This window comes from Sneathiella chinensis (assembly GCF_012720115.1).
Classification (GTDB): Bacteria; Pseudomonadota; Alphaproteobacteria; order Sneathiellales; family Sneathiellaceae; genus Sneathiella; species Sneathiella chinensis.
Genome location: NZ_VNWN01000002.1, coordinates 1 through 230,686 on the forward strand (window position 1 = coordinate 1; position 230,686 = coordinate 230,686).

At 57.9% G+C, this 230,686-nt stretch carries 219 protein-coding genes and 2 tRNA genes (1 of these 221 cut by a window edge); 102 read left to right on the top strand and 119 right to left on the bottom strand.

Translation table 11 applies throughout. The annotated features are described in order from the left end of the window. Positions 1-1,890, bottom strand: a 1,890-nt coding sequence (locus FQB27_RS00010) for a hypothetical protein (protein WP_169558829.1), incomplete at its 3' end; no start/stop codon positions are given. A 446-nt stretch (positions 1,891-2,336) separates the two neighbouring features. Further along, the gene (locus FQB27_RS00015) at positions 2,337-3,971 is read right to left on the bottom strand and encodes an AMP-binding protein (RefSeq protein WP_169558830.1); all 1,635 of its coding nucleotides are present in this window, start codon (positions 3,969-3,971) and stop codon (positions 2,337-2,339) included. A 238-nt stretch (positions 3,972-4,209) separates the two neighbouring features. Between FQB27_RS00015 and FQB27_RS16860 the strand changes: the two genes are divergently transcribed. The 10 genes from FQB27_RS16860 to FQB27_RS00065 all read left to right on the top strand — a co-directional run bounded on the left by FQB27_RS16860 (position 4,210) and on the right by FQB27_RS00065 (position 13,072). Next, entirely contained in the window at positions 4,210-4,383 is a 174-nt protein-coding gene (locus FQB27_RS16860; protein WP_169558831.1) for a hemin uptake protein HemP, read from the top strand. 80 nt (positions 4,384-4,463) lie between these two features. Further along, complete coding sequence (locus FQB27_RS00025) at positions 4,464-6,500, top strand: TonB-dependent hemoglobin/transferrin/lactoferrin family receptor (RefSeq protein WP_169558832.1); 2,037 nt, start codon at positions 4,464-4,466, stop codon at positions 6,498-6,500. Beyond that, positions 6,494-7,369 (top strand): energy transducer TonB, encoded by an 876-nt coding sequence (locus FQB27_RS00030; protein ID WP_169558833.1) that lies wholly within the window; start codon positions 6,494-6,496, stop codon positions 7,367-7,369. Before FQB27_RS00025 ends, FQB27_RS00030 begins: the two co-directional genes overlap by 7 nt. A gap of 16 nt (positions 7,370-7,385) precedes the next feature. After that, positions 7,386-8,456 (top strand): hemin-degrading factor, encoded by a 1,071-nt coding sequence (locus tag FQB27_RS00035; protein ID WP_169558834.1) that lies wholly within the window; start codon positions 7,386-7,388, stop codon positions 8,454-8,456. Further along, a complete protein-coding gene (locus FQB27_RS00040; RefSeq protein WP_169558835.1) occupies positions 8,446-9,045 on the top strand; it encodes a MotA/TolQ/ExbB proton channel family protein in 600 nt (199 codons plus the stop codon). The genes FQB27_RS00035 and FQB27_RS00040 overlap by 11 nt, the downstream gene beginning before the upstream one ends. Next, entirely contained in the window at positions 9,042-9,473 is a 432-nt protein-coding gene (locus FQB27_RS00045) for an ExbD/TolR family protein (RefSeq protein WP_169558836.1), read from the top strand. The genes FQB27_RS00040 and FQB27_RS00045 overlap by 4 nt, the downstream gene beginning before the upstream one ends. Further along, entirely contained in the window at positions 9,470-10,342 is an 873-nt protein-coding gene (locus FQB27_RS00050; RefSeq protein WP_169558837.1) for a heme/hemin ABC transporter substrate-binding protein, read from the top strand. The genes FQB27_RS00045 and FQB27_RS00050 overlap by 4 nt, the downstream gene beginning before the upstream one ends. Continuing rightward, positions 10,339-11,382: a FecCD family ABC transporter permease gene (locus tag FQB27_RS00055; protein WP_169558838.1), complete on the top strand. Its 1,044-nt coding sequence runs from the start codon at positions 10,339-10,341 to the stop codon at positions 11,380-11,382. The genes FQB27_RS00050 and FQB27_RS00055 overlap by 4 nt, the downstream gene beginning before the upstream one ends. Position 11,383: 1 nt before the next feature. Continuing rightward, positions 11,384-12,124, top strand: a complete 741-nt coding sequence (locus tag FQB27_RS00060; RefSeq protein ID WP_169558839.1) for a heme ABC transporter ATP-binding protein — start codon at positions 11,384-11,386, stop codon at positions 12,122-12,124. A 144-nt stretch (positions 12,125-12,268) separates the two neighbouring features. Beyond that, positions 12,269-13,072: a substrate-binding periplasmic protein gene (locus tag FQB27_RS00065; protein ID WP_169558840.1), complete on the top strand. Its 804-nt coding sequence runs from the start codon at positions 12,269-12,271 to the stop codon at positions 13,070-13,072. Positions 13,073-13,104: 32 nt separating this feature from the next. Here FQB27_RS00065 and FQB27_RS00070 read toward each other — a convergent pair whose 3' ends face one another. Next, entirely contained in the window at positions 13,105-16,467 is a 3,363-nt protein-coding gene (locus FQB27_RS00070; RefSeq protein ID WP_169558841.1) for an ATP-binding protein, read from the bottom strand. Positions 16,468-16,632: 165 nt separating this feature from the next. Beyond that, on the bottom strand, positions 16,633-17,214 hold the full coding sequence (locus FQB27_RS00075) for a PhnA domain-containing protein (RefSeq protein ID WP_169558842.1): 582 nt from the start codon (positions 17,212-17,214) through the stop codon (positions 16,633-16,635). Between the two features lie 201 nt (positions 17,215-17,415). On the opposite strand from FQB27_RS00075, the gene FQB27_RS00080 reads away from it, so the two are divergent. Beyond that, a complete protein-coding gene (locus tag FQB27_RS00080; protein WP_206374119.1) occupies positions 17,416-20,430 on the top strand; it encodes an HD domain-containing phosphohydrolase in 3,015 nt (1,004 codons plus the stop codon). On the opposite strand, the gene FQB27_RS00085 is transcribed toward FQB27_RS00080, so the two are convergent. The 5 genes from FQB27_RS00085 to FQB27_RS00105 all read right to left on the bottom strand — a co-directional run bounded on the left by FQB27_RS00085 (position 20,423) and on the right by FQB27_RS00105 (position 25,713). Then, a complete protein-coding gene (locus FQB27_RS00085; protein ID WP_169558843.1) occupies positions 20,423-21,241 on the bottom strand; it encodes a carbohydrate ABC transporter permease in 819 nt (272 codons plus the stop codon). The two genes, FQB27_RS00080 and FQB27_RS00085, sit on opposite strands and share 8 nt — an antisense overlap. Continuing rightward, positions 21,238-22,113, bottom strand: coding sequence for a carbohydrate ABC transporter permease (locus tag FQB27_RS00090; RefSeq protein WP_169558844.1), 876 nt, complete (start codon positions 22,111-22,113; stop codon positions 21,238-21,240). Before FQB27_RS00090 ends, FQB27_RS00085 begins: the two co-directional genes overlap by 4 nt. Positions 22,114-22,192: 79 nt before the next feature. After that, positions 22,193-23,422 carry an ABC transporter substrate-binding protein gene (locus tag FQB27_RS00095; protein WP_348540518.1) on the bottom strand — a complete coding sequence of 410 codons (1,230 nt, stop codon included), beginning with the start codon at positions 23,420-23,422 and terminating at the stop codon, positions 22,193-22,195. A gap of 185 nt (positions 23,423-23,607) precedes the next feature. Next, positions 23,608-24,690, bottom strand: a complete 1,083-nt coding sequence (locus tag FQB27_RS00100; RefSeq protein ID WP_169558846.1) for an ABC transporter ATP-binding protein — start codon at positions 24,688-24,690, stop codon at positions 23,608-23,610. Between the two features lie 381 nt (positions 24,691-25,071). Then, positions 25,072-25,713 carry a MarC family protein gene (locus FQB27_RS00105; RefSeq protein WP_169558847.1) on the bottom strand — a complete coding sequence of 214 codons (642 nt, stop codon included), beginning with the start codon at positions 25,711-25,713 and terminating at the stop codon, positions 25,072-25,074. A gap of 179 nt (positions 25,714-25,892) precedes the next feature. Here FQB27_RS00105 and FQB27_RS00110 point away from each other — a divergent pair, with 179 nt between their 5' ends. The 3 genes from FQB27_RS00110 to FQB27_RS00120 all read left to right on the top strand — a co-directional run bounded on the left by FQB27_RS00110 (position 25,893) and on the right by FQB27_RS00120 (position 30,545). Beyond that, entirely contained in the window at positions 25,893-27,260 is a 1,368-nt protein-coding gene (locus FQB27_RS00110; protein ID WP_169558848.1) for an MBL fold metallo-hydrolase RNA specificity domain-containing protein, read from the top strand. A 61-nt stretch (positions 27,261-27,321) separates the two neighbouring features. Further along, a complete protein-coding gene (locus FQB27_RS00115; RefSeq protein WP_169558849.1) occupies positions 27,322-29,742 on the top strand; it encodes a Lon protease family protein in 2,421 nt (806 codons plus the stop codon). Continuing rightward, entirely contained in the window at positions 29,739-30,545 is an 807-nt protein-coding gene (locus FQB27_RS00120; RefSeq protein ID WP_169558850.1) for a hypothetical protein, read from the top strand. Before FQB27_RS00115 ends, FQB27_RS00120 begins: the two co-directional genes overlap by 4 nt. A gap of 11 nt (positions 30,546-30,556) precedes the next feature. Here the strand turns inward: FQB27_RS00120 and FQB27_RS00125 are convergent, their stop codons facing one another. Beyond that, entirely contained in the window at positions 30,557-31,906 is a 1,350-nt protein-coding gene (locus tag FQB27_RS00125) for an erythromycin esterase family protein (RefSeq protein WP_169558851.1), read from the bottom strand. A 303-nt stretch (positions 31,907-32,209) separates the two neighbouring features. Between FQB27_RS00125 and FQB27_RS00130 the strand changes: the two genes are divergently transcribed. The 3 genes from FQB27_RS00130 (at position 32,210) to FQB27_RS00140 (ending at position 34,103) form a co-directional block, all read left to right on the top strand. Further along, a complete protein-coding gene (locus FQB27_RS00130) occupies positions 32,210-32,452 on the top strand; it encodes a hypothetical protein (protein ID WP_169558852.1) in 243 nt (80 codons plus the stop codon). An 87-nt stretch (positions 32,453-32,539) separates the two neighbouring features. Further along, positions 32,540-33,304: a Crp/Fnr family transcriptional regulator gene (locus tag FQB27_RS00135; protein WP_169558853.1), complete on the top strand. Its 765-nt coding sequence runs from the start codon at positions 32,540-32,542 to the stop codon at positions 33,302-33,304. A 166-nt stretch (positions 33,305-33,470) separates the two neighbouring features. Continuing rightward, positions 33,471-34,103 carry a DUF4136 domain-containing protein gene (locus FQB27_RS00140; protein WP_169558854.1) on the top strand — a complete coding sequence of 211 codons (633 nt, stop codon included), beginning with the start codon at positions 33,471-33,473 and terminating at the stop codon, positions 34,101-34,103. Here FQB27_RS00140 and FQB27_RS00145 read toward each other — a convergent pair. The 3 genes from FQB27_RS00145 to pcaQ form a co-directional block, all read right to left on the bottom strand. Beyond that, positions 34,100-36,148: a TRAP transporter permease gene (locus FQB27_RS00145; RefSeq protein WP_169558855.1), complete on the bottom strand. Its 2,049-nt coding sequence runs from the start codon at positions 36,146-36,148 to the stop codon at positions 34,100-34,102. The two genes, FQB27_RS00140 and FQB27_RS00145, sit on opposite strands and share 4 nt — an antisense overlap. 71 nt (positions 36,149-36,219) lie before the next feature. Further along, a complete protein-coding gene (locus FQB27_RS00150; protein ID WP_169558856.1) occupies positions 36,220-37,233 on the bottom strand; it encodes a TAXI family TRAP transporter solute-binding subunit in 1,014 nt (337 codons plus the stop codon). A 194-nt stretch (positions 37,234-37,427) separates the two neighbouring features. After that, positions 37,428-38,342, bottom strand: a complete 915-nt coding sequence (pcaQ, locus tag FQB27_RS00155) for a pca operon transcription factor PcaQ (RefSeq protein ID WP_169558857.1) — start codon at positions 38,340-38,342, stop codon at positions 37,428-37,430. A gap of 89 nt (positions 38,343-38,431) precedes the next feature. Here pcaQ and pcaD point away from each other — a divergent pair, with 89 nt between their 5' ends. The 10 genes from pcaD (at position 38,432) to FQB27_RS00205 (ending at position 46,786) form a co-directional block, all read left to right on the top strand. After that, positions 38,432-39,238: a 3-oxoadipate enol-lactonase gene (pcaD, locus tag FQB27_RS00160; RefSeq protein WP_169558858.1), complete on the top strand. Its 807-nt coding sequence runs from the start codon at positions 38,432-38,434 to the stop codon at positions 39,236-39,238. Continuing rightward, a complete protein-coding gene (gene pcaC / locus FQB27_RS00165; RefSeq protein ID WP_169558859.1) occupies positions 39,231-39,650 on the top strand; it encodes a 4-carboxymuconolactone decarboxylase in 420 nt (139 codons plus the stop codon). Before pcaD ends, pcaC begins: the two co-directional genes overlap by 8 nt. Beyond that, a complete protein-coding gene (pcaH, locus tag FQB27_RS00170; RefSeq protein WP_169558860.1) occupies positions 39,647-40,387 on the top strand; it encodes a protocatechuate 3,4-dioxygenase subunit beta in 741 nt (246 codons plus the stop codon). The genes pcaC and pcaH overlap by 4 nt, the downstream gene beginning before the upstream one ends. Next, on the top strand, positions 40,387-41,001 hold the full coding sequence (gene pcaG, locus FQB27_RS00175) for a protocatechuate 3,4-dioxygenase subunit alpha (RefSeq protein ID WP_169558861.1): 615 nt from the start codon (positions 40,387-40,389) through the stop codon (positions 40,999-41,001). Before pcaH ends, pcaG begins: the two co-directional genes overlap by 1 nt. Positions 41,002-41,014: 13 nt before the next feature. Beyond that, on the top strand, positions 41,015-41,872 hold the full coding sequence (locus FQB27_RS00180) for a CoA transferase subunit A (protein ID WP_169558862.1): 858 nt from the start codon (positions 41,015-41,017) through the stop codon (positions 41,870-41,872). Continuing rightward, positions 41,869-42,651, top strand: a complete 783-nt coding sequence (locus tag FQB27_RS00185) for a CoA-transferase (protein ID WP_169560008.1) — start codon at positions 41,869-41,871, stop codon at positions 42,649-42,651. Before FQB27_RS00180 ends, FQB27_RS00185 begins: the two co-directional genes overlap by 4 nt. A 20-nt stretch (positions 42,652-42,671) precedes the next feature. After that, positions 42,672-43,730, top strand: a complete 1,059-nt coding sequence (locus FQB27_RS00190) for a 3-carboxy-cis,cis-muconate cycloisomerase (protein WP_169558863.1) — start codon at positions 42,672-42,674, stop codon at positions 43,728-43,730. A gap of 159 nt (positions 43,731-43,889) precedes the next feature. Beyond that, positions 43,890-44,933, top strand: a complete 1,044-nt coding sequence (locus FQB27_RS00195) for a TRAP transporter substrate-binding protein (RefSeq protein ID WP_169558864.1) — start codon at positions 43,890-43,892, stop codon at positions 44,931-44,933. Positions 44,934-44,939: 6 nt separating this feature from the next. After that, the gene (locus FQB27_RS00200) at positions 44,940-45,449 is read left to right on the top strand and encodes a TRAP transporter small permease (RefSeq protein ID WP_169558865.1); all 510 of its coding nucleotides are present in this window, start codon (positions 44,940-44,942) and stop codon (positions 45,447-45,449) included. Between the two features lie 17 nt (positions 45,450-45,466). After that, positions 45,467-46,786: a TRAP transporter large permease gene (locus FQB27_RS00205; protein WP_240953342.1), complete on the top strand. Its 1,320-nt coding sequence runs from the start codon at positions 45,467-45,469 to the stop codon at positions 46,784-46,786. Positions 46,787-46,798: 12 nt separating this feature from the next. Here FQB27_RS00205 and FQB27_RS00210 read toward each other — a convergent pair whose 3' ends face one another. Continuing rightward, the gene (locus tag FQB27_RS00210; protein WP_169558867.1) at positions 46,799-47,689 is read right to left on the bottom strand and encodes a helix-turn-helix domain-containing protein; all 891 of its coding nucleotides are present in this window, start codon (positions 47,687-47,689) and stop codon (positions 46,799-46,801) included. A gap of 89 nt (positions 47,690-47,778) precedes the next feature. Here FQB27_RS00210 and pobA point away from each other — a divergent pair, with 89 nt between their 5' ends. Beyond that, a complete protein-coding gene (gene pobA, locus FQB27_RS00215) occupies positions 47,779-48,960 on the top strand; it encodes a 4-hydroxybenzoate 3-monooxygenase (RefSeq protein WP_169558868.1) in 1,182 nt (393 codons plus the stop codon). A 96-nt stretch (positions 48,961-49,056) separates the two neighbouring features. Here pobA and FQB27_RS00220 read toward each other — a convergent pair whose 3' ends face one another. The 6 genes from FQB27_RS00220 to FQB27_RS00245 all read right to left on the bottom strand — a co-directional run bounded on the left by FQB27_RS00220 (position 49,057) and on the right by FQB27_RS00245 (position 55,414). Then, on the bottom strand, positions 49,057-49,464 hold the full coding sequence (locus tag FQB27_RS00220) for a helix-turn-helix domain-containing protein (RefSeq protein WP_169558869.1): 408 nt from the start codon (positions 49,462-49,464) through the stop codon (positions 49,057-49,059). 340 nt (positions 49,465-49,804) lie between these two features. Continuing rightward, the gene (locus tag FQB27_RS00225; protein ID WP_169558870.1) at positions 49,805-51,178 is read right to left on the bottom strand and encodes an aspartate aminotransferase family protein; all 1,374 of its coding nucleotides are present in this window, start codon (positions 51,176-51,178) and stop codon (positions 49,805-49,807) included. A 36-nt stretch (positions 51,179-51,214) separates the two neighbouring features. Next, positions 51,215-52,720, bottom strand: coding sequence for an NAD-dependent succinate-semialdehyde dehydrogenase (locus FQB27_RS00230; protein WP_169558871.1), 1,506 nt, complete (start codon positions 52,718-52,720; stop codon positions 51,215-51,217). 150 nt (positions 52,721-52,870) lie between these two features. Continuing rightward, the gene (locus FQB27_RS00235) at positions 52,871-53,350 is read right to left on the bottom strand and encodes an Lrp/AsnC family transcriptional regulator (protein ID WP_169558872.1); all 480 of its coding nucleotides are present in this window, start codon (positions 53,348-53,350) and stop codon (positions 52,871-52,873) included. Between the two features lie 3 nt (positions 53,351-53,353). Continuing rightward, complete coding sequence (locus tag FQB27_RS00240; protein ID WP_169558873.1) at positions 53,354-54,355, bottom strand: cyclodeaminase; 1,002 nt, start codon at positions 54,353-54,355, stop codon at positions 53,354-53,356. A 42-nt stretch (positions 54,356-54,397) separates the two neighbouring features. After that, positions 54,398-55,414, bottom strand: coding sequence for a succinylglutamate desuccinylase/aspartoacylase domain-containing protein (locus tag FQB27_RS00245; protein WP_206374124.1), 1,017 nt, complete (start codon positions 55,412-55,414; stop codon positions 54,398-54,400). Between the two features lie 125 nt (positions 55,415-55,539). Between FQB27_RS00245 and eutB the strand changes: the two genes are divergently transcribed. Next, on the top strand, positions 55,540-56,508 hold the full coding sequence (gene eutB / locus FQB27_RS00250; RefSeq protein ID WP_206374126.1) for a hydroxyectoine utilization dehydratase EutB: 969 nt from the start codon (positions 55,540-55,542) through the stop codon (positions 56,506-56,508). A gap of 22 nt (positions 56,509-56,530) precedes the next feature. On the opposite strand, the gene FQB27_RS00255 is transcribed toward eutB, so the two are convergent. Continuing rightward, entirely contained in the window at positions 56,531-57,706 is a 1,176-nt protein-coding gene (locus FQB27_RS00255) for a M24 family metallopeptidase (protein ID WP_169558875.1), read from the bottom strand. A 14-nt stretch (positions 57,707-57,720) separates the two neighbouring features. Next, positions 57,721-57,876 (bottom strand): hypothetical protein, encoded by a 156-nt coding sequence (locus FQB27_RS00260; RefSeq protein ID WP_169558876.1) that lies wholly within the window; start codon positions 57,874-57,876, stop codon positions 57,721-57,723. A 284-nt stretch (positions 57,877-58,160) separates the two neighbouring features. Here FQB27_RS00260 and ehuB point away from each other — a divergent pair, with 284 nt between their 5' ends. The 11 genes from ehuB (at position 58,161) to FQB27_RS00315 (ending at position 69,695) form a co-directional block, all read left to right on the top strand. Then, positions 58,161-59,024 carry an ectoine/hydroxyectoine ABC transporter substrate-binding protein EhuB gene (ehuB, locus tag FQB27_RS00265; protein WP_169558877.1) on the top strand — a complete coding sequence of 288 codons (864 nt, stop codon included), beginning with the start codon at positions 58,161-58,163 and terminating at the stop codon, positions 59,022-59,024. A gap of 146 nt (positions 59,025-59,170) precedes the next feature. After that, positions 59,171-59,821: an ectoine/hydroxyectoine ABC transporter permease subunit EhuC gene (ehuC, locus tag FQB27_RS00270; protein ID WP_348540519.1), complete on the top strand. Its 651-nt coding sequence runs from the start codon at positions 59,171-59,173 to the stop codon at positions 59,819-59,821. Between the two features lie 3 nt (positions 59,822-59,824). Beyond that, positions 59,825-60,496 carry an ectoine/hydroxyectoine ABC transporter permease subunit EhuD gene (ehuD, locus tag FQB27_RS00275; protein ID WP_169558878.1) on the top strand — a complete coding sequence of 224 codons (672 nt, stop codon included), beginning with the start codon at positions 59,825-59,827 and terminating at the stop codon, positions 60,494-60,496. Then, on the top strand, positions 60,496-61,290 hold the full coding sequence (gene ehuA / locus FQB27_RS00280; protein ID WP_277345995.1) for an ectoine/hydroxyectoine ABC transporter ATP-binding protein EhuA: 795 nt from the start codon (positions 60,496-60,498) through the stop codon (positions 61,288-61,290). Before ehuD ends, ehuA begins: the two co-directional genes overlap by 1 nt. Further along, positions 61,244-61,990 carry a GntR family transcriptional regulator gene (locus tag FQB27_RS00285; protein WP_206374130.1) on the top strand — a complete coding sequence of 249 codons (747 nt, stop codon included), beginning with the start codon at positions 61,244-61,246 and terminating at the stop codon, positions 61,988-61,990. Before ehuA ends, FQB27_RS00285 begins: the two co-directional genes overlap by 47 nt. A 215-nt stretch (positions 61,991-62,205) precedes the next feature. After that, positions 62,206-63,171 carry a TAXI family TRAP transporter solute-binding subunit gene (locus tag FQB27_RS00290; RefSeq protein ID WP_169558879.1) on the top strand — a complete coding sequence of 322 codons (966 nt, stop codon included), beginning with the start codon at positions 62,206-62,208 and terminating at the stop codon, positions 63,169-63,171. A 24-nt stretch (positions 63,172-63,195) separates the two neighbouring features. Beyond that, on the top strand, positions 63,196-64,962 hold the full coding sequence (locus FQB27_RS00295; protein WP_169558880.1) for a TRAP transporter permease: 1,767 nt from the start codon (positions 63,196-63,198) through the stop codon (positions 64,960-64,962). A gap of 51 nt (positions 64,963-65,013) precedes the next feature. After that, positions 65,014-66,060, top strand: coding sequence for a phosphotransferase (locus FQB27_RS00300; RefSeq protein WP_169558881.1), 1,047 nt, complete (start codon positions 65,014-65,016; stop codon positions 66,058-66,060). Between the two features lie 93 nt (positions 66,061-66,153). Next, the gene (locus FQB27_RS00305) at positions 66,154-66,891 is read left to right on the top strand and encodes a class I SAM-dependent methyltransferase (protein ID WP_169558882.1); all 738 of its coding nucleotides are present in this window, start codon (positions 66,154-66,156) and stop codon (positions 66,889-66,891) included. Between the two features lie 185 nt (positions 66,892-67,076). Continuing rightward, a complete protein-coding gene (locus FQB27_RS00310; protein WP_169558883.1) occupies positions 67,077-67,505 on the top strand; it encodes a YqaA family protein in 429 nt (142 codons plus the stop codon). A 123-nt stretch (positions 67,506-67,628) separates the two neighbouring features. Then, positions 67,629-69,695, top strand: a complete 2,067-nt coding sequence (locus FQB27_RS00315; protein WP_169558884.1) for a cache domain-containing protein — start codon at positions 67,629-67,631, stop codon at positions 69,693-69,695. A 59-nt stretch (positions 69,696-69,754) separates the two neighbouring features. Here FQB27_RS00315 and FQB27_RS00320 read toward each other — a convergent pair whose 3' ends face one another. From FQB27_RS00320 to FQB27_RS00385, 14 genes are all read right to left on the bottom strand, one after another. Continuing rightward, on the bottom strand, positions 69,755-70,723 hold the full coding sequence (locus FQB27_RS00320) for an NAD(P)H-dependent flavin oxidoreductase (protein WP_169558885.1): 969 nt from the start codon (positions 70,721-70,723) through the stop codon (positions 69,755-69,757). A gap of 188 nt (positions 70,724-70,911) precedes the next feature. After that, on the bottom strand, positions 70,912-71,310 hold the full coding sequence (locus FQB27_RS00325; protein ID WP_169558886.1) for a RidA family protein: 399 nt from the start codon (positions 71,308-71,310) through the stop codon (positions 70,912-70,914). After that, positions 71,307-71,726, bottom strand: a complete 420-nt coding sequence (locus FQB27_RS00330) for an acyl-CoA thioesterase (protein WP_169558887.1) — start codon at positions 71,724-71,726, stop codon at positions 71,307-71,309. Before FQB27_RS00330 ends, FQB27_RS00325 begins: the two co-directional genes overlap by 4 nt. Positions 71,727-71,739: 13 nt before the next feature. Further along, the gene (locus FQB27_RS00335; protein WP_169558888.1) at positions 71,740-72,426 is read right to left on the bottom strand and encodes an ABC transporter ATP-binding protein; all 687 of its coding nucleotides are present in this window, start codon (positions 72,424-72,426) and stop codon (positions 71,740-71,742) included. After that, positions 72,423-73,187 carry an ABC transporter ATP-binding protein gene (locus tag FQB27_RS00340; protein ID WP_169558889.1) on the bottom strand — a complete coding sequence of 255 codons (765 nt, stop codon included), beginning with the start codon at positions 73,185-73,187 and terminating at the stop codon, positions 72,423-72,425. The genes FQB27_RS00335 and FQB27_RS00340 overlap by 4 nt, the downstream gene beginning before the upstream one ends. Continuing rightward, positions 73,180-74,169 (bottom strand): branched-chain amino acid ABC transporter permease, encoded by a 990-nt coding sequence (locus FQB27_RS00345; protein ID WP_169558890.1) that lies wholly within the window; start codon positions 74,167-74,169, stop codon positions 73,180-73,182. The genes FQB27_RS00340 and FQB27_RS00345 overlap by 8 nt, the downstream gene beginning before the upstream one ends. Further along, complete coding sequence (locus tag FQB27_RS00350; RefSeq protein WP_169558891.1) at positions 74,162-75,082, bottom strand: branched-chain amino acid ABC transporter permease; 921 nt, start codon at positions 75,080-75,082, stop codon at positions 74,162-74,164. Before FQB27_RS00350 ends, FQB27_RS00345 begins: the two co-directional genes overlap by 8 nt. Before the next feature lie 73 nt (positions 75,083-75,155). Continuing rightward, positions 75,156-76,301, bottom strand: a complete 1,146-nt coding sequence (locus tag FQB27_RS00355; protein WP_169558892.1) for an ABC transporter substrate-binding protein — start codon at positions 76,299-76,301, stop codon at positions 75,156-75,158. An 84-nt stretch (positions 76,302-76,385) separates the two neighbouring features. After that, positions 76,386-78,005, bottom strand: coding sequence for an AMP-binding protein (locus FQB27_RS00360; RefSeq protein ID WP_169558893.1), 1,620 nt, complete (start codon positions 78,003-78,005; stop codon positions 76,386-76,388). A 4-nt stretch (positions 78,006-78,009) separates the two neighbouring features. Next, complete coding sequence (locus FQB27_RS00365; protein ID WP_169558894.1) at positions 78,010-79,155, bottom strand: acyl-CoA dehydrogenase family protein; 1,146 nt, start codon at positions 79,153-79,155, stop codon at positions 78,010-78,012. Between the two features lie 3 nt (positions 79,156-79,158). Continuing rightward, positions 79,159-79,971 carry an enoyl-CoA hydratase family protein gene (locus FQB27_RS00370; RefSeq protein ID WP_169558895.1) on the bottom strand — a complete coding sequence of 271 codons (813 nt, stop codon included), beginning with the start codon at positions 79,969-79,971 and terminating at the stop codon, positions 79,159-79,161. After that, positions 79,968-80,468, bottom strand: coding sequence for a MarR family winged helix-turn-helix transcriptional regulator (locus FQB27_RS00375; RefSeq protein ID WP_169558896.1), 501 nt, complete (start codon positions 80,466-80,468; stop codon positions 79,968-79,970). Before FQB27_RS00375 ends, FQB27_RS00370 begins: the two co-directional genes overlap by 4 nt. Beyond that, positions 80,465-81,226 carry an SDR family NAD(P)-dependent oxidoreductase gene (locus FQB27_RS00380; RefSeq protein ID WP_169558897.1) on the bottom strand — a complete coding sequence of 254 codons (762 nt, stop codon included), beginning with the start codon at positions 81,224-81,226 and terminating at the stop codon, positions 80,465-80,467. The genes FQB27_RS00375 and FQB27_RS00380 overlap by 4 nt, the downstream gene beginning before the upstream one ends. Before the next feature lie 6 nt (positions 81,227-81,232). Then, complete coding sequence (locus FQB27_RS00385; RefSeq protein WP_169558898.1) at positions 81,233-83,527, bottom strand: bifunctional salicylyl-CoA 5-hydroxylase/oxidoreductase; 2,295 nt, start codon at positions 83,525-83,527, stop codon at positions 81,233-81,235. 230 nt (positions 83,528-83,757) lie between these two features. On the opposite strand from FQB27_RS00385, the gene chrA reads away from it, so the two are divergent. The 4 genes from chrA to FQB27_RS00405 all read left to right on the top strand — a co-directional run bounded on the left by chrA (position 83,758) and on the right by FQB27_RS00405 (position 88,574). Next, positions 83,758-85,059, top strand: coding sequence for a chromate efflux transporter (gene chrA / locus FQB27_RS00390; protein ID WP_169558899.1), 1,302 nt, complete (start codon positions 83,758-83,760; stop codon positions 85,057-85,059). 99 nt (positions 85,060-85,158) lie between these two features. After that, the gene (locus FQB27_RS00395; RefSeq protein ID WP_169558900.1) at positions 85,159-86,931 is read left to right on the top strand and encodes an acyclic terpene utilization AtuA family protein; all 1,773 of its coding nucleotides are present in this window, start codon (positions 85,159-85,161) and stop codon (positions 86,929-86,931) included. Positions 86,932-86,959: 28 nt separating this feature from the next. Then, on the top strand, positions 86,960-87,769 hold the full coding sequence (locus tag FQB27_RS00400) for an enoyl-CoA hydratase/isomerase family protein (protein WP_169558901.1): 810 nt from the start codon (positions 86,960-86,962) through the stop codon (positions 87,767-87,769). A 4-nt stretch (positions 87,770-87,773) separates the two neighbouring features. After that, complete coding sequence (locus FQB27_RS00405; protein WP_169558902.1) at positions 87,774-88,574, top strand: GntR family transcriptional regulator; 801 nt, start codon at positions 87,774-87,776, stop codon at positions 88,572-88,574. Positions 88,575-88,578: 4 nt separating this feature from the next. On the opposite strand, the gene FQB27_RS00410 is transcribed toward FQB27_RS00405, so the two are convergent. From FQB27_RS00410 to FQB27_RS00420, 3 genes are all read right to left on the bottom strand, one after another. Then, positions 88,579-89,064, bottom strand: a complete 486-nt coding sequence (locus FQB27_RS00410; RefSeq protein ID WP_169558903.1) for a PAS domain-containing protein — start codon at positions 89,062-89,064, stop codon at positions 88,579-88,581. A gap of 83 nt (positions 89,065-89,147) precedes the next feature. After that, entirely contained in the window at positions 89,148-89,717 is a 570-nt protein-coding gene (locus tag FQB27_RS00415; RefSeq protein ID WP_169558904.1) for a hypothetical protein, read from the bottom strand. Between the two features lie 152 nt (positions 89,718-89,869). Continuing rightward, a complete protein-coding gene (locus FQB27_RS00420) occupies positions 89,870-91,651 on the bottom strand; it encodes a methyl-accepting chemotaxis protein (RefSeq protein WP_277345996.1) in 1,782 nt (593 codons plus the stop codon). A 482-nt stretch (positions 91,652-92,133) separates the two neighbouring features. Here FQB27_RS00420 and FQB27_RS00425 point away from each other — a divergent pair, with 482 nt between their 5' ends. Then, the gene (locus tag FQB27_RS00425) at positions 92,134-93,627 is read left to right on the top strand and encodes an AMP nucleosidase (protein ID WP_169558906.1); all 1,494 of its coding nucleotides are present in this window, start codon (positions 92,134-92,136) and stop codon (positions 93,625-93,627) included. Between the two features lie 25 nt (positions 93,628-93,652). Here FQB27_RS00425 and FQB27_RS00430 read toward each other — a convergent pair whose 3' ends face one another. The 15 genes from FQB27_RS00430 to FQB27_RS00500 form a co-directional block, all read right to left on the bottom strand. Beyond that, complete coding sequence (locus tag FQB27_RS00430; protein ID WP_169558907.1) at positions 93,653-94,531, bottom strand: alpha/beta fold hydrolase; 879 nt, start codon at positions 94,529-94,531, stop codon at positions 93,653-93,655. Between the two features lie 107 nt (positions 94,532-94,638). After that, complete coding sequence (gene trxA, locus FQB27_RS00435; protein ID WP_169558908.1) at positions 94,639-94,959, bottom strand: thioredoxin TrxA; 321 nt, start codon at positions 94,957-94,959, stop codon at positions 94,639-94,641. A 119-nt stretch (positions 94,960-95,078) separates the two neighbouring features. Then, a complete protein-coding gene (addA, locus tag FQB27_RS00440; protein ID WP_169558909.1) occupies positions 95,079-98,498 on the bottom strand; it encodes a double-strand break repair helicase AddA in 3,420 nt (1,139 codons plus the stop codon). Next, positions 98,488-101,484: a double-strand break repair protein AddB gene (addB, locus tag FQB27_RS00445; protein ID WP_169558910.1), complete on the bottom strand. Its 2,997-nt coding sequence runs from the start codon at positions 101,482-101,484 to the stop codon at positions 98,488-98,490. Before addB ends, addA begins: the two co-directional genes overlap by 11 nt. Then, a complete protein-coding gene (locus FQB27_RS00450; protein ID WP_169558911.1) occupies positions 101,481-102,206 on the bottom strand; it encodes a nucleotidyltransferase family protein in 726 nt (241 codons plus the stop codon). The genes addB and FQB27_RS00450 overlap by 4 nt, the downstream gene beginning before the upstream one ends. Then, positions 102,203-103,159 (bottom strand): aminoglycoside phosphotransferase family protein, encoded by a 957-nt coding sequence (locus tag FQB27_RS00455; RefSeq protein ID WP_169558912.1) that lies wholly within the window; start codon positions 103,157-103,159, stop codon positions 102,203-102,205. The genes FQB27_RS00450 and FQB27_RS00455 overlap by 4 nt, the downstream gene beginning before the upstream one ends. Further along, entirely contained in the window at positions 103,156-103,659 is a 504-nt protein-coding gene (tsaE, locus tag FQB27_RS00460) for a tRNA (adenosine(37)-N6)-threonylcarbamoyltransferase complex ATPase subunit type 1 TsaE (RefSeq protein WP_169558913.1), read from the bottom strand. Before tsaE ends, FQB27_RS00455 begins: the two co-directional genes overlap by 4 nt. Then, on the bottom strand, positions 103,656-105,743 hold the full coding sequence (locus tag FQB27_RS00465) for a PAS domain-containing sensor histidine kinase (protein WP_169558914.1): 2,088 nt from the start codon (positions 105,741-105,743) through the stop codon (positions 103,656-103,658). The genes tsaE and FQB27_RS00465 overlap by 4 nt, the downstream gene beginning before the upstream one ends. Positions 105,744-106,012: 269 nt before the next feature. Continuing rightward, complete coding sequence (gene ahcY, locus FQB27_RS00470) at positions 106,013-107,308, bottom strand: adenosylhomocysteinase (protein ID WP_169558915.1); 1,296 nt, start codon at positions 107,306-107,308, stop codon at positions 106,013-106,015. 187 nt (positions 107,309-107,495) lie between these two features. Next, complete coding sequence (locus FQB27_RS00475; protein ID WP_169558916.1) at positions 107,496-107,789, bottom strand: HPr family phosphocarrier protein; 294 nt, start codon at positions 107,787-107,789, stop codon at positions 107,496-107,498. A gap of 40 nt (positions 107,790-107,829) precedes the next feature. Next, on the bottom strand, positions 107,830-108,231 hold the full coding sequence (locus tag FQB27_RS00480) for a PTS sugar transporter subunit IIA (RefSeq protein WP_169558917.1): 402 nt from the start codon (positions 108,229-108,231) through the stop codon (positions 107,830-107,832). 116 nt (positions 108,232-108,347) lie between these two features. After that, positions 108,348-109,307 carry an RNase adapter RapZ gene (gene rapZ, locus FQB27_RS00485; protein WP_169558918.1) on the bottom strand — a complete coding sequence of 320 codons (960 nt, stop codon included), beginning with the start codon at positions 109,305-109,307 and terminating at the stop codon, positions 108,348-108,350. After that, positions 109,297-109,782: an HPr kinase/phosphorylase gene (locus FQB27_RS00490; protein WP_206374132.1), complete on the bottom strand. Its 486-nt coding sequence runs from the start codon at positions 109,780-109,782 to the stop codon at positions 109,297-109,299. The genes rapZ and FQB27_RS00490 overlap by 11 nt, the downstream gene beginning before the upstream one ends. Before the next feature lie 45 nt (positions 109,783-109,827). Continuing rightward, on the bottom strand, positions 109,828-111,552 hold the full coding sequence (locus FQB27_RS00495; RefSeq protein ID WP_169558919.1) for a sensor histidine kinase: 1,725 nt from the start codon (positions 111,550-111,552) through the stop codon (positions 109,828-109,830). Positions 111,553-111,560: 8 nt separating this feature from the next. Then, positions 111,561-112,259, bottom strand: coding sequence for a response regulator transcription factor (locus FQB27_RS00500; protein ID WP_169558920.1), 699 nt, complete (start codon positions 112,257-112,259; stop codon positions 111,561-111,563). Positions 112,260-112,484: 225 nt separating this feature from the next. Here FQB27_RS00500 and FQB27_RS00505 point away from each other — a divergent pair, with 225 nt between their 5' ends. Beyond that, positions 112,485-113,429, top strand: a complete 945-nt coding sequence (locus tag FQB27_RS00505) for a DMT family transporter (protein WP_206374134.1) — start codon at positions 112,485-112,487, stop codon at positions 113,427-113,429. Between the two features lie 264 nt (positions 113,430-113,693). Continuing rightward, entirely contained in the window at positions 113,694-115,298 is a 1,605-nt protein-coding gene (locus tag FQB27_RS00510; RefSeq protein ID WP_169558921.1) for a phosphoenolpyruvate carboxykinase, read from the top strand. Between the two features lie 79 nt (positions 115,299-115,377). Here the strand turns inward: FQB27_RS00510 and FQB27_RS00515 are convergent, their stop codons facing one another. Both FQB27_RS00515 and FQB27_RS00520 read right to left on the bottom strand, forming a co-directional pair. Then, positions 115,378-115,764, bottom strand: coding sequence for a hypothetical protein (locus FQB27_RS00515; RefSeq protein ID WP_169558922.1), 387 nt, complete (start codon positions 115,762-115,764; stop codon positions 115,378-115,380). 240 nt (positions 115,765-116,004) lie between these two features. Then, positions 116,005-116,388 (bottom strand): hypothetical protein, encoded by a 384-nt coding sequence (locus tag FQB27_RS00520; protein WP_169558923.1) that lies wholly within the window; start codon positions 116,386-116,388, stop codon positions 116,005-116,007. A 117-nt stretch (positions 116,389-116,505) separates the two neighbouring features. Between FQB27_RS00520 and FQB27_RS00525 the strand changes: the two genes are divergently transcribed. Together FQB27_RS00525 and FQB27_RS00530 are read left to right on the top strand one after the other, a co-directional pair. Beyond that, positions 116,506-117,162: an HAD family hydrolase gene (locus tag FQB27_RS00525; protein ID WP_169558924.1), complete on the top strand. Its 657-nt coding sequence runs from the start codon at positions 116,506-116,508 to the stop codon at positions 117,160-117,162. Positions 117,163-117,251: 89 nt separating this feature from the next. Beyond that, entirely contained in the window at positions 117,252-118,190 is a 939-nt protein-coding gene (locus FQB27_RS00530) for an AEC family transporter (protein WP_169558925.1), read from the top strand. A gap of 23 nt (positions 118,191-118,213) precedes the next feature. Here FQB27_RS00530 and moeB read toward each other — a convergent pair whose 3' ends face one another. The 4 genes from moeB to FQB27_RS00550 all read right to left on the bottom strand — a co-directional run bounded on the left by moeB (position 118,214) and on the right by FQB27_RS00550 (position 121,686). Next, the gene (moeB, locus tag FQB27_RS00535; RefSeq protein ID WP_169558926.1) at positions 118,214-118,999 is read right to left on the bottom strand and encodes a molybdopterin-synthase adenylyltransferase MoeB; all 786 of its coding nucleotides are present in this window, start codon (positions 118,997-118,999) and stop codon (positions 118,214-118,216) included. Between the two features lie 2 nt (positions 119,000-119,001). After that, positions 119,002-119,955: a cysteine synthase A gene (cysK, locus tag FQB27_RS00540; RefSeq protein ID WP_206374136.1), complete on the bottom strand. Its 954-nt coding sequence runs from the start codon at positions 119,953-119,955 to the stop codon at positions 119,002-119,004. A gap of 85 nt (positions 119,956-120,040) precedes the next feature. Beyond that, positions 120,041-120,490: an RrF2 family transcriptional regulator gene (locus tag FQB27_RS00545; protein ID WP_169558928.1), complete on the bottom strand. Its 450-nt coding sequence runs from the start codon at positions 120,488-120,490 to the stop codon at positions 120,041-120,043. A gap of 293 nt (positions 120,491-120,783) precedes the next feature. After that, positions 120,784-121,686, bottom strand: coding sequence for a LysR family transcriptional regulator (locus FQB27_RS00550; protein ID WP_277345997.1), 903 nt, complete (start codon positions 121,684-121,686; stop codon positions 120,784-120,786). Positions 121,687-121,791: 105 nt separating this feature from the next. Between FQB27_RS00550 and FQB27_RS00555 the strand changes: the two genes are divergently transcribed. From FQB27_RS00555 to FQB27_RS00575, 5 genes are read left to right on the top strand one after another with little or no spacing between them, the layout of a single operon-like run. Next, the gene (locus FQB27_RS00555; RefSeq protein WP_169558930.1) at positions 121,792-123,081 is read left to right on the top strand and encodes a TRAP transporter large permease; all 1,290 of its coding nucleotides are present in this window, start codon (positions 121,792-121,794) and stop codon (positions 123,079-123,081) included. A 24-nt stretch (positions 123,082-123,105) separates the two neighbouring features. Beyond that, complete coding sequence (locus FQB27_RS00560) at positions 123,106-124,071, top strand: TRAP transporter substrate-binding protein (RefSeq protein ID WP_169558931.1); 966 nt, start codon at positions 123,106-123,108, stop codon at positions 124,069-124,071. A gap of 25 nt (positions 124,072-124,096) precedes the next feature. Continuing rightward, positions 124,097-124,627 carry a TRAP transporter small permease gene (locus FQB27_RS00565; RefSeq protein WP_169558932.1) on the top strand — a complete coding sequence of 177 codons (531 nt, stop codon included), beginning with the start codon at positions 124,097-124,099 and terminating at the stop codon, positions 124,625-124,627. Next, positions 124,624-125,814, top strand: a complete 1,191-nt coding sequence (locus FQB27_RS00570) for a M20 aminoacylase family protein (RefSeq protein ID WP_169558933.1) — start codon at positions 124,624-124,626, stop codon at positions 125,812-125,814. Before FQB27_RS00565 ends, FQB27_RS00570 begins: the two co-directional genes overlap by 4 nt. Beyond that, positions 125,811-127,163, top strand: coding sequence for an MmgE/PrpD family protein (locus tag FQB27_RS00575; RefSeq protein WP_169558934.1), 1,353 nt, complete (start codon positions 125,811-125,813; stop codon positions 127,161-127,163). Before FQB27_RS00570 ends, FQB27_RS00575 begins: the two co-directional genes overlap by 4 nt. Positions 127,164-127,501: 338 nt before the next feature. Here FQB27_RS00575 and dut read toward each other — a convergent pair whose 3' ends face one another. The 4 genes from dut to ubiE all read right to left on the bottom strand — a co-directional run bounded on the left by dut (position 127,502) and on the right by ubiE (position 131,791). Further along, positions 127,502-127,951 (bottom strand): dUTP diphosphatase, encoded by a 450-nt coding sequence (dut, locus tag FQB27_RS00580; RefSeq protein ID WP_169558935.1) that lies wholly within the window; start codon positions 127,949-127,951, stop codon positions 127,502-127,504. 116 nt (positions 127,952-128,067) lie between these two features. Further along, positions 128,068-129,276 carry a bifunctional phosphopantothenoylcysteine decarboxylase/phosphopantothenate--cysteine ligase CoaBC gene (gene coaBC, locus FQB27_RS00585; protein WP_169558936.1) on the bottom strand — a complete coding sequence of 403 codons (1,209 nt, stop codon included), beginning with the start codon at positions 129,274-129,276 and terminating at the stop codon, positions 128,068-128,070. 121 nt (positions 129,277-129,397) lie between these two features. Continuing rightward, positions 129,398-131,008 (bottom strand): 2-polyprenylphenol 6-hydroxylase, encoded by a 1,611-nt coding sequence (gene ubiB, locus FQB27_RS00590; RefSeq protein WP_169558937.1) that lies wholly within the window; start codon positions 131,006-131,008, stop codon positions 129,398-129,400. 9 nt (positions 131,009-131,017) lie between these two features. Then, complete coding sequence (gene ubiE, locus FQB27_RS00595; RefSeq protein ID WP_169558938.1) at positions 131,018-131,791, bottom strand: bifunctional demethylmenaquinone methyltransferase/2-methoxy-6-polyprenyl-1,4-benzoquinol methylase UbiE; 774 nt, start codon at positions 131,789-131,791, stop codon at positions 131,018-131,020. A gap of 95 nt (positions 131,792-131,886) precedes the next feature. On the opposite strand from ubiE, the gene mutM reads away from it, so the two are divergent. The 10 genes from mutM (at position 131,887) to FQB27_RS00645 (ending at position 144,484) form a co-directional block, all read left to right on the top strand. Continuing rightward, complete coding sequence (gene mutM, locus FQB27_RS00600) at positions 131,887-132,717, top strand: bifunctional DNA-formamidopyrimidine glycosylase/DNA-(apurinic or apyrimidinic site) lyase (protein ID WP_169558939.1); 831 nt, start codon at positions 131,887-131,889, stop codon at positions 132,715-132,717. A 153-nt stretch (positions 132,718-132,870) separates the two neighbouring features. Further along, the gene (locus FQB27_RS00605; RefSeq protein ID WP_169558940.1) at positions 132,871-133,647 is read left to right on the top strand and encodes an enoyl-CoA hydratase; all 777 of its coding nucleotides are present in this window, start codon (positions 132,871-132,873) and stop codon (positions 133,645-133,647) included. Between the two features lie 159 nt (positions 133,648-133,806). Further along, on the top strand, positions 133,807-134,073 hold the full coding sequence (rpsT, locus tag FQB27_RS00610) for a 30S ribosomal protein S20 (protein WP_169558941.1): 267 nt from the start codon (positions 133,807-133,809) through the stop codon (positions 134,071-134,073). 485 nt (positions 134,074-134,558) lie between these two features. After that, entirely contained in the window at positions 134,559-135,005 is a 447-nt protein-coding gene (locus FQB27_RS00615) for a rhodanese-like domain-containing protein (RefSeq protein ID WP_169558942.1), read from the top strand. 1 nt (position 135,006) lies between these two features. Next, the gene (gene dnaA / locus FQB27_RS00620) at positions 135,007-136,410 is read left to right on the top strand and encodes a chromosomal replication initiator protein DnaA (RefSeq protein WP_169558943.1); all 1,404 of its coding nucleotides are present in this window, start codon (positions 135,007-135,009) and stop codon (positions 136,408-136,410) included. Positions 136,411-136,831: 421 nt separating this feature from the next. Then, positions 136,832-137,950: a DNA polymerase III subunit beta gene (gene dnaN, locus FQB27_RS00625; protein WP_169558944.1), complete on the top strand. Its 1,119-nt coding sequence runs from the start codon at positions 136,832-136,834 to the stop codon at positions 137,948-137,950. Between the two features lie 52 nt (positions 137,951-138,002). After that, complete coding sequence (gene recF / locus FQB27_RS00630) at positions 138,003-139,160, top strand: DNA replication/repair protein RecF (RefSeq protein ID WP_169558945.1); 1,158 nt, start codon at positions 138,003-138,005, stop codon at positions 139,158-139,160. 14 nt (positions 139,161-139,174) lie between these two features. Continuing rightward, positions 139,175-141,625 carry a DNA topoisomerase (ATP-hydrolyzing) subunit B gene (gyrB, locus tag FQB27_RS00635; protein ID WP_169558946.1) on the top strand — a complete coding sequence of 817 codons (2,451 nt, stop codon included), beginning with the start codon at positions 139,175-139,177 and terminating at the stop codon, positions 141,623-141,625. Between the two features lie 253 nt (positions 141,626-141,878). Further along, complete coding sequence (locus FQB27_RS00640) at positions 141,879-142,259, top strand: hypothetical protein (protein ID WP_169558947.1); 381 nt, start codon at positions 141,879-141,881, stop codon at positions 142,257-142,259. Between the two features lie 98 nt (positions 142,260-142,357). Further along, positions 142,358-144,484, top strand: a complete 2,127-nt coding sequence (locus FQB27_RS00645; protein ID WP_169558948.1) for a transglycosylase domain-containing protein — start codon at positions 142,358-142,360, stop codon at positions 144,482-144,484. 5 nt (positions 144,485-144,489) lie between these two features. Here the strand turns inward: FQB27_RS00645 and FQB27_RS00650 are convergent, their stop codons facing one another. The 5 genes from FQB27_RS00650 to FQB27_RS00670 all read right to left on the bottom strand — a co-directional run bounded on the left by FQB27_RS00650 (position 144,490) and on the right by FQB27_RS00670 (position 150,011). Further along, complete coding sequence (locus FQB27_RS00650; RefSeq protein ID WP_169558949.1) at positions 144,490-146,172, bottom strand: acyl-CoA dehydrogenase family protein; 1,683 nt, start codon at positions 146,170-146,172, stop codon at positions 144,490-144,492. A 127-nt stretch (positions 146,173-146,299) separates the two neighbouring features. Next, the gene (locus FQB27_RS00655) at positions 146,300-147,493 is read right to left on the bottom strand and encodes a multidrug effflux MFS transporter (RefSeq protein ID WP_169558950.1); all 1,194 of its coding nucleotides are present in this window, start codon (positions 147,491-147,493) and stop codon (positions 146,300-146,302) included. A 51-nt stretch (positions 147,494-147,544) separates the two neighbouring features. Then, complete coding sequence (locus tag FQB27_RS00660; RefSeq protein ID WP_169558951.1) at positions 147,545-148,279, bottom strand: M48 family metallopeptidase; 735 nt, start codon at positions 148,277-148,279, stop codon at positions 147,545-147,547. 23 nt (positions 148,280-148,302) lie between these two features. Beyond that, the gene (locus FQB27_RS00665) at positions 148,303-148,752 is read right to left on the bottom strand and encodes a YcgN family cysteine cluster protein (protein ID WP_169558952.1); all 450 of its coding nucleotides are present in this window, start codon (positions 148,750-148,752) and stop codon (positions 148,303-148,305) included. 23 nt (positions 148,753-148,775) lie between these two features. Then, the gene (locus FQB27_RS00670) at positions 148,776-150,011 is read right to left on the bottom strand and encodes a polyhydroxyalkanoate depolymerase (protein WP_169558953.1); all 1,236 of its coding nucleotides are present in this window, start codon (positions 150,009-150,011) and stop codon (positions 148,776-148,778) included. Between the two features lie 221 nt (positions 150,012-150,232). Here FQB27_RS00670 and FQB27_RS00675 point away from each other — a divergent pair, with 221 nt between their 5' ends. Then, positions 150,233-150,745 (top strand): ankyrin repeat domain-containing protein, encoded by a 513-nt coding sequence (locus FQB27_RS00675; RefSeq protein ID WP_169558954.1) that lies wholly within the window; start codon positions 150,233-150,235, stop codon positions 150,743-150,745. A gap of 34 nt (positions 150,746-150,779) precedes the next feature. Here FQB27_RS00675 and FQB27_RS00680 read toward each other — a convergent pair whose 3' ends face one another. Then, complete coding sequence (locus FQB27_RS00680) at positions 150,780-151,451, bottom strand: lipid-binding SYLF domain-containing protein (protein WP_169558955.1); 672 nt, start codon at positions 151,449-151,451, stop codon at positions 150,780-150,782. Between the two features lie 230 nt (positions 151,452-151,681). On the opposite strand from FQB27_RS00680, the gene FQB27_RS00685 reads away from it, so the two are divergent. The 8 genes from FQB27_RS00685 (at position 151,682) to rfaD (ending at position 160,048) form a co-directional block, all read left to right on the top strand. Further along, complete coding sequence (locus FQB27_RS00685) at positions 151,682-152,749, top strand: MBL fold metallo-hydrolase (RefSeq protein ID WP_169558956.1); 1,068 nt, start codon at positions 151,682-151,684, stop codon at positions 152,747-152,749. A gap of 50 nt (positions 152,750-152,799) precedes the next feature. After that, the gene (locus tag FQB27_RS00690; protein WP_169558957.1) at positions 152,800-154,125 is read left to right on the top strand and encodes an ActS/PrrB/RegB family redox-sensitive histidine kinase; all 1,326 of its coding nucleotides are present in this window, start codon (positions 152,800-152,802) and stop codon (positions 154,123-154,125) included. Between the two features lie 79 nt (positions 154,126-154,204). After that, on the top strand, positions 154,205-154,732 hold the full coding sequence (locus tag FQB27_RS00695) for an ActR/PrrA/RegA family redox response regulator transcription factor (protein ID WP_169558958.1): 528 nt from the start codon (positions 154,205-154,207) through the stop codon (positions 154,730-154,732). Between the two features lie 3 nt (positions 154,733-154,735). After that, entirely contained in the window at positions 154,736-155,542 is an 807-nt protein-coding gene (locus FQB27_RS00700) for a DNA-methyltransferase (protein WP_206374138.1), read from the top strand. Positions 155,543-155,638: 96 nt separating this feature from the next. Next, positions 155,639-156,877 carry a glycosyltransferase family 4 protein gene (locus FQB27_RS00705; protein ID WP_169558959.1) on the top strand — a complete coding sequence of 413 codons (1,239 nt, stop codon included), beginning with the start codon at positions 155,639-155,641 and terminating at the stop codon, positions 156,875-156,877. A gap of 94 nt (positions 156,878-156,971) precedes the next feature. Then, positions 156,972-157,550, top strand: coding sequence for a D-sedoheptulose 7-phosphate isomerase (locus tag FQB27_RS00710; protein ID WP_169560016.1), 579 nt, complete (start codon positions 156,972-156,974; stop codon positions 157,548-157,550). A 4-nt stretch (positions 157,551-157,554) separates the two neighbouring features. Further along, positions 157,555-159,039, top strand: a complete 1,485-nt coding sequence (gene rfaE1, locus FQB27_RS00715; protein ID WP_169558960.1) for a D-glycero-beta-D-manno-heptose-7-phosphate kinase — start codon at positions 157,555-157,557, stop codon at positions 159,037-159,039. Positions 159,040-159,055: 16 nt separating this feature from the next. Beyond that, entirely contained in the window at positions 159,056-160,048 is a 993-nt protein-coding gene (gene rfaD, locus FQB27_RS00720) for an ADP-glyceromanno-heptose 6-epimerase (protein ID WP_169558961.1), read from the top strand. A gap of 20 nt (positions 160,049-160,068) precedes the next feature. Here the strand turns inward: rfaD and FQB27_RS00725 are convergent, their stop codons facing one another. The 8 genes from FQB27_RS00725 to FQB27_RS00760 all read right to left on the bottom strand — a co-directional run bounded on the left by FQB27_RS00725 (position 160,069) and on the right by FQB27_RS00760 (position 166,397). Next, positions 160,069-160,497: an MmcB family DNA repair protein gene (locus FQB27_RS00725; RefSeq protein ID WP_169558962.1), complete on the bottom strand. Its 429-nt coding sequence runs from the start codon at positions 160,495-160,497 to the stop codon at positions 160,069-160,071. Continuing rightward, complete coding sequence (locus FQB27_RS16765) at positions 160,494-160,865, bottom strand: helix-turn-helix domain-containing protein (protein WP_169558963.1); 372 nt, start codon at positions 160,863-160,865, stop codon at positions 160,494-160,496. The genes FQB27_RS00725 and FQB27_RS16765 overlap by 4 nt, the downstream gene beginning before the upstream one ends. A gap of 14 nt (positions 160,866-160,879) precedes the next feature. Next, complete coding sequence (locus tag FQB27_RS00735; RefSeq protein ID WP_169558964.1) at positions 160,880-161,527, bottom strand: Smr/MutS family protein; 648 nt, start codon at positions 161,525-161,527, stop codon at positions 160,880-160,882. Further along, positions 161,517-162,194, bottom strand: a complete 678-nt coding sequence (locus tag FQB27_RS00740; RefSeq protein WP_169558965.1) for a LutC/YkgG family protein — start codon at positions 162,192-162,194, stop codon at positions 161,517-161,519. The genes FQB27_RS00735 and FQB27_RS00740 overlap by 11 nt, the downstream gene beginning before the upstream one ends. Then, on the bottom strand, positions 162,194-163,618 hold the full coding sequence (locus FQB27_RS00745; protein ID WP_169558966.1) for a LutB/LldF family L-lactate oxidation iron-sulfur protein: 1,425 nt from the start codon (positions 163,616-163,618) through the stop codon (positions 162,194-162,196). Before FQB27_RS00745 ends, FQB27_RS00740 begins: the two co-directional genes overlap by 1 nt. Then, a complete protein-coding gene (locus tag FQB27_RS00750) occupies positions 163,618-164,382 on the bottom strand; it encodes a (Fe-S)-binding protein (protein ID WP_169558967.1) in 765 nt (254 codons plus the stop codon). The genes FQB27_RS00745 and FQB27_RS00750 overlap by 1 nt, the downstream gene beginning before the upstream one ends. Before the next feature lie 73 nt (positions 164,383-164,455). Continuing rightward, entirely contained in the window at positions 164,456-165,676 is a 1,221-nt protein-coding gene (gene mltA / locus FQB27_RS00755) for a murein transglycosylase A (protein WP_169558968.1), read from the bottom strand. A 28-nt stretch (positions 165,677-165,704) separates the two neighbouring features. Next, positions 165,705-166,397: a Tim44/TimA family putative adaptor protein gene (locus FQB27_RS00760; protein WP_169558969.1), complete on the bottom strand. Its 693-nt coding sequence runs from the start codon at positions 166,395-166,397 to the stop codon at positions 165,705-165,707. Between the two features lie 182 nt (positions 166,398-166,579). Between FQB27_RS00760 and FQB27_RS00765 the strand changes: the two genes are divergently transcribed. Together FQB27_RS00765 and secB are read left to right on the top strand one after the other, a co-directional pair. Beyond that, the gene (locus FQB27_RS00765; protein ID WP_206374141.1) at positions 166,580-167,125 is read left to right on the top strand and encodes an FxsA family protein; all 546 of its coding nucleotides are present in this window, start codon (positions 166,580-166,582) and stop codon (positions 167,123-167,125) included. Between the two features lie 99 nt (positions 167,126-167,224). Further along, positions 167,225-167,713 carry a protein-export chaperone SecB gene (secB, locus tag FQB27_RS00770; protein WP_169558971.1) on the top strand — a complete coding sequence of 163 codons (489 nt, stop codon included), beginning with the start codon at positions 167,225-167,227 and terminating at the stop codon, positions 167,711-167,713. Positions 167,714-167,806: 93 nt separating this feature from the next. On the opposite strand, the gene dnaQ is transcribed toward secB, so the two are convergent. Genes dnaQ through FQB27_RS00795 form a run of 5 tightly spaced genes read right to left on the bottom strand, consistent with a single transcriptional unit; the run spans position 167,807 to position 171,363 of the window. Then, a complete protein-coding gene (gene dnaQ, locus FQB27_RS00775; protein WP_169558972.1) occupies positions 167,807-168,475 on the bottom strand; it encodes a DNA polymerase III subunit epsilon in 669 nt (222 codons plus the stop codon). Then, complete coding sequence (coaE, locus tag FQB27_RS00780; protein ID WP_206374143.1) at positions 168,468-169,064, bottom strand: dephospho-CoA kinase; 597 nt, start codon at positions 169,062-169,064, stop codon at positions 168,468-168,470. The genes dnaQ and coaE overlap by 8 nt, the downstream gene beginning before the upstream one ends. Then, positions 169,061-169,915 (bottom strand): shikimate dehydrogenase, encoded by an 855-nt coding sequence (locus FQB27_RS00785; RefSeq protein ID WP_169558973.1) that lies wholly within the window; start codon positions 169,913-169,915, stop codon positions 169,061-169,063. The genes coaE and FQB27_RS00785 overlap by 4 nt, the downstream gene beginning before the upstream one ends. Beyond that, positions 169,912-170,520: a Maf family protein gene (locus FQB27_RS00790; protein WP_169558974.1), complete on the bottom strand. Its 609-nt coding sequence runs from the start codon at positions 170,518-170,520 to the stop codon at positions 169,912-169,914. The genes FQB27_RS00785 and FQB27_RS00790 overlap by 4 nt, the downstream gene beginning before the upstream one ends. 15 nt (positions 170,521-170,535) lie before the next feature. Further along, positions 170,536-171,363, bottom strand: coding sequence for a pyruvate, water dikinase regulatory protein (locus FQB27_RS00795; RefSeq protein WP_169558975.1), 828 nt, complete (start codon positions 171,361-171,363; stop codon positions 170,536-170,538). A 424-nt stretch (positions 171,364-171,787) separates the two neighbouring features. On the opposite strand from FQB27_RS00795, the gene hemE reads away from it, so the two are divergent. From hemE to rho, 4 genes are all read left to right on the top strand, one after another. Further along, positions 171,788-172,807 (top strand): uroporphyrinogen decarboxylase, encoded by a 1,020-nt coding sequence (gene hemE / locus FQB27_RS00800; RefSeq protein ID WP_169560018.1) that lies wholly within the window; start codon positions 171,788-171,790, stop codon positions 172,805-172,807. A gap of 15 nt (positions 172,808-172,822) precedes the next feature. Further along, complete coding sequence (gene hemH / locus FQB27_RS00805) at positions 172,823-173,869, top strand: ferrochelatase (protein WP_169558976.1); 1,047 nt, start codon at positions 172,823-172,825, stop codon at positions 173,867-173,869. A gap of 5 nt (positions 173,870-173,874) precedes the next feature. Then, positions 173,875-174,324: a protoporphyrinogen oxidase HemJ gene (gene hemJ / locus FQB27_RS00810; RefSeq protein ID WP_169558977.1), complete on the top strand. Its 450-nt coding sequence runs from the start codon at positions 173,875-173,877 to the stop codon at positions 174,322-174,324. Positions 174,325-174,549: 225 nt separating this feature from the next. Beyond that, positions 174,550-175,806 carry a transcription termination factor Rho gene (rho, locus tag FQB27_RS00815; RefSeq protein WP_169558978.1) on the top strand — a complete coding sequence of 419 codons (1,257 nt, stop codon included), beginning with the start codon at positions 174,550-174,552 and terminating at the stop codon, positions 175,804-175,806. A 101-nt stretch (positions 175,807-175,907) separates the two neighbouring features. Here the strand turns inward: rho and FQB27_RS00820 are convergent, their stop codons facing one another. From FQB27_RS00820 to FQB27_RS00830, 3 genes are all read right to left on the bottom strand, one after another. Next, on the bottom strand, positions 175,908-176,882 hold the full coding sequence (locus tag FQB27_RS00820) for a quinone oxidoreductase family protein (RefSeq protein WP_169558979.1): 975 nt from the start codon (positions 176,880-176,882) through the stop codon (positions 175,908-175,910). 63 nt (positions 176,883-176,945) lie between these two features. Then, positions 176,946-177,425 carry a methylated-DNA--[protein]-cysteine S-methyltransferase gene (locus tag FQB27_RS00825; protein ID WP_169558980.1) on the bottom strand — a complete coding sequence of 160 codons (480 nt, stop codon included), beginning with the start codon at positions 177,423-177,425 and terminating at the stop codon, positions 176,946-176,948. Beyond that, positions 177,426-179,450 carry a thioredoxin domain-containing protein gene (locus tag FQB27_RS00830; protein ID WP_169558981.1) on the bottom strand — a complete coding sequence of 675 codons (2,025 nt, stop codon included), beginning with the start codon at positions 179,448-179,450 and terminating at the stop codon, positions 177,426-177,428. A gap of 111 nt (positions 179,451-179,561) precedes the next feature. Between FQB27_RS00830 and FQB27_RS00835 the strand changes: the two genes are divergently transcribed. From FQB27_RS00835 to FQB27_RS00860, 6 genes are all read left to right on the top strand, one after another. After that, a complete protein-coding gene (locus FQB27_RS00835) occupies positions 179,562-179,816 on the top strand; it encodes a DUF6489 family protein (RefSeq protein WP_169558982.1) in 255 nt (84 codons plus the stop codon). An 18-nt stretch (positions 179,817-179,834) separates the two neighbouring features. Then, positions 179,835-181,166 carry a tRNA uridine-5-carboxymethylaminomethyl(34) synthesis GTPase MnmE gene (gene mnmE, locus FQB27_RS00840; protein WP_169558983.1) on the top strand — a complete coding sequence of 444 codons (1,332 nt, stop codon included), beginning with the start codon at positions 179,835-179,837 and terminating at the stop codon, positions 181,164-181,166. Positions 181,167-181,283: 117 nt separating this feature from the next. Then, on the top strand, positions 181,284-183,146 hold the full coding sequence (gene mnmG / locus FQB27_RS00845) for a tRNA uridine-5-carboxymethylaminomethyl(34) synthesis enzyme MnmG (RefSeq protein WP_169558984.1): 1,863 nt from the start codon (positions 181,284-181,286) through the stop codon (positions 183,144-183,146). Between the two features lie 13 nt (positions 183,147-183,159). After that, positions 183,160-183,768: a 16S rRNA (guanine(527)-N(7))-methyltransferase RsmG gene (gene rsmG / locus FQB27_RS00850; protein ID WP_169558985.1), complete on the top strand. Its 609-nt coding sequence runs from the start codon at positions 183,160-183,162 to the stop codon at positions 183,766-183,768. An 11-nt stretch (positions 183,769-183,779) separates the two neighbouring features. Beyond that, positions 183,780-184,583: a ParA family protein gene (locus FQB27_RS00855; RefSeq protein ID WP_169558986.1), complete on the top strand. Its 804-nt coding sequence runs from the start codon at positions 183,780-183,782 to the stop codon at positions 184,581-184,583. Between the two features lie 45 nt (positions 184,584-184,628). Continuing rightward, the gene (locus tag FQB27_RS00860) at positions 184,629-185,576 is read left to right on the top strand and encodes a ParB/RepB/Spo0J family partition protein (protein WP_169558987.1); all 948 of its coding nucleotides are present in this window, start codon (positions 184,629-184,631) and stop codon (positions 185,574-185,576) included. 58 nt (positions 185,577-185,634) lie between these two features. Here FQB27_RS00860 and holA read toward each other — a convergent pair whose 3' ends face one another. From holA to FQB27_RS00880, 4 genes are all read right to left on the bottom strand, one after another. Next, complete coding sequence (holA, locus tag FQB27_RS00865) at positions 185,635-186,657, bottom strand: DNA polymerase III subunit delta (RefSeq protein ID WP_169558988.1); 1,023 nt, start codon at positions 186,655-186,657, stop codon at positions 185,635-185,637. Then, a complete protein-coding gene (lptE, locus tag FQB27_RS00870; RefSeq protein WP_169558989.1) occupies positions 186,658-187,155 on the bottom strand; it encodes an LPS assembly lipoprotein LptE in 498 nt (165 codons plus the stop codon). After that, on the bottom strand, positions 187,142-189,706 hold the full coding sequence (leuS, locus tag FQB27_RS00875) for a leucine--tRNA ligase (RefSeq protein ID WP_169558990.1): 2,565 nt from the start codon (positions 189,704-189,706) through the stop codon (positions 187,142-187,144). Before leuS ends, lptE begins: the two co-directional genes overlap by 14 nt. Positions 189,707-189,820: 114 nt before the next feature. After that, positions 189,821-190,363, bottom strand: coding sequence for a DUF3576 domain-containing protein (locus FQB27_RS00880; protein ID WP_169558991.1), 543 nt, complete (start codon positions 190,361-190,363; stop codon positions 189,821-189,823). Positions 190,364-190,766: 403 nt separating this feature from the next. On the opposite strand from FQB27_RS00880, the gene FQB27_RS00885 reads away from it, so the two are divergent. Together FQB27_RS00885 and FQB27_RS00890 are read left to right on the top strand one after the other, a co-directional pair. Beyond that, positions 190,767-191,840, top strand: coding sequence for a porin (locus tag FQB27_RS00885; RefSeq protein WP_169558992.1), 1,074 nt, complete (start codon positions 190,767-190,769; stop codon positions 191,838-191,840). A 218-nt stretch (positions 191,841-192,058) separates the two neighbouring features. Beyond that, positions 192,059-192,835, top strand: coding sequence for a sulfotransferase domain-containing protein (locus FQB27_RS00890; protein ID WP_169558993.1), 777 nt, complete (start codon positions 192,059-192,061; stop codon positions 192,833-192,835). Here the strand turns inward: FQB27_RS00890 and FQB27_RS16920 are convergent. Beyond that, a complete protein-coding gene (locus FQB27_RS16920) occupies positions 192,777-193,412 on the bottom strand; it encodes a thiamine phosphate synthase (protein ID WP_169558994.1) in 636 nt (211 codons plus the stop codon). The two genes, FQB27_RS00890 and FQB27_RS16920, sit on opposite strands and share 59 nt — an antisense overlap. 132 nt (positions 193,413-193,544) lie before the next feature. On the opposite strand from FQB27_RS16920, the gene FQB27_RS00900 reads away from it, so the two are divergent. Further along, on the top strand, positions 193,545-194,213 hold the full coding sequence (locus FQB27_RS00900; protein WP_169558995.1) for a YggS family pyridoxal phosphate-dependent enzyme: 669 nt from the start codon (positions 193,545-193,547) through the stop codon (positions 194,211-194,213). A gap of 38 nt (positions 194,214-194,251) precedes the next feature. Here FQB27_RS00900 and FQB27_RS00905 read toward each other — a convergent pair whose 3' ends face one another. Next, complete coding sequence (locus FQB27_RS00905) at positions 194,252-195,652, bottom strand: MATE family efflux transporter (protein ID WP_206374147.1); 1,401 nt, start codon at positions 195,650-195,652, stop codon at positions 194,252-194,254. Positions 195,653-195,768: 116 nt separating this feature from the next. On the opposite strand from FQB27_RS00905, the gene FQB27_RS00910 reads away from it, so the two are divergent. Next, positions 195,769-196,410, top strand: a complete 642-nt coding sequence (locus FQB27_RS00910) for a TetR/AcrR family transcriptional regulator (RefSeq protein ID WP_169558996.1) — start codon at positions 195,769-195,771, stop codon at positions 196,408-196,410. Here FQB27_RS00910 and FQB27_RS00915 read toward each other — a convergent pair. Continuing rightward, the gene (locus FQB27_RS00915; RefSeq protein WP_206374149.1) at positions 196,399-196,905 is read right to left on the bottom strand and encodes a L,D-transpeptidase family protein; all 507 of its coding nucleotides are present in this window, start codon (positions 196,903-196,905) and stop codon (positions 196,399-196,401) included. The genes FQB27_RS00910 and FQB27_RS00915 overlap by 12 nt on opposite strands. Positions 196,906-196,960: 55 nt before the next feature. Between FQB27_RS00915 and FQB27_RS00920 the strand changes: the two genes are divergently transcribed. Then, entirely contained in the window at positions 196,961-197,863 is a 903-nt protein-coding gene (locus FQB27_RS00920) for a DMT family transporter (RefSeq protein ID WP_169558997.1), read from the top strand. On the opposite strand, the gene FQB27_RS00925 is transcribed toward FQB27_RS00920, so the two are convergent. Further along, complete coding sequence (locus FQB27_RS00925; RefSeq protein ID WP_169558998.1) at positions 197,856-198,833, bottom strand: hypothetical protein; 978 nt, start codon at positions 198,831-198,833, stop codon at positions 197,856-197,858. The two genes, FQB27_RS00920 and FQB27_RS00925, sit on opposite strands and share 8 nt — an antisense overlap. 166 nt (positions 198,834-198,999) lie before the next feature. After that, on the bottom strand, positions 199,000-200,121 hold the full coding sequence (gene ribA / locus FQB27_RS00930) for a GTP cyclohydrolase II (protein WP_169558999.1): 1,122 nt from the start codon (positions 200,119-200,121) through the stop codon (positions 199,000-199,002). Positions 200,122-200,456: 335 nt separating this feature from the next. Here ribA and FQB27_RS00935 point away from each other — a divergent pair, with 335 nt between their 5' ends. Continuing rightward, positions 200,457-201,146, top strand: a complete 690-nt coding sequence (locus FQB27_RS00935; RefSeq protein WP_169559000.1) for a response regulator transcription factor — start codon at positions 200,457-200,459, stop codon at positions 201,144-201,146. A gap of 28 nt (positions 201,147-201,174) precedes the next feature. On the opposite strand, the gene FQB27_RS00940 is transcribed toward FQB27_RS00935, so the two are convergent. The 12 genes from FQB27_RS00940 to aroA all read right to left on the bottom strand — a co-directional run bounded on the left by FQB27_RS00940 (position 201,175) and on the right by aroA (position 212,602). Next, a complete protein-coding gene (locus FQB27_RS00940) occupies positions 201,175-202,485 on the bottom strand; it encodes a bifunctional folylpolyglutamate synthase/dihydrofolate synthase (RefSeq protein WP_206374152.1) in 1,311 nt (436 codons plus the stop codon). A 15-nt stretch (positions 202,486-202,500) separates the two neighbouring features. Continuing rightward, positions 202,501-203,469: an acetyl-CoA carboxylase, carboxyltransferase subunit beta gene (gene accD / locus FQB27_RS00945; RefSeq protein ID WP_169559001.1), complete on the bottom strand. Its 969-nt coding sequence runs from the start codon at positions 203,467-203,469 to the stop codon at positions 202,501-202,503. Between the two features lie 11 nt (positions 203,470-203,480). After that, positions 203,481-204,299 carry a tryptophan synthase subunit alpha gene (gene trpA / locus FQB27_RS00950; RefSeq protein WP_169559002.1) on the bottom strand — a complete coding sequence of 273 codons (819 nt, stop codon included), beginning with the start codon at positions 204,297-204,299 and terminating at the stop codon, positions 203,481-203,483. Beyond that, positions 204,296-205,507 carry a tryptophan synthase subunit beta gene (gene trpB / locus FQB27_RS00955; RefSeq protein ID WP_169559003.1) on the bottom strand — a complete coding sequence of 404 codons (1,212 nt, stop codon included), beginning with the start codon at positions 205,505-205,507 and terminating at the stop codon, positions 204,296-204,298. The genes trpA and trpB overlap by 4 nt, the downstream gene beginning before the upstream one ends. 26 nt (positions 205,508-205,533) lie before the next feature. Then, positions 205,534-206,190 carry a phosphoribosylanthranilate isomerase gene (locus FQB27_RS00960; RefSeq protein ID WP_169559004.1) on the bottom strand — a complete coding sequence of 219 codons (657 nt, stop codon included), beginning with the start codon at positions 206,188-206,190 and terminating at the stop codon, positions 205,534-205,536. Position 206,191: 1 nt separating this feature from the next. After that, positions 206,192-206,899, bottom strand: coding sequence for an orotidine-5'-phosphate decarboxylase (gene pyrF / locus FQB27_RS00965; protein ID WP_169559005.1), 708 nt, complete (start codon positions 206,897-206,899; stop codon positions 206,192-206,194). A 163-nt stretch (positions 206,900-207,062) separates the two neighbouring features. Continuing rightward, positions 207,063-207,422 carry a lipopolysaccharide assembly protein LapA domain-containing protein gene (locus tag FQB27_RS00970; RefSeq protein ID WP_169559006.1) on the bottom strand — a complete coding sequence of 120 codons (360 nt, stop codon included), beginning with the start codon at positions 207,420-207,422 and terminating at the stop codon, positions 207,063-207,065. A gap of 37 nt (positions 207,423-207,459) precedes the next feature. Then, complete coding sequence (ihfB, locus tag FQB27_RS00975) at positions 207,460-207,741, bottom strand: integration host factor subunit beta (protein ID WP_169559007.1); 282 nt, start codon at positions 207,739-207,741, stop codon at positions 207,460-207,462. Positions 207,742-207,802: 61 nt separating this feature from the next. Next, positions 207,803-208,708, bottom strand: a complete 906-nt coding sequence (gene sppA, locus FQB27_RS00980; RefSeq protein WP_169559008.1) for a signal peptide peptidase SppA — start codon at positions 208,706-208,708, stop codon at positions 207,803-207,805. A 48-nt stretch (positions 208,709-208,756) separates the two neighbouring features. Further along, the gene (gene rpsA / locus FQB27_RS00985) at positions 208,757-210,472 is read right to left on the bottom strand and encodes a 30S ribosomal protein S1 (RefSeq protein ID WP_169559009.1); all 1,716 of its coding nucleotides are present in this window, start codon (positions 210,470-210,472) and stop codon (positions 208,757-208,759) included. Between the two features lie 163 nt (positions 210,473-210,635). Continuing rightward, positions 210,636-211,250 (bottom strand): (d)CMP kinase, encoded by a 615-nt coding sequence (cmk, locus tag FQB27_RS00990; protein ID WP_169559010.1) that lies wholly within the window; start codon positions 211,248-211,250, stop codon positions 210,636-210,638. Next, on the bottom strand, positions 211,247-212,602 hold the full coding sequence (aroA, locus tag FQB27_RS00995) for a 3-phosphoshikimate 1-carboxyvinyltransferase (protein WP_169559011.1): 1,356 nt from the start codon (positions 212,600-212,602) through the stop codon (positions 211,247-211,249). The genes cmk and aroA overlap by 4 nt, the downstream gene beginning before the upstream one ends. Before the next feature lie 207 nt (positions 212,603-212,809). Here aroA and FQB27_RS01000 point away from each other — a divergent pair, with 207 nt between their 5' ends. Both FQB27_RS01000 and FQB27_RS01005 read left to right on the top strand, forming a co-directional pair. Next, positions 212,810-213,133: a TIGR02300 family protein gene (locus tag FQB27_RS01000; protein WP_169559012.1), complete on the top strand. Its 324-nt coding sequence runs from the start codon at positions 212,810-212,812 to the stop codon at positions 213,131-213,133. Positions 213,134-213,254: 121 nt separating this feature from the next. Continuing rightward, positions 213,255-213,330, top strand: a tRNA-Ala gene (locus FQB27_RS01005). A gap of 74 nt (positions 213,331-213,404) precedes the next feature. Here the strand turns inward: FQB27_RS01005 and FQB27_RS01010 are convergent. Continuing rightward, positions 213,405-213,686, bottom strand: a complete 282-nt coding sequence (locus tag FQB27_RS01010; protein WP_169559013.1) for a hypothetical protein — start codon at positions 213,684-213,686, stop codon at positions 213,405-213,407. 366 nt (positions 213,687-214,052) lie between these two features. Here FQB27_RS01010 and nthA point away from each other — a divergent pair, with 366 nt between their 5' ends. The 4 genes from nthA (at position 214,053) to FQB27_RS01030 (ending at position 216,046) form a co-directional block, all read left to right on the top strand. After that, positions 214,053-214,673, top strand: a complete 621-nt coding sequence (gene nthA / locus FQB27_RS01015; RefSeq protein ID WP_169559014.1) for a nitrile hydratase subunit alpha — start codon at positions 214,053-214,055, stop codon at positions 214,671-214,673. After that, positions 214,673-215,335: a nitrile hydratase subunit beta gene (gene nthB / locus FQB27_RS01020; RefSeq protein ID WP_169559015.1), complete on the top strand. Its 663-nt coding sequence runs from the start codon at positions 214,673-214,675 to the stop codon at positions 215,333-215,335. The genes nthA and nthB overlap by 1 nt, the downstream gene beginning before the upstream one ends. Then, positions 215,332-215,703 (top strand): nitrile hydratase accessory protein, encoded by a 372-nt coding sequence (locus FQB27_RS01025; protein ID WP_169559016.1) that lies wholly within the window; start codon positions 215,332-215,334, stop codon positions 215,701-215,703. Before nthB ends, FQB27_RS01025 begins: the two co-directional genes overlap by 4 nt. 61 nt (positions 215,704-215,764) lie before the next feature. Continuing rightward, complete coding sequence (locus FQB27_RS01030; RefSeq protein WP_169559017.1) at positions 215,765-216,046, top strand: hypothetical protein; 282 nt, start codon at positions 215,765-215,767, stop codon at positions 216,044-216,046. 91 nt (positions 216,047-216,137) lie between these two features. Here the strand turns inward: FQB27_RS01030 and FQB27_RS01035 are convergent, their stop codons facing one another. Beyond that, a complete protein-coding gene (locus FQB27_RS01035) occupies positions 216,138-217,649 on the bottom strand; it encodes a 3-hydroxyacyl-CoA dehydrogenase (protein ID WP_169559018.1) in 1,512 nt (503 codons plus the stop codon). Between the two features lie 190 nt (positions 217,650-217,839). Between FQB27_RS01035 and FQB27_RS01040 the strand changes: the two genes are divergently transcribed. After that, positions 217,840-218,298: an Hsp20 family protein gene (locus tag FQB27_RS01040; RefSeq protein WP_169559019.1), complete on the top strand. Its 459-nt coding sequence runs from the start codon at positions 217,840-217,842 to the stop codon at positions 218,296-218,298. A 36-nt stretch (positions 218,299-218,334) separates the two neighbouring features. Next, positions 218,335-218,553 carry a hypothetical protein gene (locus FQB27_RS01045; RefSeq protein WP_169559020.1) on the top strand — a complete coding sequence of 73 codons (219 nt, stop codon included), beginning with the start codon at positions 218,335-218,337 and terminating at the stop codon, positions 218,551-218,553. 138 nt (positions 218,554-218,691) lie between these two features. Here the strand turns inward: FQB27_RS01045 and FQB27_RS01050 are convergent, their stop codons facing one another. From FQB27_RS01050 to FQB27_RS01095, 10 genes are all read right to left on the bottom strand, one after another. Next, positions 218,692-219,756, bottom strand: coding sequence for a M23 family metallopeptidase (locus FQB27_RS01050; protein ID WP_169559021.1), 1,065 nt, complete (start codon positions 219,754-219,756; stop codon positions 218,692-218,694). A gap of 163 nt (positions 219,757-219,919) precedes the next feature. Continuing rightward, positions 219,920-220,378, bottom strand: a complete 459-nt coding sequence (gene ptsN, locus FQB27_RS01055; RefSeq protein ID WP_169559022.1) for a PTS IIA-like nitrogen regulatory protein PtsN — start codon at positions 220,376-220,378, stop codon at positions 219,920-219,922. A gap of 52 nt (positions 220,379-220,430) precedes the next feature. Then, positions 220,431-221,024 carry a ribosome hibernation-promoting factor, HPF/YfiA family gene (gene hpf / locus FQB27_RS01060; protein ID WP_169559023.1) on the bottom strand — a complete coding sequence of 198 codons (594 nt, stop codon included), beginning with the start codon at positions 221,022-221,024 and terminating at the stop codon, positions 220,431-220,433. 163 nt (positions 221,025-221,187) lie between these two features. Next, positions 221,188-222,741, bottom strand: a complete 1,554-nt coding sequence (gene rpoN / locus FQB27_RS01065) for an RNA polymerase factor sigma-54 (RefSeq protein WP_169559024.1) — start codon at positions 222,739-222,741, stop codon at positions 221,188-221,190. A 37-nt stretch (positions 222,742-222,778) separates the two neighbouring features. Further along, a complete protein-coding gene (gene lptB, locus FQB27_RS01070; protein ID WP_169559025.1) occupies positions 222,779-223,552 on the bottom strand; it encodes an LPS export ABC transporter ATP-binding protein in 774 nt (257 codons plus the stop codon). 13 nt (positions 223,553-223,565) lie between these two features. Beyond that, positions 223,566-224,129: a lipopolysaccharide transport periplasmic protein LptA gene (gene lptA, locus FQB27_RS01075; protein ID WP_169559026.1), complete on the bottom strand. Its 564-nt coding sequence runs from the start codon at positions 224,127-224,129 to the stop codon at positions 223,566-223,568. Between the two features lie 17 nt (positions 224,130-224,146). Next, positions 224,147-224,830 (bottom strand): LPS export ABC transporter periplasmic protein LptC, encoded by a 684-nt coding sequence (gene lptC / locus FQB27_RS01080; protein WP_169559027.1) that lies wholly within the window; start codon positions 224,828-224,830, stop codon positions 224,147-224,149. 4 nt (positions 224,831-224,834) lie between these two features. After that, on the bottom strand, positions 224,835-225,836 hold the full coding sequence (locus tag FQB27_RS01085) for a KpsF/GutQ family sugar-phosphate isomerase (RefSeq protein ID WP_169559028.1): 1,002 nt from the start codon (positions 225,834-225,836) through the stop codon (positions 224,835-224,837). A gap of 236 nt (positions 225,837-226,072) precedes the next feature. Continuing rightward, on the bottom strand, positions 226,073-226,687 hold the full coding sequence (locus FQB27_RS01090) for a ribonuclease D (protein ID WP_169559029.1): 615 nt from the start codon (positions 226,685-226,687) through the stop codon (positions 226,073-226,075). Positions 226,688-226,757: 70 nt separating this feature from the next. After that, a tRNA-Leu gene (locus FQB27_RS01095) sits at positions 226,758-226,844 on the bottom strand. 185 nt (positions 226,845-227,029) lie between these two features. Between FQB27_RS01095 and FQB27_RS01100 the strand changes: the two genes are divergently transcribed. From FQB27_RS01100 to gltB, 3 genes are all read left to right on the top strand, one after another. Beyond that, entirely contained in the window at positions 227,030-227,980 is a 951-nt protein-coding gene (locus FQB27_RS01100) for a complex I NDUFA9 subunit family protein (protein WP_169559030.1), read from the top strand. A 419-nt stretch (positions 227,981-228,399) separates the two neighbouring features. Then, positions 228,400-229,836 carry an NAD(P)-dependent oxidoreductase gene (locus FQB27_RS01105; protein ID WP_169559031.1) on the top strand — a complete coding sequence of 479 codons (1,437 nt, stop codon included), beginning with the start codon at positions 228,400-228,402 and terminating at the stop codon, positions 229,834-229,836. Between the two features lie 20 nt (positions 229,837-229,856). Then, positions 229,857-230,686: the 5' end (the start) of a glutamate synthase large subunit gene (gltB, locus tag FQB27_RS01110; RefSeq protein ID WP_169559032.1), read on the top strand. It continues 3,718 nt past the right edge of the window; only the first 830 of its 4,548 coding nucleotides appear in the window; it begins with the start codon at positions 229,857-229,859; its stop codon lies beyond the right edge, outside the window.

A 230,686-nucleotide genomic window follows, 5' to 3' on the forward strand; every position in this document is an offset into this window, starting at 1 on the left:
GGAAACTTCCGCATACTGGTCCAGAACGGCATCAACCACGATCCCGCTCTCATATTCTTCATAGGCGTTGTCGTAGCCATCATTGGGGTTGCCGTAACAGTCCACACCCTGATCATTGACGGAGACCTTAAAGACAAGGTTGCCAAGGTCGATATCCGCATCGGAATCCTCAGGCGGTGTCAATGTCAACCCGGACAGGTCAAAGGTTTCCACGCCCGGATTAAACCAGATGTGCAATTCAGACCCGGATTGGCTGACGCCCCACACTTCTGGCATATTCTCAATCGCAGTGATGTCATCACCGCTAACGGTCCACCCGCCGAACCCGGAGATCGCCACAAAGCTCAGGTTTTCAGAACCATCGGTCGCGCCCGGATTTTTGGCATATTCGCCGGTTTTCACGGAGAAGCCAATATCGACGGAATTGTCTTCCTTGGTCATGTAAAGACCATTTTGAAGGCTGACACCGGTCAGTTCAAAGACCGGATCATCCGCTTCCGGAACCACGTTGACAGAAATGGTTTCCTGCGCGATCGCCACGTTGTTTTCCACAACCAGTTCACCGTCGGACGGGTTTTCCTCGGCCACGGCGCGGACAACGAAATCGGCAGAACCGCTGAAATCTTCAGGCGGCAGGAAGGATGGAGACGCATTGAAGGCCCCGCTTTGGCCCGGCCCCACGGGAACCGTGAAGGTCAGGGTGCCGGATGTGCCATCGGCCCCCGGCGCCCACACACCACCAGCACCATCGGAAACCGTCCAGCCAGCCGGAATTTCAACAACCACTGTGTGGCTTTCACTGCCATCCACGTTGTCCCCGAACTGGGCGGACACATCCACGGTAAATGCCGCATCCTCGTGGGAGCAATAGACATTCGCATCCGGAACCTGCGGCGGATACTGATAGTCACCATTACCATAGCCAAAGTCATTCCCGTTCCCGCCGGTCATGGGCTCGGAAGAGACAGACAGGGAAACCGCATCTGCGGCGGCATCCACGATAACGGTGCCTTCACCGGTGATCACGGCTGTCTCACCGCTGGCATCAACGATGTCTGCGGAAACAGACAGCGGAATATCCGCATCGGAGTTTGCCGGCGGCAGCATGAACAGCGGCGGCAGAACGCCATCAACAGCAGAAATGGTGACAGAACCATCCACGATAGCGACTTCATTGGCCGCATCTGTCCCGCCAACAAAGAAGCGCGCCCCTTCCGGGAAACCGGACAGGGTAATCTCGCTGATCGTTTCATCATCGGCGGGAGTGAAATTTGCAAAGACCTGCATCGGAACCGTGTAGCCGGAGCCGAAATTCTGGTAGGGCTGCCAGTCTTCATAGCCGCCGGAGATCGGGCTCAGCTCACCTTCCGGATCGGTGCTGAGAAAAGTCAGATCAATGGTTCCATCGGCTTCGTCAGCTTCCTCACCCTGCAGGAATTCCTCTTCCTCGCGGGTTTGGAATTCCAGTTCTGTGGGGTCCAGAAGGTTTTCAATACCAATACCATCGCCAATCCCGTCATCGTTGTAGGCAGAGAAGCCGGCACCGCCGCCGCCTGCGCCGCCCGCAGCCGGGCCAGCCGCCGGTGCAATCGCATCCGGGTTGAAGTCCTCGGTCAGGCCAATGATCTGGTCAACAGTCAGGATCGGTCCGTTCTCGCCGATCTGCAGGGAAGCCGGAGCAGAAGTTTCGCCCGCAACAAAGAAATTCTCAAGCGTCAGAGGCTCACCCCCTCCCAGCGGGGTAATCACCAGATTGCCACCATCCTGAGAAAGAATAACCTCCTCAACTGTCCCAAACGGAATCTGGATCACTGCTCCCTCTTGTACAGTAACCATGGACTCGGATTTCGTAACCAGCACAGTTGTGGTGTTGTTGTCAGACGTTGCCATTGTAAAACGCTCCTCGTTTCCCCAAACCCCCTACCCCTGATGGAAAAACATTTAAAGGTTGTTTCCATCGGCAGGCGCGCCGCAATGATTCGGCACTTGTATAGTCTTCCATTACGGGAAGGTAAGGCAACTGTCATCCCTCATTTGAGGGATTTTCATATAATTTGTATTAATTTTTTATCCCCCGAACATACCCTTGGTCCGCAGGGAAAGAGACCCTCATTTTATTTGTAGTCCATTTGAGGTACGCACCCGCCCCTGTTTTAGTATTATTATATTTAACCACCACAAGATGTGCGTTTTTCCGACTTTCCCCTGCCCCCAGCCAGCCCTCCTCCAGAAAGAGGTCTGGGTTAAAACAAAAAACGCGTCGGTTGAAAAGCCGACGCGTCAAGATACGGGTTTGACAGTCTTAGAGAGTCAGCCGGGGAAGCCGGCAAAACCTGTTACAGCCCCCGCAGCTCCCGGCGCAGGATTTTACCCACGGTGGACTTTGGCAGCTCATCAATAAAGGTGATAATCTTGGGGTTCTTGTAAGCCGTCAGGTTTTTCCGGCAATACTCGGCGATTTCCTCGGCCGTAATCTCGCTGCCCGGTGCACGCACAACAAACAGCTTTACCGCTTCCCCTGTCCGTTCATCCTCAACGCCGATACACGCTGATTCCGCGACCCCGTCCAGTTCGGCGACAATGGCCTCAATCTCGTTGGGGAAAACATTGAAGCCGGACACAAGGATCATGTCCTTCTTGCGGTCCACAATATGAAAATACCCATCCTCGGACATGTAGGCCACGTCGCCGGTTCGGAAATACCCGTCCGGTGTCATGACCTCGGCGGTGGCCTCTGCCCGGTTCCAGTATCCCTGCATGACCTGGGGACCCTGAACACAGATTTCCCCGACCTCGCCCGCAGGAAGGGCAGTGCCGTCATCACCCCGGATCGAGACATCGGTCTGCGGCAGAGGGATACCAATTGAATTTTTGAATTCCGACGATACCGGCGGACTGAAGGTGACAATGGGCGAGGTTTCCGACAATCCATAGCCTTCTTGGATATGGCGGCCGGTCACGGCTTTCCAGCGATCGGAAACCGCCTTCTGAACGGCGGTCCCACCGCCAACCGCCATCCGCAGACGGGAGAAATCGCAGCTCGCGAATTCCGGTGTCATCAACAATCCCGCAAACAACGTATTCACCCCGGTCATCATGGTGAATTTGTGCTTCTTCAACTCCTCGACAAAGGCGGGCATGTCGCGCGGGTTGGTGATCATCACATTTTCCGCCCCGGCAAGGAAATAGCCGATGAAATTCACCGTCAGGGCAAAGATGTGATACAGGGGCAGCGCGGTAATCACCAGTTCGCCGCCATCCTCAACCTGCCCCCCGACAAAGGTCCTGAATTGCAGGACATTGGCCACAAGGTTCCCATGACTGAGCATGGCGCCTTTCGCCACCCCGGTTGTCCCGCCGGTATATTGCAGGAACACCAGATCCTGATGGCTCAGGGAAACCGGCGCAAGATCGCGCTTCGCGCCTTCTTCCAGCACAGAAGACAGCGGCACCGCACCGGTCAGCCGGTCATCCACAACGGGGCTGGGAAGGGCGGCGTTGCCAAGATCCCCAAGATCCGCAACCAGAATATTTCTTATGCCCGTATTGCCGACGATCTCGGCGAGGGTCCCGGTGGAGCCTGAAAAGATGACAATGGTTTCCACACCCGCATCATTCAGTTGGTGCTCCAACTCACGCGGGGTGTAGAGCGGATTGACATTCACCTGAACAAGCCCGGCCCGCAAGACGCCCAGCAGGGTTGCCGGAAACGCCATGATATTGGGCATCATGACCGCGACCCGGTCGCCTTTTTGATGCCCCAGAACCTGCTGCAGATAGGCTGCGATTTTCCGCGCCTCCGCATCCAGTTGTTTATAGGTCAACGTCGCCCCGAAATTCCGGAAGGCGGTCTTGTCCCCAAACCGGCCAATGGCCTCGTCAAACATGGAAACCACGCTTGGATAGCGATCCAGATCAATGGTTTTGGGGATGTCATTTCCGTAATGCTGATACCATACTTTTTCACACATGCTACTACTCTCGGATTTCCTTCCAACTACACTCCCTTTTGGCCCGGCAAGCAGGCCGGCCCTCACCATAAGTGGCGCCGGTGTCATTCTCAAATGAATTTCCCATGCGTCCGGTCACAAAACGCCAGCCTTGCCGATATATCAAAAAAGGGTTGACTTCATTTTCCGCAATTGATAATCACTCTTAATAGCAATCGAGAGACAGTCCGTCTCAACCATAACCGAGTACCCGTTCCCGATGGCAGGCCAAGACAAAACCAGCGCCCCGCAAACCTGGCACATACCCGTTACCAATGCCGGGATCGACAGCGAGGCCCTTTTCAAGTCCGGAAAGGAGCTGAAAATCCGTCACCATGGTGACGAATACACGCTCCGCCTGACAGGGAATGACAAACTTATTTTAACGAAATAGGTCAGTAGCAAGCCACCCAGCCAGCCCAAGGCCAGCAAGGCAGCAAGCAATCGCCGTTCAATTCCAGTGTAAGGATTAACATGCGACATGCGTCTTGCGTGACCTTTTGGGGTGCGCTGCTTTCAACCACTGTTCTCAGCTCTGCGTGGGCCGGGGACACCCCGACACAGGCCGTTCTGGATACGGTCACCGTCTATGCCACGAAAAGCGAACAATCGACTTTCGATGTGCCCGCCATGGTGTCGTCCGTCGATGCGGATGCGCCGGGGGCCGCCCTTGCCAGTGACGTGGATGATCTTCTGAATACCACGCCGGGGGTGGATGTGGTGAACGGTCCGCGCCGCAATGGCCAGACGGTCTCCATTCGCGGTTTCGATGACGAGGCGATCATCACCCTGATGGATGGGCGCCGCCAGAATTTCGAGGCCGAGCATGATGGTCGCTTCTTTGTCGATCCGTCCCTGCTGAAACGGGTGGAAATTGTCAAGGGCGCGTCCTCCTCCATCTATGGCGGCGGCGGCATTGGCGGCGTGGTGGCCTTTGAAACCAAGAACGCCTCCGACATGCTGAAACCGGGCCAGACGGTCGGCGCCACCACCAGTCTTGGCTATCGCAGCGGCAACAAGGAATTCTCTCCCCTTCTGACCGGCTATGGACGGGTTGGCACCCTTGATATCCTGGGCAGCATTGCCTATCGCAACTCCGGTGATATCCGCACCGGCGGCGGCGGCCATCTTGATGCCGAGGACAAGGTCCTGTCCGGCCTGTTCAACGCCGCCTACAGCTTTGCCGACTGGCACACGGTCCGCCTTCAGTATCAGGGCCTGAACAACAATGCACAGGAACCCAACAACGGCGCGGGCGGCGTGGGACTGTCCAACCCGATCGTCGACAAAACCGTTCAGGATCACCAGATCGGCGTCAAGTATGACTACAGCAACCCGGACAATGCCCTTCTGAACCTGAAGGTTCATGCCTATTACAACGATACCGAGGTGGAGGAAGAGGACCTCAGCGGGTCCAATGCGGGGCGGGTCCAGTCGCGGGCCATGCAGACGCTGGGCCTGACCATCGATAACCAGAGCCGCTTCCAGATATCGGACAGCCACAGCCAGACCCTGTCCTATGGCTTTGAAATCTATCGCGATGAACAGCAGGGCACCAGTTCCGTCACCGCAGACGGCACCCGGCCCGGCGTTCCGGACGCGGAAAACCTGAATTTCGGCCTGTATATTCAGGATGAAATCGCCTTTTCCACCGGCATCGGCAAGTTTCTGGTCATTCCGGCGGTCCGCTATGACAACTACCGGAGCGAGGCCGATACCGGCAACGATCAAAGCGAGGATGCGGTCTCTCCCAAGATCGCCCTCAGCTACAAGCCGACGGACAATTTCGTTCTGTTCGGCAGTCTGGCACAGGCCTTCCGTGCACCGAACATGACCGAACTTTACCCGACCGGGCAGCATTTCCCGGGCTTTCCGCCCATGTTCCCGAACAACAACTTCATTCCCAATCCTGACCTGAAACCGGAAAAGGTCACCACCGTTGAACTGGGTGCCGGTGTGAATTTTGACGACCTTCTGGCCGACAATGACCGGCTCAAGCTGAAGGGGTCCTGGCATTCCAGCCGGGGCGAGGATTTCATCACCCAGGAAATCGATATTTTTGCCGGCACCTCCCGCAACCTGAATATCGACAAGGCCCGCCTGTGGGGCTGGGAACTGGAAGGGGAATATAACCTGCACCCGGTCACCCTTAAAACCGGACTGTCCTATGTGGAAGCCAAGGATGACGAGACCGGTGAGTATATCGCCAATAATGTGCCCCTGACCTTTAGCACCGATATCGCCTACAGCATCGACAGCCTGTCATCTGTTATCGGCTGGCGGGCCCGCTTTGCCGATGCCAATGACAAGGTTGGTTCCGCCGATGAGCGGACAGCCGGATATGGCGTTCACGATCTTTATTACCGCTGGGCGCCAACGGATGGGGACCTTCAGAACCTGACCGTCGATCTTGGCATCAGTAACCTGTTTGACCGGGAATATAACAAACGCTACGCCGCCCTGTTCGAGGAAGGGCGCAGCTTTGGGGCAAAGGTAACCTACACATGGTGATCACCGGTTCCGCCTTGCCCGGAAACCTGATGCGATGGGGCGGCCTGCTCGCCCTGTCCTTCGGGGCGCATCTGTATGGCCTGTCCCTGATCAGTGTCGCCCCCAAACCGCATTCTATTCCGGAGCCGGAACGGATCAGGATCTCCCTGTCCGCGCTTGCCGCACCAAGGTCGGAACCGGCCCCGCTGCCCGCCCATCATCCCGTCCTGCCCCGCCAGACGGAAGCCCCGAAAACAACCATATCGCAACAGCCTGAAACCCGGCGCACGCCGCCCCCTGCCCCGGCAACCCCCAAGGTTGTCACCCGGTCGGATGCCAGTAAAGCAATCCACAAGGCGGCCCGGCCGGCCAAACCAACGCCCGCCGCGGCGGAGGCGGCACCGCAAGCAAAACCGGTGTTACCCAAGCCGGTTCCAACGCCCCGTCTTGCCAGCCGCACGCTGTCCGCCCCGGCCCCGAGCCCGGTGAAAACCACTGAGCTGCCACCGGAGCAACCCCCGAAGGAGGCCCCAAGGCAAAGGCTTGCCGAAAAGCCCGTGCCCGCCGCCCCGGCCACACCGTCCGCCGCAAGCAATCAGGGGGACAGCGCCTCAACGGTTCTGCAGGAAGCGTCCTATCGCCGCCGCACCCCGCCCGTCTATCCGCGCCGGGCCTATGAGCTAGGGCAGCAGGGCACCGTCACGCTGGCTGTGCTGATCACCGAGGCTGGCACGCCTGAAAAACTGCAAATCGAGCAATCATCCGGTCACCGAATGCTGGACCGGGCGGCGCTGGCCGCCGTGAAAAGCTGGGTCTTTGAACCCACCACCCGAAACGGGCAAAAAACTCAAAGCTGGGTCCGCGTTCCGGTCCGCTTTGTCATCAACTAACCCACGCGAGGATCCAATGGAAAACAGACTGCAAGACATCAAGACACGTTTCGCCGCCCTGAAAGCGGACAATCCCAACATGCGTATTCGCAATGCGGCAGAAGCCCTGAACGTATCCGAGGCCGACCTGCTGACCACCAGCCTTGGCGACGGAGTTACCCGCCTGACAAACCAGCCCGCCGATATCCTGTCCGGTGTTGCCCGGTTGGGCGAGGTCATGGCCCTGACCCGCAACGATGCCTGTGTTCACGAACGCAAGGGTGTCTATGACAATCCTGAATTCCACCTGCAGGGTAAAATGCAAATTGGCCTGTTCGTCAATCCCGACATCGACCTGCGCCTGTTCATGAACCACTGGGCCCATGTCTTTGCCGTTTCCGAAGACACAAAGGTTGGCCCCCGGCACAGCCTGCAGTTCTTTGACAAATCCGGGACGGCCGTTCACAAGATTTACCTGACCAACAAGTCCGACGAGGCCGCTTTCAAGGCGCTGGTTGCCCAGTATACGGACGACGACCAGTCCTCCCCCCTGACCCTTGAAGCCTATCCCGCCAAGGATCAGGACCGCCCGGACGACGAAATCGACTGGCCCGGCTTTCGCAAGGCATGGGAAGAATTGAAAGATACCCACGCCTTCTTCCCGCTGCTGCGGAAATTTGGTGTTGGCCGGGAGCAGGGCTTCCGTCGCATCGGCGAGGATTTCGCCTATGAGGTCGAGAATACCGGCGCCCGTCTCGCCCTTGAAATGGCCCGGGACCGGGAATGCGACATCATGGTGTTTGTCGGCAACCGGGGCTGCATCCAGATTCATACCGGACCGGTGAACAAGCTGGTCGAACAGGGCCCGTGGTTCAATGTTCTGGACCCCAAATTCAATCTGCACCTGAACGAACAGGAAATTGTCAGAACCTGGGTGACAAAAAAGCCGACCGAAGACGGGATTGTCACTGCGGTTGAGCTGTTCGATGCGGACGGGGAAATCATTGCCACCCTGTTTGGTCGCCGCAAGCCGGGTCAGCCGGAACTGGAGCTGTGGCGTGAAATCGCCGCAGACCTGCCACGAAAGGCTGTTGCCGATGCTGCCTGATCTGTTTCACAAGCTGGGAATCATGGGCTGGCCGCTGCTGCTTTGCTCCGTTCTGGCCTCCATGCTGATCCTTGAACGGATCAGCTTTTTCCTGTTTGTGGATTTTCAGGGAAGGCGGATGGAAAGCCGCCTTCTTCGCCTGATTGCCCGGCATCGCCATCTTGAAAAGCCGGTGCGGGATGAGGTGACCTCTGTTGCCTTTGACGAGGCCCGGCTGCCCTTTGGCCGGGGCCTCGCGGTCCTCCGGCTGGTGGCGGCGGTCGCCCCCATTCTGGGACTGCTGGGCACAATCCTCGGGATCATTGATGCCTTTCGCGTCATTGCCGCGTCCGATGCGCCGGTTACCCCCAGCATGATCGCAGACGGCTTGTGGGAAGCCCTGATGACCACCGCATTTGGCCTGATGATCGCCTTGCCCTGCGTCATTTTCGTAACCCTGTTCACCGCATGGAAAAACCGGATTTTCGACCTGACCCTGATCCGCCTGAATGCGGCCTCTCTCGATTATTCACTGGAGCGCGGCGCGGCGCGGCCTGAAACACTGCCTGTACCGGAAACAAGGTCCACGCCCCGGCAGGTTGCGCCATGATCCGGTCCGGTGACGCCTATAACCGGGACGAGGAGGCAGGCTCCCTGTTCCCGGACCTGACAACCCTGCTGGACATCCTGTTCATTCTGCTGGTCTTTTTCATCCTGACGGCCGGGGCCGTCTACCGGTCCCTTGACCTGACCTTGCCGGAAGCCGTGTCCGAGCAGCCGGCCCGGCCCGCAGAAACCCGTCATATCCTGCTGGAAATCCGCGCCAGCGGCTACGCCCTTGACGGCCAGGCCTTTGCCGATCTGCCGGCCCTGAAAGACGGCTTTCCCCGCCTCCTGAAGGAAAAACCGGATTATGAGCTGATCGTGGCCGGGGACCAGTCCATCTCGCTGGAACGTCTTCTGGGCGTCCTGACCTATCTTCAGTCGCTCGGTATTGATGCGGCCAACATCCTTATGCAGCAAGAGAAACACCCATGAGAACCCTGCTGGCAGCCTTTCTGCTTGTCCTCTGCCCCGTCCTGTCCGTCGCCGATACACCGGGACAAATCAACTCACCGGACCGGGCCAATTCACCGAACCGGATCGTGTCCGTCGGCGGTGCCCTGACCGAAATCATCTATGCCCTTGGTGAACAGGGACGACTGGTCGGCAGTGACACCACCAGTTATTTCCCGCCCGAGGCCGAAGCCCTTCCCAAGGTGGGCTATCAGCGTGCCCTGTCGGCGGAAGGCATCCTGTCGCTCCGGCCGGACACCATCCTCATGAATGACGAGGCCGGCCCGCCGCCGGTCCTCAAGCAACTGGCAGCCTCAAAGGTGCGGCTTGTCTCCCTGCCCTCCGCCACCGATCTGGACGGTATCCGCCGCAATATCCGCGCCGTTGGCGCCCTGCTGGATGTGCCCGGCACAGCGGACGCCCTTCTTCAAACCTTCGATAAAACGGTGGCAGATCTGACCGCCGTCACGGCTCGGCAATCGGACCGACCGCGCGTTCTGTACATGATGAACCACGGAAGCGGCTCTCCCATGGTGGCGGGGCGGGACACGTCTGCTGACAGTATCATTACCCTTGCGGGCGGACAGAACGTGGTGGACGGCTATACCGGGTACAAGCCCCTGACGCCCGAGGCCGCCGCCGCCCACGCGCCCGATGTGATCCTTGTCTCGACCCGGACGCTTGAACAGGCCGGCGGGATGGAAAGCCTGCTTCGAATTCCCGGCCTCAACCTGACCCCTGCTGCCCGAAACCGGCGGATCATTCCCATGGACGATCTGTTGCTTCTGGGGTTTGGCCCCCGCACACCGGCGGCGGCACTGGATCTGAACAAAAGACTGCACAGCCAATGACAACGCTTACACGGCGCCTGACCGTGACCTTTCAGGACAAACCGGAACAACGCTTGCGGATCATTCTGGGCGGCCTTGGATGCCTGCTTTTCATGGCAGGCGCCCTGTCCGTCACGGTCGGGGCCCTGTCACTGGACCTGGCACAAATCCTGTCCGGCTCCCTGACAGAGTTTGATCAATCGGTCCTGTTCTCGATCCGTCTGCCCCGCATCTTGCTGGCGGCTACGGTCGGGGCCGCGCTCGGTATATCCGGGGCGGCCATGCAGGGGCTGTTCCGCAACCCGCTGGCAGACCCGGCCCTGATCGGCATCACCGGCGGGGCGGCCCTTGCGGTTGCCTGCGTCATCGTCCTTGCCGGGACCGTCTCCGGGTATCTGGGATTATACGGCCTTGGCATCGCCGCCTTTGTCGGCGGCATTGCCAGCAGCATGGTCATCATGCGCATTGCCCGATTTTCCGGGACATTCTCGGTGACCCACATGTTGCTGGCCGGGATCGCCATCAACGCGGTCACCTTTGCCGGGACCGGGTTCCTGACCTTCCTCAGCGACGACCAGCAGTTGCGGGCCCTGTCCTTCTGGACCATGGGCAGCCTTGGCGGCGCCCTGTGGGAGCCGGTGCTGGTTTGCCTGACCATTGTGATCCCCTGCCTGTTCGTCCTGATCCGCAAATCCCGCGACCTGAACCTGCTGCTGCTGGGAGAGGAAAACGCCACCTATGCCGGGCTGGATACCCATCGCCTGAAGCGGGCCATCGTCATCACCGCGTCCCTCTGTGTGGGGGCCGCCGTCGCGGTCAGTGGCATCATCGGCTTTATCGGCCTTGTGGTGCCGCATCTGATCCGCCTGTTATTCGGGTCCGACCACAAACTTCTCATTCCCGCCTCCGCCCTGTTCGGGGCCAGCCTGCTGGTCCTTGCCGATACGGTGGCCCGGACCGTAGTGGCCCCCACGGAAATGCCTGTGGGAATCCTGACCAGCCTTGTCGGCGGCCCGTTTTTCCTGTGGCTTCTTGTCAAGCAAAGCAGATTGAAACCCTGATATGATTGATGCGCTCTCCCTGTCCCATGCCGTCGGGTCCAAAACCATTCTGGATCAAGTCTCCCTGCAGGCTCGCCCCGGCGAAATCCTGTCGATCCTTGGCCCCAATGGCGCCGGGAAATCCACATTGCTGAAATGTCTGGCCGGCTATATCCGCCCAACCCGCGGTCAGGTCCGGCTGGACGGCCGCCCCATTCAAGACATCGACCTGTCGGAACTGGCCCGGCGGCGGGCTGTCCTGACCCAGCAGATCGCCCTGAACTTCCCCTTTACCGCGCTTGAGATTGCCGCCATGGGCCGAACCGCGCTTGCCGGCAATGAACCGCCGTCAAATGCCCTTGCCATCGCCCGCGAAGCCCTGTCCCTGACCGAGGTGTCCCATCTGGCGGACCGGCCCATCTCCTCCCTCTCAGGGGGCGAGCAACAACGGGTGCATATGGCCCGCGTTCTGGCCCAACTGTGGGGACAGGAAAGCGCTTGCCTGCTGCTGGACGAGCCCACATCAGCCCTTGATCTCAAGCACCAGTTCCGCCTGTTCGACCTGTGCCGGTCCCTGTGTGACAAACGGGGCTTTGCGGTTGTTGTGATCCTGCATGATCTGGCGCTGGCCCGGCGGGTCTCCGACCAGACGTTGTTGCTCCGGGGCGGACAGGCTTTTGCCTGTGGCTCCAGCGCCTCGGTCATCACCCCGCAAGCGATCAGCGACCTCTATGAAATTCATTCTTCACAGGTCATGATCTGACCCTTTAGGTTGATGTATAATTGTAATTTTCGTCTAAAAAGAGTATCTGCTTCTATACACACGTGACAGAAGCGACTATCCTTGTCAGCAGGGCGATAACTATCTGACAAGAGACGTTTCAATGTACAGCTTTCGGATATTGACATGACAAACAGGCTCTCTCTGCTGTCCTGTCTGCTGGTGTTGCTTTCCCTGTTCGCAATCCAGCCCACCCGCGCCCTCGAAACACCGGATACGTTCCGAATTTGCTACGAGGACGTCCCGCAGCCGCCCTTTTATTTCGGGTCCGGGCCGGAAATTCCAGCAGTACGGCCCGGCCTTTACATCCATATGTCCGATCTGATTTCCGAACGGCTGGACCTGTCCATTACCCATATCCGCGCGCCGTGGAAACGGTGCCTGTTCTTTCTGGAAAGGAACGAGGTGGATGCGGTTTACGGCGCCTCTTTCAAGCCGGAGCGTATCCTGATCGCCCATTATCCGCGACACAATGGCGCCATTGATGACAGCCGCCGGATCGCCACCAAGTCCTATAGCCTGTACAAGCACAAGACCGCCCCCATTCACTGGGACGGCGAGGCCCTGACCCACGACACCCGGTTCATTGGCGCGCCGCTTGGCTATTCCATCATTCCCTTCCTTGAGCATCACGGCGCCACCGTCGAGACCCGCTGGAGCAATGTTGAGGGGATGAACATGGTCGCACAGGGCCGGCTGGAAGCCTTCGTGGCACAGGAACCCGCAGGGGATGCCATTCTGGGACAGGACCCGCACCGGTTCAGGGATGTGGTCAAGGTCAAGCCGCCGCTACAAAGCAAGTCCTACTTCATGATCATCAGCAAGGGGTTCTATGAACAATACCCCGCCCTCAGTGAAACCATCTGGGATGAAATCGCCTTAATTCGGGATCACCACATGCCCGCCCTGATGCTGCAATATCTGGATTGACCGCACGGCTATGCCGCCCTAACAGGGCTCCTTCAGTCCCCCTCCAGCAGGGAGAGGGCCCGCCGGTAATCCTCGCCAGGGCGGGAGTCCCGGACCTGCCCAAGGGCAGATCGCAGCCTTCCTTGCATGTCCTCCGCCTTACCGGTTGACGCAAGCAGGTCGGCCCTGTCCATCTCCGCCCGCAAAAGGAACAGTCCCGTTCCCTGCTTTTCTGCCGTTTCAATGGCCATATCCAGCCGGTCCAGTGCTTCCTGCCAGTTGCCGGACCGGGCCTCGACCACCCCATCCAGCCGCTGCAACTCGGCAAGGGCGAAGGCGTCCCTTGTCGTCCCGGCAACGTCGAGGCCATCCCGAACGGCTTTCCGCGCCACATCAATCCGACCCGCCCGCACCGCACTGTCGGCCAGAAAGGATGACCATGTTGGAACATGGATCATGGCCCCGGTCCGGCGCCAGTTGTCAATGCCGGCCACCGCATCGGCAATACCCTTGTCCCGATCCCCCTGATTGGCCCGTGCGCACCCATCCAATACCTCGTGATGGGCGGACCAGAATACAAATCCGTGCTCCCGGCACAGATATTGGACCCGGCTTTCCGTTTGCAGGCAGCCCGCATATTCCCGCTGCAACAGATTGACAAATCCCATGAGAGCCGTGGCGAATGTCAGGACAATCGGCTCCTCCAGCTCGGCCGCCATGTCGACACCGGCACTGGCCAGCCTGTTGCCAAGGTCCAGATCGCCCCGGACACAGGCCACAAGCCCCTGATAACTGGTGGCGACAATCTGGGGAACCTCGCCATGATCCCGAAGGGTAAGGTGCATGGGCTGCCCACACACCACATCAACACAGGCATCGAAATCCTGCCAGGCCCCGTCAAGATTACCAAGGGTCATCTTGCTTGACCCAAGGGCGCGAAAGGCCAGTGCCTCCATACAGGGGTTGGCCGCCTCCCGCGCCAGATCGAACAATCGTTCTGCAAGGGCCATGCTTGTCCGGATCTTGCCGCGATCATAGATGCAGTTCCACAATCCCCGCGACGCGGTGAACAGGGGCCCCTTGAAACCGTTTTTCAGGCAAAGCTGACGGGCGCGCTGATAATTTTCCTCCACCTCGGTCGAGGCATATCCGCAATAGGCAATCAGCGACAGCCCCATGGCGAGACGGCAGGAAACCTCCTCCCGATCCCGGTCCCTGTCCCTCTCATCCTCCTGCCCCCTGTCTTCTCCCAGACATCGCAGCGCATTCTCATAGGCCCGGATGGCCTCTGCATTGGCGGAACGGCTGGCTGCTGCGCTGCCCGCCTCCTTATAAAACCGCACCGCTTTATCCATATCCCCCGCCAGTTCCGCATGCTGTGCCACCAGTTCGGGGCGGGCTTCGGTATCCGCTTCAAGGCAGCGGGCAATCCTCCCATGCACCAACTGGCGCTGGCTGAACAACAGGCTGGAATAGGCCGCATCCCGAACAAGGGCATGCTTGAAGCGATAACTGCTATCCGGCGGTGTTCCCCGCTGAAACAGCAATTCCGCCCCCACCAGCCGGTCCAGCGCCGCGGTCAACGATGCCTCATCCACATCGGCGATGGCCCGGACCAGCCCGAACTCGAATTCTCGGCCAATACAGCTGGCCTGCTGGGCGATGCCCTTGACGTTATGAAGCCGGTCCAGCCGGGCCATCAGGGAATCATGCAGGGTCCGGGGTACAACTGGCTCGCGCTGGCCATCCAGATGGCTCTCTCGCTCCCCCGGTCCCCGGTCAGGCAGATCGGCTTCAAGCAGGGACTTGGTCAGTTCCTCAATGAACAGGGGAACCCCGTCGGTGCGCGACAGGATATCCGCCACCAATCCGTCCGGCAGGTCACATTCCCCGGCCAGATCGCCAATCAGCGACCGGCCCGCCTTTCGGTCCAGACGGTTGAGGGTGAGCAGGGACAGCGCATTGCGGTGCCGCAACTTGCCAAGAAATCCAGGGCGTGATGTCATCAGGACCAGAACCTGCCTGCCGCCGATCCGGTCCAGAAGAAGCTCCATCAGTTCAAGGGTGGTGGGGTCCGCCCAATGGGCATCTTCCAGAACCAACAGAACCGGCTTTCTGTCCGTCAGCCGGATCACCTGCCCGACCAACGCCTCCAGGGTCCGGTGCCGTTTCTGCATGGCGCTCAGATGGGCAATCCGCTCTCGGCCGCCGACGGAAACCCCCAGCAGTTCCGCCACCAGAACAACGATGGCCGGGTCCCGGATCGCCTCCTCTCCCAATTGCGCCTGCAACAGGCTTGCCGCCCTGTCCGGGGGCAAGTGCCTGTCAATTCGATAGATCCGCTTCAGCTTCTCAATCACCGGCCACAGGGCGGCATCCTGAAAACTGGGCGAGCACTGGTAGCGAATTCGGAACTGATCCCGTCCCCCCAACGTCTCCAGAAACGCCCCCAGCAACCGGGACTTGCCAATTCCGGCCTCGCCAATGACCAGAACCCCATGTCCCTCGCCCCGCTCGGCCTCGGCCCACTGCTCGGACAAGCGGGCCAGTTCCTGATCCCGCCCGACAATGCGGTTCAGGGTTGCATGACGGGCCTCAAAGCGGCTTTCCTGACGGACCTCGCCCTGAACCTCAAAGGCCTTTTCGTTCTGGCCAAAGCCTTTCAACTGCACATTTCTGACCTCTGACAGGGTAAAAAGCCCTTCCACCAGACGGGCCGTGCTGTTGCCGATCATCACGGAATCGGGGCGCGCCGCCTGTTGCAGACGGGCGGCAAGATTGGGGGTGTCCCCGGTGACGGTGCGTTCCATGGCTTCATGTTCTCCGATGGCCCGCCCCACCACGACCAGCCCGGTGGCAATCCCGACCCGGCACTGCAGCGGCTCGCGCCCGGCGCCAACGGATATCCCCTTCACCGCATCCAGAATGGAAAGCCCGGCCCGGACGGCCTGTTCCACATCATCCTCATGGGCCATAGGCCAGCCGAAATAGGCCAGCACCCCATCCCCCATATACTTGGCCACATGCCCCTTGAACCGATTGACCTCGGCACTGACCACCTGTTGATAGGACTGAAGCAGGGAACCCATTTCCTCCGGGTCCAGAAGGCGGGACAATTGGGTTGATCCGACAAGATCCACAAACATGACGGACAGATAGCGGCGTTCCGCCTGTAGCAAGGCCCCTTGATCTTTTCGGGCCGCGCCCCCGCCCTCCTGCCCTGATCCACTCGGAACCGGCGGTGCCTTTTCCAGCGCCTTCCGAAAACGCCGCCGCAACCCGACGGACAGACCCATTTCCTTCAGGTCGGCATCGGACAGGTCGGATAAAATATCGGGAGTGATGTCATGGGCGGCGAACAGATCAACCAGACCCTCCAGATCATGTGCTGACAACCAGTTCGCAAGGGTATCCATTGAGCATCCAACATGAGAACGAAAACTGATGTAGGGGAATACGGATAACGCAAAGGACTTGAGACGCAGCTACTATACCACGGCCCTCAATCTGGCGCAATTTTACGAAAACTATGCGCCGTTGATCAACTTTTCAGGGATGTCTGTCGCGGCCTGCGACCGGGATCAGTTCTTTTTCACAAATTCGGTCAGGATCACAATATGCTGTCCATTGACCCGGCCCTCGATCTGCCCCGGATTATCCGGCACCAGCGAAATACCCCGTACGGCGGTTCCCCGCTTGGCGGTAAATCCGGCGCCCTTCACTTTCAGGTCCTTGATCAGGATGACCGTGTCGCCGGCCTGCAGAACGGCGCCGTTGCTGTCCTTATGGCCGCCATCACCGTCCTTGTCCGCACCGGCAACCGCGCCGCTTTTCGCCCAGTCCAGTGTTTCATCATCCAGATACATCATGTCCAGCAGGTCCTGCGCCCAGCCTTCACCGGACAAACGGTTCAGCATCCGCCATGCCAGCACCTTTACGGCGGGAACCTCGCTCCACATGCTGTCGTTCAGGCACCGCCAGTGATGGCCATCAACCTCTGCACTGCCATCCATCTGGTCCCGGCAGGTCCGGCACACAAAGGCCACATGATCCGGTGCCCCATCATCCATCGGTGCAACATCCAGAACGGCAAGGTCTATCACCCCGCTGCAAAGTTCACAAACGGATCCGCTACGGGTGGCAAGAAGGGTTTCAATGGTCATGTCAGCATACTTCTGTTCAAAGATTGGAAGGGCACCCGGACATTAAGCCCCCCAAGGAAACAAAGGCAACACATGTTTTGCCTATTTTTCCATCAAATATTACTAATTTAATGTTAGTCTTTGTAAATCAGTCACTACGCCTGTCAACAGCCTGTGGTGGCAACGGTCGCCCCACCCCTCATATGCAAGGCTCCGGTATCCATGAAACTGTCCCTGAAAACCAGTATCCTGCTTGCCATCGTCCTGCTGATCCTGACCTTCGGGTTGGCCTCCACATTTGTGACCTATCGGACCGGGGTGCTTGCGGCCGAGGAAACCGCCGCAACCGTTTTTGAGGAAGCGGTGGAGAGGGCCTATGCCAATGTGAACAATAAACTCTCCATCCTGCTGCAATCCGCCCTCTATGGCAGCCTGCTTCAGGACGCCCATGCCAAAACAACCAGCGGTCAGGAGGGGGATATCCTGCTTCCCCTGACCGCCATCCTTGAAAACAACCCGGATTTCCAGTCCGCCTTCTTCGGGTTTCGGGACGGGGGCTTTTATCAGGTCCTGAACGCCCCGCTGGCCACGCCAATCCTGCGGGATCTGGCCCCGCCGCCCGGCACCCGATGGGCCGTGTACCAGATCAGGATCACCCCCGGAAGCGGGGCGCGGACGGTCCGCTGGTCGTTCCTTGATCCCGCGCTGACCGAACTTGCCCGGCGGGACGGCCCGGACAATGGCTTTGACCCCAGAAGCCGCCCGTGGTTCCAGCAGGCCCAAAAAAGCAACACTCCCACCCTGTCCTCCGCCTATCAGTTCTATGCCCTCAACCGGCAGGGCATGACCGCATCCCACCGGATGGGGGACAGCGGGCATGTTTTCGGGATTGATTTCTCCCTACAAAGCCTGTCCGACTTCATCCAGAAAACTCCGGTCTCCCGAAGCGGCGGCCTGATCCTGTTTGACAGCACCCAGCGCCTCCTTGCCGTCAACCGCACTCTGGTGCCACAAACCGGGAAACTAACCTTTCCGGCCGCGCTGCCCGACATACAGGTCGGGCTTTTTCGGACCCTGATGGCAGACCACGGTCAGGGATGGGCGGAGAAAATTGACTTCCTTGGTACCCCTTCCATGTGGCGGGTCAAATACTGGGCGGGCGGCGGGGGCCAGTCGATTGGCATCGCAGTCCTTGCCCCGTTTAGCGATTTCACCCCCCGGCTTGGGGCCATCACCCGCGACATCCTGCTTGCCAACCTGCTGATCTTTCTGCTGATTTCGCCATTTGCCTATTTCTATTCATCCCGCATTGCGACCTTTGTCTCGAAACTGGCTGCAGATGCGGAACGGGTCCGCACCCTGATCTTTGACAAGACGGCCCCGCCGCCGTCCCGTATCCGGGAATTTTCCGCGCTCGGTCATTCCTTCACCCATATGAAGACCTCTCTTCGCGACAATACCGCCGCTCTTGAAAAGACACAGGCCAAGCTGTCCCGCCTTGTGGAGCTCGGCATCGCCATGACCGCCGAACAGGATATCCACAAACTGATGAGCATGATCCTGAACGGTGCTGCGGAAATCGCCAACGCCGATGGGGCGACCCTGTTCATGCTGAACGCCCAGAAAGACCTGCAGGTCCGTATCATCCGAAACGGAACGCTGGGGCTGTCTTTCGAGACGGATCAGGAAAAGACACCAAAGTTCCCGCCTGTCCCCCTCTATCTGGAGGATGGCACCCCCAACAACCAGAATATTGCCAGTTTCTGTGTGCTGTCCGGCAAAACCACCAATATTCACGATGCCTATGACCAGACCCGATACGACTTTTCACGGGCCCGCGCCCTTGATGAACAGTATAATTATCGATCTGTCTCCTTCCTGTCGGTGCCCCTGAAACCCAAGGACGGTGACATTCTGGGGGCGCTTCAACTGGTCAATGCCCTTGACCCGGAAACGGGCGAGATCATCCCCTTCGATGAGGATATCCAGCAATTTGTCGAGGCTCTGTCCGCGCAAGCCGCAACGGCCCTGCATAATCATCAACTGGCCGCCGAACTTGAACAGCTTGTGGAAGCCATGATCCGCTTGCTAGCCGGTGCCATCGACACCAAAAGCCCCTATACCGGGGCTCATTGCGCCCGCGTCCCCGTTCTGGCCCGCATGCTGGCAGAGGCCGCGTCCCGATCCGAACAGGGGACACTGGCCGATTTTCGCTTTACCACCGACAAGGAATGGCGGGAATTTCGGATCGGAACCTGGCTGCATGACTGCGGCAAGGTCTCCACACCGGAATATGTGGTCGACAAGGCCACCAAGCTGGAAACCCTGTATGACCGCATCCATGAAATCAGAACCCGGTTTGAGGTCCTGCGGCGGGATGCAGAAGTTTCCCTCCTCAAGGCTCACCTGACCCCGGACACCCTGAAAACCGTGGAGGCGGAACTGGCCCCCCTTGCGGCCGAACTCAGCCGCGACTTTGAGTTTGTCGCCCGGTGCAATCTCGGCGGTGAATTCATGGAGGATGAAAAGACAGTCCGCCTGAAAGAAATCGCAGAGCGAACATGGCTCCGCCATTTCGATAACCGGCTGGGTCTGGGCCATGAGGAACTTGGGCGGTGTCCCGACACGGACCCGACGCTGCCTGCAGCGGAACCCCTGCTGTCGGACCGGCCGGAACATCTTGTCCCGTCCTCACGGGACCCGAATGACCTCTATGCGGGATACGGGTTTAACATCCCGATCCCCGAACACCTTTATAACCGGGGGGAACTCTACAACCTATCGGTTGCTCGCGGCACCCTGACAAAAGAGGAACGCTTCAAGATCAACGAGCATATCATGCAGACCATTGCCATGCTGGAGCAACTTCCGTGGCCGTCGCACCTGAAACGGGTTCCCGAATATGCCGGCACCCATCACGAGACACTGGACGGCACGGGATATCCGCGGGGCCTGACGGGGGCGGCACTTTCCATTCCCGCCCGCATCACCGCCATTGCCGATATCTTCGAGGCCCTGACCGCCTCGGACCGGCCCTACAAAAAGGCCAAAACCCTGTCAGAATCCTTGCGTATTCTGCATTCCTTCAAACAGCGGGGCGCCATAGACCCTGAATTGTTCGACCTGTTCCTCACATCCGGGGTCTATCTTGACTATGCCCGGATGTTTCTCTCCCCCGACCAGATCGATGCGGTTGATACCACCCCGTATCTGGACAGGGCGGACAACGCTACTTGATCCCGGCCCGCATGAAGCTTTGCACGAACTGCCTTTGGAACAGCAGAAAGGCGATCAGCAGCGGACCCGACGTCATCAGGGTTGCCGCCGTGATGATGGACCAGTCAATCCCCTGATCCACGGACCCGAAAATGGACAGACCCACGGTCACCGGGCGGGTTTCCACGGAATTGGTCACGATCAGCGGCCACAGAAAGTTGTTCCAGTGGTGACTGACCGACACCAGCCCATAGGCCAGATAGGTCGGCTTGGCGAGAGGCACATAAACCTTCCACAGAATACCGATCGGACCGGCGCCTTCCACACGGGCCGCTTCTTCCAGTTCCTTTGGCACCGTCTTGAAGGTCTGCCGCAGCAGGAAAATCCCAAAGCCCGACGCGATATAGGGCAGCCCGATGGCGGCAATGGTATCAATCAGGCCCAGCGCCCGCATGGTCGAATAGTTCTCCACGATCAGGATATCCGGCATGACCAGCAATTGCAGCAGGACCAGCGCAAACAGGATATCCTTGCCCGGAAACGAGAACCGCGTGAAGGAATAGGCCGCCAGCGTACAGAGCACAAACTGGCCAATCAGGATAAACGTCACCAGCATGATGGTGTTGAGGAAATAGCGAGCAAAAGGCGCCGCATTCCACGCATCCACAAAATTGCCAAGGGTCAGCGGGGCCAGCAGGTCAAAACGGGTCGCATATTCACCGGGATGGGTGGCCGTCCACACCGCATAAATGATCGGCAGGAACCACAGGATACCCAGAAACCACGCCCCCAGAGTGTTCAGAAACTGGTCATAATTGAAACGATCACTCATTGGTAATGTACCCGCTTGTCCGCAAAGAAGAACTGGCCGATGGCAAGAATGGAAAGAAGAATAAGAAGGACAACCGTCAAGGCCGCGGCATAGGCCGTATCCCAGTATTTGAACGCGCTTTCATAGATATAGAACAGCAGCAGCGAACTGGCGTTATCCGGCCCGCCTTCGGTCATCACAAAGATATGGTCTACCAGACGGAAGGAATTGATCACCGCATTGACCGACACGAACAGGGTCGTCGGCATCAGCAGGGGAAAAACAATGCGCCGGAAGAAGGTCCATTTTCCGGCTCCTTCAATGGCTGCAGCTTCCCGCAGGCTGGGCGGAATCGACTGCAAAGCTGCCAGATAGAAAATCATGAAGAACCCGGCCTCTTTCCAGATGGCAACCACCATCACCGACCCCAGTGCCAGATCAGGGTCCCCCAGCCAGTTCACCTCGGAAAAGCCGAACAGGCTGCCGATCTGGTCGATCAGGCCGAAACCGGGCGTATAGAAAAACATCCAGATATTGGCAACCGCAATCAGGGGAAGGACCGTCGGGGCAAAATAGGCCATGCGGATAAAACCGCGCCCCTTCAGCTTGCCATCCACCCACAGGGCCATGGCCAGCGCCAGACCGATGGAGACAGGAATGGTCACCGCCGCATACCACAGGTTGTTGGTCAGAACCTGCCAGAAGGTTTCATCCTCCAGCATGGTGATATAATTGTCAAAACCGACAAACCGGGCCTCCCGGTTCCCCCGCGGGGTCGAGAAGAAACTGTCCCAGATGGTGACAACGGCGGGATAATGGGTGAAGGCAAACAGCAAAATCAGCGCCGGGCTCAGCAGCAGCCAACCATATACCCATTCCTTGCGTCCTGGCATTCCGGATCCCTTTTAAAGTCAAAAACAAATAAAAGATCACCGGCGCAGACCTAGGCCTGCGCCGGTGATCATCATAACATCAGCGATAGCTTTTCAGAATGCGATCGGCTTTCTTCTGCGCTTCCTTCAGCGCCTCTGCCGGATCCTTCTTGCCGGTAATCGCGGCTTCCAGGGCATCATTCAGGATGCTGGTGATCCGCTGGTTCTGGTAGGTGGAGAGTTCCGCCACTGCATATTCCAGCTGGTCACGGGCAATCAGGGCTGGCGGGAAGTCCGCCACATAGTCCTTCATCAGCTTGGTTTCCCAGGCGTCAGGACGCGGGGCCACATAACCGGTCGCAATAGTCCAGCGAGCGGCCTGCTCCGGTGCGGTGATCCATTTGATGAAATCGAAAGAGGCTTTCTTCTGCTCGTCGGTGGAGTCCTTGAAGATGTAGAAGTTCCCCCCGCCAGTCGGCGCACCATAGCGCTTGTTGGCTGGCAGCATGCCCACACCGAACGGGAAGGGGGCATTGTCACGAACGTTTGTCAGGTTACCAGTGGAGGTCCACATCATGGCTGCCTGACCTTCAAAGAAGGCCTTCGGGGTTGTGCCCCATTCCACGATACCCGGCTGCATGACCTTGTGCTTGGTGGACAGGTCAACCATGAACTGCAGAGCTTCAACAACCTTCGGATCGTCGAAATTGGTTTCGTTGCCGTCGTTGTTGGCAAGGATGACATCATTCTGGGTGGTCAGACCCTGGAACAGCCAGTAAGGGAAACCGGAAGACGGAATGCGCAGGCCCCACTGGGTCACATTGCCGTTGGCATCGCGCTTGGTCAGCTTCTTGCTGAACGCGACCATTTCTTCCCAGTTTTTCGGGGGTGTGTTCGGGTCCAGACCGGCTTCCTTGAAGGCGTCCTTGTTCCAGTACAGAACCGGGGTTGAACGCTGATAGGGAATACCATAGGTCTTGCCGCCGGTCTGGCTGTTTTCCATGAAGGCCGGATAGAAGGCCTTCAGAAGCGCCTTGTCCTCGTCGGTGGCCGCCACATCATCAAAGGCGATAATGGCGTCTTCCTCGATCAGGGTGAACATGTCCACCGCCAGAATAACGGAAAGCTGCGGCGGGGTGCCGCCGCGAACGGCCGTCAGGGTCTTGGTAATGGTGTCCTGATAGCTGCCGGCGTAAACCGCGTCGATGTTGACGTCGGGATTGGCGGCGGCGTATTCGTTTGTCAGTTCGGCAATGGTATCGGCTGCCTTGCCGCCCACGGCGACAGGGAAGAAGAATTGCAGGTCAACAGCCTGGGCATTGCCAGCCATCAGGCCGCAAAGGGCGATTGCCCCTGCACCAACCTTGATTTTGCTTAGGAATGACATGAATTTAAACTCCTGAAAAGATCATCCGTTGTTACATGTTAATCGTGCAGCAGGGCTGGCCTTTGCCCGAACCGCGTAGTCCTCGTCAAAACCGGAAGGAGGCCCCTTCCGACATCAAGGCGCGCGCCTTAAAGCTTTTCAACAGATGACACCCGTTTCCCGGAGCCACTGTCGAACAGGTGAAAATGCGTTGCATCCCAACGCAAGCGAAGCCGTTCCCCTACGGTCACAGCCAGTCGATTCTGAAGCCGGACGGTCAGCAGGCTGTCCCCGATCCGGCAGTCCACAAGATTGTCCGCCCCAAGATATTCAATGGACTCGACCGTTGCCCAGATCCCCTCATCCGGGCTGGCGGTGATATCCTCGGGCCGCAAGCCCATGGACAGGTCCGCCCCCGCAAGTTCGGCCGGCCCCGTGCAAATAACCTGATCATCCCCCCGGACAACCAGATTGCCGTCCTTCCAGTCCAGCGCCGCGATGTTCATGGGCGGTGTCCCGATAAAACGGGCCGTGAAGATGGAAGAGGGGTAGTCATACAGCTCTTTCGGGCTGGCGACCTGTTCGATCTGGCCGTTATTCATGACCACGATCCGGTCCGCCATGCTGATGGCTTCCGCCTGATCATGGGTCACATAGACCATGGTCAGTCCCAGTTTCTGTTGCAGGGCCCGCAGTTCAATCCGCATTTCGTGCCGCAGTTTCGCGTCCAGATTGGAAAGCGGCTCATCCATCAGGCAGACGGGTTTTTCGGCGATGATCGCCCGGCCCAGCGCCACCCGCTGTTGCTGGCCACCGGAAAGCTGCCCGGGACGGCGTTCCAGCAGTTGGGACAAGCCCAGCAAATCCGCAACCCGCATCAGCCGCTGTTCCTGCTCTGCCGCCGGTATTTTCCGCACTTTCAGCCCAAACAGGATATTTTCCCGCACATTCAGGTGGGGAAACAGGGCATAGGACTGAAACACCATGGCAATCTGACGTTCCTTCGGCGGCGCCGATGTCAGGTCCTGATCCCCAATGATGATGGCGCCCGATGTGGCCTGCTCCAACCCGGCGATAAGGCGCAAGGTGGATGACTTGCCGCAACCGGACGGCCCCAGCAAAACCGTGAATTCACCTGCATTCGCCGTAAAGGAAATGCCGTCTACCGCCTTGGCTTCTGTACCGTCATAGGATTTGGTCAGGTCCCGGATTTCAATTGCAAGCCCGGTCATGACTGTTCACCCCGTCCGTGGACGTGGCCCTCATGACCAAAATTCACCGCTGCCAACCTGTCAGCAGCGCACCCGTTTTTCCCGTTTCCGGCGATCTGAAGCATATACCCAACTCGTCAATTTGATTGCGGGCACACCCTGAAGCTGCCCGACACAGGGCCTGAATACTAAGATCACATTTCAACTTTTAAAAGTTTTTATGACAGATTTGTTACAGATAACTTTCACTTTCCAGCCCAAAGGAAATATTTTCCGTCCGTTTGAAAAAGAACGAAAAAATTCAGAAAAGTTCGAGAAAACGTCAAAAAACAGTCATAAAAGGCGTTTTTTCCGGTTTTTTCACTCAAAAGACCGCGCCGCGGCGCACCCCCCTTGAACGAACTACACCATCAGGCTGTTGCGAATACCGTCCAGAATGAACTGAACCGCAAGGGCCGCCAGAATGACCCCCAGCACCCGCGACAGGGTATGGGTAAAGGTCTGGCCCAGAATACGGGACAACGGGCCTGCCAGCATGAACAGGCACAGACAGATCAGCAACACACTGGCCAGCACGGCAAACACGGTGGATTGCAGCATCAAATCGCCCTTGGCCCGGCCGATCAGCAGCATGATGGAGGCAATGGCCCCCGGCCCCGAAATCAGCGGGACGGCCAGCGGAAACACGGAAATATCGTCCAGTGTGGGGTCGGACTTCATTTCCTCCGCCCGGTTTTCCCGCCGCTGGATCCGCTTGTCGAACACCATTTCCAGCGCAATCAGGAACACCATTACCCCCCCGGCAATGCGGAAGGCGGGAATACCAACCCCGAGAAGGCTGAGGAATTCAGCCCCGAACAGCGCAAAAAACGTCAGGATCGCCCCTCCGATCAGGGTCCCCTTGATCGCCATGCGCCGCTGATAGGCAATATCAGCGGTTCGGGTCAGCCCGATAAAGATGGAGAGAACCCCGATGGGATCGATGATCACAAACATGGTGACAAAGGCGGTAATGGCCAGTTCCGTGACAGCAGGATCGAGCATCTTTTCCCCGTGTAATAAAAGAATGACGGCAAGGTAACCGCCTGAAGGAACGAGAGAAAGCGATTTCTCGGCCAACGTTCCCCGGTTGACCATTGCGACCGCTACCGACAAGGCATACTATATTAGAAGGGAAAAATTCACATAGCCGGCAAATAGCGGACATAAGTGGGAGACTCCTGATGAAAATCACGTTTCTGGGTGCAACGGGTACGGTTACAGGGTCCAAATACCTTCTTGAGGATTACACCAGCAGAATTCTGGTCGATTGCGGCCTGTTTCAGGGGCTAAAGGAGTTGCGCCTTCGAAACTGGAACCCCCTTCCCATTGATCCTGCCTCCATCGACAAGGTTCTGCTGACCCACGCCCATCTGGATCACAGCGGTTATATCCCCCGTTTCGTAAAGGCTGGCTTCAAGGGGCCGATCCATTGTTCCGACGGGACCCTGGATTTGTGCCGGATTCTGTTGCCGGACAGCGGCCGCATTCAGGAAGAAGATGCCGCCCGGGTCAACCGGTATGGCTATACCCGCCATCATCCGGCCCTGCCCCTCTATACGGAAAAAGAAGCCAACCGGGCTCTGAAACAGTTCCAGCCCGTCGAGTTCGGGTCTGCCTATGCGCTCAACCGGGATTTGTCCTTTTCCCTGCACCGGGCCGGTCACATTCTGGGGGCGTCCTTCGTCAGACTGGAAAGCTCAGGCGGAACATCCGTCCTGTTTTCTGGCGATATCGGTCGCCCCAATGACCCGGTGATGAAGGAACCCGCAAAAATGCAGGACGCCGACTATCTTGTTCTGGAATCCACCTATGGCAACCGGAAACATGACAGCATCGACCCCGCAAAGGAGATCGGAGACATCGTTCGCACCACGATTGAGCGGGGCGGAACCGTCGTCATTCCCTCCTTCGCGGTCGGACGGGCGCAACTGATCCTGTTCTATATCCACCAGTTGAAGGCGACGGGCCAGTTGCCGGGCAACCTGCCCGTCTTTCTGGACAGCCCCATGGCCATCAATGCCTCTGAATTACTGTGTCGCCACCTGTCGGACCACCGGATGTCCCGCTCTCTTTGCCATGATGTCTGTAATGTGGCCCGCTTTACCCGGACGGTTGATGAATCGAAGGACATCTTCAACAGCTATCACCGGATGCCGAAAATCATCATTTCGGCCAGTGGTATGGCCACCGGGGGCCGGGTTCTCCATCACCTAAAAACCTATCTGGGGGACCGGCGCAGTACCATCCTGCTGGTCGGGTTTCAGGCCGCCGGCACCCGCGGTGATCGGCTGGCCCGCGGTGAAAAGGAAATCAAGATCCATGGCGACATGTGGCCGGTCAACGCCGATGTGCACCTTCTGGACAGCATGTCCGCCCATGCGGATTACACCGAAATTCTGGGGTGGCTGGAAAACTTCCGCGAGCCCCCCCGCAAGGTCTTCATCGTCCATGGCGAGCCAGAAGCCGCCCTCGGCATGCAGTCCCATATTCAGGAAAAATTCGGCTGGGAAACAGTCATCCCTGAATATCTCCAGGAAGAGGAATTATAGGGCCATTCGGCCCCCGGATGCCACGCCCACCCAAATACAAGCAGGAAACAAGGAAAAAGCAGTGACCATTACCCCGATTCCCCATGAAGACCTTTGCCGGGTCTGCGATCCGGAAAGCCTCGGATTTTCCTCAACCGCCTCGATCCTCCCTTCCGACAGCATTCCGGGACAAAACCGGGCCATCGAAGCCCTGCTATTCGGCGCCGCCATCAAGCGGGAAGGATACAACATCTATCTGGCGGGCGAATCCGGCCTCGGCAAACGGTCCATGGCCATGCGCCTGCTGGGGGAACGGGCCAATTCGGAAGCCCCGCCACAGGATTGGGTCTATGTCCACAATTTCATAACAGCCCCCCGCCCCAATGCCATTGGCCTGCCTCCAGGAAAGGGCATCGTTTTTCAACGGGCCATGCTGCAACTGGTCAAAATCCTCAAGGAAGCCATTCCCCGCGCCTTTGAAAGTGACGATTACAAACAGCGGCTGGCCAATATCAATGACGACTTTCAGAACCGGCAGACCGAAGCCCTGGATGCGTTCAGGAAAAAGGCCAAGGACGAAGACATTGCCGTGATCCGCTCCCCTTCCGGGTTTGCCCTACCCCCCATCCGGGACGGGCAGGTCATGACCGGGCAGGAGTTCGAGAAACTGTCCGCCGAGGAAAAGGAAAAAATCCAGAAAAAAATCCAGACCCTTGAAGAAGAGCTCCAGCTTCTACTGATGAAAGTCCCGCAGTGGGAGCAAGAGCATCAGGAAAAGGTCCAGGCCCTTAACGAGGAAATCACGTCGTTCGTGGTCACACAGTATATCGACAACCTCCTGAAACAGTTCGCTGATCTTCCGGAAATCGTCAGCCATCTTCAGGAAGTGCAAAAAGATCTGATCGCCAATATTTTTGGCATCATGCAAATGGAACAGGGCGGCGATCAGGGAGCTGAAAATGCCGAAATGGGCGGCCCCATTGGCGGGTTCAACCGCTACACGGTCAACCTGATCGTCAACCACAACAAAAAAAATGGGGCCCCGGTCATATTCGAGGATAACCCTACCCTTGGCAACCTGATCGGCCGGGCCGAGCATATTTCGCATATGGGGACACTGATCACCGATTTCCGCCTCATTCGCAGTGGCTCGATGCATCGGGCCAATGGCGGTTACCTCATCATTGATGCCCAGAAACTTCTGTCCCACCCTTTTTCATGGGACAGTCTGAAGCGCTGTCTGCGCGGTAAGCGGATCAAGATTGAATCCGCCGCCCAACTGATGGATATGATCAGTACCGTCTCGCTTGTGCCGGAGCCGATCCCGCTGGATATCAAGGTGGTGCTGGTGGGCAGCGTTCTTCTGTATGACATGCTGTGCCGGTTCGACCCCGAATTCAGGGAATTGTTCAAGGTCGTTGCGGATTTTGATGACCGGATGCCCAGAACCCCCGAAAATCAGGTGGCCTATGCCTCGCTGCTGGCAGGCACCATCCAGCGGGAAAAATTGAAACCCTTCACCAAGGAGGCGGTGGCCCGGGTCATTGAGGAAAGTATCCGCCTGACCGGTGATTCCGAGAAAATATCGAACCGTCTGGTGCAGGTTGCCGATCTGCTGCGCGAAGCGGATTTCCATGCCGAAACCGCCGGGGCCAAGGATGTGGAACGGGACCATGTTCAGCAAGCCATCAACGCGCAGGAACGCCGTCTTGACCGGGTTCGGGAACGGCTGCAGGAAAATATCAACCGTCATATTGTCCTGATTGACACCGACGGGCAGAAAACCGGCCAGATCAACGGCCTGTCCGTTTTACAAACCGGCAGTTTCATGTTTGGCCAGCCGACTCGCATTTCCTGCCGGGTTCGTCCCGGCGAGGGCAAGATCATCGACATCGAGCGGGAAGTGGAACTGGGTGGCCCCCTCCATTCAAAGGGTGTCCTGATCCTGTCCGGGTTCCTTGGGGCCAAATTCACGCTGGATATTCCCCTGTCGCTGCAGGCCAGTCTGGTGTTCGAGCAGTCCTATGGCGGGGTGGATGGGGATAGCGCCTCCTCCGCAGAGTTATATGCCCTGCTGTCCGCCCTTGCAGACGCCCCCATCCGGCAAGGGCTGGCCGTCACTGGGTCGGTCAACCAGTATGGGGATGTGCAGGCCATCGGCGGGGTCAACCAGAAGATTGAGGGGTTCTTCGATATTTGCAGGATCCGGGGCCTGACCGGCCAGCAGGGTGCCCTTGTCCCGGCCAGCAATGTGCCCCATCTGATGTTACGTCATGATGTGATTGCGGCCGTGAAAGACGGAAAGTTCAACATCTATCCCGTCGCCCATATTGACGAAGGCATTGAGTTGCTGACCGGCCTTACGGCGGGCAGCCCAAATGCAGACGGCCTGTATCCCGAAGACACGGTTTTCGGGCGTGTTCAGGCCCGCCTGAAGGCCTTTGCCGAAACCCGCCGCCGGTTCATGCGGCCGGAACCCGAGGGGACCGGAAAGGGAAAATGATGATGGACACCGACCAGACCAAACTGTTCAGGCGTATCCTGATACCGCTGATCGGAACGACTGACTATCAGGACACCCTGATAGCCGCAGCCCTTCTTGCATCCCGGTTGCATACCAGCCTCACCAGTCTGTTTGTCGAGGACAGGACCCTCCTGTCCATTGCCGAACTCCCCTGTGTGCGGGAAGTCACCTTGACCGGGCGCATTCTGACCGATCTGGACCGCCCGCGCCTTGAACATGGCCTGAAGCGTGAACTTCTGAAGATACGTGCCTCTCTCGAGCGACTTGAACGAAACGCCCCCCTGAAATGGGAGTTGGATAGCCGTCAGGGACTGCCCGGTGACGTGCTGGCCTCCATGGCCGGGCCGGGCGATCTTGTGGTGCTCTATCAGCAACGGGACAACCTTGGAACCGGACAGGGAACCCCCTTCCCCCTTGAAGCACTGGCCTTTGATCTTGGCTCTCCGCTTCTGCTTCTCAGGCGGCGTCAACCCTTGCGGGAAGGGGATATCATTGTTGTCTGTGATACGGACCAATGCTCTCCGTCGGTGATGGCACTGGCCAAGGCTCTCAGCGGGGCTCTTGGAAATCGCAGTGTCCAGCTGCTGCCCCTGCCCGGTGCGGGGTCCGTCGCGGACCTGAAGCGGGTTCTGCAGCAATATGCGCAAAATCCGCCATCCCTTGTGGTCCTTCCTGAACCGGCCTGCAAGCGTCTCGGGATCGACATCGCCGGGATTGCGGATCAAATCCCCTATCCGGTTCTGGTGGTCAAACCCACCCCCGAGGCCCCGGAAAAACCCTGAGAAAGAAGCGGTTAGCCTGACCGCACGTCCGGCCCTAGCATATCCGGCCCCAAAACCTCAAGCCCGCCTGTCACGTCATAATGCAGGACGAAGTCAAACTGTTCCGGCAGGCGCACCTTGATATAGTGACTGTCCCGTTCAGCTTCCGGCCGGTACACCACCCCGATGGAGCGTTCCAACCGGCGCCGGGCCATCAACAGATCAACCGCCTTGTCCCCGGCCCTGAGATCAAGAAGGAATGACTTCATGTTCACATGATGGAACACATCCTCGATACTGTCCGGCACTGCGGAAAGAAGGGTCCGAAGGCGGGACGGCTGGCCCCACCCCTCGGCCACGGTCACCTGCCCCCGGTTGGTTGAAAACCCGACCAGAAGGCTTTTCTGACCATAGGCTTCCCGCACCAGTTGCCCCACACTGTTCATCCCGCACCGGGACAGATCCGTGGCGGCGGCATTGCCCATGTGAATATTGTGCCCCCACACCACGATCCGGGCGTCCCGCCCCAGCCGCGCACCGCAGAAATCTGCAACCTTACACAGGGTCTCAAACATGTGCTGCGACCGGACGGTCCAGAAATCCGCTCCCCCTTGTAGGAACACCTGATCATACTGTTCAGCCTGCTGCAGCATGTCCGCCTTCCAGTCCGCCCCCGAACATTCCGCCGCTGGGTATTGCTCTGCTGTGACGGACCGAAAACTCTCGCGCCGGAAGGCGGCCAGATGATGCAGGGCCTCCCTCCCTCGTTGCTCTGGCAGATCGAGGGAGTCACTCCCCCGCCCGTCCCGAAACTTGCCGGGCAGATGTTCCAGATCCGCATAATGAACACGGGCGCGGCGGGCGGCCAGCGGGTCCGCCCTATCCAGATTGTCAAGAAGGGTGCGGATAGACTCCGTCATGCTAAAAAGATCCAGACCATAAAAGCCAACCGGCAGGGGGGCCGTCAGCCGCCCCAGTTCCGGGGACCGGAACTCGTAATTATAGGCCTGCAGCCATTCGATGAACTGGAACACCTCCCGATTGCGCCATTTCCACACCGGAAAGCGCCGGAAATCGCCAAGGGCCGCGTTCGCACTTTCCTTGCTCAGGCAGGACACGAAGCGGTTCACCCTGTCGGCATCGAACCAGTCCGCCTCAACCACCACGGCATCGAAGCCGCCTTCCTCGATCAGGCGCTGGGTCATTTCCGCCCGCGCCCGATAAAATTCACGGGTGCCGTAGGACGCCGCCCCGATCAGGACAAACCGCTTGCCCCGTGCGGCCCGGACAATTCCATCATACTCGCTCAGGCTACCGCCCAAGGGGATTGCCGCCTTTTCAAGGGCCGTCACCAGTTCATAATCCACATCTGTTGTTGTCATGACCCGTCCTCCGCATTTACCACGTGCCTGAACCGGGAATGCCACCTGCAACTGTCTGAAATCCGTACAGGGCGGTTAAACCGCTCTTTTTTGCCAAAAAAGACAGCTAGCCATGAATGACTTGCTCGCGTCTTGATGATTATCAAAACGGGAAAATGAACCGACTTGATATTCGTCAAGACACCGGAAAGCGACCCCGTCCAGACTGTCAGCCTTTCAAGCAGACCACCCGAAGACCGTGAGGGGAAAAAACGACTTTGGGACAGCACCGATCGTACGGGACTGAAACTGGAGGGAGTATCAATGACCCGACTGGCAAGCACACGGCCCGCAACGGCCCGGGAAATACAGGCCATCCTGACCGATCTGGACAGTGATCAGGTGCTCGATATTCAGGATACGGGGGCGCGAGAGGATGATATCCGGCTGGCCCTTGCCTGGCTGGAAGACAAGCTGGCCGCCCCCTCAGAGGACGGCAAGACCGATACCCGGGTTCAGGTTCTGTATGAACTGATCCTGTCCTTTCGATACCCCTGCCGCGAATAAATTATGATTTATTCAGTCGGGACCGGTGGACTTTTTCGTTAAACAATTATATACTAATGTATTAATTGATCCGGCACCGCAGACTGAATGATGACCTATGTGAACGAGCAGACAGTCAAGTTTCTGAACGGCCTTCCCTTTTTCCGGGACATGGACCCATCCGATGTGACGGTGTTTCTGAACACCGCCACCATACGCCATTATGCCCGTCATCAGACGGTTTTCCTGCAGGACGATCCGGCGGACCATTTTTTCGTGATCCGGGACGGCTGGGTCAAAACCTACCGGATCACCCAGGATGGCGAGGAATCCATTCGCTCCATCTTGCATGGCGGCGACCTGTTTGGCCTTGCCTCCTTTTTCGGGAATGCCGACTATCCCTACTGCGCCGAAGCGGTGGAAAAATCCGATCTGATCAGTTTTTCCATCACGCCCTTGCGGGAAAGAACGGAAAAGAAGCCGGAAATCATGCAGCGGGTCATTTCCAGCCTGTCCCGTGAAATGAACCGGCTGCATCTGGATCATGAACATATGACCCTGATGAGCGCCCCGCAGCGGGTGGGTTGCCTTCTGATGCAACTGGCACCGGAGCGAGGCCCCAACGGGTGCAGCTTCCGGTTTCCCTATGACAAGTCCCTCGCCGCCCAGAAGCTGGGCATGAAGCCGGAGACCTTTTCCCGCGCCTTTTTACAACTGAAACCTTATGGGGTGACGGTGAACGGCCCGGAATGCCGCATCGAAAATTTCGACATGCTGGCACAATATTGCTGCGCCCATTGCTCGGCCGAGGCGCGGGACTGTTTCAATGCCCCGCTGAAACCGGAAAACCAGCCCTTGAAACGGGTGCAATAGGCCTGCACCGCGCCAGTCCGATGACGGGGCCTTTCCCGCCTTCTGCCCTGCGAACCCCGCTCCAAACCCACACCAGAACAGACAATACAGACAATGGTTTCAACGAACCCGAAGAGACCCTATATGTAAGAAAGACCCACAGGCGGGGAAAGCAGTAAGAGACACCATGAGTATCACCCAGAAAATCCTTCCCCTGATCATCACCGGCCTGATCCTGACCGGCTGCGCCTCGGTCAGTTCCAAGGTCACCCGGTTCAACTATCTGCCGGATCAACAAACCGGCGGCACCCTCTATTTCGAACCGGGTCCGGAACAAAAAGGTAGTGCCGAGTTTTCCCATTACACGGAATCCGTTGGAATGCGGCTGGAAACCCTTGGGTTTCGCCCGGCCCCGGACAGGCAAAGCGCGGATTATATCGCCAAGATCCGCTATGGTGTCAGCGACGCCCAGCAGATCGTCTCCTCCCGCCCGGTCTATGGATACAGTTCTCTCTATTACGGTTATGGCTATCGGCACCATCTGTATCCGTCCTATGGCATTGTCGGGTATGCCCCCTATTCGGAAACCCGTTATGACAAGTATTTTGCCATTCGGATCATGGATAACCGCACCGGCAGCCCGGACAATCCGCGGCCCGTCTATGAAGCCAAGGCAACCAGCACGGGCCGCGCCTCCACCTTCGCCGATGTGGCCGAGTGCATGATTGACGCCGTTTTTGACGACTTTCATACCCGCGGCACCCATCGGGTCAGCAAGAATATCAAGGATTGCGGGCCGGGACACCCGGCCCCCAACTAGGACATCTGGTCTGCGGTTTTCCGTGCGGCCATGACCTGACTGACAAAGACCGGTGTCAGCAGCGCCGCCCCGATCGCCATGGTCACCACACCCGGTGCGATAAAGAACAGGGAAACCGCCCCGGTCCAGTAGCGCTGCCATTTCGGCAAGGGCGCGAACAGATAGCCTGAGAACGCCACACCCAGCAGGCCGATCCCCGCCATGGCGCCAAACAGCGTGATGGCGAAAGCCCCCCATGTGAACCCGTTGGTGACAATCAGCAACGCCGGGGAATAGACGAACACAAACGGCACGATGGCCTTGGCAATTCCAAGACGGAATGCCGTGTTGCCGGTCTTGAACGGGTTGGAGCCCGCAATGCCCGCCGCCGCATAGGCGGCCAGCGCCACCGGCGGTGTAATATCGGCCAGCACCCCGTAATAGAAGACGAAGAAATGGGCAACCAGCGGCTCCACCTGCAACTGGGCCAAGGCCGGCCCCGCAACCGCAACCAGAATGATATAGGTGGCCGTTGTCGGAATGCCCGCCCCCATGATGATACAGGCACAGGCGATCAGGATCAGCGAGAAGAACAGGGCCCATTCGGTCAGGCCGATCAGGCTGAACGGCCAGGTGGCCGAGAACACGGCCCCCAGTTCATTGGCGGTCTGCACCACCACAAAGCCCAGACGGAACCCCACACCGGTCAGGGTCACAACCCCGACGATGATGCCCACACAGGCCGCCGCCGCGCCAACGGCAATGGTGCTTTTCGCACCATCCCCAAGGGCATTCCAAAGGTCGCGAATGGTCAGGCGGTTGGCCGGCTTCAAAAAGCCCACAACCACACAGGCGATGATCCCATAGACGGCCGCGAAATCAGGCGTTCGGCCGGCCAGAATGAAATAGACAAGAATGACCAGCGGAATGATGGACAGCCAGTTTTCCTTGAGCACAAGAACGATATTCGGCAGTTCTTCCTTGGTCAGGCCGCGCAGGCCCAGCTTCTTGGCCTCAAGATGCACCATGACGAAAATCCCGAAATAATGCAGCAGGGCCGGGAACAGGGCCGCTGCCAGCACATCCCGCAAGGGAATTTCAAGATACTCGACCATGATAAAGGCGGCCGCGCCCATGATCGGCGGCGTGATCTGGCCACCGGTTGAGGCTGTTGCCTCCACCGCGCCGGCAAACCGGGCCGGGTATCCGACCCGCTTCATGGCGGGAATGGTCAAGGCCCCGGTGGTCACCGTATTGGCAATGGAAGAGCCGGAAATACTGCCCATGAAGGCCGAGGCACTGATGGCCACCTTGGCCGGACCCCCGGAATACCGGCCCGCCACCACCATGGCAAGATCGATGAACAATTGTCCAAGACCGATCCGGGTTGCCAGAACGCCAAACAGGATGAACAGGAAGACATACTGCGCCATGACACCGATGGCGACACCGTAAATCCCCTGATTGGTCATGTAGATATGGTTGATCAGGCCAAGCCAGCTTGTCCCGCCATGTTTGAGCGCACCGGGCGCCCACGGCCCGAATATGGCGAACAGGATAAACAGGATGGCGATCAGGGGCAGGGTCGGTCCAACCGACCGCCGCGCCGCTTCCAGTGTGACCAGAAGCAGGGCCGTCCCCATGGCAAGGTCAAGGGGCGCGGGATTCCCCACACGCTCCGCCACCACTTCAGGGGGCAGCAACGGCAGGTACAACGACGCCGCGACAGCGACGACACCCAGGATCATGTCAAAGACACTGATACCGCCCACATAATACCACGGATCGCGGTCCCGGCTGTGACCCCGGGATTTCAGGAAGGAAAACAGGAAGAAAACCAGCCCCAGCACAAAGGACAGGTGAATGCTCCGATGCAGCAATTCCCGAATGGTGCCAAAGCCGGAGGCATAGAAGTGATAGACCGACATGCTCACAAGAGCGATGGAGATCACGAACGCAATCCGTGGCCCGGCTGACCGAAATGCGGTTTCCGAGTCGTATTTCCGTTCAAGTTCCGCCAGTTCTTCCTTGCTTGGCTGATCGGCGACTGTCGAAGGATCACTCATTTTTTCCCCTCCCCTGAAACACAAAAAAATCCCCGGGTGCACCGGCACCCGGGGAGCTATCCCTTACAGGATTACTTGATCAGGCCAGCTTCCTTGTAGAAAGCTTCTGCACCCGGATGAAGCGGAACACCGACGCCAGCCAGCGCGGATTCCAGGGTGATTGCCTTACCCTTGGCGTGACCCACATCCAGCAGCTTGCGGGACTCGTCGTTCCACAGGGCTTTGGTGATGTTGTAGATCAGCTTTTCATCCTGCTTGGCATTGGTGTACCACTGGGCGCCAACAGCAACAGTCATGGTTGCGTCAACCCCTTCATAGGTGCCTGCCGGAATTTCGCTTTGTGCGAAGAAGCCGTATTTGTCGGTCAGGGCCTTGGCGCCTTCCCCGTCGATCGGGACCAGCGTCATGTCCGTTGCGGAGGCCAGTTCAACAAGGGAACCGGTCGGGTAACCGGCCACAACGAAATAGGCGTCGATCTTGCCGTTCCGCAGGGCTTCTGCCGCCGCGTTGCCTTTCAGGGCCTCGGCTGTCACGTCATCGGTGGACAGGCCATTGGCTTCCAGAATGAGCTTGGCGTCCACATAGGTGCCGGAACCCGGCTCATCGAGGGACACGCGCTTGCCCTTCAGGTCGGCAACGGAATTGACACCGCGGCCTTTCAGGCTGACCAGATGGATATGCTCTTCAAACAGGGCCGCGATGGTGCGCAGGTCCTTGGCCGGCTCCTTGCCTTCCATGGTGCCGGTGCCTGTATAGGCCCAGTAGGCAACGTCAGACTGTGCGAAACCAGAATCCCGCAGGCCGGAAATGATGGCGTTCACGTTGTCGCCGGACCCGCGAGAGGAAACGGCGGAGGCAATCAGGCCATCAACACCGCAGCTACCGCCCTTGCCACATTCACGAGACCCCGGAGGTTTGGAAATCGCATTGGCGATCACACCACCAACCGGATAGTAGGTGTAGGCCGTACCGCCTGTACCAATCGTGAAGAACTTGAGATCCTGCGCCGAGGCGGTGGTTGCAAATCCGCTGGCCAGAACGGCCGCAACTGCAACTGCCTTGGCGGCGTTTTTCAGTAATTTCATGTGAGTACCTATAACCTGTTTCAGTGCAATTTATAGTTGATGTTTTCTCTTTTTAGAGCATCCGCCCCATCGATAAAAGATGTTTTATGTCAACATATCGATTGATAAAGATTTTTTATTTGGAAAAGCACCCCTCCAAAGGGGGCAAAACCGCTTTGAATTTGCCCATCCGGAACAATTATTAAACAGCAGGTTCAGTGTTGCTTTGCCACCGCCCGGATACATTGGCACATGATGGAAAGCGGTGCCGACGGGTCCTCGTCCGCGCGGGTGGTCAATCCCACCGCCCCGCGGGTTTCACTGGTATCAATGGGCAGGGCCGCCATGCGCCCGTCCCGCAGGTCATTGGCAACCACGCCTTCGGAAATAATCCACACGGCGTCACTGGAACGGATGAAGGCCCGGCCAAAGGAATCCGACACGGTTTCGATCTGGCTGGGCAGTTCGGGAATGCCATTTGTCAGCAGGAACCGCTCCACGAAGGGGCGGATAACGGACGCCTTGGTCGGCATCAGGATCGGATAGTCGCGCAAGGTTTCCAGATGAAGCTGGCCCGACATGACCAGCGGATGGCCGGCCCGCACGGCAAACACCACCTGTTCGCTGTAGATATGCTCGAACGACAGCCCGGTCATTTTCTCAGGCGCCGCAAGCCGTCCCACCACAAGGTCCAGTTCCGCCAGTCGCAACTGTTCCAGAAGAACCAGATTTTCCCCGGTCACAATCTTGATTTCATTGCCCAGATTTTCTTTCAGGTAGAGCTTGATGGCATCCGGCATGATCCGCGCCGAGACGGTCGGCAAGGCTCCGATCCGAACCGGCGGGGCACTTTGGCGGGCCGCCTGCAACACGGAATCCACCCCCTGCTGGACGGCGGCCACGCTGGCTCCGGCATGGCGCAGGAAAACTTCACCGAACCGGCCAAGCCGGATCCCCCGGCCCTCTTTCTCGAACAGCTTTACTTCCAGGATTTCTTCAAGTTCGCGAATGGTTTTCGTCACCGCCGGTTGGCTGACGGCAAGAACATTCGCAGCCTTGCCCACACTTTTCTGGCGAGCAACCTCGATAAAAATCTGAAGATGGCGAAGTTTGATCCGTTTATCCATCAACCAATAACCTTTTGATTATAAGTTATGCCACAAATATCATTTTACCAAACAAAATACATTTGATTAGATATTTCGAACAGGAGAAAAACGTGAATTTTCTAAAAACAAACGAAACTGTCCTGCATTACGAGCTGAGAGGGACCGGCGACACCACCCTGGTATTCTCCAATTCCCTCGGGACAGACTACCGCATCTGGGACGATGTGGTCCGAAATCTGGAACAAGACTTTACCATCCTGCTGTATGACAAGCGGGGTCACGGCCTGTCCGCCCTTGCCTCTCCGCCCTATAGCCTGGATCAGCATGTGGCCGATCTGGCGGCCCTTGTTGAGCATCTGGATCTGAAGAAGCTTGTTATTTGCGGCCTGTCCTTCGGGGGCATGATCGCGCAAGGCTTCTATGCCGCCCATCCCGACCGGGTCAAGGGCCTGATCCTGTGCGATACGGGCCACAAGATCGGCACCGCCGAGGCATGGCAGACCCGCATTGAGGCGCTGCAGCAGAACGGCTATGCCCCCATGCTGGACGATATCATGGCCCGCTGGTTCACGGAAAGTTTCCGCCGCGACGACAACCCGGTCTATCAGGGATGCCGCACCATGCTGGAACGGCAGGACCTGAACGGATATACCGGCACATGCGCCGCCATCCGCGATACGGACCTGACCGAAGAAGCCCGCAAGATCGCCGTTCCGACCCTGTGTGTTGTCGGCGACGAGGACCTTGCCACCCCGCCCGCACTGGTCGAGGAAATGGCCGGTCTGATCCCGGGGGCCGACTATCGCGTGATTACCAATGCCGGCCATATCCCGTGTGTTGAACAACCGCAGGCCACCCTCACCCTGATCCGAGAATTTATTACCAAGAGAGTCATGCAGGAGACCGTCAATGGCTGATGCCACCTCCCCGTCCGCACGCTACCAGCAAGGGCGCAAAACCCGCCAGTCCGTCCTTGGCGTTGATCATGTTGCCCGCGCCGACAAGAACACCACCCCGTTCGACCAGCCGTTCCAGGAGCTGATCACGGAAGGCGCGTGGGGTTCTGTCTGGTCCCGCGACCACTGGTCCAAGCGGGAGCGGTCCATGGTGACCATCGCCCTTCTGGCCGCCCTCGGTCATTACGAGGAATGTGCCATGCATGTGCGCGCCACCCGCAACACCGGCGCCACCCGCGAGGATATTTGTGAGGCCATGCTGCATGTGGCCATTTATGCGGGTGTTCCCGCCGCAAACAGTGCTATCAAGATCGTCAAGGAAATATTCGAACAGCAGGATGCTGAAACCAACAGCAGCGGAGAGCAGGAATGAGCAATAGAAAACCGGAAACCGGGGGTTTCTTCCAGCGGGACTGGACATGGCAACCCCCCGCCTTTACCCCGGCCTACAAGACCAGTATTTTGCGGTCCCCGAAAAAGGCGCTGATGTCGCTGAACAACGGCCCGTCCGAGATTACCGGCCCGGTCTTCGGGCATAGCGAAATCGGCGAGTTGGACAATGACCTGCTGCTGAACTTCTCCAGCAATGGCGAACTGCCGGTTGGCGAACGGATCATCGTCCATGGCCGTGTTCTGGATGAACGCGGACGCCCGGTTCCCGGCGCCCTGCTGGAATTCTGGCAGGCCAATGCCGGTGGTCGCTACCGCCACAAGAAAGAATCCTATATCGCCCCGCTGGACCCCAATTTCGGTGGCTGCGGACGTACCATCACCGACGAGAACGGCGCCTATTCCTTCCGCACCGTCAAGCCCGGCCCGTATCCGTGGCCGAACGGTGTCAATGACTGGCGCCCGGCGCATATCCATTTCTCTGTCTTCGGACACGGATTTGCCCAGCGGCTGATCACCCAGATGTATTTTGAGGGCGATCCGCTGATCTGGAAATGCCCGATCGTGCAGGCCATCCCGGATGAGGACGCCGTCCGCCAGCTGGTCGCCCCACTGGACATGGCCAACACCATCCCCATGGACAGCATTGCCTACAAGTTTGACATCGTCCTGCGCGGACGCCGGTCCACCCTGTTTGAAAACCGACTGGAGGGGAACTGATGACCCAGCCTCTGAACTATCTTAAGGAATCACCATCCCAGACGGCAGGCCCGTATGTTCATATCGGCCTGACCCCCAACTTCACGGAAATCACCGGCGTGTATGCCGAGGACCTCGGTATCCGCATGGTCAACGACCAGACGGAAGGCGACCGGATCACCGTTCGGGGCCGTGTATTTGATGGCATGGGCGCCCCGGTCAAGGATGCGCTGGTTGAAATCTGGCAGGCGGATGCCAAGGGCCTGTTCAACAGCCCGAGCGAAACCCGCGGTCAGGCCGACCCCAACTTCACCGGCTGGGGCCGTTGTCCGACCCATATGGAAACCGGCGAGTTTGTGTTTGAAACCGTCAAGCCGGGCGCCCTGCCGTTCAACGACGGTCGCATGATGGCCCCGTATATTTCCTTCTGGGTCGTGGCCCGCGGGATCAATATCGGCCTCAACACCCGGATGTATTTCTCGGACGAGACAGACGCCAACGCCGCCGATCCGGTTCTGACCCGGATTGAGCATCAGGATCGGGTTCCGACCCTGATCGGCAAGCGCGACGGCAACACCGTGACCTTTGACATTCACCTGCAAGGGGACAGCGAAACTGTCTTCTTCGATCTGTAAGAGTACGTAAACAATGGCAAAATTCCAGTCCCTCAAGGACGCCGTTGCGGAAAACCTGTTTGATGGGGATGTGGCCGCCTTTGAAGGCTTTACCCATCTCATTCCCCATGCCGCCGCCCATGAAGCCATCCGTCAGGGCCGCAAGGACCTGACACTGGTGCGCATGACCCCGGACGTGATCTATGACCAGATGATCGGCATGGGCATGGTGAAGAAAGCCATCTTCTCCTATGCGGGGAACCCCGGTGTGGGCCTGCTGCGGCGCTTGCGCGATGCTGTGGAAAACCAGTGGCCGCACCCGATGGAGATCGAGGAGCATTCCCACGCCGCCATGGCCAATGCCTATGAAGCGGGGGCATCCGGCCTTCCTTGCGCCGTGTTCCGGGGTTACAAGGGGGCGGACCTGAAGAAGGTCAATCCCAATATTCGCGAAGTCACCTGCCCCTTCACCGGCGAAGTGCTGGCGGCCGTGCCGTCCGTGCGCCCCGATGTCACCTTCATCCACGCCCAGAAAGCCAACAAGCGCGGGGATGTTCTGGTGGAAGGCATTATCGGCATCCAGAAAGAGGCCGTCCTTGCCGCCAAGCGGTCCGTGGTCACGGTTGAGGAAGTGGTCGACAATTTTGATGACGTCCACCCCAATGCCTGCATCCTGCCCAACTGGGCCGTAACCGCCATTTGTGAGGTTCCGGGTGGCTCTCACCCTTCCTACGCGCATGGATATTATATCCGCGACAACGCCGCCTATCTGGAATGGGACAAGATTGCGTCCGACCGGGACGGGTTCAAGGCCTGGATGAAGGACAATGTCCTTGATGCCACGCCTGAGGATTTCGCCAGCCGGGTTTCCGCCCTGAGGGAGAGCAAATAATGGAACTGGATTTCACACGCGACGAAATGATGACCATTGCCGCATCCCGCGCCCTTGGCAATGAAGATATCTGCTTTGTCGGGATCGGTGCCCCGTCAGCCGCCTGTAACGTGGCCCGGTTGACCCACGCCCCGGACATCACCCTGATCTATGAAAGCGGCACCATCGGTACCGCGCCGGATGTGCTGCCCCTGTCCATTGGCGATGGCGAGCTTTGCGATACGGCGGTGACCACCGTTTCCGTCCCGGAAATGTTCCGCTATTGGCTGCAGGGCGGCCGCATTACCATCGGCTTCCTTGGTGCGGCACAGCTGGACAAGTTTGGCAATATCAACACCACGGTGATCGGTGATTATGATGCCCCGAAAACCCGCCTTCCCGGCGGCGGCGGTGCGCCCGAGATAGCCTCTTCCTGCGGAGAAATCTTCATCACCATGAAACAGTCGCTGCGCGGCATGGTGGACAAGATTGATTTCTTCACCTCGTTCGGCCACGGTGAAGGCGGAAACGCCCGCGAGGAATTGGGCATGACGACAAAGGGCCCAACCCTGCTGATCACCGACCTTGCCATCTGGCACCCGGACCCGGTCACCAAAGAATTCACCGTGATCGCCCTGCATCCGGGGGTGACCCGTGACATGGTTCAGGAAACCTGTGGCTGGAAAGTGAAGTTTGCCGACAATCTGGAAACCACGCCAGAGCCAACCGAACTGGAACTGGCCACCCTGCGTGACCTGAATGCCCGCACCAAGGCGGCCCATTCCGGCGCCGGGGCGTAAGGAAAAAACGGAGTTACCTCATGTCCCCTTCTCCCTTTGACCATGCCTACCTGTCGGGCCTGTTCGGACAGCCGGAGGCATCCCGCCACTTGTCCCCTAAGGCGGATGTCGCTGCCATGCTGGCCTTTGAGGCCGCGCTGGCCGAAGCAGAGGGAGAAGCGGGACTGATTCCTGCGGAGGCGGCAGAGGCAATCTCTGCCGTCCTCCGCTCTTTTTCCGTTGATATGGATGACCTGAAACAGGGCACCTCGAAGGATGGGGTGGTTATTCCCGCCCTCGTCCGCCAGATCCGCGCCGCCGTTGGCCCGGATCATGGGGCCCATGTTCACTACGGGGCAACCAGTCAGGACGTGATCGACACGGCCCTGATCCTGCGGCTGAAAAACATTCTCGACCTGTTCGAGGAGGGCCTGAACACCGCCCTTCAGCGGATTGAGGCCCTGAACGCCGCCTATGGCACGCTGGAGATCATGGGCCGCACCCGCATGCAGCGGGCCCTGCCCATTCCGCTGTCCCATCGGCTGGGGAACTGGAAAGCCCCGCTGCTTGATCTGCTGACCGCGCTGGAGGACCTGCGTCCCCGCTTGCTGAAAGTCCAGTTCGGGGGGGCCGTTGGCACCCTCGCAAAGCTGGGTGAGAAAGGCCCCGAGGTGCGCAAGCGGCTGGCGGCCAAACTGGGGCTTGAAGATGCCGAATGCTGGCACACGGATCGCCGCCCCCTGTCCCTTCTTGCCGCATGGATGAGCGAGGTTACCACCGCCCTTGGCAAGATCGGTCAGGATCTGGCCCTGATGGCCCAGAACGAGGTTGGCGAAGTGACCCTGAAATCGGCGGGCGGATCATCGGCCATGCCGCACAAGCAGAACCCGGTGCGGGCAGAACTGCTTGTCAGCATTGCGCGCTATAATTCCGTGCAGATTTCCGGTATGAGTCAGGCAGCGCTTGCCGAAAATGAACGCTCCGGCAGTGGCTGGTCCCTTGAATGGATGATCCTGCCCGGCATGGTTCAGGCAACAGCCGCCGGACTTGACCGTGCAAATGAGTTACTATCGGATATAAAATCCATACAGGCTTCGTAAAAGCCTCACCGTTTGGTTATAAAACACACAGGTAAAGTTATTTTACATAATAAAAAGGTGAGAACAGAATTCAGGATCAGGCCCTTTATTCACTAGAATATCGAAGGCCGGATAAATTCGCAGGCACGCCTGCAAACATGACAAAGGGAGAGAAGCGTCATGAAATTTTTGAAATCCATTGGTATGGTTGCGGCCGGTGCGGCAGCAGCCCTGATCATGGCTGGCAATGTCTCAGCCGAAGAGCAGATCAAATTCAAGCTGCACCACTTCCTGGGCCCGAAGGCCCCGGCCCATTCCCAAATGCTGGTTCCGTGGGCCGAACGGATTGAAAAAGCCTCCAACGGTCGGGTCAAGATCGAGATTTACCCGTCCATGTCCCTTGGTGGCAAGCCGCCGCAACTGCCGCGTCAGGTTCGCGACGGCATCGTCGACCTTGCCTGGTTCGTAAACGGCTATGCTGCCGGTTTGTTCCCGCGCACCGAAGTCTTTGAACTTCCGGGTGTTCATCAGGGCAACGCCGCGGCTACCAACCTTGCCATGAACGAGCTGTACAAGGATCATCTGGCCGCCGAATTCAAAGGCCTGAAGCCCATGTTCCTGCATGTCCATGGCGGCATGGCCCTGCAGATGGCCGACAAGGAAGTCCGCACCCCGGCCGATCTTGAAGGCCTGAAGATGCGCATCCCGTCCCGCACCGGTGGCTGGGTTCTGGAAGAACTGGGTGCGAACCCGGTGAAGACATCCGTTCCCGACCTGCCGCTGGCCCTGTCCAAGAAAGTGGTGGACGGCGCCCTGATCCCGTTTGAAATCATCCCGGCCCTGAAAATTCAGGAACAGACCCAGTACCAGATTGAAGGCCCGAACGGCAAACGTCTTGGCACCCTGACCTTCCAGGTGGCTATGAACCAGGCCAAATGGGACAGCCTGCCGGCAGACATCCAGCAGATCTTCACCGACAATTCCGGCCCGGAATGGCTGAAAGAAGTGGGTCAGGTCTGGGACAATGCTGAAAAAGGCGGTCTGGCCGTTGCGGTCAAGGCAGGCAACAAGCATGTTCAGCTGACCGAGGCAGAATGGGCCGCTCTGGAGCAGAAAGCCTCTCCGGCTGTGGATCGCTGGGCCGAGGAAATCTCTTCCAAGGGTGTCGATGGAAAGGCCCTCTATGACCTGGCGGTTGCGACTGTTTCCAAATACATGAAATAACCTGTCATGGTGACCAACACCCAATCCTGGACAAGGGCTTATGCCCTTGTCCACCGTTTGTGCGAAATCTGGGCACTGGCGGGCGGCGTCCTGTTGCTGGCTGTCGTTCTGGTCAATGCCTACTCCATTACAGCGGATATCCTGTTTGGCATCCCGCTGACCGGTGATTTCGAACTGACTGAAATGGGCATTGCCATTGCCATCTTCAGTTTCCTTCCCTACTGCCAGATTACGGGCTCCAACGTTTCCGCCGACATCTTCACCATGCGGGCCGGACGCCTGGCCCTTGCCCTGATGGGTCTTCTGGCGGGCTTGCTGGCCCTTGCCTTCAGCCTCATTCTGCTGTGGCGCATGTCGGCTGGCCTGCAGGACTACATCACCTACGAAGAAGTCACCGCCATTTTCAGCATCCCCATCTGGATCGGATTCATTCCGGCCCTTGTTTCCTTGTGCCTGCTCGTTGCCGCGTCCCTGATGACCGCCATCGACTGCATGAAAACACGCCGTCGGGCCTGAGGAGAGAAATTTTGGAAATGCATCTTGTTACCGGCCTGATCGGACTGATTGCGCTGATCGGCCTGATTGTCGTCCGGGTTCCCATCGCCTATTCCATGATTGTCGTTGGCGGCATCGGCATCGCCTATCTGAACGGCACCGACATCCTGATGGCCCAACTGAAGGATCTGGCATGGGCCCAGTTCTCGGTGTACGACCTGTCGGTGGTTCCCCTGTTCGTCCTGATGGGCAATATCGCCACCCGGGCGGGCCTGTCCAATGACCTGTTCCGGGCCGCCAATGCGTGGCTTGGCCGGTTCCGGGGCGGGGTTGCCATGGCCGCCATCGCCGCCTGTGCCGGGTTTGGCTCGGTCTGCGGCTCGTCGCTGGCGACGGCCTCCACCATGGGTCAGGTGGCCCTGCCGGAACTGCGCCGCTACCGGTATTCCGGCTCGCTTGCCACAGGCACACTGGCCGCCGGCGGGGTGCTGGGCATCCTGATCCCGCCGTCTGTGGTGCTGGTTGTCTATGCGGTGATTGTCGAGGCCAATATCGTCACCATGTTCATGGCGGCCTTCCTGCCGGGCATGTTGGCGGTGATCCTGTTCCTGCTGACCATTGCCGTCTATGTCCGGGTGCGGCCCGATGCAGGCCCCCGCGGTGCCGTTGTCGATCGCGATGAACTGATTTCGGCCACCATGAACATGGTCCCGGTCCTGACCATTTTCGGTCTGGTCATCGGCGGCATCTATTTCGGGTTCTTCAACCCCACTCCGGCAGCCGCCATCGGCGTTTTCCTCGTCATTCTTTATGGCCTTGCAAAACGGGTCCTGAAGCTGAAGGATTTCCGCTATGCCCTGCTGGAAACGGCAAAGACATCCGGCATGATCTACCTGATCCTGCTGGGGGCGGAACTCTTGAAAATCTTCATGTCCCGCGGCGGCGTTCCGCAGGCCGCAGCCGAGATGATGGTCAATTCGGGCCTGCCGCCCCTTGCCATTCTGGGTCTGCTGCTGGTGGCGCTGATCATTCTGGGCTGCCTGATGGACAGTCTCAGCATGATCCTGCTGGCCATTCCGTTTTTCTGGCCGGTGATCGCCGATCTTGATTTCGGCATGAACCCGGAAGATGTGAAAATCTGGTTTGGCATTCTGGCCCTGATCGTGGTTGAGCTGGGCCTGATTACCCCGCCCGTGGGCATGAACGTGTTCATCATATCGACGCTGGACCCGAACACCCCCATGAGTGAAACCTTCAAGGGCGTGGCGCCGTTCTTCTTTGCGGAACTGCTGCGGGTTGTGCTGCTGGTGGCATTCCCGGCCATTACCCTCTGGTTACCCCGGTTCCTGTCGGGCTAACCCATCACGGCTTCAGGTGATCCTGTCCATTTTCTGGCGAAAGGCAGAGGGCGCCATACCGGTCCGCTGCTGAAAGAACCTGGAAAAATGGGCGGGATCACTGAACCCGATGGCATAGGCCAGCTCCGCGATACTCATCTTGGTATAGACCAGCGATCGTTTCGCCTCCAGAACAAGGCGATCCTGTATCAGGCGGGACGTGGTCTTCCCCGTCACATCCCGGCAAATCCGGTTCAGGTGCGGGGCTGTCATGTTTAGCTGTCCCGCATAATCCCGCGCCGCATGACAAGTGGCGAAATTCTCCTCCAGCAGGGACAGGAATTTTCGGACATGCCCATGCTGGCGGCTTTCCCGGCTGTGCGGCAACCGATCCAGCGCCATCAGGTCGCGGGCAAATTCCAGCGCCAGTATCCCCGCCAGATGAACCAGATACTGCTGGCGTCCCGGCCCGGTTCCCCGGTGTTCCTCCACCATTCTGCGAAAACAGGCGGCAATGGTGCCCGGACTTTTCAGGAAAGCCGGTTTTGACAGTCGCTCCCGAATATCCGGGGCCGTGAGCAGGGCCTCCTTCAAAATCATGGACGGGACCGTGATCACCCACCCTTTCGTTTCCTGCTGAAAGCGAAAGCCGTGAACGGTCAGGGGCGGCATGGAAATCGCCACCGGCGTTCCCAGTTCATACCGCTCGCCTTCCACGGAAATGGTACCGCCCCCGGTCTCCAGCAGGAAAAACTGATGCAGCTGGTGATGACGGTGGGCGCCGATTTTCCAGTCATGCTGCCGGGACCGCGCCGCGATGGATTCACAATGCAGGATATCCGGGAACAGCTCCGTATTCCGCTCCCCGTACAGGGCATAATTGGGGATCAGGCCTGATCCGTCATTTATGTTCGAATTATCCAATTTTTGGCCCGATCCATCCATTTTCTAATTTACCAGAAGCGTTAGATTTTCAGGCAGTATAAAAGAAATGACCCGGGATAGGTAGAGATATGATTTCAACAAGAACACAAGTCGCCATCATTGGCGGTGGGCCGTCCGGCCTTCTGCTGTCGCAAATCCTGCATCGGGCCGGGATCGATACGGTCGTTCTGGAACGGAAAAGCCGCGAGTATGTGCTGGGCCGCATTCGCGCCGGTGTTCTGGAACAGGGCCTTGTGGACATGCTTCGGGGCGCCGGGGTTGGCGCGCGCATGGACCGCGAGGGACAAATCCACGAAGGTTTTGACATCGCCTTCAATCGCGAGCGGCACCATATTGACCTTGCCGGCCTGACCGGCGGCAAGACCGTCATGGTCTATGGCCAGACGGAAGTCACGCAGGACCTTTATGAAGCCCGCGACCAGATGGGCGGCATTGTGGTGGACGAGGCCGAAAATGTGGCCCTGCACGACCTGACCGGCGATGCTCCCTATGTCACCTATGAGAAAGACGGGGAAGCCCACCGGCTGGACTGCGATTTCATTGCCGGGTGTGACGGTTTCCATGGTGTCAGCCGCAAATCCATCCCCGAGGGGATCCGCCAGGAATTCGAGCGGGTCTATCCGTTCGGCTGGCTGGGGGTTCTGTCCGAAACCCCGCCGGTGTCCCACGAACTGATCTATAGCAGCCACGAGCGCGGCTTTGCGCTCTGTTCCATGCGCAATAACAATCTCAGCCGCTACTATGTTCAGGTTTCCAACAACGAGAAGGTCGAGGACTGGTCCGACGAGCGGTTCTGGGAAGAACTGAAATCCCGCCTGCCCGCCGACACCGCCGCGTCACTGGTGACTGGCCCGTCCATCGAGAAAAGCATCGCCCCCTTGCGGTCCTTCGTGTCCGAGCCGCTTTCCCATGGCCGCCTGTTTCTGGCCGGGGATGCCGGGCATATCGTTCCGCCGACCGGTGCCAAGGGCCTGAATTTGGCCGCATCCGACGTGCATTACCTGTCCGAGGCCTTTATCGGCTGGTACAAGGACGGACAGGACGGAAAACTGAACAGCTATTCCGAAACCGCGCTGAAGCGGATCTGGAAAGCCATGCGTTTTTCATGGTGGATGACCACCATCCTGCACAAATTCCCGGAAAATGGCGGCTTTGGCGACCGGATTCAGAAGACCGAACTGGACTATCTGTTCTCCTCGCGCGCCGCGCAGGTCTCGCTGGCTGAAAACTACGTCGGCCTGCCCTACTGATCCATCCGGCGAAACCCACCGAAACACGGCGACCATCCTGCCGTGTTTCGGTTCATCCCGCGCCCTGACAGGGCAGCCCCGTGACAAGGGCCTGCATCAGCTATTCAGGCTGCCGTCGTCAATCTCGCTTTGCAGGCGGGCCACCTCGCCCTGCACATCACATAACAGGGTCGCCATCCGCTGCTGCATGTCCATCAGCATATCCAGCTTGATGGCCAGAGATGCGGTTTCATCGAACTTTGCGTCCAGCTCCATTTCGCTGTTTTCCACGTCCCCGCCCAGCAGCCAGACCAGCGAAACATTCAGAATGTTGGCAATTTCCTGCAACCGGTTGATCCGGGGCTCTGACCGGTCCCGTTCCCAGTTGCCAAGGGTTTTCGGCAGCACTCCGATCCGCAAGGCAAGCTGTTTGCTTGACAGTCCCCGGGCGGCACGCGCCATTTGAATGCGCCCCCCCATTGTCGAATTTTCAACATCCTCGATCGTTGGTATCTCCGCTGACATCGATCCCGATCCTTTTCCAGTTTTTTATAATACAGATCCGCACTCTCCCTTTCGGGACAGGGGACAGGTCTTCGTCTCATGATTGTTTCAAGCCGGAGCCACTACCGCTCTACCCATTGGCGGGGATTGCCCGCCGGGGAACTTCCGTACCCAATACGCCCAAAGGCGTTGCGCCTGTGCGCCGCTCCGATCCAAAAAGACAGGATTTATCAGAACCCCATCGCTAGTAAACATAACATCTGACCCGCCCCGCGCAACCCCCCGCCGGAAAAAGCACGCCAACAAAAAACGGCCCGCCAATCGGAAGCGGGCCGTTCTTTCACATATCGCAGCCCTGAAATCAGTCGCCGAAAACCTCGCTCACCGCGTCTTTCATGGCGCTGACAACAAAGGCGCATTCATTTTCGGTAATGCACAGGGGCGGGGCAAATCCGATAATATCCCCTTGCGGCATGGCCCGGGCGATCACCCCGCGCTTCAGCAAGGCGGCGGCCACCTTGGCCCCCATCCCTTGTGCCGGGTCAAACTGGATACGGGCGGCTGGGTCTTCGGCAAATTCCACCGCCATGAGAAGACCTTCCCCGCGCACCTCAGCCACATGGGAATGGGTTCCGACCGCGTCCTGCATCAGGGCCTTGAAACGGGCCCCTGTCTGACCGGCATTTTCCACCAGTCCCAGACTGTCCACCAGATTGAGGTTGGCAACCCCCGCCGCCGCGCCGATAGGATGGGCGGAATAGGTCCAGCCATGTCCGATCGGCCCGTTTTCGTCCGTTCCCTGCATCAATACCTGCCACATCCGATCCGACACAATCGACCCGGACAGCGGCGCATAGGCCGATGTCAGCCCCTTGGCGATGGTGATCAGGTCCGGCTTCAGACCGTAATGATCACTTCCGAACATGGACCCCAGACGGCCAAACCCGGTCACCACCTCATCGGCGACCAGCAGAATATCGTATTTTTCCAGCACAGCCTGAATGGCGGCCCAGTATCCCGCTGGCGGCGGAACCAGCCCCCCGGTTCCCAGCGCCGGCTCACCGATAAAGGCGGCGATCGTGTCCGGTCCCTCGGACAGGATCAGTTCCTCCAGCTTCCGGGCGCAATCGGCGGAAAACGCTTCCTCGCTCATGGCCGGGTCCTGACGGCGCAGATAATAGGGAGCTTCCGTATGCAGCACCTGCGCCAGCGGCAGGTCGAACTTCTTGTGGAACAGTTCCAGTCCCGTCAGGGAGCCGGTCATCAAGCCGGAGCCATGATATCCCCGCCAGCGGGAAATAATCTTCTTCTTTTCCGGGCGGCCCAGGATGTTGTTGTAATACCAGATCAGCTTGATATTGGTTTCATTGGCATCAGACCCGGACAGGCCGAAATAGACCTTGCTCATATGGGCGGGCGCCCGGTCCATTATCATTTTCGCCAGCGTGATGGACGCCTCGGTCCCGTGCCCCACATAGGAATGATAATAGGCCAGTTCATGGGCCTGTTTGGCAATCGCCTCGGCAATCTCGGGGCGGCCATACCCGACATTCACACAATAGAGGCCCGCAAAGGCGTCCAGCAGCCGGTTGCCGTCCCGGTCCTGAATAAAGACCCCCTCCCCGCCGGTGACAATCCGGTTCGGCGCCTCGCCGCGGGCAAATTGCGCCAGATGGGTGGAGGGGTGAAAGAAATTGTCGCGATCCCACTGGGAAAGCTGGTCATTTGTCAGCATCTTGTTGTTCCTTGATTTCCTGAAATGATGGTCTGATCACGGCCGCGCCCGCTTTTCATAGTCGCGGCACACATATTTGATCTCGGTAAACTCCTCCATGCCCTGCCGGGCCCCTTCCCGGCCAAGACCGGACTGCTTGACCCCGCCAAAGGGGATCGGCGCACCCGTTACCTTGGTCCGGTTCACGGCCACCATGCCAAACTGCAACCGGCGGCTCGCCCGGTAGATCCGCCCCGCATCCGCCGTATGCAGATAGGCAATCAATCCGTATTCCGTGTCATTGGCCTTGGTCAGGATGTCCTCTTCGGGGTCAAACGGCTGGATCGCCGCCACCGGGCCGAACGTTTCCTCCCGCATGATCCGGGCTGCATCCGGTACATCCGCCAGAACCGTGGGCTGGAAAAACAGGGGGCCCATTTCATGACGCCCGCCCCCCGTCAAAAGCCGCGCCCCGACCGCAAGGGCATCGGCCACCTGCTCTTCCTGCTTGGCAACGGCCTTTTCATTCATCAGCGGGCCGATATCCGGATCGTCCGTGCCCCGCCCCACGGTCAGTTTCTCCGTTTCGGCGACAAATTTCGTGCAAAACGCGTCATACACGGCCCGCGCCACATAAAACCTGTTGGCCCCAAGGCAATCCTGCCCGGATGTGGCAAACTTGGCGGACAGGGCGCAGCGGACCGCATTGTCCAAATCCGCATCGGCATACACAATGAAAGGGGCGTGACCGCCCAATTCCAGCACAAGCCGCTTCACGGTTCCGGCGCTCTGACCATAAAGCAGGCGGCCCACCTCGGTTGATCCGGTAAAGGACAAGACCCGCACCCGCGCATCCTCGGTCCATGGCCGGACAATATCCGGGGCATGGCCGGTCACCACATTGAAAACCCCCTTGGGAAAACCGGCCCGCTCTGCCAGTTCGGCAAGGGCCAGCGCCGAATAGGGCGTTTCCTGTGACGGATGCACAATCACCGTGCAACCGGCGGCAAGGGCCGCAGCGGCCTTGCGGGTAATCATGGCCGACGGAAAATTCCACGGTGTGACCAGCGCGGCAACCCCGACAGGTTCGCGCCAGACCTCGATCTCCGCGCCCCGCAAGTGGGACGTCACCCCCTCGATATTCGGGCGCTTGGCTTCCTCGGCGTAAAATTCGATAAATTCGGCCCCATAATCAATCTCGCCCCGGCATTCGGACAGGGGTTTGCCCTGTTCCCGCGTCATCAGAAGGGCAAGGTCTTCCCGATGTTCCAGCATCAGGTTGTACCACCCCCGAAGCAAGGCGGAACGTTCCTGCGGCAGGGTATCCGCCCAAGTGTCAAAAGCCGCCTCGGCCGCGTCAACGGCCTCTTGGCTTTCTGTCCCCGACAGGGACGGCACCGACCCGATCCGCGTCCCGTCGGCGGGGTCTCGAACCTCGATTGACTGTCCGCCCGCCGCCGCGATCCATTCCCCGTTCACATAGGAAAACTCCCGAAACAGGGTCGGGTCCCGCAAGGCATCCAGCCCAAGGGCAGAAACAGGCGATAGATTTTCAAGCGTCATCAGGCATCCTCCATACCGGAAATCCGCCCTTATCCTATCTGCCCTGCCAAAGAGGGTGTTTTCCTTTTGCCCCCGTTTTTCAGACGGCCCTTCCGACTTGAAGGCGCCATTCAGACGATTCTTCTGATGGAGATATTTTTGCGGTTCGCCCTACGGATCGAGGGAGGCCGGTATGGGCGGAAACGGGCTGACCTTGACCGGCTTGGTCACGATATAGGTATAATATCGGCACAGGCCGATCTGCATGTTCAGGATCCGGTCCACCAGCCTTTGGTAACTGTCCACATCCCGCGTTGCCACCTTGAGCAGATAATCCAGCCCGCCGCCAATGGCCCAGCATTCGACAATTTCGGGAATATCCCGCACCGCCGCCTCAAACCGCTCGAAATCCTCGCTTTTATGGCTTTCCAGTTCGGCCTGCATGAAGATGACCGACATGGGGCCAAGGCTGCCCAGTGCAATCCGCGCCCCGTAGCCTTCGATAATCCCGGCATTCTCCAGCCGCTTCAGACGCTCCCAGCAGGGCGTCGGCGACAGGGCGATGCGCTCGGCCAGCGCCGCTTTTGAAATCCGCCCCTCCCGTTGCAGGATGGCCAGAATTTTCAGGTCCCTGTCGTCCAGTTTCAACATGGCCTATCCGATCCTTGCGGGCACGGAAAACCCCTGATCCGCTTTTGCCGCCTGCGCCAGCGCATGGGCGGCAATGGCCGTATCCTGTGCGCCGGTACCCGTCAGGTCGCACACGGTCACCGCCTCCTCCGACACCCGGCCAGAAACGGCACCGCGGACAATCGCCCCAAGTTCCGGCAGGGACGATCCCACAAGATAGCCTGCGGCCTGTGCCGTGCGCAGCTCGCCCAATGTCTCGCACTGGCGCTGGTTATCACACACATAAAGGTCCGCCCGCGCCAGAATGTCCGGGTCCAGTTCGTTCTTGCCCGACTGATCCGACCCCATGGCCGTGATATGCAGGCCCGGATGCAACCAGTTGGCCTGAAGAACCGGTTCCGTGGCCGGGGTTGTTGTGACCACAAGCTGGCATCTGGCGACAAGATCGGCAGCGCTATCCGACACCTCTGCCGGAATGCCAAGGTCCTGCTGCAAATCCCGGGCGCACTGTTCGGCCTTGCCGCGATCCCGGCCCCAGACGATCACCCGTTCAAAGGACCGTACCAGATGAGCGGCCTTCATCTGCAACCGGGCCTGCACACCGGTTCCGATCACACCGGCTGTTTGAACCACTTTCGGGGCCAAACAGTCCGCGGCGACACCGCCCGCAGCGGCGGTCCTGACATTGGTCAGATAGCCGTTGTCCAGAAGGACTGCCTCCACAATCCCGGTCCGGGCGCTCAAGACCACCATCAACCCGTTCAGGCTGGGCAACCCCAAGGCCGGATTGTCAAAAAAGCCGGGACTGACCTTGATGGCAAACTCGTTGAAACCCGGAATGTAGGCCGTCTTGATATCCACTTCTCCATGGACCTCCGGCAGGTTCATGGACAAGACAGGCGGCATGACAACAGCGCCGCCAGACAGCGCAGAAAAGGCGTTGCCCACAAGGGAAATGGCCTGCCTGTCCAACGGGACGCAGGCGCGCAGCATCTCTTCTGTCAGAATGCGTATGCTATGATCCATGGTTCCTCCCTGAAGCTGCGGACCGCCGCCCCAATCCTGTGATCAGGAAAACTCGGTGGTCTCGGTGCCGATAACCGACAGGCAATCCCCGCGCCCGATCAGCCCCGCAAAATGCTTGTGCACAACAATCCCGTCTCGCGGGGCCACATACTCCACCGCCGGCCGGGAGGGCGTGTCCACATCATGAATGAAGGCAAGGGCCTGTCCCGCCGTGACCTGATCCCCAAGATTGACGGCAAATTCGACAATGCCGCCCCCATCCGCAATCACATAGGACCCGTCCAGTGTCTCCAGAAAGCGGGTCTCCCCGGTTCCGGTCAGGGGTTCATCCAGCACCCCCAGATGCACCAGCACATCATGCACCCCGGAAAGCGCAATCGCCACGGTTTCCGGTGTGGACGTTCCGCCGCCGCCCAGTTCGGTGGAGATAAAGATTTTCCCCATATCCTCCACCGCCGTATCCAGCATTCCCGCCGCGTCCAGTTCTTCCAGAACCAGACAATTGGGGGCGCCAAACGCCCTTGCTGCCGCCACCGTCCGGGCCATTCTGTCCGCATCCGGCAACCGATGAATGACACTGGTCGGCAGGAAGGACATCATTTTGCCTCCGGAATGAATATCCACAACCGCATCACAGCGGGACAGGATGAAACGCTGAACAAAATCCGCGATCATCGGGGTAATGGTACCATCCCTGTCCCCCGGAAAGCACCGGTTCATGTTGCGCCCGTCCAGCGGGGACAGCCGGGTCCCTGCCATCACGGCCGGATAATTGAGGGCCGGCAGCACGATCACCTGCCCGGACAGACGCTCCACGTCCAGCATCCGGATCAGCTTCATCAGGGTAATGGGCCCTTCATATTCATCGCCATGATTGCCACCGGTCAGAAGAACCGTCGGCCCCGCCCCGTTCCGAAAGACGGAAACCGGCATCAGGATGGACCCCCACGGGGATTCGTTGCGGGAATGGGGGATGGTCAGGTGGCCGTGCTGAACCCCTTCCTGATCAAAATCCACCACCGTGGAAATCTTGCTGCGCTGATCCCCTGAATTCATCATCCTGACCCCGTTATTTTTTCAAGATGTATACAATCATATCTATATTTCCCAATATTCTGTAAAATATTATGGGTCAACCACTGATTTCACCCATCGTTGTGCACATCAATAGGGAAAAGCCAACCATGCTGACACTGCAATCCATCTTCAGGGCGCGCCGTCCCGTTGCCGAACTGGCGCTACGAACCCCTCTCACGCCCTGCCCGGCGCTGTCCGGCGAGGGGCGGCAGGTGCGCCTGAAACTGGAAACGGTCCAGCCAACCGGCGCCTTCAAGATACGCGGGGCGGCCAATGCACTGGCCGCCCTGACGCCCGCACAGGCGGAACGGGGCGTGGTCTGCGCCTCGACCGGCAATCACGGCCGCGCCCTCAGCCATGCGGCAGCGGCCCGTGGCATCCCGGCCATTGTCTGCATGTCCAGCCTGGTCCCGGAAAACAAGCGTCAGGCCATCAGCGATCTTGGCGCCGAAATCCGCATTGTCGGCAACAGTCAGGATGACGCCCAACAGGAAGTCGATCATCTGGTCCAGTCGCTGGGAATGAACGAGATTCCCCCCTTCGATCACCCGGACATCATTGCCGGACAGGGGACCATCGGCCTTGAAATCATGGAGGATTGGCCGGAGGTGGATACGGTTCTGGTGCCCCTCTCCGGGGGCGGCCTGATTGGCGGCGCGGCCCTCGCCGTCAAATCCATCTCTCCCCATATCCGCGTTGTCGGGATTTCCATGGAACGGGGCGCCGCCATGCAGGCCAGCCTTGCGGCGGGCAAACCGGTCGCTGTCCCGGAAGAACCATCCCTTGCCGACAGTCTGGGCGGCGGCATCGGTCTTCGGAACCGCCATACCTTTTCCCTCGCCCGGGACCTTGTGGACGAGATTATCCTGCTGTCCGAAGCCGACATTGCGGCAGGGATGCGGCATCTCTATCACCACCACGGCCTTGTAACCGAAGGGGCCGCTGCCGTTGGTGTGGCCGCCCTTGTTACCGGGAAGGTCGCGTCCACCGGACCCAATATTGCGGCAGTCATTTCCGGCCGAAACGTGGACCCTGTCCAGTTTGGAAAGGTCCTGACCGGCACCCTGCCCGCCTGATCCCGGCAGGGTGCCCGCCCCCTCATTTCACGAACAACTCCCGCGGGACAGCAGCCAGACACTCCCCGCCTTCTTCCGTGACCAGCACACTTTCCGTCATCTCGAACCCCCAGTCCTCGAACCACAGGCCCGGCATGAAATGAAAGGTCATGCCAGCCTCCAGAACCGTTTTGTCCTCGGCCCGCAGGCTCATGGTCCGCTCTCCCCAGTCCGGCGGATAGCTCAACCCGATCGGGTAGCCGCAGCGGTTGTCTTTGTCATAGCCACATTTGCGCAGCGCCTCGAAAAAGGTTGAGGCCACCTCGCCGCAGGTATTGCCCGGCCGAAACATGACCAGCGTTTTTTCAATACACTCGTTTATGGCCGCTTCCACCCGGCGATAGCTGTCCGGCGGTGTCCCCAGATACAAGGTGCGGGAGACCGGGCAGTGATAGCGGTGATAGGCCCCGGCAAGCTCCATGAACATACCCGTATCCTTTTCCAGAATACCGTCATCCCAAGTCATGTGGCAGGCGGCTGCCTCAATCCCGCTGCCGATCAGCGGCACAATGGCCGGATAGTCACCATAGAATTCGTCAGAGCCCTTGATGGTCGCATGATAGATTTCCGCCACCAGATCGTTTTTCCGCATCCCCGGCTCAGCCACATCCAGTATCCGCTCGTAGGTTTTCTCGATCACCCGTGCCGCCCGGCGCATGTAATCGATTTCCGTTTCCGACTTCACCGCCCGCTGCCAGTTCACAAGGCTGTTGGCATCCAGAAAGGTGGCGTCCGGCAGGTAGGTCAACAGGGATTCCATGGCCTTGGCACTGAAATAGTAGTTGTCTTTCTCGACCCCGATGGTCCCCTTGCCCCACCCCAGATCCGCCAGAATGGCCGCCAGGTAATCCATGGGGTGACAGTCCGATGACTGCACATAATGATCGGGATAGGTCAGGATATGTTCCGGGGAAAGATAGGTGGTCAGACGGGCTCCGGCGCCGTCAATACCGCGTCCGAACCAGAAGATACTGCCGTTTTCGTTCAGGACAACACACTGGTGGACATAAAAGGACCAACCGTCATATCCGGTCAGCCATGCCATGTTGGAAGGATCATAGACGATCAGGGTTTCGATACCGGCGCGGGACATGGCGTCCAGCGTTTTCTGCATCCGCAGGCGGTATTCCTCGCCGCTAAAACGAATCCGTTTGGTCATATTTCAGCTCTTTCTCAGAAAACAACAGATCGGAATCCGGGCGCGCTCTTGGCCCCGTTATTCAGGGACATGACCAGCAGGGAACGGCTCATGCGGTTGAATAGCGCCACTTCCTCGAAAGTATCATGGGCGGTAAAATTGCGGATATTCTTCTGGCTGTCACTAGACACGTCTTCTCTCCATCTTTTATTAGGAATATAAGTCCATCGAACCTATGTTGTGCACAACAGGTTGGATAATTCAAAAAATTTCCCTTATATTTCTGAAAAATACAATCTGTTTTTTGTTTAGTTGTATATAACAATTGAATTTCCATGATCCTTTTGTCATGCTGCCCCCTTCAAGTCGAAGAGCGACATGACCTGTTCTTCAGTATGGTGAAGGTTCAATATCAGGTTGAATGAGACCAAGATCAGCAAGGATGCTGACCCGATAAACACAGGGAGAAACACGCATGAAGAAATTTACCGAGTTTTCACGCCGCGCCGTGATGGGCCTTGCCGCTGCAGCGGCTGTCCTGTCCGCAACCTCCGTCGCCATGGCGGAAACAACTCTGGAAAAAATCAAGAAGCAGGGTTACATCCGGGTCGGCTTCGCCAATGAGGCACCCTATTCCTTTGCCACGGCTTCCGGCAAGCTGGCGGGCGAGTCCCCGACCGTGTTCACCCATGTCATGAAACAGCTGGGTGTGAACGAGGTGGACGGCGTCCTGACCGAATGGGGTTCCCTCATTCCGGGCCTGAAAGCAGGCCGCTTTGACGCCATTGTCGCATCCATGTATGTGACCCCGAAACGCTGCGCCCAGATCATCTTCGCCAACCCGACCTATGGCATCGGTGAAGCCTTCGTGGTCAAGAACGGCAACCCGGACGGCATCAACACCTACGCTGACGCAGTGGGCAAGGACAAGAAAATCGCCTTCATCGCCGGCACTGCCGAAGTGGAGCACGCCAAAATGGCTGGCATGTCCATGGAACAGCGGGTGATCGTCCCGGATTTCGCCTCTGCCGTTGCCGCCGTCAAGGCGGGCCGGGCCTCTGCTGCGGCCCTGACATCGCTGACCGCCAAGGATCTGGCCTCCAAGGATGACGGGATCGAGCGGGCCGCCCCGTTCACCTTCACCCATGAAGGCAAGAAATACAAAGGCGAAGGCTCCTTCGGCTTCCGCAAGGAAGACACTTCCCTTCGCGATGCGGTCAATGCGGAACTGAAGAAGTTCCTCGGCACACCGGAACATATCGCCATGATCAAGGAATACGGGTTCGACGAATCCAACCTTCCGGAAAAAACAGCCGCACAACATTGTGCCGGCGAATAACAGGTGCATGATGTCCCCCGGTCCCGCCCTGCGGTGCCGGGGGCATCGCCTTATGGTCATATAATATGGAACAGGTTCAATCCCGACTTGTCGTCGCCATTGTCCTCAGCTTTTTTCTGGGTCTGATGGTGGCAACATTTGCCGATGTGCGCGTTTTCCTGCCGGAACTCCTGAGAGGCGCCTGGATCACGATCCAGATCACCGCCGGCGGCATTGTCGTTGCCATTCTTGCCGCCCTGGCAGCCGCCATCGGAAAAATGTATGGCCCGCGCCCCGTCCGGTGGCTTGCCATCACCTATATCGAGATTTTTCGCGGAACCTCCGCACTGGTCCAGCTTTTCTGGCTGTTCTTCGTCCTGCCCTATTTCGGCGTGACACTGGAGCCGTTCACCGTCGGCATTGCGGCCCTCGGCCTGAATGTGGGGGCCTATGGCGCGGAAGTGATCCGCGGCGCCATCCAGTCCGTCGACCGGGGACAGTGGGAAGCCTCGCGGGCCCTGAACATGACCCGCATGCAGGCCTTGCGCCGCATCATCCTGCCGCAAGCCCTTGTTGCCATGATACCACCGTGGGGCAACCTGTTTATCGAATTGCTCAAGGCCACGGCCCTTGTCTCCATGATTTCACTGGGCGACCTTGCCTTCAAGGCACAGCAAATGAACCAGAACACCCTGAAAACCGTCGAGATTTTCTCGTTGGTGCTGCTGATCTATCTCGCCATCGCGCTGGTGATCACCAGCCTGATGCGGGCGCTTGAGCGCAAGGCCGCCAAGGGCCTGTCACGAGGAAGGGGGTAAGGAATGACATTCGAATGGGACTGGGCCTATACCCAAGAAATCCTGCCCATACTTGGCAAGGCATCCATTATCACCGTTCAGGCCACGGTCATCGGCTTTATTCTGGCGGCCCTGATCGGGCTTGTCTTTGCCCTGCTGCGCATGTCCACACTGGCCCCGGTGCGACTGGCAACCGGTGCCGTTGTCGAGTTTATCCGCTCCACCCCCCTGCTGATCCAGATATTCTTTGTCTATTTCGTCCTGCCCGAGTTTGGGGTGACGATGGACGCCATGACGGCGGGTATTCTGGCCCTTGGGCTGCATTATGGCAGCTACTGCTCCGAGGTGTATCGGGCCGGTCTTGACAATATCCCCAAAGGCCAGTGGGAGGCGGCAACCGCCCTGAACCTGTCCACCCTCACCACGTTCAAGGACATCATCATTCCGCAGGCCATTCCGCCGGTGGTGCCCGCCCTTGGCAACTATCTGGTGGCCCTGTTCAAGGAAACGCCCCTGCTTTCCGCCATCGCGGTTCTGGAACTGATGCAAACCGCCAAAATCCTTGGGTCGGAAAGCTTCCAATATACCGAGCCGATCACGCTGGTCGGCCTGTTCTTTCTCTTTTTCAGTCTTGTTTCAGCGGCGCTGGTCAGACAGGTGGAAGCCTGGCTGAAAACCCGCCACGGAGGAGCGTAATGTCCGCAGACCATCCATCCGCCGCGCCAATGGTGCGTTTTGAAAATGTGCGCAAGAGTTATGGACACCTGACCGTCCTTGACGACCTCAATCTGGATATCGCCCCCAACGAGAAGGTCGCCATCATCGGCCCTTCCGGGTCTGGAAAGACAACCGTGCTGCGCATGTTGATGACGCTGGAGGAAGTCAATGACGGCGTGATCTGGGTCGAGGGGGACCCGCTGACACACATGTATCGGGACGGCAAGCTGGTTCGCGCCAACAAGCGCCACATCCGGCAGGTCCGGTCCAAGATCGGCATGGTGTTCCAGCATTTCAACCTGTTCCCGCACATGTCAGCGGTCAAGAACTGCATGGAAGCCCCCATAACCGTTCTGGGCCTGAGCCGGGACGAGGCCTATGAGCGGTCCCGCGTCCTTCTGGACATGGTCGGGCTTGGCGACAAGCTGGATCATTATCCGGGGCAATTGTCCGGCGGCCAGAAACAACGGGTGGCCATTGCCCGGGCGCTGGCCATGCGGCCCAAGATCATGCTGTTCGACGAGGTGACATCGGCGCTGGACCCGGAACTGGTGGGAGAGGTCCTGAATGTGATCCGGGAACTGGGCGAGGCCCATGACCTGACCATGCTGATGGTGACCCACCAGATGGGATTTGCAAAAGAGTTTGCAGACCGGGTTTGCTTCTTTTACGCTGGCAAGATCGCAGAACAGGGAACCCCTGACGCTTTCTTTGGAAACCCGCAAAATGAACGAACACAGCAGTTTCTCAGCGCCGTTCTGGAGGCAGACTGACCCCAACGCCATGGACGACCCGAACAGTGACAAATCCAGTTCGCAGGAGCGGTTCCTCACTCTTTACACCACCATCCGGGAACGGATCGCACTGCTGGACTATCTGCCGGGTGCACGCCTGTCGGAAACAGAACTGGCCAGTGAATTCGGCATCAGCCGGACCCCGCTCCGCCGCGCCCTGAACCGGCTGGAAACGGAAGGTCTTGTGGAAAGCCGTCATGGGGTCGGCACGTTTGTCACCTCCCTGAATATGGAGGAACTCCGCGAGGTATACCGGCTGCGCAAGGAACTGGCCCCGCTAATCAGTATCCTGAGCCCGGTTTCCCCAAGCCCCGAGATGATCGCCCGCATCCGGTCGATACAAGCGGACTGCGCCAAGGTCAAACAGGCCTCAAGCCCGAAACAGGCCTTTGCCAAGCTGAATATCGCCTTTTTCCGGGTCCTCATGGAACTGGTCGGCAACCAGCCCCTGTACCAGATCATGGAATTGCTGTTCTACAGAACGGCCCGCATGTGGCCGGCCCTGACCAATGATGAAGAGAATGTCGCCGAAGCGGAAATCTTTGCCACCGAGATCGGGGACACGCTGCGCCTGCTGGAAGCCGGGGACGTGGATGCCGTGGCCCACATGCGCCGGGCCCATATCTCCCTCGCATTCGGGCGGCTGGAACGCTACCTGAACAAGGACAGTGCCGCCTGATCCTCCGGCTTGCCAGCAAAACGGCGATCGCCGCGACCGCAAAACACGCATGGGGAGCATCCTTCCCCCCCGCAAGGCAGAAAGCCTGTAAATTCATCTCCAAACACGCGCCCAAGCGGCTGTTCCGCTTGTAAAAAAGCAGGGAATAGGGAAATATACGGGCAATCAAGGGGACCGGGTTCGCCCGGAATTTGCGTCAAAGGAGAAACGTACCCATGGGCGTTACACTGCTGAAGAAACTGTCGATGGCCGCGCTGGCCGGTTCTGTCCTGTTTGCGGGCACCGCTGCGGCCGAAACACGGATCACCTATAAATCCGCGAAAACCGCCACATCCTACTACCAGATGGCCGTCCAGATCGCCGAGGCGGTCAAGACCGGTACGGATGGCAACATCATCATGACCGTTGAGGAAAGCCAGGGCTCTGTCCAGAACGTCATGGAAGCGGCTGTGCGTCCGGGCAACTATGTCTTTACCACCCCGCCTGCCCTCGCCCGTCTTGCCAAGGAAGGCAAAGGGATGTTCGAGGACAAGCAGAACCCGAAATTTGCCGATATCCGGGCCCTGTTCCCCATTCCATCCTTGAGCATGCATTTCGTGGTGCGCGCCGATGCCGGGATCAACAGCTTTGACGATCTTGCCGGCAAGACCATGCTGATCGGCAAGGGTTCCTTCGGGGCCCGCGAAGGCGCCAAATACCTGCAACTGTTCGGCCTTGAAGGCAAGGTCAAGCTGGCCGATGTGGAACTGTCCAATGCCGGTCCGGCCCTCAAGAACAAGCAGATCGACGGCTTTGTGACCTCCGGCTCGTTCCCGGCGCCGAACGTGATCGAGGCGGCTGCCGGGTCTGAGGTAAAAATCCTGTCCCTGAGCGATGAACAGATCGCAGCCACCAAACGCACCAAGCTGATCATTCCAAAAGGCACCTATGCCGGTGTGGACGAGGATATCAGCACCACTTCGCTGCCGGTGATTGCCTATACCACCACCAACATGGATGATGAAACCGCCTATACCCTGACCAAGACCTTCTGGGAACAGAAAGGCAAGATGGGCAGCGACAATCCGTGGTGGAACGGTGTGACAACAGACATGCTGAACAATATCACCGGTCAGATTCACCCCGGTGCCGTTCGCTATTACAAGGAAGCTGGCATCGCCCTTCCTGCATCCGCCGAATAACCCTCAACCTATTCGGAGTTGGTGATGTCCGTACCGGGTCGTGTTTTCTGGGTACTGCTCGGTGCGGCATCCATTTCCTTTCATCTGGGCCTGATTTTTTCAGGTCTGGTTCCCAACCTGCTGTCCCGCCCCCTGCATATGGCGCTGGCCCTGCCGTGGATTTTCCTGTTCGGCGCCACCGGCCGGTGGCAGATTGGCTCAGGCATCGCCCTGACCCTTTCGGGGCTGGCGGCCACCCTTTATGTGGCCTTCAATGCGGAAGCCCTTGGTAACCAGTACGGATTTCTGACCACGGACATCCAGTATGTTGTTGCCGCAACCCTGCTGATTGTCACACTGGAAATGGCCCGGCGGGCCATTGGCTGGCCGTTGCCACTGGTCGCGCTGCTGGCCCTTCTCTACGGGTTGTTCGGACAGCATATTCCGGGGGAGTTCGGCCATCCGGGTGTCCCCCTGCAAAGTTTCCTTGGCAACCAGACCATCGCTGAAGGGGGGCTTTGGGGCAGCCTGACGGGCGTGTCCGTTTCAATCGTGTCCATCTTCGTGATCATGGGGGCCGTCCTGAACGCGGGGGAAGCCGGGCAGGGTTTCATGAACCTGGCAACCGCCGCCGCCGGTCGCCTGAAAGGTGGTGCCGCCAAGGTTTCCACCTTGTCTTCGGCGCTTTTCGGCTCCATCTCCGGCTCGGCGTCGGCCAACGTGGCCTCAACCGGGGCCATTACACTTCCGGCCATGACCCGGCTTGGCTATCCCAAAACCCTTGCCGGGGCAGTGGAGGCGGTTGCCTCCTCCGGCGGGCAGATCATGCCGCCGCTCATGGGGGCCGGGGCCTTTGTCATGGTCGAACTGACCGGCATTCCCTATACCGGGATCATGAGCGCGGCGCTGCTGCCGGCGATCCTCTATTTCCTGACGGTCTGGGTTGGCATCAACGCCTTCTCGCGCCGCTTTGACCTTCGCGGCCTTCCGTCCGAACAGCAACCTTCAACCCGGGATGTGCTGATTACCTCCGGCTTTTTTGCGATCCCGTTCCTGATCCTGCTGGAGCGCATGTTCATCGGCGGCACCACACCGCAATATGCGGCCAGCACCGCCATTCTGGCGGCTTTTGTACTCCTGTTCATTGATGGCCGGTTGCGGTTCGACTGGCGGAAAACCCTGCTGCGTCTGGAACAGGTTTGCCTGTCCAGCGGCAAACAGATCGCCATGATCGGGTCCATCATCCTGTGTGCCTCCATCATCATCGGGGTTCTCAGCACCACGGGGCTCGGCATCAAGATCACCTCGCTGATCCTGTCCGGGTCGGGACAAATGCTGTGGCCGGCGCTGTTACTGACGGCCCTTGCCTGTCTGATCCTCGGGATGGAGGTTCCGACAACCGCAGCCTATGTGATCTGCATTTCCGTGGCGGGACCTGCCTTGCAGCAACTGGGCCTTGCCCCGCTGCAGGCCCATCTGTTCGTCTTCTGGTTTGCCCTGCTGTCCACCATCACGCCGCCCGTATGCGGCGCGGTCTTTATTGCGGCGGGCATGATCGGCGAAAACTGGCTGAAGGTCTCGCTCTATGCCATGGCGCTTGGTATCGGGCTTTACATCATCCCGCTGGCGCTGATTGCCAATCCGGCCCTGATCGGGCTGGATGCGGACCCGATGGCCGCGCTCATGGCCTTTGCCAAGATCGCGCTGTCCCTGTCGGCCATCTCGTTCGGGGTTATTGCCCCCTTGAACCCTCTGCTCAGGATCGGGCTGGTCCTGATCGGGTTTGGGGGAATTTTCCTGTTCACACTCTAGGCTTAACCCGTCACAATAGGCGGTACGCAAATCTGGATTCGGGTCTATTTCATGTCATCAGACACCCCCCATACGGCGGTCCGGCCCATCACGGACGCCCTTGCCCGCCACGAACAGGGACAAGGCGAGACACCGGCCCTGCCCCGGAACTTCACCATCCGCAAGACATGGCTTGCAAGTGAGGCCTATTTCCCGCGTCTGCTGTTGCAACTGATCGGGATCCGGCGCACCGACATTCCCGGCCTGCAACGCAAACACATGCTGGGCCTGCTTCTGGCGCGGCTTTTCAAGTCGGGTCAATACGGGGCGATTGCCTCGCGGGCGGACGCCTTGCAGATCAAGACCGATGGCACCCGCCTGCGGGCCTTCTTTACGGAAAGTGGGCCCGACGCGGCGGGAGAATGCCTCAAGATCGTTCGGAAAGACAGCAGCCTTGCCGAGCGCACCCGGAGCGAACTTGCCTTTCGCAAGCGGTTGTCCGCCCTTGGAACCATTACGGTCCCGGAAATTCACGCCATCCGGGAAGACGACGATTTTCTCTATGTCACCGAGCAGATGATCCAGGGCCACCGGTTCAGCAACCGCTATGACGCGCCGCTGTTCATCTCGCAAGGGATCGAGGAATTATGCAAGACCTATCAGGCGATCGGGACGCGGATGGAACCGCTGTCGGCGCATTATTCCCCGGACCTGCCGGACCGCATGAAGGCGGTGCTTGGCGAAACCAGGCTGCCCGAAGGGTTCATGGACCGGGTCACTCTTGCCTTTGAACGCAACCCGACCATCCTGATCGGCACCTGTCACAAGGACCTGCTGCCCTCCAACCTGTGTGTGGCGGACGGACGGCTCTATTTTCTCGACTGGGAACTGGTGTCGGACGGGCCGGTTCTGGATGATCTTTTGAAACTGCCGCTCAAGAACCGGCGCTCTCACGCAGCGGTTTCCGCCGTTTTCAAGGCCCTCAGAACCCATTTCCCGGAGGCCGAGAAATCCCTGCCGCTGCATTTCGCCGCCAGCATCGCCGAACGGATTGTCAAAAACCCGAAAAAGAGCGAGGAGCGCCTGAATTACTGGCGGTTCCACAAAAATGGGCATTAAACCACTCGCGCACCGAAACCGGCCCTTTTCTCCTTTGGTTTCACCATCAGATGATATAAAACCTCCCCGTCGGCATCGAAGACAGGAATTCAAATGACACATCAGTCCCGTAGCTGCCCCGTTTGCAGCAGTAACGAAACCCGTTTCTTTGTAGAAAAGAACGGCTATCCGTTCTCGAAATGCACAAGTTGCGATCTGGTTTTTATTGACCCGGAACTGCCTCCTGTCTCGCTGGAGCCGCTCTATAATGAACAAGGGGCGCCCGAGATCGGGGAACGTTACCCCTATGACAAGATCGAGCACCGCCGCAAGCGGGCCAAGGTTCGCGCCTTCCGCTTTGCCAAATATTTCAAGGGCAAGGATGCCGTCGATATTGGCTGCGGCGGCGGTTATATGGTCGACGCCATGCAGAATGCCGGGGCCAATGCCACCGGGATCGATCTGGACCCGGAAGCCATTGCCTTTGCCAAGGCCAACCACAACCCGCAGGCCACCTATTACTGCGAAACCATCGAGAATTTCCTGAAACGGGGCAAAACCTTCGATTTCGGGCATTCCTCACAGGTGATTGAGCATGTGGGCAACTTCAACGAATTTGTCGAGGGCTGGGCAGCCCTGGTCAAGCCGGGCGGATATTTCTTCCTGAAAACCCCGGACCGGAAACACTGGCTGAAAGGCGAGCATCCGGAAACATGGCCGAACCCGCCCCATTACACCCAGTATTTCAGCCGAAAAAACATCCGTATTTTGCTGGAAAAACACGGTTTTGAGGTCCAGAAGATCGGTTTCAACATCAAACCGACTATGGAAATCCTCGCCCGCCGTCGCTGATCCGCTCCGGCTCAGATCAATTCAGAAACGCCCGAACGGGCGCTTTTCAGGCTTACCTTAGCCCAAAAAAGCGATCCTTCGGGCGTTTTTCCGTTCTCAGGCACCCCGGAACCGCCGCAGAGACTGTTCTTCCCCCAAGCCATCCGGTATAGTCGCCGGACTTCTTAAAGCATCAGGCGGGCGCAGTGGGTTCCTATATCGGTTTGTTCAGCAGCGGGTTTCTGTCCGCCACCCTGCTTCCCGGCTCTTCCGAAGCGCTGCTCGCCAGTCTCCTGACCCTTGGCAAGGGCACGCCCCTTGCGCTGACACTGGTGGCAACGGTCGGCAATGTGCTGGGATCGATCCTCAATTTCATTCTGGGCGCATGGCTGATCCGGTTTCAGGACCGAAAATGGTTCCCCGCCTCCCCGCGTCATCTGGAAAAGGCCGGGCAGTGGTATCGTCGGTTCGGCGTCTGGTCCCTGCTGTTTTCATGGCTGCCTGTGATCGGCGACCCGCTGACCGTGTTTGCCGGTCTGACCCGTGTGCATTTTGGCCTGTTCTGCCTGCTGGTCGGGATCGGCAAACTGGTCCGATACAGCGTGATAACCGGGGTGACCCTGTCCATTTTATAGATTTGTGACATTTGCTCATCTTTTGCGATGAGTTAATTTCCTGTTAACCAAGCGCCACTTATTCTTTTGCAAAAAGCCTTCCTGCCGTGCGGGTTGGATATCTCTTTGCGCAACGAGACTACCATGTTTGAAAAATTACGGGTCAATGAGCGGATTATCGCTCTTACAGCCGCCCTTTTGCTGTCTTTTATCGTCATTTCAGGGTTTTTCGTGTTCGATATGAAAAACACCCTGATGGAGGATCGCAAGGAAAAAACCCGCAACGTGGTCGAAGTCGCCTATTCCGTGATCGCCCATTACGGGGCCCTCGCGGACCGCAAGGAACTGACCGAGGAAGAAGCAAAAGCCCGTGCCCTCAGCCAGTTGGAAGGCCTTCGCTATAACGAGAAGGACTACTTCTGGATTAATACGGAAGATGCCCATGTCCTGATGCATCCCTTCGTGAAGAAAATTGTCGGAACCGATGCGTCCAACCTGAAAGACCCGACCGGAAAGCGCCTGTTTGCGGAATTTGGCCGGATTGGCCGAAATGGCGGGGAAGGCTTTGTTGACTATCTTTGGCCAAAACCCGGCTTTGACAAACCGGTCGCCAAGATTTCCTACGTCAAGGGATATGCCCCGTGGGACTGGATCGTGGGGTCCGGGATTTATGTGGATGATGTGGAAAGCATCTTCATCACCCAGTTGAAACAGATCGGCCTGCAGTTGGGCATTGTCCTTGCCATCGCCATTGCCGCCAGCCTGATCATCGGGCGCAGCATCACCGTTCCCCTGTCCCACATGATCGGGACCGTTGGCAAACTGACGCAAGGGGATTTCTCCGGCAAGGTCCAGACCTGGAACAGCCGCAGTGAAATCGGGGTCCTGTCACAGGCCCTTGCCATCTGGAAACAGTCCGCCATTTCCGCCTTCCAGACCGAGGTGGCACTGGATAACTGCACCACCAGCGTCCTGCAACTGGATCGGGAGGGTCATGTCACCTATCTGAACGCTGCGGCACTTTCGTTGCTGGGGGAACTGGGATTGGAACAGGATCCGGACATGCTGAAAGGCAAAGACCTTTCCTTCATGATCCCGGACATTCGCACATTCGAGAACACGATCGCCCATCTTGAGGGCAGCCACACACAGGATCTGGACCTGAACGGACACGCCCTGACCTATACGGCGACCCCGGTCAGCAACGCCTTTGGCGAGCGTCTTGGAACCGTCCTTGAATGGGAAGACCGGACAGAACAGCTTTTGCAGGCGGCGGAACGCCGGGCGGCAGAACAGAAGCAACTGGCCGACGAAAAAGCCACAATGGAGGCCCAGAAGGCCCGGGCCGAGAAAACCAGCACGCTGCTGACGGATCATGTGATCGGCGCCATCCGCAATGTGGTCGATTCCACCAGTCGCATGAAAGAGGAAGCCACGACCATGACCGGCATTTCCGAGGATTCCAGCCGGAAAAGTCAGGTCGTCTCCTCCTCTTCACAGGAGGCCACCCATAATGTAGAGGCCGTTGCCGCCGCTGCCGAACAGATTTCCCGCTCCATTCAGGGCATCCAGACCGAGGTCACCAACGCCGCCGCCACCGCCCGAAACGCAGTCGGTGAGGCGCAAACCGCCTCCGGTGCGGTGCAAGGCCTGTCCGAGGCCTCCACCCAGATCGGGGCGGTGATCGATCTTATTCAGGATATTGCCGCACAGACCAACCTGCTGGCCCTGAACGCCACCATCGAGGCCGCCCGCGCCGGTGAGGCCGGTAAGGGGTTTGCCGTTGTGGCGACGGAAGTCAAGAATCTGGCCGACCAGACGGCCCGCGCCACCGGCGAAATCGCCAGTCAGATCAGCGGCATCCAGTCCGCGACCGGGGATGCGGTGAAGGCCATTGAACTGGTCACCGAAGCGGTTTCGAAAATCGATACCATTTCATCGGTGATTGCGGGTCGGGTGGACGAACAGTCACAGGCCACCAACGAGATTAGCCAGAACGCCCTGCTGGCCGCCAATGAAACGGCGACGGTCTCCGGGAATATCTCGGAAATTGCCGATGGCAGCTCGACCATCGGTCATGCGGCACGGGATGTTCTCCGGGCCAGTGATGATCTCAGTTCCATCGCCGGGAACCTGCAGGCGGTTATCGAGACCTATCTTCAGGAAATGAACGAGGAAGACAGGGCCGACAAACGCGCCCGGTCCGCCTGAACCCATCCCCGCAGACGACATTAAAAAAGGCGCCCGGTGTTTCGGGCGCCTTTTTCTGATCAGGATGCGAACCGCTTCAGGCGTTCCTCGATAATTCCGTCGGCTTCTGCCACGATGCGGCTGACCAGTTCGGCAACGGTCGGAACGTCGTGGATCAGACCGATACACATACCGGCGGACCAGACACCGGCATCCTCGTCGCCCTGTTCATAGACAAGACGGCCTTTCTGACCGCTGGCGATGGGGCCGATTTCCTGAATGGACTTGCCTTCGGCTTCCATTTCAACAACTTTCCGGGAAACGGCGTTGTTGAACATCCGGCTGGTGTTGCGCAGGGTCCGGAAGATGAGCGTGGTGTCCAGCTCGCTGGCCTCGACAATGCGCTGCTTGATCTTGTCATGGACCGGGGCCTCCTTGGTGGCCATGAACCGGGTGCCCATGTTGATGCCTTCCGCGCCCAGCGCCAAAGCCGCCGCCAGACCGCGACCATCGGCAAAGCCACCGGAAGCAACGATCGGAATATCCAGCTGATCGGCTGCACGCGGAATCAGGATCAGGCCGGGGGTGTCATCCTCACCCGGATGACCGGCACATTCGAACCCGTCAATACTGACACAATCGACGCCGTTTTTCTGGGCGCTGATCGCATGCCGAACGGAGGTACATTTGTGAATGACCTTCACGCCGGCGGCCTTCAGCTTGGGCATGTGTTCTTTCGGGTTGTTACCAGCGGTTTCGACGATTTTCACGCCGGATTCGATGATGGCATCCATATATTCCGCATACGGAACCGGCTTCAGGGTCGGCAGGATCGTGAAGTTGACAGCGAAAGGCTTGTCAGTCATTTCACGGGTCCGATCAATTTCCTTGGCCAAATCCTCAGGGGTCGGCTGGGTCAGGGCTGTAAGGCAGCCAAGGGCACCGGCATTGGCAACAGCGGAGACCAGTTCCGCCCGGCCAACCCATTGCATGCCCCCTTGAATGATCGGATGTTCGACCCCAAACATTTCGGTAAATCTTGTTTTCATTGTTATTGTCACCTTGGTTTGAACGAGATTTCCCCGAAAGGGTAATGCCTTTCGCTGCCAATGAAAAGGGTATGCAGCCCATTCCCCCTGAATTTCCTGCACGGACAAACAGGACAGCAGGGCAACCATAAAAAAACCTGCCAGAATTTTTCTGGCAGGTCATCATACATGGGACAATCCGGTCCGGATCAGGCCGGGACGACCGCTGTTGCCTCGATTTCAATCAGGGCGTCATCCTCCATCAGGGCCGCAACCTGCACCATGGCCATGGCCGGAAAATGCTTGCCCATCACCTTGCGATAGACTTCGCCCACCTCACGCTGCTTGGCCTTGTATTCGGCCTTGTCCACCACATACCAGACAAGGCGGACGATGTGTTCGGCACGGCCACCACCGGCCTCGACAATCTCCAGCACATTGCGAAGTGTCTGTTCCATCTGGCCGATAAAGTCATGGGTTTCAAACACCTGATCCGCATTCCAGCCGATCTGCCCCCCCACATAGAGTGTCCGGCCACTTGCCGCCACACCATTTGCATATCCGCGGGCCGGTTTCCAGCCCTCCGGATGAATGATCTCGATGCTCATAGCTCCCCTTTCATGAAAGATGTTGCATTCTGTCGAATGGCCACCGGCCAGGGCCGGGGCTTGCCATCCTGTTGCGCGATATGAACCAGCGTCAGGTCGGCGCTGAACCGTTCCTCAAGGCCGGATCGGGCCGTGACGGTCAAGGTCATGCTGCTGGTGCCGATTTTCACCACGTCCAGCGTCATTTCCAGCAAGTCCCCCAAGCGGCTGGGGGCGGAAAAGCGGGTGTGAATATCCACCGTCGGGACCGCATGTCCCTGTTCCATGTGAATGCGGGAGAACGGCGCCTGCAATCCCTCGTCAAACCAGGTTTCCACGGTGGCGTTGATCATCTCGAAATAGCGGGGATAAAAGACAATACCCGCCGGATCGCAATGCTGGAACATGACCTTCTGATGGGTCAGAAACTGGCTCATCCCTGTCCCTTTCCTAAACGCCCAGATACCGGTTCTCGATATCCGTGGTCAGTTCGGCAGGCGTACCCGTCCACACGGTTGTTCCCTTTTCAAGGATCACGCACCGATCCGCAACCGGCAGCAATTCCGACAGGGTCTTGTCCACAATCAGGATCGACTGCCCGGTCCGTTTCAAATCCCGGACCGCCGCCCAGATTTCCTGACGAATGACAGGGGCCAGCCCTTCGGTGGCTTCATCCAGAATGAGCAGCCGTGGATTGGTCATCAACGCCCGCCCCACGGCCAGCATCTGCTGTTCGCCGCCGGACAGGGTATTGGCATATTGATCAAAGCGTTCCTTGAGGCGCGGGAACAGGTTGTTGATGCGCTCCAGCGTCCAGTCACCGGGGCGCGCTGCCGCAATCAGGTTCTCATATACTGTCAGGTTGGGAAAACAGCGCCGACCCTCCGGCACCAGTCCGACCCCCAGCCGGGCAATCCTGTGCGAGGGGAGCGGCCCCACATCCTGTCCCAGAAACTCAATGGACCCGGCCCCGTATTTCACCAGCCCGCAGATGGAGGAAATGGTGGTTGTCTTTCCCATGCCGTTCCGGCCCATCAGGGCGACAACTTCCCCTTCGTTCACATCAAGATCCACGCCAAACAGGGCCTGCGATGGTCCGTAAAAGGTTTCAAGGCCGCGCACGGTCAGAAAACTCATGATGTTTCCTCCCCAAGATAGGCTTCCCGGACAATCCTGTTGCCGCGAATTTCATCCACCGTTCCGGTGGCAACCACCCGGCCATACACCAACACGGAAATCCGGTCAGCAAGGGCAAAAACCGCGTCCATGTCATGCTCCACCAGCAAAATGGGCGCCTGATCGCGCAAGCCCCCCAGAAAACCGGTCAGGGTCTTTGATCCCTCCGGCCCCATTCCGGCCATGGGCTCATCCAGCAGGAACGCCTTGGGCTTCAGGGCCAGCGCCAAGGCAATTTCCAGTTGCCGCCGCTCGCCGTGGGACAGTTCCGCCGCCGGAATATGGGCGCGATCCTGAAGGCCGACCTTTTCCAGCATCTTCATGGCCCCGTCCACCAGATCACGGTCCTTCATCACCGGCTTGAAAAACCGGAAGCTGGACCCGGACTTGGCCTGAACGGCCAGCATCACATTGCGCAAGGCCGAGAATTCCAGCGCCAAGGACGACACCTGAAAGGTCCGGCCCAACCCCAACTGGGCCCGGTCGGCAACACCCAGCCCTGCAAGGTCCTGCCCCAAAAAGCGGATCGTGCCGCTGTCGGGCGGATATTCACCGGAAATCTGCCGGATCAGGGTGGATTTCCCCGCCCCGTTCGGCCCGATCAGGGCATGAATTTCACCGGGATACAGGGTCAGGTTGACCCCGTCCGTCGCCTTGAGGGCCCCAAAAGATTTGTAAAGTTCGCTGATTTCAAGAACCGGTTGCGTCGCCTGATCAGTCATGCTTTTCCTTTCCGGCCAGAAACCCGATCACGCCGCCGCGGGCATAAAGGACAACCCCCAACAGAACCAGCCCCAGATAGAACATCCAGTATTCACTGATGCCGCCAAAAACGGATTCGATCAGGATAAACAGCGCCGCCCCGACCACAGGGCCAAACAGCCGACCGACCCCGCCCAGAATGACAAAGACCATGATTTCGCCTGACATGTGCCAGGCCAGCATGTCCGGGCTGACAAAACGGTTGAGGTCCGCAAACAGGGCCCCTGACAGGGCCGTAATCATGGCCGAGATCACAAAGGTGGTCAGGCGAATGCCAAACGGATGAATACCCACCGTGGCCAGCCGCTCGTCATTTTGCCGCGCCGCCTGCAACGCTGCCCCGAACCGGGAATTCTTGATCATGGAACTGAACAGGATCACCAGCATCAACAGCACGAAGGCAATCATGAAGAAGCTGATCGGGTCCATGGTATTGACCCCCGGCAGCACGTTTCGAACATAGATGCTAAGACCATCCTCACCCCCATAGGCGGGCCAGGAAATGGCGAAGTAATAGATCATCTGCGCAAAGGCGAGGGTGATCATGATGAAATAGACACCACTGGTGCGAAGGCTGAAAAACCCGATCAACAGGGCCGCCAGACCGCTGACCAGCAGGGCCACAAACCAGATGACCAGCATCTGTGTGGTGCCGTTCAGCTCGAACGGGCTACTGAGGATCGGCTCGTAATTCAGGGCATGGCTGGCCAGAATACCGGCCGCATAGCCGCCCAGCCCGAAAAAGGCCGCATGACCAAAGGACACCAACCCGCCAAGCCCGAGGGCCAAATTCAAGCCCACCCCGGCAATGGCCAGAATGGCAACCCGCGTTGCCAATGTGATATAGAACGGCTCGTCCAGTGCGGTGGCCACAAACGGCGCCGCCAGCAACGCCAGCGCCAGAACACAGTTCAGCCCGTTTTCTTTGGATAATCTAACCATTTGCAGGGAACAGCCCTTTCGGTTTCACGACAAGCACAAGGGCCATCAGGATATAGATCGACATGGAGGCCAGCGCCGACCCGATGGACGTGGCCTGCGCATTGTCCATGAAAAGCTGGAAAAACTGGGGCAGCAGAAACCGGCCGAGCGTATCCACCACGCCGACCAGAACCGCCCCCACAAGCGCCCCCTTGATGGACCCGATCCCGCCAATCACAATCACCACAAAGGCGAGGATCAGAACCGGTTCGCCCATCCCGACCTGAACGGACTGGATTGCCCCGACAAGCGCGCCCGCAAGGCCCGCAAGAGCCGCCCCAAGGGCAAACACGATGGTATACAGCAGGCGGATATCAATCCCGAGGGCGGCAATCATGGCCCGGTCGGATTCCCCGGCCCGGATGCGAATGCCAAGCCGTGTCCTTGAAATCAGCAAATAAAGGCCAAACGCCACCAGCGCCCCCACCACAATGATGGCAAAACGATAGAGCGGATATTGCAGCCCACCCGGCAGGCTGATGGGCCCCGCCAGCATGTCCGGCACATTCAGGAACAGCGGGAAGGAGCCGAACAGATACCGGGTTCCTTCCGAGAAAATGAGAATAAGGGCAAATGTCGCCAGAACCTGATCCAGATGGTCCCGATTATACAACCGCCGGATCACGGTCACTTCCACCAGCGCCCCGGCCGCCGCCGATGCCGCCAGACTGGCAACAACCCCCAGCCAGAAAGACCCGGTATAGCTGGCAACGGCTGCACAGGCAAAGGCCCCGACCATGTACAGAGACCCATGGGCAAGGTTGATCAGGCCCATAACCCCGAACACAAGGGTCAGGCCCGCCGCCATCAGGAACAGCATCACCCCGAACTGCAGCCCGTTCAGCAGTTGTTCTATAATCAGCGCTGACGTCATACTTTCACGCTCGTTCTAGTCAGAAAAGATGCCGGGACGCCATAGGACGGCGTCCCGGCACGAAAAGGCAGGATTACATCTTGCATTCGTCAGCGTAGGCATCCTGATGGTTTTCAAGGGCCAGACTGTCGATCTTGTTGGTATAGATATCCCCTTCCTTGATCACTTCACGAACATAGATGTTCTGGATCGGGTGGTTGTTCTTGTTGAACTTGAACGCACCACGCGGGGACTGGATATCCGCCTCTTTCAGGGCCGCCCGGAAGGCTTCCTTGTCATTGACGTCGGCCTTGCTCATGGCGGACAGGATCAGGTTTGCCGCATCGAACCCCTGCACCGCATAAAGGGAAGGCAGACGGCCAAATTCAGCCTGGAAGCTTTCAACAAATTCCTTGTTGCCCGGCACATCCAGATCCTTGGACCAGTGAGAAGAGTTCTTCACGCCCACAGCGTTCTGGCCAACAGCCTGAAGAATGCCCTGATCAAACGAGAAGGCAGGACCCATCACCGGCTTGAAAACACCAGACTGGGCATATTGCTTCATGAAGGCGATGCCCATGCCACCCGGCAGGAAGACAAACACACTGTCTGCACCGGAGGCCCGGATCTGGGCAATTTCAGCGGCGTAATCGGTCTGGCCCAGCTTGGTATAAACCTCGCCTGCCAGTTCACCCTTGTAGAACCGCTTGAAACCGGTCAGGGAGTCTTTACCCGCCGGATAGTTGGGAGCCATGATAAAGGTTTTCTGGTACCCGGCCTTGGTGGCGTAGGCGCCCATGCCTTCATGCAGGTTGTCGTTCTGGTAGGCCGCGTTGAAATAGTTGGCGTTACAGCCCTTGCCGGCCAACTGGGACGGACCCGCGTTCGGGGAAATGTAGAATTTGCCCTGTGACACGGTGCTGGGGATCACGGCCATGGCCAGATTGGACCAGATGATCCCGGTCAGGATATCGACCTTTTCGCTCTGGATCATCTTGTCGGCAATCTGGACGGCCAGCGCCGGCTTGCGCGCATCATCCTCGATCACAACTTCCAGATCCTTATTCCCGGATTGCTTGACCGCCAGCATGAAGCCGTCCCGCACATCCACACCCAAACCGGCCCCGCCGCCGGACAGGGTGGTGATCATTCCAACCTTCACCGGTTCCGCCGCAGCGGTCCCCGCAAGACACATGGACAGACCGACAAGGCCCGCCTTCAAAATACCCGTTTTCTTCATCTAACATCTCCCATCTGATTATGACTGAACCGTTTTCCCAACGGCTTTAAAGAGGGCAACAGCAACAATCCGTCCAGAGTGCAGTCACGCCTGCCCTTCGCGCAACCGAAATCTTTGTATTTTACCCGTTTGCGTTTTTGGCAATTCACCCACAAAGCGAACCGAACGCGGATACTTGAACGGGGCCAGTGACGCCTTCACATGATCCTGCAGGACCTTGATCTGGGCCGCATCCCCGTCATGCCCCGCATTCAGGACAATATGGGCCTCGACAATCTGGCCGCGTTCCTCGTCCGGGACACCGATCACCGCACATTCGGCAACCGCCTCGTGGGCAAGCAGGGCGGCCTCCACTTCGGGACCGGCGATGTTATAACCGGATGAAACGATCATGTCATCGGACCGGGCGGCAAAATGATAATAACCGTCCGCATCCCGGATAAAACTGTCCCCGGTCAGGTTCCACCCGTCCCGCACATAGTTCCGCTGCCTACCGTCGGCCAGATACCGGCACCCGGTTGGCCCGCGCACCGCAAGGCGTCCCACCTCCCCGTCCGGGACATCCTCCATCCTGTCATTGACGATCCGGGCTTCGTAGCCCCGCACCGGTTTGCCGGTACAGGCGGGCCGGGAATCCCCGAACCGGTTGGAAATGAAGATATGCAGCATTTCCGTGGCCCCGATCCCATCCAGCATGGGCTTGCCGGTTTTCTCCAGCCATTCCTCGTAGACCGGCGCCGGCAGGGTTTCCCCGGCCGATACCGCCGCCCGAAGCGATGACAGGTCGGCCCCCTCCTCCATGGCTTTCATCATCACCCGATAGGCGGTGGGCGCCGTGAAGCAGATGGTCGCCTTATAGGTCTCAATGATATGGATCATGTCCGGCGGAGCCGCCTTTTCCAGCAGGGTGGCCGCCGCCCCGAACCGCAGCGGGAAAATGGCAAGGCCACCAAGACCAAAGGTAAAGGCCAGCGGCGGCGAGCCGACAAAGATATCCTCGGGCGTGACCCCCAGAACCTCGCGGGCGTAACCATCGGCAATGATCAGAAGATCCCGGTGGAAATGCATGGTCGCCTTTGGCTCGCCGGTGGTGCCGGACGTAAAGCCCAGCAGCGCCACATCATCCCGGCCCGTCCGCACCGCATCAAAACGGACCGGCTTGTTCAGGGCAATACGGTCCAGTTCCGCATCAAAATTGGCCGTACCGTCAAAGCCGACCACTTTTTTCAGGAACCGGCTGCCTTCCAGACAGGGTTCCAGATCTTCCAGAAGGCGGGTATCACACAGGGCCAGCCCGATTTCCGCCTTGTCGATGATCTTGGCCAGTTCCCCGGTGCGCAGCATGGGCATGGTATTCACAACCACCGCCCCGGCCTTTGTCGCCGCCAGCCAGCAGGCCACCATGGCCGGATTGTTGGCAGAGCGGATCAGCACCCGGTTGCCGGGCTGTATTCCGTAATCCTCGACCAGCGCATGGGCCAGCCGGTTGGTCCAGTCGGACAGTTCCTTATAGGTCCTGCGGCGGCCGTTCCCAATCAGCGCCGTATGATCCCCATATCCCCGCTCGACCATGCGGTCCGTCAATTCGACCGCGGCATTGATGTATTCCGGATAATCAAACATGTCATGATTGATTTCCGGCCATTGCTCGATCGGGGGGAGGTTATCCCTTGCAAATGTATCGATATGAGCGGTTGGTCCCATCCTGTTATCTCCCCATTGTCTGTCGGGCAATCACCACCTTCTGTACGTCAGACGCCCCCTCATAAATCCGCAGCGCCCGTATCTCCCGGTACAGGCCTTCCACCACAGATCCCTGCCGGACCCCGTCGCCGCCGTGAATTTGCACGGCCTTGTCGATCACCTCCTGTGCCCGATCCGTGGCATAGAGTTTCGCCATGGCCGCCTCGCGGGTGACACGGGGGGCCCCGCTGTCCTTGGTCCACGCCGCCCGGTACACCAGCAGCGCCGCCGCATCCACGTCCAGCGCCATATCCGCCACATGCCCCTGCACCATCTGCAGGTCAAACAAAGGCGCGCCAAACAGGGACCGATCCTGTACACGGGCCACCGTTTCATCCAGTGCCCGGCGGGCAAAGCCCAGCGCCGCCGCCCCGACCGTGGCCCGGAACACATCCAGAACCGACATGGCAATCCGAAAGCCCTGCCCGGCCTCGCCGATCAGGCTGGATGCCGGAATGCGGACATTCTCGAACGACAGGGTCGCCAGTGGATGGGGCGCGATTACATGCAGCCGTTCCTTGATGGAAAAACCGGGCAGGTCCGCCGGCACCACAAAAGCGGAAATGCCCTTCGCGCCCGGCGCTTCACCGGTGCGGGCAAAAACGCAGTAAACATCGGCAATACCGCCGTTGGAAATCCATGTTTTCTCGCCGTTCAGAATAAATTCATCCCCGTCGCGAACCGCCGTCATGTCCATATTGGCCACGTCCGATCCCGATTTCGGCTCACTCAGCGCAAAAGCGGACAGGGCCTTGCCCTCTCGCGTTTTCCGCAGCCAATTCCGCTGCTCTTCCGTTCCGAACAGGCTGATCGCGCCAGTGCCAAGTCCCTGCATGGCAAAGGCAAAATCCGCCAGTCCGTCATGCCGGGCCAGTGTTTCCCTTAAAATGCATAAGGACCGCACATCCAGAACCCCCGGATTGTCCGGATCGATCGCCGAATGACGCAGCCAGCCGGCCTCTCCCAACCGGGCAACAAGGGTTTTACAAGCCTGGTCCACATCGCTGTGATCCACGGGCAGGTTCTGCTGGCACCAATTTTCCAGCTTTTCCGCCAGGTCCCGGTGGCGATCCTCGAAAAAGGGCCAGTGAAGAAAACTTTTATCCGCCATGTGTCAGTTCCCCTCGAAGACAGGTTTTTCCTTGGCCACAAAGGCATGATAGGCACGGTGGAAATCCTGTGTCTGCATACAGATGGCCTGTGCCTGTGCCTCTGCCTCAATGGCCTGCTCCAGACTGAGGTTCCATTCATGGTTCAGTTGGGTCTTGGTGATGGAATGGGCGAAATTGGGCCCCTCGGTAATCCGGGCCGCCATGTCCAGCGCGGTCCGTTCCAGATCGGCGGCATCCACCAGACGGCTGTAATAGCCCCACCGCTCCCCTTCCTCGGCGGACATGGCCCGGCCTGTATACAGAAGATCCGCGGCCCGTCCCTGACCGATCAGGCGCGGCAGGATGGCACAGGCCCCCATGTCACAGCCCGCCAGCCCCACACGGGTGAACAGAAAGGCGGTCTTGGCACCGGGCGTGGCGATCCGCATGTCGGAGGCCATGGTGATGATGGCCCCGGCCCCAACGGCCACCCCATCCACCGCCGACAGGATCGGCTTGCCGCAATTGAGCATGGCTTTCACCAGATCCCCGGTCATGCGGGTAAAGGCCAGCAATTCCTTCATGTCCATCCGGGTAAGCGGACCGATAATGTCATGCACATCGCCGCCAGAGCAGAAATTCCCCCCATTGGGCAGAAAGACCACGGCCTCCACATCCTCGGCGTAATGCAGGTCGCGGAAGGTATCGCGAAGCTCGGCATAACTGTCGAAGGTGAGCGGGTTTTTCCGTTCCGGGTTGTCAAGCTGGACAAGGGCAACCGTGCCCTGCATCCGCCATTTGAAATGTTGCGGCTTGAGGCCTGCCATTTTTCTCATTCTTTTTCTCCCTCGCGCCCGGCACTGGTCCGAACAAGTTTCACATCCAGAATGTCGCAGATGGTGGCGGCATCCCGGGCATTGATGTTTTTTAGAAGTTCACTGACCCATCCCTGATGGACCAGCGCCATGTCCCTGAATTTTTCCCGGCCTTCCGGGGTCAGCAGCACCAGCATGACCCGCCGGTCGCCGGGAAGCGGCTCCCTGAGGACCAGTCCCTCGGCGACAAGGCGCTCGATAATCCCGGTCACATTGCCGTTCGACACCATCAGGGCCGCCGACAATTCACTCATTTTCAGGCCCTTTTCGGCGCGATAAAGGGCGCTCATCACGTCAAAGCGGGGCAGGGTCGTGGCATATTCCTTGCGCAGGCGTTCCCGCAATTCCCCCTCGATATACCGGGAGACCTTCAGAAGGCGCAGCCACAGGCGAAGGCGCTGCTTGTCCCCTTCATCCCCGTGATTTTCCACCGCTTCGTCCGTCGCCAGATTGATCATATCTCGCCTCCCGAGATGGACAGGGCCTGCCCGGTCACCGCCCCGGAATTCTCCCCGCACAGCCACAAAACCGCCTCGGCAACCTCGTCCGGCTGGACAAACCGGCCCATCGGGTTGCTGGCGGTCAGGCTTTTGACGGCGGCTTCCCGGCTCATGCCGGTCTTGCTCATGATCGTTTCAAGGGATTTTTCCAGAAGCGGCGTTTCCGTATAGCCGGGGCATACCGCGTTCACCGTAATCCCCCGCGTCGCCAGTTCCAGCGCCAGCGCCCGGGTCAGACCCACAACCCCGTGCTTTGCTGCACAATAGGCGGTCACATACCCGTATCCCTTCAATCCCGCCGTGGAGGCAATGGCAACCAGCCGCCCCCATCCGGCGTCCTGCATGGCTGGGAGGGTCGCCTGAAAGGTGCGATAGACGCCGCTCAGGTTCACATCCAGCGTGGATAGCCAGTGATCCTCGGTCATTTTTGAGAAGGGCACACTGTCCGCGGCCCCCGCATTGGCCACCGCAATGGTGATAGGGCCAAATGTGGCCGAGGCGGTTTCCACCAGTGCGGCCAGCGAGGCCGCATCGGTCACATCCGCCGGGACAGCCTGAATATTGACGTGACGGTCCGCCGTGCGATCCAATTCCGCACGGCGTCTGCCGGCAACCGTCACGCGTGCCCCGGCCTTTGCAAGGCGAAGGGCGATGGCCTCCCCAACCCCCGACCCACCGCCTGTGACCAGGGCGTGTTTCTGTTCAAGCTGTGTCATTTTACATCATACCTTCATTGTTGCGGTTTCCCCGCGTTCCGCCAGACGGCGCATCTGGTCCGCCCCCGGCCCGTAAGGTTTGGGCCAGTGAGTGTTCATATCGCCAAACGCCGCCGCCGCATGCAGCGTCCAATAGGGATTGGACAGATGCGGCCGGGCCAGACAGACCAGATCGGCCCGCCCTGCCAGCAGGATGGAATTGACATGGTCCGGCTCGTAGATATTCCCGACCGCCATGGTCGCCATATGGGCTTCGTTCCGGATGCGGTCTGAAAATGGGGTCTGGAACATGCGGCCATAAACCGGCTTCGCCTGTTTCGAGGTCTGACCGGCGGAAACATCGCAGATATCCACACCCGCCGCTTTCAGCATCCGGGCGATTTCAACGGCTTCTTCCGGGGTTACGCCTGCCTCTCCGACCCAGTCATTGGCCGAGATCCGAACGGAAACCGGCTTGTCCTCCGGCCAGACGGCCCGGACGGCGGCAAACACCTCCAGCGGGAAGCGCATGCGGTTTTCCAAGGACCCGCCATACTCATCGGTCCGCCGGTTGGTCAGCGGCGTGATGAAGGACGACAGCAGATAACCGTGGGCGCAGTGAAGTTCCACCATGTCAAAGCCAGCGGCCTCGGCCCGTTTGGTGGCCTCGACGAACTGACCGATGACCTGATCCATGTCCTGCCGGTTCATGGCGTGGGGGGTCTGGTTCTGATCCGACCACGGCACCTCGGAGGCGGCCAACAGGGGCCAGTTCCCCTCCATCAGCGGGGCGTCCATTTCCTCCCACCCAACCTGTGTCGATCCCTTGGGGCCGGAATGCCCCAACTGGACACAGATTTTGGCCTCGCTTTCCGCATGGACAAAATCCGTGATGCGTTTCCAGGCGCGGGCCTGCTCATCCGTATAGAGGCCCGGACAACCCGGCGTGATCCGCCCTTCCGCGCTGACGCAGGTCATCTCCACATAAACCAGTCCGGCCCCGCCCTTGGCCCGCTCGCCATAATGCACCAGATGCCAATCGGTCGGGCATCCGTCCACCGCCTTGTATTGCGCCATGGGGGACACCACGATGCGGTTTTTCAGGGTCATGCCCCGCAACCGATACGGGGCAAACATGGGCGGACGGTTCAGGGCCGTGTCCGGGGCACCGGCCTGTTTCTGGTACCAGCGTTCCGCCCCGTCCAGCCACGCTCCGTCCCGAAGGCGCAGGTTCTCGTGGGAAATCCGCTGCGACCGGGTCAGCAGGGAATAATTGAACTGCACCGGGTCCAGATCCAGATACCGCTCCACCTCTTCGAACCATTCAAGGGAGTTGCGGGCGGCGGACTGCAATTTCAGCACCTCGGTGCGGCGGGTATCCTCGTATTTGTCGAAGGCGGCGGGCAGGTTCCCCTCCCGATCGATATAGTCGGCCAGTGCAATGGCGCTTTCCAGCGCCAGCTTGGTCCCCGACCCGATGGAGAAATGGGCACTGGCCGCCGCATCCCCCATCAGCACCAGATTGCGATAGGACCAGCGTTCACACAGCACCCGCGGGAAATTGATCCACGCGGACCCCCGAATATGATTGGCATTGGTCATCAGGGCATGACCGCCCAGATGCTTCTCGAAAATTCGCTCACACAGGGCAATGGATTCCTGCTGGTTCAGGCTGGCGAACCCGAACCGCTCAAACGTTTCTTCCGAACATTCAACAATGAAGGTCGCCGTATCGTCATCGAACTGGTAGGCGTGGGCCCACACCCAGCCATGCTCCGTCTTCTCGAAAATGAAGGTGAAGGCATCGTCAAATTTCTGATGGGTGCCAAGCCAGACAAACTTGCATTTCCGCACATCGATATCCGGCTTGAACTGATCGGCAAACTGGCTGCGGGCCTTCGAGTTCAGGCCATCGGCGGCGACCACCAGATCATAGTCCCGCATATAGGCGTCGATATCCTCCACCTCGGTTTCAAAGCGGATATCCACCCCAAGCGCGCGGGCCCGTTCCTGCAACAGGACCAAAAGCTGCTTGCGGCCAATACCGCAAAATCCGTGACCGGTGGAAACCGTCCGCACCCCCTTGTGTACAACGGCAATATCATCCCAATAGGCAAAATGCTCGCGAATGGCGGCGGCGCTGACAGGGTCATTTTCATGAAGATTGTCCAGTGTCTCGTCCGACAGGACCACCCCCCAGCCAAAGGTGTCATCGGGGCGGTTTCGCTCTATCACCGTGACCTCAGAGGACGGGTCGCGCAGTTTCATGCTGATCGCGAAATACAGGCCGGAAGGACCGCCCCCCAAGCATACAACTTTCATCCCTCACCCATCATTTTTTTATAATTGAGGAAAAACTGTGACAGATGAAAAAAATCATTTCAAGGTTAAAATTTTAAGATTGAAATATTTTTGAAACAGGCAGCACCCATACTCCGAACAGGTCGGCCTGCCCCGCGCCCCGTCCGGATTTACCGAAAACCGCCCGATAAAAGGTTGACAGTCCGGTCCACTTTCCCCCCAATGACCCGACGTGCAAGGAGACTGATTTCGTGACCGTTTCTCCCCCCTGTTCCCCGGAAAAAGCTGCAACCCTTGGCGATTTGTTTCAAGCCTTTGGCCGCATCGGCCTGCTGTCTTTCGGGGGTCCCGCCGCGCAAATCGCCCTGATGCATCAGGTTCTGGTGGAGGAACGCAAGTGGCTGACCGAACGGCAGTATCTGGCCGCGCTCAACTTCTGCATGTTGCTGCCGGGGCCAGAGGCGATGCAACTGGCCACCTATTCCGGCTGGCGATTGCACGGGGTTGTGGGCGGACTGTTATCCGGCCTTCTGTTTGTCATTCCCGGTGCCCTTGTCATTCTGGTGCTGGCCGCCCTTTATGCGGCGATCGGGGATGTGCCCCTGGTGCAAGGCCTGTTCCTTGGGGTCAAGGCCGCCGTCCTTGTGATTGTGGTGCAGGCCCTGATCAAGATCAGCAAACGGGCCCTGCACGGGGCCGACCACTGGATAATCGCAGGGCTATCCCTTGCCGGTATTTTCCTGCTGGGCCTGCCCTTTCCGGTTCTGGTGATCATCGCGGGCGTGATCGGCTTCCTCCGGCCGGGGCCAGACGCGCCTGTTACCCCCACCGCCCCGCTTGTCCGGCCGCTTCATACGCTGAAAACCATACTGGTCTGGCTTCTTATCTGGGTGGGGCCGCTGGCCTTGCTCGCCCTGTTGCTGGGGCCAGACCATATTCTGGCCGGGCTGGCGTGGTTTTTCTCGAAACTGGCGGTGGTCACCTTTGGCGGTGCCTATGCGGTGCTGGCCTATATGGGGCAGGAAGTGGTGGACCAGCACGGCTGGTTGCAGGCGGCGCAGATGGTCGATGCCCTCGGCCTTGCGGAAACAACGCCGGGGCCGCTTATTCTGGTAACCGAATTTGTCGGCTTCCTGTCCGCCTATCAGGCTTCCGACGGCGGGTCATGGGGCCTTGCGATTGCCGGGGCCGTGGTGACCCTCTGGGCCACGTTTGCTCCCTGTTTCCTGTGGATTTTCGCCGGCGCCCCCTATATCGAATGGATTTCGGGTCAACCGCGCCTGAAATCGGCCCTTGATGCCATCACCGCCGCCGTGGTCGGGGTCATCCTGAACCTGAGCCTGTGGTTCGCCCTGCATGTCTTTTTCAGCCGGGTTGACCTCATCCATTGGGGCCCCTTGCAGGTCTATCAACCGGATATGGGAACCGCCAACCTGACCGCCATGGGTCTTGCCCTGCTGTCCGGCTATCTTCTGTTGATCCGAAAACTGCCCCTTTTGGCCGTGCTGGCGCTCTCTGCCGGGCTGGCCCTTGGCCTTGAATGGCTTGTCTGAATTCCCCCTCCCGAATATGCCTCTTTACAAAAGTTCTAACTATAGTACTTTTAAAAAAACAACAAAAACCACGGCACCAGTCGGGGAGGGGACAACATCATGGCGACACCAACAACAGATATTCTCAGAATTGCCAATTGCAGCGGGTTTTACGGCGACAAGCTGTCTGCCGCGCGGGACATGGTCAAAGGCGGGCCCATTGATGTCCTGACCGGCGACTATCTTGCCGAACTGACCATGTCGATCCTGTTTTCCAAGAAAATGAAGAACCCCGAGGAAGGCTATGTGGGTACTTTCCTGAAACAGGTTCAGGATGTCCTGAAACCCTGTCTGGAAAAGGGGATCAAGATCGTCACCAACGCCGGTGGCCTGAACCCGAAAGGCATGGCCGACGCGGTCGAGGCCATCGCCGCCGAACTCGGGCTGGATTGCAAGGTGGCATGGATCGACGGTGATGACCTGATCCCCCGCCTGAAGGGCCTGACCACAGACGGAGAGAGCTTTTCCAACATCGACACCGGCAAGGCCCTTGCCGACAGTGGCCTGAGACCCGCCACGGCCAACGCCTACCTGGGCGGCTGGGGCATCAAGGAGGCCCTTGATCAGGGCGCCGATATCGTGATTGCCCCCCGCGTGACCGACGCGGCGGTGGTCATGGGGCCTGCGGCGTGGAAATTCGGCTGGAAACGGGATGATTTCGATGCACTGGCCGGGGCCATCGCGGCCGGGCACCTGATTGAATGCGGCACACAGGTCACCGGCGGCAACTACGCCTTTTTTCAGGAAGTTCCCTCCTTCCACAATATGGGCTACCCCATTGCCGAGATGGAAGCCGATGGCAGCTTCACCATCACCAAGCATCCGGGAACCGGCGGTCTGGTCTCCGTCGGGACGGTCACCGCACAGCTTCTCTATGAAATCAATGATCCGGCCTACAAGAACCCGGATGTGGTTGCCCATTTCGATACCCTGTCCATCGAGCAGGTGGGCGAGGACCGGGTCCGCGTCAGTGGCTGCCGGGGCAGCAACCCGCCGCCGCAGCACAAGGTCTGCATGAACATTCTGGGCGGATACCGGAACAGCATGGAACTGCTGATCACCGGACTGGATGTAGAGGAAAAAGCCAAAATCTTCACCGATGTCCTGTTTGATCTGGTTGGCGGCAAGGAGGCCTTTGATCAGGTGTCCATCGACCTGATCCGCACCGACAAGGAAACCCCCTCCCGCAACGAGGAAGCCTTTGCCAGCCTGCGCATTGCCGTCCGATCCAGCGATGCCAAGCTGGTGGGCCGGGTCTTTTCCGCCAAGATCATCGAACTGGCGCTGGCTTCCTATCCCGGCTTTACCGGGCGGACCAGCCCCGGCGCGGGCGGGCCGTTCATCATTCACTGGCCTGCACTGGTGGACAGCCGCCACATTACCGAAACCGTGCATCTGGGGGATCAGGCCCTGCCGGTGCAGCCCACCAGCCAACTGGATCTGGAAGAAAAATACTATCAGAAACAGCCCGCAGACATTCCCCCGCCGCCCACCGGTGCCAACACCACCCTGCCGTTCGGGCGGGTCTTCGGTACCCGCTCCGGCGACAAGGGCGGGGCGGCCAATGTGGGCGTCTGGGCCAAGACCGACGATGCCTATTCATGGCTCTATCACCACTTTACCGCCGATCGCCTGAAAGAGCTGCTGCCCGACCTTCAGGGGTTCGAGGTCAAGCGCTTTGACCTGCCTAATATCCGGGCTGTCAACTTCATGATCTACGGCATTCTGGGCGAAGGGGTTGCCGCAAACGACCGCATCGATGGGCAAGCCAAGACCCTGGGGGAATATCTCCGCTCCCGCCCTGTTACCCTGCCGGCCAGCATTGCCTCCTGAAACAAGAAAAACAAGAAGGACCCTGAGGATGAGTGAAACACCCCTGACACTGGAAGGCCTGACCTTCACCACGATCGAACTGGCGGAACAGGACCATATCCTGACCATCACCCTGAACCGGCCCGACCGGAAAAACGCCATCAACCCGGTCATGAGCAACGAGTTGATCTATGCCCTCGACTATGCGGCGGAAACCCGGTCCATCCGGGCGGTGATCCTTGCCGCCAATGGCGACGTGTTCTGCGCGGGCGGCGATCTTCGGTCCATGAGCGGCAACGGCGAAAGCGGCCCCGTTTCCAATGTTCCCAAACGGGGGGAGACCGACGACATCTCGCTTCGTATCCGGCACCTGAACAAACCGGTCATCGCCCGCATTCAAGGCCCGGTTCTGGCCGGGGCGCTGCTTCTGGTCTGCAACGCAACCCATGCCTATGCCGCCGATCACGCCACGTTTTCCGCGCCGGAAATCAAGCGCGGCATCTGGCCCTTCATGGTCATGGCCAGCCTGTTCCGGGTCATGAACAAGCGCCGGGGACTGGACTTCATCATGCGCGGCAACGCCCTGTCCGCCCAAGAGGCCGAGCAGGCCGGACTGATCAACAAATCCGTCCCCATCAGCGACCTGGACAGCGCCGTTGACGCCATTGCAAGGGACCTGGCCGCATTGGCCCCCGGAACCATGCAGCAGGGCCTTGCCGCCTTTAACGCACAGGAAGACATGGACTTCGATGCGGCCCTTCCCTATCTGCGGGAACAGCTGGACATCTGCCTGAAAAGCGCCGATGCCCGCGAAGGCATTACCGCCTTCCTTGAAAAGCGTGCGCCCAACTGGGATTGATCCGATGCGTTCCTCTGACAGTGCCTATACATCCCGGGTTTCCCTCTATCTGAAGGTGGCGAATGTCATTCGCAGCCGGATTGTGAAGGGAATCTGGAAAGTGGGAGAGCGGCTGCCCAACATCACTCGGCTGTGTGACGAATTCAAGGTCGGGCGTATCACGGTGCGGCAAGCCCTCAACCTTCTGTCAGAGGAAGGACTGATCCAGTCCACCCGGGGCCGGGGAACCTTTGTCACCAGTGTGCTGCCCAAGGACAGCCCTCTGACCGATCCCCCAGATCAGCAAAATGCCGATACCCTGTTCGAGGGGCTGCGCGTTCCGGCAAACAGCATCCGCATCATCGAGGTGGCGGAACCCGCCCCCCTGCCGCCCTATCTGGCGGGGCCGTACAATCCGTTTCCCGACTATGTCCGAATTCGGAAACTGCGCTGTCACAATGACATTCCCTACTGCCTGATGGATGTCTATGTGGCCCTGCAGATCTATGACCGGTTCCCGGACGGCATGCTGGAGCGGGAAGCGGTGGCCAAGCTGGTCAGCCGCCATTCACAGGAAGCCGTTGCCGATGCCAACCAGAGCCTGACCGTTGGTGTCGCCGATTACGAAACCGCCCGCATCCTGCAATGCGACCTGTCCGCCCCCGTGGCGGAAATGGACCGCTATTTCCTGAGCCGGGACGATGCCATCCTGTCCCGCGGGCATTATCTCTATCGCGGTGACATGTTCCGCATGGAAACCCATTACAGCGGCGATCCACTGGTTGATTTCCCATCCGGCTGGCTTCCCGGCGTCAAGGAGGAATAAACCCCTATCGCGGATTGTGGATCATGATGCTGAGGATCATATCCACCGATGCGCCGTCTTTCGACAAGGGCAGATGAAGGCGTTCCAGATCATGATAATCGGTCCGGTAAGGCAGGCTGGCCGGGCCATATCGGTACACCGGCAGGCCGGTTTCTACCACCCGAACCCGATCCGTATGGGGATATCTCTCCTCGATCCCCGGATAAACCTCGTCCAGAAAGCGGCCCGTCGGGTCAAGTTCCATGCTGTCGGACACAGCCGATCCCACAACCCGAAACCGAAACCGAAGGGGCTGCGGATCGACATCCACCAGAACAATTTCAGGAAGCGCCGCAGGAACCCGGAACGGGTCAAAATCGGACCGCGCCGGCATTCGGTTTCCGGGATGAATTTCCAGATAATAAGACAACAGGTATTGCACCCGATCGTCCCGAACTTCCCGTAACAAACCGTCTGCGGCCCTGTAACACGCCTCAGCATCCAATGTCATTTGCGCCCACCAACTGATACATCAATCGAAAGCGGTATTCTAAAAACATACTCCCTCCCTGTCATCCCTTATAAAGACCTAACTCATATTCCGGTTCGGTCCCACAACTCCAGTTGCAGGCCAAACCTGTCCTCCTGTACCCGCAGATACACATCGCTCGCCGCCCAACTCATGCTGAGCGGACGGTTCACCACCCTTGGAGAGCCGTATTTCTCGTGCAGACGCTCTATAAAATCGGCGTTTTCCTCTGCATCACCGGGTATGTTCAAGCTGATTTTCCAGACCCGGTTTCCGTGTTCGGGACGGGAAAAATTGATCCATGCCTGAATGCGTTCCTCTTTTTCACTCCGGGAATTCCAGCAATACAGCATGGCAATCTGTTCGGCGGTATATCGCATCTTCGCCGCACAAAGCCCCACCTGACTTTGTCTTTTATCATGGGACCGGGCCCCAAGACTGTATCCCGTCGCGGCGGACAGGGCCGATGCCATGTGATCCGGCGCGACCAGCGAGGCAGCGCTCTCGTCAGTAGCCAGCGAGATTTTCTCACTCTCCGGGGTTTTACAAGCGGTCAGCAAGACAACGGCAAGACCGGGGAACAGGGCAGCGCGGAACAGGCGGGAAGACAACAACACGATACAAACAACTGACATGGTACAAATTCAAAAGGACCCCAAGGGTACCATACCCAGCCGCTTTACCCAGCGAAAAGTAAACAGAAAAAGTCCCGGCACATACGCGCCGGGACCTTCAGTTTTCCCGCTTCGCCCCGTCATCGGGGCAAGGCTCATTCCAGATGTGGGGGTTAGGCCGCCCGCACCTTTGTCAGGAAGCCCTCGATACCTGATTTGAGGCGCCCGGACAGTTCATCCAGCCGCTGCGCGGCGGACTGGACCTGCGCCGCAGCCGCCCCGGTTTCCCCGGCTTTCACGGACACGGTCTCAATCTTGCTGGACACTTCACGGGTGCCGTTGGAGGCTTCCTGAACATTTCGGGAAATCTCGTTGGTGGCGGCGCTTTGCTGCTCAATGGCAGAAGAAATGCTAACCGTGGATTCCCGGATGCTGTTGATCACATCATCGATGGTGGCAATGGCCGTCACCGCACCGCCGGTGGCAGTCTGCATATCGCCGATCTGGGATGCAATCTCCTCTGTTGCCCGGGCGGTCTGGGTGGCCAGGCTCTTGACCTCGCTGGCCACCACGGCAAAGCCTTTCCCGGCCTCGCCAGCGCGGGCGGCCTCGATGGTGGCGTTCAGGGCCAACAGGTTGGTCTGACCGGCAATATCATTAATCATATTGACCACTTCGCTGATCTTGTTGGCAGTTTCAGCAAGGGTCTGGACGGAAGCGGTGCTGTTCTTTGCTTCCACAACCGCCTTTTCGGACACCTTGTTGGCCTGCTGAACCTGACGGCTGATTTCATTGATTGAGGAGGTCAGTTCCTCAGCCGCAGATGCCACCGTCTGCACGTTCTGGGAGGCTTCGGTGGATGCCGTGGCAACCCCGGTGGCCAGATCCTGTGACATGGTCGCCGTGCTGGACATGGAACTGGCGGTATCCTGCAATTCCATCGCGGCGGCGGCCACGGTTTCCAGAACCTCGGAAACCTGACGTTCGAAATCCTCGATCAGGGCAGAAATCTCATCGGCGCGCCGCTGTTTCTCAAGATTTTCAGCCTGTTCCCGGCGGCGTTCCTCTTCCGCCCGCTGTTCTTCCTCGGCACGGGACTGACGCTCCATCTCCGCCTGACGCTCTGCGTTTCGCGCCGCTTCTTCCCGAAGCCGTTCCTGCTCGATCGCAGTGTCCTTGAAGATCTGCACGGCCCGGGCCATGGCACCGATTTCATCCTTCTGGTCCTGCGCCGGAACGTCAACCGTCCGGTCCCCCTCGGCCAGTTTGGCCATGACATCGGTCATGGAAACAATGGGCCCCCGGATCAGGCGGGTCATCAGAAAGTTCAGCACCATCGCAACCAACAGGGCCACGATGCCGATCACAATAAACTGACTGACAGTATCCTCCGTATTTTGCACGGCAGTGGTATAGAAAGACGTGCTTTCCTTCTGCCACAAGGCGGTGATGGTGTTGATTGTCTCATACAGTTTCCCGAACTGGGCATCGGCGGTTTTCATCATGGCCACTGCCTTGTTGCTGTCGGTCTTGGTCATGTCGACAACGGCCGTCGTGGTGGCGACAAATTGCGCCAGTTCGTCGGTCAGCCTGTCAAACAGGGCCTTTTCTTCCGCATTGAAACGGCTGCTGGCGACAAAATCCGCCAGACTTTTCTGGGCCCCCGCAGCATATCCCTTGAGGCCTGCCCGCTCCTTGGCCAGTTTTTCCTCGGTATCACCGGCACCCACATGGGAGATCAACTGATACAGATTGCCGTTAAATCCCAGCAGATCGCGCTGAAAGCGGACGGCGGCCCCGGTTTTCATGGTGGCGTTGTTGTTCAGGACTTCCATTGTCCGCCTGCTGTCCTCCATGTCCATATAGGCCAGGTATCCAAGGAAAAGTGTGGCCACAATAAAAATCAGGGGGGAGACAAGCAATTTGACAGAAATTTTCAAATTCCGGGGATTCATTTGGCAATCCTCTTAACTAATCAGGAACGGGACGGGGAAATCCCCAACAGGCAAACGTCTTCAGTAAATACGGCCAGGGCAGAAAATATCGCTCATGTTTTTGACAGGGATATGTCGTTGGAACGTCTTCCGAATCATCGGGCACGATGCGTTTTCCCTACCGGGAGCAGCGGCCTTCACAGCGACGCAACGCGTCGTCTCAACGGACATTCGGGGGGTAGCAATCTGGATCATATCTCTACTCCAACTCACACCAATACCAAAGATGACCCCTCATACTTCGACAGCAAATTACTGGCAGATATTTCTTAATCAAACTCTAACAAAAGAAATTTTGGACACAGCCCAAGGCCCAAAAAGACCGGTTTATTTTCAGCTTTTGATATTGAGATGTAACAATTCAGTGCTAAATAGAAATGACTTTGAAAAGAGAGATGGAAACCGGCGGTCATAGGGATCGCCACAAGAAAGGATAAAAAAGAATGAGTGAATTCTTGAAAACTGTACCCGGCAATCATGGAAACGTCTCCAACTTGCAGGAATTCACCGAACCGGATGCCGCGCTCGCCGCAATCGAGGCCCTCTACGAAGAAAACGCGAACAAGGTCAAGCAGCGCTTTCACGCCTTTGAAAACGGCGACAAGACGTCCCCGGCTGATCCGGGATATTACCCCTATCTGGGGCTGGACATTGAGGCCTCCGACATCAAGCAGAGCGGGACACGCTCATACGGGAACCTGCATACGGCGGGCTCCTTCGGCACCACGCTCACCAATCCCAAGCTGTTCAAAAGCTATTACCGTGAACAAATTCAGTTGATCCTGAAAAACCACAACCGTCCGGTTCTGGTCGGGACCAGCGACACCCCCATGCCGCTGCCCTTTGTGATCGAAAAGGCCTCGGCCAGTGTCTCGGACGAGGATGTCCGGGCCCTGCAATCCATTTTCCACATGCCGGACCTGTCGATCATTCACGACAATATCGCCAACGGCACCTATGAACCCCCGGCGGATGGCCCCATGCCCCTGTCCCTGTTCTCGGCGGAACGGGTCGATTATTCCCTGCTGCGGCTGTCCCACTATACGGGCACACAGCCCCACCATTTCCAGCGCTTTGTCCTGTTCACCAATTATCAGCGCTATGTGGATGAATTTATCGAATACGGCAAAAAGCAGGTTCTGGAAGGCGATGAATATCGCGCCTTTGTGGAACCGGGCAATGTCTATACCCCCAATCCGCGGCTGACCGATCAGCCAGCCTTTGGGGAAGCCCCCCGGCACCTGCCCCAGATGCCCGCCTATCATCTGGTCCGGGATCAGCATGAAGGCATTACGCTGGTCAATATCGGTGTGGGACCGTCCAACGCCAAGACCATCACCGACCATCTTGCTGTCCTTCGGCCCCATTGCTGGCTGATGGTGGGGCATTGCGGCGGATTGCGCCGGACCCAGCGGCTGGGTGATTATGTGCTGGCCCACGCCTATGTCCGGGCCGACCATGTGCTGGACGAGGATATCCACCCCTCGGTCCCGCTGCCGGCCATCGCCGAAATACAGGTGGCCCTGACCGAACAGGTGGCCATTTCCGCCCGTGAGGATCTGGAAAGCACCTACCTGAAAGAACATTTCCGCACCGGAACGGTCTATACCACCGATGATCGGGACTGGGAGTTGCGGCACAAGGAACTGGCCATGCGCTTCAACCAGACAAAGGCCATCGCCATCGACATGGAATCCGCCACCATTGCCGCCAACGGGTTCCGTTTCCGGGTTCCCTACGGCACCTTGCTGTGTGTCTCGGACAAGCCGCTGCACGGGGAAATCAAGTTACCCGGCATGGCCAACAAGTTCTATCAGGACAGAACGGCCAAGCATTTGCGGATCGGCATCGACACCCTTCGCAGCCTGCGGGAAAATGGCGTTGAAAGCCTGCATTCCCGTAAACTGCGCAGTTTCGACGAACCGGCCTTCCGCTAGGCCCGGCCTCATTGCTGTCCCGGCCCTAGCCTTTCAGGTGGGGCAGGATCAGGTCCGCCAGCCGGTCACACAAGACCGGGGACAGGTCGTGCCCCATACCGGGCACCAGTTCAAAGCGGGCCCCCGGAATATGATCCGCTGTATCCCGGCCACAATCCGACGGGACCAACGGATCATCCGCCCCGTGAATAACCAGACCGGGAACGGCAATTTTTGACAGCAGCGCCCGCCGACCGGGAGCGGCCAGCACCGCCCCATACTGGCGCATATAGCCGGTCGGGCAATAGCTGCGCCGGACACAGGCCCGAATATGATCTTCCAGCGCCGCCCGGTCCCAGCGGAAACCGGGACTGCCGATGGCGTCATTGACGGTCAGGCCAAAGGCCACGATCTCATCCTCGTCATCCGTGGTCGGGGCCGAGGCCAATATCCCCATCACCTCGGGCTTGGGGCCGGGCAGGCCCGCCTCGCTGGTAGAAGACATGATGCTGGTCAGGCTGGACACCCGGTGCCCGGCAAGAGCCGCCGTGATCTGGGCGATCATGCCGCCCATGGACATGCCGACCATATGGGCCTTCTCGATCGACAGGGCATCCAGCAGGGCCACCACGTCCCCGGCCATATCCTCCAGACCGTAGGGCACTTCCGGTGCCAAACCGCTGGCCCGGTCCTCCATCAGGGTTTCCAGAACGGGCACCGCCAGCCCTTCCAGTTTTTCAGACAGGCCGATATCCCGGTTGTCAAAACGGATCACATAATATCCCGCCGCCGCCAACCGGTCCGCGAAACTGTCCGGCCAGTCGATCAACTGAAACCCCAGCCCCGCGATCAGGACCACAGCCGGGTCAGACGGATTGCCGCGCAGATCCACTTCCAGCGATACATTGCCTGCCTGTATTTTCATCCTGTTCCCTGTCCCTTCCTCTCGGTCTCTCGGTCCCCGCGCATACGGGATTTTTTCATAAAAAAAGCGGGCCTGTCAGACCCGCTTCCTTTCGATCAGGTGGTCCATCAGTCGATGGATTTGATCCACTCCTCGATCTGTCCTTTCGGGGAGGCGCCCACCTTGGTGCCAGCAACCTCGCCGTTCTTGAACAGCATCAGGGTCGGAATACCGCGAACGCCATATTTGGTCGGTGTGTTCGGGTTTTCGTCGATATTGATCTTGGCAACCGTCAGTTCACCGGCCATTTCATTGGAGATTTCTTCCAGAGAGGGGGCAATGGATTTACACGGGCCGCACCATTCAGCCCAGAAGTCCACCAGCACCAGCCCGTCACTTTTCAGCACGTCCTGCTCGAAAGAAGTATCCGTCACGTTTGTTGTGGCCATTATGTCCTCGCGTCTGGCAAAAATAGGGCAGCGCCTTCAGATCGATGCCCGTCATTAAATTGGGTATATGGCTAATAATTACGTATGGATGGTAAATCCGTCAAGTGACGGTAACCACATCAGTCTTCCGGCAGGATCATCAAATGCGGCCCATCCGTCCATAAAAGCGCACATTTCACCGCCTTGTCCGGGTACATTCCCATCAGGGCCCGGCGGTAAATATTCATTTGCCGCAGATAGACAGACGGCACATCCTCGACCCGGGTCGGCGATGGCCGGTTGGTCTTGTAGTCGACAATCAGGATGTCTTTCTCGCGGATCAGCAGGCGATCAATCTGGCCGGACATGATCTGGCTACCCAGCAGACCTGTCAGCGGCACCTCGGCCATCCCCTCCGGGCCGAATATCCCGGCAAATTCGGGATGCTCCAGAACGGCCAGTGTTTCAGACAGAATCTGGGCCTGTGCCGCCGCGTCCAGATTGTGGGCAGGCCGGGCCAGCCACGTACGGGCCACCTGTTCCCGATCCTGAACCGCAACAGAGGGCAGGCTTTCCAGCAAGCGGTGGATCAGAATACCGCGGTGGAAGCGGCGGCCATCATCCTGCCCAAGGGGTGAGCGAACCGCTGGCTCCTCTTCCTCCCGCGAGGGGGTCAGGGGTTCCGGTGGGAACGGCTCTGCCGCCGGGGGACGGCGAACCCAATCGGGGACGGGAACGGCCTCGCCCTCCGGCCCCTGTCCATCTGTCTCCTCGTCCGGTTCTTTTGGAATGCCAAAGCTGCGGCGGCGCGCCACATCGCCCCACGGCAAGGCGATTTCGTCCACCGTGTCGGCATAATCGGCGCTGAAGGCGTCATCAATCAGGTCGTACCAGCACCCGCTGGCGCGCCGTTGCTTGCCCTCCCACCCGCAGATATACAAGCGATCCTCGGCGCGGGTCAGGGCCACATAAAGCAGGCGCTTTTTCTCTTCCGCCTGTCGGTCCCGCACCCGCTCGCGGGCGGCGGCCGACAGGGCATCGTCATGGGCTGTCCGCACCGGCCACAGGGGAACCGCCATCTCGTCCTCGGTCCAGAAAATCGACGTGTTGGAAGACGACCGGCTGGATTGACAGGTATCGGGCAGGAACACGATCGGTGCCTGCAGGCCCTTCGATCCGTGCACGGTCAGGACACGCACCTCATCCCGGCCCTGTTCCATGTCACGCTTGACCTCGGCGGCGCCCGCCTCGACCCAATGCAGGAACGCCTGCAACGAGGTGGCCTCGCCCCGCTGATAGCCAAGGGCCAGCGACAGAAACTCGTCAATCGGTTCGGCCGCTTCCTCGCCAAGGCGGCCAAGGATTTTCTCCCGCCCCCGGCAACGGCCCAGAATATCGGCGAAAAACTCGTAAACCGGGACAAAGTCGGCCTGTCTTAGCAATCCGTTCAAGAAAGCCTCGGCCTCGGAAAAGAGGGCAAGACCGGGCCGATTTTCCCGCAGCGCCCGCCACAGGGACCCGTCCCGCTGATAGGCCAGATCAAACAACTGGTTGTCATCGCAGCCGACAAACGGCCCCTTCAGGACCACCGCAAGGTTGAGGTCATCCTCGGGCAACAGGGCAAACCGGGCCAGCGCCATCAGGTCCAGAACCGCCAACTGTTCGGTCAGGACCATACGGTCCGCCCCGGCCACAGGAATACCCGCCTGTTTCAGCGCCCGCACCATGGACAGGAAGAAACTGTTCCGGCTTTGGACCAGAATCATGATGTCTTTGGGCCGGATTTTCCGCCCCGTCGATCCCAGCCGCTCACCGTCTTTCAGCCAGGTGCCAATCTGAACCGCAATATTCTGCGCCAGTTGGGCATCGGGCTTGGCGTTGAGTTCCTGATCCTCCGGCACGTCCCAGGGGTCGCTTTCTTCCTGCGCCGGATGCTTTACGGTTGGCCAGATTTCCGTGAAACCGGCCTGCCCCTCGCGGAAAATGAAGTGGCTGATCTCGTCCGCCCCGGCGGTCAGGCCGGTCCGGGCCGAGACGGGCTGAAACACATCATCCACCAGCCCCAGAACCGCTTGCGTTGACCGGAAAGACAGGTCCAGCGGAACAATTTCCCACGGTTTTCCGGCAAAACGGGCCTTTTCCTCGAAATATCGGCGCATCTTGTCAAACGCCGCCGGGTCTGCCCCCTGAAAGGAATAGATCGACTGTTTTTCATCCCCCACCACAAAAATGGTGCGGCTGTCAGGGCCAGCCCCCTCACCAGCGAAAAACTCCTCGGCCAGTGCGCCCACCACTTCCCATTGTTCCGGGCTTGTATCCTGCGCCTCGTCCACAAGGATATGGTCGATCCCGCCGTCCAGCTTGAACATCACCCACGGCGCCACCGTTGCCGCGGTCAGCAGATCCCGGGTTTTCAGGATCAAATCGTCATAGTCCAGCTTGCCAAGGCGGCGTTTTTCCGTCTCGTAACCCTCGATCAACTCCCGCCCAAGGGTGATCAGCGCCGCCGTGCTCCGGTAGACCCGCACCCGGTTCCGCCGCTCCTGCACCTGCAAAAGCCGCTCCGCCTCGGCCAACATGACATCAATGATATCCGGCATCTTGGCCACTGTCTTGGCCGTCGCCAGCGTTTTTGGCGACCGAACGGCCCCGGTCGTGGTGAAAAAGGCGGTTTGATACAGTTCGAACAGGTCCGCCCGGCGTTCCGGCAGGCGCAGCCAGTCCTCCATCCTTGCGGCCGCCTTGCGATCATTGGCCGATCCTTCCAGCAGAACCGACAGGGCCTCGCGCAGGCGCGGGCCATCGAAGGTGTCCTCATCACAGGCGGTGCGCAAGATGTCTTCCTCGCTCACAGCCGGATCAATCCCGATTTTTTCCGCCAGAACTGCCAGTGCCCCGTCCAGACCGCCAGCCCCCATCATCAGGCGGCGCAACCGGCCCCGGCGGCTGCTCAGGCCCTGCATCAGGCTGGAAAAGTCCTGCTCATTCACCTCGCCGCTGATCACGGTCAGGGCTTGGCGCAAGACATCCTTGCCCGCCGCCTGACTGGTGCGAAGCACCATATCCCGGACCTGTTCCATAATCTCGCTGGCGGTTCGTTCATCCATGACCTCGAAATTCGGGGACACCGCCGCCTCAATCGGGAAGCGGCCCAGAACGGATTCGCAGAAGGAATGGATGGTCTGGATTTTCAAACCGCCGGGGGCATCCAGAACATGGGCGAACAGCCGCCGGGCAATCCCGGTTTCACTGTCCGTTGCAGGCCGCCCCATCAGGTTCTGCAAGGCGCCGGCAAGGGCCGCGTCATCCATGACCGACCATGTGCCCAATGTTGTATTCAGGCGGTTGGCCATTTCCGCCGCCGCAGCCTTGGTGAAGGTAATACACAAAATGCGTTCCGGCCGTGTTCCGGCCAGCATCAGGCGCAGGGTCCGGTCCACCAGAACCCGCGTTTTCCCGGACCCGGCAGAAGCCGCCACCCAGACAGAGCGCACCGGATCAGCGGCCCGTTGTTGCAGGGCAATCCCCTGTTCAGCGCGAGGAGAGAGATTAACCGTCATCGCCGTCTCCACTGGACCATTCCCGGATCCGTGCCAGATGTTCATAATCATTGAACCGGTCCACAAAATCGGGCCGGGGGCGGGTCAGATAGGGGGTTGCCTCCCGATCGAACTGGGCAATCAACCGGTTCAATCCGTCCAGCGCCTCCACCGACAGCTCTTCCGCCGACTTCTTTTTGCTGGCCTGCCGGAATTCCCCGGCCGGGCTGCCGCCGCTCAGACGGATATAGGCAAGTTCCGTAACCTCACCGGGCGGGACATCCGAAAAGGCCCCGGCCTTGATCATGGCCGCCTCAAGGGCCAACTGCGGGGCGATGCCCGTATCCACTTCCTTCACGGATGGGGGATAGCCGGTCTTGTAATCCAGAATGGATAATTCACCCAGTGGGCTGCGATCGATCCTGTCCGCCGTTCCGGACAGAACAAAATCCGCATAGGGCGCGGCAAGACGCATGGTGCCCTTCTGTTCCAGCACCGCAGGCTTGAACCGGCTTCTGCGCTCCTGCTCGAATGCCACAAACCAGTCGGCGATCCGCTCAAACCGGGGCCACCAGAACCCCCATACCGCCGGAAAGGCCAGAAGGTCGGCAAAGGCCTCCCGGCCGAACTCCAGCAGGCGATCCACCGCATCTGCGGGCAGGGTATCGGGATAGGCGCGGATGAAATCCTCCAGCGCCTTGTGGATGATGGTTCCCTTGTCCGCTGCGCCCGGATTTTCCCCAATGGCATCCAGCGGGTTCAGTTCCAGAATGCTGCTGGCGAAAATGGAATAGGGGTCCTTCATCCATTTCTCGATGCGGGTTACCGACAGCCGCCGGGGCCGGGCCGAGACCGGCGGGGTTGGCCGGGGCGCGGCCACGGGCTGATAAGCTGCCGGTTGATCCAGCCGGGCCTGCCACTGCACATAGGGCGCCCCTACCGGTGTCTCCAGACCGGTCCCGAACTTCTTCAATAATGTTTCGATCCGCAGCAGCCAGCGGCTTGGCACCATCGGCGTCCCGTCCACCTTTTCCGAGCGGGTCAGGACCACCTGTTTCGCACAAAAGGCCTGCTGAAAGTCATGGGCAGACAAACCGATTTTCTTTTCCGGGACCGGCAGGTGGAAATCCTTGCGCATGGGCCGGCTCATCCACGGGTCACTGGCGGCCTCTGGTGGCCAGATGCCATCGTTGAGGCCCCCCATAATCACCAGATCGGCGCGCTGCAGGCGGCCCTCAATCGGTCCCCAAATCTGCAGCCGGGGATGCATCCCGTACCGGGCACGGACCATCTGTCCGCTCATCAGATTGTCCAGAAGTTCGGGCCAGCTTTTTGGATTGATCCCTTCCATCACATCCGCCGCCTGCAACAGGTCGGACACAAAACTGGCCGCCGCCTCGCCGAAATGCCCCTGCCACAGGTGGGGTTGTTCCTCACCGTGGCGCTGCGACAGGCGTTCCGCAAACCGGATATGGGCAATCAGGAAGGTCCTGAAATCCACATCCGGCTGGCGGGACAGGGTTTCAAATTCACGGGCCAGTTCAGACATCTGGTCGAACCATTCCATCAGCCCTTCGGGCAATGTCTTTCTGGTGGCGCGGTTGTCCAGAACCGCCCGAATGCCATCCAGCCCCGGTGCCGGGCGCGGCCCGCGCAAGGCCCGGATTTCCAGCAGGCGGACAAACCGCCGGACCGCGCTGCGCTCCAGCCCCATGGTGGCGTAGGGATGCTTCAACATGGCCAACAGTTGCACCGGATCGGCCTCGCTGGCCATCATCTTGGCGGTCAGCCGCAGGAAAACCCCCGGCGGCGACTGGTCCAGACTGCTGCCCGCACTGTCGTCCACCTCGATATCCCAGCGTTTCAGTTCCGCACTGACCCGGCGCGACAAATCCCGGTCCGGGGTGATCAGAACGGCTGTCTTGCGGGGGCTTTCCAGTGTTTCCCGCATCAGAAGGGCAATCACCAGCGCCTCGGCCTGCGGACCGGGGCAGGTCATCAGTTCCACACCGTCAAACGCCTCTGCCTCCAGCGGGCCGGCCTGCTGCCACTGGTCCGTGGTTTCGGCGGGACGCATGGCGTTTGACAGGAAAGCCGGACGCGACGGCGGACAGCTTCGTGCCGTCTCGCGGATGATATCCCCAACCTCGTCCCGGCTGATCCCCATGCGGTCCAGCAGGCGCGACAGGCCATATTGCGGATGGCCCGGCTCCCGCTTCACATGCTCCCAACTGTCATCGTCCAGATACCGGTCCAGCCCCGGCAGGATGACGCAGCCCTGCGGCAACCGCGACACAAGGGACAGCAACTCCGCCGTTGACGGGATGGACCCGGTCGATCCCACCGCATAAACCGGATGGGTGGGCGGCTCCTTCTGCCACGCCTCCACCTGTGCGCGGATCAGAAGGTCCCGCCGTTTGGCCGGATCAAGACTGCCTTCCGCCTCCATCAGGGTCGGCCAGACATCACTGATCACCGTCAGGAATTCCAGCGTTTTCTGCCAATGAGCGGCATATTCATCGGGGACCAGATCTTTCAGGTCGGCAAAATCAAGGCTTTCCGTGTGAACCTGATCCAACAGGCGGGCCAGTTCACGGGCCAGACCGGCACATTGCGACAGGTCCAGACCATCCGGGTCGCGCTGCTGGATCAACCGGCTAAGCAGCAACTGCCGGCGCAAGCTGCCGATGGCCGGGGGCAGTCCCAGCATGTCCGGGCTGTCCCCGGGCAGGGCCGCATCGCCGCCCAGGATCAGGTCATCCTCGTCCACATCGCCCAGCGGCCGCATGCGGGGCAGCAGAAGCGGCTTTCCCTTGGTTTCCCTGAGAAACGCATTTTGCAATGCCCGTGCGGCGCGGCGTGTGGTGGTCAGGATGGTCACCTGCCCGAACGCGTTCAGATCGTCTCCGTACTGGTCCAGCAGATACCGGGCCAGACAATCCACAAAGGAAATATCCGGTGGGATATTCAGAACATTGGGGCGGGGGTGCGGCGATTGACTGGTCACGATCCTGCAATAATCCGGTTGGCCTGTTCGACGGCATCAGGGGTGCCCACATGCAACCACTGCCCGGAATGTGTCAGGCCATACAGCCGTCCGTTTTCCGCCGCCTTGTCATAAATTCGGTTGAGAGAGAACGCTTCCTCGGTGATGCCTTCAAACAGGTCCGGCGTCAAAATCTGGACCCCGGCAAACATGAACGGTGTCACGGTCCGCTCTTCCCGCCGTGTCAACCGGCCAAGGCCGTCCATCTCAAAATCCCCAAGCCCTGTATAATCGCCAAGGGTCACCGTTGCCTGCATCAGCAGCAGGGCATCCATTTGGTCCGGGTCCCACCGGTCCATCAGTTGTTTCAGCGATCCGTTCCGGCCATCCCGAATGATCACATCCGAATTGAGAACGGCAAAGGGCCGCCCCTCGAAACAGGGCAGGACTTTCCGAACACCGCCGCCCGTCTCCAACAGGGCGCCCCGCTCATCGGACAGGGTAACCTCAAGGTCTGTGATGGTCTGGACATGCCGCTCCACCTGCTCTGCCAGATGATGGACATTGACGACCACAGACCCAATCCCGGCCCCGCGAACCAGATCGAATGCGTAATCAATGAGCGGACGGCCCGCCACCGGCACCATGGGTTTGGGAACCGTATCGGTCAGGGGCCGCAACCGGCTGCCAAGACCCGCCGCCAAAATCATGGCCTTGTCGATTTTCCCGCTTCCAGAACTCATTTCAACGTCTCTCCCAGTGTGACGTCCAGCCAGTGCCGCAGCGCAACCAGATCGGGATGCGCCAGATTTCGCCACAAATAACCCTTCATGCGCGGCATAAAGGCTTCGTATTTCGGTTTACCCTGTTGCCGGATCAACCGCACGAAAATCCCCAGTATCCGCAACGCCCGATGCGCGCCAAGCAGCGCGTAGCTGCGCAGGAACGCCTCCGGCTCCGCGCCGGTCGCCTCCATGTAGCGGGCAACCATATCCTGTTCCAGCGTCTCCGGAACGTCCCGCCGGGCATCCTGAAACAGCGATACAAGATCATAGGCCGCCGGACCGACCATGGCATCCTGATAGTCAATCAGCCCCAAGGCCCGAAGGCCGGGCCGCCCCTCAAGATGGAAAACATTCTCGGCATGGAAATCCCGAAGCAGGATCACACCCGGCTCCTGTTCCAGCGATGACAGAAGTTCCGTCCAGATCTGCTGATAAAAATCACGGGCCTCAGTGGACAGGGTCAGTTCGGCCTGCACTGCCGCGAACCAGTCCAGAAACATCCCGTTCTGGTCCAGCACATAATCAGACGTAAAACGGGGCAAGCCCTCCGGCACCGGCTGTTGCCCAAGATCAATCAGGAAATCGACCGCCAGCCGGTATAATTCAGGCTCGTCCGCGCCCCCGGCCAGCAGGGACGCGAAAAGGGCATCCCCGAAATCCTCCATCAACACAAAACCATCCGCTGCATCCTGTTCCATGATCCGCGGCACACTATAGCCCCGGTCCTCAAGGATTTTTGTGACAGCCAGAAACTTTTCCACAGTTTCCGAAGACGGGTCCATCATCAGGATCGCCGATCCGTCCCGACCGATCAGACGGTCATACCGCCGGGCCGAAGCATCCCCCGCAAGCGGCGCCCGGTGGGCATCCCCCCACCCGGATTTTTCAAGAAACGGTCCTGCGTCCTTCACGTCCTGTCCTTCATCAGTGGTTGCAAACGGTCGGCCCAGTCCGGCCCGCCGGAAAAGACAATCCGGCGGCGGGTACCGTTCCCTGCCGCGTCTCCGCAAATTTCAAGGGTGATATCCAGTCTTTCCTCGGGCAGGAACGGCCCCATCCGGTCAGCCCATTCAATCAGGGACAGCCCCATATCAAAGGCATCCTCGATATCCAGTTCGAACACCTCTTCCGGGTCCTCAAGGCGATACAGGTCGTAATGATAGATCGTCAGGTCCCGATCCGCACAATCATAGGTCAGCAACAGGTTAAAGGTGGGGCTGGGAACCTCGGTGCCGGGGGTGGTCAGGGACCGGATCAGGGACCGGGCGAACGCGGTCTTTCCGGCGCCCAGCGTCCCGGACAGGGTGATGATATCGGCCGGTTGCAGCAATGCGCCAAGGCGGGCGGCGATGGCGTCGGTCTCATCAAGGCTGTTGGCGTCAAGGGAAACAATCTGATCCATGGGGGTCATGCAGGAAGGCTTTCAATACACAGCTCGGCCGGAAGGTGGCAGGTCACTGTTGTCCCCTTATTCTCCGCGGATTGCAAGTCCACACGGCCCCCATGCATCTCGACAAAGCTCTTGACCAGGGACAGGCCCAGTCCGGCCCCGGCATTTTCCCGTGTGGTATCCCCTTTCGAGAACCGCTCGAAAATCTCGACCTGCATGCGGTCAGGAATGCCGACGCCTGTATCGGTCACCTGAATGATGATTTCATCCGCTGTCTTTTCCGCCTTCAGGGCAATATGGCCACCCGGCGGGGTGAATTTGATGGCATTGCTGAACAGATTGAAAATGGCCTGTTTCATCCGCCGTTCATCCAGATTGGCCCAGCCAAGGTCGCTGGACACCTCGAAATCAAGGGACAGGCGGCGCTTGCGGGCCCGGTCATGGATCATGGTCACCACATTGGCCAGCATGGAATGGATTTCCACCGGTTCCTTGTCCAGTTCCAGACTGCCCGCCTGAATATTGGCCATATCCAGAATATCGTTGATCAGGTGCAGCAGGTGGTTGGAACTGTCGAGAATTCCCTTGCCATATTCCTTCTGCTTGTCGTTCAGCGGCCCGAAGAACTGCTTCACCAGAATTTCACCAAAGCCGATAATGGTGTTGAGCGGTGTGCGCAATTCATGGCTGACGCTGGCCACAAATTCCGACTTCATGCGGTCGGCCGCTTCCAGCGCCTCGTTGCGTTCGGTCAGCACCCGCTGGATACTGAGCGCATCGGTTACATCCACATAGGTGAACAGCACATTTCCGTCCGGCAGGGGAACCCGGTTGAAATCAATCACCCGGCCGCCGGGCTGTTCAAGTCGGCCGCTATCCGGGTCGCGCCGGGTCACATTGGCAATATTGTCTTCGCGGAAACCGTCGGCCTCCTCCAGCGTGCCAAGCCGGAACATCTCATCCACAATGGCGGAAATATGCAGGTTTTCCTGCAGGAATTCAGGAGAAAAACCCCAAATATCCCTGAAATTGGAATTAAACAGCTTGAGGCGGGCATCCGCCCCGAAAACGGCCACCCCTTCATGGAGATTATCCAGCGTGGCGCGCTGTACGGCGATCTGGGTGTTGCGGGCCCGCTCCAGAACCATCTTGTCGGTCACATCCTCAAACATGAACAAAAGCCCGCCAAACGAATGGGGGGCAATCACCGTCCGGAGCATGGTCTCATCAGGCAGTTGAACCAGTTCTTCCTGGGTCTCGATCAGGTTGGTGAACAGGGCCTTCCGTTTCGCCTTGTAGGCCGAGAAATCGGCCTGCTCCGGAAGGCGGCGCAATTCCCGCTGCTTGTCGATCACCTGCATGATCGTGGGCTTCTCCAACAGAAAAGCCTCGTCCATACGCCACAGGTCCGCATAGGTCTGGTTGAAAAAGATCAGGGTCTGATCCGGCCCGTAAATGGCCACGGCGGTGGTCATGTTCTGGAGAACATTGGCATGGCCTTCCACATGGGACTTCATTTCCGCGACCATGCCTTCCTCGCGGCTGATATCCTCGGCAAAGCCCGCCAACTGGTTTTCAAATTCCAGCGGAATTTCATAGATCAGGAAATTGCGAAGGTCCCCGCCCACAACGAACCGGCGCTTTTCCGTCTGCGGCATCTGCGATACCCGCGCCTTGGCGGCCAGTTTGCGGGCCTGCTCCGGCTCGCGGCTGGAGGCAAGCTCGTCCACATCCCCCATCCCGTCAGGCGGGCCGACAATCTCTTCATATTTGCGGTTATGCCAGATGATCCGCGACTGCTGGTCCCGGCGCCAGATGGCGAAGGGCGAGGCATTGAGCAGATCGATAAAATCATCCCGTTCCGCCTTCACATCGGCCACCGTGGATTTCAGGCCCAGAACCTCCCGCCCCAACGCGTCTTTTTCCCCGGCGGCAAGGCCCGCCTCCTCTTCAAGAAGACGGATACGGTCTGCCAGATGATCGTTCAGGGTCAACAGGGACAGGGCCTTGCGCCGCATCACATAGAGCGCCATGGCCAGCCCAATGACCACCAGAACGGTCAGCCAGATCACACTGAATTCTGCTGAAGAATAATCGGTCCCCATAAATTACTCGCCTGTCCTGAAACCCTATATCCAAACCGGTTTCGCCCAGAAACCCCGTGCGTTACAGACGGCCAGTGTAGCCGTTCGCGGGGGGTTGTTCCAGAAGTATCCGGGAAAGCGCAACAGGGTCAATTGATTATCCCCGAAACCCGGTTTCGGGCCAAAAGGGAAACCGCCTGCCCCCTCTAAAACAGAAAAGGGCCGGCAATTTCTTGCCAGCCCTTCTGAATTCTCTCCAGACCCGCCCCTGAAGGCCGGCCTGACCGCCCTTAGTAGCGGTAATGCTCAGGCTTGAACGGCCCCTGCTTCGGAACATTGATATATTCGGACTGCTTGTCGGTGAGCTGGGTCAGCTTGACGCCCAGTTTTTCCAGATGCAGGCTGGCGACCTTCTCGTCCAGATGCTTGGGCAGGACGTAAACGTCGTTGCCATACTGCTCGGCCCGTTCCCAAAGCTCGATCTGAGCCAGAACCTGGTTGGTGAAGGAGGCGCTCATGACAAAGCTCGGGTGACCCGTGGCACAGCCGAGGTTGACCAGACGGCCTTCGGCCAGAACGATGATCCGCTTGCCATCCGGGAACTCAACTTCGTCCACCTGCGGCTTGACGTTGTGCCATGTCAGGTTGCGAAGGGCGTTGATCTGGATTTCAGAGTCGAAATGCCCGATGTTGGAGACAATGGCCCGGTCCTTCATGGCCCGCATGTGGTCGATGGTGATCACGTCTACGTTGCCGGTGGTGGTGACGAACACATCACCCTGCGGCGCGGCGTCTTCCATGGTGACAACCTCATAGCCTTCCATGGCGGCCTGCAGGGCACAGATCGGGTCAATTTCCGTGACCAGAACACGGGCACCCTGACCGCGCAGGGACGCAGCAGACCCCTTGCCAACGTCACCGTAACCGGCAACAACGGCAACCTTACCGGCCAGCATCACGTCGGTGGCCCGCTTGATGCCGTCCACAAGGCTTTCCCGACACCCATACAGGTTGTCGAACTTGGACTTGGTCACGCTGTCATTGACGTTGATGGCAGGCACCTTGAGGGTTCCGGCCTTGGCCATTTCATAGAGGCGGTGAACACCGGTCGTGGTTTCCTCGGACAGGCCTTTGACGTCCTTCAGGAATTCCGGATACTTGTCGTGCATGATCTGGGTCAGGTCGCCGCCATCATCCAGAATGAGGTTCGGACGCCAGCCATTCGGCCCTTCGATGGTCTGCTCGATGCACCACCAGAATTCTTCCTCGTTCATGCCTTTCCAGGCGAAAACCGGGATATCTGCGGCGGCCATGGCTGCGGCGGCCTGATCCTGTGTGGAAAAGATGTTACAGGAAGACCAGCGGACTTCCGCGCCAAGGGCTGTCAGGGTCTCGATCAGGACCGCAGTCTGGATTGTCATGTGCAGGCAACCGGCAATCCGGGCACCGGCCAAAGGCTTGGCAGCACCGAATTCTTCGCGCAGTGCCATCAGGCCCGGCATCTCGGTTTCGGCAATGGCAATTTCCTTGCGGCCCCAGTCAGCAAGGGAAATATCCGCGACTTTGAAGTCTTCAACAGTGGTCATTGGACACTCTTTTCCGTTCGTAAGGGTTGATTCCGGTTCTCGGTCAGGACAACGGGCGGTCCCGCTGACACAAATTTGACGGCCTGTATAGCAAGGCCCTGTCAAATTATCAACGACAATATAAAGACATCTTTATATCTTAATCAATTGAAGAATCCAACGAGGATCGCCGACCCCTGAACCGGTCTCAGGCCGGATCGTCCAGATCTTCGCCAAACTTGCCCTCGACCAGCGTTTCCAGCGCGTCAACAACCTGTTCGGACTGAACCCCCGATGCGGCGATCTGGATGGACGTTCCCAGCGACGCTGCCAGCATCATCAACCCCATGATGGACGTGCCCGACACTGCATTGTCATCCTTGGTGACAATCACCTCGGCATCATAGGCTTCGACGCATTTCACGAATTTCGCCGCCGCCCGCGCATGCAGGCCCCGCTTGTTCCGGATTGTCAGATTTTTCTGAAGGGGATGTATTGTCATACTGCGTGCCGTATCCTGTCTGTGCTGTCCCGATCAGGGATCAGGACTTGTCCGACAACAGGTGGGACGCAACATTGATATATTTCCGGCCGGATTCCTGGGCTGCGGAAACGGCCTGCTGCATCCCCTCATCCCGCATGCTGGCCAGCTTGATCAGCATGGGCAGGTTGATGCCTGCAATGACCTCCACATTGGCCTTTTCCATGATGGAGATGGCCAGATTGGACGGGGTACCGCCAAACATGTCCGTCAGCAGGATCACGCCGGAACCGGTCTCCACCTCATCCACCGCATTGAGAATATCCTGACGGCGCTGCTCCATGTCATCATCGGGACCGATCGAGATTGCCCGAACCTGTTCCTGCGGGCCGACAACATGCTCTGTTGCCGCGACAAATTCCTCTGCCAACCGGCCATGTGTTACCAGTACCATACCAATCATATCGGACGCCTCATCAGTGACATGAACAGGTCAACCTTCATCCGGGGACATCCATCTGCCCCCACACAACCGGTTGTCCAAACAACCCCGGAACCCCTCTTCTCGAACCATCATATTCAGGGCGTCCCGGCGGACTTGTCATTGTCTGCCGGGACAGGATTATCAACATCCCGGTGAACAAGACGGGTAAAATAGCCGGTTCTTTTCATTTGGTCATGTATATTTTCAGCGACACAGACAGAACGGTGTCGCCCGCCCGTGCAACCAATGGCCACTGTCAGATAGGATTTACCCTCTGCCAGATAGCGGGGCAGCAGCAAAAGCAGCATGTCCTCAAGCTGCCGGACAAAGGCATCATAGGCCGGATCGGCCTTCACAAAACGGGCCACCCCCGCATCCTGACCGGTCAGGGGTCGCAGGGCGTCGTCATAATGGGGATTGCGCAGAAACCGCACATCAAAGACAAGGTCCGCCTCTCGCGGCACCCCCTTCTTGAAGGAAAAGGACGTGATGGTGGTGGTCATGGCCGGATGATCGGCCAGACTGAACCGGTCGATCAAAAGACTACGCAATTCCGGCAGGGACAGAAGGCTGGTATCCACCAGAATATCGGCATATTCCTTGAGACCGGACAGAAGCTGTTGCTCGGCCCGGATGCCGTCGGCAAGCGGCCGGTCATTGGCAAGCGGATGCCGCCGCCGGGTTTCCGTGAAGCGGCGCATGAGAACCGCTTCATCACAATCCAGATACAACAGGCTGATCCGGCTTTCGGTGTTGTTCCGCATTTCCTCCATCAGGGCGATCAGTTCCTTGGCGGAAAAGCCCCGCGTCCGAAGATCAACTCCGACCGCCACATTCTGCCGGCCCTCGCCGTCAAACTCGGTCAACAGACGCGGTAACAGGGACAGCGGGATATTGTCGGCCACCTCCCAGCCCAGATCCTCAAACTGTTTCAGGGTCGAGGTGCTGCCCGCGCCGGACAACCCGCTCACCACAACCATTTCATTGCGAGGCACGTCTTGCGGGGGCTCCGTGCCGGAGGGGGAATTCTTTTTGGACATATGCTCAACTGTCATCGCTACCATCCATACTCTGCCAGTCCTGTGTCAGAAGGAAACGAATTCGCGCCGGTGTTGACGGGGCCTGCCCGTCCATTTCCACAAGGGGAACCGGAATATCATCAATATGAAGGCGGGCCCGCTGCTCGGGGAGACGCTCGATCATGGACTTGTCGGCCAGATTGACCGCAAAGGCAACCGGAATATCGCTCACATGGGGAACCTGCACCAGACCGATTCCGCGAATTTCCATCAGGCCCGCAATTTTCGCCGGTGGGCGGGCCAGAACCTGTCCGTCCTTGCCATGCAGTTCCACATAATCATCGGCAATCAGGGTGGCGCCCCCGTCCAGCAATTGCAGGGCAATGTCGGACTTTCCGGCACCGGACGGCCCGCGCAGCAGGATGGCCCTGCCCTCAATCGCCACAGCCGTTGCATGAAGAATAATCATGCCGATACCCTGCCGGTCCTGAACCGTCCTGTCAATCAGCATCCCGGCCGAGAGACCGGTTCTCCTTTCCCTATTGATATAGGGCCGTTACTTCCACATCCGCATGGTGAATTTGGCGCCAATGATCCCGCCGTCCGGGCTCATTCTGTTGGACGCGGACAGGGTGCCGCCATGGGCATCCACAATCAGCCGTGAGATACTGAGACCCAGCCCGGAATGGCGTCCAAAGCCTTCGGATTGGGGCCGTTCCGTATAAAACCGGTTGAAGATGGCCTCCAGCTTGTTTTCCGGGATACCCGGTCCCTGGTCTTCCACATCCACCTGCACCCAGTTGCCATCGCCATTGCCCTCATGCTCGGTCAGGCGAACCTGAACGGTGCCCCCTTGCGGCGAGAAGGAAAGGGCGTTGTCGATCAGGTTTCTGAGAACCTGTCCAAGACGGCCCGGTGCCCCCTGAACAACAATTTCGTTATGGGTGGTCTCGAAACTGACCGTCACGCCATTGTTGTTGCCGTTGCGATACATATCGACCACACCGTCAATCAGCTTGACCATTTCCACGGGCTCGCCCTCGGTCCGGGACAATTCCGCATCCAGACGGCTGGCCGCAGAAATATCCGTGATCAACCGGTCCAGCCGCTTCACGTCACTGGAAATCACCGCCTCCAGCTTTTTGCGGGTTTCCTCATCCTTGACCCGCTCGAAGGTATCGATTGCCGTCCCGAGGGAGGTCAGCGGGTTTTTCAGTTCATGGGCCACATCGGCGGCAAAGGCCTCGACCGCGTCCATCCGGTCGTACAAGGCCGCCGTCATTTTCCGAAACGAGACGGACAGATCGCCGATTTCATCCCGGCGCCGCGAAAAGTCGGGCAGGTCCACCCGCCGCCCAAGACCCAGCCGAACCTTGTCGGCCGCTTCGGACAGGCGGTGAATGGGGGTGGCAATGGTGCGCGCCAGATACAGCGACAAAAGCAGCGTGATCATGACGGTTACCGTAAACACGATCAGGGTGGTTACCTGCGCCGCCTTCACCGCATCATCGATGGCCTGACCGCTTTCCACCAGCATCAGGCCGCCCAGAATATGCTTGAAGCCCTGAACCGGCACCGCCACGGTCAGCATCAGGGTCCCGTCTCGCGTCTGCCGGATGACCGACCCGATCTCACCGCGCAGGGCTCCTTCAACCTCATAAAATTCCTTGGCGGACACGGCACTGTTGCCGGGATACAGGGGATAATCGCGGGTATCGGGGATCAGGCTGGCGATAAAGTCATAGAAATCGCCGAGAATTTTTTCCACACCCCGGGTCTCATCCGGTGGAGGCAGGTCCTCAAAAATGATTTCCCGGCCCGCCGAGATCAGAAGCCGGCTGTCGGCAATCAGACGGCCATCCCGGTTATACAAACGCGCCGGGGTCTTGGTCACCACGGCCAGTCGCCGTAGAACCTGCCGGATGGTTCGGGTTTCAAGAGTCAGGTGGCCGATCTGGCCGGTCAGGGAAACCTCGCGCAGGGCGCTTTCCCCCAGCGCCTCGGCAATCATGCGGCCATTGGTGGTCAGGGCCTGCACTCGCGCCTCGATCAGGCCGGTGCGGAACTGGTCCAGATACAGGATACCCCCGGCCAGAAACACCAGTGAAAAAAGATTGAGGGCCAGAATACGCCGGCTCAGGGAGGAGAACGGCTCCCAGCGTCGGGATTTGGGCTTCTCCCCGCCATCCCGCAACTTCCGTCGTGTCTTTTTAACCGCCGGCTTGTCCCGGCTCAGGTCCTGAGCCTTCCCCGACTGCTCAGGGTCCCCGTTCTGCGTCATCTCTGCCCTTATTTATCCTTGAAACGATATCCGACACCATACAGCGTTTCGATAGCAGAAAATTCAGGATCCACGGCCTTCAGTTTCTTGCGAAGCCGCTTGATATGACTGTCGATCGTCCGGTCATCCACATAGATGTTGTCATCATAGGCCGCATCCATCAACTGGTCACGGCTTTTTACATGGCCGGGTCGATTTGCAAGGGCGTGCAGCAGCATGAATTCGGTCACGGTCAGGGTCACTTCCTGCTCGTCCCAGAAACAGGCGTGACGCACACTGTCCAGTTTCAGCTTGCCGCGCACCAGCACTTCCTCGTCCTGTTCCTCGACACCGTTGGTGCGGGCACTGTTGCGGCGCAGGACAGTCCTGATCCGTTCCACCAGAAGACGCTGCGAGAAAGGTTTGCGGATATAGTCATCCGCCCCCATCTTGAGTCCGAGAAACTCGTCAATCTCGTCATCCTTGGAGGTCAGGAAGATCACCGGCAGGTTGGACTGGCGCCGCAACCGGTTGAGAAGTTCCATCCCATCCATGCGCGGCATCTTGATATCCAGTACCGCCAGATCCGGCGGATTGTCGATCAGTTCCTTGAGGGCCACTTCCCCATCGGAATACTTGGTCACGGTGAACCCTTCGGACTCCAGAAGAATGGAAACCGTCGTCAGGATATTCAGGTCGTCATCGACCAACGCTACTTTTGTTGCCACCAGTTGCCCCTTTCAGCCCACACCTGTATTCTACGAACTTTCCGGTTTAATTACCATCTTGCATTTGTCCGAAATATGGCGGGAAGGTGACATATACAAGGTTTCACAAGTCGTTCCGCCCGAAAATCACAAATAAAGGCTTTCCTGAAAACCGGCTTTCCGGTCAAATCACCCTGATCCGGACCTGTCAGGCCCACCAGAACAACCATAACAACCGAGGCCCCCGTGACTTCCTCCCTCACCCAGAACCGCCCCGTTCACCTGCCGACCGAACTGATGTTCCTGTGTCTGCTGGCCCTGCTGTGGGGCTCGTCCTTCATGCTCATGAAGATCAGCCTTCAAGAAATTCCGCCGGTCACCCTGATCGCCATCCGGGTCAGCATCGCCACCCTGTTCCTGTTTGCCATCGCATCCTATCAGCGCCTGTCCCTGCCGCCCCGCGGCAAGATCTGGGGCGCCCTCTATATTCAGGGGTTTCTCAACAGTTTCGGGGCGTGGTTTCTGCTGGCCTGGGGACAACAGTTCGTGGATACCGGTCTGGCGGGCGTGCTCAATTCCACCTCACCCATCTTTGTCTGCCTGATCACCCTGCTGTTCATGCGGCAGGTACGGCTGGGCGGCCGGAAAATCGCCGGGGCCTTTCTCGGGCTTGCCGGGGTGGTGCTGATCATCGGCCTTGACGCCCTGGCCGGACTGGGGGAGCAGGTTCTGGCCCAGATCGCCATCCTGTCCGCTGCGGTGCTGTACGGCGCGGCAGCCCTTTATGGCCAGCGCTTCATCCATCTTTCCCCCACCATGACCGCGGCCATCACCTCTCTTTGGGGGCTGGTCACGCTGGTCCCGTTGTCCCTTGTCATCGACCGACCGTGGACACTGGAGTACACCGCCCTGCCGGTCCTCAGCGCCGTCTGCCTTGGTGTTCTCAATACGGGGGTCGCCATGCTGGTCTATTACCGGCTGATCCGAACCCTTGGCCCGGTCGGCGTGGCCAGTCAGGCCTATCTTCGGGCAGGCGTCAGCGTCATTCTGGGGGTTACCCTGCTTGGGGAAACCCTGACCCTTGTCATCGGCACCGGGTTGATGATTGCTGTCTTCGGGGTTGTGCTGATCAACCTGCCGGACCGGCGCAAGGACCGCCGCCCCCCTCCCGCGTCAGAGTCACCCGAATAAGTATCATAAATATGATCGCGGAACGGGATCGGGGGTTCTTCGCCTCACGGCCCGCTCCGCAACACATTAGAATAAAATTACGAATTCTATTTTCGGTATATTACAATACAAAGACAAGCCGAAACCAACCCGAAAAAACCCTTAAAAAAGTGCCGTTTTTTGCCCCTTTCAGGCCCTCCTGTGTTGCACCGGGATAGGGCGCACCCTATCCTTGACCCATAAACCAGAAACAACACAAAACATCATAATTTTCGGAGAGTCACTGTGGAAGAAATAGGACCTCACAAGAGTTCTTATGGGCTGGACAACCAGGGGTTGGAGCAGGTCGGAAAAGTATACTGGAACATGCCTGCCTCGGCCTTGTATGAACAAGCCATCCAGCGGGGCGAAGCCAACCTGTCGGAGCATGGCGCCCTTGTCGCCCTGACAGGCCAGCATACGGGCCGTTCCGCCAACGACAAATTCATTGTTCAGGAACCGTCCAGTCAGGACAATATCTGGTGGGGAAAGGTCAACAAGCCGCTGGAGCAGGCTCATTTTGAAGGCCTCCACAAGAAAATGATCGACCATCTGAAGGGTCGGGATGTTTTTGTTCAGGATTGTTATGCCGGGGCGGATTCCGGCACCCGCCTGCCGGTGCGCATCATCACGGAATGCGCCTGGCACAACCTGTTCGCCCGCAACATGTTCATCCAGCCCGATGACAGCGAACTGGACACGTTCGAGCCGGAATTCACGGTGCTTCAGGTCCCCTCCTATCAGGCCGACCCGGCCGTGGACGGCACCCGCTCCGAGGTGTTTGTTCTTGCGGACTTCTCCAAGAAACTGGTCATCATCGGCGGCACATCCTATGCCGGGGAAATCAAGAAGTCTGTCTTCTCGATCCTCAACTACCTGCTGCCTGAAAAGAGCATCCTGCCCATGCACTGTTCGGTCAATGTGAGCGAGGCCGGGGACAGCGCCATCTTCTTCGGGCTGTCCGGCACGGGGAAAACCACCCTGTCCGCCGATGCCAGCCGGATGCTGATCGGCGATGACGAGCATGGCTGGTCCGATGATGGTGTGTTCAACTTCGAGGGCGGCTGCTACGCCAAGGTGATCCGCCTGTCCCGCGAGGCAGAGCCGGAAATCTATGCCACCACGGAACGCTTCGGCACCGTGCTGGAAAATGTGGTCATGGATCACAAGGGACGGCTGGATCTGGATGACAACCGGCATACGGAAAATACCCGCGCCTCCTACCCGATCCATTTCATCCCCAATGCCAGCGATACCGGCATTGCCGGCAACCCGAAAAACGTCATCATGCTGACCGCCGATGCGTTCGGGGTGCTTCCTCCCATCTCGAAACTGACCCCGGAACAGGCCATGTATCACTTCCTGTCCGGCTATACCGCCAAGCTGGCCGGTACGGAAAAGGGTCTTGGCAACGAACCGCAGGCAACCTTCTCGACCTGTTTCGGCGCCCCGTTCATGCCGCGCCACCCATCCGTTTACGCCAAGCTGCTGGGGGACAAGATCGCCCGCCACGGCGTCAATTGCTGGCTGGTCAACACCGGCTGGACCGGCGGCGTGTATGGCACCGGCCATCGCATGCCGATCGCCCATACCCGGGCGCTTCTCAATGCCGCCCTGGACGGGTCACTGGCCACTGTGGAGACGGAAAAGGATCCGTTCTTCGGCCTTGCCATCCCGAAATCCTGCGACGGGGTTCCAACCGATATCCTGAACCCGCGCAATACATGGGCGGACAAGGACGCCTATGACGCCAAGGCAAAGGATCTGGTGAACCGCTTTATCGAAAATTTCGAGCAGTTCACCGATTATGTGGATGACGAAGTGATCAACTCCGCCCCGAAACGGGCCTGATCCGCCAACCTGACAAAAAAGGCCGCCTCTTGCCGGGGCGGCCTTTTTTAATGGATCATGATCCTGTGGGCGGGCCGGATCAGCTTGCCGGCTTCTTGTTCTCGTTCCATGCATCCCGCATGGCCTTGCATTCCGCCGACATGGTATTGGCCCGGCGTTCTTCCTTGATGTCCGAGCAGGACTTGCTGGCAACCTCGTTCAGGCAGGTTATCATATCCGCCGTCAGGTCCAGCGGCACCAGAACCTTTTCAAATTCGGCGCTGTGGGCCTCACACAAATCGAAGACCGTATCATACAGCAACCCCTGCTGGTCAGAGCTCAGGCTCTGGTAATTCGGACGTTCCTCCAGACTGCATTGCGCCGTCTTCTTACAGTATAGTTCCCTGGCGTCCGTCAAGTCGTCCGCCGCAACCGGTGTGACCAGACAGGCCACCCCCAGCATTCCCATCAGAAAAGCGTTTCTCATTGCACCCTCAAGTTGTTTTATCTTTATTCTATTTACCCTTATAGACCCACCCTGTCCAGAATGTTGCCTCCTGCGGGTTTTCCGCCCAAAGCGGCCTGCCACCGGAAAAAAGAGGGTATGAAGCACACCACGCCGCACCGAAGAGGCTTGCAGGACAGATCTTCTGACCGGGCACAAGAAAGGCCGCCTCTTGCCGGGGCGGCCTTTCTCAATGGGTTGTGATCCTGTGGGCGGGCCGAATTACTTTGCCGCTTTCTTATGCATCTCCCATGCTTTTTGGATGGCCTGACATTCAGGCGACAGCGTATCGAAGTCTTGATTCTTATGAATTTCAGAACAGGACATGTTGGCAGTACTGCCCAGGCAGACCAGTGTATTCAGTGACTGACCCAGCGGAATCACGGTCGCTGTAAACTCGCCGCTATCCTGATAGCAGCGATCGAATTTTTCCGCAGTCAACAGATCCCGACCTTCGGCAGACAGGTTCTTGTACCACCGCGTCTCCAATTGACATTGAACCACCTTGTTGCAAAATTTCTCCCGGACGCCCTTCAGGTCTTCCGCAGCAGCCGGTGCGATCAGGCAGGTCACCCCCAGCATACCGATCAGAAACGCGTTTTTCATTGCACCCCCAAGTTGCTTTGTTTTCAAAAGATTTACCGTTATCACCCTACCCTGTCCAGAATGTTGCATCCCGCAACCAAATATCCCAAAGTGGCCTGTCATTGTAACAAGGAGGATATGACAGTGCGGGATGCCGTGATTTTCGATATGGACGGATTGCTTCTGGAAACGGAGAAAATCGCCTTGAAAACGTTCCGGGCCACCTGCAGCCTGTTCGACATCCGCTTTAACCAGACCCTCTATGATACCTGCCTTGGCCGCAACCTTCAGGACACCGAAGGCATCCTGACCCGAAATATTCCGGCCTTTCCGGGGTCCGCCTTCATGACCGCCTGGAAGGACGCCTATCACGAGGAGGCCGTGGTCAAGCCGGTTCCCCTGAAACCGGGGGTGCGCCGCCTTCTCTCTCACCTGCAGGACAGCGGCATTCCCTGTGCGGTGGCGACCTCGTCGGGCCAGAGGGTAGCCCTCCGCAAGCTGGATAATGCGGGCATCATCGATCAGTTCCGCTTTGTGGTGTCCGGGGATCAGGTCACCAGAAGCAAGCCGGACCCGGAAATCTACCTGACCGCCGCCCGGCGCATCGGGACAGCCCCGGAACACTGTCTGGCGCTTGAGGATTCTGACAACGGGGTCCGGGCCGCCCATGCCGCCAACATGTTGGTCTTTCAAATTCCCGATCTGGTCGCGCCCTCCGCCGATGTGCGGCAACTGGGCCATCAGGTCCTGCCCTCCCTGATACAGGTCTATAGCCTGTTCAAAAATCCCGCCTGACCCTGTTTTTTGGGGATGCTCCCGCCTCGTTCTCCTGTTAGGCTGGACAAAATCCCGTTGCGGCCCCGCAAAAACCGGAAAATAACAATATGTGGACCATCTCTCTTTCCATCCTGCCGATCTTTCTGCTGCTTATTTTCGGATATGTGCTGCGGCGCAACCATTTCCCCGGCGAACAGTTCTGGCCGCTGGCAGACCGGCTGTCCTATTGGGTGCTGTTCCCGGCCCTGCTGTTTTACCGGACCACCACCGCCCCGCTGACCGGCGAGGTGGTGGGAACCTATGCCCTTGCCCTGATGGGGGCCTTGGCCACCTGTGCCGTCATCGCGGTTATCGCCACCCGTCTGTTCAAAATCTCTCCGCAAGTGGGCGGGTCCCTGTTTCAGGGGGCAACCCGGCACAATACCTTTATCGCCTTTGCCGCCGCGGAAAGCCTGTTCGGCGCCGATGGCCTGTTGCTGGCCGCCGTTGCGACCTCCATTCTGGTGCCGCCGACCAACCTGTTCTGCGTTTCCGCCCTCGTCACCTATCAGGGGCGGAACGGAACCGTATCCCTGAAACGGAAACTGGTGCAGGAACTGGCGCGCAATCCACTTTTGCTGGCCATTGGGCTTGGGGTTGCCCTGAACCTGAGCGGTATCGGGCCGGTCCCAATCCTTCATGAAATGGTGGGCATTCTGGCACAGGCGGCCCTGCCGGTGGCCCTGCTGTGTGTGGGGGCGGGCCTGCATATCCGGGCCATCCGGGCGGAAACCTGGTCCCTGATCATCTCGTCCCTGTGCAAGCTGGTGGTTTTTCCCGCCATCATGGTCGGCACCATCCTGCTGACCGGGCTGGATGGCATGGCCGCCGTGGTTCTGGTGATTTATGGCGCCACCCCGACGGCCAGTTCAGGATACGCCCTTGCCAAACAGCTTGGCAGTGATGCCGAGGTTATGGCCGCCATCATCACGATCCAGACCCTGCTGTCCATGATCACCCTGCCCCTGTCCATCGCGGTGGCGTCCGCCTATTTCCTTGGCGGATAGCCCCGGAAAACAGGGGTCGAAACTTATTCTGAAAGGCCTGTGATGGTCGGTGTGTCCCCGCACAGGGAACAGCCCGGATCGCGCCGGACCTTCACTTTTCGGAAATTCGTCGCCAGCGCATCATAGATCAGCAAGCTGCCGGACATGCTGTCCCCGATCCCCAGCAATTCCTTCAGGACCTCGATCCCCTGAAGCGATCCCATGGCCCCGGCCAAGGCACCCAGAATACCGGCCTCGCCGCAGGTTTGCGCCACATCCGGCGGCGGCGGGGCAGGGAAAATACAGCGGTAACAGGGATGCTCCGGCCCCTGATGGGCCTTATAGGTGGAAAGCTGTCCTTCAAATTGCAACATGGCCGCCGAGACCAGCGTCTTTTTCAGGAAGAAACAGGCATCATTGATCAGGAAGCGGGTGGAAAAATTGTCAGACCCGTCGGCAATCAGGTCATAATCGCCGAATATCCGTTCCACATTGTCCGCAGTCAGTCGTTCCGCATACGGAACAACAGTAACATCCGGGTTGATCCGCGCCACTGCATCGCGGGCGCTGTCCACCTTCAGGCGGTCAATATCGCGGGTTCCGTGGGCAATTTGCCGCTGCAGGTTGGAAAGATCGACCACGTCGTCATCGACCACGCCGATGGTCCCGACCCCTGCGGCAGCCAGATACAGAACCAGAGGGGAGCCAAGCCCCCCGGCACCGACGACCAGCACTTTGGATTGCAACAGCTTCTTCTGTCCGATACCGCCCACCTCGCGAAGGACAATATGACGGGCATAGCGGTCAAGCTGATCGTCGGTCAGGTTCATTGTCAGATCCCGTCAAACAGGGCGGTGGTCAGGTAACGTTCCGCGAAGGACGGAATGATCACAACCACGGTTTTCCCGGCCATGTCGTCCCGCTGGGCCACTTCAAGGGCGGCGGCAATGGCGGCACCGGATGAAATCCCGACGGGGATCCCTTCCTCGCGGGCCACGGCGCGGGCGGTCTCGAACGCGGTTTCGTTGCCGATGGTCAGGACCTCGTCAATCAGGCTTTCATCCAGATTCTTGGGCTTGAAGCCGGCGCCAATACCCTGAATTTTATGGGGGCCCGGCTGACCACCGCTCAGGACCGGGCTGTCTTCCGGTTCAACCGCGATGATGCGGACATCCTTGTTCTTGCCTTTCAGGATGGTGCCCACACCGGTCAGCGTTCCGCCGGTCCCGACGCCCATGACCACGGCGTCCACCTTGCCGTCCGTATCATCCCAGATCTCGTCAGCGGTGGTGACTTTGTGCACGGCCGGGTTGGCCGGGTTTTCAAACTGCTGCGGGATAATGGCATCGCCATATTCCGCAACCATTTCGTTGGCCCGCGCAATGGCGCCGTTCATGCCCTTGGCGGCTTCTGTCAGTTCCAGGTTCGCGCCCAGAAGTTTCAGCATCTTGCGCCGTTCAATGGACATGCTTTCCGGCATCACCAGTGTCAGGTCGTATCCCTTGGCGGCACAGACAAACGCCAGGCCAATCCCCGTATTGCCGGAAGTGGGCTCGATGATCTTGGTGTTGGCATTGATCTTTCCGGCCTCTTCCAGCGCCTCGATCATGGCCACGGCAATGCGGTCCTTGACCGATGCCAGCGGGTTGAAAAATTCAAGTTTCAGCAGGATGTCCGCCTTGGCACCCTTGTTCTTGCCATACCGTTGCATGCGCACCAACGGGGTTGCCCCGATGGTGTCAACAATGCTGTCAAATACTTTGCCGCGTGGCTCATTCTTGTTCATGATCATATCCATTATTCAGAATTGAAAGGACGGGATTTCCGCCCGCTTTAATCAAACAACCCGGACCGGTCTGCCCCCGGTCCCTCTAGATATCGAAACTGGGTTCCCCTTCCGGGGCTTCCGTCTGGCAATCCTCGTTGGCCTGCCGACACAAATCCTCAAGGGTCACGCTGTCCAGTTGCCGCAGCAGGACGGCCTGCGCCTCAAGCCAGAGCGGACCAACCACTTTCTGACCGATTTCCGAGGAAAAAATCTGTGTTTCATTGTCGCCATCGCCCTCGCTGATGACCCGGACGATATCCCCGGCCGTAATGCGGCGCCGTTCCCGCGCCAGACGATAACCGCCCCGCGGTCCCCGTACGCCTTTCAGGATGCCGGCATGAACCAGCTGCTGCATGACCTGCTCAAGATACCGCTGGGGAATGCCCTGACGCTGGGTGATTTCCTTGGATTGCACCGGGTCCGGCCGGGCATTGAACGCAATATCAACGACCGCCTCCAGCGCATAGAGCATTTTCTTGGGTAGATGTAACATAAGTCCTGATTCCTGTTTTTACCGACTGGCCGTCTGCTCCAACCTTCTGATCCGACCCACTCAACGAGACAGCACCCGCGCAAGTTATACCTCGCAAATAGTGCCTATCACAATAAAATCCAGTTTTATCGTGTAGAATGTATAATTGTCCACCCAATTTATGATGTCAAAGCAGAATATTGCCAGTATCCCGTGATCAGGTTCACATCGCCCGGTTGTTCCAGTCATCCCCATGCCCGGCTCCCCGAACAGGAAAAGTCGCACCAATATTGGACAGCCTTGACGCTGTTTCCCTAACTTATCGGCGCCACTTCAGCGTGCAGGGCGTTGGCAAAAAGTTCGAAAATCTGTCGGTCCGGACTGTCCTGACGCCGCAAGGTGTGAATATTGAAAGTGAGGGACGGCTCAACCGGCTTGATCAACAATCCCAGTTGCGGTGCCATGAACCGGGCCGTCATACTGTCAATCAGGGCGCAACATCGAAGGGATTTACTAAAGGACGGGATCAGGGTGGGGGCCATGACCTGAACCCTGACATCCGGTGTCACCGCCAACGTCTCGAATTGCTGCTCGATCAATTCACCGATCGGGCCTGTATTGGCCAACAGGACGGTCGAACGCCCCTCAAAGTCGTGAAAACTCAGACTGGGCTTTCCGGCAAGCTCATGATCCGCAGGGACGAGAGCGACAACCGGAATCTTGCTAACAACATTGACCCGGATATCCGGATGCATCGCGACAGGACCGGCGATCCCCAGATCCACAAGCCCCTCCCGCAGGGCCTGCACCTGCGCATGGCTGGATCCGATATCAACAACAACCTTGAGCTGGGGCCGGTGGGACCAGACCCGCTGCAGGGCGTTGGCCAGAATGGGCATATTTGCCATCGTCGAGGCGACCATGATCCGGAAAGTTTCATTCTCTCCCCGTTGCAAGTCATTAACGGTCAATTCAATATGCCGAAGCCGTTCAAACATGCCATCGCATTCCCGAAACAGCCTGTGCGCCTCCCAGGTCGGCTTGATCCGTCCACGCTCATTGGTGAACAACTTGAGTTTAAGGGCCTTTTCAAAATAGCTCAGATGCCGACTGACGGTCGGTTGCGCCAAACCAAGACGGCGAGCCGCCTCGGTAATGCTCCCCGTCTCGTAAATCATCTTGAATATTTCAATACGTTGAAGGGTTAAGGCTTTCATCTGTAACGGGTTCTCCAAGCTTATAGCAAAAAGCTATACAATTAGAAAAAGTTGTCTGTTTTTTTATGCCACTGCTTCTGTCATTGTCAACATAGGGAGGTACGCATGCACGTATTGGCAGTAACCATATTCTTCATTCTGGCTCTTTTCGGTGGCGCCGCCATCGCCTATCTGATCGGATCAACGGCGGTGCTGGGATTTGTCGCGACGGATAATATCCGATATCTCGCTGCACTTCCCCAGCGGGTCCTCAGTCAGCTTGATATGTTTGCCTTTATGGCAATGCCCCTGTTCATCCTTGCTGGCGAGTTGATGAACCGGGGCGGCATTGCCCAGGCCCTTGTCAATTTCAGCCTGTCCCTTCTCGGACGCTTCAAGGGGGGGCTTGGCCATGTCAACATTCTCACCAGCGTCTTCTTTGCCGGGATCTCCGGGTCGGCGACAGCGGATGCCAGTGCCCTCGGCAACACTCTGGTGCCGGTCATGGAAAGCAAGGGATACAAGCGGGACTACGCGGCCGCCATCACTGCTGCCTCCTCCATCATCGGCCCTATCATTCCTCCCAGCATCATCCTGATTTTCTATGGCGCCCTGATGAATACATCCGTCACCGCCCTGTTTGCTGCAGGTGTCGTGCCGGGCCTGCTGCTGGCGGGTGTGCTGATTGTCATCAATACCGTTCAGGCGCACCGCCTGGGTCATCCCGGAGGAAAAGAGGCAGAACGTCCCCGCGTGCTCCCTTCCTTCTGGCATGCGCTGCCCTCGCTCAGCCTGCCGGTGATTATCCTCAGCGGCATCCTGTTTGGCTTCATGACCCCTGCCGAGGCTGCCGGCCTTGCCGTTCTCGCAGCCTATCTGGTCGGACGGTATTATGGCGGACTGCCGCTTCGCGATGTCTGGGAAGCCATGCACCGGACGGCGGCCCTGACCGGGGCCATCTTTGTCATCCTCGTAGCAATCGCCACTTTGGGATATCTCGCCTCGATAGAGCAGATACCTCAGAAACTGGCGGCACAGATTACCGAACTGGGACTGAGCAAAACCGGCTACCTTCTGGTCCTCAACGTTTTGTTCCTGCTGGCCGGAATGATCATGGATGTAAAGGCAGCCCTCGCCCTCATGGGACCACTGCTCATCCCGCCGGCCCTCGCACTTGGGGTGGATCCGACGCATATGGGGATTATTGTCGGCTTCAACCTGACCATCGGTCTTCTGACACCACCGCTTGGCGGGGTCCTGCTGATCCTGTCCACGGTGACGAAAATCAACTACTGGCAGCTCGTCCGTGCGGTCCTGCCCTTCCTGCTGGCGGAACTGCTGTTGCTCGCCGCCCTGATCCTTGTTCCCGACATCAGCCTCGCGCTTCCCGAAGCTCTGGGACTGATAAGCCGTTGATCTAACACTGTGGAGAAAAGCACCATGAAAAAACTGCTATACGCGACACTCGCTCTTGTCGGTCTTGCCCTGCCCGTGCAGGCGGAAACCGTCTCAATTGCCCTGTCCGGTACAGAAGACATCAAGAAAAACGGCGAATATGTCTTCGCAAAAACCTTCTCGGATCACCTGAATGCAAACGGCGTCAAGACCGTCATTCACCCATCCAACTCTGTCGGCAAGGAAAAAGAGCGCTTTGACCAGACCGCACAGGGACTTGTGCATGTCAATTTTGCCGATGCCGCCCTGCTGTTCAAGCTGGCCCCCATGGTCAAGGCGATCTACCTGCCGTTCCTCTATAACGGCAATCGGCATTTCGACGAGGTTGTCGAGAAAAGCAACATGATCAGCCGGATCAACGACGATCTTGGCGTCCATGGCATTCGGCTCGCAGCTTTCCCGTTCCGGGGCGGTCAGGCCGGTATTTTCAATACCCAGCACCCTATCACCAAATTTATCGATCTCTCGGATATCCGAGTGCGCGCAAAGGACAACCTGCAACTCAAGATTTTTGAATCCTGGGGTGCCAAGGCCACAATCGTTGACTGGTCCGAAGTTGCCAATGCGCTTCAAACAGGCGTTGCCGACGGGTATGTGAACCCGCCTGCCGCCGCGACCCTGTTTGGCCATACCGATATCCTCAAGCATTTCACCCCCATGAATATTGGTCCGTCCCCGCGCACGGTGCTGCTGTCTGAGGACTGGTATGCCAGCCTGGACGACGACACCCGCAAGATCATTGATGATGGCGTACAAAGAGGACTGGCAGCAAACCGCGCCTGGACAGAAAACTGGATTGCCTTTGCCAGCGATATCCTGCGGGAAAAAGGGGTCAAGATTTCACCACTAGAGCCGGGAGAACGGGACAAGTTTGTCGAAGCCAGCAAACCTTTGTGGCCACTCATCGTCGGCAAGGAAAATGTGGCCATCCTGATGAAAGCGGCCCTGTAAGGCCGAAAGCGGAGAAGGGACACCCATGTCAAGAATGGCCAATCTTGTTGTCACGGCAAGTGACCGGCTCGACCGGATGCTGAGTTCGATCGCAATCGCCTGTCTGGGGTTGATGGTCCTCTTTGTCCTGATCCAGGTGGTGGCGCGATATATTTTCGCGTCGCCGCCCCCCTGGACAGAAGAGGCTGCGCGCTATGCCATGATCTGGCTTGGACTGCTTGGGGCCACCATCTCTTTCAAAACGAAACTGGATCCGGCGCTTGTCAGTTTTTCCTCTGAAAAGCTGTCGGTCCTGAACGCGGTTGCGGGCCTTTTACGATCCCTGAGTGTCGTAATCTTCCTTCTGCCCATCTTCTGGCATTCATTTGTCGGATTGAACCTGAACCTGCAAAGAGGCTTCCTGTTCCGGCATTGGCATCTGGAGGCCCATACCTTCGACATGTCAACATTCTGGATTGCCCTTGCCGTTCCCATCTTTGCACTGGCCGTCATCCTGCACGGAATTTCCCGTCTTGTTCTTGCCAGTCGCCATGTGAAAACGGAGAGTCACCAATGAGTATCAAGTCTGTCCCGGATGATATCGGTTCAGAGGAATTTGCCAACTGGCTGCAATCCCTGCGCCGGGACATCCACCGTCATCCTGAAACAGCCTTCAAGGAGGAAAGAACCAGTAATCTGGTGGCCAACCTTTTGGAAAGCTGGGGACTGGTCCTGCATCGGGGGCTTGCCAAAACCGGTATTGTCGCAACGCTGCACGGAAAACGCGGCCCCGGACGAACCATCGGGTTGCGGGCTGATATGGACGCCTTGTTCATTGATGAGAAAAACAACTTCAAACACAAATCCTGCCAGCAGGGCGTCATGCATGCCTGTGGCCATGACGGCCATACGGCCATGCTGTTGGGGGCCGCCCGCCTACTGGCCAAAAACCCGGATTTCAAGGGAACCGTTCAGTTCATCTTCCAACCTGCGGAAGAAAGCGAGGGGGGTGGCCGCGTCATGATCGAAGAAGGATTATTCGATATGTTCCCCTGTGACGCCGTTTATGCGGTTCATAATGCACCGGGATTGCCAACCGGGGATTTTGCAATCCGGTCCGGTCCCATGCTGGCCGCTGGCGACACCTGGGAGGTTGAGTTTTCAGGATCGGGCGGACATGGCGCCATGCCCCATACCGCAACGGATCCTATCACCGCTGCCGGTGCCTTTATCAACACCGTTTCCACCATTGTCGCCCGAAATGTTCCCTCAAGTGAGGCGGCCGTCCTCAGTATCGGCCATATCCATGCAGGCGATTACAATTCCCCGAATATCATTCCGGGCAATGTTCTCATTCGGGGGACAGCCAGAAGTTTCACTGCCGAAACACGGGACCTGCTGGAAGACCGACTTCACTGCCTTGCAGATCATAACGCCCGCGCCTTCCAGTGCGAGGCCGCCTTCAGGTTCATTCGGCGTTATCCGCCGCTCGTCAATCGGCAGGATCAGGTGGACATCGCGGCCCAGGCGGCCCGGCATGTGGCCGGAGATGACCGCGTCACCACGGATATAGACCCCATCGGCGGTTCCGAGGACTTCGCCTTCATGCTGGAGGAGGTCCCCGGCGCCTATATGCTGATTGGCAACGGCCCCGGCCCCTTTGTCCATTCCGATACCTATGACTTCAACGACGACATCCTGTTGACCGGGGTGCGTTACTGGATGGCCCTTGTGAGCATGGAACTTGACGGACAGACATCATGACCAAAACTTGCTCCATGGCAGTAACACTGGGCGACTGGGTTGCTTCAAACTCCCGCCCCCAGTCCGATAGTGCTCGGAAACGAGCCCTTGCCGCCCTTGCTGACGGGATTGCCTGTATCTTTGCCGGGTCCCGGGATTCGGCGACCGAAACAGTCCTGCAATCCACCCTGCGAAGCCATGGCCGGGGGGACTGCCTTGTGCTTGGCCACAAGGAAACACTACCTCCGGCAGGAGCTGCTCTGGTCAATGGAACTGCGGCCCATGCCCTTGATTTCGACGACAACTTCCTGCCCGGGCTGACCCACGCCACGGCGGTGCTGGTCCCTGCCCTGCTGGCGGCCGGACAGGCAACCGACAGCAGTGGCCTGCAAATTCTGGAGGCCTATATGGTCGGCCTTGAACTGCATGCCCGGATCGGGGCACTGGTCAATCCAAACCATTACGAAGCCGGATGGCATGCCACGGCCACAACGGGAACCATTGGCACCGCCGGGGCCGTCGCCTCCCTGATAGGGCTGTCAGCCGGGCAAATTACGACCGCCATGAGCATCGCCTTCAGCCTCGCCAGCGGCTCCAAAATCCAGTTCGGGACGACAACCAAGCCAACCCATGCCGGATTTGCTGCCCATAACGCGGTACAGGCGGCTTTCCTTGCCCGCCACGGCCTTGAAGCCCAGACGAACTTCCTCACCGGTCAGTGGGGTTTTAGGGACCTGTTCGGAGCGGGGGCCTCAACGCCACCGGAAGAGGCCTTGGCCGGCCTTGGCGCCACATGGGCCATCGAGAGCCACGGGCTGATGGCCAAAAGGTTCCCCTGTTGCGGTTCTGCCCACAAGGCGCTTGACGCCGTCGAGATGTTGAAACAGGAACACGGTATCAGCCTCGACAATATTGAAAAGGTTACCGCCTATCTGCCAACACCGCTTCATCACAATCTGCGCTTTGATACCCCAAAAACGGCAAGCGAGGCCCGGTTCAGTTTTTCCTATCCCGCCGTCCGGTTGCTCGCCCATGGATATCTGTCACTGGGTCATTTCACGGACGAGGCCGTTCAGGAAGAGGCAATCCGGCAGCATCTTGGCAAATTCGTGCGCGAGGACTGTCAGTTTACACCAAAAACTGCGGATTACCCCGTCCGGGCAACCGCAATATTGAAAAACGGCGCAGAGGTAACCACGGAAATCCGGCATGTTCGTGGCAGCATCGACAGTCCGCTTTCCGACGCTGAAACCCATAAGAAATTTACAGATTGTCTGGCCTGGTCCGGAACATCGGGAAATGAAACCCTTTATGAAAGGATACAGTCTTTCGACCGCCACACGAATGTAAGCTCCCTGTTCAATCCGTAACAGGCGCGCAAACCTCCCCTTCAATTTCACACTCTGAATCAGGCAAATGAAATCTGGTGCATTTGCCTGGTCTGCTGCCGGAAGACCTGATCGGACAAGTGGCGGAAAAAGACACGCACACGCTTGATCCCCCATTTTACGATCAGGAGTTTCAGGAGACAGAAAACCGGTATGACCCGGCCCGAGCCTATAGGGCTGCCGGGTTGGATCTCATGCCACAGTCTCCTGTCTCGGACCCGCCTGGGAGGAGCGACGTCCCTGAAAGCAGCAACTACCGGGCGTGGTGTTCCAATCGTCGGTCAAGGACACCGCGCCCGTTTTTTTTACCTGCTTACGGCTTATTTGACGCCGGTGGAGCCAAAGCCCCCCGCGCCCCGGTCCGTATCAGACAGTTCCTCAACCTCAACCACGGGAAGATGTCTGTATTCCGCGAATACCGCTTGGGCAATCCGTTCGCCATGATTGATCGTGAAAGGGTCTTTCCCAAGATAATAGAGGCCGACCATCACAATGCCCCGATAATCGCAATCGACCGTGCCGGGACTGTTCGGGATGATGAACTTGTGCTTGAGGGCCATTCCTGAACGGGGCCGGACCTGCATTTCGGTTCCCATGGGGATTTCCACATGAAACCCTGTTGAAACCAGTTCCAGTTGGCCATGTTCAAAGGTCAGCGGCCCGTCTGGCAGAAAGGCCCGCAGGTCCATTCCGGCGGCCCCGGCCGTGGCATAGGCCGGCAAGGGAAGATCGCTGTTGCCTTCGGCGCGCTTGAACTTGATTTCAGTCATTCTATTTTTCCCCGTGATCAAGGGTTTACATGGAACGGCGCCGCCTGTCGGATCGCCCGAAGGCGTCCCGGCCCGGTCTTGGCAAGACCGGCGGAAGGTCGGACACCGTGAATACTTTATTTACCGTGAAAGAACTCGGCAATTCGGGCGGCCAGTGCGGTGGCCACATCCTCTTTCGACATCAGCGGCAGGGTCTGGTTGCCCTCACCGTTCAGGATATGCACCCGGTTGTCATCGCCCCCGAAGGTGCCCGTTTCCGGGCTGACATCATTGGCGATGATCCAGTCACATTTCTTGCGGCCCAGTTTCAGGCGGGCATTCTCCAGCACATTCTGGGTTTCCGCGGCAAACCCGACCACAAGGTTCGGGCGTCCTTCAGACAACTGACTGATGGTTGCCAGAATATCGGGATTTTCCGCCAGCTTCAGGTCCGGCAGGTCGCCGTCCTGTTTCTTGATCTTCTGGTCCGCAGCAGACGCCACGCGCCAGTCTGCCACCGCCGCGGCAAAGATGGCCGCATCCGCGGGCAAGGCCGCCTCGGTCGCGGCCAGCATGTCCTTGGCGGATTCCACCTGAACAGAGGTCACGCCCTCCGGTTCGGGCAGGCGGGTCGGCCCTGATACCAGTGTCACCGCCGCCCCCAGCTTGGCCAAGGCCCGCGCAATGGCGTAGCCCTGCTTGCCGGAGGAACGGTTGGCGATATAGCGAACCGGATCGATGGGTTCATGGGTGGGGCCTGCCGTAACGATCATTTTCCGTCCGGCCAGCGGCTTGTTTTCTGCGCCGTCGAAAAACGCCCGGATGGCCGCACAAATGGCTTCCGGTTCCGCCAACCGGCCGGGACCAAATTCACCGCAGGCCATATCGCCGTCATCGGGCCCAACCACCAGAACCCCGTCTTTTTTGAGGGTTTCAAGATTTCGCTGGGTGGCCGGATGATCCCACATGCGCACATTCATGGCCGGGGCAATCATCACCGGGGCATCCGTGGCAAGAAGGGCGGTTGTGGCAAGGTCCGACGCCTGCCCCGTGGCCATTTTCGCCATCAGGTCCGCGGTTGCCGGGGCCACCACCACCAGATCACTGCTGCGGGACAACTGGATATGCCCCATTTCGGCTTCATCGGTCAGGGAAAAAAGGTCCGTATAAACCTTCTCGCCGGTCAGGGCGGATACGGACAGCGGGGTGACAAACTGCTCTCCGCCGCGGGTCAGGATGGCGCGGGTGCGAATACCGCTTTTGCCAAGCAGACGGATCAATTCCAGACATTTATAGGCGGCAATGCCGCCCCCGATCACCAAAAGAACCGATTTTTGATCTGCCACTGATCTACCCGCCTGTTTTACTGAACTTTTATGGCAACAAAACTAGTAACCCAAACCTTCATCCGCAAGCGAAATATGGCACGGCTTCCCAAGGGAAACCCATGCCTTCATACGGTGCCTGTTACAGGGTGGTAACCAGAAAATAGGTCAGGACAACCCCGAAAATGACACCAAAGGCAAAAACCGCCCCGCTTGCCGTCGCCGAATTCAGGACCTTTTTCTCGTTTCCGTCCCGCCCGGACGGGTGCATGTCTTCTTCCAGCCGCGCCAGCAACCGGTCTGACCGGGATACGATATCGGGCATTTTTTTCAGGAAGGTCAGGCCATCCTGAACGAATTGCGCGGCCTTGGCCTCGGGCCCCATATATTCCCGCATCCAGCCTTCCACCGTGGGATAGGCCACTTCCCAGAAATTGATCCGGGGGTTCATGCTTTGCGCCACACCTTCGGCTGTCACCATGGTTTTCTGCAACAGAAGAAGCTGGGGCTGGGTTTCCATTTCAAAGGTCTCGGTGATCTGGAACAGCTGGACCAGCAGGCGGGCCAGTGAAATCTCGCTGACCGGTTTGCCAAGGATCGGCTCGCCAATGGACCGGCAGGCCTGCGTGAAGGCGTCCAGCGACTTGTGCGGCGGTACATACCCCGCCTCGAAATGCACCTCGGCGGCGCGCTTGTAATCCCCGGTCAGGAAGGAATACAGCATTTCCGCCATGAACAGACGGGTTTGCAAATCCATGCGCCCCATGATCCCGAAATCAACGGCGACCAGCTTGCCTTCCTCGGTGACGAACAGGTTCCCGTGATGCATGTCGGCATGAAAGAACCCATCCCGCAGCACCTGATTGAGGAACACCCGGATCACAATGGCGGACAGGGCTTCCAGATCATATCCGGCGGCATCCAGCGCCTCGCGGTTGGACAGGGCGATCCCCTCCACCCGGCTTTGCGTCATGACACGTCGGGCGGTCCGCTGCCAGTCGATGACAGGCACCTCGAACTCAGGATCGCCGGCGAAACTCTCCGCCATTTCCGAGGCCGCCGCCGCTTCCATGCGCAGATCCATTTCCAACTCGACGGTTTCCGCCAGAATCTCCACCACCTTGATCAGGCGCAGACGGCGGAACGCGGGCTGGAACCGGTCGGCCAGCCGGGCGATCCAGAAGAACAGTTCCAGATCCTTTTCAAAGGCCTGTTCAATGCCGGGACGCAAAATCTTGACCGCCACCCGGACATCCTCGGTGGTGGTGGCGTCCGGGTCCTCGTCGGTCGGGGCCGGGACGGTGCGCTCAAGGGTGGCGAAATGCACCTGCGCAATAGAGGCCGCCGCCACCGGTGTCTCGTCAAATGTCTTGAACAATTCCGACAGGGGTTTTTCCAGCTCCTGCTCGACGGTGGCCTTGGCCTCCTCAAACGGGAAAGCGGGCAACCGGTCGCGAAGATTGGCAAGGTCCTGCACGATTTCCTCGCCCAGCAGGTCCGCCCGGACCGACAGGGCCTGCCCCAGCTTGATGAAACTTGGCCCCAGTTCCTGCAGCGCCCGGGCCAGTCGTTCACCGCGCCGAAGATGCTTGTAGGACGGAGACCCAATGGCAAAGAGCGGTAGGATTCTGAGGCCGAATTTCACATGGAACGGTGCCGCTTCCATCCCGTCCAGCAGGAACAGCGCGTCATAGCGGGCCAGTGTCCGAACAACAGAAAAAAGCCTGAAAAAGTTGTAAATCCCCTTGATCACGGTTTTCCCCTAGATACGCCAGCCAGAATGAATGGCGGCAATACCCCCGGACAGAAGACGGTATTTGACCTGACCGAACCCGGCTTCCTCGATCATGCGCTTGAAGGTCTCCGCGTTCGGGAACTTGCGAATGCTTTCCACAAGATACTGATAGCTTTCCCGGTCTCCCGCCACGGCCTGCCCGATATTGGGGAGGATTCGAAACGAATAGAAATCATAGAAATCCTTCAGGATCGGCGCCTCGACCGTGCTGAATTCCAGACACATGAAGCGGCCGCCCGGCTTCAACACCCTTCGTGCTTCGCGCAAGGCCTGCGGAATATCGGTTACGTTGCGAATACCAAAGGCAATGGTATAGGCATCAACGGATTTATCCTCCAGCGGCAGGGCCATGGCATCGCCGTTGACCCATTGCAGGCCGTGGATGCGGCCCTGATCAAGCGCCCGGTCCTGCCCGACACTGAGCATGGCATGGTTGATATCCAGAACCGTGACCTGTCCGTCGCCGCCGATGCGATCCAGAAACCGGAAGGCAATATCGCCGGTGCCGCCAGCCACATCCAGAAGATGCTGTCCCGGACGGGGCATCAGCCAGTCGATCATGGCGGTTTTCCAAAGCCGGTGCACACCGCCGCTCATGAGGTCGTTCATCAGGTCGTAATTTTCCGCGACGCTGTCAAAGACACCCCGGACCAGCCCCGCCTTTTCCGATACCGGAACATCCCGGAACCCGAAATGGGTGCTTTCTTTGTTGCTATCCTCAGGCGTGTCGGATGAGGTCATGACGATCCCCGTATTCATGAGTTGGAAGTCGATTGCTCTGTTTTGCGCAAATAAGACGATAGCGCAAGGAACAATTTAGGACTAATCTTCGCGCCATGCCAGAATTACCCGAAGTCGAAACGGTGGTCCGCGGCCTGGAACAGGCCCTGATAGGAGACCGCTTTACCAAAATCACCCTGCGCCGAAAGGACCTGCGCTTTCCTTTCGCACCGGATTTCGCCGCCCGCCTGACGGACAAGAAAATTGTCCATCTGGGCCGCCGGGCGAAATATCTGCAAATGACCCTTGAGGATGGCACCGTCATGATCGGCCATCTGGGCATGTCGGGCAGCTTCCGTATTGATACAGGCCCCGCCCCCGAACCGGACAAGCATGACCACATCATTTTCGAGACCGGGCGCGGCACCACGGTTCGCTATCACGATCCCCGCCGGTTCGGCTTCATGCTGCTGACCACCGAGGCGGAACTGGCAACCCATCCCCGGCTTGTCGGGATCGGGCCCGAACCCCTTGGCAACCAGTTCAACGGGCCCCTACTGGCCGCCAACCTGAAAGGCCGGAAAAGCCCGATCAAGGTGGCCATTCTGGATCAGAAAGTGGTGGCCGGCGTTGGCAATATCTATGCCTGCGAGGCGCTGTTCCGCTCGGGTATTTCCCCAAGGCGCAGCGCCCATACCATTGCCGGCAAGCGGGCCGAGCGCCTTGCCGCCGCCATTCAGGATGTGCTGTCAGCGGCCATCCGTTCCGGCGGATCGACCTTGCGGGATTATTCACAGGCCAATGGGGAACTGGGATATTTCCAGCATCATTTCCAGGTCTATGATAAAGAAGGAACCCCCTGTCCCACACCGGACTGCCCCGAGACCATCCAGCGGATTGTGCAGGCGGGCCGCAGCACTTTTTTCTGCCCGAAATGTCAACGCTAGGTCTGTTTTCCCCCTGATCACACGCCCGGACGGAGGGCTTAAATTTCTGGACATCGGGAAACAAGCCTAGATAATGACCGCAGAATTTGTAACCGGTCCCGCATCCGCGCAGGAGGAGCGCGCGGGACTGCCTACAGGAAACAGGAGCGAAACATGGCCTATAACAACATTATCGTCGAGACACAGGGAGCCGTCGGCCTCATTCGTCTCAACCGTCCGAAGGCGCTAAACGCCCTTTGTCAGGAACTGACCGAGGAAATGACCGTTGCCCTTGATGCGTTCGAGGCCAATGACGACATTGGCGCCATCGTGATCACCGGTTCCGACAAGGCCTTCGCCGCCGGCGCCGATATCAAGGAAATGCAGTCCAAGACCTATATGGACGTGTATAAGAACGACTTCATCACCGCCACCTGGGAACGGGTCGCCCGCTGCCGCAAGCCGGTGATTGCCGCCGTTGCCGGATACGCCCTTGGCGGGGGCTGCGAGTTGGCCATGATGTGCGACTTCATTCTGGCCGCGGACAACGCCCAGTTCGGCCAGCCGGAAATCAAGCTGGGAACCATTCCCGGCGCCGGTGGCACCCAGCGCCTGACCCGCTTTGTCGGAAAATCCAAGGCCATGGAAATGTGCCTGACCGGCCGCATGATGGACGCCGAGGAAGCCGAACGGTCCGGGCTGGTCAGCCGCATTGTCCCGCTGGACGATCTTGAGGACGAGGCCCTGAAGGTGGCGGCCAAGATCGCCGACCTGTCCCGCCCCGTGGTCATGATGTGCAAGGAGTCTGTGAACAAGGCCTACGAAACCACCCTGAAAGAGGGAATCATGTTCGAACGCCGGGTCTTCCACTCCACCTTTGCCACCGAAGACCAGAAGGAAGGCATGGCCGCTTTTGCCGAAAAACGGTCCGCGGCCTTTAAACACCAGTAAAATTTCACCCATCAACCCTTTGAAAACATGAGTTTTCGGACAAGAGTATGACATTTTTGCCACTTTCCGCCGCTTTCCGGGGATTCTCTGGTTGACGGCGGGGGGCTGGCTGGTTATAACCCGGCTTCCGAAATTCAATGCTAACGGACAGGTATTGTCATGGCGCACCATAAATCTGCGATCAAGCGCATCCGGCAGACAGAAACTCGTACAGAGCGTAACCGCGCTCGGCGTAGTCGCATCCGTACTTTCGTCAAGAAAGTGGAACTGGCCATCACTTCCGGTGATCAGGCTCAGGCAAACGAAGCACTGCGTGTAGCCCAGTCCGAACTCAGCCGTGGAGTTGCGAAAGGCGTGTTGAAAGCAAACACCGTCTCTCGTAAGATTTCCCGTCTGAATTCACGGGTTAAGGCTCTGTCTGCATAAGGCTGCCAAATACAAGAGAATCAAGCCGTAGCCGGTATCGGCCTGCGGCTTTTTTTTCGCCCAATTGCAACATTTCCCGCACATCATCAGTGTATTAAAATTTCAATATATTTTAATCATCCTTAGGATTTCCGGGCTTTGCCCCCACATATAGTAGGTCAATATTTTGTTTGATCTATTTATTAAATAATTTTCATAAATCCTATTCAGCCTCTATTGCATGATGAAATAAGTTGGGATTAAATGCTGCGCTGTTGGGAGCATAAACACACATTGACAGCGCGTGATTTGCAGTCGGGGGAATGCAGGTTGCCTTGGTTTTTGGCAGGAAGCCGTTTTTCCGGTGCCGTTCGCCAGACCAAAGTTTCGGCTGTCATCTCAGATTTTTGAGTTCTGACAAACTTACTGCTTTTGCAGTGAGAGGGTTTCTTTATTATTGCTGCGTCCTGAAGTATGACGTCGATTTTTGAGGAAGGCACAGATCAATGACCACCGTGGGAACACTGGTTGACCAGATTGGATATGCTGGTGATATTTCAGTCGAGGAAGCCTGGAATATGTTGAAGGAAGACCCGAAATCCACTCTGGTAGATGTGCGGACCAACGCCGAATGGAACTTTGTCGGCCTGCCTGACCTGTCCGCCCTGGACAAGTCTGTACAAACCATTTCCTGGGCCCTGTTCCCGACCATGACCCCCAATCCGGATTTTGCAGAAGCCCTGAAGGCCTGTCATCCTGACATGGATGCGCCCATCCTGTTCCTGTGCCGGACCGGCGTCCGTTCCATCGCCGCCGCCAAGACCGCCACGGCCATGGGATACAAGCACTGCTACAATATTCTCGACGGGTTCGAGGGCAGCCCGGACCAGAACCGCCATCGCGGCACGACAAACGGTTGGAAAGCAAAGAAACTGGATTGGGTGCAGAACTGATATGGCAAGTCAGGATCCGCTCAGCATGACCGAGCCTCATTTTGAAACCTGGACCCGCGTCCGGGACCGCCTGCGCAAGGAATATGGCGAGGCAACCTTCAATTCATGGCTCAAGAATATCGAACTGGAAGGGGTCAGCAACGGTCATGTGATCATGACATTGCCGACCAAATTCCTGCGTGACTGGGTGATCAACAATTACGCCAACCGCATCCGCCAGATCTGGATCGGCGAGAACGGCTCGGTCCAGTCCATCGACATTCATGTCAAGGAGGCAAGCGCCGCCCCGGCGGCTGGCAATGCCCCGGACACAGCGGATAGCACGGCCAGCAACGTCCAGCCCATTTCAGCGGCGGAAAGTTTCGATGCCAACGAGAAAATCTCGGCTCAGCTTGACCCGCGCTTCACCTTTGAGAATTTTGTCGTCGGTAAGTCCAACGAACTGGCCCATGCGGCCGCCCGCCGCGTTGCCGAGGCAACCGACGGTGTCCCGTTCAACCCACTTTATCTTTATGGTGGCGTCGGGCTTGGTAAAACCCACCTGATGCATGCCATCGGGCATGCCATCCGGGCCAATTCCCCGGAAAAGAAGGTGCTCTACCTGTCGGCTGAAAAGTTCATGTACCGGTTTATCCGGGCGCTGCGCTACAAGGATACCATGAATTTCAAGGACCAGTTCCGGTCCGTGGATGTCCTGATGATTGACGACGTGCAGTTCATCGCCGGCAAGGAATCCACCCAGGAAGAGTTTTTCCACACCTTCAACGCCCTTGTGGACCAGAACCACCAGATCATCATTTCCGGGGACCGCTCCCCGACCGATCTTGAGGGCATGGAGGAAAGAATGCGGTCCCGGCTTGGCTGGGGACTGGTCGCGGACATTCACCCGACCGATTACGAACTGCGTCTTGGCATCCTGCAATCCAAGGTGGAGCAGGCGAATATCGATATCGAGCCGCGCATCCTTGAATTTCTCGCCCACCGGATCACCTCCAACGTGCGGGAGCTGGAAGGCGCCCTGAACCGGGTTCTGGCCTATTCCGACCTGGTGGGCCGGGCGGTGACCCTCGAAAGCACCCAAGAGGTCCTGCGGGACCTTCTGCGGGCCAATGATCGCCGGATCACCATCGAGGAAATCCAGAAACGGGTGGCCGAGCATTTCAACATCCGCATGTCCGACATGCATTCCGCCCGCCGGGCCCGCGCCGTGGCCCGCCCGCGGCAGGTGGCCATGTATCTGGCCAAGCAACTGACCAGTCGGTCGCTGCCGGAAATCGGCCGGAAATTCGGCGGCCGTGACCACACCACGGTCATGCATGCCGTCCGCAAGATCGACGAGCTGCGCGAGCAGGATGTCTCCCTGTCGGAGGATATCGACCTGCTGCGCCGTATGCTGGAAGGCTGACCCGGAGCGGTGCCGCCCGGCACCGTTCCACAATAAAAAGCCCGGCGCTCGCGACCGGGCGCCCCCTTCCGACCGACCGCCTGTTCCCCTGCCTTTTCAGCGATTTTCAACGGATTACCAACGGATTTTCCGGGGAATTTCTGTAGATTTTCCGGCAATTTTTCGCGGCACCCCGCAAGGCGAGAATATCGACGGCCAAACCCATCAAAACAGTTGGGATGCGGGGTATGTTCTGGTATAGTCTTTGACTGGATTGATATTCCAACGGGGAGGTTTGGGGAAACCTTGATTCAGGATGCTGAATCAAGCCGTTATCAACCATCCTGACCGGACTGTCGATATAAAGAGTTGAAGTGGAACACCATTGTCAGGCAAGATGCTGTTTCACACTTAAGTTATGTCTGAAAGCTTAGTTGAGCCAATGAAACTGACAATCGAACGCACCGCATTGCTTTCCTCCCTGAACCACGTTCAAAGCGTGGTCGAGCGCAGGAACACAATCCCGATCCTGTCCAACATCCTCATGATTGCGGATGGCGACACACTTGGCTTGACTGCAACTGACCTGGACCTGGCCATCAATGAAAAAGTGGCGGCGGATGTCCAGACACCGGGCGCCATCACGGCACCGGCCCATCTTCTTTACGATATCGTCCGCAAGCTGCCGGAAGGCTCGCAGGTCGAACTCGACTACCAGAGCAGCGACGGACGCCTTTCCGTCCGCGCCGGTCGGTCCCAGTTTGCCCTGTCCTGCCTGCCGAAAGACGACTTCCCGATCATGGAAACCGGCGAGCTGCCCCACAATTTCGTTTTGACAGCAGCCGAATTGAAGCGCCTGATCGACAAGACACGCTTTGCCATTTCCACCGAGGAAACCCGGTTCTACCTGAACGGGATCTACCTACACGCTGTTGAGGCCGATGGCATTCCGGTCCTGCGCGCCGTAGCAACAGACGGTCACCGTCTTGCCCGCGTTGAAACACCGGTTCCGGCCAATGCCGAAAACATGCCCGGCGTCATCATTCCGCGAAAAGCCGTCAACGAGGTGCGCAAGCTGATCGACGACACGGCGGACGACATTTCCATTTCCCTGTCCGAGAACAAGGTCTGTTTCTCGTTTGACGGGACCCTGCTGACCTCCAAGCTGATCGACGGTAACTTCCCCGATTACGAACGGGTCATTCCGGCCGGCAACGACAAGATCCTGGAACTGGATGGCAAGACATTCGCGCAGGCCGTTGACCGTGTTTCCACGGTTTCCACGGAAAAATCCCGCGCCATCAAGCTGAGCCTGTCCGAAGACACGGTAACCCTGTCCGCCACCGGCGCCGAAAGTGGCAGCGCCACCGAGGAACTGGCGGCTCACTACACATCCGACGCCATGGAAATCGGCTTCAACTCCAAATATCTTCTGGATATTACCGGTCAGATCGAAGGCGAAAACGCCCATTTCGTTCTTGCCGACGCCCAGTCCCCGACAATCGTCAAGGACGGAACCGACAGCGGCGCCCTTTACGTGCTGATGCCCATGCGGGTCTGATGCCCGCGGGGAAGCCAGCTTCCCCGCACCGATACCCTTATAGGAGCCTTTCTTGATCCCAAACGCCCTCACGCGGTTGGTCTTGACGGACTTTCGGAACTACGCGTATCTGAAAATTGAAACAGACGAACGCCCCGTCGTCCTGACCGGCCCGAATGGCAGTGGAAAGACCAATCTTCTGGAAGCAATTTCCTTCCTGTCCCCCGGGCGGGGACTTCGCCGTGCGCGCCTTCGTGATCTGGGCCGGACGGACGGGGCGGGTGGCTGGGCGGTTTCTGCCCAAATCCTGTCGGAAGGGATCGCACAGACGGTGGGAACCGGACTGATCCTTGAAAACACGCCGGACGGGACGGCCACGGAACGGCGAACCGTTCGCATCGATGGCCAGACCAGTGCCGGGACCACGGCCCTGAACGGATTGATCAACATGGGGTGGCTGACACCGCAGATGGACCGCCTGTTTCAGGAAGGGGCATCCGGGCGGCGGCGGTTTCTGGACCGTCTGGCCTTCGGCTTTGATCCCGATCATGGGCGGCGCACCACCCAGTTCGAAAAACTGATGCGCGATCGCAACCGCCTGCTGAAACAGGGACGTTTCGACCCCCATTGGGTCGGCTCCCTTGAACATCTGATGGCTGAACAGGCGGTGGCCATTGCCGCGGCCCGCCTTGAAACCGTGGACCGGCTCAACCGGGCGCAGGAAACCGAGGATGTCTGCCACCCCGGTGCCTTCCCGAAAGCCCTGCTTTCCAGCAGCGGTGAACTGGAAGAGGCGGTTCGCAGCATGCCCGCCCTTGCCGCCGAGGATGCCTACCGGGAAATCCTGCTGCGGAACCGGCCCCTCGATGCAAAAGTCGGCAGCACAACGGTCGGTCCGCACCGCAGTGACATGGCGGTTTTACACCGGGAAAAGAACCAGAAAGCGGCGCTTTGCTCGACCGGTGAACAAAAAGCGCTTTTAATCTCAATAATCCTCAGTAATGCACGTCTACAGGCTGGATTACAGAGCAAAGCACCGGTATTATTGCTGGATGAAATTACAGCCCATCTTGACCAGACCAGACGTGCCGCGTTGTTTGATGAAATAACGCAAATGAAAACGCAGGCATGGATGACAGGCACGGATGTTTTGTTGTTCTCGGAGCTCGGAAATCGGGCACAGTTTTTGACAGTTAATTCCGGTCGGGTTGACCCGGCAGGAAGGCACTGAAAAGGAAGTTTCGTATGAGTGATACACAAGAGCAAGCGGTTGCCGAAGAGTATGGTGCGGATTCCATCAAGGTCCTGAAAGGCCTTGACGCCGTTCGGAAACGTCCCGGCATGTATATCGGCGATACCGATGATGGCTCCGGTCTGCATCACATGGTCTATGAGGTGGTGGATAACGCCATCGACGAGGCTCTGGCCGGCTATTGCGACCTTGTCTTTGTATCACTGAACGCTGACGGATCGGTCACGGTTCGCGACAACGGCCGGGGTATTCCCGTTGATATCCACGAGGAGGAGGGGGTCTCCGCCGCCGAGGTGATCATGACCCAGCTTCACGCCGGCGGCAAGTTCGACCAGAACTCCTACAAGGTGTCCGGTGGTCTGCATGGTGTGGGCGTTTCCGTGGTGAACGCCCTGTCGCACCGTCTGGACATGAAAATCTGGCGGAACGGCAAGGAACACCAAATCAGCTTCGCCCATGGTGAGGCCATTGACCGGCTGAAAGTGGCCGGGGATGCACCGCTGAAACCGGGAACAGACCAGCTTCTGACCGGAACGGAAGTCACTTTCAACCCGTCCAAGGAAACCTTCTCGGATGTGCGGTTTGACTTTGCCACGCTGGAACATCGCCTGCGCGAACTAGCCTTCCTCAACTCCGGTGTTCACATCCAGATCAACGATTTCCGCTCTGCCGAGCCGGTCACGTCCGATTTGCATTACGAAGGCGGGATTTCTGCCTTTGTCCGCTATCTGGACAAGTCCAAGACACCGCTGATCCCGAACACCATCGATTTCACCGGCGAAAAAGACGGTATTACGGTTGAAGTGTCGCTGGAATGGAATGACAGCTATCACGAAAATGTCCTGTGTTTCACCAACAACATCCCGCAGCGGGATGGCGGAACCCACCTTGCCGGTTTCCGTGCGGCCCTGACCCGGACAATCAACAAATATGCGATTTCCAGCGGTATTGCGAAAAAGGAAAAGGCCGCCATCACCGGTGATGATGCCCGTGAAGGCCTGACCTGCGTGGTTTCCGTCAAGGTTCCGGACCCGAAATTCTCCAGCCAGACCAAGGACAAACTGGTTTCCAGTGAAGTCCGACCGATCGTGGAAAGCTGCGTCAACGATGCCCTTGACCAGTGGTTTGAAGAGCATCCGAAAGACGCCCAGACCATTATTTCCAAGATTTTCGAGGCTGCCGCCGCCCGCGAAGCGGCCCGCAAGGCCCGCGAACTGACCCGCCGCAAGGGGGCGCTTGATATTTCCAGCCTACCCGGAAAACTGGCCGACTGCCAATCCAAGGACCCCACGGTTTCCGAACTGTTCCTGGTGGAGGGTGACAGTGCGGGCGGGTCTGCCAAACAGGGCCGTGACCGCCATAACCAGGCCGTTCTGCCCCTTCGTGGTAAGATCCTGAACGTGGAGCGGGCCCGGTTTGACCGGATGCTGTCCTCACAGGAAATCGGCACCATCATCACCGCCCTTGGCACCGGGATCGGGGCCGAGGAATTCAATATCGAGAAAGCCCGGTACCACAAAATCATCATCATGACCGACGCCGACGTGGACGGCTCTCACATCCGGACCCTGCTGCTGACCTTCTTCTATCGTCAGATGCCGGAACTGGTCGAAAAAGGCTATCTCTATATCGCTCAGCCGCCGCTCTACAAGGTGACCCGCGGGAAATCCTCGGTCTATCTGAAGGACGAGGCCGCGATGGAGGAATATCTCATTGATCAGGGCATCGAGAATGCGGTCCTGACACTGGCCGATGGGGAACAGCGTTCCGGTTCCGACCTCAGGGACCTGATCAACCATGCCCGCCGGTGCCGTGACCTGATCGACGCAATTGCCCGCCAACACGCCAAGCCGGTGGTTGAACAGGTGGCCATTGCCGGTGCCCTCAGCGATGACATCCTGAGCGATCCAGTGCGCGGACCGGAAGCCGCCGAGTTTGTGGCCAAGCGCCTTGATGCCATTTCATCGGAAACGGAACGGGGCTGGAGCGGCGAAATCCTTGAGGATTTCAGCATCCGCTTCGCCCGTGAGGTTCGCGGTGTTACCGAGGTCCAGCACATCGATTCCAACCTGATCCATTCCGCAGAAGCACGGGAACTCAGCACCATGCAGGAGGAACTGGGCCGCATCTACACCAAGCCAGCGACCTTCCTCTATAAGGAAAATGCAACCACCATCAATTCCCCGATCGCGCTTCTGGATGCGGTTCTTGCCATTGGCCGCAAGGGCCTCAGCATGCAGCGATATAAAGGTCTGGGCGAAATGAACCCGGAACAGCTTTGGGAAACCACACTGGATGCGTCCGCCCGGACCCTGCTTCAGGTCAAGGTCAACCACGGGGATGAGGCCGACGAGGTGTTCTCGACCCTGATGGGGGATGTGGTGGAACCCCGCCGTGACTTTATCCAGAAAAACGCCCTGAAGGTCCGGGTTCTGGATACCTGATCGACCCTTTTGAAAAAATGACATTTAAAAACAGCAGGCCCCGGTGCCTGCTGTTTTTGTTTCCTGCCATAAAAACTGCACAATTTCTTCTTTAAACCCTGATAACTTCTGTTTAACCTTATCTTTATAAAATATTCCCATTGAGCGGCGGGAAAGGTTCGCAATCCCGGCGGTCAGGTTAAAACAGATTTTTATCGAGTGGTTTAGGTTTACAACCCGACTGGTTGTGTATTTTGTTACAGGAATTCTCAGAATGAAGAGATTTGCACCCCTTGGACTGGCTATCGCATCTGCCCTTGTCTCCACCTCCGTTCTGGCGGCAAGCTCCGCCTCCCTTGAACTTCGTGAAGACGCCGAATACATGATGCGGAAACTGGCAGAAGACATCCATGCCCAGCGCCTGACCACCCGGGTCATCGATGAAACCCGTGACAAAAGCATCAAGGTCGAAGGCTATGCCCTTGAATTCAAGCCGGCCGCCGTGAACAGCCAGACCGGGGAAAACCTGTCCTGCGCGGTGGTCACCATGCAGTCCGTCATTCGCCCCAAGGGGGAACGCCCGGAAAAGCTGAAACGGACAGCGGAAATCTGCTCTGATGTGAAAAGCGGGCAGATCACACATTACGTGGATTGACTTTCCCCTGAACCTTTCCAAATTTCTGCCTTAAAATCGCACCAGTTTCGGGTACACTCGAAGCTGGTATTTTTTAGGTAGCAGGCTTCCAGTTTTATATGAAAAACCCGTCGGACAAAGGTAAACGCAGCAGTTCCCCGTCAGGAAAGAACTCCCGTTACAAGCAGCGCCCCCCGGCAAAACGGCCTGCCAGTAAAAAAGCCGCTGCCAAACCCACTTCGCCCAAGCGTCCGGCCCGCTCTGCGGCGGCACCCCGTCGCCGGAAGACGGCCCACAGCGGAGCAGGAACCCCTTCACGGGGATGGTTGCGGCCGCTGATCAACTGGGGCGGCACCCTTGTTCTCTGGGGGGTGCTGATCTCTGGGGTGATCCTTGGATATTTCGCCTATACCCTGCCGGATATTTCCGGCATCAATGTGATTGAAAAGCGGCCATCGCTGGTCTTCCAGACGGAAAAAGGCGTTCGCTTTGCCACTTATGGCGACCTTTATGGCAACATGCTCCGGCCCGATGAAATCCCGGAAAACATGAAAAACGCGGTCATGGCCGTGGAAGACAGCCATTTTTACGACCATTTCGGGGTCAATCCGTTCAGCCTTGTCCGCGCCATGTGGCGAAATTATCAGGCGGGCAGGGTAGTTGAAGGGGGCAGCACCATCACCCAGCAGCTGGCCAAGAACCTGTTCCTCAACCCGGACCGGACCCTGCAACGGAAAATCCGCGAGGTTCTGCTCGCCTTCTGGCTGGAAGCCAACTATTCCAAGGATGAAATTCTCGCCCTCTATCTGAACCGGATGTATTTCGGCTCCGGGACCTACGGGATTGATGCCGCTGCCCGGAAGTATTTCTCGAAACCCGCCCGCGACCTGACCATCGCCGAGGCAGCCATGCTGGCCGGCCTGTTGAAGGCGCCGACCTATTACGCCCCCACCGCCAATCTGGATCGGGCCCAGCAACGCTCAACCGTTGTCATCCGCCGCATGGAAGCAGAGGAATTCATCACCCCGGCAACGGCCAACGCCCTGGTCAAGGCCCCGGCCACCCTTCGCAATGCGGGCAGCAACTTCCGCAATGTGCGGTATTTTTCAGACTGGGTGGTCAGCGAGGTTCGCTCCTATATCGGGCGGACGGAAGAAGACCTGATTGTCCGCACCACCCTTGATCTGGACCTGCAGACAAATGCGGAACAGTCGCTGGAAAGCCAACTGAAAACCAACAGCAAGAAATATAACGTCTCGCAGGCGGCCCTGATCACCATGACCCCCACAGGGGCGGTCAAGGCCATGGTGGGCGGCAGGAACTATGCCCGTTCGTCGTTCAACCGGGCTGTCTCCGCCCAGCGGCAACCGGGTTCCGTCTTCAAGACAGTTGTCTATACGGCTGGCTTTGAAAAGGGCCGCGCCCCCGATGATGTCTATATGGACGGACCTGTGAATATTGGTGGCTGGAAGCCCCATAACTACAGCCGCCGCTATGACGGGGCCATGAGTCTGCGCGAGGCCTATTCCCGGTCCATCAACACCATCGCCGTCAAACTGACCGAGGATATCGGGCGGGGCGCCGTTGCCAGTACGGCCCGGAAAATGGGCCTGACCGGCAAGATCCCGACCCACCCGTCCATTTCCCTTGGCACCAACGAGGTTTCCCTTGTGGAAATGACCTCGGCCTATGCGGTGATTGCCAATGGCGGGTATGGCGTTCTGCCCTACGGCGTTCTGGAAATCAAAACCGCCTCCGGGAAGGTGCTGTACCAGCGGCATGGCTCCGGTCTTGGCCGTCAGCTTAGCGCCCGGACCGTCAACCACATGCGCAGCATCATGACCACCGCCATCCAGAGCGGGACCGGCCGCAACGCCAATCCGGGCTTCCCGGCGGCTGGCAAGACCGGCACCACACAGGACTACCGCGATGCGTGGTTTATCGGCTTTACCCCGTCACTGGTGACCGGTGTCTGGTTCGGCAATGACGACGGGTCGGCCACCAAGAAGGTCACCGGCAGCAACCTGCCGGCACTGGCATGGCGGGATTTCATGAAAGCCTCTACCGGGGCAAGCGACCGGATTGCCTTTGCCCGCGAGAAAGAACCCCTTTCCGACAGCAGCATCTGGCAGAAGATCATCCAGACCTTCGGCAGCAGCAGCACCCCCGCCCGGTCAGGAAGCGGGACGAGCAACCCCGTCCCCGGTGTTCCTGAATACCCGACCGGGGCCACCGACCGGCCCTAAACCCGTCAGCTTGTGAAAAGACTGCCGGCGGCGCGCTCCAGGATAAAGTCCACAGGCGCCCCGTCGGGCAGGGTCCCGTACGCCAGACCGCCATGGGGCCCCAACCGGGTGGCAGCAAAGGTGTCCGACACCTCATTCGGGGCATGGCGGATCAGGATATTGGCCTGCAACAGCTTGGCCATCTGTTCGGTGAACCAGCGGGCCCGGCTTTCGGAAACGGCGCCCGTGGCGAGGCTGTCGCGAACTTCCTTGAACGCCGCATCATAATGGGGGTTGGCGCCTGACGCCTCTTTCAGTTCCGCGACCAGCGCCTCAACGCTTTCCGGCTCCCGCCCCATGGCCCTCAGCACGTCAAGGCACATCACGTTGCCCGATCCCTCCCAGATGGAGTTCACCGGGCTTTCCCGGTACATGCGTCCCAGAATATTTTCCTCCACATATCCGGACCCGCCGTGACATTCCATCGCCTCATACACAAAATTGGGGGTGCGCTTGCAGACCCAATATTTGCCAATGGCTGTCCCGATCCGTTTATACCCCTGTTCAAGCGGGCTTTTTTCCGCCCGATCAAAGGCCCCGGCGACGCGCATCATCAACTGGCTGGCCGCCTCGCTTTCCAGCGCCATGTCGGCAAGAAGGGTCCGCATCAGCGGCTGGTCGATCAGCCGTTTCTGGAAAACCCGGCGATTGTTGGCATGATACAAAGCCTGCACCAACCCGGTCCGCATCAGCGCCGCCGATCCCATGATACAGAACAGGCGGGTATGCTGGACCATTTCAATAATTGTCGGCACGCCGCGCCCTTCCGGCCCCACCATAACCGCATAGGTATCAATGAATTCCATCTCGCTGGATGCGTTGGAACGGTTCCCCACCTTGTCTTTCAGACGCTGGATAAACAGGTTGTTGCGGCTGCCATCCGGCTTCCAGCGGGGCAGGAAGAAACAGGTCAGGCCGTTCTCCGTATAGGCAAGGGTCAGGAACGCATCGGACATGGGGGCAGAGCAGAACCACTTGTGACCGTTTAGCAGGTAAGCCTTGCCCGGACCGGTTTCCGCCCCGACAGGTGTGGCCTTTGTACTGTTGGCGCGAACGTCCGATCCCCCCTGTTTCTCGGTCATGAACATGCCCATGGTCATGCCGGTTTTCTCACTCCACGGGATCGACCGGCGATCATACTCATCAGACAGCAGTGCATCCTTCAGGGACGCAAAAATATCCGCCTGCGCCGTCAGGGCCGGATAAACCGCATAGGTCATGGCCATGGGGCAACTGACGCCGCCTTCGGTCTGGTTAAACAGATAGGCCAGCACCATCTGGGCCGCATGGGCACCGTCCTTGCCGTCATGGGCCCACGCAAAATTATGTACCCGTCCCTTCATGGCAATGCCCATCAGGTCATGATAGGCGGGGTGGAATTCCACCTCGTTGATGCGGCGGCCATAGGGGTCAAACGGGCGGATTTCTGGGCTGTGCTTATCCGCCTGCCGGGCCAGATCGCGGCTTTCCGCCCGGCCCATGACGGCCCCGAAACCGGTCATTTCCGGCTCCGCCCAGGTGGCATTTTCCCGCTGAACGGCCTCCTGCAACGCCACATCAATGGCATACAGGTTGATATCGCCCATGGCAGCGGGCTGGTTTTCCACCTCGTGGGTGGGAAGATGGGACATGGGGGCACGAATGGACATGACTTTCCTCACGCTGATACATATCTGTTTTTTCTTGTTAAACAGATGGTGCCCCATTCCAGACAGGCAAACAAGATTGACGCAGCGTCAAGGAGATCGCTTTTTCAGGCTATCCTGAAATGCCGTCTCAAGGGTCGCGGCGGAAAACCGTCAGATGGAAAAACACGATGGTTGCCCCGCCCACCAGGAAGATGATCCAGGCCATGGGCATCTGGGTGCCATTGAACAGCAAGGCAAGCAGCATCCCGACCAGTCCGGAAAATCCCAGACTGAGAAATCCGGCAAGGGCTGCCGCCGATCCGGCCATCTTGGGAAAGGGAGACATGGCGCCGGCCTGGGACTGGGGCATGACAATGCCAACCCCCATATTATAGAGAAGCATCGGCAGCGCCGCCGCCAACGCATGACGGATATCGGCAAAGGCCAGCAGCAGAAGCAGTGCCCCGCCCAGAAAACAGAAGGAAACGCCCACCTGCAAGGATCGTTTTAACCCTGCCTGCCGGGTCAGGATCGGGCCAAGAACGGTCCCTGTAATGAACCCAAGCACCACCAGACCGAAATAATAGCCGAATTGCTCCGCTGGCAGGCCAAACACATCAATCAGCACAAAGGACGAGTTGGAGATATAGGCAAAGAAGCCGGAAAAGCACAGGGCCACCACCCCGGCATAGGCCTGAAACTCGGGATGGCGGATCAGGAAGCCGTAATTCTGGAAAACCCGCCCCAGCCCCAAAGGCTGACGGTTTTCCCGCGGGCTGGTTTCCTCTACCCCGAAGACAACCACCACTGTCAGAATAACCCCGTACAGGGCCAAAACCATGAAAATACCGGGCCATTTCCAGAAAACCGCGATATACCCGCCAATAACCGGGGCAATGGCCGGGGCCAACCCCATGATGGTCCCCATGCGGGACAATTCCCGGGCGGCGTCCTGACGTTCAAACAGGTCCCGGACCATGGCCCGCGGGATCACCACCCCCGTACAAACACCGACCGACTGCAGGAACCGCCAGACAACAAGCTGCTCGATCGAGGTGGCAACCGTACAGGCCAGACTGGACAGGATAAAGATCAGCAGGCCCGCAATCAGGACCGGCTTGCGGCCAAACCGATCGGTGAGGGGGCCGACAACAAGCTGGAATGTGGCCAAACCCGCAATAAACACACTGAGGGTTAGTTGAACTTCAAAAACACTGGCCGAAAAATCTTTTTCAAGGGTCGGCAGGGAGGGAAGATACATATCCGTTGCCAACGGCCCCAGAGCCACGGCGGCAGCCAGAAACATGGTAAAAGAAACTGTACCGGGTACCAGTAATTTCATAGGCTTTCAGATAGTGTCCCTGCTTTCTGTCCCTGTCATGACGGAAGCCGGTTACCCACCATAGCGGTGCACACCCGCCCCGTTCTCCCGTAGCCACCGGCGTTCCTGCCGGCTGTCCCCAAACAGCAAGGTAACCGTATCCCAGAATTCCTGCGAATGGTTCATATGCCGAAGATGGGCAACTTCATGAGCTATAACATAATGACAGACATTTTCCGGCATGAATATCAACCGCCACGAAAAATTAAGCCGTCTGGCAGACGAACAACTTCCCCATCGGGACGTCTGGTCCCGAACCGAAATCCCGGCAATCCGCACCTCCAAGCGATCTGCATAACGCTGCGCCTGGTCTGTGATATGGTTCCGAATTTCCTTTTTCATCCAATCGGTTACCCGGCGCGGCAGATGGGAACTCTCCCCCGCTACATAAAGACATCCCGCCTCGCGCCAGACAAAGCCGCGCTGTTCCGGCACATGCCGGATCACGTGGTCCACGCCAAAAAGGGGAACAAGGGCACCGTCGGCAAAAACAACCGGAGTGGGCAGGGCGGCGGCTGTCTCGGCGATCCAATCCCGCTGTTCCTGAAGGAAGGCATATCCGGTCTTCAGGGGAACCGACCGGGGCAAAACCAGAACAATGCCCTGTGCGGCCCCGACCTTGATCTTCATTTTCCGGGCGCGGCTGGATCGCTGTACCGTCACAGGCACTTCCCGTCCCGCCACCCGGATCATGGGGACTGTCTCCGGCGGGGCCGGGCGCAGCGGCTTACCGATCCGCCTTTTCAACAGGTTTGAAAGCGGATTTCCGGTCAGGGAATATCCTCCTCCGGCCAGTCGGTGATATGATCTTCCAGATCGCCGGCCACCCGTTCCGATATGGACCGCCCGCGAACGGACATCCCGGCGGTGTGAACTGTTTCCGGATCACCGGATATCAGGGGATGCCACCAGGCCAGCGTTTTCCCCTCTGCCAACCGGCGATAGGCGCAGGTTTTCGGCATCCAGCCAAATTCGGTAATATTGGCGGCGGTCATGGTGACGCAATCGGGCACCAACAGGGACCGCTTGGCATAGTTTTTACACTGGCAGGTTCCAAGATCAAGCTGGCGGCACGCTACATTGGTATAGGCCAGTTCCAGCGTATCCTCATCTTCCAGCTTGAGAAGGCAGCATTTACCGCAACCATCGCACAGGGATTCCCACTGTTCCGCCGTCATGTCGGCAAGGGAAGTGGTCTCCCAGAAAGGCTTATCCGTCACATCAATTTCCGTAGCAGTCAAAGTCAGGCTGAGGCCATCTTATCATGCTTGCGAATGAATTTGGCAATACGCGGCGCGATCTCGCGGGTGAATTTCGATCCGTTGAAGACGCCGTAATGACCAACGCCCTTTTGTTCGTAATGTTCGCGCTTGGCCTTTGGCAGGTTGGTGCAGATATCATGGGCGGCGACGGTCTGGCCAATCCCGGAAATGTCATCCAACTCGCCCTCGATGGTCATCAGCGCCGTGTTGCGAATGGCAGTGGTATCCACCAGCCGGTCGCCGCGATACATCATTTCACCCTTGGCAAGGCTTTGTTTCTGGAACACGGTTTCAATGGTCTGCAGGTAATATTCGGCGCTCAGATCCATAACCGCATTATATTCCGCATAAAACTTCCGGTGTTTATCGGCGCTGTCGCCATCGCCTTCCACCAGATGTTCGAACTGTTTCAGGTGGGCTTCCATATGGCGGTCCAAATTCATGGACACAAAGCCCCCCAATTGCAGAAAGCCGGGGTACACCCGCCGAAATACACCGGGATATCCCATCGGCACATGATGAATGACGGTTCTTTCAAACCAGTCGAGGGAATGATCCATGGCCAGCTTGCAGGGCACGGTCGGATGACGGCGGGTATCAATGGGGCTGCCCATCAGGGTGACGGTCAGGGGGGTATCGGGATCGTTATCCTCTGCCATCAGGGCCAGCGCCGCAAGAACCGGTACACCGGGCTGACAAACCGCCATCACATGGGTGTCCGGGCCCAGAACCCGCAGGAATTCGCGCACATAATCGATATAGTCATCCAGATCGAAGGCCCCTTCATAAAGGGGCACCGCTGACGCGTCCCGCCAGTCCGTGATATAAACATCATGGTCCGGCAGCATGGTTTCCACCGTTCCCCGCAGCAAGGTGGCAAAATGACCGGACATGGGGGCGACCATCAGGACTTTCGGATCGTTGCGGTCCGTTTCCCGGCGGAAATGCTTCAACTGGCCGAATGGTAGCCGGTGGATAATCTGCTCGGCGACCGGGACAGATTTACCGTCCACCACAGTCTCGTGAATGCCGAAGGCCGGTTTTCCGTGATACTGGGTGCTTTCCGAAAACAGCTCATACGCCGCGGCCAATGTGCGGGCCTGCGGGGTTTTGGACAGGGGATTAAAGGGACTGCGCAGGGCTTGTGACTGAAGCTGCGCGGCCATGCGAACCGGGGACAGGGCGAGCTTCTGAAGCTCATTGAACTGGTAAAGCATGGATCTGGTACTCCTGATACATCGGAAGCGCCGCACGGGATATCAGAGGGTTTCCGGGCACTTCAAGATTTCGCTGCATCGCAGCATAACACAGATTTTGGTAAATTTATCTAGCATTATTTGCCTACAAATATTAACACCTGTTAGAATCCTCACTACCATAACGAGATAAGGATCAGGAAATGGGACTTAACCCACGGATATTATGTGTGTTTTTTCTGATGCTTTTGCCGCATACAGCAACAGCCAACTCCCTGTTTGGAGAGCATGAACTTTTCGCCGCCGCGACCAGAGGCGACGTCAGCACCATCGAACAGGCGCTGTTGAACGGTGAAAATGTCAATATCAGGAACAACAAGCGTGTCCCGCTGATCAATCACGCCGCCACGGTCGGCTCGTTGGCGGCGGTCGAAGCGTTGCTGAAATTCGGGGCCAAGGTGGATTTGGCAGACCGATACGGCAATACCGCCCTGATCCAGGCAGCTGCCCTTGGCAATCTGGATATCGTCAAACGCCTTATCGAGGCGGATGCCGATGTGAATGCGGAAACATCCCAAGGGGAAACCGCCCTCATGAAATCAGCCAGAAACGGTCATCTGGACGTGGTCAAGATCCTGCTCCAGAACAATGCCGATGTGATGCTGACGGACTTTACCGGCCGCTCGGCCCTTGATCGGGCAAGCGAGAACCGGCATCACAAAATCGTCCGATTGCTGGAAACCCAGCAGCGATAGGATCGCGATAAGCGATAAACGCTCCCTTGATGGGTCAGGGGGCCTCTGCCGCCTTGAGGGAGGCTTTCAGCGGACCGGCCTGCGCCTTGTCCACTTTGCGCTCGATCACCACGTCATGGGCGGTTACAGGCTGTCCGTAATAGGCGTTTAGCCAGTCTTCCTTCGCATCAAGGACCGACCCTTCCACAGACGCGCCGATAAACAGGCCCGCAGTCTTGGCGAAGGAAAATACATCCACATCCATGTTGGTGGTTGAGGATGCGCCCACATTCTTGCCCATTGGCCCGACAGCGGCACTGAGATCCCCGCCCAGCTTGACCTGGTTCTTGATGATGGCCTCAAGCCCCTTGTCGGTCATGATAACCAGCACAAGTTCCTTGGCCTCGGCCCCGATCTGCAGGCCCAGACTGGCCTGTCCCATGGTGTAGAAGGCCGGGGCGCTCCAGTTTCCGGCGCCATCCCGGCCAAGAAGAACCCCCGTGCCGCCCGCGCCGCCAATGATGAACCCGGCTTTCAGGACCTGCGGAAACACCACAATCCCCTTCGAGACAGCCAACAGTTTCCGGAATTGCGCCATATCCGACTGGGCAGCAAGGGCATCCACCGTCATCTTGGCCTTTTCGACCAGTTGTTCCTGCTCGCTGGCGGCGGCGGAAAGCCCCGGTGACATCAGCAGCAAAGCGCCTGCCAGAACGGATGTCATCATGGAACGGCGTGTATACGAGATTTTCTTGAACATGCATCCCCCGATCGGACTGGAAGGGCCGGGTTGACCCAGTTATTCAGTTTATCTTAATGAAACGGGATTGCCTAGTATCCGCAAGAGGCCTTGACAGTCTGCAATACAATTTTTCCCGCCCCGGAAAATCATGATTTCCCGCATGATTTCCGGTTGGATTATTTAAAAGACCGCATAAATGTGACATTAGTAAGTTCATGATATCCTTGGACTCCGCACAAGACCAACGGGAGGCCCGTGTGAACAGTTTCGACAAGATCCAGAAAAACCCTGCAACCGAGGACCGGGGCACCCCCCACCATGCGGGGAAACGGTTCCGAAACCTGCCGAACGGGACATTAAGAAAACCCCGGCGCCGAACCTATATGTCCTTCATCCTGAGAATGATGCGATACGGCCGGGAAAAGGTGACCATTCCCGACGGGCATGTGATCCCGCAGGCCGACGCCGCCCGCCAGATGCAGTCCCTGCTGTCTACAGATACGGATTTCATGACCTGGCTGGGACAGGCCTGTTTCCTGATCCGCATTGACGGAAAGATCATCCTGACCGACCCGTATCTGTCCAGCCATGCCTCGCCGACCCGCATGGCCGGGCCGAAACGCTTTGTCGAACCGGGCCTGCATCTGAATGACCTGCCCGAGATTGACTATATGGTCCTGTCCCATAATCACTATGACCATCTGGACACCCGCACGGTCCGGCAATTGCGCGACCGTCACAGCGACATGACCATTGTGGTGCCCTTGCGTCTTGGCCGGTTCTTTCACCGACGCGGTTTTTCAAACGTGATCGAGATGGACTGGTGGGACAGCCACGATACCGGCCCCTTCCGGATTCATGCCCTGCCCTCCCAGCATTGGTCGAAACGCACCCCGTTTGACCGCAATCGCAGCCTGTGGGCCTCCTTTTCCTTTGAAGGACAGCGCAACAAGATCTTTTTCAGCGGCGATACGGGATACGCCCCCCTGTTCAAGGATATTGGCCGGGACTATGGCCCGTTCGATTACAGCCTTGTGGGCATCGGGGCCTATGAACCCCGGGAAATCATGAAGGCCCACCATACCAACCCGGAAGAAGCCGTGCTGATCGGCAATGATGTGCAAAGCCGCAATATCGTGGCCATGCACTGGGGAACGGTGCGGCTGACCGATGAGCCTTTGTTCGAACCGCCCGGCCGCTTCTTGCAGGCCAGCCGTGAAGCAGGATATGATGATCACCAATCCTGGGTAATGAGTATCGGGGAAAGCCGCGCACTGGACTGATCCGCGCCCGTCTTTCCGTCCGGGCATGACAAACGAGGTCCGAGCGCGACATGACCACTGCTGATCTTTCCGCCAAGAAACCAGACACCGAACTGCTAACCGCCTCGCAAGGGGTGCGTATCCAGTCGCTTGTCTTTATCCGCTGGCTGGCGGTTCTGGGACAGGCCTTCGCCATCTTTCTGGTGCAGTGGGGCATGCATTACGACATCCCCCTGATCCCCGCCTTCCTTCTGGTCGGGGCCAGTGCCGTGGTCAATATTCTGGTCACCCTCAGTTACAAGAGCACCGCCCGCTTGTCGGACGGCGGGGCCATTCTCTATCTGGTGTATGATGCCCTGCAACTGTCCGGTCTTCTGTATCTGACCGGCGGGCTGACCAACCCGTTCGCCATTCTGTTTCTGGTGCCGGTCACCATTTCGGCCACCAACCTGTCGCTTCGGGGCACCATCTTTCTTGGGGTGACCACGCTGGTCTGCATCAGTTTTCTGGCAGTTTATCACGAGCCCCTGCCGCTGCAGGGAACAGAGCTCAAGCTGACCAACACCTATATTCTGGCCACGTGGTCGGCACTGGTTCTTGGCACCATCTTCCTGTCCGGGTATGCGTGGCGCATCTCGTCCGATGGCCGGGCCATGAACGACGCCCTGACCGCCGCCCGGCTGGCGCTGGCGCGGGAGCAGCAACTTTCGGCCGTGGGCGGGATCGCCGCCGCCGCCGCCCATGAGCTTGGCACCCCCCTCAACACCATTTTGCTGGTTTCCAAGGAATTGTCCCGCGAATTGCCGGAAGGCAGCGAATTTGCCGAGGACGCTCACCTGCTGCACAATCAGGCGAAAAAATGCGCCGAGGTGCTGGAGCAGCTTTCCAAGGGGCCGTCCTCAAACCGGTTCCTGCAGCGGGATGCCCATCACAACTATCTGCCCTTTCAAAGCCTGATGTCGCTTGTTGTGGATAAAAACACCGATATGGACACCGGCATCGAGGTCGTCATCGAGACAAACGGCGATCTGGACAACCAGCCGAAACTCTATGCCACGCCGGAAATTCTCTACAGCCTTGGGAACCTTGTCAGCAATGCCGCCGAATTTGCCCGCAAGAAAGTAACCCTGTCCCTGTATTGGGACCTCAAGGCCGTTCGGGCCACCATTCAGGACGATGGTCCCGGCTTCAGCGAGGAAATCCTCGCCCGGTTGGGGGAGCCTTATACCTCCAGCCGGGCAGGGCGGGGCGGCATGGGTCTCGGGGTTTTCATCTCCGAGATGCTGATCCGCCATTCCGGCGGTAATATCCGCTTTGGCAATGCAAAGGAAGGGGGCGCCCGGGTCACGATCGAATGGTCTCGCGGGCGACTTGAAAAAGAAAATCCCTATGGATAACCTTCTTGCCGCTGCCATCTTGTGCTAGTCTGTCTGCTGATGGGACACACATCAGAAGTTGAAAGGAACCCGGTTCAGTATGGAAGATAAACGACTTCTAATTGTTGATGATGATGAAATTTTCCTGAACCGTCTTGGCCGGTCCATGGAACGCAAGGGTTTCCTGACAACGCTGGCCGGCAGTGTCCGGGAAGGCATCGAGAAAGCCCAGTCCGCCAATGCGGATTATGCGGTGGTGGACCTGCGTCTTGAAGATGGCAGCGGCCTTGATGTGGTCGAGGCGGTGCGCAAATATTCCCCCGACGCCCGGATTGTCATGCTGACCGGATACGGCAATATCGCCTCCGCCGTGGCGGCGGTGAAGGCCGGTGCCGTTGACTATCTGGCCAAGCCCGCCGATGTGGATGACATCATCAATGCCCTCAATGCCACCGGCAACGAGAAACCCGCGCCGCCTGAAAATCCCATGTCCGCCGACCGGGTCCGCTGGGAACATATCCAGCGTGTTTATGAGCTTTGCAATCACAATATGTCCGAAACCGCCCGCCGCCTGAACATGCACCGCCGGACGCTGCAACGGATCATGGCAAAACGGTCGCCGCAATAATCCATGATGAACACCACCCACATATGCCGGGTCGGCGATGCCGTCGCCGAATTGTCCCGGTTGCCGGAAAACAGCGTTGACCTGATTGTTGCCGACCCGCCCTATAACCTTGGGAAAAACTATGGCAACAATATCGACCTGAAAGACCGTCAGGAATATCAGGAATTTTCTCGCAACTGGCTGCAACAGGCCCACCGGGCCCTGAAACCCGGCGGGTCCCTTTATTGTTTCATGGGGGTCAAGTTCATTGCCCGGCTGTATATCCTGCTGGAAGAGGAACTGGCCATGACCCCGCAAGGCTGGATCACCTGGCATTACACCCAGGGCATGGGCCGAAAACGCGGATTTTCGCCCCGTCATGAGGATATCCTGTGGTTTTCAAAAGGCCCTGACGCCACCTTCAATCTGGATGATGTCCGGGTGCCACAAAAATACTTCCGGAAGCGGAACAATATGGCCGGGGCCAATCCGGGGGATGTCTGGCAATTCAGCCATGTGCATTATTGTGCCGCCGAACGCCAGCCCCACCCGACCCAGAAGCCCGAGGCCCTGATCGAACGGATCATCGCCGCCTCGTCCGATCCCGGTGATCTGGTGGTTGATCCCTTTGTCGGCAGCGGCACCACGGCCCGGGTCGCCCGTATTCTGGGGCGTAACTCGACCAGCTTTGACATCAACCCCGATTATGTGGCCATGACGGAACAACGGCTGGCCGCGCCGTTTGACGGCTTTGACAGCATCGATCCCCGCAAGGAAAGGGCGCCGAAGGACCTTCCCGCATCGGAGCGGGTTCCCGATCCGGCGGAATAACAGGCGGACGGAAAAGTTTGGGTTGATTTGCATGTAAGTAAATACTCATAATCCGAACACACACTCTGTTCGACTGGGGGGAGGTCAGGAGAGACAATGCGGGTTCTGTTTCTGCACAACAATTTTCCGGCACAATACCGGCATGTGGCCCGCAAACTGGGTGAAGAGAAGGAAAATCAGGTCATATTCGCGTCCCACCGGGCGGCCGAGAAAATCCCCGGTGTGGTCAATGTGCTGTACAAGCCCCACCGGGAAGGGTCCGAGAAAACCCATCACTATCTTCGCAGTACGGAAAGCGCCGTTATCAACGGCCAATCCCTGTTCAAGCTGTGTATTGACCTCAAGAAAAAGGGGTTTTCCCCGGATATCATCTGCGCCCATTCGGGATGGGGGCCGGCCCTCTATGTGAAAGAGGTCTTTCCCCATGCCCGGCTGCTCTGTTATTTCGAATGGTATTACCACGCCTTTGGATCGGATGCGGATTTCCTGCAGGATTCCAACATCGGCTATGATGACGCGGGGCGCATCCGAACCAAGAACATGCCCCTGTTGATGGATCTGGCCCATTGCGACTGGGGGCAGGTGCCCACACAGTTTCAGGCCGCGCAAATCCCGAAGGTTTTTCATTCCAAGCTGTCGGTCCTGCATGACGGGGTGGACACGGATTTCTTCAAACCGGACCCGGACGCCCCGAAAAAGTTCGGCGCCCTTGATCTTAGCCATGCGGATGAAATCCTGACCTATGCCACCCGCGGCATGGAGCCCTATCGCGGGTTTCCCGAATTCATGCGGGCGGCGGCACTGCTGCTGAAGGAACGGCCCAACCTGCATGTGGTGGTGGTTGGGCAGGACCGGGTGGCCTATGGCAAGAAGCGCCCGGATGGCAAGGGCTGGGGCGAGGCCATGGTCGAAGAACTGAAGCCGGACAGGGACCGCCTTCATTTTACCGGGCTGCTGCCCTATGCCGATTATGTGAAGGTGCTTCAGGCCTCCACCGTGCAGGCCTACCTGACCGTGCCGTTTGTCCTGTCATGGTCGCTGATTGAAAGCCTGTCCTCAGGGGCGCTTGTGGTGGCATCGGATACGGCCCCTGTGCGCGAGGTCATTCGCGATGGGGAAAACGGCTTCCTCAGCGACTTTTTCGATCACGAGGCACTGGCCCGCCGCATTGCCTTTGTGCTGGACAATCACAAGGACCTCCAATCCGTTCGCGAGGCGGCGCGAAACACGGTTCTGGAAACCTATTCCCACCAGAAACTGTTGCCGCGTCAACTTCAGCTTATCCGGGATGTGGCTGCCGGAACCCTTCCCCCGACCGAGGGCAGCATGGAATAATTCGGGCAGGCCCAGAATAAAGTCGGCATTTACAGACGGTTCCGGTCTATACTATTACCCATTGGAACAACCTTAATCATCAGTGGACCGTTTGGTGGAACCTTTAACCTATTTTCAGGAAGAACTGGAAGATCACGCGCGGGTTTTGGCCGCAACACAAGCCGCCCTTGCCGCCCCGTTTGAAGCCCTGCTGGATGCTTGGGTCACATCGGTCCGACAAGGCGGGAAAATCCTGTTTTTCGGAAACGGGGGCAGCGCCGCCGATGCCCAGCATCTTGCCGCCGAACTGGTTGTCCGCTTTATCAAGGATCGCGCCCCCATTGCCGCCCTTGCCCTGAATACGGATACATCGGCCCTGACCGCCGGGGCCAACGACCTTGGATATGACGCTGTTTTTGCCCGCCAGATCGAGGCGCTGGGGCGTCCCGGCGACGTGGCCGTGGGGATTTCCACCTCCGGGACCAGTCCCAATGTGGTCGCCGGCCTGAAAATGGCCCGTGAAAAAGGACTGGTAACAGCCGCCCTGACCGGACGGGACGGGGGCATCATGCCGGATCTGGCCGATCATGTTCTGACCATCCCCTCAGACAGTACCCGCCGGATACAGGAAATGCATATCACCCTTGGTCATATGCTGTGCGGCGCCCTTGAAATAAAACTGAAACTGGTGTGACCTGATGGAATTGGCCGGTACCCTCGTTCCCCTGATTGATCGCTTCAAATCCATTCATGTGCTGTGTCTTGGCGATGTGATGCTGGACCGTTTCACCTATGGCAGTGCCGCCCGCATTTCGCCGGAAGCCCCCATCCCGGTGCTGGGGATCAGCCACCGGCAATCCATGCTGGGCGGGGCCGGAAACGTGGTCCGAAATGTTCTTTCGCTGGGCGGAACAGCCACCCTTGTGGGCGTGGTCGGGGATGATGCGGAAGGCCGCGAGGTTCAGTATCTTCTGGAAAAGGAACAGGGCCTGACCCCGGCGCTTGTCTCATCGGGCCGCCGTCCCACAACCGTCAAGACCCGCTATATCGCTGATGGGCAGCAACTGCTTCGCGCCGATGCCGAAGCGACCCACCCGCTGGCCGGGGATACGGGCGACCGGGTTGTGGCCGCCTTTGAAACCGCCCTCACGGCGGCCGATGTGGTCATTTTATCCGATTATGCCAAGGGGGTTCTGTCCGACGATATCCTGACACGGGTTATTGCCGCCGCCAAAAAGGCCGGAAAACCGATTGTGGCGGACCCGAAATCCACCGATTTCAGGCGCTATGCCGGGGTCACCCTCCTGACCCCCAACCGCAAGGAAATGATCGCGGCGGCGAACCTGCCCTGTGGCACCGACAGCGAAGTGGAGAAAGCCGCTCGCCTGACGCTTGAGCGGGACGGGATCGACACGCTTCTTGTCACCCGCTCCGAAGCGGGCATGAGCCTGATCACCCGCGAGGAAAGCCACCATGTCCCGGCTGAGGCCCGCGAGGTTTTCGATGTGTCCGGCGCCGGGGACAGCGTTATTGCCTGCCTGTCCCTTGCCATCGGGGCCGGGGCCAGCCGCGTTTCCGCCGTTCGTCTTGCCAATATGGCGGGCGGTATCGTTGTCGCCAAGTCCGGAACCGCCGCCGTCACCCAGGACGAACTTCTGGCCGCGCTTCACAATGCGGATATACACACCGCAGATGAAAAAATCACCAGCCTGTCGCAGGCGAAAGACATTGTTGACGGATGGCGGGCACGAGGCCTGAAAGTCGGCTTTACAAACGGATGCTTCGATCTGATCCATCCCGGACATATTTCCCTGATCAACCAGTCCAAGGCGGAATGCGACCGGTTGATCGTGGGCCTGAATACGGATGACAGTATCCGCCGCCTGAAAGGCCCGGACCGCCCGGCCACCAACGAGGTTTCCCGTGCCATTGTGCTGGCCAGCCTTGAGGCAGTCAATCTTGTGGTGCCCTTCGCCGAGGATACCCCCATGCGGCTGATTGAGGCCCTGTTGCCGGATGTTCTGGTGAAGGGGGCCGATTATACCATTGAAACCGTTGTCGGTTCCGATCTGGTCCAGTCTTATGGCGGGCGGGTGCATCTTGCCGAACTGAAAGAAGGCTACAGCACCACCAGAACCATCCAGCGGTTGCTGGAAATGGACAAGGACAGCGGCCAGAATTGAAAGAAAGCTCCCTGACATGACGAAATATATTCTTGTGACCGGTGGGGCCGGCTTTATCGGCTCCAACATCGTTGCCGCCCTTTCGGACAAGGGATACACCGTGGCCGTCTGTGACTGGCTGGAACAGGGGGACAAATGGAAGAACCTGGCCAAGCATGTGGTCACGGATTTCATTGATCCCGACAGTCTGATGGACTGGCTGGCCGTTCAGGGCGCGGACCTGGATGCCATCATTCACATGGGGGCCATTTCCGCGACCACGGAAACAGACGGGGACATGATCCTGAACCGCAATTTCCGACCGACGCGGGCGCTGTGGGACTGGTGCACCGCCACCAGAACCCCGTTCCTGTATGCTTCCAGCGCGGCCACCTATGGGGATGGCAGCGCCGGGTTCGATGATGACCAGTCCGAAGACAGGCTGGCAACCCTGCATCCGCTCAACCTCTATGGGTGGAGCAAACACGCCTTTGACAAGGTCGTGGCCCGGATCGAGAAACAGGGCGGCCCCACGCCGCCGCAATGGGCGGGGCTGAAATTCTTCAATGTTTACGGGCCAAATGAATACCACAAGGAAGGCATGAAAAGCGTCATCGCCCAATCCTATCCCAAGGTCGCAGGCGGTGAGCCCGTCACCCTGTTCCGGTCCCATCATCCCGATTATGAGGATGGCGGCCAGCTTCGGGACTTTGTCTATGTGAAGGATTGCGTGAAGGTCATCCTGTGGCTGCTGGACAATCCCCATGTTTCAGGGCTGTTCAACCTTGGAACCGGCAAGGCCCGCAGTTTCCGCGATCTGGCCCTTGCCACCTTCAAGGCCGCCGGGGTGGAGCCCAACATCACCTATATCGACACGCCCGAAGCCATTCGGGACAAATACCAGTATTTCACCGAAGCCAATATGACCAAGCTGCGTCAGGCCGGTTATGGCGGTAATTTCTACAGTCTCGAAGACGGGATTGAAGATTATGTGAAAGACTATCTGGGCAAGGACGATCCCTATCTCTGATCAGAAACAGGGGTCCGCGATCAGGACCCCCCGTCCAGCATCCTGAGCCGCTGGGCCGCCTGACGGGCAAAGCGCAGGGTCATGTTTTTGCGCCGGGCCGCGTTCAGTGTCAGGGGGGCAGAAGGGCGGATAATCCCGGCCATAAAGCCGTCGGACAGGATCAGCCCCTGATCCTCCGGCAACAAGGGAACGGGAAACTGTTCATCCACTGCAAAGAAGAATTCATCGCAAAAATCCAGATATTCCGGCCATTTGCTGTCCGCCCTGAAATCTGCGGGGCCGCTTTTGACCTCGGCGATCAGGATGCGGCCCTTATCGTTGATCCCCATCACATCGACCCTGCGACGAGACCGTAGTTTGACCTCGGTCATGCTGGCATAGCCCATGCTGTCAAACAGGACCTGCACCCCCCGGGCCAGACGCCGGGCCGGTTCGAACCGATCGCTCATCCCGGCCGTTTCGGGGTTGATTGTTTCAGGTAGGCCAGCATTTCCTGCAACCGGGCCTCGGGCAGGGTGCGGATTTCCCGCGACAGGATATTGGCATATTCCGTCGCCGTCGGGCTAAGGCCACTGGTATCCACGGTCACCTTGGGATGGGAGATGGCCGCCAGCCGGTGTAATTCCTCTGCCTCGTCCCAGATGATATTGAAATAGGAACAGATCTGCTCCACCAGTGACCAGGACGGCAATCCCCGTTTGCCATGCTCCAGTGCCGACAGATAGGCCGAACTGATGGCCAGATCCTCTGCCATTTTTTTCAGGCTGATCCCTCGTTGATCCCGCAAGGCCCGGACCTTGATACCAAAAGGTGTCACGTTCCTTCTCCCTCCTATCGGGTGCGTTTCAACAGAATATAGAGGGCGCCCGCGCCCCCGTGCTTTGCCTGTGCCGCCCGATAATCCAGTATAAGAGGCCGCAAATCCGGTTGTGCCAGCCATTTCGGCACCTCTTCGCGGAGCACACCCCGTCGGCCCGCCCCCATGAAAAAGGCATCATCGGTTTTCTCTTCGGAACTTCCCTTGCCCGTAATCACCAAAACGCACCGCTTGCCCGACCGGTGGGCGTTTTTCAGGAAAGACCGAAGCCGCACATGGGCTTCTTTCCGCGTCAGGCCGTGCAGATCGACGCGGGCCTCGATGATCATGCGGCCCCGGCGCAACCGTTCCGATGTGTTGCGGTCCAGTCCCGGAACATTTTCCCGCCGCGACGGGGTCACGGTTTCACGAAATTCCATGTTGGACGCGGTGATGGATTGCCCCACGGTGAACGGGGCCAGCGAAACAGACGTGTCTTTCAATCCACGCTTGACCGCCCCCTTCGACGATTGCCTTGCTGGCGGGGTCTGGTTCAACAGCTCCTCGAACCCGGTGACCCGGTTACTGTGCAACGGTTTTACGGTTTCCGCCACCCGCGACCACAGGGATCGGTCCTCACCGGTCAGGTCCTGCGTCTTTGATTTTCCGGTCTTACGTGCCATCTTCAACCAGAATAACGTGCAATGTCTTCGGCCCGTGTGCCCCCATGATCAGGGTCTGTTCGATATCCGCTGTCCGGGACGGGCCGGAAATCAGGTTGACGGTCCGCGGCAGGGCTTCCCCGTGCGCGGCGCGAAGGGCATCCCATGCCTCCTCAAAGGCCCCGACCATATCCGAGACCTTCAACACGGCAATATGATTTTCCGGCAGGAAATTGACCGTGGACGGGGTTTCAGGGCCTGACAGCATCATCAGGGTCCCAGTCTCGGCGATCCCGGCAAAGGCCGGGGACAGGCCCACCATATCCTCTTCTGTACCGGCGCCCACAACAACCTCGATCATGGGAACCGTATCCCAGCCAAGACCGGTCAGGATTTCCGACGGGGAGACCTTGATGCGGGTTGGCAGATTTTTCTGGCTCAGGTAATCCCGAATGCGTGCCGGAATATCGGCGGCGCTCGCAACCCGCTCGGTGGTGGCGCCCAGTCCTTCCATTTTTGTCTGGAACAGGTCAACCTGCCCCGCCTTTGGCAATCGGGAGCGTTCCGGCACAATATTGCGGGCATGATCGGCAATCCGCTGTTTCAGAAGGTCTGCATCCGCCCCGGCAAGGGGACCACGCTTTTTCTGTGCCCGGATACGGCCCAGTATTTTCTCACGGGCAGTCATCAGCGTCCCTCCCGGTTGTGTTTTTTCCACTGTTCCATGAAGGTTTTCCCCTCTGGTGCTGGCAGATCCCGCACCGAGGTCCAGCCCTTGGCGAAGGGCAGGGACCGGATGCGCCCCTTGTCCCCGGCAATCATCGACAGGACCCGCGCCGCCAACCGGGTGGTCTGGCGATACAGCCACGGTCGCTTGGCAAAAAAGCCCCACCATTCAATGGCCCAGCGATCCGGCTGCGGCCCGATCTGCTGTTCAAACGTCTTTTCCCGCCAGTATCGCAGGATTTTCGGCAAGGGAATGCGAACCGGGCAAACCTCTTCACAGCGGCCGCAAAAGCTGGACGCGTTGGGCAAATGCCGCGCTTCTTCAATCCCCACCATCTGCGGGTTAAGCGCCGCCCCGATCGGCCCCGGATAAACCCAGCCATAACTGTGGCCGCCCACGGCGTGATAGACCGGGCAATGGTTCATACAGGCCCCGCAGCGGATACAGCGCAGCAGCTCCTGCAGCTCGGTTCCCAGCATTTCCGTGCGCCCGCCATCCAGCAGGACCACATGGAAATTCTCCGGCCCGTCGATATCGTCTTTCCGCTTCGGGCCTGTGGAAAAGGTGGTGTAGACGGACATTTCCTGCCCGGTGGCAGAGCGGGCCAGAACCCGCATCAGGGTGCTGGCATCCTCAAGGGTGGGGACAATTTTCTCCAGACTGGCCACAACGATATGGGTCTTGGGCAGGGACTGGGTCAGGTCGCCATTGCCCTCGTTGGTGACAATCACCGTTGATCCCGTTTCCGCAATCAGGAAATTGGCCCCGGTTATCCCCACATCGGCGGTGACATATTTGTGGCGCAGCACCGTGCGCGCCTCTCCCACCAGCTTTTCCGGGTCTTCTTCCCGGTCCTGATAGCCATATTGCTGGTGATGTTCGTGAAACAGGTCAGTAACCTGTTCCCGGGTCTTGTGCACGGCAGGGCCGATAATATGGCTGGGCGGCTCGTCCGCCAGTTGGATGATATATTCGCCAAGATCGGTCTCGATGGGTTCAATCCCCTCGGAGGCGAGAAACTTGTTCAGGGCGATTTCCTCGGTGATCATGGATTTGCCCTTGGTCACCGTCCGGGCATTGGCATCACGGCAGATTTTCAAAACCGCCTGCCGGGCTTCCTCGGCAGTGGAGCACCAGTGAACATGGCCCCCTTCGGCAACGACCTTCTGCTCGAAATATTCCAGATAGTAATCCAGATTATCCAGCACATGATCCTTGATCTCAGCCGCCTGATCCCGAAGGCTTTCGAACTCCGGCAACTCCGCCGCCGCATCGGCGCGGGCCGTGGTGAACGCCGTCCTGATCCGGTTCATCGCCGCCCGAAGATCCTCGTCCGCCATGGCCTCATGGGCGCTTTCCTTGAATTTCCGGCTTGTTACCTGCATCAGTCGTCTCCCTCACCAATGCCCCGCTCCTTGCCCATCCCGGCAAGGATTTCCGTAACATGCAGCACCTTCATCTTCTCGCCGCGACGATGCAGACGACCGGCAATATTCATCAGGCAGCCAAGATCACCGGCCGTGACCATGTCCGCCTTTGTGGCCAGCAGGTTATCGATCTTGCGATCCACCATTTCCTCGGAAATCTCGGGATACTTGATACAGAAGGTGCCGCCAAATCCGCAGCAGGCCTCCCGGTCCTCGGCCTCCACCAGTTCAAGGTCATCGACCTCGTCCAGCAGTTTTCGGGGCTGGTTCACCACCTTCATTTCCCGCAGGCTGGAACAACTGTCGTGATAGGTGACTTTTCGGTCCAGTTTCACATCATCCGGCTCGAAATCCATCACATCGGCCAGAAAGGACACCAGTTCATGGGTACGGGCGGCCAGATCCTCGGCGGCCAGCAACATGTCCGGGTCATCCTTGAACAAGGCGGGATAATGTTTCTTGATCATCCCCGCGCAGGAACCGGACGGGGCCACCACATACCGATATCCCCGAAAGGCCTCGATCACGGCCGCGGCAATATCACGGGTGGTTTTCCGATCCCCGGAATTATAGGCAGGCTGTCCGCAACAGGTCTGTGCGTCCGGTACCGAAACCCGGCACCCTGCCTGTTCCAGCAGTTTGACAGCCGCAAACCCGACCGATGGACGGTTCAGGTCCACCAGACAGGTGACAAACAGGGCAACTTCAATTTTTCCGCTCATGGGGGACACGCTTATCCTTCTGCTCCAGCCAGGCTGGAACTATACTGTGACAGCGTGTTTTTCGCCATATGGCTTAGCTGATTTTTTGGGCCTTGTGACGCTCTGCCACGGAATTGGGCAACAGGATCCAGTAGCGGCCGCCGGATTTCATGGCCCCCGCCCGATCATAGGCCATCTGGCCATGTCCCCAGAACACATCGCCGCGCACCGGACCGCGGATGGCACCGCCCGTATCCTGCGCCATCATCAGGCGCCGAAACGGGGTCACTATGTCCGTATCGGGATTTTCCTGCAGTTCCGTTTCCAGCCAGATCGGTACGCCAAGCGGCATCCATTTCCGGTCAACGGCCAAACTGCGTTCCGGTGTCAGTTCAACCCCTTGCGCCCCAATGGGACCACCAGTGTCCAGTTCCCGGAAAAACACATAGGACCGGTTCAGGCGCATCAGTTCATCGGCCTTGTCCGGGTTGGTTTCCAGCCAGTCGCGAATGGCCTGCATGGACATTTTTTCCTTTGTCACATGCCCCTGCTCGATCAACGTCCGGCCAATGGCGTAATAGGGATGGCCGTTCTGTCCGGCATACCCGACCCGAAGGTCATTGCCGTCTTCCATATCGACCCAGCCCGACCCCTGAATATGCAGGAAAAAGGCGTCGACCGCACTATCCACATAGACAATTTCAAGGTCCCGGTCATCTAGGGCCCCGGTCTCGATCTCGGTCCGGTCGAAATAGGGTTTCAACTGTCCATCCCGAACAAACCCGGCAATCCGCTGACCCCGCAAACTGTCCCGAAACGCCCCCAGATTGACCATCACCAGATCATCAGGGCGCTTCAAAAGGGGGGTGTTATAGGTTTCCGACTTTACGCGGCTGCCTTTCAGGCTGGCCTCGTAATACCCGGTGAACAGCCCGTCCGGCTGATCATTATTCCTGACGGAGAAGGGGGTGAAACGGGTTTCCACAAAACTGCGGATATCCGCCGCCTCACCGGACAGGGCCATGCCTTGCTCACAGACGTCCTTCCAGTCACCGGCGGTTCCGGCAATATTCTGTCCGCCCATGGAGCGGCTGTCCGGCAGGGTCTGGATTTTTTCACAGGATTTTCCGAACGCGTCCAGAAACCCGGTAAAGCTGTCCTCACTCCAGCCATCAAGACGGGAAAAGTCGGACGCCTCCAGAACAAGCTGATCAGCGATTTCCTCTTCGGGTTGCAAGTAAGACCACAAAAGATAGCCGCCTGCGCCGACAACCGCGATGATACAAACCGCAAGGAACCAGTTTCTTGAACTCATGCCCAGACCAAATATTACCGGAAAACGATCAGGATGCGCTGCGGGTGGTGATCAGCAACCAGTTCGGGTTGCGTGATTTCAGGTCGCGGGCAAATGTCCACAATTCGCGAACCTTGTGGGGGTGGGGATCGCCTGTCACAACCACGCCATCCTCGTCCCGCGTCATGGAAATCAGTTCCACTTCGAAACGGATGGTGATTTCGGCTTCCCGGCCTTCCAGCTGGGCATCCTCGATATCGGCGGAATTAATGAACAGGATATCCGTGCTCATCACATGGCCAGCCTGTTCGCGGTCGCTGATGGACTGTTCAAAACTGTTGTAAACCTCTTCGGCCAGAAGGTCCTTCAGCATGGCGCGATCACCACTGGCAAAGGACCCGACAATGGCTTCATAGGCAGCCTGCGCGTTCTGAACGAAGATTTCAGGATTGAAATTGCGGTCCATAGCCTGAATCCGGGCCAGTGTCTGTCCTTTCGGACTGTCATCCACCGGCAGGGTCGGCTGGGCATATTCAACCCGGTCATTCATGGGAATGACGTTATCCGTGTTGTCCTCGGCGCCTTTCTTGGCGCTTTTATCGAATTTGTCACGGGACAGTTCTTCGCGGGGGGACTGTTCGTGTCCCATGCGTTTCCCAAGGACACTCCGAAGTCTCAGGAAGATAAACGCAGCAATCATTGCCAGCAGAATGATGTCCAGGAACTGAAAACCTTCACCCATAATATTGTCTTTACACCAGTATCGAAAAAAGGAGCTGCCTTCCTATATACAAGTCTAGCAGTGTGGTAACTGTAGCGACTTCACGTTTTAAGGTCCAGCCACATGGCATGCAGGAATTTAAAAACATTGCGCCTCTACCAAATAGATAGAAACCCAAGGAAGGATAAACAAGTTTGCCCCTGTTGTTTTTAGCAGCCCTGGTGGCCATTCCCGTTACCGAGATTTATCTTTTTATCGAGATCGGGGACGAAATCGGTGCCCTCAACACCATTATCCTGACCATTCTGACAGCGGTTGCCGGGATGGCGCTGTTGCGTATTCAGGGACTGAGTGTCCTGATGAAGGCGCAGGAAAATCTTGAAAACGGGCAGTCCCCCATCAAGGAGGTTTTCAGCGGTATCCTGCTGGCCATTGCCGGGCTGTTCCTGCTGATCCCCGGTTTCTTCACGGACAGTATCGGATTTCTGTTATTCCTGCCGCCGCTGCGGGCCGCCCTTGCTGGCTGGCTTTCCCGCACCGTAACCCCATCGGGACGGGGTGGTTTTCACCAGACCCATTTCCACAGCCGCCGCTGGAACGGCAACGAGGAAACCATCATTGACGGGGAATATAATATCGTTGAGGAGGACGAGAAGACCGATCCTGCGGGCCGGTCCAACAGCGATCCCCGGCGTCTGGACAGGCCCGAGGGCGGACCCGATGATAGTCCGTGGTCAAAAAACGGTTGATTGACCCGCGTCGCGGGTTGTTCAGCGATCTGTAACATGCTAGCCAAGAGCAGACTTTAACGCCGGATAGGCACAAGTAAATTCTGGAGATAAATTGTTATGTCAGAAAACGAAGCGGGTGCGGGCACACCTAACGCAGCCGAAGCCAATGAAGGACCGATGCTGTCCATCATTACCCAATATATCAAAGACCTGTCCGTTGAAAATCCCAACGCCCCGAAAAGCCTGAACCCGGAACTGCCGGCACCAACGGTTGAACTCGGCGTCAATGTTCAGGCCAAGGCCCTGACACCTGAAAATTTCGAAGTTGAACTTCGCATTCAGGCAAAAGCCAAACATGGCGAGGAAACCGCCTTTATCGTGGAACTGGTCTATGGTGGCCTGTTCCTGCTGAAAAATTTCCCGCAGGACGCCATGGAAATGATGTGCATGATCGAATGCCCGCGCATTCTGTTCCCGTTTGCCCGTCGCGTTATTTCGGATTCCACCCGCGATGCCGGTTTCTCACCGCTGCAACTGGACCCGATCGATTTTGCCGGCCTGTTTGCCAACCACAAGGCCACACAGGGACAGGCTGGTAACGCCTGATCTTCCGTGCATCAACGGTAAGCCGGATTTATCCATTAAAAAACGGGGCCAGCGCCCCGTTTTTTTTATTCTGTATCCGAAACAATCAAATCCTTACTGCTTCCAGATCGGGTCCTTGATGGTTTCCAGAAAAGCCGTGTGGGCGGCCAGTTCGTCGTCCGTTGGTGCATGAACGCGGGGCGGACGGGCCCGGCTTTTTGCCGATGTCACCCGGCGCCCCTCGGCCTCTTCAGACAGGGAAAAGCCGCGCTGACGGCCGCCGCGCAGTTCCAGATAAACCTCGGCCAGCAATTCGGCGTCCAGAAGCGCGCCGTGCTTGGTCCGGGCAGAGTTGTCGATCTTGAACCGGCGACACAGGGCATCCAGGTTTGCCTGCGCGCCCGGGAACATTTTCCGCGCCATGGCCACCGTATCAATGGCCCGGTCCATGGGAAGCGGCATCCGTTTGTGACGGATCAGTTCCGCATTGATGAATTTCATATCAAATTCGGCGTTGTGGATAACCAGTTTGGCATCGCCGATAAAATCAAGAAACGCATCGATTTCCTGCGCCATTACCTTGTGTTTCTTCAGAAACTCCTCGGACAGGCCATGCACCTTGAAAGCCTCGGCAGGCATGTCCCGCTCCGGGTTGATATAGCGATGGAAAACCCGGCCCGTGGCCATGTAGTTATCCAGCTCCACACAGCCGATTTCCACAATCCGGTCCCCGGTGCTCGGATCAAATCCGGTGGTTTCCGTATCAAGGGCAATCTCACGCATTTTTCAGCTCTTCCACCAGTTTTTTCACCTGTTCAAAGGTTTCTTCCTCGGAACAGTCCGTATTGATCACATGATGGGCGCGATCCCGCTTTTCCGCGTCGGGAAGCTGGCGGGCCAGAATGGCCTCGAATTTTTCCGCGCTCATGTCGTCACGGGCCAGAACCCGTTCTCGCTGAACCGGAGCAGAGGCACTGACCACAATAATGGTGTGGAAATTCTTTTCGCCGCCGGTCTCGAAAATCAGCGGTACATCAATCACCACCATGGAATGGCCGCTTTCCTCGGCATCGCGAATAAATTCGGCCCGGTCCTGTCCCACCAGCGGGTGAACAATCCGTTCCAGCCGTTTGATGGCGTCCTCGTTCCCGACCACAAGTTTGCTTAACGTCGGCCGGTCGACCCGGCCGTCAATGACAGCCTCGGGAAATTCCTGCTGGATCGGGGCCACCGCAATACCGCCGCGATCATAAAGTTTGTGAATTTCAGCATCCACATTATAGACCGGAATTCCCAGTGACTGGAACATCTTGCCAACGGTGGATTTTCCCATCCCGATAGAGCCGGTCAGGCCGAGCAGTTTTATTGTCATTTTTTCCCCAGTCCTTCCAAAACAAACTGTCTGAGATCGTCATCCACATCGGGTTTCACCCCGAACCACGCCTCGAACCCCGCTTTTGCCTGATGCAGCAGCATGCCAAGACCATCAACGGTCTTATACCCCTTCAACCGGGCCTGCTTCAACAGGGCGGTTTCCAGCGGCACATAGACAATATCCGTCACCACCGCGCCTGCCTTCAGGCCGTCCAGCGGCATGTCCAGTTCCGGTTGCCCGGTCATGCCAAGACTGGTGGTATTGACCAGCAAATCCACCGTCTCAAGGGCAGAGGCCCGCGCCTCCCACGGCAAGGGGACAACCGCACCGTCATATTCCGCCGCGATTTCCTCGGCCCGCTGTAAGGTCCGGTTGCTCAGAAAAAGTCTGCTGATCCCCATTTCAAGACAGGCATGGATAATCGCCCGGGAAGCCCCGCCGGCGCCCAGGACAAGGGCCGTGCCCCCCTGAAACCGGTCAATATCCACATGATCGGCAAGTGAGTCCCGAAACCCGATCCCGTCCGTATTGCGGCCGATCAGGCGGCCTTCCTCGTCCAGAACCACCGTGTTGACGGCGCCGATGGCCTTGGCCGCCGGGTCCAGAATATCAACAATATCAAGGGCCGTTTCCTTGAGCGGGATGGTCAGGTTGGTTCCCCGAAACAGGATATCTTCCCGCGCATACTCCCCTTTCAGGGAGCGCAGGGTCTGTTCCAGAACCTCCGGTGTTACCTCGCGGGCCACATAATCGGCGTCCAGACCATATTTCCGGATCCAGTATCCATGCAGGCGCGGCGACAGGGAATGGGAAATGGGCGATCCCATCACATTGGCTATTTTTTTCATGCAAGAAAGACCTTGTGACCGCGAAGGAAATCAATCAGGGGCAGCAGCGGCAGACCAAGAATGGAAAAGAAATCCCCATCCACCCGGTTAAACAACTGGGCGCCGTGCCCTTCCAACTGGTACGCCCCGACGGAGTGCAGGATATCCTCTCCGCTGGTTTCAAGATAATGGTCCAGAAACTCGGCAGAGAAATTCCGCATGGTCATTTTGGCCTCGTTCACATGATGCCAGATCACCGCACTGGTCTTCACCACACAAACCGCGTTATGCAAACTGTGCGTGCGCCCGCGAAGGGCCGCCAGATGGGCCTTGGCATGGGCCATATCCACAGGCTTGTCAAACCACACCTGACCACATTCCAGCATCTGGTCCGCGCCGATCACAAGCGCATTGGGGAAATCCTTGGAAATCCGCATGGCTTTCAATTCCGCCAGCGACACCGCGGTTTCCGAGGCGCTGACCCCGGCGGCATGCAGGGAATGCTTCATTTCATCCTCGTCCACGCGGGCGGGAAGGATGTCGAATTCCAGCCCGGCCTTCCGAAGCAGGTCGGCGCGGGCCGGACTGGCAGAGGCCAGAATGACAGGATCGTGGGATGGGGTCATGACTTCAAACCATGGTTACAGGCTAACGGACCGCCCGGTCTGGCGGCGATTGAACAGGGTGATGATCTGGGCGGCGGTTTCCTCGACGGACCGGCGGGTTACATCGATGACGGGCCAGCCATTTTTAGTACACATTTTTCGCGCCGCAATCACTTCCTCCTTGATCCGTTCCATATTCACATAATCGGTTTCCTGCGTTTCCTTCAGGGTCAGCAACCGGTTCTTGCGGATCTGGGACAGCCGTTCAGGACTGGTGGTCAGGCCAATCACCAGCGGCCGGGTCAGGTGAAACAGCGTATCGGGCAGGGGACAATCGGGGACAATGGGAACGTTTGCCGTCTTGATCCCGCGATGGGCCAGATAAAAGGAGGTCGGCGTCTTGGAGGTGCGCGACACCCCGACCAGAACCACATCCGCCTCGTTCAATTCATGGGTCAGTTGGCCGTCATCATGGGCCATGGTGTAGTTCAGGGCCTCAATCCGCTCGAAATATTCCTGATTGAGAGTGTGCTGCCGGCCGGGCAGGCCCCGACTTTCCTGTCCCAGATAGCGGGAAAAGGCCGCCATCACCGGGTCCAGAATGGAAACACAGGGAACTTTCAGCTTGCGGCACCCTTTTTCCAGCGTGCGGCGCATCTCTTTATTGACCAGCGTAAACAGAACAAGACCCGGATTTTGTTCAATGGAATCAAGGATATCATCTATCTGCCGAAGATTTCTTGTCATCGACCAGACATGTTCGACCGGGGCGGCTTTCTCAAACTGGACCAGGGCAGCCTTGGCCATGGCCTGCAAGGTTTCGCCGGTGGAGTCCGAAACGAGATGAAGATGAAATTCCTGCATGATTTTTTCTGTCCACCCTAGTGCTGTGGATTACGGGGATAACAGGGATAACACGGCTTTATTGGCCAACTCAAAATTTTTCTCCCCGTTTACGTCTGATTCCTCCCGCCTGTTCTCAAGCCGTGAATAACTCGGAACAGAAGATGTGGATTATGGGGAAAAGGACAATTTCAGGTGCATTTTAAAAAGTTATCCCCATAATCCCCATAATTCAACGTCAGGGGCCAAGGGGATTTTCACAGCATTATCCAAATTTAATTGAAAAACTGGATTTTATCCCCGGATTTCCTGTAAAGAGTGTGCATGAAAACTGATCCCCGTTATCCACAGGGATAAACAACAACTACTACCTATTTTTAAATATATTATTTGTAGGGATAACTTTCAGGAAGGTTATGTCGTGTCTAAAGTCCTTTCCAAACGTATGTTACAGGCTGTAAACGGTGAAAAAACAGACCGTCCGCCGTTCTGGCTAATGCGTCAGGCTGGACGCTACCTCCCGGAATACCGCGCTACACGGGCAGAAGCCGGCTCCTTTCTCGACCTTTGCTATTCCCCGAAACTGGCGGAAGAAGTGACATTGCAGCCGCTACGCCGCTATGACATGGATGCGGCGATCCTGTTTGCGGACATCCTCCTCATCCCGGATGCGCTTGGACAGCCCCTTGCATACAAGGAGGGAGAAGGCCCGGTTCTGGACCCGATCCGATCCGAAAGTGACCTGAAAAGTCTGTCGCTGGACAATCTGCACACCCGACTGGCGCCGGTTTACGAGACCGTTGACCGCCTGTCCGGGTCCATCCCGGACCACTGTACCCTGATCGGCTTTGCCGGTGCGCCGTGGACCGTGGCCACCTACATGGTCGAGGGGCGGGGATCGAAGGATTACGTCAATATCAAGAAATGGATGTACAGCGATCCGGCCGGCTTTTCCAAACTGATTGATATCCTTGTTGAAACCACGGTTGAATATCTGACCAAACAGGTTGAGGCCGGCGCTGAAATCATTCAGATATTCGATACATGGGCAGGCGTTCTGCCCGACAATGAATTCAACACATGGGTGATCCAGCCAACAAAACGCATCGTAGACAGTCTCCGTCAGCGTTTTCCGGGACTTCCCATTATCGGCTTTCCAAAAGGGGTCGGCGGAAATCTTGATGCCTTTGTGAAGGGAACAGGGGTTTCCGCGGTCAGTCTGGATACGGGCGTTTCCCTTGACTGGGCAGCCGCTACCATTCAGCCGCAGGTGACCGTTCAGGGCAATCTGGACCCCATCCTGCTTGTTACCGGGGGACAGGCCATGGTGGACCGGATCCATCACATTCACCAGACTCTGAAAAACGGACCGTTTATTTTCAATCTGGGTCATGGCATCATCCCGCAAACGCCGCCGGAAAATGTGGCCCTTCTGGCAGAAACCGTCAAAGGGCTGAAAAACTAGTCAGGAGAGAGTTTCGTGGCGCGCAAGGCTGTTGTTCTTTTTAATCTCGGGGGACCGGATAATCTCAACGCGGTTGAACCGTTTCTGTTTAATCTGTTCAATGATCCGGCGATTATTCGGCTGCCAAAGCCGGTTCGTTTCCTGATTGCAAAGCTGATTTCCAAGCGCCGGGCGCCCATAGCGCAGGAAATTTACCGGAAAATGGGCGGGGCCTCGCCGCTGCTGGACGAAACGGATCGTCAGGCCAAGGCCCTGTCAGAACAACTGGCCACCAATCTGGACGGGGATCAGTATCAGGTTTTTGTCGCCATGCGATACTGGCATCCCCGCGCCGACGCGGTTGCCCGGGAGGTGAAGGCCTATGATCCCGATGAAGTGATCCTGTTGCCGCTCTATCCGCAATTTTCAACCACCACGTCGGATTCTTCCCTGAAGGAATGGGCGAGGGAGGCGGACAGGGCCGGCATTTCCGCCGCCACCACCACCCTGTGCTGCTATCCCACCGAAACGGGCTTCATCAGCGCCTATACGGACCTGATCCGGCAATCCTTACAGAAGATGGAAGGGGAAGATGCCCCCAGGCTTCTGTTTTCGGCCCATGGGCTGCCTAAAAAGATTGTTGATGGGGGGGACCCCTACCAATGGCAGGTAGAGCAGACTGTGGCCGCTATTGCGGCGGAACTGGCTGTGGCCGATCTGGACTACCGGATCTGTTATCAAAGCCGGGTCGGACCCGTTGAATGGATCGGTCCGGCGACCGAGGATGAAATTGGCCGCGCCGGGGAAGACGGAAAATCGCTTCTTGTGGTGCCGGTTGCCTTCGTGTCCGAACATTCGGAAACTCTTGTTGAGCTGGATGTGGAATATGCGGAACTGGCTGCGGAAAAAGGCGTTCCCGCCTATCACCGGGTCCCGACGGTGACCTGTCATCCGGCCTTCATCAAGGGGCTGGCAGGGATTGTCCTGAATCGGAAGAGGGGCTGCCACACCAGTCATTGCCATGATCGGCTTTGCCCGAAATCCTTTGTGGGCTGTAAAACACAACCGAAAGAACAGGAATAAAAAATATGTCCGGTTTTCTTGCAGACATGTATCCCTGGATCAAGGCGTTTCATATCATGTCCGTCATCGCATGGATGGCGGGAATGTTTTATTTACCAAGGCTTTACGTTTATCATGCAGAGGCAAAACCGGGGTCCGAGCAATCCGAAACCTTCAAGGTGATGGAGCGGCGCCTGCTGCGCGGGATTATCAATCCTGCCATGATCATGACCTTCCTGTTCGGGGTTCTGCTGCTGTCCACACCGGGGATTGTTGACTGGTCCGCTGGCTGGATTTGGATCAAGATTACCATGCTGGTGATCATGGGGGCGTTTCATGGCTCCCTGTCCCGCTGGCGCCGGGATTTCGACCAAGACAAGAATACAAAATCATCAAAATTCTATCGGTACGCGAATGAAGTTCCCACGCTTTTAATGGTTGTGATCGTTATTATGGCTGTTGTTAAGCCGTTTTAGTCTGTATATACTTCAATTACACAGTTGACTTGGGGGGAAGAAGCTGTCATTCATGGGAGATGGTCGGGCGCTGGATCTACAGCCCGGGACTTGTGACCTGAACTTTCCGTTTCACATTAGCCGAAAGAGAAACGTACGCTCCAGACAGCGGCTTATTCCCCAATAAGTAAAGACATATCACACTCTTATCATCCTGGTATTAAATATTAATCTTTAGAGATTTACATGAATCTTCAAGAACTGAAAAAGAAGTCTCCTCCGGAATTGCTCGCTGCTGCGGAATCTCTGGAAATCGAGAATGCCTCGACCATGCGCAAACAGGAACTTCTGTTTGCCATATTGAAGCATGAAGCGGAAAAAGGTGAAGAAATCACCGGTGGGGGCGTCCTGGAAATCCTGCAGGACGGTTTCGGCTTTCTTCGCTCTCCGGATGCCAACTATCTGGCCGGTCCCGATGATATTTATGTCAGCCCAAGCCAGATCCGACGATTTTCCCTCCGCACCGGCGACACGGTGGAAGGGGAGATCCGAAGCCCCAAGGATGGAGAGCGTTATTTCGCTCTGCTGAAGATCCAGAAAATCAATTTTGAAGATCCAGACAAAGCCCGCCACAAGATCAATTTCGACAACCTCACACCGCTTTACCCAGAAGAGCGGATCAAACTTGAAACCCCCGATCCCACAACCGCCGTCAGTTCCGCCCGTGTGATCGATCTGGTTTCCCCGCAAGGCAAGGGACAGCGCGCCCTGATCGTGGCGCCGCCCCGGACCGGTAAGACGGTTCTGCTTCAGAATATCGCCAATTCCATCACCACCAACAACCCGGAAGTCTATCTGATCGTTCTGCTGATCGATGAGCGTCCGGAAGAAGTGACCGACATGAAGCGGTCCGTGAACGGTGAAGTGATTTCATCCACCTTTGACGAACCGGCTTCCCGTCACGTACAGGTTGCAGAGATGGTCATTGAGAAGGCCAAGCGGCTGGTGGAACACAAGCGGGACGTTGTGATCCTGCTGGACAGTATCACCCGTCTGGCCCGTGCCTATAACACCGTGGTGCCCAGCAGTGGTAAAGTCTTGACCGGTGGTGTGGATGCCAACGCCCTGCAACGCCCGAAACGCTTCTTTGGTGCGGCCCGTAATATCGAGGAAGGCGGATCGCTGACCATCGTTGCCACCGCCCTGATTGATACCGGCTCCCGCATGGACGAGGTCATTTTCGAGGAATTCAAGGGAACCGGCAACTCCGAGATCATTCTGGACCGCAAGTTGTCCGACAAGCGCGTCTTCCCGGCCATCGACATTACCCGTTCTGGTACCCGCAAGGAAGAATTGCTGGTCGACAAGGGCACGCTTTCCAAGATGTGGGTCCTTCGCCGGATCCTCAACCCGATGGGGACGGTGGATGCCATGGAATTCCTGCTCGACAAGCTCAGGACCAGCAAGACAAACGACGATTTCTTCGATTCCATGAATACCTGACGGAAATCGACTTAAGATTTAAAGAAAAAGGCGCCCCGGATGAGGCGCCTTTTTTGTGTCAGGAACGCGCTCGCGCCCCCAATCGTTTCGATAGCGGAATATTACAGCGTGAAGATGCTGGAGCCCGTGGTTTTCCGGCCTTCCAGATCCTGATGGGCCTTCACCGCCTCGGACAGGTGATAGCGTTGCTGGATATTGATTTTCAGCACGCCCTGTTCCACCAGTGTGATCAGATCCTGCGCGGATTGTTCAAGGTCGGCCCGCTTGCTGTTATATTCCATCAGGGTCGGACGGGTGACATAAAGCGACCCCTTGGCCGCGAGGATGCCCAGATTGACCCCCTCAACCGGCCCTGAGGAGTTTCCATAGGACACCATAAGCCCCCGCGGCGACAGGCAGTCCAGGGACTGTTCAAACGTTTCCTTGCCGATGCTGTCATAAACCACGGGAACACCCTTGCCGTTCGTAATTTCGCGAACGCGGTCCACAAAATTTTCGGTGCGATAGTTGATGGTATGGTCACAGCCGTTCTGGCGGGCCAGTTCGGCCTTTTCCTCGGACCCGACGGTGCCGATGATGGTGGCGCCGATATGCTTCGCCCACTGACAGGCCAGCAGGCCAACCCCGCCCGCCGCCGCATGGAACAGGATGGTATCCCCGGCCTTGACCTTGAAGGTCCGTTGCAGAAGATATTCTGCGGTCATGCCCTGCAACATCATGGCAGCGGCGGTTTCGTCATCAATGCTGTCCGGCAGTTTGATCAGGATATCGGCCGGCATGACCCGCGCCTCGGCATAGGCGCCGATGGGGCGGCCCGCATAGGCAACCCGGTCGCCAACGGACAATCCGCTTACGCCGTCGCCCAGTTCCTCGATAACGCCCGCCGCTTCCATGCCGATAGAGGTGGGGAAGGTGGACGGGTAAAGGCCGGTTCTGAAATAGACATCGATAAAGTTGAGGCCAACGGCATTATGCCGGACCCGAACCTCCCCGGGGCCCGGTTTGCCAACCTCCACATCTTGCCATTTCATGACTTCCGGTCCGCCCGGCTCCTGAAGAACGATTGCTTTTGTCATTTACTGATCCTTTTTTTATGCGCCCGCAGAAGTGAAAAGCCCGCAGAAGTGAAAAGAGAGTGTTTAGATATCCAGTTCCTGCTGTTGCGAGGGCAGGGCATTTTCCAGCCGCAGCAGGGCTTTCTTGGTGTCCAGTCCGCCGTCCCCGGAATAGCCGCCAAGGTCTTTTCCAGCCGCCAGAACCCGGTGACAGGGAATGATGATCGGGATCGGGTTCAGGCCGCAGGCATTGCCTACGGCCTGGGCGGAACTGTCCAGATCCCTGGCGATGTCCCCATAGGACCGCGTCTGACCGCCGGGAATGGCGTTCATGGCGGCACAGACCTGTTTCTGGAAATCCGAACCCGGCGGATTGAGGGGAAGGTCGAAATCCAGTCTTTCCCCGTCGAAATAGTCATTCAGTTGCTGGATTGCCTGTTCCAGAAGCGGTGTTTTTTCCTGCCATTCAGAAGGAACCCATCCCCAGTCAAGGGAAACGATCGCCCCGTCTTCCTCGGTAAGGGTCAGATCGCCAACCGGGCTGTGCATACAAAGCTGGGGCATTCAGGATTTCTCCTCAAGAAGGCTGCGAAGATCGTGGGAATTGTTGGCCGGATTGGAACAGACAGGCCCCTTGCAAATATAGGCGGTGGCCTTGTCGTCTTTGCGGGTCTTGCCTTTTGCCGGATGATCAAAGGGCAGGTCGTCCGTTGCTTCCAGAATATTGACGATACGGGCCGGCAGGCTGAAATCATTGAGGGCGGCCAGAAGGTCCAGCGTTTCCGGCTCGTCCCGGCGACCGACAATAATGACCTGCGTTGCCTCGATCAGGGTTTCAAAATTGTTCAGGAAGGTGGCCAGCGGGAAGAAATTGCGCCCCAGCTCCGCCGAGAAGGTTCGAACAATGTCTGTTGCCTTTTCAAACGGCTCCCGCTCTCCGGTCAGGTAATGCAGCTTGGCCAGCACCTCAATCAGGGTGCCGTTGCCCGCAGGTACCGCGTTGTCAAAGGCGTTTCTGGTGCGGACAATCAGGGCCTCCGCATCATCAGCAGTGAGGAAATACCCGCCTTCGTCCGCCCAGAAATGGGTGTTCAGGATGGTGATCCAGTCCTGTACCCGCTGAAGATAGAAATTCTTGCCTGTGGCCTCGAACAGGACCAGACCGGCCCGCGCCATATTGGCGTAATCGTCCAGCATTCCGGTGTGCCGGGCCTGACCCTGACGGTAGCTGTGATACAGGCGGCCCTCGTCGGTCATGGACAGGGAGGTAATGGCCGTAAAGGCGCCTTCGGCTTTTTCAATCCAATCCGGTTCGCTGAAATACATGCCCGCCTTGGCGAGGGAGGCAATCATCAATCCGTTCCAGTCCGTGAGAACCTTGTCGTCCAGTCCGGGCCGGACCCGTTTTTCCCGTTCGGCAAAGAGCAGGCCAGACAGATGGGCCAGCCGTTCCTCGGTTTCCGGGTCCAGCATGTTGGGGTAGGCGAGGCGGTGCAGGATGTTCACATCTTCCCAGTTGCCATCTTCCCGAACGCCATAGATTTCCGAATACTGGTGGCCTTCATCGCCCAGAATGTCGTTCACCTGCTGTTGGGTCCAGGTATAGAACTTGCCCTCGACCCCTTCGCTGTCTGCGTCCAGTGTGGCGGCAAAGGCCCCGGTGTCGGTGGTCATCTCGCGCAGCAGCCAGCCAATCGTCTGGTAAATACGGGCTTGCAGAAGGTCACTTTTGTTTTCTGCATGAACCAGCAGCATCAGGTCGAGGATCTGGGCGTTGTCATACAGCATTTTCTCGAAATGCGGGACCATCCACGCCGCATCGGTGGAATAGCGTGCATAACCGCCCCCAAGATGGTCATAAATGCCCCCCTGCGACATGGCGATCAGGGCTTTTGTCACCACTTCGGCCAGTTGTTCGTTGCCGGTCCGGATATAGCTGCGCCAGATATTTTCCAGAACATAGGTCTGCGGGAATTTGGGCGCCGATCCGATGCCACCAAATTCCGGGTCCGCCTCCTGGGCGTAGCGGTCGGCAATCCGGTCCAGCACTTCAAGGGTCAGTTTCGGGCGATCCCCCTCAGGGGTGCTGTTCATTTTCTTCAGGGCCGCTTTCAGGGCATCCCGGTTCTTGGAAACCTTTTCGGGCTCATTCTTGAAAATGCCGGAAACGGCGGTCAGCACATCGGTAAAACCGGGACGACCATAGCCGGACTGTTTCGGGAAATAGGTGCCGCCCCAGAACGGCTCCCCCTTGGAATTCAGAAACATGGTCAGCGGCCATCCGCCCTGTTCCCCCAGAAGGGAGAGGGAGGTCTGGTAAATCTGGTCGATGTCGGGGCGCTCTTCCCGGTCCACCTTGATATTGATGAACAGGTCATTCATCAGGGCCGCTACCTCGTCATCCTCGAAACTTTCATGGGCCATGACGTGGCACCAGTGACAGGCGGCATATCCCACACTCAACAGGATCGGTTTGCCTTCGCGTTTTGCAAGGTCCAGTGTTTCCTGGCTCCACGGTTGCCAGTGGACGGGGTTGTCCTTGTGCTGAAGCAGGTATGGACTTGTTTCCTTGTGCAGGACATTTTTCATGGTAACCCCGTAAAGCCAATCGTTTAACGTGCATTTCGTTGATCGAAAGCGTTATTTCACATACCCTTCTACAGGAAGATCATCCCCCGTTTCAATGAGGAGACCCCGGCAATGAAGATTAAACTTGATATTGAGTGCACGCCACAGGAAGCAAGAATATTTTTCGGGCTGCCGGACGTGGAAAAGATGCAGGAAGCCATCATGAAAGAGCTGCAGGACCGAATGATCGAGAACATTTCCGGCCTCGACCCGGAAAAGATGATGAAAACATGGCTGCCTGCCAGTATGAAGGGGTTCGATCAGATGCAGAACATGTTCTGGTCCTCACTTTCCGGGGACAAGGGCGGTTCTGACAGCAAGGAATGACAGGTCGGGAACGTCTTTATGCATAATGATACCATCTTCGCGCTGGCCAGTGGCCGGGGCCGGGCAGGGGTGGCGGTTGTCCGTTTGAGCGGACCGGACGCCTTTGCCATTCTTGAGAAACTGACAGATCGGCCGCTACCGGCGGTTCGGCGTGCCGCCGTGCGCGATATCTACAGTCTGGATCGGTTCTTTGTCATCGATCAGGCCCTTGTTCTGTTGTTTGAGGGGCCGGGCAGTTTTACCGGCGAAGATGTGGTGGAAATTCATCTGCATGGTGGACCGGCCCTGATAACGGCCCTGTTCGACCAGTTGATCCAGTTGCCGGATACCCGGCCGGCCGATCCCGGCGAATATACCCGCCGGGCGTTTGAGCATGGCAAGCTGGACCTGACGGAAGCCGAGGGGCTGGGGGATCTGGTCAATGCGGAAACCCATGCCCAGCATCAACAGGCACTGCGCCAGATGCGGGGCGAGCTTGGCGAGATTTATACCCGCTGGCGCGAGGAACTGATTTCCTATCTGGCCCATCTGGAGGCGGATATCGATTTTCCCGATGAAGACCTGCCCGACGGGGTGGCCGGATTGGTTCGGCCCAAGATCGCCGCTTTGAAATCGGAAATCCGTCAGCATCTGGCCGATGGCCATCGGGGTGAGAAAATCCGCGAGGGGCTGGATGTTGTCATTCTGGGCGCACCCAATGTGGGGAAATCCAGCCTTCTCAACAAGCTGGCCCGCCGGGAAGTGGCCATCGTCTCGGAGCAGGCGGGCACCACCCGCGATATTGTTGAGGTGCATCTGGATCTGGCCGGCTATCCGGTCACCATTGCCGATACGGCCGGTATCCGCGAAGCCACCGACCAGATCGAGCAGGAAGGGGTGCGGCGCGCCCGCGCCCGTGCCGAGAATGCCGATATTCGTATTTTCATGACCGAGCCCGGTGACCCGCCCTTGGCGGAAACCGAGTTCGGGGACATGGTGACCGAGGCAAGTTATCACCTGATCAACAAGCAGGACCTTCTGGATCAGGCAGACCGGACGCCGGGACATGACCGGCAGTTCCTGATTTCTGTCCGAACGGAGGAAGGGCTGAACCGGTTCCTGACCCGGCTGGAAGAAGACGTGGTTCGGTTGCTGGATGTGTCGGGGGCGCCGTCCCTCACACGGGTGCGCCATCGTCAGGCTCTGGAAGAATGCTGCGCCTCGCTGGAACGGTTTGAGCAGGCCCCCGAACAGGAACTGGCCGCAGAGGATGTCCGGCTGGCGGCCCGGGCGTTGGGTCGAATCACCGGTCGGGTCGATGTAGAGGATATTCTGGATGTTGTTTTCGGCGATTTCTGTATCGGAAAATAGCCTTTTTTGCGTGGTTTCACAGGGTGCTATGTGACATGTTTCACGTGAAACATTTCCCGGAAAGAAATGGCTCAACATTTGTTTTGACTTTTGGTTCAGCATTCATAAATTTGCCCCATGATTTTATATGATGTAATTGTGATTGGTGGTGGACATGCTGGCTGCGAAGCGGCGGCAGCGTCTGCACGGGTTGGTGCCAAAACCCTGCTTCTCACGCACAAACTGGAAACCATCGGGGCCATGTCCTGCAACCCGGCCATTGGCGGTCTGGGGAAGGGGCATCTGGTCCGCGAGATTGATGCCTTTGACGGCGTGATGGGCCGGGCGGCGGATGCTGCCGGCATTCAATTCCGTTTGCTGAACCGCCGCAAGGGACCGGCCGTGCGCGGCCCGCGGGCCCAGTCCGATCGCAAACTCTATAAACAGGCCATGCAGCAACTGCTTGAGGATCAGGACAATCTTGAAATCCGGGCGGACGCGGTTGAGGATCTGGTGGTTGAGGACCAGACCGTCAAGGGTGTGATCACCGCAGACGGGACCGTCATTCGCTGCGGCAAGGTGATCCTGACAACCGGGACTTTCCTGCGCGGCCTGATCCATATGGGCGAAACCAAAATCCCCGCTGGCCGGATTGGCGATGACCCATCCAATGGCCTGTCCCTGACGCTGGAGCGGGCAGGGTTTGAACTGGGGCGTCTTAAAACCGGGACACCGGCCCGGTTGGACGGGAAAACCATCAACTGGTCTATTTTGGAAGAACAGCCCGGCGATGATACGCCTGTGCCGTTTTCCTTCCTGACCCGCGAGATCACCACGCCGCAGGTTCCCTGTCATATTACCTGGACCACCGAGGAAACCCATCAGGTGATCCGCGACAACCTGCATCGGGCGCCCATGTATTCGGGCCAGATCACCGGGACAGGGCCGCGCTATTGTCCGTCTATCGAGGACAAGGTCGTTCGCTTTGCCGAAAAATCCAGCCACCAGATCTTCCTGGAACCGGAAGGGTTGGATGTGGATACGATCTATCCTAACGGGGTGTCTACCTCTTTGCCGGCGGATGTTCAGGTGGCATTTCTGCGGTCCATGCCGGGGCTGGAAAAGGTTGAATTTTATCAGCCCGGATACGCGATTGAGTATGATTTCGTCGATCCCCGGGAATTGAAGCCGACGCTGGAAACCCGGCGTATTAAAAACCTGTATTTTGCTGGCCAGATCAATGGCACCACCGGGTATGAGGAAGCCGCCGCGCAGGGCTTGATGGCCGGATTGAACGCGGCCTTGTCTGCCGGGGGGCGGGACCCGCTGGTTCTGGACCGGGCCGACGCCTATATCGGCGTGATGATCGATGATCTGGTGACCCGCGGTACTAACGAGCCGTATCGCATGTTCACCTCCCGCGCTGAATATCGCCTGATCCTGCGGGCCGATAATGCGGATAGCCGACTGACCCCGTTGGCCATGGAAGTGGGCTGCGTCGGGGCGGAGCGGGAAGGGGCCTTCCGTCAGAAAATGACAGACCTGACCGCAGCCAGCGCGTTGTTCTCATCCCTGACCCTGACCCCCAACGAAGCCCGTCAGAAAGGCCTCAATGTCAATCAGGATGGGGTTCGTCGGTCTGCGTCCGATCTTCTGGCCTATCCTGATATTGATCTGGAAGCCATTGGCGGGATCTGGCCGGAAACGAAGGACTTCTCCGCTGAGGTGCTGGAACAGGTGGCCATTGATGCCCAGTATAAAGGGTATCTGGAACGGCAGAAGGCGGACATTCGGGATTTCCGAAAAGACGAATCCCTGATCATTCCGGAAGATCTGGATTATGACCGGATCGGGGGATTGTCCAACGAGGTGGCTCTCAAGTTGAAAACCGCACACCCGACCACATTGGGGCAGGCCGCCCGAATTTCCGGCGTGACCCCGGCGGCGCTTACGGCTCTTCTGTCCTATGTCAAACGGGGCGATCACCGCAAACGAGCCTGACGGGCGGAGTTTTATGAATAAATCAGAGTTTCAGTCCAGAACCAATGTTTCACGTGAAACATTGGAGAAGCTGGAAATTTACGTCAATCTTCTGAATAAGTGGCAGAAGGCCATTAATCTGGTCAGTCGGTCCACATTGTCCGACGCATGGCTGCGGCATATTCTCGACAGCTATCAGGTTCTGGATCATGTGACAGCGAAAGAAGGGATATGGATTGATCTTGGCAGCGGGGCCGGTTTTCCGGCACTGGTGGTTGCCATTGTCAGTGATTTCGACGTTCATGTGGTCGAAAGTGATCAGAGAAAATGCCTTTTCATGCGCGAGGTTTCACGTGAAACATCGTCGCCGATCACCGTTCACAATAGCCGAATTGAGGCTGTAAGCCCGTTTCCTGCTGATGTTATTTCAGCCCGCGCTTTGGCGTCACTGGATCGCCTGCTGGAATATTCCGTGCCCTTCGCGACAGAAAAAACCGAATTCCTGTTTTTGAAAGGACAGGATGTGGATGCGGAATTGACCAATGCGTCGAAATGTTGGAAGATGGATGCCATCAAATACCAAAGCGTTTCAAGCAGCGAAGGCAGCATTCTGAAACTGACGAATGTGCGTCATTCGGGGTAGGGGGCAAGGTCATGGAAAAAATTGACGTTATTGGTGAATCTCGAATTCTTGCGATCGCAAACCAGAAGGGCGGCGTTGGGAAAACCACCACCGCCATCAATCTGGCAACGGCGCTGGCTGCTGTGGGGCAAACGGTTCTGGTGATCGATATCGATCCCCAGGGCAACGCCAGCACGGGCCTTGGTGTTGAACGGGACGAACGCCAGAATAATGTTTACGATGTTTTGATGGGCGATAAACCCCTTCAGGAAGCCACCTTCAAAAGTGCCATTCCGGGGTTGGATATCGTTCCTTCCACCCCTGATCTGACCGGGGCGGAACTGGAATTGATCGAAATGGATCGTCGCAGTCATCGTCTTTATGATGCGCTGAAGACGGTTCAGGATAAATACGATTACGTTCTTATCGACTGTCCACCGTCCCTGAACCTGCTGACCTTGAACGCATTGGTTGCGGTTCAGGCGGTTATTGTTCCCCTGCAATGTGAATTTTTCGCCCTTGAAGGGCTCAGCCTGCTGATCAAGACCATTGAACGGGTGAAAAACACCCTGAATCCGCGTCTTGAAATTCAGGGCGTTGTCCTGACCATGTTCGACAAAAGAAACAACCTGTCGGATCAGGTGGCGCAGGATGTCCGCAATTACCTTGGGAAAAAGGTTTATGAAACGGTCATTCCAAGGAATGTGAAGGTTTCGGAAGCCCCAAGTCACGGAAAACCGGCCTTGTTATATGATCATCGGTGCGCCGGCAGTCAGGCTTATATCAAGCTGGCGGGCGAGGTGATCCGCCGTGAAAAACAGCTGAGTGCAGCGTAATTTTTCGATCCTGTCCTTACTATAGAAACGGAAAAAGCGGTCATAATGTCGGACGAAGCAGGAAAAAGGAAACTGGGACGCGGATTGTCCGCCCTTTTGGGGGATGATGTCTCGGCGGATTATTCCGAACTGGATAAAATTCGGGCCTCCAAGGAGGTCCCGGTGGATCAATTGGAACCCAGCCCGTTTCAGCCTCGGCAGGATTGGGATCAGGAAGCCCTGGAAAGTCTGGCCAGTTCCATCGCCGAAAAAGGCATTCTTCAGCCCATTCTGGTACGGCGCAATCCTGATGATCGGGATATGTACCAGATCATTGCCGGTGAACGTCGCTGGCGGGCGGCCCAGATTGCCCAGCTTCATCAGGTCCCGGTTATTATCAAGGAACTGTCCGATGTGGACAGCCTTGAAATTGCGATCATTGAAAATATCCAGCGGGAAGACCTGTCCGCCATTGAAGAGGCGGAAGGCTATCGCCGTCTGGCCGATGAATATAATTACACGCAGGAAACGCTGGCCAAGCAGCTTGGGAAAAGTCGCTCTCATGTGACAAATACCATGCGCCTTCTCAACCTGCCCAAGTCCGTCCAGTCCATGATCCGGTCCGGGGATTTGAGTCCGGGGGCAGCCCGAACCCTGATTACCGCCGATGATCCGGAAAAACTGGCCAAGAAAATCGTCAATGAGGGCCTTTCTGTGCGTGCAGCAGAGAAATTGGCTTATAAAAAACCGGCTCATAGAGCGAGCTCAGCGTCCCGGAGTACGAAAGATCAGGATACGCTCGCTCTAGAAGGGGATTTATCAGCGGCAATTGGGCTGAAAGTTGGCATAAATCACAAGGGAGACAGTGGCGGAAGCATCACGATTTCCTATGATCATCTGGATCAACTGGATGATATTTGCCGTCGCTTGACCCGTCATTCCCTGATAACCGGGGGCGATGAAGATCCCTTTGAAGGGGATATTGCGGCCGCACTGGACGAAGATTTCCGATAGAGAAATATATTGTATTTCAATAGCTTGTGGTGATTTTTCCGATTTTTGATCGGGAAGATCAGCGCCGGCGATTGGCCATGGCAATGCGCAAGAGCGCCCGGCGGCAGATGGTTTCCGCCGGATAGCCGGTGGTCTTGCAGGCCATTTCCGCCTCAAGCGTGATGGACAGGCTGGTTGCCATATGGGCCGCGTTTTTCCCTGACAATTGCATTGTCGCTTTTTGCTGGTTGAAAAAGGGAATTCCGGCTTTTTTGATGGCTTCTGACGAAGAAACGCCGCGATCCATGAACAGGGCAGCCTTGTGAAGCTGTTTCAACTGGTTCTGGATCATGCGAAGGAAGGCAATGGGGGATTCGCCCGAGAAGAAGGCCTTGTTCAGACTTTTTTCCAGAAGGGGAATATTGCCAAGCAGGGCCGCGTCAATCACGTCAAAAACATTTTCGGCGGAACTGTCACCAATCATGGTTCTGACATCATCAAGGGTGATGGGGGTGGTATCATCCCCTTTATAGAGAACCAGTTTGTCCAGTTCCTGACGGGACAGCGCCCGGTCACCGCCGAGATTTTGCCGGAGATACTCAACCGCATCCGTATTGGCGGACAAACCGGCATTTCCAAGAACTTCGCGGATCAGGGCCGTAATATCCTGCGCCTTGTCCTTGTAGCAGGCGATTATTACCCCGAAAGAGGCACCGCTTACCAGCTTGACGAGAGAGGCCGTTTTCTTCAGATCCCCAGCCTCAATCACGATCAGGGTGTTGGAAAGATCCGCATCCAGTGCCGGTTTCAACAGGTTGGTATGGGTATTTCCGGCGCCCCGAATGCGCACCACCCGCTCACCGCCCATCATGGAAATGGCGGTGACCTCGTCCATCAGACGGGCCGGATCATCGGAGAGGTCGCCGGCAGCAATTTCGGAATAGCAGAAGGGGTCATCAAGGCTGTCTACTGCGGTCAAACACAGGGCTTTTGATCGTTCCCGGACCAGCCCCTCATCCTGACCATAGACCAGAAAAACCCGGATTTTCTTATCCGGTTTCTTCAGGAAGTTTGACAGTTGTGCTGCCTTGAATTCCGCCATTTATCGGCTCATGTAAACGGAAAGCTGACGGTGGATTTTCTCGGCCAGAACAAGGGCTGACCGCTTGCGGGCATTCTTTTCAGCGGCAAGGTTGGCAAAGTCCGAATCCACAATATTGAAGGATGCGATGGACTGGGCGCTGCCCTGATACAGGGTGTTCTTGCCGGTGGAATCAAGCAGCGTATAAAGCGCCGACAGGGTCAGGTTATAGCGCGTGGTCGAGTCGTCTTCCTTAATGGCAAGTCCTTGTTTTCGCTCGCTAATCTTGACCATAAGACGATATTTTGTGCCGTCCGGTGTCCCGGCAGGCGTTACCCGGTCGAGAAGCTCGTTGCGGACAATCTGGCCGGTTCGCCCCTCAATCGGCATGACATAGGTGGCGGCCAGCCTGTCACGCACGACCGAGCTGTCGTTCTGTTTTCCGTAAAGCGGCTGAAACCCGCAGGCCCCTGCAAGAAGGGCCAGCGAGATCGCGCATATCTGTTTAAATGACAACATTCACAATCCGGTTTGGGACAACAATGACCTTGCGAACAGGATTATCCCCGATCGCCGTTTGAACATTCGGCTGGGCAAGGGCGATTTCCTCAACCTTGGCCGCATCCTCATCCTTGGCCACCTCGATCGTGGCGCGCAGCTTGCCTTTAACCTGAACCGCCATGGTAACCGTGTTATCCACGGTCAGGCTTTCGATGGCAACCGGCCACGGACTGTCGGCCAAAAGCACGTCATGACCCACGGTTTGCCACAGTTCTTCGGCCAGATGGGGCATCATGGGGCCGACGAGGCCGATCATGATTTCCATGGCTTCCCGAAGGGCGAAGGCATCGCCTTCATTACCCTCAGCGGGTTTGAAATCGGCAAGGGAACTCATGAACTTGTACAGGGCGGCGATGGCACTGTTGAAATGCAGTTTCTCGATATTGTCTGTGACCTGCACAATGGTCTTGTGGGCCTCTTTCCGAAGGGACAGGGCCGCATCGGAGAAGGTATCCGGGGCAGGGGTGCCAGACGCCGCAGCCTTGTCCGCATTCTCGGTTACAAAGCGGTGCAGGCGATGCTTGAAGCGCCATGCGCCGGTGGCACCGGCATCGGTCCATTCCATATCCCGGTCGGGCGGGCTGTCGGACAGCACGAACCAGCGGGCCGCATCCGCGCCGAACTTGTCGATGATCTCGCCCGGATCGACAACGTTCTTCTTGGACTTGGACATTTTCTCGACGCCGCCAATGGTGACGGGCTCGCCTGTTTCCACATGGACCGGTTCGCCGGCATCATTGTGGACAACCTCGTGCGGGAACAGCCACGTGCCGTTCTTGCTGCGATAGGTTTCATGGGTGACCATGCCTTGCGTGAACAGGCCGCTGAACGGCTCCTTGATGTCCACGGCACCGGTTTCCTGCATGGCGCGGGTAAAGAAGCGGGAATAGAGAAGATGCAGGATCGCATGTTCAATACCGCCAATATACTGATCCACCGGCAGCCAGTAATCCACATCATCCTTGCTGACGGGATCGTCGTTGCGCGGGGCACAGAACCGGGCAAAATACCAGGAACTGTCCACGAAGGTATCCATGGTGTCCGTTTCGCGAACCGCATCGGCGCCGCAGGACGGGCAGGCGGTGTGTTTCCAGCTTGGGTGATGATCCAGCGGGTTGCCCGGCTTGTCAAAGGTGACGTCTTCCGGCAGTTCGATCGGCAGGTTTTCCGCCTTTTCAGGAACGGTACCACAGGCATCGCAGTGGATAACCGGGATCGGGCAGCCCCAATAGCGCTGACGGGACAGGCCCCAGTCGCGGAGGCGATAGTTCAACGTGGCCTCGCCGCGACCGCTTTCTTCCAGGCGGCGGATAATCTCGGTTTTGGCGGCTTCGCTGTCCAGACCGTTCAGGAAATCGGAATTGACGATTTTTCCCGGATCCGTATAGGCCGTATCACCGATCGGTTCGTTTTCCGCCCCTTCAGGAGCGACAACGCGAAGGACTTCAAGATCATATTTGCGGGCAAAATCAAGGTCACGCTGATCATGGCCGGGGCAGGCGAAGATGGCGCCGGTGCCGTAATCCATCAGGACAAAGTTGGCCACATAGATGGGCAGGGTCTTGCCTTCGATAAAGGGATGATCCACGGTCAGGCCGGTGAAAACGCCTTTTTTCTCTGCTTTTTCAATGGCTTCCTCGCTGGTTCCCATACGGTGGCACTCGGCCACAAACTCGGCAATAGCGTCATTGTCCTTCATCAGTTTCTGGGTCAGCGGATGGTCCGCTGAAATGCCCATGAAGCTGGCCCCGAACAGCGTGTCTGGCCGGGTGGTGTAGATTTCCAGCGTGTCATCGGATCCGGTGATCTGGAAATGAACGCGGGCACCGCGGGACTTACCGATCCAGTTTTCCTGCATCAGGCGGACTCGGTCCGGCCAGCGGTCAAGGCTTTCAAGCCCGGTCAGAAGGTCGTCACTGAAATCGGAGATCCGGAACATCCACTGGTTCAATTTACGCTTTTCAACGAGGGCACCGGAGCGCCAACCGCGCCCGTCGATGACCTGTTCGTTGGCCAGAACAGTCATGTCAACCGGGTCCCAGTTGACCCAGCTTTCCTTGCGGTAAACCAGCCCTTTTTCAAGGAAATCAAGGAACAGCTTCTGTTGTTTGCCGTAATATCCCGGATGACAGGTGGCCAGTTCCTTGCTCCAGTCAAGGGACAGGCCCATGCTTTTCAGTTCGGTCCGCATGTTGGCGATGTTGGCATAGGTCCATTCGGCGGGGTGAACCCCCTTGTCCCGTGCGGCATTTTCCGCCGGCAGGCCAAATGCGTCCCATCCCATGGGGTGCAGGACGTTGAACCCCCGGGCCCGCTTGTACCGCGCCACCACGTCGCCCATGGTGTAGTTCCTGACATGGCCGATATGGATATTCCCGGACGGATAGGGGAACATTTCCAGGACATAGTATTTGGGGCGGGAGGTGTCGGTCTCGACCTCAAAGGTTTTTTCCTGCTCCCATCGGGACTGCCATTTGGCTTCGATTTCTTTCGCGTTATAGCGGGACATAGTCTTACTACCGGGTTCGTCGTCAGTGAATATCAAAAATGAAAATGTGCAGCACGTCCGTACTGCACATCTGTAATGAACGGTTGCGGAGGCATTTGCATCCCGGGGTGGGGATCAGTTGCCTTCGCGGGTAATCCTGAGTTCCCGCGCCCGTTTCAGGATCGCGTTTTCAAGATTGGTAATTGTTTTCGGTGTCAGCTCAACCGGGATCCAGTTGTTGGTGGTGTCCAGGTTCTGTTTGAAGGCCGCAACCCGAAGGCCGTCTGCCCGAAGCCTGCGATCCAGAATATAGACCGTCACCTTGAAACGCTCGCCCGGGGATTCCGGCGGGATATACCAGTCGGTGATGATCACGCCGCCAAATGGATCGGCGGATGTCAGGGGCATGAAGGACAGGGTGTCAAGGGAGGCACGCCACAGATAGCTGTTGACGCCAATGCCGCTGCCACCCTGTTCGCTTTCAAGGCTCTTGGACCCGCCGAACAGGCCACCATCACCAAAGATTGTTTCGTCGGTGGGACGACCGGTCTGGTAGACCTTGCCTTTATATTCTTCAGGGAAGCTGGAGGATGTACCCAGATTACTACTACATCCTGTCAGGCCGATGGCAAACAACAAGGCAAGACAGGCACCCAACCGGAAGCGGCTCAACTGCATAGACCAAATCCTTAAATTTCACGCCCCTGCCGTTATGGAAACAGGGGGAACAGAATCACGTTTCCCGCAGTCTAATGCAGCTTTTCCTTTGGAACAACTGCGGAAACGGAACAAGGCGGGCAAGCGGGCCTCTTTTTTATCGCTGGGTTGGTTGTATTCCCTGCATATCCATAAAATTTATCGAAAATTACCGTACGCTCAATACGAGAATCGAGGTGCAGGTGACGGTTTGTGACTTTTTGAGCACAGTTTCTACAAAATAGGGAAAACGCCGGGGGGCATCTGCTTGACCGGTGAGGGCAACAGGCGGTTTACTCGCTCTTGGCTAACAGGGCCCTTGCTGCCTTGCGTCGTTAATTTCAAACTTATTTTCTCTGGCTTGTATGAGCGGAGGGGAGACAAAATGAAAAAAGTAATCTTGGGCACAACAGCTTTGGTCGCTGCAAGTGCACTCACAGCCGGTACAGCTTCTGCCGCTGAAGGAATTAAACTGAACCTCGGTGGTTACCTGCAGTCTTCATTCGTCGTTGCTGACTACGACGATGGCGATCAGCTGCCGACAGACGTTCGTCACGAAGGCGAAGTTTTCTTCACTGGTTCCACAACCCTGGACAACGGCCTGAAATTCGGTGTCAACATCCAGCTCGAAGCTTACACAGCTTCTGACCAGATCGACGAAACTTTCATGTTTGTTGAAGGTTCTTTCGGTCGTGTAAACGTCGGTTCTGAAGACTCTGCTGCATACCTGATGCACTACTCTTCTCCGTCACCGGTTCCGGCTTGGGGCCTGGTTTCTCCGAACGCCAACGCTTCTGGCCTCGGAAACCCGTCAACTCTGCCGAACGAACTGGGCGACTCTGACAAGATCACCTACTTCACACCGCGTTTCGCTGGCTTCCAGGTTGGTGCTTCTTTCACTCCGGACGGAGATAAAGAAACAACAAGCGCGACTGTTTACGCTCCGATCGCCAACGAAGGCGTTGAAGACGAAGCATACTCTTTCGGTGTAAACTACCAGAACACCTTCAACGATTTCTCCGTTGGCGCGTCTCTGGGTTACCAGCTGATCACTCGTGACCTCGCTGTTCTTGAGGACACAGACGAAATCGCAGCCGGCCTGACTGTTGGCTTCGGTGGCTTCAACGTTGGTGCAGCTTACAAGTTCACCGACAACGATTCCGGTATCGAAGATCTGGAACGCGAAGACTGGAACGTTGGTGTAACCTACGGCCAGGGTCCTTGGGAAATCGGCGTACAGTACGCTGGTGTTAAGTACGACGATCTGGGTGACGGCGATCTGCACGCTTGGGTCATCGGCGGTAACTACGTTCTCGGCCCGGGAATCACCGCATTCGGTGGCGTCCAGTTCTGGGATGCTGACGATGAATATGTATTCGTCAACGATGCTCTGTCTGGTGTTTCCGGCACAGGCAACGACGCGACTGTATTCTTCGTAGGTACAGCTCTCTCCTTCTAATTCGAAGGACAGAAACCGTATTACGGGAGGGACAGGCTTTTGGCCTGTCCCTTTTTTATTGCCTGAAATCTTCAGGGGGAAGACCTGCGCTTGCCTGTGCCCGTGGCCAGTGTGTAGATTACGGGTCAGTTGTTTGAAACCTATTGTCAAAGAAGAGCAGGTGATCCATGGGCGGCATCATGTGGCTGGCATCCTATCCAAAGTCTGGAAATACGTGGATGCGGTCTTTTCTCAGCAACCTGATCCAGAACAAGCCGGATGCGGTCAATATCAATGAACTGTCTCAGTTTGCCTATAGCGATAGCCAGAAATTCTGGTATGAGCAGGCGGCAGGCGGTTCTCTTGATGGGCTTTCAGCAGAACAGAAAATGGCCCTGACCCCGAAGGCGCAGCGCCTGATGACGGCATCCCGGCCCCAGTCCGTCTTTGTGAAGACCCATAACCAACTGGCGACCAACCATGGTGTTCCCTTTGTCACTGCAGAAGAAACCGTGGGCGCCATCTATATCGTTCGCAATCCGCTGGATGTGGCGATCAGCTACGCCAACCATTCGGGAATCAGCATCGATGAAAGCATCGATTTCATGAACAACCCGGCGGCCGATACGCCCGAAGACGCGTATAAAATGCCGCAAAGCTACGGGACCTGGTCAAACCATGTGACAAGCTGGCAGAAATTCAATCCGCGATACCTGCATTTCGTTCGCTATGAAGACATGCTGCTGAAGCCGGGCAAGACCTTCTCCGGTGTGGTTAAGTTTCTGGGGATCAAGGTTCCCAAAAACCAGATCGCCAAGGCCATCAAGCAATCCTCTTTCAAGGTTCTGCAAAATCAGGAACAAAAGGAAGGCTTTTCAGAACGGCCCGACAGTGCGGACCGTTTTTTCAGAAGTGGCAAGGCCGGTGAATGGAAAACCGTTCTGAGCCCGGAACAGGTCACCAGGATCGTCGATGCCCATCACGATCATATGGAGAAACTGGGATATCTGCCCTGACGGTTCCGAGCGACCGGAATTCACCTTTTTCAAAGCCGTCAATGGCGCCAAACCCGGCAAAGGGCAGCAGGGAAAGCTGTTGCCAGCTTTTGGGGGTGATACCACCAAGCGCATAAACCGGGATCGGGATATCCCGAAGCAGGAGGCCTGCCCGCACCGGCCCCAGGGTCCTGGCACCCGGATGACTTCGGGTTGGGAACAGGGGGGAGAGAAAGGCCGCATCCGCACCGACCCTGGCGGCCAGATGAAGACTTCTTCTTGAATGGCAGGCCACCGTAAAGGTAAGCCCGGGATATCGGGATTTTAGCCGGGGCACCTGCGGTATCCGGTATTCAGGCAGATGGCATCCGGGCACCTTCAGGCGGGCCGATAATGCCGGATCATTCGAAATTGAAAGCCTTAATCGCCGTTCTTTGCAAATTTCGGATAGTTGTTCGGCCATATTTGCACGATCGGGCGTGTTATAGTGGCGCAGGATAATACCGCATCCCTTCGGAAGCTGATCCGCTATTCGACGGGGATCAAGACCGCGTTTATCATCGGTAAAATAATAGAAGGGCGCCAGGATATGTTCCATTCAGGGACCGTATCACCCGCCCTGTGATTTTCACAAGCATCATTGAGAAGGTTTTTTTTACCCCGCGCTTCTGCTATCAGCTTGGATGGAACCGCCGCCGCACCTGTAGCTGCAACTTTAAGGGCCTGTAAGATGACTGATATTGCTAAAAACCTGAAGGAAATCGGGAACCAGATCGAGAAAACCGCCAAACGGTGGGAACGGCAGGCTCAGGACGTGACGCTTGTTGCGGTATCCAAGAAACAGCCTGTGGAAAAGATCGAGGCCGCATTGGAGGCCGGACAGCGTGTCTTTGGGGAAAACCGCGTACAGGAAGCCCAGCAGAAATGGCCGGCACTGAAAGACCGGTTTTCGGATATTGAACTGCACCTGATCGGCCCGCTTCAGACCAACAAGGCGAAAGAGGCGGTGGCCCTGTTCGATGTGATCCAGACCGTGGATCGGCCAAAACTGGCGCGAATTCTGGCCGAGGAAATGAAAGCCGCAGGAAAGACCATCCCGGTTTATGTTCAGGTCAATATAGGCGAGGAAGAACAGAAATCAGGCATCCTTCCCAAGGATGCGGATGCCTTTATCGAAAGTTGCCGCACCGAGCATGGCCTTGATGTCGCAGGGTTGATGTGTATCCCCCCGGCAGAGGAGCAGCCGGCCCCGTTTTTTGCCATGCTGGCCCGGATCGCCGCGCGAAACGGCCTTGAAAAACTGAGCATGGGCATGTCCGGGGATTACCAGATCGGGGTCCAGTTCGGGGCCACCTCCGTTCGGGTGGGCACCGGTATTTTTGGCGAGCGGGAGGGCTAGTCCCGTTCATCCCATAGGGGCCGAGGAAGGCCGCACCGTCAGGTTTGCAAAGCGGCTCGGGTCTGAAGAAAGCGGGTCCAGTCACCGGATCGCCGGGTCAGAAGGCCAAGGACCACAGCGGTTAGCCCAAGTGCCACCAGATCGGCCACCGGGGTCGCGTACCAGCTTCCCATTTCCCCCATGACGGCCGGCAGGCCCAGGATCAGGGGCAGGGTGATGAAATAGATTTTCGTCAGGCCCAGCAACCCGGCCCGGCCTGCATCCCCGATCGCCTGAAAGAAACCCGGCAGCATGAGCAGCGGCCCGAACAGGAAATAGGTCAGGGTGACAGGGGGCAGAATGCGCGCGGTTTCCAAAATGACCGCGGCATCATCCACGAAGATATCCGCGATGGGACCGGGCAGGATCAGGAATACCAACTGCAAAAGGATGCAATAGGTTCCGGACAGCAGAAGCGACAGGCGCAGGCTTCGCAGGGTTCTGTCCCATTGTCCGGCCCCGAAATTGTTACCGACAATGGATTGCTGCGCCAGCGTCAGGCCCAGCAGGGGCATATAGCCGAAGGTCATCAACCGGGTGACAATGCCATAGGCGGCCATACTGGTTTCATAGGTGTCCCCATTCCAGACCTGCAACTGAAAGATGATGCTGGCGGAAATAACGGAAACCCCCACATAGCTGAGGCTGGGCGTGATGCCGAGCAGCAGATATTCCCCCCACCGACCGAGACAGGCGGTGATATGCCGGAGCCGGAATTTCAGGGAATCCTCCCGCGAATAGATATAGACGAGGGCGCCAAGGATGGCCAAGGCCTGGGCCATAACGGTGCCGTAGGCGGTGCCGGCAACCCCCATCTGGAATTCCACCACCAGAATATAGTTGAACAGGATATTCAGCAGGGTGGACAGCAGACTGATGATGGTCAGGGAACCGATCATCCCCTGACAGCGGAAACTGTCGCTAATCAGGGCAAGAATGAAGAACAGGAAGGAAAACCAGATGGTGATGGATATATAGGTATATCCCATGCGGGCCAGCGGTTGTGATCCATTGGCAATCCCGTTGATCACGGAGGTGCCAAACAGCGCGAACAGGGTGATCAGGGAGAGGCAGATGACAGCGGACAGGGCAAGGGCACTGACAACGGCCTTCTCGCTGTCCTCGCGCCTGCCAGCCCCCAGCAGGCGGGCCAGAACACTGGCATAGCCGGAGGAGACAAGGGTGCCAAGGGCAATGACCATCATGAACAGGGGAAAGACCATGGTCACGGCGGAAAAGGCATCGGCGCCGACAAATTCACCAACAAAATATCCATCCACAACCGTGAACAGACCATTGGTCAGCATGACCAGAATGATGGGCGTGGCAACTTTCGCGTATAGCAACCCGAGGGAGCCGCGCAGAAAGATGTTATCTTGTGTGTTGATCCCCGTTTCCATTCAGGTATCCTTTATCTGGGTGCCAAATGCTTGCTTTTTATGAGCAGGTTGTTACTTTTACAAAGTGTAATTGACGATGTCAATTGACAATGTCAATTTTAAAATAGAGGTTTGCGGTGTCGAGGACCCTGAGCGAAGAACAGAGAGCCAGGAAAAAGGCTGAACTGGTGGCGGTTGCCATCGAGATTCTGGAGACGGAAGGGTTTAACGCCCTGACCCTTCGGCGTCTTGCCGCCAAGGCCGGGATCAGCCGGACCACCCCTTACCTGTATTTCAAGGACAAGGCGGATTTGCTAGTGGCGGTCTGTGTTAATACCTTCCGTTTTCTGACGGAACAATGCCGAACCATTATCGAGGATAACCCGACCCCGGTGCAGCAGGTCACGGCCTTTGGCGAGAATTACCTGAAATTTGCCCTGAAAAACCCGGTCCTTTATCAGTTGACCTTTGCCCCGGAAACCACCCGCGAGGAAGTCGCCCCGGAAGTCATGGAAGTGGTTGAGGAATATAACACCCTTCTGGCGGTGCCCATGCAACAGGCCTATGACGCCGGGCATTTCCTGTATCCACCGGATCGCCTGAATGCGGTTCTGTGGGCGGCGCTTCACGGTATGCTGTCGCTCCACTGGTCGGGTCATCTGGCGGAAGAGGACCAGTTCGACCAGATTTTGGCGGATATGAGAAATATCCTCGCGTTCGGTTTTATCAACCGGGACAAGGTCCGAGAGGATTATCCGGACCTGATGTCAGGAAATTGACAGTTCCGTTTCCGGTGTGACGAGGGATAAAAGCTCCAGAAGGTCGGGTTTTGACAGGGCAACGCAGCCTTCGGTCCCCTGATAGCCCTCTTTCGCCACATGCATGAAGATGCAGCTTCCCTTTCCGGGAACCGGGGGGTCGTCATTATGGCCGAGAACCACCACCAGATCATACAGATCATCATCCCGTTTCATCACTTCATGACTGGCGGAAAAGGGAAGCGCTACCGGCCGGTTATAGTCACTGTGGGCGGGATCATCACACCATCCGTCCTGATCCCCGATAACATGGGTTGGCAGGGCCGAGACCGGCCGTTCCATCCGGTCCGCCCGGTAATAGAGGGAGCGGAGCGGATAAATGCCGATGGGGGAGGCATGGTCCCCTTCGCGCTTGTCAGCCGTGACACCGGCCTTGCCAAGGGCGCAGTCAAACTCCCGGCCCAGAAACCGGAGCACGCCTTTATGAGAATTTAGTGCTTTAACCTCTATCATCATGGTTGTAGTCTAGCCTTCTCTTTCCATGTTTTCACCCTGATTCTGGATGATGTAGATGTCGAACAAGGCGCAGCCTATTGACATGATGGTTCTGGTGGGTCTCTCCCTGATGTGGAGTTCCAGCTTTGTCTTTATCAAGATTGCCGTGGAAACCATCACCCCCTTGAGCGTGGCAACCGGGCGGATTTTTATTGCGGCGGTTGTCCTCTATCTGGTCATGAAGGTGAGGGGGCTGACTTTACCCACAGACCTTAGAAGCTGGATTTTCTTCCTGTTGATCGGCATTATTGGCAATGCACTTCCGTTTTTCCTGATCAGTTGGGCGGAACTGACCATTGACAGTTCCGTGGCGTCGATCCTGATTGCGGCGGCCCCGTTGGCCAGCTTTCTGATCGGTCATTTCGCCACCACCGATGAACGGCTAACCCTGATGCGGACAACAGGGGTGCTTTTGGGATTTGCCGGGATCATTGTCATGATTGGGCCGGAAGCCCTTCTGAAACTGGGGGTAAATGCGGTGAGCCAACTGGCGATTGTGGCCGGGGCAACCTGTTATGTGACGGCCGGTTTCATTGCCCGGAAAATGCCGCCTCTGGCGCCGGAAACGCGGGGGACCGGCGTGTTGGTGATGGCCAGCGTTATCACGGTTCCCATCTGTCTGGTGGTGGATCAACCGTGGACCCTTGATCCCAGCCTGGAATCCCTGACCGCCCTTGTTGCCATTGGCATTTTCCCCACCGCCATGGCGACCCTGATGCTGTTTTTCCTGATTATCCGGGTCGGGGCCACCTTTGTGGCGTTGAATAACTATATCAACCCGGTTCTGGGGGTGGTCTGGGGATATCTGCTGGCCAGTGAAATCCCGACATTGCAGACATGGGCCGGACTGCTGCTTATTCTGGGCGGGTTGATCGTCACCCAGATCCGTGCCGTTCGCGGCCCGGCAAAGGTCAGATAGTCCTGTTCATATATTCATAATCCCGTGACGAGGTATGGGTTTCATAGGCCCGAAGGGCTGCTGCAGGCGCGGGGGCGGAGGCCTCTTTCGCAGTGGCAGATGGCTGGGTCACAGGCTCGGCCTTACGAGCGGGGCCGGTTGTCCCATTCTGGAAATGGCTGAGGATCTGGTGCATTTGCTGTTCGGTCAGGGCCTTGTCTTCCAGCGACTGAAGATGACCCAGACTGCGCCCAAGATCAGGCGGTGGCCCTTTCCATTGCAACCCCATGGGAAGGGGGGCTGCGGGTCCGGTTTTGCTGTCAATGCCATCGTCCTCGGCCTCGGCCCCCGCCGCCACCTGTTGGGCCGGGTGTGAAGCGGGTTGCGCCGCACCGACATCATCCGGAACAGGGACAATGGTGGCCCCTTTCGGGCCGAATGCGGCTGCCAGAGCGGCCAGATCCTGTGTCTTGATGGATGGGGGCTGCGAGGTCTCTTGCGGGCCTTGCCGGGCCATCTCCGGCTGCTTTGGGAGCGTTTCAGAGGTTGTATCCCCGACTTCGACCGAGGCAGGATCGGCTTTGGCCAGAATATCGGTCGGTTCATCCGAGAACATCGCGAGGACATGATCACCCATATCCTTGCCGGTTTCACTTTCGATGGCTGTATTGACCACCGAGGCGGCAAACCCGACCACGCCGCCAAACAGGCCGCCGCCGATCATGCGGGACCCGGCACTGATCTCATCCCCGGTGACATTCCGGTACAGGGAGGAAACCACGGGGATATGTTGCAGGGGATTGATGATGTCGAGAAAATCGTCGAAGCCGAACCCGTCCTTTCCGAACATGGAAAAGTCTGACGAACCATCCGCTGTTTTCGCAGGGCCGGACGGGGATGCCTCGGCCTGATAGCGGGGCATACCGGACAGCCCGGCGAAATTCCGGTCCAGATAGGCGTATGGGTCAGATGTAATAGGGCTAACCGACATTTTTTTCTCCTCGCCGTTATATAAGCAAGGACCGTGCCATTATTTTATGGCGCAATATCAAGTGGTTAGAATGTCATGCACCGGACCCCTTCGGCAGGCCGGAATTAATTTCCGGGAAAAACCTGCCCGCTTGGGAAAGGGCCGTACCCCTTACAGGCGGCCTGTCTTACAGGTAATGGCCGCTGCGTTTGCGTTTGGTGGCAAGATACAGTTCGTTATGGGTGTTGGACGGGAATTTGTGGGTAACCCGTTCCGCAACCTCGATACCGCATCGCTCCAGTCCTTCGACCTTTTCCGGGTTATTGGTCATCAGGCGGATTTTGGTGAAGCCCAGCAGGGACAGCATTTCCGCCGCAGGCCGGAAGACCCGCTCATCCGCATCGAAACCCAGCCGTTCATTGGCATCGATGGTATCAAACCCGTCGCTTTGCAGTTTATAGGCCCGCAGCTTGTTCATCAGGCCGATCCCGCGCCCTTCCTGCGCCAGATACAGGATGACGCCGGAGCCTTGGTCACTGATCGCCTTGATAGCCCCGCGAAGCTGTTCGCCGCAGTCGCATTTCAGGGACCCGATCAGGTCACCGGTGAAGCATTCGGAATGCAGGCGGGCCAGAACCGGGTCATGCCGGTTGGGATCACCGATCAGGATGGCCAGATGCTCAATCCCGCCGTCCACCGGCCGGAAAGCCTGAATGCGGGTATTTTCGGCCCCCTGCAGGGGAACCTTGGCAAGGGCGACCGGACGAAGCTGCCGGGCGCTGTAATCGTCATAGGAAAAAATCTCGTCAAAAGTGACGACGGACAGGTCTTTTTCCGCGGCAATTGAGGCGGCCTTTTCCGTATCCACGGGGCAGACAATCGCCGAAGGCAGCAGGCGTCCCAGCTTGTTGATCTTGATGGCCGCATCATGGATCGGGTCAATCGGGCCCTGCAACCGGGTAAAAGGCCCCCGGAACGGCTGGTCCAGATCATGGGTGGCATCGGCCAGCGCCCGCATCAGCGAGGCATCCATCCAGTCCTCGATGGTCAGCAGGATCGTGGTATCCCCGGTCGGCATCACATGCAGCACATTGGCCCGGTGGGCGGTAATGGCGAACAGGGGTGCCGTCCCGCAGGTTTCCGCAAGGTCCCGGATTTCAGCATCATAAGCCATTTCCGTCGACAGGATGGCAATGGTCTCCTGTCCGGTGGTAATGACGGCTGGAAGACCCCGCCGCAGGTCGGCAATGGCCCTGTCAACATTGCGAAGGGCGATTTTTTGGGACGTATCGGGATTGTTTTGAGACATGATTTACTGCCGGATGAGGTTCTTTGCCTTTACTATTAACAGGTTCTTCGGGACACTCGCAAATGCAAAAACCTTTCTGGCGGCCATCAACCGGGCAGAAAACGGGCGCTCTGACAATTCTGGCCCTGCAAATGAGACCCGATTTCCCTATACTGACTGCTGACATCCCTGTGAAGGGAAGGGGAAACGCGGTCAACTTTTGGTGAGTTGGGCGTATTTTTATCCCTGAAACAGCCTTGAATGAGGCAAAAAGACATAAATCTGTGAAATGCCTGTATCCGCCAAATCCCGGATTGCAGGGAAATCTGACATCATGGCCTGTAAGGGAGCGCCCCATGTCCAGCGTGAAAAAAATTCTACTGGTGGATGATGATGAAAGCCTGCGCGAGACGCTGGCCGAACAGCTTGACCTGCATGAGGAGTTTGAAACCCTGCAGGCGGGAACCGCAAGTGACGCGCTGGAGAAGGTGCGAAACGGGCTTTTCGACCTGATCCTGCTGGATGTGGGCCTGCCGGACATGGACGGGCGCGAGGCCTGCAAGATCATGCGGAAAAACGGGTCCCGTGTGCCGATCATCATGCTGACCGCGCAGGACAGCGACAGTGACCAGATCTTGGGGTTGGAGTCGGGGGCCAATGACTATGTCTCGAAACCGTTCCGCATCGGGGTTCTTCTGGCCCGGATCCGGGCCCAGCTTCGCCAGCATGAACAAAGCGAGGATGCGGTCTTTACAATTGGTCCCTATACCTTCCAACCGGCCAAGAAGCTGCTGGTGCATACGGAAACAGAGCAAAAGGTTCGCCTGACGGAAAAGGAAACGGCGATCCTGAAATTCCTGTACCGGGCCGGGCAGAAGGTGGTGTCCCGGGATATCCTGCTGGACGAGGTCTGGGGATATAATGCGGAGGTCACGACCCACACGCTGGAAACCCACATTTACCGGCTTCGTCAGAAAATCGAGGATGATCCGTCGGCGGCGGCCCTGCTGGTCACGGAAACTGGCGGCTACCGCCTCGTCCCGTAAAGGGCTGAAGGCGGCTTAAAAGCCAGTTTTAGCCGTTTTCCCGCAGGATTGTTCCCGCCAGATACAGGCTGCCCGCAATCAAAAGGCGGCAGGGTTGCCGGGCCATGAAGGGGAAAAGACTGTCCACAGCCTCTGGAAGGGAGGCGGCCTCACCAATATCCAGACCGGCATTTCGGCCAATCTGGGCCAGTTCCTCTGCTGTTGTTGTGGCTTCCTCGCCCGGAATGCTCATGGCAAAGGCCCGGCTGACCAGCGGTTGCAGGTGACGCAGGAAGGAAATCTGGTCCTTCGTGTTCATCATGCCGCATACCAGATAGGTGGGTTTGTCATCGTCCTTGTTAAGGGCACGGAAACTCTCGGCGATTTGCCGACCTGCGGCCTCGTTATGGCCCCCATCCAGCCAGACTTCCACCTCGGGGGGGAGTTGACGGATCAGCGGACCTTTTGTCAGGCGCTGCATGCGGGCGGGCCAGACCGTGGATTGGATCCCGGCCTCGATGGCTTTGCGGGACAGGGTAAACCCGTCCAGTTTTTCCGCACAGGCAATGGCCGTGGCGGCATTGGCAAACTGGTGCGTTCCAAAAAGGGACGGCGGCGGCAGGCCTTCAAGGGCCTTGAGACCAGAGTAAGCCCATTCATCGCTGGCGCCCGTGCCGGGGGTGAAATCCCAGTCCCGTTCATGGGCATGAACCGGCGCCCCCACGACCCCGGCTCGCTCAATCAGGGTCTTCATGACCGCATCCTGCTGCGGCCCAAGGACCACGGGAACGCCCGGTTTCATGATGCCCGCTTTTTCAAGGGCGATACCGGTGACGTCCGATCCAAGGAATTGTTCGTGATCCTTCGATACCGGGGTGATGGCCGTCAGGGCCGGTTTGGGGATGACGTTGGTGGCATCCAGACGCCCGCCGAGACCGGTTTCCAGCAACAGGACATCCGCCGGATTGTCGGCAAAGGCCTTGAACGCGGCGGCGGTGGTGATCTCGAAATAGGTGATCGGGGTACCGCCGTTGCGTTCCTCGCAAAAGGCAAAAAGGTCTATTAGTTCCGGGTCCGAAATGACTTCCCCGTTGAGGACAATCCGCTCATTGAACCGGACCAGATGCGGCGAGGTATAGACATGCACGCTATAGCCTGCCGCTTCCAGAATGGCGCGCAAATAGGCCAGCAGCGATCCCTTGCCGTTTGTCCCGGCCACATGGATGACAGGCGGAACGGACAGGTGCGGATTACCGAGCTTGTCCAGAATGTCCATCATGCGATCAAGCGAGAGATCGATAACCTTGGGATGCAGCGCCATCAGGCGTTGCAGGATGGCGTCACTGGGCAGGGGGCGCACTGGGTCTATCCTGTATCAGGCCTTGCTTTCCGACGGGGCATCCGCCTTTTTCCCGGCTGCATCAGCGGCAGGGGCGGCATCTTGCGTCGGTTCAGCGGCAGGGGCGCTCTTGTCCGCGGTATCCTCGGACTTGAACTTGTTGGCAATCAGGTCGATCAGCACGGACAGGGTCTTTTTCATGTCCCGGCGGTGAACCACCATGTCCAACATGCCTTTTTCCACCAGGAACTCGGCGCGCTGGAACCCTTCCGGCAGTTTCTCGCGGATGGTTTCCTCGATCACGCGGGGGCCGGCGAAACAGATCAGGGTGCCCGGTTCTGAAATCTGGATGTCACCCAGCATGGCGTAAGACGCTGTAACGCCGCCGGTTGTCGGGTCTGTCAGGACAACGATGAAGGGCAGCTTGGCCTCTTTCAGGCGCTGGACCGCAACGGTGGTGCGCGGCATCTGCATCAGGGACAGGATACCTTCCTGCATCCGGGCACCGCCAGCGGCAGAAAACAGGATCAGTGGGGCTTTTTGCAGGATCGCCAGCTTGGAGGCCGCGACAATGGCTTCACCCACGGCCATACCAAGGGAGCCGCCCATGAACTGGAAATTCTGGACCGCGACAACAGCGGCATTGCCGCCCATCTTGCCGTGGGCCACGATCATGGCATCCTTGTCGCCCGTATTGTGGCGGGCATCCTTCAGGCGGTCGGTATATTTCCGGGAATCCCGGAATTTCAGGGGATCAACCTGCACATCCGGCAATTCAATCACGTCATAGCGGCTGCCGTCGAACAACTGCTCGAACCGGTCTTTCGGACCGACCCGCAGGTGATGATCACAATGATTACAGACATTGAGGTTCTGTACCAGTTCCTGATGGAACAGCATTTCCCCGCAACCGGGACATTTTACCCACAGGTTGTCCGGGGTGTCGCGGGACGAGGTTGTCAGCTTGCGGATTTTCGGAAGAACTTTGTTGGTCAACCAGTTCATATCAGGTCCTGTCAGTGTTTCACGGTGCTGCGAATACCAGCGGATATCTCGGAAGCCAGTTCCATAACGGAACGAACGGCTTCATCATCATTTTCTGCGGCGGCGATCCGGTCGATCAGGGCAGAGCCCACAACGGCGCCATCGGCGATTTCAGCGATTTCAGCGGCCTGTGCCCCGCTGCGGATACCAAAGCCGACAGCGACGGGCAGGTCGGTGGCATTCTTGATCCGTTGCAGGGACTGCGCCACATCCGAGGCCTTTGGCGCGGCGGCGCCTGTGGTCCCGGCGATGGAGACATAATAGATAAAGCCGGAGGTGTTCTTGAGGACAGCCTCAAGCCGCTTGTCATCGGTTGTCGGGGTCGTCAGGCGAATGAAGTTCAGCCCGGCCTTCATGGCGGGCAGGCACAGTTCCTCGTCTTCCTCGGACGGCAGGTCCACCACGATCAGGCCATCAACCCCGGCGTCCCGGGCATCTTCGAGAAACCGGTCCACCCCATAGGAATAGATGGGGTTGTAATATCCCATCAGCACAACCGGGGTGTCGTCGTTGTCTTTTCGGAACTCGCGGATCATGGACAGGGTGGATTTCAGCGTGGTGCCGGACGCCAGCGCCCGCAGACCGGCCTGCTGGATGGCGGGACCGTCGGCCATGGGATCGGTGAAAGGCATGCCGACCTCGATGATGTCGGCCCCGGCTTCGGGCAGGCCCTGCATGATCCTGAAGGCGGTTTCCTGATTGGGATCGCCGGCCATGACAAAGGTGACGAATGCCGCACGGCCTTCCTGCTTCAATGCGCGAAAGCGCCGGTCAATACGGGTTTCACTCACAATTCAACTCCCAGTGCGTCGGCGACAGTAAAGATGTCCTTGTCTCCCCGACCGGAGAGATTGACAACGATTATATGATCCTTGGGCAGGTTCGGCGCGATCTTTTTCAGGTGGGCAAGCGCATGGCTTGACTCAAGGGCCGGAATGATGCCCTCCAGTTTGCAGCAAAGCTGGAACGCTTCCAAAGCCTCATCGTCGGTGGCATTGACGTAATTGACCCGGCCCGTATCGTTCAGCCACGCATGTTCCGGGCCAATCCCCGGATAGTCCAGACCGGCGGAAATGGAGTGGGCCTCGATGATCTGGCCGTCATCATCCTGCAGCAGATAGGTCCGGTTGCCATGCAGGACACCGGGACGCCCGCCTTTCAGCGAGGCGGCGTGCTGGCCGCTGTCGATACCGTGACCGGCCGCCTCGACGCCGATGATGTCCACATCCTCGTCATCCAGGAACGGATGGAACAGTCCCATGGCGTTGGAGCCACCGCCAATACAGGCAAGCAGGGTGTCAGGCAGGCGGCCTTCCTGATCCATGATCTGGCGGCGGACTTCCTCGCCGATCACATTCTGGAAATCGCGGACCAGTTGTGGATAGGGGTGCGGACCGGCAACGGTACCGATGATATAGAAGGTATCATCCACATTGGTGACCCAGTCCCGAAGCGCCTCGTTCATGGCGTCTTTCAGGGTGCGGGAGCCGGAGGTCACGGGAACCACCTCGGCGCCCATCAGTTTCATGCGGAAGACGTTGGGCTTCTGCCGCTCGATATCCGTCTCACCCATATAAATGGCGCAGGGCAGGCCGAACCGGGCGGCGACGGTGGCGGTTGCAACACCATGCTGACCGGCGCCGGTTTCCGCGATAATGCGCTTTTTCCCCATGCGAAGGGCCAGCAGGATCTGGCCCATGCAGTTGTTGATCTTGTGCGCACCTGTATGGTTCAGGTCCTCACGCTTCAGATAGATTTTGGCACCGCCGAAATGCTCTGTCAGGCGCTCTGCGAAATAGAGCGGGCTTTCCCGGCCCACATAATGCTTCAGCAGGCTGGAAAGCCGGGCGGCGAATTCCGGGTCTTTCTTGGACGCTTCATAGGCCTCGTTCAGTTCAAGGATCAGGGGCATCAGTGTTTCTGCAACGAAACGGCCGCCATAAATCCCGAAATGTCCTGTTTCATCCGGCCCGGACCGGAAGGTGTTCAACTGCGTCATGGTTTATCCAATCTCAAAACCGGTATTCATTGTTCCAGACCCTGTACGGTTTCAAGGAAGGCGGCGATTGCCGCAAGATCCTTGACACCGGGTTCCACTTCAACGCCGGACGATGTGTCGACGATGAGGGCCCCACTGATGGTGACCGCCTGGGTTACATTGTTTTTGTCCAGTCCGCCTGCCAGCATCCAGGGAACCGGGAAATTCGCCCCTTTTAACATCCGCCAGTCAAAAACCAGTCCATTGCCACCGGGCAGGGCGTTTTCCAGCGTGGCGGGTGGTTTGGCGTCGAATAACAGCATGTCGGCCACGGGTTCATAAAGACGCGCAGCCTCAATATCCGATGGATCAGCGACCCGCAGGGCCTTCATGACCGGGATACCGAACCGCTCGCGGATGGCCTGCACCCGTTCCGGTGTTTCCTTGCCATGCAACTGGATCAGGCCAAGGGGGACCCCGTCCAGAACAGCGCGGATCAGGTCATCATCCGGGTCCACAAACAGGCCCACAATGGTCACGCTGTCCGGGACATCCCTGGCCAATTGTGCGGCCTGTTCGGGTGTGACCGCCCGCGGACTTGGCGGGAAAAACACAAAACCGATATAGTCGGCGCCGTTCGTCGCTGCGGCTTGAACCGCCGCTGCGTCGTTGAGGCCGCATATTTTCGTTTTCACGCGGGTCATCTCAGGACAGGCTCTCCGCGATTGTCCGTGCCGCCGTTGCCGGGTCCTCCGCCTCTGTGATGGGGCGTCCGATAACCAGATAATCGGCCCCGTCGGACAGGGCTTCAACCGGGGTTTTGACCCGTTTCTGATCCCCGTGGTCCGATCCGGCCGGACGAATGCCGGGCACGACCAGTTTGAAATCCGGTCCAAGTTCTGCTCGGATATCGGCAATTTCAAGGGGGCTGCAAATCACACCATCCGCCCCATTGTCGCGGGCCAGACGGGCCAGCCGCAGGACCTGTTCGCGGGGGGAAGCATCCACACCGATGGCGCGAAGGTCATCCTCATCCATGCTGGTCAGCACCGTTACCGCCAGGATCAGCGGCCGGTTCTCGCCAAATTCGGCGGCGGCATCGGCCGCAGCCCGGATCATGGCAGGCCCGCCGCTGGCATGGATGGTCAGCATGTTGGGTTGCAGGGTGGCCGCAGCAGAGCGCACGGCCCCGGCGACAGTGTTGGGAATATCGTGGAATTTCAGGTCCAGAAACAGGGGGATATGGTCGCCGACCACAGCCTTGACCCCGTCCGGCCCAAACGCGGTTACGAACTCCTTGCCCAGCTTGATCCCGCCGGTATGCGCAGCAATCCGGGATGCCAGATCGCGGGCAAGGTCCAGATCACTTTTATCAATCGCGGTGAATACCGGATTTGAAGGAGTATGACGCATTTCTTCTATATCCGTTAAGTTGGCCAGAGCCCAAGAAAATCAGTGGATAATAGACAATTTGGCACGAAATGGAAGACATAGAAGGGGAAAAAGGCAGATTTGTGCTCTTGGTACAAATTGCCTGTCCTGAATGCCGGGCGGACCGCATAACAGCGGCCTGATATCAGTTGGACGCGGGCGGGCGCTGGTCTGTGAGCTGCCTTGTGGTCGGGGTGTCGGTTGCCTCTGCGCCGGGGCGCTCGGCCAGTTCCCGGTTGAGGCGGGTTACCTCTCCCTGAAGGCGGAGAACCTCGCGTTTGTTGGCGCGGTTTTCAGCCCGTGTCCTGCCATCGGCGATCTTGGTCCGGATGGCGCCGAGCACAAGCCCGAGAAGACCAGAGCCCAGCATCAGCAGATAGAGCGGGATATCCATGACAAAGGGAAGCGGGTCCAGTGAAAAGGTCACAGCTTCCCGGTTCCCGATGCTGAGCAGGATGATGACAAGGGCCAGCGGCAGTACAAATAGCCAGGACAGTTTTTTCAAGGGCTCTATCTTTGCGCGTTGTCGGCAAGGGTGCCGGTTACTTGGTATTCAGGCGTTCCCGCAATTCCTTGCCGCATTTGAAATAGGGAACATATTTCTTCTCGACCTGGACGGCTTCGCCGGTGCGCGGGTTGCGGCCCACCCGAGCGGCCCGTTCTTTTGTTGAAAAGGCACCAAAGCCCCGAAGCTCGACCCGGTCGCCGCGGGCCATGGCATCGGAAATTTCATCAAAGATGGTGGTCACGATGCGTTCCACATCCCGCAGGTACAAATGAGGATTCCGTTCAGCGAGAAGTGCGATAAGTTCTGATTTTATCATCCTGCGACGCCTTTGGTTCTTGTTAGAATTGAGGGACCCGTTGAAATCGAGCAAATTTTATTTATTCAGGGTGCCAAAGGGAAACCAGTCCGTCAAGTGTAAGCCGTTCTGATATAACGCTTTTCCCAAGCATTCCTTGCATTAGCTGCTGAACAAGGCCTTGCGGCTCGTCATAATTCACAGGGACAAGGGGCAGGGAGGCGGGAATTCCGTGCTCTGATTCAAGCCAGTTCCGGGCTTCCAGCAGGCCGCCAATCTCATCCACAAGGCCGCTGTCCACGGCGGACAGGCCGGTCAGGACACCGCCATTGGCAAGGGTTTCCGCCTGTTCACGGGACAGCGGGCGCCGCGTCGCAACCAGATCGACGAACCAGTTATGGGTTTCATCCACCATGGCTTGAAGATTTTTGCGGCCTTCCGCCGACAACGGCTTGAACGGGGAGGGCTCCCCCTTCAACTCGCCCGATGTGATGGAACTGGCCTTGACCCCCAGTTTATCCATCAGGCTGGAAAATTCGGTCAGTTGCACAATCACGCCGATAGACCCGGTGATGGAACTTTCCCCGGCAAAGATGCGGTCGCCTGCAAGGGCGGTAAGATACCCGCCCGAGGCGCCCACGGTGCCGATCACGGTCACGACGGGTTTTCTTTCCGCCACCCGGCGCAGGGCCTTGTAAAGCCGCTCGCTGCCATAGGTGGAGCCGCCGGGACTGTTGATATAGACAATCAACCCCTTGATCCGGTCGTCCTCCAGAATGGTCTGGACGGCATGTTGACGGCGTTCGTTTTCAACAATGATATCGCTGACATCCAGTCGGGCCACCCGGTCTTTTTCCCCCAGATTGCCAAACTTGCCGATCAGCACGGCCACAATGACAAGCACGGCAATAACGGTTGCGGCTTGCCAAAAAAACAGGCGCCGCTTCAAACGGCGCCTGTTCATTATCGCATCGGTATCAATGGACATGGTGTCTCCAAAAGGTTCCTGACATGTTCATAACCGATTTCCTTATCCTTATTCTTCGCCGCCTTCGTTGGCTTTACGCATTGCTGCGCCAAGAATATCGCCGAGGGAAGCACCAGCGTCGGAAGAGCCGTACTGAGCGACTGCTTCTTTTTCTTCTGCAACTTCCTTGGCCTTGATGGACAGGGTGACTTTACGGGTCTTGTTGTCGATGTTGGTGATTTTCGCATCGAGCTTGTCGCCAACCGCAAAGCGGTCCGGACGCTGCTCGGCACGGTCACGGCTGAGGTCACCCTTGCGGATGAAGCCGGTCAGGCCTTCGGCCAGTTCAACATCAACACCTGCATCCTGAGTACCGGTAACGGTACAGGTCACAACAGCGCCCTTCTTCAGTTCGTTTGCGCCGGCAAACGGATCTTCGGAAAGCTGCTTGATGCCCAGGCTGACACGTTCTTTTTCAACGTCGATGTCAAGAACCTTGGCCTTGACCTTGTCGCCCTTCTTGTATTCCTGGATGGCTTTTTCGCCCGGCTCGTTCCAGTCGATGTCGGACATGTGAACCATGCCGTCAACGTCGTTTTCGAGACCGATGAACAGACCAAACTCGGTGATGTTCTTGACTTCACCTTCGATTTCAGAGCCAACCGGAGTGGTGCTTGCGAAGCTTTCCCACGGATTGTCGAGGCACTGTTTCAGGCCAAGGCTGATCCGGCGACGGGCTTCGTCCACTTCCAGAACCATGACTTCCACTTCCTGGGAGGTGGAGACAATCTTGCCCGGATGAACGTTCTTCTTGGTCCAGCTCATTTCTGAAACGTGGACAAGACCTTCAACACCCGGCTCCAGCTCAACAAAAGCACCATAGTCGGTGATGTTGGTAACACGACCGGTGAATTTGCCATGCAGCGGGTATTTCGCTTCGAGGCTGTCCCACGGATCGGTTTCCAGCTGCTTCATGCCGAGGCTGATGCGCTGTGTTTCCTTGTTCAGGCGGATGACCTGTACCTTGACGGTTTCGCCAATGGTCAGGGCTTCAGACGGATGGTTGACACGACGCCATGCGATGTCGGTGACGTGCAGCAGGCCGTCAACACCACCGAGATCAACGAACGCACCGTAATCGGTGATGTTCTTGACCACACCTTCCAGTGTCTGACCTTCTTCCAGTGTACCGATAAGTTCGGCGCGGGCTTCTGCGCGGCTCTCTTCCAGAACGGCACGACGGGAAACAACGATGTTGCCACGACGACGATCCATTTTCAGGATCTGGAACGGCTGCGGGATACCCTTCAGCGGTGCGATGTCGCGAACCGGGCGAACATCAACCTGGCTGCCTGGCAGGAAGGCAACGGCGCCGGACAGGTCAACAGTGAAACCACCCTTGACGCGGCCAAAGATAACACCGTCGACGCGTTCGTTTGCTTCGAAAGCAACTTCCAGCTTTTCCCATGCTTCTTCACGACGAGCCTTGTCGCGTGACAGAACAGCTTCACCGGAAGCGTTTTCAATCCGCTCCAGGAAGACTTCCACGGTGTCGCCGATTTTCAGGTCAGAGTCCTGACCCGGGGCTGCGAATTCCTTGAGCGGAACACGGCCTTCTGATTTCAGACCGACGTCAATGGTGACCACATCTTTCTCGATGTTGATAACGGTCCCCTTGATAACGGTTCCTTCAAGGCTATCGCTGGTGCCATAGCTTTCTTCAAGCATGGCCGCAAAATCTTCAACAGCCAGCATGCTTTCTTCAGCAAGTTCAGTATTTGACATATTCTGATTTCCTTAATGATCCTCTATCAGGCCAAACCGGTAATCCGGCGGATCGATGGCCACCTGTTTTCCATGTCTCAAGTCACACGCCTGGAAAACGCGTTAAAAATGTCCCGGCGCGGTCGGGACTATTCCTGAAAGGGTGTTATAAAGACCAAGGACCTTATTGGTCAATAATCTCATATGCCGCTTCAAGAGCCGCTTCTATATCCAAATTTGTCGTATCAAGCAAGTGCGCGTCGTCAGCTTTTGCAAGCGGCGCCGTATCCCGGCCCTTGTCACGGGCGTCCCGTTCCTCAAGGTCTTTCAGGATTTCCTCATATCGGACGGTCTGGCCCTTGCCGGTCAGTTCCTCAAAACGGCGCCGGGCCCGCACCTCGCTGCTGGCTGTGACGAACAGCTTCACATCCGCATCGGGGCAGACAACCGTCCCGATATCGCGGCCGTCAAGAACCGCGCCCGGCCCCTGTTTTGCAACGGTTCGCTGATAATCGAGAAGGGCGGCCCGTACGTCCTTGTTGGCCGCCACGATGGAGGCGGCATTGCCGGTCTCCTCGTTCCTGAGGTCTGGATCATCCAGTTTGATGGCCTCAACATTGCGGGCGGCGTCGAGGGCGGCAACCGGGTCATGGGGGTCCAGTCCGCGCCGCAGCAGGAACAGTCCCACCGCCCGGTAGAGCGATCCCGTATCCAGATATGTGAGGCCGTATTTACCGGCGATTCGCCGGGCCAAAGTGCCTTTTCCGGCGGCGACCGGTCCGTCTACTGCAATGATCATCCGGCCTGTTCCTCGGTGAATTTTGCGCCAAGATCGGTCATCAGGCGGGTAAAGCCCGGGAAGCTGGTTTCCATGACCCGGCCATCATCCACCGTGACCGGATGCTCGGTGCGCATCCCCAGCACAAGGAAGGACATGGCGATCCGGTGGTCCAGTTCGGTGGCGACGGTGGCACCGCCTTGGGGCGGGGTGGAACCGCTGCTATGAATGATCAGGCCATCCTCCAGTTCCTCGCAAGTGACACCGCAGGCCTTCAGGCCCTCGGCCATGACGGCAATGCGGTCACTTTCCTTGACCCGCAATTCTTCAAGGCCGCGCATGATTGTCGTGCCTTCCGCAAAGGCGGCGGCGACAAACAGGATCGGATATTCATCGATCATCGAAACCGCCCGCTCCGGCGGAACCTCGATCCCCTTCAGGGTGCCGCCCTGAATGCGGATATCGGCAACCGGCTCGCCGGCCTCGGTGCGCAGATTTTCGATGTCGATGGTGGCGCCCATGTCGCGCAATGTGGTGAAAATGCCGTCCCGAAGCGGGTTCATGCCCACATTGGTGATGCGGATATCGGAACCGGGGGTGATAGCGGCGGCCACAGCGGGAAACGCGGCAGAGGAGGGGTCCGCCGGGACAATGACATCGGCGGCCGTCAGTTCCTGTTGCCCGTCATAGCGGATAATGCGCCCACCGCCGGTATCGGTTTCCACCTCCACGCGGGCACCAAAGTGGCGCAGCATGTTTTCCGTATGGTCGCGGCTTGGTTTTGGCTCCACCACGGTTGTTGTGCCCGGTGTGTTGAGGGCAGCCAGCAGAATGGCCGACTTGACCTGCGCCGAGGCAACCGGCAGTTCATACCGGATCGGCATCAGGTCCCGGCCGGTAACAGCCAGCGGAAATCGGTCGCCGGACCGGCTGGTGACAACCGCGCCCATTTGCCCGATCGGGTCCGAGATTCGCCGCATGGGCCGTTTGTGAAGGGAGGCGTCGCCGCAAAAAAAGGTGGTGAACGGGGCGCTGGCCACAAGGCCCATCAGAAGCCGGGCGGCGGTTCCTGAATTCCCCATGTCCAGAACACGGTCCGGTTCGGTGAGGGCACCGACACCCCGGCCGGTTACGGCCCACGACCCGTCCGGTTGTTTTTCAACCCGGGCGCCAAGCTGGCGCATGGCCTCGGCGGTACATAATACATCCTCGCCTTCCAGAATACCGGTGACGCGGGTGGTTCCTGTTGCCGACCCTCCCAGAATCAGGGCGCGGTGGGACATGGATTTGTCGCCGGGGACGGTGATGGTTCCTGTCAGGGGGCCCGTGCGGTGCGACGAGACAGGTCTGGTTCCGGATTTCTGTGAATTCATTTCTTGGACAAACGCTGTATCAGGCGGCTGGTGTATTTTCAGCCGGGGGAGTTGAATTTTCATCCTGTTCTAACAAGGTTTTGCGCCAATGTCACACAGTTCCATGGCGCGGGCTTGCAAGAAAGTTTTGACAGGAGACGGTTATTCTGGCAATTCAGCGCAAATTGATTCTCGTTATATATCTGAAAACTGTTTTAAGAGGGTAAAATGGCAAAACCGGAATGGGGCGCAAAGCACGCTTGTTCTTCCTGCGGTACTCGCTTTTATGACATGTTGCGGAACCCGATTGTGTGCCCATCCTGCGGTAAAGAACATGTTCCCGAGAAACTTCTGAAGTCCCGTAAAACCGAGGACGTCAAACCGGTGAAGGCGGTCAAGGCTGCAAAACCCGGCGAGGATGAAGAAGAGGATACGCTTCTGGACGATGATGATCTTCTGGATGCGGATGATATCGATCTTCCGGATGATGACGACGATGATGATGATCTTTCCGGTGTTGTCAGCGCGCCAAAGACCAAGGAAGACGACTAGGAAAACTGCGGATTTCCGGGCTGGAGCAAGATGATTTTCAAAGAGAGTAAATTTTTACTTGAACTTTGAAACGCTTCGGCATAGTTTCCGTCCGCGTCGGAGATGATCCGGCGCATACTACGGGGCCATAGCTCAGTTGGGAGAGCGCTTGAATGGCATTCAAGAGGTCGTCGGTTCGATCCCGATTGGCTCCACCAGAATTCAAAAGGGCCTGACTGGAAACAGTCAGGCCCTTTGCTTTTTCAGGGTTTTTCCCGTTTGCAGCCCATATTCATTCCTTTTCGCCGTCCGGCCCGTCAGGGCCCTTGCGGAATTCCGCCGCGACCGATCGCCTGAACCAGCGGGAGGACGCCAGATCAAGAAGCCGGTGAATCGTTTCCTCATCAATGGGACGCCGTGCTGCGGGAGCGGTGCTGGGACGTTGGTCCGATATCCAGTCATCAATCAGGGGAAGGTCCCGGATACTGCTGGAGGAGGGAACATCGTAGGATTGACCGTCTATGGTGACGGAAAAGCCGCAGCCACTTGCATAGGATTTGATATCGTCGATCATGTCCGGCCTGTCTTTTAGTCTGTCTGTTTGCTGGTTGGTCGGGTGTATTGGCACGGATACGCAACAGGGCCTGAAAATCCCGTCCCCGGACCCGCCGGAATTTCCCAAACAATGACCTGTTCCATTGATATTGCGCAGGACCGGGACGGCATCAAGCAGGCGTAATAAAAAATAATCTTTTATATCAATGGGTTATAATAATTCTGGTTGAAACGAATCGACCCTGATTTCCCTGTTTCTGTGCCGTATATATTCAGAAAATATCAACTTTTCAGGGTGATGGTCCGGAACTGCTTGAAAAATGGTGAAAAACGGTCCCAAAATGGGAAGAACAATCGGCGCCGACAGAGCACAGGGAGACAGACCATGAGCCATAACCACAAACACAGTGCCCCCCTGCCGGAAACGGTCTTGCGGGTGAAAAGCCTGGAATCCCTGCTGGTGGAAAAGGGGCTCGTGGACAGTGCGGCGCTGGATCAACTGGTGGATCGGTATGAAAACCGTGTGGGGCCGCGAAACGGGGCTGCCGTGGTGGCCCGGGCGTGGACAGATGCGGCCTATCGGGACCGGTTGCTGGCGGATGGAACGGCCGCCATTGCCGAGATGGGATATACCGGTGCGCAAGGGGAACATATCATCGCCGTGGAGAATACGGACCGGGTGCATAACGTGGTCGTCTGCACCTTGTGTTCCTGCTATCCGTGGCCGGTACTGGGCCTGCCGCCCGTCTGGTACAAATCAGCCCCCTATCGATCCCGCGTGGTGCGGGAGCCGCGTGCGGTGCTGGCCGAGTTCGGCACCGTCCTGCCGGAGGATGTGGAGGTTCGTGTCTGGGACAGCACGGCGGAGACCCGCTATCTGGTTATTCCAAAGAGGCCGGACGGCACGGAGGGGATGAGCGCCGCAGAACTGGCCGAACTGGTCAATCGGGACAGCATGATCGGGACGCGGCTGGCCAGTAATGTCCAAGAGGGGGAGGCAGCCTGATGGATGGTGTACACGATATGGGCGGCATGCATGGCATGGGGCCTGTGGATATCGAGGAGAACGAACCGGTGTTCCACGCCGAGTGGGAAAAACGCATGTTTGCCCTGAACAATGCGGTCAGTGCCCTTGGCATTCGCAATATCGACGAATCCCGTCACGCCCGCGAACGGATGACGCCTGCGGCCTATCTGGCCAGCAGTTACTACGAGATCTGGCTGGACGGACTGGTCCGTATCCTGACGGAAAAAGGGGTGATCAGTGATCGGGAGCTGGCCGGTGAGATTGCACCGCTTCCCGTCACCGTTCCCCATAATCCGCCGCTGGCTGCCGCCGATGTGGATGCGATGATGGACAAGGGCGGGACCTATCGCCGGGAGACAGGGAAAGAAGCCCGTTTCAAGGTTGGCGATCGGGTGCGCGGGCGCAATATCCATCCGGCGGGGCATACGCGGCTGCCGCGCTATGCCCGGGACAAGGTGGGCGAGATCGTGGCCGATTACGGTCTGCATGTTTTCGCGGACAGTCAGGCCCACGGCGCGGAAAAGCCGCAGCATCTTTACAATGTCCGCTTTACCTCCCGCATGTTGTGGGGGGAGGACGGGAACGACCATGACGCCATTTATGTGGACCTTTGGGATGATCATCTGGAGCCGGCACCATGAGCAGTAACGACACCCTTGCAGAAAATCTGGACTTGCCCCGGGATGACGGCGGCCCGGTGTTTGAGGAACCGTGGCAGGCACAGGCCTTTGCCCTGACCGTCAAGCTGAACGAGCAGGGATGCTTTTCATGGTCGGAATGGGCCGATATCTTCGGCGCGGAAATTGCCCGCGCCACAAAGGCGGGGCGCGGCTGTGGCAATGAGGATTATTATCTGTGCTGGCTGGCGGCGCTGGAAAGGATCATCGAGGAGAAGAATATCCTGACCCGGGACCAGTTGCTGGCCCGCAAAGAGGCGTGGCGGCACGCAGGAGAGCATACGGAGCATGGCCAGCCGATTGTTCTTGGGGACGGGCCGGGCGGCCATTAAACGCTTTGATTCCCGCCGCAATAGCGGTATGAGTTGGCCTTCATTTGACGAATATACAGGTATGAACGTGCAGGATACACCCCCATTTGCCATGCCGGACATGGAGACCAAGGATAAGCTGGACAAGGCAGCAGCGATCATTACGGCAAAGCTGGATCAGGCCTTGCAGGATTGCGTTGAGGCCGGGCTGGAACGGGATCATTTCAATGCCGCCATTGTGGCAACCCTGTTTCAGGCCATGGAAACCAGTCTGGGCGGCGCGGCCCCGCTGGCGGGTGCGTTGACGGAAATGGCCCGGATGGCCTCCGAGGCTGCCGAGAAGGAAGCCGGAAACGCCAACTGAGCCACCTGAGGCACCCCAGAGAACCAAGCATTGAAAAAGGCGCCGCAAAGGGCGCCTTTTTCGTTATTCACGGCTTGCAGGAAGCCTGAAATCAGTCGGCTGTGTGGATCGGCAGGTCCAGCAGGGCCCGACGACGCAGCCACTGGCTGGGACGATAGCGTTCCTCGCCGGTGATTTCCTGCAGGGATTCCAGAATTTGCAGGGTGTTCTTCGCGCCCATGAAATCGGCCAGTTCCAACGGTCCATGCGGATAGTTGAGACCAAGTTTCATGCCCTTGTCGATATCTTCCGGGGTTGCCACCTGGATCTGGGCCATTTCACAGCCAAGATTGGCGACCATGGCGCGGATCCGCTGGGCGACGAAGCCGGGGGAATCCTTGACCCGTGTGACGGAAGCGGAATTCTGACGGATGGCGGCCATCACACCGGCAACCACCGCATCATCCGCACCCGGTGCGGCCATGACAGTGGTGTGGGTATGGGTGCCGGTCAGCATGTCGATGGCGACAAGACGCTTGGCATCCAGACGCAGGCGGATGGCAAGGGCGGTACAGTCCTCACCGACCGGGGCGGCCAGAATGGGGCTTGTGCCATCGTCGGTGGACAGGATGGTGACACCGATATCCCGGAGCAGGGCTTCAAGGTCCGAATTGGGTTCGGCCAGATAGGCGCTCTTGATCGGGGCGACGGCTTCCGGTTTTGACAGCTCCGGACGGATGATGTTTCCATCGGCGTCATAGTCATAGAAACCGGCCTTGGTCTTGCGGCCCAGACGCCCGGCTTCCATCATGCTTTCATGCAGCGGATAGGTGGACAGGCGCTTGTCCTGGAAATAGCCGTTATAGATGATCTGGCTGACCGGGAAGTTCACATCGATGCCGGTCAGGTCCATCAGTTCGAACGGGCCCATGCGGAAACCGCAGGCATCGCGCATGATGGCGTCCACCTCATGCGGCTCGGCAATCCCTTCAGAGACAATGCGCAGGCCTTCGGTGGTGTAGGCACGGCCGCCCAGATTGACGAGGAAGCCCGGCGCGTCCTTGACCACGACAGGGACCCGGCCCATGCGCTTGCCAATGATTTCGAGGGCCTTTGTGGTCTCGGCGGAAGTATCGGTACCGTTGATGACCTCAACCAGTTTCATCAGCGGAACCGGGTTGAAGAAATGCAGGCCGGCAATGCGGTGGCGCCGCTGAACGGCAGAGGCGATGCTGGAAATCCGGATGCTGGAGGTGTTGGAGGCGATGATGGTATCTTCGCGGACAACGGCCTCGATCTGCTGGAAAACCTTTTGTTTGATGTCGATATTTTCAACAATGGCTTCAACGACAAGATCACAATCGGCGAAATCATCGAGGGTCTTGGCGACGGAAAGGCGGGAAATGGCGGCGCTGGCGTCTTCGGCGCTCATCCGGCCTTTTTCGGCGGCGCGGTTCACCATGGAGGCGATATAATCCGTTGCGGCCGCGGCGGCACCGTCTGCCGCATCGAAAATAATGGCGTTCATGCCACCGGTAACTGAAACCTGTGCAATACCGCGTCCCATTGCACCGGCACCTACGATCCCGACCTTGAGGGAGGGTTTATTGGGGTCGATCGTCATTGTTTTTTATTTCCTTCTTTTGGGTGTTCCAAGTTTCGCGCTGCATCCTGCCTTCTGAAAAAGGAAAGAGCAACCTTGATGACGCGCATAAGGCAACCTAAATTATGATTAGAAACAGTGCCAGACCGGGCTGTTTCCCGGATGCCGGTTATCGGATTCGAAGTTGCTCGCTCAATAGAGGAGATCGCGTATGCCTCGCGTATCCATGTTTAACAGCCCACATTTGCTGGGTTTCGATCATTTCGAGCATATGCTCGACCAACTCTCCAAGTCCGGTGGGGACGGCTATCCTCCCTATAACATCGAACAGGTTGCTGATAATCACCTCAGAATTTCCCTGGCGGTGGCCGGATTTAATGAGGAAGACCTGAAGATAACACTGGAACAAAACCAGCTAATCATTCATGGTAAGCAGAAGGAAGATACAGGGCGCGTATACCTGCACCGTGGTATTGCGGCACGCCAGTTCCAGAAAAAGTTTGTTCTGGCCGAAGGCGTGGAGGTATCCGGCGCCGAGATGAATAATGGAATGTTGCATATTGATCTGAACCTGCCGTTGCAGTCCAAGGACGTGACCCGCATTCAGATCAAGACCGGGGGACAATCCCGGGGCATGAAAACCATCGGTTCATCGGAAACAGTAGAGTGATCCTTGTCGGATCAGTCGGTTTAGAGGAGTAGTGTGATGCAGTATCAACAAACCGTTCTTCGCCAGATCAGCCCTGCGGCGCTTGCTGTTCTGGGCTCCATGGATATGGCTTATATCCGTAAGGTTGAGGAAGACGGAACCGAACTCTATGCCATTTTTTCTGCGGACGGCCATCGTCTTGGCGAGGAAGAAAGCATTGAAGTGGCGCAGATTGTCAGCCGCCAGAACGATCTTGAGGCCTTTCTGGTCAACTGACCACCAGAAGCCCTGAAAGGGATGCCGGGTCCGATCCGGGTCCGGCCGCCCCCCATCTGAGGCCCCCTAGCAGGCCCTCTATCCCCGCTCCTTGTAAGAGGGGCGGCCGCCTTCCCCCGCAATCAGGCCTTTCCCGGGTCATTCCGCAATAATCAGGGCGTCATCGCTGACGGTTTGTCCTTCGCGTTCCAGCAAAACAGTTCCGCGATAGGCCCCCGGCTTCCAGCCCCCCTCGGGGCGCTTCACACCAATATACCGGGTTTCCGCAATACGGTTTCGGGTGCGGGGCGGCGTGGTATGGGTTGCCAGAACCTGACCCTCCGGACCGGTGATGGTCAGGGTGACCACATCCCCCTGTTTGCCGCCGATATAGTAGGTCCAGAAAAACAGGGTCGGGGCCATGGGGGGCAGTACGGATTCGGCCTTGTCGCCGCTTTCAAGATCCCGGCGGCCGGTTGGTCTGGTTTCGGAAAATCCCGTATTGATAAAAGCCTGATCCCGGTAGTCCAGTTGTTGCAATGCCAGATCCGACCAGTAGGTCTGGCGGATATCGCCGCACCCGTCGGCACTGTCGCGGCCTGAAAAGGGGTCAATGCCGACCTGTCCGCGCCGCAGTTCAAAATGAAGGTGCGGGAAATCGGTCAGTCCCGACATGCCGACCTGCCCCAGCAGATCCCCTTTCCTGACCGTCTGGCCCTTGGTGACGGTGATGCTGTTATTCTTGAGATGGGCGTATGTGCTGGTCCATCCGCCACCATGGTCAAGGGTCACCGCATTGCCAAGCCCGATCTTGTATATTTCCTTTTTCTTTTCCGGCGAATAGCTGCTGAAATAGGTGTCGGGAACGCCGTTTCGCAAATTGACAACGATGCCATCGGCCGCCGCCACAACCTCGACACCGGATCGCATATCCGCCAGCGTCCGCACCCGGATATCGGTGCCGCCATGCCCGTCATAGGTCATGCTGCCGCAGCGATAGTCGTGGGCGGCTTTTGTCGGGTCCAGATCAATATAATGCTGGATGAAGCAGTCCGCACCCAGGGTGCACCGGAGCGGCAGGTCCAGAAACGGTGGGCGATCCTTGAGAATATTGTCCGCAAGGCTTGTGGGGACAGACAGAACACCCAGACTGGCGATCAGGGTCAGGCAGAGAAGTAGGGGGCGGAACAGGGGCATGGACCGGGGCTCGTTGTTTTTCTTCATATGACAATAGTCTTTAATTTTGACTTTATCATGAAGTCTGGGCCGATCGGGGCCAAAGTCCAGCGGGTTTTTTGGAAGGGGCGGGGCCGGGATTGTCTGCCTTGGGGAAAAAAAACAGGCCCTGAGGGGCCTGTTTTCCGGTTGTGAAGGGTGCGATCCGCTGTTACGCCGTGACGCTGTCCTCGGTCAGGACGGCAAACAGGGCATCCGCATTTTCCGTGCCGCGTAACCGTTCGCAACGGTTGGTGTCCCGCAAGGTACGGGACACACGCGCCAGGGCTTTCAGGTGATCTGCGCCCCCGTCATCGGGGGCCAGAAGAAGAAAGACCAGATCCACCGGCATGTCATCCATGGCATCGAAATCCACGCTTGAATCCAGACGGGCAAAAAAGCCGTGGATTTTTTTCAGGGATTTCAACTTGCCGTGGGGAATGGCAATACCCTTCCCCACGCCTGTGGTTCCCAGCCGTTCCCGCTCGATCAGAACGGTGAGGATATCTCTCTCACTACAGCCGGTCGCAACAGCCGCCCGCCTTGCAAGCTCCTGCAAGACCTGTTTCTTGCTGGATGCCTTTACATCCACAAAAACAGTTTGCGGGCTGATAAGTTCAGCTATTTCCATGATCCTCTTGTCATCTGGTCAAAATTGAACTGAACGCACCCGTCTACAGGCTTTAGCCGACCTTTTCAACCTTGGGGTCGATCCAGCCGATATTCCCGTCAGAACGGCGATAAATGACATTCAGTCCTTTCGTTCCTGAATTGTGGAACATCATCGCTGGCAAATTTGCCAGATCCATCCTCATTACGGCCTCACCAACGGAACAATCCGGAATATCGGCATTGCTCTCTGCAATGATGATCGGTTGCCATTCGTCGGAAGCATGATCGTCTTCGGGGGCTTCCTCAGGCTCCGGCGCCAGAATATAGGCCTGCGCCGCCATGGCCATCTTGGCCTTGGCCCGCTCCTTGCCGTGGTGATCCTTGAGCCGTCTTTTATACCTTCTCAATTGTTTGTCAATGCGTTCTGCTGCCGCATCAAAGCACGCATGGGGGTCCACATGACTGGCCGAGGAGGAAACATCAATCCCCGATCCGATGTGGACACTGCATTCAATATGGAAGTTGTGGTTGATCCGGCTAAGGGTAACCTGGGCGTCAATGGCGTTTGTGAAATACTTCTGGACGCGCTCGTTCAAGCCATCCGTAACATAGTTTGTGAATGCATCACCGACATCGACCTGCTTACCTTTAACAATCACATGCATGTGCTTATCCAATTCTAGAAGTCAAAGAGTACACACCTGAATTCGCTTGTTCTCATTTGTGGGAATTCAGGACCAAAGGCAGTCCAAAACATGGAATATGTTGGGACGAATTAACCTCGTTGCACAGGTGGTTCCATTTTCTTAGCCCCTTTTTAGCCCCTTTTCAGGATCTGATCAGTTGCTTCTTCTGCCTTCTGCGTTCCACAGAAGACGGTATCTTGAGCGCATCCCTGTATTTGGCGACAGTTCGCCGCGCGATATCAATCCCCTCATTCTTCATCAATTCGACGATCTTGTCATCAGAAAGGATAGCGTTCGGCTTTTCCCCGTCAACAAGCTGCTTCAGTTTGTGGCGGACCGCCTCGGCGGACAAGGCATCGCCCCCGGCGGTTGAATTGATGGCGGATGTAAAGAAATATTTCAGTTCAAACAGTCCCCTGTCACAGGACAGGAACTTGTTGGCAGTCACCCGGCTGACCGTGCTTTCATGCATTCCGATCGCATCGGCAATCGCCTTCAGGTTCAGCGGGCGCAGATACTGAACGCCATGCGTGAAAAAGGTTTCCTGTTGCCGAACCAGTTCCGTTGTCACCTTCAAGATCGTATTAGCCCTTTGTTCCAGGGATTTGACCAGCCAGTTCGCCGTATTCAGGCAATCGGACAGGTACTCCTTTTCCCCTTTTTTCAGTGCCTTAGTATTTAGTTGGGCATGATAGCGGTTGTTTACAAGAACCTTGGGCAGGGTTTCGCTGTTCAGTTCAATATGCCAGGTCCCGTCCGGGTTTCGGGTAATGAATACATCCGGTATGACGGTGTCGGTGCGTTCGCTGCTGAATTTCAGGCCGGGCTTGGGGTCCAGTTCACGGATTTCCGCAATCATGTCGGTCAGGTCTTCCTGATCCACACCGCACCGGGCTTGCAGGCCTTTCAAGTCCCCCTTGGCCAGAAGTGGCAGATTTTCCAGAAAAACCTGCATGATCGGGTCCAACCGGTCCTTGTCTTTCAGTTGCAGGGCCAGACAATCAGCCAGATCGCGGGCAAAGACACCGGCAGGCTCGAAGCCGCGGAGAATGTCCAAAGCCTCGGTTACCTGCTGTTCGTCACAGTTCAGGGTTTGGGCAATATCAGTCGGGCTTTCCGTGAAATAGCCTGCCTCGGATACAAGGTCGATCAGATAGACCGCGATGAATTTGATGGGGGCCGAGAGCCGCACCAGATTGAGCTGCGCGGTCAGGTGGTCCTGAAGGGTCAGGTCCTCGCTGAGGGTGTTTTCAAGGCTGTAATCGTTGCCGCTGTAACTGCCGGAGCCAGCGGCGGCGAGATAGCCGGTGTCGGTCCCATCGGCCAGCGAGGCCGGCGCGGCACCATCGGCGCTGCTGTCATTGTTGTAAAGGTTGTCGTAATCCGTATCCAGCGGGCTGTCTGCGGTTTCGGGCAGGGCCGTCGCCTCGCCAAGGGACAGGTCGTCAAGGGCACCGGCATCATTCTGCCAGTCATCCTCGAACCCGGTATCCTTGTCGCTGACTACATCAAGGGGGGTATCGGGGCTGCTGTCGCCTTCGTTCCGGTCCAGCAGGGGGTTCTTTTCCAGTTCCTGCTCGACAAAGGCGGACAAATCCAGATTGGACAGTTGCAACAGTTTGATTGCCTGCTGCAATTGGGGAGTCATGACAAGTTGCTGACTCTGTTTTATTTCCAGTCTGGGGGCTAAAGCCATCTCAACTCCCGCTCAACTTTGATACCCGTAACCCGGCTCAAAGATTGAAGCGGTCTCCCAGATAGACGCGTCTAACGCCTTCGTCGGCGACAATCTCTGACGGGGTGCCTTCCTTTATGACATGCCCTTCGTTAAGAATGTATGCCCGATCGATAATTTCCAGGGTCTCCCGGACATTATGTTCGGTGATCAGCACGCCGATGCCGCGATCTTTCAGATGGGCGATCAAGTCCCGGATGTCGCCAACGGCAATGGGGTCGATCCCGGCAAAGGGCTCATCCAGCATAATATAACTGGGTTTGCTGGCAAGGGCGCGGGCAATTTCAACACGCCGCCGCTCGCCGCCGGACAGGGCCACCGCCGGGGTGCGCCGCAGATGGGTGATGGAAAACTCGGCCAGAAGCTCTTCCAGCATGTTTTCCCGCTTCACCTGTACCGGTTCGATCAGTTCCAGAACAGAGCGGATATTCTGCTCCACATTCATGCCCCGGAAGATGGAGGCTTCCTGCGGCAGATACCCGATGCCAAGACGGGCCCGCCGGTACATGGGCAGGCGGGTCACCTCAACCCCGTCGAGGGTGATGGTGCCGTAATCGGGCCTGAGAAGGCCGGACATGATGTAGAAACTGGTTGTCTTGCCGGCCCCGTTAGGACCCAGCAGGCCGACCGCCTCGCCCCGGTGGACGGCAATGTCCACACCGCGCAGGACAGGACGCTTCTTGAAGCTCTTGCCGATATTCTCGGCAATCAGGCCGGAATTGTTTGTGACCAGCCGGGGGCCGTTCTCGGTCCCGTGATTTTCCTGATCCATACTACCCCCCACGCTACTCGGCTTTGTTGCCGGGGACGAAAATGCCGCGAACCCGGCCGCTGCTATTACCGGTTCCTGTGCCCTCGATGCGGCTTTTGCCGGAGACCAGATCAAGGCTGACCTTCTGTCCCTTGAGAACGTTCTGCCCCTGCGTCAGAACCACATTGCCCAGCAGATCGATACGTTTGTTGATCACGTCGTAAATGCCGCGCTCGCCTTCGGCGGTTTCGCGGGGGCTGGACATGAAGACGTTCCCCTCTGCCTCGATGGAGCGAATATTGGCCGGTCCGTCATTGCCCGCCGCCTGTTTGCTGTCCGACTTGTTCATGTAGAAAACCGTCAACCGATCGGCTTTCAGGCGAATGTCGCCCTGCAGGACCTGAACGTTGCCGGCGAAGGTGGCGCTTTGATCCGTTTGCTGGACTTCCAGCACATCGGCCAGAATTTCAATGGGTTGATCCGTGTCAAATGCACCGGTCAGCGCCGATTGTGCCGTCGCTGGTAAAGGCATGCCCAGAAAAGCCAGTACAAGGCCCGTTGCAAGAAGGCCAAGACAATAGGAATAAAAACGCGTCATAGTCATCCAGTTCACGCTTAAGGATAGAGGGTCATTTTGACATGCCCCTCAAACCGTATGTTACCATTTAATTGATTTGCCACAAGACTATCCGCTTCGATTTTCCCCATCGGCCCATGCCCTTGCAGGCCATCCGGGCTCTTGATAATCCGGTCTTTCATCAGGACGCGGGCAGTTTGGGCATAAATCTGGTTACCGGTATCCGAGAAAATCTCGATCCCCCCGGCCAGATCAAGGATGCCGGTTTCCGTATCCAGCGTGCCGTTTGGCGCCGACAGGGACAGCCAGTCGCCATTGGCCAGAAAGATATCGGCCTGAATGTTCACAAGGCCGATTTCACGGGCATTGGTGTCCATCTGGGTCGCGCTGTCGGCGGTGACCACATATTGCTGGGCACCGGAATCGCTGGAGATGAAGCGGGGGTTGTTCATGGTCAGCTTGTCGTCGGTCCAGTCTGTATCGCTGTATTCCAGACTGATGGGGTTTCCTTCTTCTTCCAGCGAGGGGATCAGGAAGGCAAGACCGACAAGGATCAGGGCCAGAACCGGCAACAGGAATTTCATGATGGCAACAAACCGGGTGTGCTGCCCCGCCCGCCGGGCGTGGTTGCTCAGGTCTGTTCGGGTTCCGGCTCCCAGGAAACTCCGTTTCCCGCCGGGCGTTCCGGAATGCTTGTCGGCGGGTGTGCTGTCGCGGTTCATCAGGTTACATGACGCCGCTGCGCAGGCAATCATGGACGCTGATAATGCCTACGGGTCGGGTGTCTTCGGCCACGAACAGGCAGGTAATCCCGCCAAAGCCCTTGGAATTCATCTGGTTCAGCGCCTCGGCAGCCAGCGCCCGCGGGGCAATGGTCTGGGGCGACCGGGTCATGACCTCCCGCGCCGGTTTGCCCAGCAGGTCGTTGCCCATATGGCGGCGCAGGTCCCCATCCGTGATGATGCCGATCAGCAAGCCGTCCGCATCCGTAATTCCGACGCAGCCGAAACTTTTGGCGGTCATTTCAATCAGCACAGATGTCATGGGGGTTTCTTCATCGACCAGTGGCATGGCGTCGCCATCATGCATCAGGTCGCTGACCCGCAGCAGGGAGCCGCCCAGCTTGCCGCCCGGATGAAAGACATGGAACTGATCTGCGGAAAAGCCGCGCCGCTCCAGCAGGGCAATGGCAAGGGCATCGCCCATGGCCAGGGTCAATGTGGTTGAGGTGGTCGGGGCCAGTCCGATGGAGCAGGCCTCGGGCGCGTCGGGCAGGATCAGGGCCACGTCGCTTTGCCGGGCCAGTGTGCTGTCCGCCTTGCCGACAATGGCCAGCAGCGGAATATTGAACCGCCGGGTATAGGCAATGATATCGGCCAGTTCCAGCGTGCCGCCGGAATTGGACAGGCAAAGCACCACATCATCCTGTGTAATCATGCCAAGGTCGCCGTGACTGGCCTCGCCGGGATGAACAAACTGGGCCGGGGTGCCGGTGGAGGCCATGGTGGCGGTAATTTTCTTGCCGATATGGCCGCTTTTGCCCATGCCGCTGACAATGACGCGGCCCTTGGCGTTAAAAATCAGGTCAATGGCCTTGACGAATTCGCCGTTCAGTTCCTGCTCCATTTTCAGGAGGGCCTCGGCCTCGATTTTCAGGACACGCCGGGCCGATGCCAGATCGTCATGGGCGGAATTCTTGGTGAAGGCGGCATCCCTGGAAATTGTCATACTGGCTTTCTGTCTAAAAACTGTCTTGCAGGTCACCATCGGCAACGGGTGGATGACGGCGGTGTGCTTGCCGGAAATATAAGCAAAACCCCCTTCATTCACAAGGATTTCATCTTTCCTGTTCCTGTCCGTCGGGGCAGGGGATGGGAAGGGGGGACGGGTGCATTTCAGGGTTGAAATGCGGGTATTCCTGTTCTGTCGCGCAGGGCCCCCTCAAGGGGCCGTCCTGTCAGGGGTCAGGAATGGGCGAAAATATCCGTTTCATCCCAGCCAACAAGGTCCAGACGGGCGCGGGTCGGCAGGAAGCGGAAGCATTGTGCGGCCAGATCCGTCCGGCCTTCCCGTTCCAGCATCACATTCAGCGCGTCCCGCAGCTGATGCAGGTAAAGAACATCAGAGGCGGCATATTCCTGCTGGGCAACGGTCAGTTCCGGTGCCCCCCAGTCAGAGCTTTGCTGTTGTTTGGAGATGTCGACGCCCAGCAGTTCCTGACACAGATTCTTGAGGCCGTGACGATCCGTATAGGTGCGGATAAGGCGCGAGGCGATTTTCGTGCAGTAAACGGGATCGCAGGTCACGCCGAGATACTTTTCCAGCACGGCAATATCGAAACGGCCAAAATGGAACAGCTTGAGGCGTTCGGGGTCGGCCAGTTGGCGGACCAGATTGGGGGCATCGTAGGATGTGCCATCGAACTTCACTAGATGGGCATCCCCATCCCCGGCAGAAAGCTGCACAAGGCAAAGCCGGTCCCGATGGGGCAACAGACCCATGGTCTCGGTATCCACGGCAATTTCACGACCAAGGTCGATCGTGTCGGGAAGATCGTTGTGGTGAAGAAAAATTGCCACTCGTGCCTCCATTACGGCCCGCTTGCCGAATAGAGGGGTGGCGCAACCGTCAAATTATTTATCTTGCGGTTGGTGCCCAGGAGAAGACTCGAACTTCCACTTCCATACGGAAACTAGCACCTGAAGCTAGCGCGTCTACCAATTCCGCCACCTGGGCAACTCAGTGAGGCCATCTGATATAAATTGCTGGACCGGATGTCAACAAACTTTCTTCAAAGAAGTGCATTTTTTATTCTTTTAACTTGGCCTTCCGGTCCGATGACGGTAGATAAATGCCCAGAAATGATGAGCAAAACTGGGGCAGCATGGGTGTTTGCCGCCCCTAACCAGAGGAATTCAAAAATGTCTGCGGGTCTGATTACAATTATCGGCGGCTCCGGCTTTATTGGTCGCCATCTTGTCGGGCGATTGGCTTCCAGGGGATACCGGGTGCGGATTGCCGTCCGCGATACGGAAAAAGCAGCACAGCTTATGACACAGGGCAATGTGGGTCAGGTTGTCGGCATGCAAACCAATATCCGCAATCAGGCATCCGTTGAGCGGGCCGTTGCCGGTGCTGATATTGTTATCAACCTTGTGGGGCTTCTGTTCGAATCCGGATCGCAGAAATTTAACGCCGTCCATGTAGAGGGCGCAAAGCGGGTTGCCGAGGCGGCAAAGGCGGCCGGTGCCCGTCAACTGATTCACATGTCCGCGCTTGGTGCGGATGAAAAAAGCGAATCAAACTATGCCCGGACAAAGGCCGAAGGCGAGAAAGCCGTGAGTGAGGCGTTTGAAGGCGCCACCATCCTGCGTCCGTCCGTGGTGTTCGGCGCCGGGGATGACTTCACCAACAAATTTGCACGGCTGACCGCCTGCCTGCCAGCCTTGCCGTTGGCAAATGGGGGCCGCGCCCTGATGCAGCCGGTCTGGATCGAGGATCTGGCCGATGCCATCGTAAAAATCATCGAGACCCCGGAACAGCAGGGCAAGATTTTCGAATTTGGCGGACCGGAGCAGGTTTCCCTGCGCGCCATTATCGAATCTATCCTGACGGAAACCCGTCGGTGTTGTCCGATCCTGTCCGTTCCGGCAGGCCTGATGAAGGTGCAGGCGTTGTTCCTGTCCCTGTTGCCGGGCACACCCATGTTGACCATCGATCAAGTTCGCCTGCTGGAAGAGGATAACGTGATCAGCGGCACGGCTGCCGGTTTTGCCGATCTTGGGATTGCCCCAACGGCCATGGGCAGTGTTATTCCCTCTTATGTGCGGCGCTTTCGGCGCGGCGGCGGTTTGAAGGAATTGCACGGCTGATCCTGCCTTAAACCGGATCTCTTTTATCGAAGCTGTCGGCAGTCTCTGCCGGCAGCTTTTTTTGTGCCCGCTGCCAGAATACCTATAAAACAATTGGGTCCGAATTGAGACTAATTAATTCAGGGTGAGTCATTCATCTTCTCGGAAAAAGCGTTTGTAGAATTTTGTTTCAAAAAATAGGACAGCACAGCTGTCTTAAATGTGTGTTTTTGCTTTTCATAAGATTAGTTTTCGGTTAGAAAGACACTCCCGAGGGCGGAAAGCCTATAAAAACCGCCTGTGGCCAACGGTCTCTCACAACCGGGAAAGTCTCCTTTTCAGAAGGGGCAGGGCGACACGGGACTAGAAAACAAAGACGAGAATGAAACGAACTGCCTCGGAGCCCTTATTGGGGTCGGAGCTGAGCTGGGATCGCCTGTATGTCTAAAAATATGCTGAAATTTGTCTCTCTGGAAAAACAGATGCCCGTAAAGCGGGGGGCGGAAGCGCGCCGGGAAGACTTCAACGAGATTTATGACGAATTTACGCCGAAAAAGGCAAAAGAGCAGGCGTCTCGCTGCTCCCAGTGCGGCATTCCCTATTGCCAGGTTCATTGTCCGGTTCAGAACAATATTCCCGACTGGTTGAACCTGACGGCCAATGGCCGGTTGGAAGAGGCATATGAGCTGAGCCAGTCCACCAACAGCCTGCCGGAAATCTGTGGTCGCATCTGTCCGCAGGATCGCCTGTGCGAAGGGTCCTGCGTGATCGAGAAGGGATTCGAATCCGTTACCATCGGCGCGGTTGAGAAATATATTACCGATACGGCGTGGGAAAATGGCTGGGTAAAGCCGGTAACCCCGGTTCGCGAACTGGAACAGAGCGTGGCCATCATCGGCGCCGGTCCGGGCGGTATGGCCGCAGCCGACCAGCTCCGCCGCAAGGGTTATCAGGTTCATATGTATGACCGTTATGACCGGGTGGGCGGCTTGCTGGTATACGGCATTCCGGGCTTCAAGCTGGAAAAACATGTGGTCGAGCGGCGCGCCCGCCTGCTGGAGGATAGCGGCGTGACCTTCCACCTGAATTTTGAGGTCGGCCGGGACGCCACCCTGTCGGAACTGCGCGAAAAGCATGATGCGGTGGTGATTGCCACGGGCGTCTACAAGGCCCGCGATATTGCCCTGCCGGGCAGTGGCCTTGCCGGGATCGTTCCGGCGCTGGATTACCTGACCGCGTCAAACCGCAAGGGACTTGGCGATGCCGTTCCCGCCTTTGAAAGCGGGGAATTGAACGCCGAAGGTAAGAATGTGGTGGTGATTGGCGGCGGCGATACGGCCATGGACTGTGTCCGGACGGCGGTTCGTCAGGGGGCTAAATCCGTGAAATGCCTGTATCGGCGCGACCGCAAGAACATGCCGGGCTCGCTTCGGGAAACCCGCAACGCCGAGGAAGAGGGCGTCGAGTTTGTCTGGCTGTCCGCCCCGAAGGCGTTTCTTGGCGATGACAAGGTAACCGGGGTCAAGGCCATCAAGATGCATTTGGGCATTGCCGATTCCACGGGCCGTCAGGTGCCGGTGGAAATCGAGGGGTCGGAACATGATCTGGATTGTGACCTCGCCATCAAGGCGCTGGGCTTTGATCCCGAGGAACTGCCGACCCTGTTTGACGAGCCGGAACTGAAGGTCTCCCGCTGGGGAACTGTTGCGGCGGACCCGCTGACCCAGATGACCAATCTGGATGGGGTGTTCGCCATTGGCGATATCGTGCGCGGGGCGTCGCTGGTGGTCTGGGCCATCCGGGATGGCCGGGAAGCGGCGATCTCCATCGATAAATATCTGAAAAATGCAGCGGCTCCCAAGTCGCTGGCGTCCTGATCCAAGGGTTGAGGTGAAACATGACAAACGAGAACAACATGGTTTCCGGTGAAGAATTCGTGAAATCCTGGACGGACAACGCCAACTTCCTGAAAGAAAACGGCCTGTATAATCCGGCGGATGAGCATGACAACTGTGGTGTGGGTCTTGTGGCGGCCCTTGACGGCACCCCGACCCGGGCGGTTGTTGAGGCCGGGATCGATGCCCTGAAGGCCGTATGGCACCGGGGCGCGGTGGACGCGGATGGGAAAACCGGTGACGGTTGCGGTATCCATGTCCAGATTCCGCAGGACTTCTTCAAGGAACATATCGCCCGCACCGGTCATGAGCCGCTGGATGGCCGTCTGGCCGTTGGCATGGTGTTTCTGCCGCGGACCGATTTCGAGGCGCAGGAAACCTGCCGGACCATCGTGGAATCCGAGGTTCTGAAGTTCGGCTATTATATCTATGGCTGGCGTCAGGTGCCGGTCAATGCCAGCATCATCGGCGAAAAGGCCAATGCCACCCGCCCGGAAATCGAACAGATCATGATCGCCAACAACCGCGGGGTTGATGACGAGGTGTTCGAACGGGAACTCTATATCATCCGTCGCCGGATCGAGAAGGCGGTTCTCAATGCCCATATCTCCGGCTTCTATATCTGTACGCTGTCCTGCCGGTCGATCATTTACAAGGGGATGTTCCTTGCGGAACAGCTGTCCTCTTTCTATCCGGATCTGCTGGATGACCGGTTTGTGTCCAACTTTGCCATTTACCACCAGCGGTATTCCACCAACACCTTCCCCACATGGCATCTGGCCCAGCCGTTCCGCGTGCTGGCCCATAATGGGGAAATCAACACCATTCGCGG

Excerpts from the sequence above, each read along its gene's own strand:
- FQB27_RS01035 (WP_169559018.1), bottom strand. The coding sequence starts at position 217,649 with ATGACGATCGACCCCAATAAACCCTCCCTCAAGGTCGGGATCGTAGGT.
- FQB27_RS00565 (WP_169558932.1), top strand. The coding sequence starts at position 124,097 with ATGTCAAGAATGGCCAATCTTGTTGTCACGGCAAGTGACCGGCTCGAC.
- FQB27_RS00030 (WP_169558833.1), top strand. The coding sequence starts at position 6,494 with ATGGTGATCACCGGTTCCGCCTTGCCCGGAAACCTGATGCGATGGGGC.
- FQB27_RS00140 (WP_169558854.1), top strand. The coding sequence starts at position 33,471 with ATGAGTATCACCCAGAAAATCCTTCCCCTGATCATCACCGGCCTGATC.
- FQB27_RS00395 (WP_169558900.1), top strand. The coding sequence starts at position 85,159 with ATGGCGACACCAACAACAGATATTCTCAGAATTGCCAATTGCAGCGGG.
- FQB27_RS00935 (WP_169559000.1), top strand. The coding sequence starts at position 200,457 with ATGTCCAGCGTGAAAAAAATTCTACTGGTGGATGATGATGAAAGCCTG.
- FQB27_RS01045 (WP_169559020.1), top strand. The coding sequence starts at position 218,335 with ATGCAGTATCAACAAACCGTTCTTCGCCAGATCAGCCCTGCGGCGCTT.
- FQB27_RS00960 (WP_169559004.1), bottom strand. The coding sequence starts at position 206,190 with ATGACCCGCGTGAAAACGAAAATATGCGGCCTCAACGACGCAGCGGCG.
- FQB27_RS01030 (WP_169559017.1), top strand. The coding sequence starts at position 215,765 with ATGAACGTGCAGGATACACCCCCATTTGCCATGCCGGACATGGAGACC.
- FQB27_RS00640 (WP_169558947.1), top strand. The coding sequence starts at position 141,879 with ATGAAGAGATTTGCACCCCTTGGACTGGCTATCGCATCTGCCCTTGTC.
- FQB27_RS00880 (WP_169558991.1), bottom strand. The coding sequence starts at position 190,363 with ATGCAGTTGAGCCGCTTCCGGTTGGGTGCCTGTCTTGCCTTGTTGTTT.
- FQB27_RS00885 (WP_169558992.1), top strand. The coding sequence starts at position 190,767 with ATGAAAAAAGTAATCTTGGGCACAACAGCTTTGGTCGCTGCAAGTGCA.
- nthB (WP_169559015.1), top strand. The coding sequence starts at position 214,673 with ATGGATGGTGTACACGATATGGGCGGCATGCATGGCATGGGGCCTGTG.
- FQB27_RS00685 (WP_169558956.1), top strand. The coding sequence starts at position 151,682 with ATGATATCCTTGGACTCCGCACAAGACCAACGGGAGGCCCGTGTGAAC.
- FQB27_RS00385 (WP_169558898.1), bottom strand. The coding sequence starts at position 83,527 with ATGAAAGTTGTATGCTTGGGGGGCGGTCCTTCCGGCCTGTATTTCGCG.
- FQB27_RS00255 (WP_169558875.1), bottom strand. The coding sequence starts at position 57,706 with ATGACCAAACGGATTCGTTTTAGCGGCGAGGAATACCGCCTGCGGATG.
- FQB27_RS01010 (WP_169559013.1), bottom strand. The coding sequence starts at position 213,686 with ATGATCGACGATATCAAATCCTATGCAAGTGGCTGCGGCTTTTCCGTC.
- ihfB (WP_169559007.1), bottom strand. The coding sequence starts at position 207,741 with ATGATAAAATCAGAACTTATCGCACTTCTCGCTGAACGGAATCCTCAT.
- rpoN (WP_169559024.1), bottom strand. The coding sequence starts at position 222,741 with ATGGCTTTAGCCCCCAGACTGGAAATAAAACAGAGTCAGCAACTTGTC.
- FQB27_RS00180 (WP_169558862.1), top strand. The coding sequence starts at position 41,015 with ATGGCAAAATTCCAGTCCCTCAAGGACGCCGTTGCGGAAAACCTGTTT.
- FQB27_RS00655 (WP_169558950.1), bottom strand. The coding sequence starts at position 147,493 with ATGAAATTACTGGTACCCGGTACAGTTTCTTTTACCATGTTTCTGGCT.
- FQB27_RS00200 (WP_169558865.1), top strand. The coding sequence starts at position 44,940 with ATGGTGACCAACACCCAATCCTGGACAAGGGCTTATGCCCTTGTCCAC.
- pcaH (WP_169558860.1), top strand. The coding sequence starts at position 39,647 with ATGAGCAATAGAAAACCGGAAACCGGGGGTTTCTTCCAGCGGGACTGG.
- hpf (WP_169559023.1), bottom strand. The coding sequence starts at position 221,024 with ATGCATGTGATTGTTAAAGGTAAGCAGGTCGATGTCGGTGATGCATTC.
- FQB27_RS00785 (WP_169558973.1), bottom strand. The coding sequence starts at position 169,915 with ATGAAAAAAATAGCCAATGTGATGGGATCGCCCATTTCCCATTCCCTG.
- FQB27_RS00475 (WP_169558916.1), bottom strand. The coding sequence starts at position 107,789 with ATGACAATACATCCCCTTCAGAAAAATCTGACAATCCGGAACAAGCGG.
- FQB27_RS00050 (WP_169558837.1), top strand. The coding sequence starts at position 9,470 with ATGAGAACCCTGCTGGCAGCCTTTCTGCTTGTCCTCTGCCCCGTCCTG.
- FQB27_RS00350 (WP_169558891.1), bottom strand. The coding sequence starts at position 75,082 with ATGACGTCAGCGCTGATTATAGAACAACTGCTGAACGGGCTGCAGTTC.
- FQB27_RS00745 (WP_169558966.1), bottom strand. The coding sequence starts at position 163,618 with ATGCAGGTAACAAGCCGGAAATTCAAGGAAAGCGCCCATGAGGCCATG.
- FQB27_RS00195 (WP_169558864.1), top strand. The coding sequence starts at position 43,890 with ATGAAATTTTTGAAATCCATTGGTATGGTTGCGGCCGGTGCGGCAGCA.
- FQB27_RS00325 (WP_169558886.1), bottom strand. The coding sequence starts at position 71,310 with ATGAGCATCGAGATCATTCATCCGGAGGGCTGGAAACCGGCCCGCGGA.
- mnmE (WP_169558983.1), top strand. The coding sequence starts at position 179,835 with ATGCATAATGATACCATCTTCGCGCTGGCCAGTGGCCGGGGCCGGGCA.
- dnaA (WP_169558943.1), top strand. The coding sequence starts at position 135,007 with ATGGCAAGTCAGGATCCGCTCAGCATGACCGAGCCTCATTTTGAAACC.
- FQB27_RS00570 (WP_169558933.1), top strand. The coding sequence starts at position 124,624 with ATGAGTATCAAGTCTGTCCCGGATGATATCGGTTCAGAGGAATTTGCC.
- FQB27_RS00575 (WP_169558934.1), top strand. The coding sequence starts at position 125,811 with ATGACCAAAACTTGCTCCATGGCAGTAACACTGGGCGACTGGGTTGCT.
- hemJ (WP_169558977.1), top strand. The coding sequence starts at position 173,875 with ATGTCCGGTTTTCTTGCAGACATGTATCCCTGGATCAAGGCGTTTCAT.
- FQB27_RS00415 (WP_169558904.1), bottom strand. The coding sequence starts at position 89,717 with ATGTCAGTTGTTTGTATCGTGTTGTTGTCTTCCCGCCTGTTCCGCGCT.
- FQB27_RS01050 (WP_169559021.1), bottom strand. The coding sequence starts at position 219,756 with ATGAAGAAAAACAACGAGCCCCGGTCCATGCCCCTGTTCCGCCCCCTA.
- FQB27_RS00065 (WP_169558840.1), top strand. The coding sequence starts at position 12,269 with ATGACAAACAGGCTCTCTCTGCTGTCCTGTCTGCTGGTGTTGCTTTCC.
- mutM (WP_169558939.1), top strand. The coding sequence starts at position 131,887 with ATGCCAGAATTACCCGAAGTCGAAACGGTGGTCCGCGGCCTGGAACAG.
- FQB27_RS00410 (WP_169558903.1), bottom strand. The coding sequence starts at position 89,064 with ATGACATTGGATGCTGAGGCGTGTTACAGGGCCGCAGACGGTTTGTTA.
- FQB27_RS00650 (WP_169558949.1), bottom strand. The coding sequence starts at position 146,172 with ATGTCCATTCGTGCCCCCATGTCCCATCTTCCCACCCACGAGGTGGAA.
- FQB27_RS00915 (WP_206374149.1), bottom strand. The coding sequence starts at position 196,905 with ATGATGATAGAGGTTAAAGCACTAAATTCTCATAAAGGCGTGCTCCGG.
- FQB27_RS00450 (WP_169558911.1), bottom strand. The coding sequence starts at position 102,206 with ATGAGTTCTGGAAGCGGGAAAATCGACAAGGCCATGATTTTGGCGGCG.
- sppA (WP_169559008.1), bottom strand. The coding sequence starts at position 208,708 with ATGTCCATTGATACCGATGCGATAATGAACAGGCGCCGTTTGAAGCGG.
- FQB27_RS00530 (WP_169558925.1), top strand. The coding sequence starts at position 117,252 with ATGTGGACCATCTCTCTTTCCATCCTGCCGATCTTTCTGCTGCTTATT.
- FQB27_RS00420 (WP_277345996.1), bottom strand. The coding sequence starts at position 91,651 with ATGAATCCCCGGAATTTGAAAATTTCTGTCAAATTGCTTGTCTCCCCC.
- FQB27_RS00725 (WP_169558962.1), bottom strand. The coding sequence starts at position 160,497 with ATGAGCGATCGGTTCGAACCGGCCCGGCGTCTGGCCCGGGGGGTGCAG.
- FQB27_RS00680 (WP_169558955.1), bottom strand. The coding sequence starts at position 151,451 with ATGATGACATCCGTTCTGGCAGGCGCTTTGCTGCTGATGTCACCGGGG.
- FQB27_RS00615 (WP_169558942.1), top strand. The coding sequence starts at position 134,559 with ATGACCACCGTGGGAACACTGGTTGACCAGATTGGATATGCTGGTGAT.
- FQB27_RS00015 (WP_169558830.1), bottom strand. The coding sequence starts at position 3,971 with ATGTGTGAAAAAGTATGGTATCAGCATTACGGAAATGACATCCCCAAA.
- FQB27_RS00520 (WP_169558923.1), bottom strand. The coding sequence starts at position 116,388 with ATGAAAAACGCGTTTCTGATCGGTATGCTGGGGGTGACCTGCCTGATC.
- FQB27_RS00055 (WP_169558838.1), top strand. The coding sequence starts at position 10,339 with ATGACAACGCTTACACGGCGCCTGACCGTGACCTTTCAGGACAAACCG.
- FQB27_RS00855 (WP_169558986.1), top strand. The coding sequence starts at position 183,780 with ATGGAAAAAATTGACGTTATTGGTGAATCTCGAATTCTTGCGATCGCA.
- FQB27_RS00430 (WP_169558907.1), bottom strand. The coding sequence starts at position 94,531 with ATGAAAATACAGGCAGGCAATGTATCGCTGGAAGTGGATCTGCGCGGC.
- ubiE (WP_169558938.1), bottom strand. The coding sequence starts at position 131,791 with ATGACCTCATCCGACACGCCTGAGGATAGCAACAAAGAAAGCACCCAT.
- dnaQ (WP_169558972.1), bottom strand. The coding sequence starts at position 168,475 with ATGCGTGAGATTGCCCTTGATACGGAAACCACCGGATTTGATCCGAGC.
- FQB27_RS00555 (WP_169558930.1), top strand. The coding sequence starts at position 121,792 with ATGCACGTATTGGCAGTAACCATATTCTTCATTCTGGCTCTTTTCGGT.
- FQB27_RS00070 (WP_169558841.1), bottom strand. The coding sequence starts at position 16,467 with ATGGATACCCTTGCGAACTGGTTGTCAGCACATGATCTGGAGGGTCTG.
- FQB27_RS00220 (WP_169558869.1), bottom strand. The coding sequence starts at position 49,464 with ATGTCAGCGGAGATACCAACGATCGAGGATGTTGAAAATTCGACAATG.
- FQB27_RS00425 (WP_169558906.1), top strand. The coding sequence starts at position 92,134 with ATGAGTGAATTCTTGAAAACTGTACCCGGCAATCATGGAAACGTCTCC.
- pcaC (WP_169558859.1), top strand. The coding sequence starts at position 39,231 with ATGGCTGATGCCACCTCCCCGTCCGCACGCTACCAGCAAGGGCGCAAA.
- FQB27_RS00025 (WP_169558832.1), top strand. The coding sequence starts at position 4,464 with ATGCGACATGCGTCTTGCGTGACCTTTTGGGGTGCGCTGCTTTCAACC.
- FQB27_RS00235 (WP_169558872.1), bottom strand. The coding sequence starts at position 53,350 with ATGTTGAAACTGGACGACAGGGACCTGAAAATTCTGGCCATCCTGCAA.
- FQB27_RS00375 (WP_169558896.1), bottom strand. The coding sequence starts at position 80,468 with ATGATCAATCTGGCGACGGACGAAGCGGTGGAAAATCACGGGGATGAA.
- pobA (WP_169558868.1), top strand. The coding sequence starts at position 47,779 with ATGATTTCAACAAGAACACAAGTCGCCATCATTGGCGGTGGGCCGTCC.
- FQB27_RS00080 (WP_206374119.1), top strand. The coding sequence starts at position 17,416 with ATGAAACTGTCCCTGAAAACCAGTATCCTGCTTGCCATCGTCCTGCTG.
- FQB27_RS00670 (WP_169558953.1), bottom strand. The coding sequence starts at position 150,011 with ATGCTTTACCAGTTCAATGAGCTTCAGAAGCTCGCCCTGTCCCCGGTT.
- FQB27_RS00825 (WP_169558980.1), bottom strand. The coding sequence starts at position 177,425 with ATGCCCCAGCTTTGTATGCACAGCCCGGTTGGCGATCTGACCCTTACC.
- FQB27_RS00300 (WP_169558881.1), top strand. The coding sequence starts at position 65,014 with ATGTCATCAGACACCCCCCATACGGCGGTCCGGCCCATCACGGACGCC.
- FQB27_RS00405 (WP_169558902.1), top strand. The coding sequence starts at position 87,774 with ATGCGTTCCTCTGACAGTGCCTATACATCCCGGGTTTCCCTCTATCTG.
- FQB27_RS00480 (WP_169558917.1), bottom strand. The coding sequence starts at position 108,231 with ATGATTGGTATGGTACTGGTAACACATGGCCGGTTGGCAGAGGAATTT.
- FQB27_RS00490 (WP_206374132.1), bottom strand. The coding sequence starts at position 109,782 with ATGCTGATTGACAGGACGGTTCAGGACCGGCAGGGTATCGGCATGATT.
- FQB27_RS00095 (WP_348540518.1), bottom strand. The coding sequence starts at position 23,422 with ATGGCTGGCAATGCCCAGGCTGTTGACCTGCAATTCTTCTTCCCTGTC.
- mltA (WP_169558968.1), bottom strand. The coding sequence starts at position 165,676 with ATGAGTTCAAGAAACTGGTTCCTTGCGGTTTGTATCATCGCGGTTGTC.
- rho (WP_169558978.1), top strand. The coding sequence starts at position 174,550 with ATGAATCTTCAAGAACTGAAAAAGAAGTCTCCTCCGGAATTGCTCGCT.
- FQB27_RS00190 (WP_169558863.1), top strand. The coding sequence starts at position 42,672 with ATGTCCCCTTCTCCCTTTGACCATGCCTACCTGTCGGGCCTGTTCGGA.
- FQB27_RS00340 (WP_169558889.1), bottom strand. The coding sequence starts at position 73,187 with ATGACTGATCAGGCGACGCAACCGGTTCTTGAAATCAGCGAACTTTAC.
- FQB27_RS00285 (WP_206374130.1), top strand. The coding sequence starts at position 61,244 with ATGAACGAACACAGCAGTTTCTCAGCGCCGTTCTGGAGGCAGACTGAC.
- nthA (WP_169559014.1), top strand. The coding sequence starts at position 214,053 with ATGAGCCATAACCACAAACACAGTGCCCCCCTGCCGGAAACGGTCTTG.
- mnmG (WP_169558984.1), top strand. The coding sequence starts at position 181,284 with ATGATTTTATATGATGTAATTGTGATTGGTGGTGGACATGCTGGCTGC.
- holA (WP_169558988.1), bottom strand. The coding sequence starts at position 186,657 with ATGGCGGAATTCAAGGCAGCACAACTGTCAAACTTCCTGAAGAAACCG.
- FQB27_RS00790 (WP_169558974.1), bottom strand. The coding sequence starts at position 170,520 with ATGACCCCATCCCACGATCCTGTCATTCTGGCCTCTGCCAGTCCGGCC.
- FQB27_RS00795 (WP_169558975.1), bottom strand. The coding sequence starts at position 171,363 with ATGCAGGAATTTCATCTTCATCTCGTTTCGGACTCCACCGGCGAAACC.
- FQB27_RS00645 (WP_169558948.1), top strand. The coding sequence starts at position 142,358 with ATGAAAAACCCGTCGGACAAAGGTAAACGCAGCAGTTCCCCGTCAGGA.
- FQB27_RS00560 (WP_169558931.1), top strand. The coding sequence starts at position 123,106 with ATGAAAAAACTGCTATACGCGACACTCGCTCTTGTCGGTCTTGCCCTG.
- FQB27_RS00315 (WP_169558884.1), top strand. The coding sequence starts at position 67,629 with ATGTTTGAAAAATTACGGGTCAATGAGCGGATTATCGCTCTTACAGCC.
- FQB27_RS00695 (WP_169558958.1), top strand. The coding sequence starts at position 154,205 with ATGGAAGATAAACGACTTCTAATTGTTGATGATGATGAAATTTTCCTG.
- FQB27_RS00900 (WP_169558995.1), top strand. The coding sequence starts at position 193,545 with ATGACTGATATTGCTAAAAACCTGAAGGAAATCGGGAACCAGATCGAG.
- rsmG (WP_169558985.1), top strand. The coding sequence starts at position 183,160 with ATGAATAAATCAGAGTTTCAGTCCAGAACCAATGTTTCACGTGAAACA.
- FQB27_RS00230 (WP_169558871.1), bottom strand. The coding sequence starts at position 52,720 with ATGACGCTTGAAAATCTATCGCCTGTTTCTGCCCTTGGGCTGGATGCC.
- FQB27_RS00090 (WP_169558844.1), bottom strand. The coding sequence starts at position 22,113 with ATGCCAGGACGCAAGGAATGGGTATATGGTTGGCTGCTGCTGAGCCCG.
- FQB27_RS00925 (WP_169558998.1), bottom strand. The coding sequence starts at position 198,833 with ATGTCGGTTAGCCCTATTACATCTGACCCATACGCCTATCTGGACCGG.
- FQB27_RS00860 (WP_169558987.1), top strand. The coding sequence starts at position 184,629 with ATGTCGGACGAAGCAGGAAAAAGGAAACTGGGACGCGGATTGTCCGCC.
- FQB27_RS16920 (WP_169558994.1), bottom strand. The coding sequence starts at position 193,412 with ATGGAACATATCCTGGCGCCCTTCTATTATTTTACCGATGATAAACGC.
- FQB27_RS01105 (WP_169559031.1), top strand. The coding sequence starts at position 228,400 with ATGTCTAAAAATATGCTGAAATTTGTCTCTCTGGAAAAACAGATGCCC.
- FQB27_RS00905 (WP_206374147.1), bottom strand. The coding sequence starts at position 195,652 with ATGGAAACGGGGATCAACACACAAGATAACATCTTTCTGCGCGGCTCC.
- dnaN (WP_169558944.1), top strand. The coding sequence starts at position 136,832 with ATGAAACTGACAATCGAACGCACCGCATTGCTTTCCTCCCTGAACCAC.
- ptsN (WP_169559022.1), bottom strand. The coding sequence starts at position 220,378 with ATGGAAATAGCTGAACTTATCAGCCCGCAAACTGTTTTTGTGGATGTA.
- FQB27_RS00205 (WP_240953342.1), top strand. The coding sequence starts at position 45,467 with ATGCATCTTGTTACCGGCCTGATCGGACTGATTGCGCTGATCGGCCTG.
- FQB27_RS00110 (WP_169558848.1), top strand. The coding sequence starts at position 25,893 with ATGAAAATCACGTTTCTGGGTGCAACGGGTACGGTTACAGGGTCCAAA.
- FQB27_RS00305 (WP_169558882.1), top strand. The coding sequence starts at position 66,154 with ATGACACATCAGTCCCGTAGCTGCCCCGTTTGCAGCAGTAACGAAACC.
- FQB27_RS01100 (WP_169559030.1), top strand. The coding sequence starts at position 227,030 with ATGTCTGCGGGTCTGATTACAATTATCGGCGGCTCCGGCTTTATTGGT.
- lptB (WP_169559025.1), bottom strand. The coding sequence starts at position 223,552 with ATGGATCAGGAAAATCACGGGACCGAGAACGGCCCCCGGCTGGTCACA.
- dut (WP_169558935.1), bottom strand. The coding sequence starts at position 127,951 with ATGACTGAAATCAAGTTCAAGCGCGCCGAAGGCAACAGCGATCTTCCC.
- gyrB (WP_169558946.1), top strand. The coding sequence starts at position 139,175 with ATGAGTGATACACAAGAGCAAGCGGTTGCCGAAGAGTATGGTGCGGAT.
- coaE (WP_206374143.1), bottom strand. The coding sequence starts at position 169,064 with ATGACAATAAAACTGCTCGGCCTGACCGGCTCTATCGGGATGGGAAAA.
- rpsT (WP_169558941.1), top strand. The coding sequence starts at position 133,807 with ATGGCGCACCATAAATCTGCGATCAAGCGCATCCGGCAGACAGAAACT.
- FQB27_RS00830 (WP_169558981.1), bottom strand. The coding sequence starts at position 179,450 with ATGAAAAATGTCCTGCACAAGGAAACAAGTCCATACCTGCTTCAGCAC.
- FQB27_RS16860 (WP_169558831.1), top strand. The coding sequence starts at position 4,210 with ATGGCAGGCCAAGACAAAACCAGCGCCCCGCAAACCTGGCACATACCC.
- FQB27_RS00400 (WP_169558901.1), top strand. The coding sequence starts at position 86,960 with ATGAGTGAAACACCCCTGACACTGGAAGGCCTGACCTTCACCACGATC.
- FQB27_RS01025 (WP_169559016.1), top strand. The coding sequence starts at position 215,332 with ATGAGCAGTAACGACACCCTTGCAGAAAATCTGGACTTGCCCCGGGAT.
- FQB27_RS00125 (WP_169558851.1), bottom strand. The coding sequence starts at position 31,906 with ATGACAACAACAGATGTGGATTATGAACTGGTGACGGCCCTTGAAAAG.
- FQB27_RS00760 (WP_169558969.1), bottom strand. The coding sequence starts at position 166,397 with ATGGGTGAAGGTTTTCAGTTCCTGGACATCATTCTGCTGGCAATGATT.
- FQB27_RS00370 (WP_169558895.1), bottom strand. The coding sequence starts at position 79,971 with ATGAGAAAAATGGCAGGCCTCAAGCCGCAACATTTCAAATGGCGGATG.
- FQB27_RS00515 (WP_169558922.1), bottom strand. The coding sequence starts at position 115,764 with ATGAGAAACGCTTTTCTGATGGGAATGCTGGGGGTGGCCTGTCTGGTC.
- FQB27_RS00700 (WP_206374138.1), top strand. The coding sequence starts at position 154,736 with ATGATGAACACCACCCACATATGCCGGGTCGGCGATGCCGTCGCCGAA.
- pyrF (WP_169559005.1), bottom strand. The coding sequence starts at position 206,899 with ATGCGTCATACTCCTTCAAATCCGGTATTCACCGCGATTGATAAAAGT.
- trxA (WP_169558908.1), bottom strand. The coding sequence starts at position 94,959 with ATGGCCACAACAAACGTGACGGATACTTCTTTCGAGCAGGACGTGCTG.
- FQB27_RS00365 (WP_169558894.1), bottom strand. The coding sequence starts at position 79,155 with ATGGCGGATAAAAGTTTTCTTCACTGGCCCTTTTTCGAGGATCGCCAC.
- ehuA (WP_277345995.1), top strand. The coding sequence starts at position 60,496 with ATGTCCGCAGACCATCCATCCGCCGCGCCAATGGTGCGTTTTGAAAAT.
- FQB27_RS00135 (WP_169558853.1), top strand. The coding sequence starts at position 32,540 with ATGATGACCTATGTGAACGAGCAGACAGTCAAGTTTCTGAACGGCCTT.
- FQB27_RS01000 (WP_169559012.1), top strand. The coding sequence starts at position 212,810 with ATGGCAAAACCGGAATGGGGCGCAAAGCACGCTTGTTCTTCCTGCGGT.
- FQB27_RS00465 (WP_169558914.1), bottom strand. The coding sequence starts at position 105,743 with ATGGGGACCGATTATTCTTCAGCAGAATTCAGTGTGATCTGGCTGACC.
- FQB27_RS00295 (WP_169558880.1), top strand. The coding sequence starts at position 63,196 with ATGTCCGTACCGGGTCGTGTTTTCTGGGTACTGCTCGGTGCGGCATCC.
- FQB27_RS00740 (WP_169558965.1), bottom strand. The coding sequence starts at position 162,194 with ATGACTGCCCGTGAGAAAATACTGGGCCGTATCCGGGCACAGAAAAAG.
- FQB27_RS00105 (WP_169558847.1), bottom strand. The coding sequence starts at position 25,713 with ATGCTCGATCCTGCTGTCACGGAACTGGCCATTACCGCCTTTGTCACC.
- leuS (WP_169558990.1), bottom strand. The coding sequence starts at position 189,706 with ATGTCCCGCTATAACGCGAAAGAAATCGAAGCCAAATGGCAGTCCCGA.
- trpB (WP_169559003.1), bottom strand. The coding sequence starts at position 205,507 with ATGACGCAGTTGAACACCTTCCGGTCCGGGCCGGATGAAACAGGACAT.
- FQB27_RS00360 (WP_169558893.1), bottom strand. The coding sequence starts at position 78,005 with ATGGGACCAACCGCTCATATCGATACATTTGCAAGGGATAACCTCCCC.
- secB (WP_169558971.1), top strand. The coding sequence starts at position 167,225 with ATGTCAGAAAACGAAGCGGGTGCGGGCACACCTAACGCAGCCGAAGCC.
- FQB27_RS00835 (WP_169558982.1), top strand. The coding sequence starts at position 179,562 with ATGAAGATTAAACTTGATATTGAGTGCACGCCACAGGAAGCAAGAATA.
- FQB27_RS00890 (WP_169558993.1), top strand. The coding sequence starts at position 192,059 with ATGCGGTCTTTTCTCAGCAACCTGATCCAGAACAAGCCGGATGCGGTC.
- eutB (WP_206374126.1), top strand. The coding sequence starts at position 55,540 with ATGCTGACACTGCAATCCATCTTCAGGGCGCGCCGTCCCGTTGCCGAA.
- rapZ (WP_169558918.1), bottom strand. The coding sequence starts at position 109,307 with ATGACAGTTGAGCATATGTCCAAAAAGAATTCCCCCTCCGGCACGGAG.
- FQB27_RS01040 (WP_169559019.1), top strand. The coding sequence starts at position 217,840 with ATGCCTCGCGTATCCATGTTTAACAGCCCACATTTGCTGGGTTTCGAT.
- hemE (WP_169560018.1), top strand. The coding sequence starts at position 171,788 with ATGTTACAGGCTGTAAACGGTGAAAAAACAGACCGTCCGCCGTTCTGG.
- FQB27_RS00085 (WP_169558843.1), bottom strand. The coding sequence starts at position 21,241 with ATGAGTGATCGTTTCAATTATGACCAGTTTCTGAACACTCTGGGGGCG.
- FQB27_RS00290 (WP_169558879.1), top strand. The coding sequence starts at position 62,206 with ATGGGCGTTACACTGCTGAAGAAACTGTCGATGGCCGCGCTGGCCGGT.
- addA (WP_169558909.1), bottom strand. The coding sequence starts at position 98,498 with ATGACGGTTAATCTCTCTCCTCGCGCTGAACAGGGGATTGCCCTGCAA.
- FQB27_RS00675 (WP_169558954.1), top strand. The coding sequence starts at position 150,233 with ATGCTTTTGCCGCATACAGCAACAGCCAACTCCCTGTTTGGAGAGCAT.
- FQB27_RS00075 (WP_169558842.1), bottom strand. The coding sequence starts at position 17,214 with ATGACCATTGAAACCCTTCTTGCCACCCGTAGCGGATCCGTTTGTGAA.
- ribA (WP_169558999.1), bottom strand. The coding sequence starts at position 200,121 with ATGTCTCAAAACAATCCCGATACGTCCCAAAAAATCGCCCTTCGCAAT.
- FQB27_RS00120 (WP_169558850.1), top strand. The coding sequence starts at position 29,739 with ATGATGATGGACACCGACCAGACCAAACTGTTCAGGCGTATCCTGATA.
- FQB27_RS00380 (WP_169558897.1), bottom strand. The coding sequence starts at position 81,226 with ATGACACAGCTTGAACAGAAACACGCCCTGGTCACAGGCGGTGGGTCG.
- cysK (WP_206374136.1), bottom strand. The coding sequence starts at position 119,955 with ATGAACAAGAATGAGCCACGCGGCAAAGTATTTGACAGCATTGTTGAC.
- FQB27_RS00525 (WP_169558924.1), top strand. The coding sequence starts at position 116,506 with ATGACAGTGCGGGATGCCGTGATTTTCGATATGGACGGATTGCTTCTG.
- rpsA (WP_169559009.1), bottom strand. The coding sequence starts at position 210,472 with ATGTCAAATACTGAACTTGCTGAAGAAAGCATGCTGGCTGTTGAAGAT.
- FQB27_RS00100 (WP_169558846.1), bottom strand. The coding sequence starts at position 24,690 with ATGACCGGGCTTGCAATTGAAATCCGGGACCTGACCAAATCCTATGAC.
- FQB27_RS00735 (WP_169558964.1), bottom strand. The coding sequence starts at position 161,527 with ATGGCACGTAAGACCGGAAAATCAAAGACGCAGGACCTGACCGGTGAG.
- cmk (WP_169559010.1), bottom strand. The coding sequence starts at position 211,250 with ATGATCATTGCAGTAGACGGACCGGTCGCCGCCGGAAAAGGCACTTTG.
- accD (WP_169559001.1), bottom strand. The coding sequence starts at position 203,469 with ATGAACTGGTTGACCAACAAAGTTCTTCCGAAAATCCGCAAGCTGACA.
- FQB27_RS00605 (WP_169558940.1), top strand. The coding sequence starts at position 132,871 with ATGGCCTATAACAACATTATCGTCGAGACACAGGGAGCCGTCGGCCTC.
- FQB27_RS00335 (WP_169558888.1), bottom strand. The coding sequence starts at position 72,426 with ATGAGTTTTCTGACCGTGCGCGGCCTTGAAACCTTTTACGGACCATCG.
- FQB27_RS00035 (WP_169558834.1), top strand. The coding sequence starts at position 7,386 with ATGGAAAACAGACTGCAAGACATCAAGACACGTTTCGCCGCCCTGAAA.
- FQB27_RS00060 (WP_169558839.1), top strand. The coding sequence starts at position 11,384 with ATGATTGATGCGCTCTCCCTGTCCCATGCCGTCGGGTCCAAAACCATT.
- pcaG (WP_169558861.1), top strand. The coding sequence starts at position 40,387 with ATGACCCAGCCTCTGAACTATCTTAAGGAATCACCATCCCAGACGGCA.
- FQB27_RS00550 (WP_277345997.1), bottom strand. The coding sequence starts at position 121,686 with ATGAAAGCCTTAACCCTTCAACGTATTGAAATATTCAAGATGATTTAC.
- ahcY (WP_169558915.1), bottom strand. The coding sequence starts at position 107,308 with ATGACCACTGTTGAAGACTTCAAAGTCGCGGATATTTCCCTTGCTGAC.
- FQB27_RS01085 (WP_169559028.1), bottom strand. The coding sequence starts at position 225,836 with ATGACAATTTCCAGGGATGCCGCCTTCACCAAGAATTCCGCCCATGAC.
- FQB27_RS00690 (WP_169558957.1), top strand. The coding sequence starts at position 152,800 with ATGACCACTGCTGATCTTTCCGCCAAGAAACCAGACACCGAACTGCTA.
- FQB27_RS00240 (WP_169558873.1), bottom strand. The coding sequence starts at position 54,355 with ATGGATCATAGCATACGCATTCTGACAGAAGAGATGCTGCGCGCCTGC.
- FQB27_RS00320 (WP_169558885.1), bottom strand. The coding sequence starts at position 70,723 with ATGAAAACAAGATTTACCGAAATGTTTGGGGTCGAACATCCGATCATT.
- FQB27_RS00145 (WP_169558855.1), bottom strand. The coding sequence starts at position 36,148 with ATGAGTGATCCTTCGACAGTCGCCGATCAGCCAAGCAAGGAAGAACTG.
- FQB27_RS00130 (WP_169558852.1), top strand. The coding sequence starts at position 32,210 with ATGACCCGACTGGCAAGCACACGGCCCGCAACGGCCCGGGAAATACAG.
- FQB27_RS00495 (WP_169558919.1), bottom strand. The coding sequence starts at position 111,552 with ATGACGCAGAACGGGGACCCTGAGCAGTCGGGGAAGGCTCAGGACCTG.
- FQB27_RS00245 (WP_206374124.1), bottom strand. The coding sequence starts at position 55,414 with ATGATGAATTCAGGGGATCAGCGCAGCAAGATTTCCACGGTGGTGGAT.
- ehuB (WP_169558877.1), top strand. The coding sequence starts at position 58,161 with ATGAAGAAATTTACCGAGTTTTCACGCCGCGCCGTGATGGGCCTTGCC.
- ehuD (WP_169558878.1), top strand. The coding sequence starts at position 59,825 with ATGACATTCGAATGGGACTGGGCCTATACCCAAGAAATCCTGCCCATA.
- FQB27_RS00750 (WP_169558967.1), bottom strand. The coding sequence starts at position 164,382 with ATGAGCGGAAAAATTGAAGTTGCCCTGTTTGTCACCTGTCTGGTGGAC.
- FQB27_RS00150 (WP_169558856.1), bottom strand. The coding sequence starts at position 37,233 with ATGAAATTACTGAAAAACGCCGCCAAGGCAGTTGCAGTTGCGGCCGTT.
- FQB27_RS00355 (WP_169558892.1), bottom strand. The coding sequence starts at position 76,301 with ATGAAGAAAACGGGTATTTTGAAGGCGGGCCTTGTCGGTCTGTCCATG.
- FQB27_RS00225 (WP_169558870.1), bottom strand. The coding sequence starts at position 51,178 with ATGCTGACAAATGACCAGCTTTCCCAGTGGGATCGCGACAATTTCTTT.
- FQB27_RS00920 (WP_169558997.1), top strand. The coding sequence starts at position 196,961 with ATGTCGAACAAGGCGCAGCCTATTGACATGATGGTTCTGGTGGGTCTC.
- FQB27_RS00040 (WP_169558835.1), top strand. The coding sequence starts at position 8,446 with ATGCTGCCTGATCTGTTTCACAAGCTGGGAATCATGGGCTGGCCGCTG.
- lptA (WP_169559026.1), bottom strand. The coding sequence starts at position 224,129 with ATGACGCGTTTTTATTCCTATTGTCTTGGCCTTCTTGCAACGGGCCTT.
- aroA (WP_169559011.1), bottom strand. The coding sequence starts at position 212,602 with ATGAATTCACAGAAATCCGGAACCAGACCTGTCTCGTCGCACCGCACG.
- rfaD (WP_169558961.1), top strand. The coding sequence starts at position 159,056 with ATGACGAAATATATTCTTGTGACCGGTGGGGCCGGCTTTATCGGCTCC.
- FQB27_RS00545 (WP_169558928.1), bottom strand. The coding sequence starts at position 120,490 with ATGTTACATCTACCCAAGAAAATGCTCTATGCGCTGGAGGCGGTCGTT.
- lptC (WP_169559027.1), bottom strand. The coding sequence starts at position 224,830 with ATGAACCGCGACAGCACACCCGCCGACAAGCATTCCGGAACGCCCGGC.
- tsaE (WP_169558913.1), bottom strand. The coding sequence starts at position 103,659 with ATGACCCCCATGGATCAGATTGTTTCCCTTGACGCCAACAGCCTTGAT.
- FQB27_RS00345 (WP_169558890.1), bottom strand. The coding sequence starts at position 74,169 with ATGGTTAGATTATCCAAAGAAAACGGGCTGAACTGTGTTCTGGCGCTG.
- rfaE1 (WP_169558960.1), top strand. The coding sequence starts at position 157,555 with ATGGAATTGGCCGGTACCCTCGTTCCCCTGATTGATCGCTTCAAATCC.
- FQB27_RS00330 (WP_169558887.1), bottom strand. The coding sequence starts at position 71,726 with ATGAGCCAGTTTCTGACCCATCAGAAGGTCATGTTCCAGCATTGCGAT.
- FQB27_RS00705 (WP_169558959.1), top strand. The coding sequence starts at position 155,639 with ATGCGGGTTCTGTTTCTGCACAACAATTTTCCGGCACAATACCGGCAT.
- FQB27_RS00820 (WP_169558979.1), bottom strand. The coding sequence starts at position 176,882 with ATGACAAAAGCAATCGTTCTTCAGGAGCCGGGCGGACCGGAAGTCATG.
- FQB27_RS00045 (WP_169558836.1), top strand. The coding sequence starts at position 9,042 with ATGATCCGGTCCGGTGACGCCTATAACCGGGACGAGGAGGCAGGCTCC.
- lptE (WP_169558989.1), bottom strand. The coding sequence starts at position 187,155 with ATGTTGTCATTTAAACAGATATGCGCGATCTCGCTGGCCCTTCTTGCA.
- moeB (WP_169558926.1), bottom strand. The coding sequence starts at position 118,999 with ATGAACCTGACCGACGATCAGCTTGACCGCTATGCCCGTCATATTGTC.